Genomic DNA, 228,241 nt, shown 5'->3' with positions numbered 1-228,241 from the left:
ACAGGTTGCTCCAGGCCGCCAGGCGATTCAGCCACAGCACGTGAAGCGCCGTTACCGGGCGCGTCAGCAGCCCATGGAGCACCGTCAGCATCGACGCGTCGCGCGGGTTGCCAAGGCCCGCCGTGAGGCCGGGGTAGAGCCCGGCTACGTGCGTGCCCAGGGTGGCGCCGGTCGCTTGGAGCAGCATCGCCCAGGCGAATCCGCAGGCCGCGACGATCAGTCCGGGTTTGAGGAAGCGGCGGCCATCGCAAACACCTCCACGTGGAAGTCAAACGCCTGCGCCCACACAAGCCAGGGGTTTGCGACCAACAGCAGCGCGCCGAGCAGCGCCAGCGCCGCCGGCCAGTTGGCCTGCGGCCGCCTTTCGCTGGCGACGCCCGCGGCGATGTCGCAGATCCAGCAGAAGGCGACCAGCTCACCCGCCAGCAGGGCCGCGTTCTGGATCCAGAGCAGGGTTACGGGGTGCGGCCACAGCGCCTCGAGCGGCGCCAGCAGCCACAGCAGCGCGAACCCGTGGTCCTGGAAGAAGTGGTAGCCGGCGACGGTCGACCATGGGTAAAGGTCTCCGCGTGTGATCAGCGTGATCGCCTGCTGGAAGAGCGCGAAGTCGCTGGTCAGGCCGCCGCGGCTTGACTGGATGGCGCTCCACACGCAGAGCGCCACGAACTGCGCCACGATCAGCGCGATTCCCGCCCGCCGCGCACGACGCAGGCTCTTCGGCCACTGTGCCCGGGCGGTCGTCGGCTGTGGCTCGAGGCGGGCAGGATGACACAGGCAGTCGCAAGCACCGTTAAAGGGCGGTTTTCAGGGGACCCGGCTAAGCTCGGCGCCTGTGAGCGGCGAGCCCGAGAAACAGCGTGCGCCCTACTGGATCGCGGCCAGCGCCGTGCTCACGGGCTTTGCCGCCGGGGTCTTTGTCACGCTGCTGGCCGAGCTTGTCGGCTCGGCCTTCGGCTCGCCGACGACGAACCCGACGCCAGCGGTCAACATCACCGCCGACTTCCTCTTTGACGGGGCCTTCGTGGCCTCGGCGCTCTACTTCGTGCGGATCACGCGGTCCTTTGATCGGGCCGACTTCGGCTACCGGCGGATCTCCTGGAAGCTCGGGGCGGGGGCGCTTGTGTTGGCCGCGGTGGTCTACTACGGCGGCACGCTGCTCTACTCCGCCCTGCTGACACTGCACGGCACCGACACGCTGCCGGGCAACATGGGCGTCAAGCAGAGCGTCTGGGCGGCGGTCTTCGTGTCGCTGTTCGTCTGTGTGGCGGCGCCGATGGCGGAGGAGTTCTTCTTCCGCGGCTTCCTGTTCGGGCTGCTCTCGCGCATGCGCGTGCGCGTGCGCGGACTTGAGCTGGGTCCCTGGATCGCAGCGGTGGTGGTGGGTCTCCTGTTCGGCCTGGCGCACTACGACTCCGCCCAGCCGCAGTTTCTGGTGCCGCTCGGCTTCCTGGGCTTCGTGCTGTGCATCCTGCGCTGGCGCACGCGGTCGCTGTACCCGTGCATGGCGCTTCATTCGATCAACAACTGTGTCGCGCTGGGGGTCAACGAGCTGCACCTGAACGCCGGCGAGATCGTCCTGGTGACGGCCGGCTCGCTGGCGCTGATCGCGCTCGTGACCGGTCCTTTGGCGCAGCGCCGGGCGGGCGCCACGGCAGCCGCCGCGGCGCCCGCCGCCGGTCGGTAGGCCCGCCTGGTTTACTAGGCCGGGTGAAGCGGCGGATTGGCGTGACTGCGGGCGGCGGCCGGGGCTGTGGGCGCCGTCGAGACTGAGCCTCGCGCGCGCCTGCTGAACGAGCTGCGCGAACACGCGCTGGTGATCGGCGAGGTGGTGCTGACAAGCGGCGCGGTGGCCCAGTACCTGGTCGACGTCAAGCGCGCGATCCTGCGCCGCGAGGGCTTCATGGCGCTGGGCGAACTGGTTGCCCGCCAGGCCGCGCGGTGGGGCGCCACCGCGGTCGGCGGGATGACGATGGGCGCTGACCCGATCGCCTGCGCGGCGCTCGCGGGCGGCGCTGACGTGAAGGCCTTCTTCGTGCGCAAGGAGGCCAAGGCGCATGGCCTGGGCCGGCGCCTTGAGGGGCCGCTGCTCGAGCCCGGCGTGGACCGCTGCATGCTGGTTGAGGACGTTGTGACCACCGGCGGCTCCACGATCCGCGCGCTCGAGGCCGTGCGGGCCGAGGGGCTTGAGGTGGTGGGGGTACTTGCGATCTGCGATCGTCTCGCAGGTGGTGGCGAGGCGATCAGCGCGGCCGCCGACGCGCCGTACGTCGCGCTCACCACGATCGACGAGGTCTACCCGCAGCGGCCGGACCGCTACTAAAGGTCCGCTGGAGGTTTGATGGTGTTTGCCCGGGCACGAGCTGCGCATATCTATATTTCTCCGCCACGGCGGCACCGGTGATCTCCCTGATAGTTCAAGCAAAACAACAGTCGCCTCCCGAGCTCCAGCTGGAGCCGCTGAGGGCGCCGGTGCGTCCGCCGAAGCCGTGGGGCGAACGGATCCTGTGGGCGCTGGTGGGGGTGGTGATCCTCAACTGGTCAACGACGCTGTATGGCCCGGCGTCGTACTTCTCGCCGATCGCGCTCGTGGACGTGCTGGTCGGCTTCTGGGGGCTGTGCGTGATCATCATCAGCCTGCTGGACCTGCGCTCGATCCGAGGGCTGCGGCGCTATGAGAACTGGTTTGCCTGGGCCAACGCGCTGCTGATCGTGCTGCTGATCGGAATCTGGACCTACCTCCAGTTTCACGGCAACCCCGCGTACTCCACCGACGAGCTCTCCTTTGACCAATATGCGGCGCAGCTGGTCGTCCACGGGCTGAACCCCTACACGCACTCGATGGCGGGGGCGCCGCCGCTCTACCGCCTCTCGCCGGACGCCTACTCGTACACGATCACCGGCCACCCGATCAAGTCGCTGTCCTACCCCTCGCTGTCGTTTTTGCTCTACGTGCCGTTCATGCTGTTTGGCTGGTACACGGAGCTCGGCTCGGCGCTTGACGTCGTTGGCTGGGTCGCGACGGTGCTTCTGCTGTTTGTGCTGCTGCCGCGCGAGCTGCGTGCCGTGGCGCTGCTGCTCTCGAGCATCGACGTCTACCTGGCGTTTGCCGTCGGTGACGTCACCGACATGCTCTACATCCCGCTGCTGATGATCGCCGCCTACAAGTGGGATCGCTTCGGGCGGGTGCGCGGCTGGCGCTCCTGGATCGGGCCGGTGGCGCTGGCCTGCGCGATGGGGATCAAACAGACACCCTGGCCGGTGCTCGGCTTCGTGCTGCTCGCGCTCGGCATGGACGAGTACGACCGCAACCGGGATTTGCGCGCAGCACTGCAGCGGGCCTGGCGCTACCTGCGGATCGTGCTGGTCGCCTTCCTTGTCCCGAACCTGCCGTGGCTGATCATGTCGCCCGGCGCCTGGTTCAAGGGGGTCTTCACGCCGCTTGTGAGCAACCTCGTGCCCTCCGGCCAGGGGCTCATCTCGCTGACGCTGTTTGCCCACCTGGGCGGCGGCTCGCTGACCATCTACAGCGTGGCGCTGGTGATGGTGGCGCTTCTCCTGGTGGTGATTTTCGTGGGCACCTACCCGCTGCTGCGACCGGCCACCTTCCTGCTGGCGGCACTCGCCTACTTCGTCGCGGCGCGTTCGCAGACCAACTACCTGGTCTCACTGGTGCCGCCGACGCTGCTCGCGGCGGTCAGCGTCGCGCCGGAGGTGCGGGCGCTGACCGCGATCCCCGGCCGCGTGTGGGGGGTGCTGCGCGACATCCGCTGGGCCTGGATCACGGGTGCCTGCACGGCGGTGGTGGCGATCGTGTTCGCCTATGCGCTGCTGGTTGCCTCGCCGCTCTACGTCAAGATCGTCGGGATCCGCACGACCGGTTATCTCGCCGGGATCAGGGCGCTGGTCCTGAACGTGCGAAACGAGACCGGCCGCCCGCTCACCCCCTACTACACGATCCAGACCGACCATGGCGACACCACCTTCTGGGATCGCTGGAGCGGACCCAAGACGCTGGCGCCCCACCAGCACGCGACCGTGGAGATCCAGGCCCCGAACGTCCAGGGAGAGGTCGGCCTGGGCGACGGCTTCTCCGTGCTGGCGTTCACCGCCGGCCCGGGCACGGTCAGCGTCAGCCACCGCTTCCTGATGAACCTCTGGCGTACCGCGTTCATCCCGCAGGCCTTCAACGCCGCGGAGCCCGTCGGCAAGCGCCTGAAGCTGCAGGTGGACATCCTTGATCACTTTGACAATGCGGTCAACAGGGCGGGCGTGGGCGTCTACCTCAGCCAGCTGCGCTATTTGAGCCGCGGCGTGCGAAAGGGGACCGCTGAGATCTTCGGCGCCCCCGGCACCAAGAATGACGGCGTGCCCGGCAAGTCAAACATCGTCTCCTACACCAACTCCCACGGCGTCGCGACCTTCTACATCGTCGGGGTCACGCCCGGTGGTGTGCCTGATACCTTCGCCGGTCACCTTGTGGACAAGGGCGCTGACTACGTCTACGGGACCACGGGGCCGCTGGATATCAGGTTCAAGAAGTAGCGGAGCTCTAAGCGGAAGTTTTCGGTTCCAGGGCGTGAAAACGCCTGGAATCGCTGGGCGCGCGCGGTTCCGGGCGGGGTTTTGCTTGGCTACTTGTTGGTGGTGAGGCCGAGCAGTTCGAGCGCTTTGGCTTGCAGGCTGGTCGGTTCGGTGTGCTTGACGATCCTCGTGTTGGTGTCACCGATCCGGATCGTGTTCTCACAGATCGTGGCGAGGTTTGAGAGCAGATCAGCGAGCGTGTGGGCGGGATGCTCGCTGGGGCTGGGCTGTCCGGCACGGCTGGCTTTGTGGGTCGCGGAGCGTGAGCGCTCAGCAGGGCGGGTCGGGTCCGTTGGGCTGTGCGGGGCGGGGTCGGTGAACAGCATCGGGGCGAGGCGCTGCTCGAGTTCGAACTGGACGTGACGGGCGAGCATGCAGAGGAACACGTGCGCACGAACGCGTTCTGCGAGGCGGTGGTGGACCGGGCGGATCTCGAGCGTGTGTTTCATCTGTTTGAACGATCGTTCGTTGACTTTGAGTTGCTTGTAGGCGCGGACTGCGGCGCTGGCGCCGAGCCGTTGGGCGGGTTGGTCGGTGCGGATCACGTAGATCCCGTCAAGCGCGGCCTCCTCGTCGATCTGTGCCTGGTTGCGTTGGTAGGCGAACTGGCCGTCGGTGATGGTGAGGGTGAAGTGCTTGGCCATCTTCTTCTGGTTGATGATCCGTCCGGCACGTTCACCGATCTTTCCCGCTTCTGCGCCATGCAGTCGGCCGCGGGGGTTCTGCACCATGTTCTTGACCTTCGCAAGTTCGGTCTCGGTGCCCTCAAGCAGCGCCTGGCGTTTGCGGGCACGTTCGGCCGCGACGGCGGGGTTGCGGCACACGATCAGCCGTTCGCCGGGAAACTCCGGGCTCTCGATCTCACACAGGCCGGTCTCATCCAGCAGCGAGAGCTGATAGCCGGGCGCCACAGTCAGTTTCTGGATCTGCGGTGCGCGCAGGGAGGACAGGAACCCGACCCCGAGCTGCTTGAGCTCGACCGTCCGCGCGTGAGTGATCATCCCGCGATCGCCGACGAACACGACGTGCTTGACCCCGAAGGTGTCCTTGACCCGCTCAGCGGCGTCTTGGAGCGTTGCGGGGTCAGCGGTGTTGCCCTCAAATACTCGCACTGACACCGGCCGGCCTTCGGGTGAGCAGCAGAGCCCGTAGACGATCTGATGCTTGCCGCGCACCCCGTCGCGTGAGTACCCGATCGCCCCGAGCTCACAGTGGCGGCCCTCCAGATAGCTTGATGACAGGTCATAGAGCACAAAGCCGTCCATGTCACTGCCGTGCGCGTGGCTCAGGTGCCGGCGCGCGAGGGTCCGCTCCACGCGGTCCTGGCGCTCCAGCAGCCAATCCATCGCCGAGAGCAGCTCAGCCTCGCTGACTGTCCCGAGCTCAAGCTCTGAGGCAAGCGTCGTTTGGGAGACCAGCCGGGTGACTGACAGCTTCGACCCTGCAGCGATCAGCCGCTGACAGATCATCGCCACACACAAGTCCCGCTCCCGACAGCGCTCGCGTGACAAGAGCCGTTCCAGATCAAGTGAACGCAACGTGCCCAGCACCGCCTGGACATGCCCGTGCGGCAGCGAGCGCTCAACACAGAAGCGATCCTCTGCCGAGACGAGCGTCTCCCCAGCCAACGCGCGACGCAGCGCCTCAAGCGCGGCAGGCGGAAGGTGCGAGACGTTCCCGAGATTCTCGTGCTTGACCTTCCCATCCTCGCGATAGGAGCGCCGCAAGATGTGGGACTCATACTCCCGATCCTTGTACCTGGACTTGATCCTGGCTACATGAATCGCTCCCTCAGACCGCCTCGGCATAAGCAGAGATTACCGGCAAATCCCGCTACGGTCAACCATTCCTTGGCTACAACCGCCAGCCCAAAGAAGCCGGACCGCCCGCAACGACAGGCAATCCGGCTCAGAACCTACGAAAACTTCCGTCTAAGGACCTATCCCGGTAGAGGGTTAGCCCGAAGTTCCTTCGGTAGTCACGCTTGAAAACGGCCGCATTCCCTGTGTTCGTCGGGGATAGCGGCCTTTTCTACGGGCAACAGTGTAGTCACAACATCCGTCCGGTGGGTGCGATATAGTCCAGGCATGCCAGCGAAGACACGTCACATCGGTGCGATGCATGTGGTCACGAACAGGATTCGTCGTGGTGAGAAGGAGTACACCGCGACGCTGCTGCGCCGGTCCTATCGTGAGGACGGGAAGGTCAAGAAGGAAACGCTCGCGAACCTCTCGCACCTCCCGGCCGAGGCGATCGACGCGATCCGGCGGGTGCTGGCGGGCGAGAGCCTGATGAGCGCCGATGACGCGTTTGAGATCGAGCGGTCCTTGCCCGCGGGGCATGTGAACGCCGCGCTGATCATGGCGCGGCGGCTGGGGCTGGCGGAGCTGCTGGACCCGCGGTCCTCGCGTGATCGGGATCTGTGCATGGCGATGATCGTCTCGCGGGTGATCTGTCCGGGATCGAAGCTGTCGACCGTGCGCTCGTTGGGGCAGTCGACGCTGGCGTCAGAGCTCGGGGTCGAAGGTGTTGATGAGGACGATCTTTACGGGCTCCTCGCTGATTGGGGTGGGTTACGCGATGACGGGCCCGGCGTTGAGTTTGCCTGCGATGAGGTAGATCATCGTGATGAAGTTGCGGTTTGAGCGGTAGCCGCGGGCGCGGCGTTTCGCTGCCTGGATGAGGCTGTTGAGCCCTTCGAGCAGCCCGTTGCTGATCTGGCTGTGATGCCAGCGGATCACCCCATCCCAGTGATCCTCGAGCATCCTTGCGAACCGTTTGCCTGGCTCAAGGCCGCTTGCGTCGACCTCGATGATCCAGCGCCGCAGGTACTCCTGTGCGGTGTCCGGGTCAGCGATCTCATAGAAGCTGTCGAACTGCTGAGCGAGGGTGTAGGCGCGCACCGTCTCAAGCGGCTGGGCGAGCAGCTCGTCTAGCAGATCACGCTGACGGTCGGTCAAGTTCGCCGGCCGTTTGAGCCACATGTACCGGGTATTGCGCAGCAGGTCCTTGTGGTGCTTTGACTCCTGGCGACGAACCTCATCCACAGCCTTGGAGAGATGGGAGCGGACGTGGTATCGATCAAAGGTGATCTGCGCCTCGGGGAGGTTCTCACGCGTCCCTTTCAAGAACGCCTCAGACATGTCCTGGCAGACCTCGCTGACCTGGCCGACATCACCGCCATGGGTCTGTAGAAACAGCGAGAACGCCTGCACAGTCTCATGATCCTTGCCCTCGACCACGAACACGCCACGGCGCTGATCCAGATCGGCGAACACCGTCACGTAGTCATGCCCACGCCGGCTTGAGGTCTCATCAACACCGACCCGCTCAAGCCCCGCCAGATCCTGGGAGTCGACCGCGACATCGACGTAGTGGTGCACGACTCGCCACACACGCGTGTCGTGCTCCCCGACCAAGGCCGCGAGCGTCGCGACCGGCATCTCAGCGACCATCGCCATGATCAGCGCCTCGAACAGCAGCGTGAACCCCGACTGCGGCCTGGCCCACGGCAACGCCACCTGGCGCACCCCATGCTCGGCGCAGCGAACGCGCGGCACCCTCGCCGTCAGATAAGTCTGGTGCTGCCAAAAGTCCATGTGCCGCCAGCACTTCTCCGAGGTGTCGTAGGCCTTCAACCCAGACACGCCGCACTCCGGACATGAGAACGTCGCGCCCTTTAGGAAATCAACCCGCAGATCCAGCCGCCGGGCGTCCCGGTCGAACTCAACACTGGTGACCTGCCACGGGGCGCTCAACCCCAGCGCAGCCTGAAACAGCAGAAGGTCCTGGGCTTGCATCACAGACTCCCATCATCGAGGATCACAAGCCGTCCAGGAAACCAAACTTCAGCCGACGCTACCCACGAAAACCAGCGAGGAGCCTCTTTACGCCGCGATGGACTGGCTTTACGAGCGCCAGGCCCGGATCGAGGACCGTCTCGCCAAGCGTCACCTCAACGTTGGGGAGATGGTGCTCTATGACGTGTCCTCCTCCTATTTCGAGGGCCGTGCCTGTCCTTTGGGGAAGCTCGGCTACTCGCGGGACGGACAGAAGAACCTGCCCCAGATCGTCTACGGGTTGCTCTGTGACAAGCACGGCCGGCCCGTCAGCATCGAGGTGTTCTCCGGCGAGACCCATGACGACAAGACCCTCCCCGCACAGGTCAGGAAGGTCAAGGACCGCTTCGGGCTGGCGCGTGTCACTGTTGTGACTGATCGCGGGATGGTCACCAAAGCGAACATCGAGACCCTCACCCGCACGGAGGGGGTCTCCTGGATCACTGCGCTGAAGGCCCCCACGATCAAGAAACTCGTCCGCGACGGCATCTTCCAGCCGTCGCTGTTTGATGAGCAGAACCTCGGCGAGATTACCGACGTCAACGAGTTCCCTGGGGAGCGTTTGATCGTGTGCCGCAACCCACTTGTTGGTGCTCAGCGCGCCCGCAAACGCACCCTGTTGCTGGACGCGACAGAGCAGGAACTGGCGGCGATCAAGACCCGGGTGGACAAAGGCACTTTGCTCGGCTCAGCGCAGATCGGCCTGGCCGTCGGGCCGGCCCTGAAGCGCTTCCACGTCAAGAAACACTTCGACATCCACATAAGCGACATGGAGTTCACCTACCAGCGCAAACAGGAGCAGATCGACACGGAGGCCGCCCTCGACGGGTTCTACATCCTGCGCACCAACCACACCGCCGCTGAGGTTCCAGCCGGAGATGTCGTCCGCACCTACAAGAACCTTGAGCAGGCCGAGCGAGCGTTCCGGTCCCTGAAAGGCCCGGACCTACAGATCCGGCCGATCCATCACCACCTCGAGAACCGGGTCCGGTCCCACGTGTTCATCTGCATGCTCGCTTACTACCTCACCTGGCATTTGAAGGCCGCATGGAAACCACTGCTGTTCACCGACGAGAACCGCCCCGAGAACGACGACCCGGTCGCCAAAGCCGTCCGCTCACCCGAAGCTGAGACCAAGGCCCGGACGAAACAGACGACCGACGGCAGCACTGCTCACAGCTACCAGACGCTGCTCAGCGAACTGGCGACCCAGACCCGGAACCGCACCCGACTCGCCGGCCGGACCGACACGTTCGAGAAGCTGACCCAGCCCACAGCACTCCAAGCCCAAGCGCTCAAGCTCACCACGAACGCCCCAGTCGTGATCAAGTAGACACAACCCCGACACCCCAAAACCCTGACGATCCCAGCAAATAAGCCAGATTTCGCCGCGTCACCGGGGGGAACTTCGGGTTAGCGAGCCGCCAGGCGTGAGCGCGTTTGAGCGCGATGAGGCCGCTGGCGAGCTGGAGGAGCGCCTCGTGGCTCTCGTCCTTCTTTGACCAGCGGATCAGGATGGCCCGGTTGCGGCTCAGCCAGGAGTGACAGGCCTCAACAACCCAGCGGCGGGCTCTCCAGTCCGGGTTCTGGGTCTTCTCCTCGATCTCCTCCCCACGGGTGCGGATGTGCGGGATGAACCGTTGCGAGGTCACCGACGGTCTGATGGTCGAGTAGTCATAGCCTTTGTCCAAGCACAACCCTTGGGGTGCTGGCTCGGTGGGGATCGGCCGGGCGACCGGCGCTGACTGCAGGGGCGCTGCCAACAGCAGGTGATCGTTGCGTCTCGCGCCCTCGACAGCTATCCCGAGAGGGACACCAGCGGCGTCGGTGACGACGGAGCGCTTGACCCTTTTTTACCGCGGTCTGTGGGGTTCGGACCGGTCTTGTGGCCGCCCAACGGGGCCTTGGTCATCGCGCCGTTGACCGCCAGGAACGACCAGTCGATTCCGACGGTTTCATCCAACTCCAGCAGCCCCTGACGCCAGATCTCCTGAAACACTCCAGCTTCACGCCATTCCTGGAAGCGACGGTGTGCTGAGGAGGACGAGCAGACCCCGGTCACGTCCAGCGCGTTCCACTGCATCCCGGTCCGCAAGACCAACAAGATCGCGTTCATCGCAGAGCGATCGGGCACCCTTGGGTTATGACAGCCCCGCGGGCGTGAGGGCCGCGGCGGAAGCGATACCTCGATCCCCTGCCACAGCCAATCAGGCCGCCAGCCATAATCACGGTCAACGAGCCCCATCGGAACCTCCTGATCGCATTGCCACAGAGACGCCGATCACGAAATTCGAGACGGTCCACATAATCCCTCTACCGGGATAGGTCCTAAGCGCGAAGTGCTTCTCGGCTACTTGGCCGGAGTCAGTGAGACGTGCAGCACCTTGATGGTGGACGCAGACTCGGCGTAGACACGCGTCTCCAGATTGTTCCCCGGGTACGCTGGGACGGGGTTTATCTGGAACGGGCCACCACCGCGAAGCGCCGCTTGTGAGCGTTTTGGATCACGCCTCGTGATCGAACCGGCGAGGCTGACGGTGGCTCGACCTGAGAGCGCCACATTCTTTTCCGCGAGTTCGCGATTCGTCGTGACATTCCACAGCTGCACCTGGGCTTCGCCTGATCCCGCTAGGCGGACGGTGGTGCGGTAGTGGCCCACAGATTTCAAGTAGTAGTCACCCCAAAGGATCGGCCCATGCGCGCGGTCTGAACCCTTCATGTACCAAAAGCGCTCGGGCCCGCGACGGACGGCGGTGCCGTAGGTTGCGAACAAGCCGGCGGGATAGCTGTTGGCTGGTTCTCCAACAGGTAAATAATGGATGCCAGTCGCTGGGACTTTCACCCGGAACGCCCACACGTCATCGCTGACGTACGCCAACTTGGCGTTACGATCCCGTGCGAGAGTCGCGATCACCTGTGTCGATTGGGCAACGAGCGCTGTTTCGATGCCCGAGTAAGGTGCAATTACAAACCACGTGTCAGGAGCGGTGAGCCGGAAGTAGTCAGGTGTGCTCACGAATAAGTTCTCGTATTTGCGGCCGGCGAAGTCTCCGGCGATGCCCTGCGAGGCGACTACACCATCGCGTTCGGGGATGATCTGTTCGATGTGTGTCAGTGCCTCCGACTGGCGTGGGCTGACCCGAAGCCAAGTCGGTACCACCTGTGGTATCCAAAGTACGGCCCAGCCGAGCACGTTTACGATAGACAGTGCGACCAGAGCGTCTGCCAAGCGGCGAGATATCCGCCGCCGCAGCCACATGAGCGCCAGAATGGTGCCTATGGGTACAAAGATGTAGAGCGGCAGACCTTGAAACGATGGGCGCACGTATCCGACAATGCCCTGACTGAAGTTCTCGCCCATCACAACTGCGGTTATGCCTATTGCGGGCGCTGTCACGGCGCCAAGGATGCCTGCCGGTGCGAGGTTTGCGATGGCATCAAGCCAAAAGTGCTGAAGCGCCGAAATGGCGGCCGGTACCCGGCTCGCTAGGAGCCCGGCCGCCTGGTGTCCCTTGCCCACGGCTCCGGCGATCCCAAAGCCAACTCCCAGTTTGAGCATTAGCTCAAACCAGGCGGTCCCTGCAGCTATTGCAGCGGCCCCCCACACACGTCGGCCGCGCACGAACAGGATGGAAATGCCGACTCCCACCAGGTATGGGGTTGTGACGAGCCCGCTCGCCAGCGTCAAGGCACACCAGAGCACGGCGATGCGCCGTCCTCGAAACAGGTCACGCGCGGCAAGTACCGCGAACAGGGTTCCGAGCGGCTCGGAATGGTAGTCCCAAGATGCGGACCAGTAGATCCATGGGTCCAGAACGAGCAGCGCGAGACCGGTCAGGCAAAAGCGGGCTGCGGGAACCTCGGGCCGCTCGGCGACCAGGTCGCATAGCCACATAAAGGCGACGAACTCTGCACCGACGATCGCAAAGTCCTGCACCACGAGCAGCGTTATGGGGTGCGGCCAGATGAATCCGAGGGCGGCCAGGGGCCACTCGATCAGAATGGCCTGCGCCTGAAACAGGCCTGGAGGGTTGAGCGTGCCATGCGAGATCAGGTACCACCATTGGTAGAAGCCCGAGAAGTCTCCGGTTTGCGCGTGTCTGGCAGCCTCCACTCCGCTCCACGCGAGCAGAGCCACGAGCTGAATTGCGAGCGCCGCTTCGCCGACGTGTCGCGACCGCCGTAGCGCTGTCGATCTGGTATCGCTGACCGCCGGGCGCCGGGCCCCCTCTAGACGGAGCGGGAGGTGGGCGACGTGGGCGGGCGAGGAGTTCATTGCTGTCTGCTTGGCCCTTGGTGGGCTCGGCCTTCTAGTCGCTGTGACAAACCATATTACCCGCGCCGCAGCGGTCCGACCGTCCCGGGAGTAAACGAGCATATTGCTCATGGGAGCGCCGCGTTCTCTTACTCCTGCTTTCCCGCTGCCCGCCCGTCAACGGGCGATGCTTGCGAGGTTGGCGCTCTCTCAGGCCGCGCTGCCCCGTGATGTGCTGCGCACGTGAGCGCCTCTGCTGGCAGGTGCTGCGCTCGGCAGCAGCTGGACTCGGAACTCCGTCCGGTGGTTCGGGCCCGCAGCGGGCCCGGTGGCGCGGTCGAGGCGGCTATCCGTTCAGCGCGGTCGCGGGCCGTTCGTGCTTCATGCGGACGGGGCCAGCTGCAGGGGCTGCGCGAGACCAGTCGCTGCTGGCTCAAGGCACGGCGTAGCATCGGCCACCACTCGCCAATCTCTGTGCCTCGCCAGATCCGGTCGGGCCGATCACCCCCTGACTGGAGTCGCGATTGCGTCCCGGCCCCTGCCAGCGGTGGCGTTCGCGACGCTGAGTGCCGGTGCTGAGGACCGTTCGAAGAGGCCATCCGGCGGAAGGCTATGTTCAGAGCGATCGGTCGCGAGGCGGCCCATCTCGGTCCGCTCGGCTGCGTCGAGCCGGGCGGCTGCCGGCTAACCGACCATCCTCTCCCACCATGTTGCTGCCGACTGGGATCGCGTGCGGTTAACTGTGTCCCAGAATTTGTGTTCCGAGATTTTCCTTTGATGACCAGAACCAAGCCACAACAGACTACGGGCAGCATCTCGTGGGCTGCGGCCAGCCTCGCCGCGAGCCGACTCTATGGGCTTGTTGGTCGCACATTCGGGTCGGGTTGGAGCTTTCGCCGTCGCGTTGCTTACGGGGTTGGGGCGTTGCAACGGGGACAGTTGCTCGTGGGTCAAGCTTGATCGGTTCCCGGCACATGCTGACGATCGGTGTCCTTTGCCGCAGACCCACAGCAAACGTCGGGCTGATTCTCGACGAGAAACTAGGGATGTGCAGGCGCTAAGCATGCGGGTCGGACTGAACGTTTTGTACCTCGTGCCGGGGAAGACGGGCGGGCGGGAGACTTACGCTCGGGAACTGATCGCTGAGATGCTCGAGTTATTCACCAGCGTGGAGTTCATTGCCTTTGCGAACCGCGAGGCGTCAGCAGCTTTGCGTGAGGCGTTCGGAGAGGGACTGAGGATCGTCCAGCTTCCTGTTGATGTTGCCAGCCGGCCGTCTTGGGCCGCCGGCGAGCTGGTCGCGGTGCCGACGGCGGCAGCGTTTCGAGGCGTAGACATCCTGCATTCGCTGGCGAACTTCGGCCCCGTCGCCGGCCCGTTTGCAAGCGTCCTGACCGTACACGATGCACACCGGCATGACACTGCCGTGCCGGGCTCGGTCTCAGCGTTGCGCCAAACAACGATCGAAACCATGATGCGGGCTGCGGCGCGCAAGGCGACGCGGGTCATCGCCGATTCCCATGCCGGTTGCGCTGAGATTTGCGCGCGCATCGGCCTAAACCCGTCGAAGGTGGACGTGGCGCCGCTTGGCGTCGGGCGCTCGCGCCAACCCGGTAAGCGGTCGGTAGCCGAAACGCGGTCGGCTTTTGGCCTGGGCGAGCGGGTGACATGCCTGTCCGTGGCCACCAATATGCCGCACAAGAACCTTGTAGCCGGCATCCGCGCGTTGGCGACGATGCCAGCAACCGACCGGCCAGTGCTGGCGCTAGCCGGTCTCGGGACCGACGGTCCTGACCTCCGCGATGCCGTCGTCGCCGCTGGCGTGACCGACGACGTCCGGCTGATCGGCTACTGCGACGACGACACGCTCGAGGACCTCTATTGCGCGTCGGCGCTGGTGCTGCTTCCGACGTTGTATGAGGGTTTTGGGCTGCCGGTCCTCGAGGCGATGACGCGAGGCTTGGCGGTTGCCTGCTCGGACATCCCAGTGCTACGGGAGGTGGCGGGCGATAACGCACTCTACTTTGACCCTCACTCGCCGCGCGAGATCGCAGACGTGCTGGGTCGCCTACTCGACGACAAGGAACTGCGTGTTCGCTTGGCAACAGCAGGCATGAAGCATTCGGAGCAGTTCAGCTGGCGCACCACAGCGCAGCTGACCATGAGGAGCTACGAGCAGGCGCGGCTCGAGCGCCGGTGAGCATCTCGGAAGCTAGCGCCCGCCCGCGCTGGTGGCTATTCGCGGCCCACGTCGGGGGCGAGGACGCTGAGCCGTGAGCGGTGGCCGGCCGCTGCATGGCGGCTTCGTTTGCCGGGCGGACCACAATTACGCAGTGGAGCCGCGTCGGCTCCGACGCACCCTCGAGCCGAACGGTCGTCGCGACAGACCACGTCGGTCCTAGGTCTCCTGTCGCCGTGGCCGAGCGCTGCAGCACACCGTCTGGCTTTGCCCTAGTCTCGCGTGGCGATCGGGACTGCTATGGCACCGTTGGAGGGAACGGTGCCATAGCATCGCCAACCGGCAAGTCGAAGTCGAACGCGGTAAAAATGTGTTCGTGCTGTCGATTGTGATTCCGGTCAAAGATGGCGGGGACGACCTAGCTCGTTGTCTTGCGGCAATCGACGCCCAGATTATAGATGAGCCTGTAGAGATCATTGCCGTCGACTCAGGATCATCGGATGACAGCGTTGAGACAGCACTACGTCACGGAGCCACGGTTCTCCGGATCCCACCCGAAGAGTTCACACACGGAGGATCGCGCAACCTCGGCGCTGAGCACGCTCACGGCCGCATCCTCGTCTTCATTAGCCAGGACGCATTGCCGATGGGAACTGGCTGGCTGAGCGCCCTGGTCGCTCCGCTACGAGACGACGAGAACGTGGCAGGCGTCTACGGTCGACAGCTCGCGCATCCCGAAGCGGCCGCTGCGGAGGTCTACTTTCTGAACTTCATGTACGGCCCGAATGGACGCCGCCAGCGTGCACGCAGCGTCGCCCAGGTGAGCATGGACACCACGTTGTTTTCGAACGTGAACTCAGCTATCAGGCGCGAACTCTGGCAGCGCTTCCCGTTTTCGTCCGACATCGTGATGAGCGAAGACCAAGAGTGGAGTCGACGTGTACTGTTAGCTGGCTACGACCTGATCTATGAACCACACGCGCCTGTTCGTCATTCACACAGCTATACCCTGCTCGCAGCGTTCAGGCGCTTCTTCGACTCGGGTGTTTCGGCTGAGCGCGCGTATATGACGGCTGAGTCGCACTCAGCGAGCGTCCTGCGCGGCCGGGCGGCACGTTACGTCGTGGGTGAGGTTTGGTGGCTCTGGCGCACAGGAAAGGCGAGGCTGATCCCTTACAACGCCATCTACGAGCTTGCCAAAATGCTCGGTCTACTTGCAGGTCTCAACCACCGGCGCATCCCACTGTCGCTGAAACGGCGATTCACCGGCCTTCCAAATGCGTTTCGGTAGTTCGATCGCGTCACGCCTTGTCTACCGCGCACAGGTGACTGCTGCTGACCTGAGTGTGATCCCGCCCGGCTCCCGCATTGCACACGCCTCATCGCCTTCCGGAGCGTAAGACCGGCACTGGCAGCCGTTACGGCTCAAGCTCGCGAACGGCTTACCCCCATCTGCGAACGGCGAATCTGATCGGTAAGCACCGACCCCGGGGCGGGCGCTTGAGGATCACTGGAGTGTTCGCTGAGAGGGAGTCTCGGCTGCTGCCCGCAACGCCGCGAGCGTTTGGTCGGTAAAGTGCTCCCAAGAAAACTCTTGAGCGCGTACCTGGGCTCGGCGCCCGAGGTCCAGTCGGAGCTGCTCATCCGCCAGCAGGCGGCCCAGCGCTTGAGCGATGCTCGCGGCCTGCCGGGGCTCGACATAGTACGCAGCATCGCCACCCACCTCGGGCAGTGCCGTCAGATTGGAAGTGATGACGGCCGCGCCCATGCTCATGGCCTCCAACACGGGCAGCCCAAACCCCTCGCCAAGCGACGGGTAACAGAACACACCACAGCGACGGTACAGCTCGCCGAGCGCCATATCAGACACGTAGCCGAGCATGATGCAGCGATCGCCAAGTGACCGCAGGGCACTGAGGGTCTCGCCGGTTTCCCAGCCGATCGCGCCAACTACCACCAGCGGGTGTCGCCGCTGGGTGTCCTCGTCGAGCATCCGGTACGCCTCAACCAACCGGGGTAGGTTCTTGCGAGGCTCGAGAGTCCCGACCGCTAAGACGAAGCCCGGCTCGGGTAGCGCTTGAATCTCATCTGCCGGCGGCTGTGACGCGGGCAGGGTGGAACCCAGCAGCGCCACGGCTGTTCGCCCGATTGCTGCCGGGAAGCGCTCGATCAATGCGCTCTCGGTCGTCTTACTTATGCAAAGCATTGTGCTCGATCGACGCACCGCGAACCCCAGCGTGAGAGGCTCGATAAGCGATGAACGCCGGCTCGGCCTCATTGCAGGCTCGAAAGGAACCATGTCGTACACGATCGAGACGGCCGGACCGCGAAGGAGGAGTGGCGTGAGGTACGAGTTGGTTGAGAGGTACACCGTGCACTCGCGACTGGCGGCTCTGGCGGTGAGCAGATGCCACCAGGGATCGGGCGCCCTCGCGAGATGCCACCGGAACCGTTCGTCCAGCTGTGCGCCTGACCATGATCGACGCGCATACAGAATGCAGCGGTAATCGTCAGCGCGAGCGGCAAGCTCTCTGATCAACTCCCGCACGACCCTTCCCCGGCCTCCTGCCACCTCGGTGGCAGCGCGAGCGTCGATGCCTATCGCCAGTGGCTGAGCGTCGCCCAAAGTCCAATTAGTATCGCATACTCGCGTCAGGGAGGCCGCTCCAAAGCCTGGCGCCAGACCTAAGTCTCGTCAACCGAGTAGCCTCGCAAATGGTCCATCCGCATGACCGCCGGCCGCGCCGGAGAGGTCACGCGGCGGCAAACGTGACTAGAGCATCGCCCGACGGGCCAACAGCAGATGATGAACGAGCCCGAACCGATTGCGCGCACCCCAGGAGACGCGGGTCAGAATCACTCCGAGCGCAGCCTGCTCCTTAGAGGAGGTGTCGCTCGGGTGCTCGCCTACTCTGGGATGGTACTCCTCTCGGTCCTTTGGACCGTGGTTCTAGCGCGTCGCCTGGGTGTGGCACGCTTCGGCGTCTACACATCCGCAATGTCGGTGACTTCGGTTGCCACGACACTCGTCGATGCGGGTATGGGGAATTATGCAACCCGCGAGTATGCGTCCCGACATGGAACTGAGAGGGCTCGCATCATGGGCGACATATTTGGGTTGCGGGTTACGACGGCCACCTTCGGAGTTCTCTTGGCGGCAGGCTTCGCTGTCGCGGCTGGTTATCAGCTACCGATCCTGATAGGGGTTGTGCTCGCAACCGCCGGAATCGTCCCCCTCATATCCGCACAGACGATGTGGCTTCCGCTGATAAACGACCTCCGTCTCACTGTGGTCTCGAGTTTGGAACTGCTCAGACAGGCGATCTGGGGGAGCTTGCTGATCGGGCTAGCGCTCGCAGGCTTTGGCCTTCTTCCGTTGATGGCCTCGCTGTTAGTGACGAACCTGATTTTGGTTGTCGTGACCCTGCGGATCGCACGAAACCTCGACCACCCGAGGCTTGCGATCCGCCCCCGCGCTTGGCCCTCGCTCATCCACGGTGCGGCAGCGTTCTCTCTCGCCACCGCGGTCGGCACGGTCTACGCTTACACGACACAGATTGTCACCAGCCTGGTGAGCAACCCCGAGCAGACGGGCCTCTTCTCCGTCTCATTCCGCATCTTCATGGCCACAGCTGCGATTCCCGCATTGGTTGCGAGTTCCGCCCTTCCCGTGCTCTCGCGTGCGGCACAAGACGACCGCGAGCGCGTGAGCTATGTGACCAAGCGTCTGCTCGAGGTGTCGGTGGCAGCTGGCGTCGGCATCGCGCTGACGATGGTGGCGGGCGCTCGATATTTCATCCTGCTGCTCGGTGGGCGGGCGTTCCAACACGCGACTGGCGTGCTGGAGGTCCAGGCGCTCGCCGTAATCGCTTCCTTCACGCTGATGCCGTGCAGTTTTAGCCTGCTCGCGCAGGGTAAGTACCGCGGTATGTTGTGGGCTAATGGCCTCGGACTGGCCGTAACGCTGAGCAGCACCGTTGCCCTCGCAGGAGCATTCGGCGCTGTGGGCGCGGCGATAGCGACAATCTGCGGTGAGACAACGGTCGCTACGTTCATGGTCGGGTCGCTTCTGCGCGCGCACCCCGATTCGCGACCCAGCACCAGTGTAGTCCTGCGGCTACTGCTGGCGACGGCATGCGCGACGCCAGTGATGTTCTTGACCTTTATCCCATCGCTGGTGCGCGCCGTTGCCTTTGGGGGCCTGTATCTTGTGCTAGTGCTGGCGCTTCGCATCCTACCGCCCGAAATAAGACACACGTTGTCGGCGATCCCGACGAGCGTGACGCAGCGTCTCCGGCACCAGTGAGCCGACCGACGGGACCAAGGTTACGATTGGAGGCTCAGCCGCTCCTTTCGAACCGGACGTCGGTTGGGTAAGTGGGAGGCGTTGAGGATCTCGGCGGCGATCCGGTGCGCCGCCATGTCGCCGGACTGCTCGTTCGCTACCTTGTGGGCACTGTAATAGACGCGCGAGATCGTCGACTCAGGCAGCTTGCAGATCCGATGGCTGTCCTGGGATTGCCATTGATGCCAAGCTGGAACGGGCGAGCGACACTGGTTTCTCCAAGACCAACGCTCAGCGCACGCAGTGCGTCGTTCACAATCGCGGCGGCTCGTCAGCGGCAGTCCGCACACGCGTCGAGAGCTCGTCGGCTAGGGTCGGGGCCTCGCCAAACGATACCGCTGTCACGCGTTTCACCTGTCTCCGTTCTGGAGGCCCAACTCCGGCAACGGCCTCGTATTCACGCCGCTGCGGGCTGGCGGCGGCAGGCGCGGGCGCGGGTCGGCCACAAACCAGCTTCCGGGGCAGGCGCGTTGTCCACGGGGAACCGCCGTGACCTTGCCTCCGACAGGTGCTGCCGCGCGAACGCCGTGAACCACCATACGTCTGTTGGACCTGTCGCGCGAGTCGGTGGGCGACAACAGATGCCCGGAACCTCAGACGTAGGTGGCGCCGCGAGCATCCAGGGCGCGTCTCCCGCGTGAACTGTGAACTCATTCAGCGAGATACGAGTCGGCGATGCGCTCTTCGACCGGGACGTATGACCATCACCGTGGCCTCTCCCTCGCCATTGGGGCTGCCGGTCGACAGTCAACCTGCAAGGCGCGCTGCCGTGCTCTAACGGCGGATCTACCGCTTTCGGTCGCAGCGTGGAATGCGAGAGCGCCAATGCTCGCGCGTTGGACTGTGCGGAGGGCAGGGCTTCAGCTATCGACGTTCTTCTCTACGCAGCCCGAGTATGGACAGCAGAAACGAGGTGAAAAAGACCTGAACGCCGATTATGAGCAGGGTCGCGCTCAGCAATGCCTGTTCCTCCTGCGCAAGCGGACCGAAGCCACTGTTGATCCAGCTCACCACCACATCGGCTCCCAGTCCGACCCCCGAGAGACCGATCAATACCCCGAGCGCCAGCCCGTGCTCCAGTCGAAACCGTGCCCGCATGAGGTTGAACCACCGCTCGTCGTCAGACATGAAATACGTGGCATAAGCCAGCGCGCAGAGTCCTAGGCCGATGACCTGGACGCCGATGATTTCGAGCAGCGACCCAGCGATGAGCGTGTGAATCTGCCATCCGCGACCGAAGATCGCAATCTGGCCGATCGTAACGGCGGATGCGATCAAACCCAGTATGAGCAGCACGAGGCCCGGCAGCACAAAGAGGTAAGTGGGGCGGTGCAGGAGTAAGAAGCGCAGGTGTCGCCACCCGTCGCGGAAGCTTGAGAGCTTGGACTCTCCCTCGCGCGGGTGATAAGTGATCGGGATCTGCTCGATCCGTAGGTTGGCCTTTGCCGCTCTGATGACCATCTCAGAGGCAAACTCCATGCCAGTGGTGCGCAGGTCCAGTTGCGGCAGAACGCTGCGCCTGAAGGCACGCATCCCGCAGTGCGCGTCACGCACGCCGGTGCGGAACAGTACATTCAGAAGCCCGCTCAACAGGGGATTACCGACGTACCGATGGAGCCAAGGCATCGCACCGGGCTCGATGTTGTCCATTCTGTCGCCCATCACTACGTCGGCACCCTTTTCGATGCGCTCGACGAAGCGCGGGATCTCGGCGAAGTCATAAGTGAGATCGGCGTCCGCCATGACGACGTAGTCACCAGTGGCTGCTAGGAAGCCGGCCAGGTAAGCGCTGCCGTAACCGCGACGAGGTTCGAACACGACGCGAGCCCCGGCCGCCGCGGCGAGCTCCGCGCTACGATCTTCGGATGCGTTGTCAACAACGATAACCTCGCCTGAGAGGCGAGTTCTAGCGAGTGCTTCGACGGCAGACGCCACGCAGGCACTGATCGCCTCCTCCTCGTTGAGGCACGGGATCACTACCGACACGGTTGGCCCCGTCGGCACGGACCGATCTAGCGTCGTGGGCTGGATATCGCTGGGCGTCGTGCTGCTCAAGATCTTGGCACCCCTTGACTGAGCGCGCGAAGAGATGACCTCGCTCCGCGCACGTCAGCATAGCGGCTGTGGCCACCTCGACGCTTCGTCCTGCACCACGAGCACCGAAGTCCGGTAATGAAGCCAGACGCCGATGTGTGGTTCCCCCGGATCGTGAAGGGTTGATCTATGCGGCTAGCACCTCGAAGTTGACGGGGCTCATCTGCAGGATGTGGCTGTTACGCAGCACGTGGTCATAGAACCCCTAGCAGAACTTTTGGATGCCGGCTTGGGCGTGCTCGGGGTACGCGTTCAACGGGTCGTAGTCCGATGAGCAGGAACCTGCTGCTTCGCGGGGAATGATTCATGCGTGCGTGTTGCAAGCTCCGGGGCGGCTCGTCTCAGCCATTAGTGGCTGGACGAGCCGGTTGTTGGGCAGTTGGCGCAGAACGCGGTGTTGGCCGCGCGGGTTGACGGGCTTGAGCGGCAGGCGGCTCACAGCTTGCGGATCAGCTACTACCGCTGCCTCGGCCAGGACGGCTGGCGCTACCCCGACGGCAAACGCTGCCACAGCCACCCCGTCCGTGCTGATGAGATCGAACCGCTCGTCTGGGCGGAGGTCCGCCGACTGCTCCAGCAGCCCGAGCTCGTTCGCGCGGAGATCGGCCGCCGCCTCAGTACCGCGCGGACCGAGCACCCCGCCACCCACCGTCGCGACACGATCGAGCGCGACCTCACCCGCGCCAGCGCCGCGGTCGAGCGGCTGATCGAGGCCTACCAGGAACAACTCATCTCGCTCGAGGAGCTCCGTGCCCGGATGCCCGTCCTGCGCGCACGCCAGAACACCCTCCAAGCCCAGCTTCACAGCCTCAACATCGAACTTCAACACCGAACTGCACGACGCCGCCACCTACCTCCAGCTCGCCGACACCCTGAAGGCTTCCTCGGCCGCCTCACCGACGGCCTGGACCAGCTCGGCACCGCCGGCCAGCAGCGGATCCTGCGGCTCGTTGTCCGCGAAGTCCTGATCGGCGGGCCCGACGACACCATCACCATCCGCCACTCGAAACGCCCCGATGACCCCCTTTGCGTGGGAGCAGTCAGCGGTCCGCCCCGCGGTCATCCTTCGGCGCGTCCAAGGCGGAACCCAGTCTGATCAAGGCAGCCGCTGGATCGAACGGATCCTCGCGAACCGCGAAACGATGCGCCTTCAAGACCGGCCGGTGCTCGACTACCTCACCCAAGCCACGACCGCCGTCCGTCACGGACAGCCGGCACCCTCACCACTCGCCGCCAGCCCCTGACCCCGTTCCGAGCCTGCCGTCTCACACCAGCCTGGTGAACGGTGAACGCGCACGCGGCGAAGCCCTACGTGCAAGCCTAACTGAGTGGCCGCAGGCGTCAAACGCAGGCGTCGGGGAGTGCAGTTCCGGCCCAGCATCCGCTACTGTGGCGTTCGATGTCGAGTCGGCGTGCGCTTATAACCGGAATCACTGGGCAGGACGGCTCATACCTGGCGGAGTTCCTGCTGGAGCAAGGATACGAGGTGCACGGCATGGTCCGGCGGGCCTCCACCGAGAAGTTTGACCGAATCGACCACCTGCGCGACCGCGTGATGCTTCACCAGGGCGACCTGTTGGATCAGCGCTCGCTCGTCGACACGCTGCGCGCCAGCCGTCCCGACGAGGTTTACAACCTTGCAGCTATGTCGTTCGTCGCAACGTCATGGATCCAGCCCACGCTCACCGCAGAGTTTACGGGGACGGGAGTCACCAGGCTTCTGGAGGCGGTACGCGAGGTATGTCCCGAGGCGCGCTTCTATCAGGCTTCATCGAGTGAGATGTTCGGCAAAGTTCTCGAGGTGCCGCAGACGGAGGCGACGCCGTTTTACCCACGGTCGCCGTACGGCGTGGCGAAGGTCTACGGCCACTTCATCACCATCAACTATCGCGAGTCCTACGGGCTGCACGCCTCTAGTGGCATCCTCTTTAACCACGAGAGCCCCCGTCGTGGCCTTGAGTTCGTGACGCGGAAGATCACATGGCATGCCGCAGCGATCAAGCTGGGTCTGCGTAACGAGCTGTCGCTCGGGAACCTTGAGGCCAAGCGTGATTGGGGCTTTGCTGGGGATTACGTCAAGGCGATGTGGCTGATGCTCTCTCAGGACGAGCCCGCGGACTACGTGATCGCGACAGGCGAGACGCACTCGGTGCGCGAGTGCCTGGAGGTTGCCTTTGACCAAGCCGGGCTCTCCATCGATGATCACGTTCGCCTGGACTCGTCGCTGATCCGCCCAGCTGAGGTTGAGCATCTAGTCGGCGATTCCGGAAAGGCTCGCAAACGGCTGGGATGGGAGCCCGCTGTAGGCTTTGAGGAGCTGATCCGGATGATGGTCGACGCGGATTACCGCCTCCTGCGTGACGCGCGCCGTTAGCCGCTCGGCAGCGCCATAGCCTATGCGTCGCTACTCTGCTGGCGCCAGTACGCCAGCGTATCTGCGAGAGTGACCGGCAGCGCGATGGTTGGCTTCCAGCCGGTGTGTGTGCGGAGCTTCTCGTTTGACGCTCGGACTTCGATCGTGTCGGTTGGCCGCCTCAGAGCGGGATTGTGTAACACCTCGATCGGCACCGAGACAAGGTCCAGGAGGCCGTGGAGAATCTCTTCCCCGCTGAGTGTTGCGCCGCTCGATACGTTGTAAGTCTCGCCCCGGTGGCCTGCTGAGATCAGAGCCAGATAGGCGGCCGCGACATCACGCACATCGGTGAAGTCACGCTTGGTGCCGAGGTCGCCAACGCTCAGCCTGCCACCGCCGTTTCGCTCCAGCGCGGCAAGCTGGCTCGCTATGTCAGCCACCAAGTAGCCGGGTCGCTGCCCGGGCCCGACGTGGTTGAACGGCCGCGCGATGATCACATCCACGCCGCGCTCGAGGTAATAGGCTGCTAGTAGCTCTTGGGTGAGTTTGCTCACAACGTAAGGATTGCTCGATCTGGTGGCAGAGTCCTCTGTCAGCAGCGCGCTGCCGCCGGCGTAAACGGCGCCGGTGCTGACAACTAGCACACGTGGCGACGCGTTCTGTCTCAGCAACGACTCCATTAGGTTGATCTCCATGGTGGCATTGCTGCTCACGTACTCCGCGGCCTGAAGGAACGACGCGGACACCTGGGCCAGGCCAGCCAGGTGGATCACGGCTTCGATGTCGCGCAGATCGTGGGCGCTCACCTCCTCCCTGTTCCTCATGTCCACCGGCGTGGTGCCGGAGTCTGTCGCTGCAAGCCCCCAGGCAGTCACCTCGTCCCCACGGTCACGCAGGATCTGAACGACGTGGCGGCCGACGAACCCAGAGGCCCCTGTTACAAGCGTGTTCACGGCTGCTCGCTACTCCCCGTCCTTGGTCTGGAGGCCGTCGGTGCTGTTAGGGGCCTGCCGCGCGAGAGCAAGTCTAGGCGTGGCGAGATAACAGATTCGACCGATGGCCGGATGCCGTTCAAGGGCACCATGAGTTCAAACTCCTCCGGAGTCGCTTTGGCTGAGTTCCGTCTCAGCCATTATCGCCCGTACGGCGCATCCCGCGAGTGGCCCCCGTTTCGACCTAGCGATCAAGCCTTTGCGTCCGCCACGACGGTCGCCGGCGGACGCGTGCTCGGAGCGGTCTGTTACAACCGCTGGTGTGCCCGTAGCCCTCCCGAATCGAGGAATCGCGCCCACGGAGGGTCGGCGACGCGCGGAAGAGTGCCGCCTCCCAGGGCTTGGTCAGGGACCGCGCGGCGGCTGGCTCCGGTGAACGCCGCCCGCGTGTCCGGCAGTGAGTAGTAGGAGAGGTTCATCAGGTGCAGGACATTGGATCTGGCAGGGTTGAGCCACGCCAGGGTAGTAGACTGCCTCCAAAGTTGTTTGGCTGGTTCGTCCGAAGTTGCCCGTCGGGATGAGAGGGTTCGCACGGGCCACGAAAGCTAATTACCTGGAACCCGTGGGGTCGCTGCGTCGCGCCAGTTGTGGGGCCACCACGTACGGTGCGTTCATCCAGATGACCGCTTGGAGTGCACGAACTCCACTTGGGCCACAGCTCCGTCGGCGCGTGCGCCGCGACGTTCGACGATGGTCCACTGCGCGTACGGGTCGCCGCATCATGGCTCAATCCTCGGGCGTAGCGGCAATCGACAGTCGCCGCCGGGCGCGGGTGATCTGGCGGGTGACGGTACGGGGGCTGCAGCCGGTCGCCTGTGCGATCTCGGCGTAGTCGTAGCCAAAGCCGTGGAGCAGCAGGATGCGCTGCGCGCGGTCTGGCAGGCGTGAGACGCTCGCGATCCGTTCACGCAGCTCGCAGGCCTGGTCGGGGGCGGGACGGGGCGTGGCGGCGGCCAACTTCGTCTGGCCTCCGGCGCCGATGTGGTCAATGCCGAAGTCGACGCGCGCATAGGCGCGCTCACGGCGCAGAGCCCGAAGCGCGCTGCGCGTCGCGGGGGTTGAGAGCCAGCTCAGCTCGCTGCCCTGCCTGACCTGGTCGCTGTGGCGCAGCAGCGCCTCCCAGGCGGTCTGGCAGGCCTCCTCATACAGCCAGTCGGGCGCCCTGAGGTTCGTGGCCACGATGCGGCGCAGCTGCGCGGCCAGCCGCGGGTAGAGGTCTGCGACCCGTGCTCGTTGGTCGGGGCGCGGGGCGTCGGGCTGTGGCTCGACGGCCATGGATGGATAGCTCATCTCATCGCCAATTGAAACTAATTTGGCACAGTTGAATCTAGCTAGCTGAGGATTGGGACGCTAGCGTGCATGCTCAGTAGATGTCAACTAGAGAGGAGCGTGAGCGTGAACATTCCCATCGCCGGCGTCAGCGCCAGTCCCGATGCAAACGCCCTGCCGGGCAGCAACGTGCTTCAGCAGATCGTCAACGGCGTCGATGCCTGGGCGCTTGCGATCACGCTGATCGGCACGTTCGTCAGAGCGGCGATCTGGGCGGTCGCCTCCCACACCAGCAGCAACCACTACGCCGCCAGGGGGCGGATGGCGGCGCTGACCTCGGCTGGGGCGGCGCTTGTGATCGGCGCCGGGCCGGCGCTCGTGAACTTCTTCGCGCACCTGGGGGCGACGGCCAAATGAACCTCTATCCGCCCGGTGATGGGCTGGCCGGAGGGATCGAGGGCGGCTCGCCGCTCACGGGTGTGGTTGCGCAGACCGCTGACAGCGCGTCCAAGGCCGCGCTGCACGGGATCGCATCGTGGGTGCTGGGCGGCACCCAGGGCGCGCTGCGGGAAGTGGCCTCCGCGATCGGCGCGAACACCGAGCCCAACCTCAACAGCACCTGGTTCTCCTCCACCTACTGGCGGGTGGCGGCGCTGGCGGCGATGCTGACCATCCCGTTTCTGTGCGCGGCCGCGGTGCAGGCGGTTGCGCGCGGCGACATCGGCCTGCTCGCGCGCGCCGCCTTCACCCACCTGCCGCTGGCGCTGATCGGCGTCAGCCTGGCGGCGCCACTGACGATGCTGATGCTCGCGGCCACCGACCAGATGTCAGCCGCGGTCTCGGCGGGCGCGAGCACCGGCGCGGCACAGTTTCTGGACCACACGGCCGCGGTGGCGGGCTCGCTCTCGGGCTCTGTCACCGGGTCGGCCTTCCTCGCGGTTAGCGTCGGTCTGCTCGCGCTGGTCGGCGCGGTCGCGCTGGCGGTGGAGCTTCTGATGCGCGCCGCCGCGGTCTACGTGGTCGTGCTGATGCTGCCGCTTGCCTTTGCCGCCTTCGTCTGGCCGGCACGCCGCATCTGGGCAACGCGCACGGTCGAGCTGCTCGTATCGCTGATCCTCTCGAAGTTCGCGATCGTCGCGGTGCTGTCGCTGGCGGCGGCCGCCTTCAGCCAGGGCACTGGCGGCGTCGGTCAGGTGCTCGTGGCGATGACCCTGCTCTTGCTTGCGACCTTCGCGCCCTGGGCGCTGATGCGGATCCTGCCCTTTGCCGAACTGGCGGCCGGCGCCGCCGGTCTGTTGCGCGTGGAGGCGGTCGGAGCGCGAGAGCGAGCAGTCGGCAGCCTGGGGCAGGTCGGCCTCGCCGGCGAGCAGTTGGCCGCGATCCCGGCCAGGTTGCGAGATCACGCACGGCAGCTCAGCGCGCCCGCCACGGAGCCCGACGCTGGCGGGGAGCCCGACGCTGGCGGCTCACAACCACAGGAGGCCGGAGCGCAGGACGCGCAGGCGGCGACTGAGCCGGTAACGACAGCCCCGCACGCCGAGGGCATGTCGGCGCCTGACGGACCCGAGCCGGACGCTCGGGAGCAGACGGAAGCGCCAGCGCCCGCGTCGCCCAGGTCAACGGACGCGGCCGTGTCGCTGGATCCCGACAGCTTCAAAGGCGGCGTTGATGAGTGAGCGGGTGCGCTACCGCTTCGGGCCGCTCGAGCGCCGGGGGCTGCTCGGGCCGTTGCGCGCCGGACAGGCGCTCAGCCTGGCCGGCGCGCTGGTGGCGGCGGTGGTGCTGCTTGACAGCCTGGGCGGCGGCACAGGCGTGGTCTGCGCGCTGGCCGAGCTGATGTTCGCAACCGCGGTCGCGACCGCGCCGCTCGCGGGCCGTAGCCCCGTCGAGTGGGCGCCCGTGGGCGTCAGCTTCGCGCTGCGCACGGCGGCTGGTCACAGGCGCTTTTGCTCCCCCGCGCCGACAGCCGGACGCCCCGCGGCGCTCGCGCTGCCGGCCACGCTGCGCGGCGTCGAGCTCGTCACCCTCAGCCACAGGGCGCGCGAGATCGGTGCGCTGCACGAGCGGCGTGGACGCTGGCTGACGGCCGTGTTGGCCTGCCAGGCGGCGTCCTTTGCGCTGATCGACCCGGAGCTGCAGGAGCGGCGGCTGGCGGCCTGGGGCGCGGTTCTGGCTGCGACCGCGACGACCCCGCTCAGGCGCCTGCAATGGCTCGAGCGCACCACCCCGGCGCAGGGTGACGAGCTCGCACGCTGGCTGCACGGCGCCCGCGACCCGGAGCTGCCCGCGCGCGGCGCGCCGGTCGTTGAGTCCTACCTGGAGCTGATCGGACAGAGCACACAGGTGGCCCACGACCACGAGATCCTGCTTGCCATCCAGCTCGACACGACACGGTTTCAGGGCGGCAGGGACACCATCGCCGAGCAGGCACTGGAGCAGGTCGGCCAGCTCGCCCGCGGCCTCGAGACCGCCGAGATCAAGGTGCTCGGCGCGCTCTCGGCCGGCCATCTGGCGCGCGTGCTGCGCACCGGTTTTGATCCCTACGCGCGAGCTGAGCTCGCTGCGCTTGACACGCTCGGGCGCCGCGACGGCACCGGTGAGCAGGCGGCCGGCCCGGTTGCCACCAGCGAGGCGTGGGATCACTACCGCTGCGACGGTGCCCTGCACGCCACGCACTGGGTTAGCGCCTGGCCGCGGCTTGACGTCACGCCGATGTTCATGGAGGCGCTGCTGGCCGACTCAGACACCGTGCGCACCGTTGCGGTGACCTTCGAGCCGGTCGCACCGGAGCGCTCCGCCCGGGAGGTCGAGGCGGCCATCACGCGCGACCGTGCCGACAGCGAGCTGCGGCGCCGCTTCGGACAGTCTGAGACCGCGCGCCAGCGCCAGGCTCAGGAGGCCGCCGCGCGGCGCGAGTCGGAGCTTGCCGCCGGCCACAGCGAGGTGCGCTTCAGCGGCTTTGTGACCGTCAGCGGCGCTGATGAGGCGCAGCTGCGCCGCGCCTGTGCGCAGATGCACCGCCACGCCGCCCGCGCGCACCTCGAGCTGCGACGCATGTACGGGCAGCAGGCCGAGGCCTTCACCTTCACGCTGCCGCTCTGCCGGGGGCTGCGATGAGCGCCGCGACGCCCGCCCACCGCGTCACCACCCGCCACGCGCAGGCGCTCTACCCGTTCACCTCCGGCGGTGGTCTGGGCGGGCGCGGCGCCTACATCGGCCGTGACAGCGATGGCGGCGCGTTCTGCTTTGACCCCTGGGTGCTCTACGAGGACGGTGCGCTGGATGACCCCAACGCGATCGTGATCGGCAAGCTCGGCCAGGGCAAGAGCGCGCTGGTCAAGACGCTTTTGTGGCGGATGCTCCTGTTCGGGCGCCGTGCCTTCGTGCTCGACGTCAAGCGCGAGTACGGGCGGCTGTGTGAGAGCGTCGGCGTGAGGCCGCTGTCGCTATCACCGGGCGGCGGTCTGCGACTGAACCCGCTGAGCGCCCGGCCCGAGGAGCACGCGCAGACCGAGCTCTTGCGCGCGATCACGACGACGGCGATCGGCCAGACGCTCGAGCAGGTCGAGGCCGCAGCACTGCGCGAGGCACTGCGCGCCGTGCGTGCCCGCGAGATCGAGCCGACGCTCCCGCAGATCGCGGAGGTGCTCTTTGACCCGCCGGCCGAGCTGGCTGGGCGCCTGCAGACCACACCCGCGGCACTCGCCGCTGAGACGCGGCGGGCGGCGCTGGCGCTGCAGGATCTCTGTGAGGGGCCGCTTGCGGGGATCTTCGACGGGCCGACCTCGCCGGGCATCGACCTGGACGCGAGGCTTGTTGTGATCGACCTGCACGCCGTGCGCGACTCGCCCGCGGTCGGGATTCTGATGGCCTGCGCCGGCGCCTGGATGAGCGCCCAGCTCGCCCGCGACGCCGAGCGGCCCGGACGCGCACGGCTGATCAACGTCGCCGATGAGTCCTGGAAGATCATCCAGCACGGCGGCCTGGGGGAGTGGTTTCAGTCCAACTTCAAGCTCGCCCGGCAGTTCGGCGTGATGAACCTGGTGGTGCTGCACAAGCTCGGCGACCTGCAGGCGGCAGGCGACTCCGGCTCGCGGGCGGCGCGGATCGCCGAAGGGCTGATCGCGGACTCATCGACCAAGATCATCTATCACCAGGACGCGAGCCAGATCGAGCTCACGCGCGAGCTGCTCGGGCTCACGCGGACGGAGGCGCAGCTGCTCACCCAGCTTTCGCCCGGCCAGGCGCTCTGGCGGGTCGGCGCGCGGTCCTTCGTCGTGGCCCACCAGCGCTCAAGGATCGAGCGGCGGCTGACCGACACAGACAGCGGGATGCGGATCGATGGCCGCTGAGGCGCTGCCGCTGGCCGGTCTGCTGCTCGCGCTGGTGCTCTTCGCGCTGGCCGGCGAGCGCTCCGGTGACGGTCACTCTGACCGCGGCGCACGCTGGGCCAGGCCTCGTGACCTGGCCGCGCTGCACGCCCACGGGCGCACGGTGTCGCATGCGCTGGGGCGAGGCGGCGAACGGGAGGCCGCTGGCGCCAGCCGGCCAGCGGGCCGGCTGGCGCTCGGCTACAGCGGACGGCGGCTGTTGCGCGCCGAGGAGCGCCACGCGCTGGTCGCCTTCGGGCCGCCGCAGTCGGGCAAGTCGGCGGGGCTTGCGATCCCGGCGCTGCTCGAGTGGCAGGGGCCGGCGGTCGCCTCATCGATCAAGACCGACCTGCTCGGCGCGACGCTCGCACGCCGCCAGGCGCTTGGTGAGGTCTATGTCTTTGACCCGTTCGGGCTCGCCGGCGTGCCGGGGCAGACGTGGTCGCCGCTGCGCGGCGCGACCAGCTGGGACGGCGCCCTGGAGGTTGCCTGGCGGCTTGCGGCGGCGGGCGAGCTTGACCAGCGTGGGGTCGAGGGCGGCGACTTCTGGGCGGTCGCCGCCGAGCAGCGGCTGGCACCGCTTCTGTATGTGGCGGCGCGCACCGGCGCTGGGATCGAGCAGGTCGTAGCCTGGGCCTACGGCCAGGGCACACGGGCGCTTGACGGCGCGCTGGATGACCTGCTGGCCCGCGCGTCAGGCAGCCGCGAGCGCGCGGATACGCGCGCGGCCTATGAGGCGGTCAGGGCATTTGAGGCGCAGGCCGACCGCACGCGGACATCGATCGAGGCGACCGCGCAGACGCTGCTGCGCGCCTACCGCTTCACGCGCGTGGCGCGCTCGGCCGCGGGCTGTGAGATAACCGCCGAGCGGCTGCTCGGCTCGTGCGCGACGCTCTATCTGATCGGCGACGCCAAGGCCTCAAAGCTGCTTCGGCCGATCTTTTTGGTGCTGCTCTCGGAGATCGTCGACGGCGCCTACGAGCTTGCCAACAGCCTCGGCGGGCGGCTCGAGCGGCCACTGTTGATCTGCCTGGACGAGGCCGGCAACGTGGCACCGCTGCCGAACCTGGCGGAGATCGCCTCAACCGCACCCAGCCACAACATCCAGCTGATCTCGATCTTCCACGACCTGGCGCAGGCACGCAGCCGCTACCGCCAGCAGGCCGAGACGGTTGTAAACAGCCACAGGGCGCGGATGCTGTTGCCGGGAGTGGCCGACCTCGAGACGCTGCGCTACTTCTCGGGGCTGGCGGGCGAGGAGGAGCGTCGCGAGCTGACGCGCACCAGTGGCCGTGACGGCTCGAGCCGCTCCTACGGCCACAGGCGGGCACCGCTGATCTCACCCGAGGCGCTGCGCCAGCTGCCCGAGGGGCATGCGCTGCTGCTCTACGGGCGCCTTGCGCCGGTGCGTGTGCGGCTGCGCACCTGGTTTGATGACCGCCGACTGCGGCGGCTGGCGGTCGGGCGGGCAGATGACGGCCGCAAGGATGGCGGTCGGTCGGATCGTGGCTGGGCGGCGGGCGGGCTATGAGGCCGCCGCTCGAGGACCCTGCGCTCTGCCGCGAGTGGTTTGAGGACCTGTGGCTCGATGTCTGTAGGCTGCGCGAGCGCTACCTGCTGCCGGTGCGCACCCGCTGGTGGGAGAGTCCGCTACAGGTCGAGGCCCTGGCGGCACTGGCCGCGTGGGTGGCGCGCTATGACAGCGGCGAGTGGGATGATCCGCCGGGCAAGCTCGCCCTGCTTTATGACCTGGAAAGGGTGTCCGCGATGCTGAGAGATGGAAACGCTCCGTTTCACCCGGAGCGTGACCGCGCCGCCTTCAGCGTGTTTGTAGCGGCGCTGACCGGGCAGGGTGTCAGCGAGCAGGCAAACCGCGAGGAGAAATGATGGCCCTATCCACCCACAGGCACAACGGCCACCGCCACCAGCAGCCGGCGGCGGCGGTCCATCAGCACCGCCCGGAGCCGCTGATGCCGCTGCGCTCGCTGCCCGATCACGGGCTCGGGGAGCAGACAAGCTACGAGCTGATCTCAAGCGAGCTGCTGCTCGACGGACAGGCACGGCTGAACCTGGCGACCTTCGTGACCACCTGGATGCCGTCGCTGGCCGGACGCCTGATGGACGAGACCGCCGACAAGAACATCATCGACAAGGACGAATACCCGCAGACCGCCGCGATCGAGGAGCGCTGCGTAAACATAATCGCCGACCTCTGGCACGCCGACCCGGATGAGCAGGCGACCGGCTGCTCGACCACGGGATCGAGCGAGGCGGCGATGCTCTGCGGGCTGGCGCTCAAGTGGCGCTGGCGCGAGCGCATGCGGGCCGCGGGCAAGCCGACCGACCGGCCAAACCTCGTGACCGGCGCAAACGTCCAGGTCTGCTGGGAGAAGTTCATGCGCTACTGGGACGTTGAGCCGCGCCTTGTGCCGATGGAGGGCGAGCGCTACCACCTGTCAGCGGCGGAGGCGATCGCGCGCTGCGATGAGAACACGATCGGCGTGGTGGGCGTGCTCGGCTCCACCTTCGACGGCAGCTACGAGCCGATCGCGGAGATCGCCGCGGCACTGGACGATCTCAAGGCACGCACCGGCCTTGATGTGCCGCTGCACGTGGACGCCGCCTCCGGTGGCTTCATCGCACCGTTTTTGCAGCCTGAGCTCGAGTGGGATTTCAGGATCCCGCGCGTGCAGTCGATCAACGCCTCGGGCCACAAGTACGGCCTGGTCTACCCGGGTGTCGGCTGGGCGATCTGGCGCAACCCGCAGGCGCTGCCCAAGGACCTGATCTTTGACGTCAACTACCTGGGCGGGCACATGCCGACCTTCGCGCTGAACTTTTCCCGCCCCGGCAGCGAGGTGATCGCCCAGTACTTCATGTTCACGAGCCTCGGCCGCCAGGGCTACACGCGCGTGCTGCAGAACGCCCAGGACGTGGCGCTGACGCTCTCAGACGGGATCGCGCAGATGGGCCCCTACCGGCTGCTCAGCCGCGGTGACGAGCTGCCGGTGTTCGCCTTCACGCTCAAGGACGAGGTGAAGAACTACACGGTCTTTGACGTCTCCGACCGCCTGCGCCAGCGCGGCTGGCTGGTGCCCGCCTACACCTTCCCGGAGAACCTCGAAGATCTAAGCGTGCTGCGGATTGTGGTGCGGGCGGGGATGACGCTCGACATGGCCGAGACGCTGCTTGAGCAGCTGCGCGAGGAGACCGAGGAACTCGAGTCCCTCGACGGCCCGCTGCCGCACACAAAGCGCGGGGCACTTCAGGCGTTCAGCCACTGAGCGGCGGCGCCGTTGATGCTGCAGCCAAGCACGATCGGCCCGAGCAGCACGCCGGAACCCGGTGGGCGAGACGCCGTAGGCGGCATGCAACGAGACCGGAAACGTAAGTCCGTCTCTTCCATTGCTTGGCCGAGCGTATCGACGGCTGTTACGGGTGCCATCGGTGCGGCAATGGGACTGGCGTTGGCATCCGAATGGCTATCGGAGCAGGTTGCGCACGTTGGCGATCTTCACGACGAGCCGATGCGGGTTGCCCTTCACCGGCGTGAAGTCGTAGTGACGGTAGAAGCTCGCCGCGGCGGCGTCGAGCGCATCCACGACCACCAGTCGGCCGCCCCCAGCCTCGGCGGCGCGCGCGGCTCGGCTCAGAGCATCGACGAGCACCTGCCCGCCGTAGCCAAGCCCGCGAAGGTCGGCGTGCACCGCCAAGCGAGCGAGTAGGTAGCCGGGCACAGTGGTGTAGCCCGACGACTGGCCGCGCGAGAGAACATCACGAGTCACCTCGGTCGGCGCCAGCGAGAAGTACGCCCAGATCTTCTCGGGCGCTTGCGCGCTGACCCACACGAACGTGCGGGCCGTGCCCGCTTGCTGCGCCCGCAGTGCGTGGTCGGCCAGCCAGGCGTTCAGCGACGAGACGCCACAGTCGAAGCCGGCGACGTCATGGTGGTCCGAGAGCGCGACAGATTGGTACTCAGCGCTCAACGCGCGACGAAGCGTCGCGGCCGCGCAAACGCCCGAGCCAGGTTCGGGGCGTCATCCGCAGTGTCGAGTGCCGCGACCAACGCGTCGAACTGCTCGGCGGGCATGAGCGTGCGGTCCGACCGGGCCTGAACGTGTTGGGCCCGCTCAAGCACCGCGTGCCTGACGAACTCAGTGGTGGTGGTGTGCTCCATCGCCGCCGCCGCCGTGATGGCGTCCTTGTCCTCGGGGGAGACGCGTAGCTCGATGCGTTCGGTCTTGCTAATGCCGTCATTGTACGACATCCGTCCGTACGCTGCCGTCGCCCTCGGTCGGTGTCGGTCCAGCCGCGCCCGGTGAAGCTGGCGGATCGCCTGGGTAGCGGCTCGCAGGCCGAGCAGCGGTCCTGGAGTGTGCTCACCGCGTTGCGCCACAGGCTGGTTAAACGTGCCCGCGCCGCGAGGTTCAGTGGGCGGAGAGAGCTGCATCGAAGATTCATATACAAGTTGCATGCTCTGCGCGTGGCTCGTAAAGACGCCACTGGACGGTTGCGCGATTGGCAGTCTGCCGACGCTACGCAACGATCCCCGCAAGCACCTCGACTAATCCCTCGCCTCACCCGGGCAGATCGCCGCGACCGACGGCAAGCGGCTCGTCGTGTTCATCGACGCGTTCCAAGCGGTGCAACGGATCGGTGAGAACGCGGGCGGGGGCGGCGCGAGGCGGGAAACAGGGGTCTGTATTCGTTGAGACTCGTCCGCAAAGAAGAGCGCGACCCAAGGACCGGGCACCTGTCCGCTGTTGAAGATGGCCCACGCGGTGACTATGATTCTGGTCATGGCTGAGACGATGTCGCTTGCGAGCGCGAAGGCCAGGTTCTCCGAGTTGGTCGCTCGCGTGGAGCGCCAGCAGGATCGCGTGATCGTCACGCGCAACGGCAAGCCGGCCGCCGTCGTGATCAGCGTGGACGACCTCGAGAGCCTCGAGGAAACGCTGGCCGTTATGTCAGACGCCGGCCTGGTGGCTCAGATCCAGGAGAGCCTGTCGACGGCAGCCGCAGGCGACGCAGGGGTCGGCCTTGACGATCTGAGGGCTGATCTGCAGTCGCGTCGAGCGACCAAGCGGTGAACGAGCCGGTCTGGCGGATGGCTGTAATGCCGCCAGCTCGCCGCGAGTTCGACAGGCTCCCAATCTCGGTCGCAGCCGCGGTTCTGGAAACGCTCGACGCGATCGCCGAAAACCCTCGACGGTTGGGTAAGCCGCTGATGTTCGAACACCAGGGACGGTTCTCGGCCAGGCGCGGGCCCTATCGGATCATCTACGAGCTCGATGAACCTCAACACCTCGTTCGCGTAGTCGCGATTGGCCATCGACGCGACGTTTACCGCCAGCGCTGAGGAACTGCTCTGCGTACCGTGCAGGGAGCGAAGTCGGGTAGGGCGGCGCCGGCAGCCGATCCCATTGATCGGCCGGCGCGACCCGTCGTCGCACCCGAGCCTTCAAATCGTCGAGTCGCTCACCAGAGCGCACGTGGACGAGCCACGGTTGAAGGTTCCCGCCTGACGGGGCTTGCAGGGCCTGCTCAAGTACCTTCCAAAACACGGTGGCCGGTGACCACGGTGGGCCCCGGTCGCTGGCCGCGACGGCGTTTGGTGAAGGTTGAGGCGCTCCGGCGCGCGGCGGCTTGCGCCCTGTCTCGGCGAGAGGTCTCTCGCCCCCGATGAGCGGCCTCTCGCCCCCCAAAGCTCGTGTTCGTGCGGTGATTTGGGGGCCAGAGGCTGTTGGCCAAAGTCCCGACACGCAGCGCGGCCAATGGGTGCGTTACCGGGATGTGGCGAGAGGCCCCGTCCTTAGGGCGGTGATGAGTTTTCACACACCGTCCCGCTGGTGTGGGCGGCTACTGCTTCGTCTCGGTCGGGAACATCGACTGCACGAGGAACTGAGCCTTTGCCTTTAGCTGGTCGGGCCCGATCACACGTTTCGCGATCGCCAGCACGTCCTCGGCGGCGCGGGCCGGGGGCACACACAGGCTGCGCAAGCAGACGGATGTCGTCCTCGTCGCGGTCGATCCGAGACGCGTGCACCTTCAGCGCGCGCAGATACTCGGGCGACGCGGCGCTCACCACGAGCCCGGGGGCGTCCATCGCTGTTAGGGCGTTCGGGTCCGGACCAGGCAGGAACGCCTTGACGCCGTCGTTCAGCCAGTCGGTGGGGATGTCGGGATGCGACTACGCCCTCGTCCCGCACGGGTGGCGACGACGGCGATCAGCTTGCCCGTGCCGCGCGTGGAGCCCACCAACGCGTCGCGCCGCGCGGGCGCGATCAGCTCGAGCCCGCCGGCGCTCATCACCCCGAAGTCAGAGCCGTCACCCTCCGACGAATCAAGCGTCTGTCATCCAAGCTCCCATAGGGCGCAGACCGGTGCGCCGTAGAGCCGATCGGCGTAGCGGTAACCGGCCGTCCCGGTGTTCAGCACGATGCCAGCGAGGAATCGGTCACCGAGCCGGTCACGCAGCCGACTCAACCCGCGGAATTGCTTCGCCGTGAACGAGATCGCGGACTTCACCTCGACGCCGATGACAGAGCCGTCGTCAAACTCGACGACGAGATCGACCTCATCGCCGTCACGGTCGCGATAGTGAAACACGTCGAAGCGGCGTGTGGACCAGGAGCGCTGGCGCAGGAGCTCTGCGACGACGAATGCCTCAAGCATCGCGCCAAATGCCTCGCCGTACTCCAGACGTGCCAGCTGGCCCGGGGTGAGCCTGGCCAGCCACATCGCGACAGCGGAGTCGATGACGATGGTCTTCGGGCGCCCGATCTCGCGTTTGGCGATGTTCGGCGTCCATGGCGGGATGCGGGCGATGAGCCAGGCGTCGTGGAGCAGGTCGAGGTAGCCGGTGATAGTCCGTGTCGGCACAGCGGTTTCGTCGGCAACCTTGGCCTTAACCAGTTCGGCTGACTGGCGGCCTGCGAGAGTGCGCAGGAGCGACATCGACCGGGCCGGACGCACCTCCCGTCTGAGCTCGAGGAGGTCGCGTCCGACGATGCCCTGCAGATATCCGTCGATCCACGCGCTGCGCACCCGCTCCGATGCGGTCCGCAGCTCCGGATAGGCGCCGACGGCGAGCATCTGCGCGTAGTCCGTTCGGGTTAGCGTCGAAGTGAGAGCTGGTATCGACTCCGGGCCGCGGGCGAACGCGGCGGCGAAATCGTCGTTGCGGCCTCTCACTTCGCCCTGGCTGAGGCCGTAGAGCGGCAGGCGAGCGATTCGGCCCGCGAGACTGTCCGCGGTTCCTCTGACGCGCAGCAGGCTCGACGAGCCGGTCAGGATGAACCGGCCGGGCCGACGGTTGGCGTCGATCGCTGCCTTGACCGCAAGTATCAGCTCGGGCAGGCGCTGGATCTCGTCGATCACCAGTTGCCGCCCACCGGCCTCGGCCACCAGGCCCACAGGATCGGCGGCCGCTGCCGCGCGCGTTTGCTCGTGATCGAGGTTTCGCAGTACGGCGTCCGGCTCGGCGATCTGTGAGGCGAGCGTGCTCTTGCCGACCTGCCGTGCCCCTTCGATGACAAGGCCCGGGAAATGCTCCAGCAACTCTGACGCGACCGCGGCCGCGTGCCTGGTGATGAGTGCAGTCATGCCCGCACCCTACCTGAACTCGCCGATTTGTTGGCATTAACTCGCCGATTCGCGGCACTAAATTCGCTGAAATGCGCTCATGAGGCGTGATCGTTCGTGTCTGCACGGCACATCGGCACAGGCCCCTGCCCAAGTTCAGTTCGCGCTGAGCGGCCTGGTATCGAGAGCTGCATTTCTCGGTCGCGGTCCAGTGCCACGACGATCGCTCTGGCGCTCAGCTCGGCTGGTGCGTGCGCCGCTCAGCGGCTGCGAGGCGACTGTGCCTGCATCGTCGCGCCGATCTGCGCCCCGGCCGCCTCGATCTGCGCAAGCGTCGAGGCTTCGAGCACGAGCTGCAGGTCGAGGATCCGCAGGTCAAAGTCGGATACGGCGTTCTGGCCGACCACGGCGTGGCAGGGCACGCCAGCCTGCCGTGCGCGCGTGGCGACCGCTGCGACCAGCTTGCCGGCGAGGCTCTGGCGGTCAAGGCGCCCCTCGCCAGTGATCACCGCGCGGGCGGCGCGCATGCGCGCGTCAAAACCTGTGGCCTCGAGCACGAAGCCCGCGCCCGCGACGAGCTGTGCGCCGTGGCGCGCCCACAGCCCGCCGGCCAGGCCGCCGGCCGCCCCGGTCATCGGCACGCCGCGAGGGTCGCGGGGCAGCGCCGTGGCCTGCCGCGCGAGTCGCTTGCTGAGCTCGCGCACCTGCTCGGCATCGGCGCCCTTCTGCGGTGCGAAGACCTCTGCGGCAACCTCAAACGGGGTGCGCACGTCGCAGAGCACGACCAGCCGCGCGTCCCCGACCCCGCGCCGCTCGTCAAGCGCCGCAAGCGCGCCCGCGCCCGCGTCGGTGGTGGCGCTGCCGCCGGCCGCCACATACACGGTGTGCGCCCCCGCCTCGAGTGCCGCGGCGATCAGCTCGCCGGTGCCGCGCGTGGAGGCCGCAAGCGCGTCGCGCTGCGCGGGCGCGACCAGGTCGAGCCCGCTGGCGGCGGCCACCTCCACCACCGCCACACCGTCTACGCCGATGCCGAAGCCAGCCTCGAGCGGCCGCCCCAGCGGGTCGCTGACCAGGGCGTGACGCACCTCCAGCCTGAGCGGCGCGGCCAACGCCGCGAGCGTACCCTCGCCCCCGTCGGCCAGCGGGCAGCACTCGGCTGGTTGCCCGCTGGCAACCAGCCCTCGCTCAAGCGCCTGGGCCACCGCGAGCGCCGAGAACGTGCCCTTGAAGCTGTCGGGTGCGACCAGTGCGCTGGTCGGCAGGCCACGTATGCGCGTGTGCGTCATGGCGCCATGCTGTCAGGCGCGTCATGCTGTGGGCAGCATGGCTGAGCAGGTGATGATCGAGGCGGCCGGGCGGGAGGTCCCGCTCTCCAACCCGCAGAAGGTCTTCTTCCCGGCCTGCGGGGTGACCAAGCTCGACCTGGTCCGCTACTACCTGGAGGTCGCCGACGCGATCCTGATCCAGCTGCGCGACCGCCCAACGGTGCTCAAGCGCTACGTCAACGGCGCCGGTGAGGAGCCGTTCTTCCAGAAGCGGGTGCCCGACTCGGCGCCGGAATGGCTGCAGACCGCGACCGTCACCTTTCCGAGCGGCCGCTCCGCCCGGGAGCTCTTACCCAATGACGCCGCCCACCTGGTCTGGGGCGTCAACCTCGGCGTGATTGACTGGAACCCCTGGCCGGTCCGGGCCCCGGACCTGGACCATCCCGACGAGCTGCGCGTCGACCTCGACCCGACGCCGCAGGCGAGCTTCGCCGATGTCCGCACCGTGGCGCTGTGCGCGCGCGAGGTGCTCTCAGAGCACGGGCTGGTCGGCTTCCCGAAGACCAGCGGCTCGCGCGGCATGCACATCAACGTCCCGATCCTGGCAGAGCACGAGTTCGGCGCCGTGCGCCGCGCGGCGCTCGCGCTCGCGCGCGAGGTCGAGCGGCGGCTGCCCGAGCTGGCCACCAGCAGGTGGTGGAAGGAGGAGCGCCACGGCGTCTTCATCGACTACAACCAGAACGCCCGGGACCGCACCGTCGCCTGCGCCTACAGCGTGCGCGCAACGCCCGACGCGCGCGTCTCCACGCCGCTTGAGTGGAGCGAGGTGCCCGACGTCGATCCCGGCGAGCTGCGCATCGACACGGTTCCGGCGCGGCTTGCCGAGCGCGGTGACCCGGCGGCCGGAATCGCTGCGGCGGCTCGACCGCTGGCGAGCCTGCTCGAGCTGGTGGCCCTCGACGAGCAGCGTGGGCTCGGGGATGCCCCCTGGCCGCCGCAGTACGCCAAGGCGCCCGGAGAGCCGACACGCGTGCAGCCGAGCAGGGCGCGACGTCAATGAGCAAATGTAATAGCGTTCTCACTTCGACTATTGGAATCGCAGCCTGCGAAGTTGAGTGATAACGACATCGGCGTTCTGCTGGCCACCCCCGCGGAGGAGGTGGCTGTGCACCTGCGCGCCGTGCTCGAGCAGGTCAAGCAGGTAAGCGCGACCAACGTGACGGTTTCGGTCGTGGGCTCGGCTGGTGCGGCGGTCGCGTCGCTGCACCGTGCCCCGTCGCAGGTCACGATCGTGGACATCGGCGACGGCAGCCAGTCCGGCCTCGAGGCGCTGCGGCTGGTCGCCTCCAGCGCTCACGCCACGGCGATCATCGCCCTGACCTCGAGCGCGGAAGATGCGGTGGCACAGGCCGCCTTTGCGTGCGGCGCTCAGGAGTGCCTGCTGGTCGGGACCACCGACCTCGAGCCGGCACGCCTCGGCCGCTCGCTGCGCGCCGCGCTGGCGCGCAGCGCGCATGACTCCAGCCGGCCGCTTGCCACCCTCATCGACCTGTCATCGGACGCGATCATCACGATCAGCCGCAGTTTGCTCGTGACCCGCTTCAACGCCGCCGCCGAGCGCCTCTTCCGGCGGGCGGCGAGCGAGATCATCGGGCGTCCGGTGGGACTGCTGCTGCCAGCTGGCGAGCGGCAGGAGCGGATCGCGTTGTTCGAGCGCGTGCTCCAGGGTGAGACGATCGAGGCGCACGAGACCGTCTACACGATGCGTGACGGCCGCCGCGTGATCATGTCGGCCTCCGGCTCGCCCGTGCTCGACGCCTCCGGCGAGGTGGTCGAGACCTGCCTGATCATCCGCGACGTCACCGAGGCGGTCACCGCCCGCCTGCGTCTCACCGAGCAGCAGCGGCTGCTCGAGAGCAGCCAGGCCGCCGGGCGCATCGGCAGCTGGGCGGCTGACCGCCTGACCGGGCGGATGGACTGGTCTGCGGAGCATTACCGGTTGCTGCGCCGCGACCCGGCGCGCGGGCCGGCACGGATCGTTGAGCTGATCGACCTCTTCCACCCCGACGATCGCGAGATGGTACTCAGCTGCTTTCACCGGGACGCAAGCTTCGTGTGCGAGGCGCGTTTCATCGCCGACCCGCAGGACGTCCGGATCTTCCGTTTGCGCGCCGAGTTCGTCCCGCGCGAGGACGGCCAGCCGGGCAGGCTGCTCGGCATCACCCAGGACGTGACCGAGGAACGGGCCGAGCAGGCGGCGCGAGCGCAGGCTGAGGAGCAGTTGCGCCGCGCCTTTGACGAGGCGCTGATCGGCATGTCGATCGCCGACCTAAACGGCCGTCCACTGCGGGTCAACCGCGCGCTGTGTGAGATCTTCGGGATGAGCGAGCAGGAGCTGTTGGCTACCACCTTCGGTGAGCTGACCCATCCTGACGACCGGGAGGGGGATGTCCTCGTGGCGGAGGCGCTGCTCTCCGGGTCGCAACGCCACCACGTGCGCGAGAAGCGCTACAGGCACGCAGACGGGCACACGATCTGGGCCGAGCTGGGGCTCTCGCTGATCACCGACTCCGCCGGTCGGCCGCTGCACTTCATCGGCCAGCTGCAGGACGTGACCGAGCGCCGGGCCCGCCTGGAGGAGCTGCGCGAACTCGCCGACCACGACCCGCTCACCGGTCTGCTGAACCGCCGTGCGTTCGGGCGCGAGCTGGAGGGACACCTCACCCGCTGCCAGCGCCGAGGTCTGAGCGGCGCGCTGCTGATGTTCGATCTGGACGACTTCAAACAGCACAACGACACCCTTGGCCACGGCGCCGGCGACGAGCTGTTGGCTGCGGTTGCCGTTGCTGTCAGGGCACGACTGCGCGCCAGCGATGTGACCGGCCGCCTGGGTGGCGACGAGTTTGCGGTGCTGCTGCCCGACGCCGACCAGGGCACCGCGCTGCTGGTCGCCGAATCACTGCTTGCGCAGATCGGGGCGGCGGCGCAGGCGGCCGGTGCCGGTTCGCTCAGCGCGAGCATCGGCCTTGTCTGTCTTGAGCGGCTCACGGCGCCGACACCCGATGCGGTCCTGCGTGCGGCCGACCAGGCGCTGTATGCGGCCAAGCGCGCCGGTCGCAACCGCCTGGCCCAGTGGCAGGCGGATGTCGCGGGCCGCGCCGGGCTCACTGATACAGCTGGCTGAGTGAACAGTCACGCGCGGGCTTGTCCTCGCGCCAGCGCAAAAGCTTCGTGCCGTGGCGGATGCGCCCTGCGCTCTGCTGCTCGAAGCTGACCTCCACCACCAGCTCGGGGCGCAGCTCGATCCACTCAAGCTCCTTCTCGCCCTTCCAGCGGCTCGCCTCGCCACGCCCGCGGGCGCCAGTCTCATGGGCGGCGAGGCGCTCGCGGAGAGTGCGTTTCTCAGCCGGCCTGATCCCGGAGCAGTGGCCGACCACTCGCAGTGCCCCGTCCTCGTCATACAGCGCGAGGATCAGCGAGCCGACCGTGCCAGGCTCCTTGCCGGGGCGGTAGCCGGCCAGCACCGCGTCCAGCGTGCGGGTGCGCTTGACCTTGACCATCGCGGTGCGCTTGCCGGCTGCGTAGGGGAAGGACAGGCGCTTGGCGACCACGCCCTCGGCCGCGTGCAGCCAGCGCTCGGCCGCGGCGGCGTCGGCCGTGCTCGGCGCGAGCGCGACGGTGCCCAGCTCAAGCGCCTCAAGCCGCGCCCGGCGCTTGAGGAAGGGCAGCTCGAGCAGCGCCTCATCGTCGTGGGCGAGCAGGTCAAAGGCGACGTAGCGGGCCGGTGTCTCGTGCGCGAGCCGCTCGATCCGCGAGGCCGCAGGGTGAATGCGCGCCGCCAGCGCGTCAAAGTCCTCCGGCTCGCCGGCGCCGGGAACCGAATCGATCGCGATCTCGCCGTCCAGCACGTAGCGCCCCGGCGGGAAGCGCAGCTCCGGGAAGTAGCGCTCGAGCGGCCGCCCGGCGCGCGATTGCAGCGCGAGCGCCTCCCCGTCGACGAACGCGAGCGCCCGGAAGCCGTCGTACTTCTGCTCATACACCCAGTCCTCGCCCGTTGGCAGGCGCTCGGCGCCGCGGGCGAGCTGCGGCTCGATCGGCGGCTCGAGCGGGAGCGTCATGTGGCCGGATCCTAACGGCTAGGATCAGCGGCGATGCCCCGGTCAAACGCGCACGCCACCGCCGGCGAGGAGGAGTATCTGCAGTCGCTCTTCTGGCTCCACGAGGCCGGCCTGCCGCTGACCGCCGCCAACCTCGGCCGGGCGATGCGGCTCTCAGCGCCCACGGTCTCGGAGATGGTCGGCCGGCTCGAGCGTGATGGCTACATCACCCGCGATGGCGACCGCACGATCCACTTCACCGATTCCGGCCGCGCCGACGCGCAGCTGATCGTCTCCCGCCACCGGCTGATCGAGCGCTTCCTGACCGATGTGGTCGGCGTGCCGTGGGACGATGTGCACGAGGAGGCCGAGCGGCTCGAGCACGCGATGACGCCGAGGTTTGAGGCGTACGTGAGGGCAAGTGTCGGCGACGCCGACACTTGCCCTCACGGCCATCCGATCCGCGTCGGTGAGCGGATCCAGGGCGTGCCGCTGGCCGACTGTGAGGTTGGCGCCAGGATCACCGTGCTGCGGCTCGAGAACGAGGCCGAGGACCTCCTGCACCACCTGATGTCCCAGCGTGTTCATCCCGGCCTGGGCGCCGTGGTGACCGCCAAGGACACGGAGCTGATCACGATCGCGCCGCAGGCCGGTGGCGAGCCTACGAGCCTGACGATCAGCGTGGCCGAAACCGTCTCTGTGACGGCCGAGCCCTCGCCGCCGCCGCGCACCGCGCTGCCCGAGCAGCTCGTGCTGGGACAGGGCCGCTACGGGCGTTAGGCCCGGCAGGATGTCTGTCAGCTGAGCGGGAAGCTACCCGGACCAGGGGTTGACGACGTCGATGCCCAGGTCTGCGAAGTGACGGGTGTTCCGTGTGGCGAGGGTGGCCCTGCGCACGGCGGTGATACCGGCGATCTGCACGTCGCGGATTTCCAGCGTGCGTCCAGCGAGCTGGCACTCGGCGGCGATGCGGCCGCCGGCGATCGCTGCCGGTTGGTCAAATGACTGGACTCGGCCCTGGAGCTCCTCGGCGAGCAGCTGGGCGAACGCATCCTCAAGCTGCTGTCGCCGGCGGCCTTGTTGGAGAAGCTCAAGGCCGGTCTGCACCTCGAACACCGTGATCGAGGTGGTCCAGATCGACTCCGCCGGCTGCTCGTCAAGCCACCCCACCACAACGGGCTCGGGGTCGCGTCGCATCAACGCCGAGACGACGTTGGTGTCAAGCAGGATCACTGTTCAAATTGCGCCGGGCGAACTGGCTGTCCACGCAGCTCGACTATGTCCTCATCCAGCCCGACATTCGCGAAGCGCGCTGCGATCCGTGAACCGAGCTTGGTTGGCGGCTGGTCGTCATCGCGCACAGCGTTGCGCAGAATGTCACGCACCTCTTCCTCAGTGCTGCGCCCGTGCTGACGCGCGCGTCGCTGAAGCTTGGCCTTCACATCATCCTCGAGCTGTCTGATCAAGATCTGTGCCACGCCAGGATGCTATCACGCTATCATCGCGCTCACAAAGACCTGCCTTCATCCCCGGCTGGCGGTGACCTCGCGGTAGGCGTCGGCCAGGCGGGCGATGCCCTCCTCGATCTCGGCCACGGTCACGCCCGCGTAGGCGAGGCGCAGCGTCGACTCGTGGCCCTCGAGCACGAAATCGGTGCCCTTCACGAACTGCACGTTGCGGGCGGCGGCAGCGGTGAAGAGCGCGGCCACGTCGGTGCCCTCAGGCAGCTTGACCCACATGAAGTAGCCGCCCTGGGGCTTGACGAAGCGGGCGTCAGGCAACTCGCGTTCAAGCGCCGCCGCCAGCGCGGTGGCGCGCTGCGCGAGCGCCGTCTTGACCGTTTGGACCGAACGCTCGATCGCACCCGAGCGGGCGAACTGGTTGACGATCCCCTGCGCGACCATGTTCGGCGAGATGTAGGTGCCGGTCGCGAGCTTCTCGATCTGGGCGATGATCGGCCGTGGGCCGACGAGGTAACCGACGCGGATGCCGGGCGCGACCGTCTTTGAGAACGAGGAGGCGTAGACAACGTTCTCAGGGTCCAGCGAGAGCATCGTCGGCAGCCGCTCGCCGCTGAAGCGCAGCTCCACGTAGGGGTCGTCCTCGAAGACGACGAACCCGTGGCTGCGCGCGAGCTCGAGCAGCCGCTCACGCTTTGGCTGCGAGAGCGTGTAACCGGCCGGGTTCTGGAAGTTCGGGATGATGTGGGCGAGCGTCGGGCGCACGCCGGCGTCCAGCAGGCGCGCGAGCGCCTCCACGTCAATGCCGTCGGGCTCGAGCTCGACCATGCGCACCTGCGCGCCGCGGCCGCGCAGCGACAGCAGCGTACGGTCGTAGGTGGGCAGCTCGACGATCACCGTGTCGCCCTCTGAGACGAGCACGTCGAACAGGAAGGCGTCGGCCTGCATCGAGCCGTTGGTGACGATCACGTTCTCGGGCGCGACGCCGTGGCGCTCAGCGATCCAGGCGCGCAGTGGCGGGTAGCCGATCGCGGTGCCGTAGCCGGTCAGTCCAGCGGGGTCGTTGGTGAAGGCGGCATGTGCGGCCTCCTTGAGGCCCTCGACGTCGACGATGTCAAGCGACGGGGCGCCGCGGGCGAAGGAGATCGGTCGCAGGTCGCTCATCGGTGTCACTCCGTGGTTGCTGCGCCCATCAGTTGGTCGGCGCGCCGAGTTTGGCCATCGCGATCTGCGCCACCTGCGTGGGTGTGCGCCCCACCTGCACACCCTTTGCCTCCAGGGCGGCGGCCTTGGCGGCGGCGGTGCCGTGGCTGCCTGAGACGATCGCGCCGGCGTGCCCCATCTGCTTGCCGGGCGGAGCGGTGAAGCCGGCGATGTAGGCCACGACCGGCTTGGTGACGTGCTCGGCGATGTAGTCGGCGGCACGCTCCTCGGCGTCCCCGCCGATCTCGCCGCACATCACGATCAACTCGGTCTCGGGGTCGGCCTCAAACAGCGCGAGCACGTCGATGAAGTCGGTGCCGGGCACCGGGTCACCGCCGATCCCGACGATCGATGAGTTGCCGAACCCTTGCTGGGCGAGCTCGTTGCCGACCTGGTAGGTGAGCGTGCCCGAGCGTGAGACGACACCGACGTTGCCGGGCTTGAAGAATGCGGCCGGAATGATCCCGACGTTCGCCTTGCCGGGCGAGAGCACGCCGGGGCAGTTGGGGCCGATCAGCCTGGCGCGCCCGTTCTTCTTGATGATCTGGAAGGCGCGCAGCTCGTCGTGGGCGGGGATGCCCTCGGTGATCGCGATGATCAGCTCGATTCCGGCCTCCTCGGCCTCGAGGATCGAGTCGGCGGCAAACCGTGGTGGCACGAAGATCATCGCGGTGTTAGCGCCCTGCTCCGCCACCGCCTGCGCGATCGTGTTGAAGACCGGGATCCCTTCGACGTTCTGCCCGCCCTTGCCGGGCGTCACGCCGGCCACCACCTGGGTGCCGTACTCGCGGTTTCTCAAGCTGTGGAACGTGCCCTCCGAACCGGTGATGCCCGTGGTCACCAGGCGCGTTGACCGATCTACCAGGATGCTCATTTGGCCAGCTCCACAACCTTCGCGGCGGCCGCGTCCATGGTCGCCTCGGTGTACACACCGGGCAGGTTTGCCTGTGCGAGGATCTCCCGCCCCTCAACGTCGTTGGTGCCGTCCAGGCGCACCACAAACGGGACCGTCGGCTTGATGAGCGCAAAGGCCTCGATCAGGCCGCGTGCGACCTCGTCACAGCGCGTGATGCCACCGAAGATGTTGAACAGCACAGCCTTGACCTTCTGGTCAGAGAGGATCACCTCAACGGCTGAGACGATCGCATCTGCCTTGGAGCCGCCACCGGCATCCAGGAAGTTCGCGGGCTCACCGCCCGCGCCCTTGACCACATCAAGCGTCGACATCACCAGGCCGGCTCCGTTGCCGAGCACGCCGATGTTGCCGTCGAGCTTCACATAGGTCAGCCCGCGCTCGTGGGCCATGCGCTCCTGCGGATCCTCCGCGGAGAGGTCGCGCAGCTGTGCGTTCTCTGGATGGCGAAACAGCGAGTTGTTATCGAGCGTCACCTTCGCATCAAGCGCCTTGACCTCGCGCTCGGGGGTGATGATCAAAGGGTTGACCTCAACGAGCGTCGCCTCCTCGCTTGTGAACACGGCGTAGAGCTTTGCGAGCATCTCGCCCACGGGCCGCACCACGTCCGCGTCAACGCCCGCCTCATACGCCAGGCGTCGGCCGTGGAAGGGCTGGAAGCCAAGCAGCGGGTCGACGTGCAACATCGCGATCGCGTCCGGGTCCTCGGCCGCGACCGCCTCGATGTCCATCCCGCCCTTGGTCGAGAGCATCACCAAAGGCGCCTTGGCGCCACGATCAAATACAACCGAGGCGTAGTACTCGGAGGCGATCTGTGACGCGCCCTCGATCCAAAGCTCATAAACCGTCAGCCCGCGGATGTCCATCCCCAGGATCGCGCTCGCATGCTCACGCGCCTCCTGGGCGTCATTTGCGATCTTGATACCGCCGAGCTTGCCGCGCCCACCGATCTGCACCTGCGCCTTCACGGCACACGGATAGCCGATCTCCTGCGCGGCCGCGACCGCCTCCTCCACGCTGCGCGCCGGCCTGCCCGACGGGACCGGCACCCCGTGACGGGCAAACAACATCTTGCCTTGGTATTCGAGCAGGTCCATACCTGCAATCTATTGCAAAGCGCTTTGGCGCGCCGCGCACCCCTGCAGGAGGACGAAATGGTCGAGAAAATGGCATCATAAAGCGTTCATGACGATCCCCAGCCAGGTCACCTTTGTCACCTTCGACGTATATGGGACGCTGATCGATTGGGAGGCGGGTGCCGTCGACGCCTTCGTCAAGGAGGCGGCAAAGGATGGTGTGACGCTTGACCCGGCGCAGATCGTCCCGCTGTTTCACTCCGTTCAGGAGCAGATCCAGGCTGGTTCCTACGAACTGTACGCGGAGGTTCTGAGGCGTACGGCGGTGCAGATCGCCAAGGAGCTCGGCTGGTCGCTTGAGCCTTCGCGCGCCGGCTTTCTGCCGGACTCGATCCAGCGCTGGCTGCCGTTCAAGGAGACCGGCCCAGTGCTGCAGAAGATCGCCAAGAAGTACAGCGTCGGGCTGATCTCCAACATCGACGACAAGCTGCTCGGCCAGACACGCCGGCACATCCCGCTCGACTTCGACCTGGTGGTAACCGCTCAGCAGGTGCGCTCCTACAAGCCGGACCCCGCTCACTTCACCGAGTGCGAGCGGCGGATCGGCGGCAAGAAGGGGTGGGTTCACATCGCCTCAAGCCACTACTACGACGTGGAGCCGTGCGTCAAGAAGAAGATCCCGGTGATCTGGGTAAACCGCCACGGCCAGGTGCTCGAGCCCAACCAGAAGAAGCCCGATGCCGAGGTGCGCACGCTCAAGGAAGCGGCCAAGCTGATCGGGGTCGGCTAGCGCCTCGCCGGGCGTCCGCTTCAGCGGACCGCCGCGAGGTTGCGCGCGTGGATCTCGCGCTGTGTGGCTGAGCGCCGGCCGGAGGGCAGCGTCACCTCGCCGTCACCGGCCAACTGCTCAAGGTAGGCCAGATCCTCCGCCAGCAGCTCGAGTGCACGCTCCGCGGTGAGTGGCGCGCCGTGGCCGGGGACCACGGTCTGGGCGCGGTTGACCAGCGGCGAGAGCCGAAACAGCGTCTCGCGATAGGCCTCGAGTGAGCCGCCATGCTCGGCGGAGATCATCGGCAGCTCGACCGGCGAGAGGTAGTCGCCGCAGATGAGCACGCTGGCCCATGGCAGCCAGAAGCACACGCCGTCGCCGGTGTGGCCGTCGGCGGGCAGCAGTTCGAGCTCGTCGACGGTGTCTGAGCCGATCGATATCCGGCCGGGGACCGGCAGGCCCTGCAGTCCGGTGAGCGCCAGCGGGCGGCGGCCTTCCACATAGAACTCGTTGTCAAATTCGCGCAGCCGGCGCTGCGGCTCTCCCAGCTCGGCCTCGAGCCGAGCGGCCGTGGACTCGCCGACACCGAGCGAGTGCTCCGCAAACGCGAGCCGGCCCAGGAGATGATCCCAGTCGCCGTGGGTGGCCAGCAGGCCGCTGACCGGGAAGTGCGACTGCTCAAGCAGTGCCGGCAGCGCCTCGAGCTCCGCGGGCAGGACCGGCGAGTCGATCAGGAACCCTTCATCCCCGGATCTGACCGCGGTGCAGGTCGTCTGCCAGATACTGGAAACGACGACGATCACATCCTCGTGGACGGCGAGCGCGCGCACGGGCCAGCCTTCAGGGTGAGCTGATCACGGCGAGCTGGTCGCCGAGCTGAACGGCCGCGCCGACGCTGACATGGATCTCGGTGATGATGCCGGCGCGGTGAGCGGTGATCTCGTTCTCCATCTTCATCGCTTCGATCACGCACACGAGGTCGCCCTCGGCGACCGTCTGGCCCGGCGTGACCGCGACCTTGAAGACGGTGCCCTGCAGTGGGGCGGTCAGGGCGTTGCCGTTGGCGCCCGTGTGCGCGCTCGCGGTGGTGGCGCCGTTGCGGGCATGGCGGCGGGGCGCGGGACGCGGGGACGCGGTGGCTGGGGACGCTTGAGCGCTGGTGCTGGTCAGCGGACCAGCACCAGCAGCCTCACCGATGACCTTGACCTCAAAGCGCTTGCCTGAGACCTCGACGGTGTACTCGCGTGTGGTCTGTGTGGGCGTGTCCGGCCCGCCCGCGGGCTGCTCGGGCTTCGGGAACGAGAGGCTCTTCAGCCAGGCACGGTCCTCGATCAGGTCCCGGCAGGTCTCGGCGTTTGCCCACTGCGGCGTGGCGAGGATCGCCTGATGAAACGGCAGCAGTGTTTTCAGCTCGCCGATCTCATACTCGCCAAGTGCGCGGAGCATCCGTGCGGTCGCCTGCTCACGGTCGGTGTCCCAGACGATCAGCTTGGCGATCATCGGGTCATACATCGGTGAGACCTCGCTGCCCGGGCCGACACCGGAGTCGACTCTGACCCCCGGGCCCGAGGGCTCACGGTAGGTGCCGATCCGTCCCGGGGCGGGCGCGAAGTTCTTTGACGCGTCCTCAGCGTTGATACGGCACTCGATCGCATGGCCGCGCAGCACCACATCCTCCTGGCGGACCGACAGCGGCTCACCGGCCGCCACGCGGATTCCCTCCTTGACGATGTCGATACCGGTCACAAGCTCGGTCACGCAATGCTCAACCTGGACGCGCGTGTTCATCTCCAAAAAGAAGTACTCGCCATCCTGCAAAAGCCCCTCGATCGTGCCGGCGCCCGCGTAGCCGACCGCGGCGGCGGCATCAACCCCGATCCGGCCGATCCGCTCACGCAGGCCGGAGACGGCCTCAACCGCGGGGGCGGGCGCCTCCTCGATCAGCTTCTGATGCCGGCGCTGAAGCGAGCAGTCGCGCTCCCCCAGATGGATCACATGCCCGTGCTTGTCAGCGAGGATCTGCACCTCCACATGCCGCGGATCAGGCAGATAGCGCTCCAGATAAACGGTCGGGTCAGAGAAGAACTTCTCACCCTCCCTTGCCGCCCCCTCAAACGCCGCCTCCAGCTGCGACTCCTCGATAGCGACCCGGAAGCCCTTGCCACCCCCGCCACCGGCGGCCTTGACCGCCACCGGGTAGCCGATCTGCGCCGCAATGATCGCCCTGGCATCAGCGACCGTCTCAACCGGCTCGGTCGTGCCCGGCACGATCGGCACTCCGGCGGCCGCCATCAGCTCCCGCGCCCGGGTCTTTGAGCCCATCGCCTCGATCGCGCTCGCCGGCGGGCCGATGAACACGATCCCACGCTCCTCAAGCGCCGAGGCAAACGCCGCGTTCTCAGACAGAAACCCATACCCCGGATGCACCGCCTCAGCACCCGACCGCTCGATCATCTCAAGCAGCCGCTCCACGTTCAGATACGACTCCGCCGCCGGACCCGGGCCGAGCAGATACGCCTCATCCGCGCGACGCACATGCGCAGCGTCACGATCAAGCTCCGAATACACCGCCACCGTGGCGATCCCAAGCTCCTCACAGGCCCGCATAACACGCACCGCGATCTCACCACGATTCGCGATCAGAACCTTTCCGAACATGCGTCGCCGGACTTTAGCGTCCTACTATCTGCGGCGTGACGATCCTTCAGGAGGCGCATCCCGCGGGCGCGCGCCGCCTGGGTCTCATGGCCCACCTTGCGGAGCGGCTGCGGACCGCTTCGCTGAGCGGCTACACGCTCACGATGTATGTCGCCTCGCGGCTGCTGTACCTGGCGATCGCGGCGGCTGCGATGCTGGTCGTCGACACGCTCGGCGCCCATGTGGGCCTCGCCAGGACGTTCAACTGGCAGGGTTTCCCGCTGACGCATTCGACGCTCGGCAGCGAGATGTCCAACTGGGACGGTGAGTGGTACCTGAAGACCGCGGCCACCTGGTATTTCCACCACGTGATCAGGCAGCCGCGCGCCTACACGACGCTCGGTTTCATGCCGATGTACCCGATGACGATCTGGCTGGTTGCGCACGTTTCAGCGATCAGCGACCTGCTGGCGGCGATCGCCGTTTCGATGATCGCCGGCGCGGTTGCCACGGTGCTGGTCGGCAAGCTGGCGCGTGACTGGTGGGGTGATGAGGCGGCACGCCGGGCGGTCAGGTTCTGGTGTCTGTTCCCGGGCACGATCGTCTTCTCGATGGTCTACAGCGAGGCCTTGACGGTGAGCCTGATCGCCGCTGCGATGCTGCTCTTGGCGCGCCGTCGCTGGCTGTGGGCCGGTGTGATGGCCGGCTTTGCGACGGCCGTCGCGCCGACCGATCTGGCGGCGGTGCCGATGTGTGCCGTGGCCACCCTGGTCGAGTGGCGTCGCTGCGGCTGGAACCCGCGCATCCGCGGCCGCCGTCTGCCGGCACGTGCCTCGTGGCGTGCGCTGCTGGCACCGGTGCTCTCGGTCGGCGGCGCCGTGGGGTTCGCGATCTACCTGTGGATCTGGACCGGCTCGCCGTTTGCTGACTACACCGCCCAGCACATCGAGTGGTCGGAGTCGACCACGCCGCTGGCGATCCCCAACGTGGCCATTCAGCTGGTCCGCCAGATGTTCGTCGCCGGCGCCGCCGGCCACGGGCCGGCTGGCGTGGATCTCAACAATGTCCTTGCGCTGCTCGGGACGGTGTTCATGCTGGTGGCGCTCAAGCTGCTGTGGGATCACCGTGCGCACGTGCCGCTGACCACGTGGGTTTGGACGGTCGTGGTCTGTCTGCTGGCGGTCACCTCCGCAAACACGCCGCCCAACCCGCGCATCCTGGTCGACGCCTTTCCACTGGTGCTGGCGGTCGGTGCGGCGTTCGACGGCCGTGCCTACCGCAGGGCGATGCGCTTCAACCTGCTCGCCACGGTGGTGCTCTCGCCGATCACCTACGTCGGCATGTGGCTACGACCCTGAGCGGTACAGCAGGCGCACGTTGATCGGCGCCGACCAGCCGAACGTCCGTATTGTCGTATACGGGTAGAGCGCCCGAAGCCTCTGCTCCATGCGCTGGTAGCGGCGCAGGTTCGCGCGCGATTGCGGGGTGCCGTTTGCGTCGCCGTTGTGGCTTGCGATGATCCACAGGCGCGGGCAGGCGCTGGCGACGCGGGCCCGCTTCGCCGCGTCCAGCGTGGCGTACTGCTCGACGAAGGGCCGGACCGTTGCAAAGCCCAGCGATGGCAGCACCGGGTGCAGGTCCGGCGCGGGGTTGCGCGTGCCGGCGGGCGTGCCGGTGTCGCGCAGCAGGTAATAGTCAAAGGACTCGCGGCCGTCCTGCGCGTAGAAGATCACGCACGCCGGCTGGGCCCTTGAGGTGTGGGCCAGCACGTAGGCGGTGACCGTGTTCCATGGCTCCGGCGAGACGCCGTAGGCGGGTACCACCTGCGTCAGCCGCAGGCCGAGCAGGAGCACGACGCCGAGCGTGCCGAACGCCGTCAGGCGCAGCGTGCGTGCCGGCCGCAAGAGCAGCCAGGCCAGCAGCAGCGCCACCACCGGGATCACCAGGATCGTCACGCGCGGCAGCTCGACCGGCTCGCCGGCGGCGTAGAAGAGCACGGTCAGCACGGTCGGCACGAGCGCCCAGGAGAGCATGAACAGAACCGGCCAGGCGTGCTGGTCGCGCGGCCGGCGATCGCGCAGCGCGCGCAGTGCCGGGCGGGCTGCGGCAACCAGAGCGCTCGCCGTGCCGAGACCGAGGCCGGCGACCGCCACGTAGGTCATCGCGGTCGTGTGGAAGTCTGGCGGCAGCGCGGCCAGCAGCGTCAGCATCGCCTCTCCGACGATCGCCCAGTGCAGCTGCGTGACCCAGAAGAGCTGGCTTGAGCCGCGCTCGACCGCCAGCACCGCGAGCGGTGTGCACAGCACCAGCGTGAGCGCCAGGCAGCCGATCACCAGCCGGGCGCGTTCGCGGTGGATCAAAAGCAGCGCCAGCTGGCCCGGGATCAGCAGCGCAAAGTCGTAGCCGATGTAGAGCGCCGCCAGCGTGGTGAGCAGGTAGGCAGCCACGGCGCCGCGCGCGGGGGCGCGCTCGGGCGGGGTCTGAAGGATCACGGCCAGCGCCAGAAACGAGCCGACCGCGAGCGTCACGAGCCACGCGTAGCCGCGGGCGTTCTGCCCCCAGTAGACGAGTGGCAGGCTGATCACGGTCAGCAGGCCGGCGGCGCCGGCCAGACGTCGGTTGTCGGGGAACAGGCGCAGCGCGAGCGCCGCCACGAGGCCACCGGTCGCCGCGGTGGCGATCACCGACGGCAGGCGCATCACCCAGGTGGCGTCACCGAACCACGCGAGCAGGAGGTGCATCCCCAGGTAGTAGATGAGCATGTTGCCGCCGTCGTGGGCCACGGCGCGCCACAGCGCCGCGCCGTGTTGGCTGACGATCGCGAAGGTCGAGCCCTCATCGAGCCACAGGCTGCGCGTGCCGAGGTCGATAGCGGTCAGCAGCGCCCCGGCGAGCGTGGGGATCGCGATCGCGAGCAGGTCGGCACGGGTGAGTGAGGGTTTGGCGGGCCACCGGCCCGCCAAACCCTCACTCACCGGATATTCGTCCGCCGGCCGCGCACGTGTCTGGATGCTCATTCGCCCGACACGGTACAAGCGCAAGCCAAGCGAGGGCTCAAGACGCTTATGCCGGCGCTCAGCGGGCCGAGCGAATCATCCCGGCGGCGACCGTGTCGTTGGTCGCCTCGTCGATCAGGATGAAGCTGCCGGTGGTGCGGTTGCGGGCGTAGGGGTCGACCACCAGCGGTGTTGAGCTGCGCAGGTGCACGCGGCCGATTTCGTTGAGCTCCAGGGTGCCGGCGTCGGTGTCGCGCTCGAGCGTGTTGACGTCGACGCGGTACTCCAGGCGGTCGATGATCGCCTTGGCGGCCCGGGTGGTGTGGTGGATCGCGTAGCGCCCGCCGGCTCGCATCGGCTGCTCGCTCATCCAGCAGACCATCGCCTCCAGGTCGCGCGCGACGATCGGCGGCTCGTCGGCGCCGGCGATCAGATCGCCGCGCGAGATGTCGATGTCATCCTCGAGCCGCAGCGTCACCGACATCGTCGGGAAGGCGAGCTCGAGCGCGCCGTCGTAGGTGTCGATCGCCGCCACCCTGGTGCGCCGTCCGCTGGGCAGCACGAGCACCTCGCTGCCGGGTCGGATCACGCCGGCGGCGACCTGCCCGGCGTAGCCGCGGTAGTCGTGGTGCTCGTCACTCATCGGCCGCACCACCCACTGCACGGGGAAGCGCACGTCGTCCATGTCGCGGTCGGTGGCGATCACGACGTGCTCGAGGTGGTAGAGCAGCGACGGGCCCTGGTACCAGGGCATGCTGTCGGAACGCTCCACGACGTTGTCGCCGCGCAGCGCCGAGAGTGGGATGAAGCTCACGTCGCTCAGCGCCAGGCGCGTGGCCCAGTCGGTGAACTCGGCGACGATCGCCTCGAAGGTCTCCTGGGAGTAGTCGACCAGGTCCATCTTGTTGACCGCCACCACCAGGTGCGGGATGCGCAAGAGCGAGGTGATGTAGGCGTGCCGGCGCGTCTGCTCGCTGACGCCGTGGCGCGCGTCGATCAGGACGATCGAGAGGTCGGCGGTGGAGGCGCCGGTGACCATGTTGCGCGTGTACTGCTCGTGCCCGGGCGTGTCGGCGATGATGAACTTGCGCCCGCCCTGGAAGCTCGCGGCGCCAGTGTCGAGTGTGGCGGTGCCCGCCGCCGCGCCGGTCTGGAAGTAGCGGTAGGCCACGTCGATCGTGATGCCCTGCTCGCGTTCGGCGCGCAGGCCGTCGGTCAAGAGCGCGAGGTTGACGTAGCCGTCGCCGCGGCGTTCGGAGGTCTCGGCGACGTGGGCCAGCTGGTCCTCCAGGATCGATTTGGTGTCGTGCAGCAGGCGTCCGATCAGGGTCGACTTGCCGTCGTCCACCGAGCCCGCGGTGGCGACCCGCAAAAGCTCGCTGACGGCCGGCATCAGAAGTAGCCCTCGCGCTTGCGGTCCTCCATCGCCGCGTCGCTGACGCGGTCATCGGCGCGGGTCTCGCCGCGCTCGGTGATGCGGTTGGCGGCGATCTCCGCAACCACCTCGGCAAGCGTGCTCGCCGTCGAGCGGACCGCGCCGGTGCAGGTCATGTCGCCGACCGTGCGGTAGCGGACGGAGGCCTGAAACGGCACCTCGCCGTCCATCAGCTGGATGTGCTCGTTGGTCGCATACAGCATGCCGTCGCGCGCGAACACCTCGCGCGTGTGCGCGTAGTAGATCGATGGCACCTCCAGCCGCTCCTGGGCGAGGTACTGCCAGACATCCATCTCGGTCCAGTTGGAGATTGGAAAGACGCGCACGTGCTCGCCGCGGCGGATGCGTCCGTTGTAGAGCGCCCACAGCTCGGGGCGCTGGTTCTTGGGGTCCCACTGGCCGAAGTCGTCGCGGAAGCTGAAGACGCGCTCCTTGGCGCGGGCGCGTTCCTCGTCGCGGCGGGCGCCGCCGAAGGCGGCGTCGAACCAGTGCTCGGCGATCGCATCAAGCAGCGTCGTCGTCTGCAGGCGGTTGCGCGACGCCCGCGGACCGGTCTGCTCGCGCACGCGGCCTGCGTCGATCGAGTCCTGAACGCTCGCCACGATCAGCCGCTCGCCGAGCCGTTCCACGAGCTGGTCGCGGAAGGCGGTCACCTCGGGGAAGTTGTGGCCGGTGTCCACGTGCATCACCGGGAACGGGAAGCGGCTCGGCCTGAACGCCTTCTCCGCCAGGCGCATCAGCACGATCGAGTCCTTGCCGCCGCTGAACAGCAGCACGGGCCGCTCGAACTGGGCGGCGACCTCTCGCATGATGTAGATCGCCTCGGCCTCCAGGGCCTGCAGGTGGGAGAGCTCGTATGTGGAGCGGGTGGTCACGTGTGTGTGCGGCCCGGTTGTCATCGTCGCAGCTCGCGCCATCCTAGAGGTGGATACCGCATTCGGTCTTTTCCTCTCCTGCCCAGCGGCCCTCGCGGCCACTGCCCGGGAGCGTGCAGGGCGCGCAGCCGATCGACTCATAGCCCTGGTCGTGCAGCGGGTTATACGGCAGGTCGTTGGCGTATATGTACTCCCAGATCTGCTTCTCGGTCCAATCCGCGAGCGGGTTCAGCTTCCACAGGCGCCTTCGCTCGTCGCGCTCGAGCTTGCGCGCATCGGCGCGCGTGGGCGCCTGCTCGCGGCGGATGCCAGTGATCCAGGCATCAACGCCGGCAAGCGCGCGCTCCAGCCCGTCGACCTTGGCCTGGCCGCAGCAGCGCTCACGCGTCCATGCGCCCTGCGGGCTTGCGGCGTCGATGACCTCGATCGTCAGCCCGAAGCGCTCCTCAAAGCGCTTCCAGGTGGTGAGCGTCTCGGGGAACAGGACGCCGGTGTCGATCGTGAAGAGCGTTGCGTCGGGGGCGATCTGGCTCAGCATGTGCGCCAGCACCGACTCCTCCTTCTGAAAAGAGCAGGCTGTCTTCAGGCTTGGGTGAAAGCGCTCCACGGCGTAGGCGATCACCTCCTGGGCACTCGCCCGTTCGAGGTCCGGCGGCGTCTCGGGCATCGTGGTCGTCAGCTTAGTGCCCCAGGCCGCCGGGACAAGCTCAGACGGCGCATTCGCCCTCGCCGCGCTCCACCTGGAACGGCCGGTCGCGCGACCAGTCGACGAACTGCTCGATGTTCTCCTGCGAGAACTCCACTGGCATCGCCAGGTCCTTGACGCGCGCTTCAAACGCCTGCGCGCCGACGCGTGCGGCGAAGGCGCCAAAGGGCTCCCCGGCGGCGCGCTCGGCCTCGTAGAAGCGGACCCAGCGTTCAACCGCATCGGGCACCCGACGCGCTGGCAGGCGGGTCTTCAGCCGCACACCGAAGCGCACCAAGCCATCCTCGTAGGAGCCACCGATGTGCGGGATGTAGGCGGGGATCGTGCCCTGCCCGACCTTGATCGACGCGCCGTAGAAACCGATGCCGGCCAGGTGGTGCTGGCTGCAGCCGTTCGGGCAGCCGCTCATCTTGACGTGGATGCGTCGTGTCAGCGGGTCGCTGATCGCCATCTGCTCGAGCCGCTGGCTGAGGGCCCGGTTGAGCCCCATGGAGCTCGTGATCCCGAGCTTGCAGGAGTCCGTGCCGGGGCAGCTGACCACGTCTGTGATCTCCTCTGCGCCGGCCGCGCCCAGGCCCAAGCGCTCGAGCTCGCGCCACACGTCGTAGACCGACTTCTCGCGCACCCAGCGCAGCACCAGGTTCTGGCGGGCGGTCGTGCGTGCGCTGGGGCCAGTTGACCGGCGCATCAGCGCTGCCAGGCCACGCAGCTGGCTCGGATCGAGATCTCCGCGCGGGACCTTCACCTCGACCGTGCGGAAGCCGGGCTGGCGCTGGCTGCGCACGTTGCTGTGCACGAAGCGCTCGAAGGCTCGGCCGTCGCCGTTGGGGGAGCCGGCCTGCGCCGGCGGGCCGGGCGCGTGGGTCTGCTCGTCGTGGCGCAGCAGCAGCGGCTCGGGGTCGAAGTCACGCTCGTTCACCCAGCCCTCGCGCAGCTCCGCTTCGACCAGCTCCCGCACCGCGTCGATCCCGACCTTGTCGACGAGCACCTTGATCCGCGCGCGGGCGCGGTTGACGCGCAGGAAGTCCTGGCGGTCGAAGATCCGCAACAGCGCCTCGGTCACCTTCAGGTAATCGCCGTTGTCGAGCTCAACGAAGTCGTAGAGCACCGGCGCGAGTCGCGGCATGATCGCGGTCCCGCCGCCAACCCGCATCTGCACCCCCCGCACGCCGTCGCGCAGGCGTGGGGTGAAGGCGATGTCGTGGATCTGCGTGACGACCTCATCTGCTTCGGTTGCGCTGAACGCCGTCTTGACCTTGCGCGGCATCATCTGCGTGGTCGGGTGCCGCACGAAGTAGCGCACGTAGGCGCCCGCGTATGGGGTGATGTCGAATAGCTCGTCGGGCAGGGTCCCGGCGCGCGGGTCGCCGGTGACGTTGCGCACGGTGTTGCCGCAACCCTCGCGGCTCGAGAGCCCGGCCTCGCCGAGCTGGCGCAGGAGCGCCTCGACCTTCGCCAGCGGCACGTTGTGCATCTGGATGTTCTGGCGGGTCGTGATGTGGCCCTTGCGCAGCGGCACGTGCGCTTCGATCACCTCCGCGAAGGCGTCGAGCTGCTCAGCGGTGACCCCTCCCATCGGCAGCTTGATGCGGATCATCTGCACGTCCGGCTGGCGCTGGCCGTAGACGCCCTGGCGCAGGCGGAACTTGATGAAGTCATCCTCGGCCAGCTCGCCGCGCATGAACCGGCCGGCCTGCGTGGCGAAGTCCGCGAACTCGTCCTCGAGGATCGGGATCACGTGGCCGGGTACGTCCGCGATGCGCTCGGGGTGCTCGAGTGAGCCGGTTGCGGTGGGCGATGTGTGCGCTGCCATCAGTCTTCTCCGGTCGGTGGCGGTGGTCGACCGGCGTTTGCACACCGGCCGACCGGCATAAACTACCAAATACCGACCGACTTTCAAGTATTTGTTTTCACGGCCACGCACCGCCACCAACGCGCCGCCGGTCGCGTGGCGAGTCGCGAAGCAGGTGCGTTGCCACAGGACGGAAGGTAGGAGTTCTGGTGTTTGCATCGATCGACCGGCGGCAGAGCGGGACCGCGACAGACTGCAGCTGCATCAACGAACCGGCGACGCGGCAAGGCGCCATGAACGAGCGCCACCGTTTGTCTATGGCGACGGAGACGACGACCATTCGGGTGTAGCGCGCGAGCATCCTCATGAGACCGGCTGGAAGCGGCGCGCGCAACACGCCGCTTGCGCGCCGAGCGCAACTCTTCGCAGCTTGGCGCAGGCGGCCGTCGGCACCCCGTCCAGTCGGTCAGCATTACGCGCTCGCCTCCACGACCTCACGATCCCAACCCGGTAATCGCGTGCTGGTGACGCGAGGCGACTGCGGGTCTCTCGTTCAGGGCAGGATCGAGAACGCCTCGCAGTGGCGGGGGCGGACGGCCGCGAAGTGGCGACGGTCCAGCGTGATGATGGTCGTCGCACCGATCCGTTCGGCGAGGGTGATGGCGGATGCGTCGGTGCCACCGAGCGGGAAGTCAGCGTACTGCTCGACCAGCTCGGCGATTCGGGCGAAGTCCTCGGTGGCGGGTGCCTCGATGTCGAGCGCCGCTAGACCGCGGAGGAAGGCGGCCTCGGCGGCGGGGCCTAGACGCTGGCCGACAAAGTAGGTCGCTTCAGCGATAGCAAGCGCTGGCACGACTAACCTGAGGTCCCCGCGCGCGAGTGCTTGGACGGACGTCTGGTGGTCGACGTCGTCTGTGTCGGCGGCGGCGTACAGCGGGCCTGCGTCAACGACGGCCAGCACGCGCGTTCCACTCCTGGTCGAGGAGTTTCTCCATGTCGCGCGCGGTCGTTCGTTGGCCGCTGCTTCCCAGGGCGGCGAACGGCAACGGCCGCTGGTCGCCTGGCTCGCCCAGGCCAAGATGGTTGGCGAGAGCTGCCCGGGCGATCGAGGAAACCGCAACCCTGCGCCGCCGTGCCTCGCGGTCGAGGGCGTCGGCCAAGTCGTCGGGAAGCGAGATCGTTGTGCGTCGCATACGTGCATACTAGCATCACGTATAGGACCTCCGGGGCCGCGGCATCCGGCGACACCCGCCCAGAGACCTACCCGCGCCTGCTGCTGGTGCGGGCATCTGACGCGAGCTTCAGGGCAGCGGTGCGGGGTCCGGCTGGCGCGTGACGCCCTCGACCAGCGCTGCCTGCAACCACCGACTCGGCTGCGTGACCGGGGGTTCCGGTGGCGGCGCCGTCGTGTCGCGGGTGAACTGCTCGATCGCGGCGGCGATCGCCGCGGCCTCATCGCTTGACGGGCGGCGGTCCGCGCGCGCGCTCACAGCGGGATGTTGCCGTGTTTGCGCCGCGGCCCGGGCTGGCGTTTGGTCGCGAGCATCCGCAGCGCCTCGATCAACCTCGGACGGGTCTCGCGCGGGACGATCACATCGTCGATGTAGCCCCGTTCGGCGGCGATGTAGGGGTTTGCGAAGTGCGCCTTGTACTCCTCGATCAGCCGGGCACGCTCCGCCTGAGGGTCATCGGCGGTGGCGATCTCGCGCCGGTAGATGATGTTGACCGCACCCTCGGCACCCATCACCGCAACCTCCGCGGTCGGCCAGGCGAGGTTCATGTCCGCGCCCAGGTGCTTTGAGCCCATCACGTCGTAGGCGCCGCCATAGGACTTGCGGGTGATGACGGTCAGCTTCGGCACCGTCGCCTCCGCGTAGGCATACAGCAGCTTGGCGCCGTGACGGATGATCCCGCCCCACTCCTGCGCGGCGCCGGGCAGAAAGCCCGGCACGTCACAGAAGGTGATCACCGGGACGTTGAACGCGTCACAGGTGCGAATGAACCGCGACGCCTTCTCCGAGGCGTCGATGTCGAGCACGCCGGCCAGGCGCGCAGGTTGGTTGCCGACGATCCCGACCGCGTGCCCGTCAAGGCGCGCGAAGCCGCAGATGATGTTCGGCGCAAAGAGCTCGTGCACCTCCATGAAGTCGCCGTCATCAACGACCCGGTGCACCACCTCGCGCATGTCATAGGGCCGGTTGGGGTTATCCGGCACGATCGTGTCAAGCTCCGGATCCTGGCGGTCCGGGGTGTCGGCGGTCAGCACCCACGGCGGTGTCTCGAGGTTGTTCTGCGGCAGAAACGACAGCAGATAGCGAGCGTCCGCCAAGCACTGGTCCTCGTCATCTGAGGCGAAGTGCGCGACCCCGGAACGGGCGCTGTGCGTGACCGCGCCGCCAAGCTCCTCAAAACCGATCTCCTCGCCGGTCACCGTGCGGATCACATCCGGGCCGGTGATGAACATGTGCGAGGTCTCCTTGACCATGAAGATGAAGTCCGTGATCGCCGGCGAATACACCGCCCCACCGGCGCACGGCCCCATGATCAGGCTGATCTGCGGGATCACCCCCGAGGCGCGCACGTTGCGGTAGAACACATCGCCGTAGCCGCCGAGCGCGACCACGCCCTCCTGGATCCGCGCGCCACCGGAGTCGTTGATCCCGACAACCGGGCAGCCGATCTTCTCCGCGAGCTCCATCACCTTGCAGATCTTCTCGGCCATCACCTCGCCAAGCGACCCGCCAAACACCGTGAAGTCCTGGCTGAAGACACACACCCGCCGCCCATCGATCGTCCCGTAGCCGCTCACCACCGCATCCGCGTACGGCCGGTTTGACTGCATTCCAAAGTCCGTGGTGCGGTGGCGCACGAACACGTCAAGTTCCTGAAACGACCCCGGGTCAAGCAGCTTCTCGACCCGCTCCCGTGCCGTGTACTTGCCCTTCGCATGTTGCTTCTCCACAGCCTGCGCGCTGCCCGCATGGACCGCCTCGTGCTTGAGAACCTCAAGCTGGCGCAGCCGCTCGGCGTAGGTCTGGGGCGCGTGCTCCTGGGTCTCGGGGTGTAGATCTGCCATGGCCACCGGAGACTGTACCGGCGGGGGCCCCGCTGGGCCCCCGCCGGCTCGCCGGCGTAGGGCCGGCCGTCACGCGCCGACGAACCCGCAGCCAGCGAACGTGAACGGCGGACTCAGCAGCTGCGTTCCGCCTGTGCTGACCGTGGCCTGTACGGTGAAGGTGGCCGTCAGGCTGGCACTGGCGGCGTTTGTGAACGTCCTGGCCACGCCGCCGGCGCTGCAGCTGAGCGCTGCAGCTGAGCGCTGCGCTCACGGCCGGCGCTTCCGCGGGGCAGGTGTCGGCTGCGAGGCGCAGTTTGACCAGCAGCTCGCCGTCTGCGCTTATCGTGATCAACCCAGAGCTGGTCGTCATAACACCCGGTAGGGTTGGCCGTTCACCTGTTGCGACGTCGACTGTGACATGCCCTTCCCGGGGCTATCGACGTAGCTCAGAGCGCGTCCCGGGTGATCTCAGCGAACGCGGGCAGGTCGCGCAAAGCAGCAAGATCCTCGTCCTCCCGCGCGAAGCGACCGAGCTTCGGCATGGGCGCAACCGCGCGACGGAGGTGATCCAACGCATCGTCGGTCCGTCCGAGCAGGCTCTCGCTGCACGCCACGTTGTAGAGCAGCTCGGGATGGGCCGGCTCCTCGTCGATCATGGACTGCGCATGGTCGATGAGTTCCTCGTGTCGGCCAGCTTCCATCAGTGGGCGAAGCGCTGACCAGACCTCCCACCCTCCCGGCCAGTATGGCTCGCCCGTTCGACCGCCGCCGACCGCAAAGACGGTCGTCCCGGCCTCCTCGGCGTAGGCGGTGCGCATCACGCCGGGAGGGACACGGACGAAGGTGCCGGTCCGCGCCGGGACGATCTGTCCTGCTATCTCGAAGCGTGCGGAACCTGACAGCACCAGATACAGCTCATCGACTTCGTCCGCCTCGTCGTGCTCGTTGATGAGACGATCTCCCGCGTGCTTCGCCGTCCACGAGGTCGCCCCGAACGTCGTGATATCGAAGTGGTGGCGAACCGGACGGTACGGGCAGTGACCATCGTTCATCTCCGCGATGTCGTCCAAGTGCGCAACTCCGTAGGTGCTCATGAGTGCCTATCGGCACGTCCGGGCAAGCGAACGATGAAGGCTACATCGCAGACACCTCGCCGAGGTCCGAACCACGAAAGCTCGAGCCTTCGGCAGCCGCGCTCGCCAAGCAAACTCACCCACGCGCGAACCACCCCGAACCAAGTAGGCAATTCAACCGCGCCAGACCAGTGACCCATCGGCCCCGGTGGCGCACGGTTTCGCCGGCAGCCAAAGCTCCGCGCGCGGCGAGGTATGCACGCGGCCCCGTTCTCGCGCTGAGGCCCCGGGCGGGGACCTCAGCGCGAGAACGGGCGGTGGTGGGCCTGGCCGAGGTTGTCAAGCAGCGCGTCGAGCGCAGCGCTCGAGTCGGCTGTGATTGTCACCCGCGTGCCCCAGCCCGACGGCTCGATCCGCACCGTGCCGCTTGCGCGCTCGCCCTCCCAGGCGACGGTGGTCTCCGGTTCGAGTCGGGTTATACGGATGTCGCCAAAGGCGCCCAGGTGCTGTGCCAGGGAGTCCACATCACTGCAGACTGCCCAGAGCTCGGGGGCGGACTTGACGAGCGTCCGGACGGCTGTCAGTTCAGTCATCAGTAGAGGGTTTCGCTGCCGGGGGCCTGGTCTCCTGCGCGGCTGCTCATTGCACGACCATCACGAAGATCGTCACGACGACGATGATTGCTAGCAGCGCGTTGACCTGCTCGGCGCGTCCCCGCAGCTTCAGATACTCGGCGCTCCAGTCGATCTCGCCGCCGGCCGAGGCATCGATGTCGCGCTGAGCCAGCGCCGCCAGCATGGCCGACTGGCGCATCACCAGCGCCCCCTCCAGGGCGCCGATCACGACCACCGCGCCGATCCCCCACTGCACGTAGAAGTCCTGCCAGGCGTGCAGGTGGATGGCCAGATAGACGCCCGCTGCGACCACCACCAGCAGTCCCGGGTTGATCAGCCCGCGCCCGAGCAGGCGGCGCAGCCGCAGCAGTGTGGGCAGCGAGCGTGGGTCGATGCGCTCGGCGGCGATCAGCATGAACGGGTAGCTCACCAGCACGCCAAAGGCGAGCACGACGAACAGCACGTGGATCGCCAGCACGACCTGCCAGAAGTAGACGGCGGGGATCAGCGCGGTGCTCATGGTCGCATCAGTTGGAGGGCTGGTAGCGGCCGAAGACATCGCGCATGGCGCCGCACACCTCGCCGAGGGTGCAGCCGTCGCGCAAAGCGTCCCGTAGCGGCCAGAGCATGTTGTCGGTTCCGCGCGCGGTCTGGCGCACCTGCTCAAGGCGTTTTTCGATCAGCTGCTGGTCGCGGCCTTCCTTGAACGCTTTCAGGCGCGTGACCTGCTGGCGCTCTGAGGCGGGGTCGACACGCATGATCTCCGGGACCTGCAGGTCGTCCTCGACGAAGCGGTTGACCCCAACGACGGTGTCCTGGCCGGTGCGGTAGCGCTCGTGGTAGCCGAACGCGGACTCCTCGATCTCCGCACGGATGAAGTCGATCGCCTGGACCGCGCCACCGAGCTCGTCGATCTTCGTGATCAGCTCCGTGGCGCGCGCCTCGATCTCGCTGGTCAGCGACTCCACGAAATAGGAGCCGGCGAACGGGTCTACGGTGTCCGCCACCCCGGACTCGTACTGCAGGATCTGCTGGGTGCGCACAGCGATCCTCGCGGCGTGCTCGCTGGGCAGCGCAAGCGCCTCATCAAAGCCGTTTGTGTGCAGCGACTGTGTGCCGCCACACGCCGCCGCAAAGCCCTGCAGAGCGACCCGCACAATGTTGTTCTCCGGCTGCTGGGCGGTCAACGTCACCCCACCGGTCTGGGTGTGAAAGCGCAGCTTCAAAGACCGCTCATCCTCGGCGTGAAACCGCTCAGCCATGATCTGCGCCCACATCCTGCGGGCGGCACGAAACTTCGCGACCTCCTGAAAGACGTTGTTGTGCGCGTTGAAGAAGAACGCCAGGCGCGGCGCGAACTCATCCACCCCCATCCCCGCATCCAGTGCCGCCTGCACGTACGCGATCCCATTGGCCAGCGTGACGGCAACCTCCTGCACCGCCGAGCAGCCCTTCTCCCGGAAGTGATAGCCGGAGATCGAGATCGTGTTCCAGGCCGGGATCCGCTCACGGCAATAGGCGAACAGATCCGTCGTCAGGCGGATCGCGCCGGCGGGCGGGTAGATGAAGTTCCCGCGCGCGATGTACTCCTTGAGGATGTCGTTCTGCACCGTGCCGCGCAGACGCTCCGCCGGGACGCCCTGCTCCTCAGCGACAAGCTCATAGAGCAACAGCAGAACGCTCGCCGGGGCGTTGATCGTCATCGACGTCGACACGCGATCCAATGGGATCCTGTCAAAGGCGGTGCGCATGTCCTCGATTGAGTCGATCGCAACCCCCGTGCGCCCAACCTCCCCCAGACAGCGCGGGTCATCAGAGTCCAGACCGAGCTGCGTCGGCAGATCAAACGCCAAAGACAACCCGGTCGTGCCGCGCTCGAGCAGATACCGGTAGCGCTCATTGGACTCACGCGCCGAGGCATACCCCGCGTACTGCCGGATCGTCCACAACCGCTCCCGGTACATCCTCTCATGAACCCCGCGCGTGAACGGATAAGAGCCTGGCGCACCCAGTCGCCCGGCCAAATCCCCCGGCACATCGTCCGGCCCATACACCGGCGCGACCTCAACCCCCGAATCGGTGAACCGCCTGGGATCATCGGGCCCAACAAGCGGCGCGAACGACGCGTGTCCTGGCTCAGTCATGCACGGAGCTTACGCGCCGTGTGGGGATCTGTGCGGCGTCGCGCGATGGCTCTACGCTTGCCGGCATGGATGTGCAGGTGAGGCTGTTTGCGTCGCTGCGAGAACGGGCCGGCACCGCGCTGCTCGAGCTCGAGCTGGCCGACGGCGCGACCGTCGCGGATGCGCTGGCGCAGCTCGCCTGGCTGACCGGTGGTATGCGGGCGGCGCTGGCCGTGAACCGCGAGTACGCATCCGAGTCAACGCCGCTGGCCCCCGGCGATGAGCTGGCACTGATCCCGCCGGTGTCGGGTGGGGCAGAGAGCCGTCAAAGCGGCGGGCCAGCGGGCCCGCCGCACGTACGGGTCAGCAGCGAGCCGCTTGCTGCCGGTCGGCTCGAGGCGCTCGTGCGCGACCCGCGCGCCGGCGCGGTCGTGACCTTCCAGGGGGTCACGCGCGAGGTGCCGGCGCTTCAGTACGAGGCATACGTGGAGATGGCGGTGGCGGAGATTCAGGTGATCGTCGCGGCGGCGAGCGCACGCCACGGCCTCTGCGCGGTCGCGGTCGAGCACCGCATCGGCGAGGTCGCGCTGTCGGAGCCGTCTGTTGTGATCGCGGTCTCGGCGCCGCATCGCGACGAGGCGTTCGCGGGCGCGCGCGAGATCATCGACGAGCTGAAGGCCCGCGCGCCGATCTGGAAGCGCGAGCAGGGCGAGTGGGTCGCGGGGGTCGCGGTGAGCACACCGCCGGGGCCGGTCGGCTAGATTGCGCGTCAGATGACAACCTCACTGGTGACCGGCGGCGCCGGCTTTCTCGGTTCGCACCTGTGCGACGCGCTGCTCGCGAAGGGTCATCGCGTGATCTGTGTGGACAACCTCGAGACCGGCACGCTCGAGAACATCGCGCACCTGCGCGGCGAGCGCTTCGTGCACCTGAACCTCGACATCATCGAGCCCTACCACGTGGAGGAGCCGGTTGACTACGTCTACCACTTCGCCTCCCCGGCCTCGCCGATCGACTACCTGCGGATCCCCCTGCACACGCTCAAGGTCGGCTCCTACGGAACGCACCACACGCTCGGCCTGGCCAAGCGCCACCGCGCCCGCTTCCTGACCGCCTCGACCAGCGAGGTCTACGGCGACCCGCAGGTGCATCCACAGCCCGAGAGCTACTGGGGCCACGTGAACCCGATCGGGCCGCGGGGGGTCTATGACGAGGCCAAGCGCTTCTCCGAGGCGCTGACCATGGCCTACCACCGCCAGCAGGGTGTGGACACGGCGATCGTGAGGATCTTCAACACCTACGGTCCGCGCATGCGACCCCACGACGGTCGCGCGATCCCGACGTTCCTGCGCCAGGCGCTGCAGGGACAGCCGCTGACGGTCTTTGGCGACGGCTCCCAGACGCGCTCGTTCTGTTACGTGGACGATCTGATCCGCGGGATCATCCTGCTGGCCGAGTCCGGCTGCCACGAGCCGGTGAACATCGGCAACCCCAACGAGTTCACGCTGCTTGAGCTGGCCCAGGTGATCATCGAGCTGACCGGCTCCCGGTCGGAGATCGTGTTTGCCGAGCTGCCGGTCGACGACCCGCAGGTACGCCAGCCGGACATCAGCAAGGCGCGTGAGCTGCTCGGCTGGGAGCCGGCCGTGGCGCTGCGCGAGGGGCTTGAGCGGACGCTTGCGGGTGCAGGCCACGAGCGGCTCACGGGCCGGAGCGCCTGAGGCTTCAGAGGGATACGGGTAGCGCAGATGCCGCCGACCGACCGCTTCGTGATCAGCTTCGCCGCCGAGCCGCCGCAGCCCGACTGCCTGAACGAGCGCCTGATGGGGCTGCTGCACGAGCAGTTCCTGGCCGCCTGCGCGGACATCGACGCCGAGGGCGAGGAGATCGGCAGCCCCGGCGAGGTCCGCTGGTTCCCTGACCGCAGCCTTTACGGCCGCACCTACGTGCCGGCGGTTGCGCGCACCGAGCTTGGCTATGAGCTCTTCGGGTATGCGTCCTTCACGCTGGATGACTCGGGTGAGGCCGACGAGCTCGAGGCGCGTGCGGACTTCACCGGGGATGTGGCGGAGGCCAACCCCGACTGGCAGCTTGACCTCAACGAGATGGTGCTGGGCGACTGGCGTGGGGAGGGTGGCGAGCGGGCCGAGATGACGCTGATCTGGGGCGCTCCGCTGGTCAGCGGCGGTGCCGTGGTGACCGCGGAGCTGGCCGACCATGCTGTGGACCAGTGCGAGCTCGACGGGCAGCACTTCACCCTGATCGCGCCCGACAACTATCGCGGTGACTACCTCGAGATCAAGCTCTGGAGCAAGCTCGGCGAGCAGCTGGCGGCCGAGTCGCTGTATGCCGAAGAGGACGACGACACGCAGGACAGCGCCTGACGTACATTGGGCGGGGCGCACGCACGCCCTCGTAGCTCAATGGATAGAGCACGCGCCTCCTAAGCGCGGGATGCAGGTTCGATTCCTGCCGGGGGCACTCTCCGGTGCCGTTTGTGGCTGCTTGTATCGCTGGTGGCCTTCTGGGAGCGAACTTTGTGAGCTGGACCACCGGATCTGGTGGTCCAGCTCACAAAGAATGCGACGACGGCAGATGGCGCGTCCGTCTCGCCCGCTGGTCAGCTTTCCGGTGCGATCAGCGGCAGCGACGGAAAGGAGGTCCGGTAGCGGGCAGCGTCGCGGGTGAGCAGCCTGTACCCACGGACGGCGGCATGGGCACCGATGTAGAAGTCCGGTAGCGGCGAGCGTCGCTGTCCGCCGCGCCTGCGATAGGCAAGGTAAGCCTTACCTGCCAGGAAGCCTGCCTGGAACGGCAGCGCCTCGCGCTCGAAGTCATCCGCCGGTACCGCCTGGTCGAGCTCCTCTACGCGGTCAAACCCAGTGGAGATCTCGGCGTAGACGATCGGGTTGATCACCAGGTGCCCCTGGTCGGCGGCCTGAGCTAGACCGAAGTTCCCCCCGGTGACGCGGCGAAATCTGGCTTATTTGCTGGGATCGTCAGGGTTTTGGGGTGTCGGGGTTGTGTCTACTTGATCACGACTGGGGCGTTCGTGGTGAGCTTGAGCGCTTGGGCTTGGAGTGCTGTGGGCTGGGTCAGCTTCTCGAACGTGTCGGTCCGGCCGGCGAGTCGGGTGCGGTTCCGGGTCTGGGTCGCCAGTTCGCTGAGCAGCGTCTGGTAGCTGTGAGCAGTGCCGCCGTCGGTCGTCTGTTTCGTCCGGGCCTTGGTCTCAGCTTCGGGTGAGCGGACGGCTTTGGCGACCGGGTCGTCGTTCTCGGGGCGGTTCTCGTCGGTGAACAACAGCGGTTTCCATGCGGCCTTCAAATGCCAGGTGAGGTAGTAAGCGAGCATGCAGATCAGCACATGGGACCGGACCCGGTTCTCGAGGTGGTGATGGATCGGCCGGATCTGTAGGTCCGGGCCTTTCAGGGACCGGAACGCTCGCTCGGCCTGCTCAAGGTTCTTGTAGGTGCGGACGACATCTCCGGCTGGAACCTCAGCGGCGGTGTGGTTGGTGCGCAGGATGTAGAACCCGTCGAGGGCGGCCTCCGTGTCGATCTGCTCCTGTTTGCGCTGGTAGGTGAACTCCATGTCGCTTATGTGGATGTCGAAGTGTTTCTTGACGTGGAAGCGCTTCAGGGCCGGCCCGACGGCCAGGCCGATCTGCGCTGAGCCGAGCAAAGTGCCTTTGTCCACCCGGGTCTTGATCGCCGCCAGTTCCTGCTCTGTCGCGTCCAGCAACAGGGTGCGTTTGCGGGCGCGCTGAGCACCAACAAGTGGGTTGCGGCACACGATCAAACGCTCCCCAGGGAACTCGTTGACGTCGGTAATCTCGCCGAGGTTCTGCTGATCGAACAGCGACGGCTGGAAGATGCCGTCGCGGACGAGTTTCTTGATCGTGGGGGCCTTCAGCGCAGTGATCCAGGAGACCCCCTCCGTGCGGGTGAGGGTCTCGATGTTCGCTTTGGTGACCATCCCGCGATCAGTCACAACAGTGACACGCGCCAGCCCGAAGCGGTCCTTGACCTTCCTGACCTGTGCGGGGAGGGTCTTGTCGTCATGGGTCTCGCCGGAGAACACCTCGATGCTGACGGGCCGGCCGTGCTTGTCACAGAGCAACCCGTAGACGATCTGGGGCAGGTTCTTCTGTCCGTCCCGCGAGTAGCCGAGCTTCCCCAAAGGACAGGCGCGGCCCTCGAAATAGGAGGAGGACACGTCATAGAGCACCATCTCCCCAACGTTGAGGTGACGCTTGGCGAGACGGTCCTCGATCCGGGCCTGGCGCTCGTAAAGCCAGTCCATCGCGGCGTAAAGATCGTCCTCATCAACACCTTCGACCCCGAGCTCTGACGCCAGCGTCGACTGCCCCAACGAGCGCACGGTCGACAGCTTCGATCCCGGGGAGATCACCCGCGAGACGATCATCGCCATGCACAGATCCCGATCACGCGAGGACCGCGGGTCCAGCAGCTCCGCCAAACCCAGCCGCCGCGCCATGATCAGCGCGGCGTTCACATGCCCCGCGGGCAAGGACCGCTCGATCTCGAACGCGTCATCGGCGCTCATCAGGCTCTCGCCCGCCAGCACCCGCCGGATCGCGTCGATCGCCTCGGCCGGGAGGTGCGACAGGTTCGCGAGCGTTTCCTTCTTGACCTTCCCGTCTTGCCGATATGACCGCCGCAACAAGGTCGCGGTGTACTCCTTCTCACCACGACGAATCCTGTTCGTGACCACATGCATCGCACCGATGTGACGTGTCTTCGCTGGCATGCCTGGACTATATCGCATCCACCGGACGGATGTTGTGACTACACTGTTGCCCGTAGAAAAGGCCGCTATCCCCGACGAACACAGGGAATGCGGCCGTTTTCAAGCGTGACTACCGAAGGAACTTCGGGCTAGAGCCCGTCGTGACCACTGGCCCCAGGTGTCATCGTCGGTGAGCACGTCGAGCAGCACACTCGAGTCGACCAACGTGACAGTCCGGCCGGCTGGATGGGGATCACTCGTCACGAAGCAGGCGCAGCAGCTGATCGGTGCTCATCGTGGTGTTGGCGCGACCGCGCATCCGTTGCACGATCCGCTCGCCGCGGCTCTCGCTCCCGGGAGTCCGGACGATCCGCAAGGCGCCGGCTTCGTCGACCACGTCGAGCTCGTCCCCCACATGGAGTCCGTGGCGTTCGCGTAGCTGTGCGGGAATCGTGACCTGGCCCTTGCTGTTGAGACGCATCTTGCTCCTGACACCTACTACCTGTGTCACATGATACGCCTTGAGTCCAGCGCCGGTGGCTAGAACCAGCGTGTGACCGTCCCGACCGATCCGACCGTCGGCGGCTCGCTGATCGTGGCTATGAGCTCTTCGGGTATGCGTCCTTCACGCTGTGACTACCTCGAGATCAAGCTCTGGAGCAAGCTCGGCGAGCAGCTGGCGGCCGAGTCGCTGTATGCCGAAGAGGACGACGACACGCAGGACAGCGCCTGACGTACATTGGGCGGGGCGCACGCACGCCCTCGTAGCTCAATGGATAGAGCACGCTTCTGAAGCCGGCTTGGCGGGGAAGTGGCGCCGGGTAGCCGGGGGCGGGCGCACGAACGCGTCGTACGCGCCTTGATGCGGCCGTGCGGCGGGCTTGAAGAGCGAGGCTGCGAGGTCGTAGTCGACGAGTGCATGGACGGTGAGGGGATCACGAGCGGGCCGGCGATCGGGAGGGCCCAGGAGCTCGACCAGATCCTGACCGCCTCGTCCATCCGCGCGGTCGTCCCCTGCCGGGGCGGCGAACTTGCGGTTGAGATCCTGTTTGGCGAGCTCCAACACCAGACGATCCGCGCCTGCTGACCAAGAGTCAAGCATCACCTTCGAGCCGGCCGGTGCGGTACACATGTTCGTGATCAAGATCGCCAATCACGAAGCGATTCGGACGCCGCTCGAGCCCGGCCATCCCCAGTCGGAACCGGTACAGGCATAGCGGCAGGTGACGGACCCGCCAGCCGAGTCATCGGCGCAGACCGATCCCGAGCCGCTGGATGAGTCAGAGGGGCTGCTGTAGCGCCAGGTGCATCTGAACTTTCCGCGAGCAGTCGTCCGAAGGCGAGACGCCGCGCGTCAGCCCAGGCCTGGATGCAGGTACTGCCATCCCAGCTGATACGCCGACGTGCCCATCACCTGGACCAGCGGCCCAGGACCCAGGTCGGAGAGAAGGTCTAACTGCAATACCGTTAAGTTAGTGTCCGGGGGTGGGGTTATCGTTATCGCGTGCCTCGTGCTGGTTGGGTCAAGCCTGCGAGTGATCAGCGGCTCTCGGATCACATCTCTATCGGTGTTCTGACGCGGGTATTCCCGCCGGAGCTGGTTGACGCGGTGGTCGCCGAAGCTGGACGCGTGGAGCGCCGGCAGCGGTTGCTGCCGGCGCGGGTGGTTGTCTACTACGTGCTGGCGATGGCGCTGTTCTCGGGTTCCTCTTATGAGGAGGTGATGCGCCTGCTGGTCGAGGGGTTGGCGTGGGAGTCGGGCTGGCAGCGGGCGTGGGAGGTGCCGAGCAAGCCGGCGATCTTCATGGCGCGCAAGCGGCTGGGGTCCGAGCCTTTGCAGTTGTTGTTCGGGGCCGCCTGCTCGCCCTTGGCTGCAGCGGCGACGCGCGGGGCGTTCTATCGCGGTCTGCGGTTGATGAGCCTCGACGGGACGTGTCTGGATGTGCCCGACACGGCCGCGAATGACGAGGCGTTCGGGCGTCCTGGCTCGTCACGGCGCGAGGGTGGGGGAGCGTTCCCGCAGTTGCGTCTGGTTGCGCTGTCCGAATGCGGGACGCACGCGATCACCGGCGCGGCGCTCGGCCCGTACACCAGTTCTGAGCAGGAGCTGACCGACCAGTTGTTGGGGGCGCTTTCACCCGGAATGCTGTGCCTGGCCGACCGTGGCTTCTACAGCTTCGAGCGCTTCCAAAACGCCCGACGTGCCGGGGCGCAGCTGCTCTGGCGCGTGAAGTCGAACATGGTCCTGCCGCGCGAGCGACCGCTTCCCGACGGCTCGTATCTGTCCACCGTGTACTCCTTCTCAGACCGTCACGCCCATCGCGACGGCGCACAGGTGCGGGTCGTGGAGTACGGCATCGATGATCCCGGCGTGCCGCAGGCCGAGGAGCGCTACCGGCTGTTGTGCACGATCGAGGACCCAGACCGGGCGCCCGCCTCCGAGCTCGCCGCGCTCTACAGCGAGCGCTGGGAGCTGGAGAGCACCCTCGACGAGCTGAAAACCCACCAGCGCGGCCCGCGCGTCGTGCTGCGTTCCAAGCAACCCGCCGGCATCTACCAAGAAGCCTACGGCTACCTGTGCACTCACTACGCGATCCGCCGGCTGATGCACGACGCCGCGCTCCGAGCCGACATCGACCCTGACCGCTTATCGTTCACCAGAGGCCTCCGCGCCGCCCGTCGCAGCACCAGATCCCACCCGGGATTTTCCCCCCCAGACGATCGCCGCCGCCCAACAGCAAGCGATCAGTGAGATCCTCCACGAGCCGCTCCCCGAACGACGCCTGCGCGCCAACCCGCGCGTGATCAAACGCAAGATGAGCAACTGGGCAGTCAAACGCCCCGAGCACCGCGACCGGCCACAACCAACCAACCCGCCCGAGGACTCAATCACCATCCTAGCGGCTTAACTTAACGGTATTGGGTCTAACTGAGTGGCGCCCAGGGTGCTCGAGAGCACCCTGGGCTTCTCCGTCTCACCGAGAGGACCTGCCCAGCGGGTGGACGCGGTGCCTGGCCTGAGCCCGACCCTGCAGCGGTCGGTACTTGCCGTTCTCGGCAAGCCACAGCGCGTACTGCGGGACGAACGGGCCGCCATCTATCGCCCAGGGCTGTCCCACCCAGACGTAGCCGTCGCAGTAGCGCCTGGCGTCCCTTGCGGCCACAGGCCCGAGCCGCCACCGCGGCGACGCGACGTTGACGGTCGGCAGGATCCCAGTCCGCTGACAGACGCTCTGAATGCGGCCATGGCATCTCGGCGCGTCGTTGATCCCCCTGCCATTGAGCTGATGGGGCTTGTATGGCTGCCCGTTCTGGTCAGTGTTCACGATGAAATGCTTGCCCCTCACACCAAGCCTCGCCAACGCCGCGACGATCTTCGCCCCGAACACATCTTCCTTTGCCGTCGGGTCGTAGTCGGTGTCGTCGAGCGAGAACCCACGTGCATAGCGGATGCCATTGCGGATCAGCAACTTCGCATCGCGAACAGGGGTCGTCCAACCGGTCGTTCCGGCGTCGATATAGACGGTCGTGTGCGGCTTGGCGCTCAACACACGCGCAGCGTAGGTGTCAATCCGCTCAGGCGCCGTCGAACGGATCTTCAGCGCGACAAGCAGATCGACCTGCTCGATCACCAAAGCTCGCGCGCTACCAATCCCGGCCGCCATGTTGCGATACCACGCCTCATCCGAGCGTACGTTCCAGGACCCACTGACGACCGGCTTATCAACCCCGTTGACCCTCCGACTCTCCCACGGGTTCAGCTCAAACGTCGCGAACTGGACAAGCGCATTCGGGTTCCCGTTCTGCTGGGCCGCCACCGCCGCAGCCGTCTGAGCCCGCACCTCGCCAACCGGGTTCTCCCACCCAAGCCACACCGCCCGCGGCTCCAAAGCAAGCCGCCCCAGCATCTTGTGACGCCAACCCGTCGCTGACTGGTACAGGCTCCACAGAGCATCGTCATGCGGCACACCCCACGGGAGACGCGCAATCGGATTGGAACGCGCCCCCGGCAAACCACGATTGGCCACACCAGCCCTGGCCATCGGCACCGCCACGACCACCACGGTCGCGGCCGTCGTCAGAACTGCCACTACCAACCTCCGGATGTACCGCAGAGCCAATGCAACCTCCTGCAAGTCGAAAATGCCTCGTCACCCGGAAGAACCCGCGCGAAGGCCTGACGATGCGCCCACGACCCGGCCGCGGACCAAAGTTACGCGCCACTCGAGAGCGCGTCTCCGAACGCGAAGCAGCTGTCCACGAATGTCATCGCGCGCGTCACCGAGAAGCCTATCAACTCGGTCAGGAGATGACGATCGCCGACTTTCGCCGCCACGCCGACGCCCTGAGGGCCGCCGAGAGGCGTTTGGCGCTCGACCTGGCACGCGGCTACTTGGAGGTGCCACCGAGCGCGAGTGCGAACACGTGCATCGGAAAGTCGCCTGGCAGGGTTCCCACAGACGGCAGCGTGACGCTCTCGACCGTTTTTCCGGGCTCGAGCGCAATCGACGTCGCAAAGACGTGGGCCGCCTTGGTGCGCCTGCCCGGGCCGTTATGACTGCCGGCTCCCGTGCTTTCGTTGACGTAGGGCATGGTCGCGACCGTCTCGTCGGGCGAACGCCCCTTCCGGAACCAGTTGTCGAGCGTGAGGCTGTATTCCTGATCGGTTCCGTCGGTGTACTCGATCACGCCGGTGCCGGTCTCGTCGCCTCCGCTCGTCTGGATGCCACCAGATGCGCCGACGAACGTGAGCTGGGTGGCGTTGGCCGCGGGGGGCATCAGAATCGTCTGTCCATCGAGCTTGACGTTGTCAGCTCCGCCCGGCGGAACGTCGGGCCACCTCAGCCTCGTCGCACCGATGCTGAACTCGGCGCCCCGGCCGAGTCCGGCTCTCGACAGGGCCTGCTCCGAATAGCTGAATCCGCTGCCATCGAAGTCCGCCGCCACGGCATCGCGGCCGTCGCTGATCCCGCGGTTGTCGTAGGCCGCCCGGAGCGAGCGGTATGGAACATCGACGGCGAGTGCGGTCGCCGCCAGCGGATAGCGCGTGCGGTGATAGGTGAAGCTCGGATTGAGCGCCACGCTGTCGGACCTCGGCGTCGTCCGCGCCGCGACAGAGATGGTCAGATGAAGCGTCGCGGTCCCGTTCCCTGGCACCGTGACCCTCGAAGGGCGGACCTTGACCCGGACCCCCGCGCGGCGGGATGGTCTCAGTTCGACGACCACGGGTCGCTGCATCTGGCTTGTGACGACGACGTCGACCCGTGCAGAGCCACCGGCCGCAACGACGGCCAAGGAGCTCGCGCTCACGCTGACAGGATCGGGCACGGAAACGCTCGAGGACGCGCTGAGATCGCCCGCGCCGTCGCGTCCCGCCGACGAGAGCTCCGCCGTCAAGCTCGCTGACGTGCCGGCGGCCCGTTCTGGGACGGTGACCTGAAATTCGCGCGTTGCGCTCTGTCCGGCCGCCAACGAGAGCGTCGCGGACGTTCCCACCGGAACGGCCGTCCACCCCGACGGGACACGTAGTCGCGCGGTGCCATCGACGATCGGGATGTCTCCGTCGTTGACGAATTGCGCCTGGGCCATGAACGTCGAGCCCGGACTCTGCGTAGCGGGCACGGCCAGCTGGGCGTAGCGGTTGCCGATCGTCTTCGTCACCTTCAGTGTCCCGCGCAGCGGCAACGAGGACAGCGCGGAGGAATCGCCGACGTAGATCGAGTACCGGCCGCTGGGCAGGGTCCATCCGTCGGCCGCCGGGTCGAAGTACGACAGTTCGTGTCCCGTGACCCTGAACGTAACGATCTGCGACTGATGCGGCTTCAGCGTTACGCGAGCGAAGCCTTCCAGCTGGCGGGGAGGCTCACCGGCAGCAGCCGGGTCCCCGATATAGAGCTGCGCTACGTCGCTGCCGCTGACGCCGCCGGTGTTCGTGATCACGGCGGTCACCTTGGCGACCCTGGCTGCTTGGCCCGCGGGTGAATCCGGCCCGGAGGAGCCGTTGACGACCGCGCCCGGTGTCACCGTCAGGTGCGAAAAGCGAAAGCGCGTGTACGACAGGCCGAAGCCGAAGGGGAAGAGCGGCCTGACGTGTTTGGCGTCATACCAGCGGTAGCCGACGTCGAGTCCCTCGGAGTAGTCGACCGTGCGGCCGATACCTGGAAACTGTGCTCGCGAGGCCGTCGGGATCTTCGCGAGGCTCGTCGGGAACGTCTGCGGGAGGTGGCCGCCCGGATCGACGGCGCCGAACAGCACCGACGCGATCGCGGCACCGTCCTCCTGGCCTGGGTACCACGCCTCCAGAACGCCCTTGACGCGGCTGAGCCACGGCATCAGCACCGGACCGCCGGTGTTCAGCACCACGATCGTGTGGGGATTCGCGGCCGCGACGGCGGCGATCATGGCGTTCTGCCGGCCCGGTAGCGCGATGCTCTTCAGGTCAAGCGTCTCGCGCTCGAAGTAACCTCCGAACACGATCGCCACCTGGGCCCTCGCGGCGACGGCGGCGGCTCGGGACGGATCGGTCCCCGAGTACGAGATGACCTTGGTCCGCTCCCCCACGCGTGACCGGATGCCGCTGAGCGGGCTGATCGCCGATGACGTCGGCACATGGGAGCTGCCCCCTCCCGAGGTGGTCAGACGCGTGCTCCCGTCCGGGCCGATCACCGCGATCGAACTGGTGCTTGAGATGTGCAGTGGCAGGGCCCGTCCCGTGTTTTTGAGCAGCACGGTGCCGCTCTCCGCCACCTTCAGCGCGACAGCCCGGTCGGCGGGCGTGCTCGCGGGGCTCGAGAGGGTTCCGGTCGGCGGGTCGTTGAACAGCTCGAACCGAAACATCTGCGTCAGGATCCGCCGGACGGCGTCGTTGATCGTCGAGATCCTCACGGCCCCGTCGGCCACGGCTGCCGCGAGCCGACCGTTGTCCCACCAGAAGCTGCCGCGCTCCTGATCGAGTCCTGCATTGGCGGAGTCGACGGTGGAGGCGTTCGCGTTGCTGTCGGACCGGATGAAGCCGCCAAAGCCCCACCGCGCATCGAGCAGTCCGGTGATCAGGCTCGAGTCCTGACATGAGTACACACCGTTCAGCATCGGATAGGCGCACATGATCGACGCGACGTGGGCGTGTGCGACGGCGCTGTAGAAGGGCGGCAGATAGATCTCGTGCAGTGCGCGCTCGCTGACGATCGTGTCGTAGCTTGGCGGATTGCGGTGTGTCTCCTGGTTGTAGGCGACGAGATGCTTGGCCTCCGCCATCACGTGCTGGCTCTGAATGCCCCTGATGTCGGCGGTGCCGAGCACGGAGGTCAGGAGCGGATCCTCGCTGAACATCTCGAAATTGCGACCCCAGCGCGGGTCGCGCTGGATGTTGATGCCCGGCCCGAGCACCAACGACGACCCCGTGGCGCGATGCTCCCTGCCATCGACCACGCCGAATTGATAGGCGAGCGTGGGGTCCCAAGTCGAGCCGAGCGAGACCTCTGACGGCAACTGCGTGGCATCCGCGGCTCCATAGACTCCGAGCGAACCATCCTGTTCGACGAGTTTCGGAATGCAGAGAGCCGGCTGGGCGGGGACGACACTCTCGGGTCCGGTCTCCGGGACGCCCGCCCTCGCCGCCACCACGTACATCTCGGCGATCTTCTCGTTCAGGCTCATCTTGGCCAGCAACATCCGCACGCGTGCCCGGATCGGCAGGGACTGCTTCAGCCATGGGCATCGAGCCGTGGCGGCCCCCGCGGCGTGACCCACCGGAGCCCCGGTCGTAGCGTGTACCCCGGTTGAACGACCCGGCGGCGCTCCCGTCAACGACCCCGCGGTTGCAGCGGTGCAGCAGACTGCGAGCAGCGCCGCGAACGCCATGACCGCAGCCCTGCCCGTCAGTGCCGGACGCTGCCATAGCCTCGCTGCCGATAGCCGGCGGGAAGCGCTCATCGCCCCAGCGATGAGCGCAACGGCGACAGCCGGGCCCGGCAAATGTCACGAAACCTGGTCAGACTCACACCGACCAGCTCATCACAGTTGGCCATCACGAGCGCCAGTAGCCTCCTGTTAGGCCGCAAGGACCGCATCACTTTGGTGGTAACCCGCACGAACGCCAAACGATGCACAGGTGCCGGTCGCTCCGTCGAAAAATCTTGCCCCTCCACGTTTTGCGACTGTGGCTCGCGTCCACACGGACGGTCATCCAGCGATCCTCAAGAACGACGCCGTGCAACGAGGCTGCCTTTACAGACCTGAAGAGCCAGGTTCATGAGTCCGTCAGAAACCGCGGTGTCACGAGGATGGGGCGTTGAGTTCTTCCGCCCGACTCGAGCGGTCTTGCGCCGGCCCGGTGGCGGGTGGCTACGATCAGGGTATGGACGTTCCAACCGCTCCGATCGCCGGCGGCTCGCTGATCGCCGGCTACCTCACCGCCCGGGTGACCGGGGTGCGCCCGCTCGGGGGCGTCGTGCTCGCCGCTGCGGGTGCCTATCTGGCCAACCGCTGGCGGTCCCAGGCGGGCGCCGGCGTGGCCGCCGGTCTGCTTGCGACCTATCTCGGTGGTTTCGGCGTCTCGCACCCGCTGGCCAAGCGGATCGGTGCCTGGCCTTCGGTGTTGACCGTGGCCGGCGTCAGCGCCGCCGCCAGCTATGCGCTGGCCGACCGCGCCGCCGCACAGCGCGCCTGAGCACACGGCCCGGCCTGTCTGGGCCGTCCCATAAGCTCCGCAGCCGAAAGGGAGACAGCAAGCGATGCATGAGATCAAGTGCCCGCACTGCGGCAAGGCGTTCAAGATCGACGAGGCCGGCTATGCCGCGATCCTCAAGCAGGTGCGCGACGGCACCTTCGAACAGGAGCTGCACGAGCGGCTGGAGCTGGCCGCCAAGGAGAAGCAGAGCGAGCTCGAGCTCCTGCGCGAGCGCGCCGCGCGCCACCTCCAGCAGGCGGCGGCGGCCAAGGACGCCGAGATCCAGGAGCTGCAGGCCAAGCTGCGGGAGGGTGAGAACGCCCGCAGGCTCGCCATCGCCGAGGCGGTGGGCGCGACCGCGCAGGAGCTGACCGAGCTGCGCGGCGCGCTGGCGCAGGCGAAGCTCGAGAAGGAGCTCGCTGAGCAGGCACTGAAGGACAAGTACGAGACCCAGCTCAAAGACCGCGACGAGGCGATCGAGCGGCTGCGGGACATGAAGGCCCGGCTCTCCACCAAGATGGTGGGCGAGACGCTCGAGCAGCACTGCGAGACGACCTTCAACCAGCTGCGCGCAACCGCCTTCCCCAGGTCGTACTTCGAGAAGGACAACGACGCGCGCACGGGCAGCAAGGGCGACTACATCTTCCGCGACCGCGACGAGGCGGGGCTCGAGATCGTCTCGATCATGTTCGAGATGAAGAACGAGAGCGACCAGACCGCGACCAAGAAGCGCAACGAGGACTTCCTGCGGGAGCTCGACAAGGACCGCACCGAGAAGGGCTGCGAATACGCGGTGCTGGTGTCGTTGCTCGAGCCCGACAGCGAGCTCTACAACAGCGGCATCGTCGACGTCTCACACCGCTACCCGAAGATGTACGTGATCCGCCCACAGTTCTTCATCCCGATGATCACGCTGCTGCGCAACGCCGCCCTGGGCGCGCTCAAGTACAAGGCCGAGCTCGAGCTGGCCCGCGCTCAGAATGTCGACATCACCAACTTCGAGACCAACCTCGAGGCGTTCAAGAGCGCCTTCGGCCGCAACTACCGGCTCGCCTCAGACCACTTCCAGAAGGCGATCGCCGAGATCGACAAGTCGATCGAGCATCTGCAGAAGACCCGCGCGGCACTGCTGGGATCAGAGAACCAGCTGCGTCTGGCCAACGACAAGGCCCAGGACGTGACGATCAAGAAGCTGACGCGCGGCAACCCGACGATGGCCGCGAAGTTCGACCAGGTCAGAGACGGACAGCCCTAGCTCAGATCGGCTTGTGGAGGCGGCCCTCCCAGACGGCCCGTGCGCCCAGGTCACCGACCTTGTAGACCATGTAGGCCGAGACCAGCGCGAGCACGACGAGGCCGACGCGCAAGAGCAGGTAGATCGCGCGCGAGCCGAGGATGTCGTCGGCGATCGCCAGGCCGGTTGGCCAGCCGCCCGAGATTCGGTAGGCGGAGAAGGTGAGGATCAGACAGGCCGTGAACAGCGTGAAGGCCACCGCCAGCACGTGCGCGGCGGCCTCGTGCTCACGGACCAGCACGAGCCGGAAGCCCGTCAGCCGCAGCGAGGCGAGCAGTGCGACGCCGGCCTGCATCGCCAAAAAGATCGAGGACATCGCGACGATCGAGCAGAGGCAGAGCAGGATCCCGTAGCGGTCAAACCAGTCCGGGCGCGCGACGCAGGCCAGCGCTCCGAGCACGCTCAGCGGGATCAGCACCACCGGCACATGGATGAACAACGGGTGCGCGGGCAGGCCGGCGTAGATCGTGCGGATCTTGATGCCGACCGTGATGAAGCCCAGGAACGCCAGTCCGGTGAGGACGAACTCCGCGCGCCGCCAATCCGGGCGGTGCGGCCGGGTCATGCGCAGCGGTGTCGGTCTGCTACTCATTCGCGGCCGGAGTCTAAGGAAGCGAGGCTGAAGCGGAGCTAATGGGGCCGGTCATCGCTACCTCGGTAGCACGGCGAGGCTTCGACCATGGACCAGCGGTGTAGAGAGCGCCTCGACAACTCATACCAAAGGTGGAGGTGCGAGCGCCCCGGGGCTCAGCGCGCGCGCCCGCGCTTGCGCCGCCGACGCTCGGCGGGCTTCGGCTTGCGCGGCTTGCGCGGCGCCTTGGAGCCAGCGTGGGCGCGCTGGCCATACAGCACCGGGTCGCGATCGGCGTGGCGGGCGCGCGCCAGATGACTGCGGGCGTCGCGCTGCACGAAGTAGCCGATCGCGACGAACATGAGTGCGGCGACGATGCCGATCACCAGCTCATCCAACGTTGAGAGCCCACCTGAACTCGTGCTCGTGCCCGTGGCGACCGTTGTCACCGGCGTGGTCGTGGTCGCTGCGCCGAGGTTGCCTGGGTTCAGCAGGCTGATGCCCGGCTGGGTGGTGGTGGGAGCGGCACCCGACCCGCTGGCGAGCGCCGCCGGAGCCGCCAGCCCGGCGGCGCAAGCGCAGGCCAGCGAGCAGATCGAAAACCAGAGGGCGGTCCGGCGTCGCATCGGGCGCGTATTTCAGTTCTCCGAGGCGAGCGGTCCGGCCATCGCGGGCGGCTCAGGGTCCTTCGCGTAGGGGTTCTCGCTGTCGTGGATCTCCTCGTGGTACACGCTCTCCACGTTCACCGACCAGATGTCGTGGTTGGTCCCCAGCAGGATGTTGTCCACGGCGCGCATCGCCGTCAGCATCGAGTGGTCTGAGTTGTTGTAGCGGTGCAGCCCGTTGCGACCGACCTGGGTCAGGTTGGTCATGTCGGACTCCAGCCAGCGGCGGATCGTGCTGACCCGCTCGGCGTACTTCTCGTCGTAGATCGGGTAGGCCTTATGCACGCGTGCGACGAAGCCGAACTTGACCTTTGCGGCCTGCGAGAGGTTCAGCTTCTCGATCTCGGCTGCGGCCATCTTGACCAGGCGGTCGTCGTCCATGTTCCACAGCTCGTCGCCCTCGAAACAGAAGTACTCCATGCCGATGGCGGCATCACGCGAGCCCTCGGGCACCATGTAGGGGCTCCAGGACTTGAAGTTCTGGATGCGCAGCACGCGCACGCCCGGCTGGTGGATGTAGATCCAGTTGTCGGGGAAGAGGTCCTCGTCCTCGATCACCAGGAGCACCGTCAAAAACTCGCGGTAGCGCAGCCCGCGGGCGGCATCCCGAACCTCGGCGGGCGCTTCCGGCGAGGCTATGCCGACGGTCGTGCGCAGCGGCAGCGACGAGATCACGTAGGAGGGTGTGAGCGTCTGCTCGCCCGCCACGACCTCGGTGACGCGGCCGGAGCCGTCGGTCACCAGGCGGGTCACCGGAGCGTTCAGGCGGATCTCGCCGCCATGCTCGGCGATCTCCTTGGCCATCTGCTCCCACATCTGCCCGGGGCCGTAGCGCGGGTAGTTGAACTCCGAGATCAGCGACTTGATCTTGTTGCCCTTGTTGCCGAAGAACGCGGCCCTCGCGGCGCTGAAGAAGGACAGCCCCTTGATCCGCTGGGCGGCCCACTCGGCGCGGATCTCATTGGTCGGCACGCCCCACAGCTTCTCGGTGTAGGTCTTGAAGAAGTGGTTGTAGAGGCGCTTGCCGAAGCGGTTTGAGACCCACTCCTCGAAGGTGTCCTCGCGTCCCTTGGGCTTGACCTGCGCCCACAGGTAGGAGGCCATGCAGCGCGAGAGCTCGACCAGGCCGAGCTTCTTGATCACGTCCATGCCCTCAAGGGGGTATTCGAGGAACTTGTCGTTCCAGTAGATCCGGCTCTGGCGCGGGCGCTTGAGGAAGTCCTCCTTCATGATCTCGTGCCAGAGGTCGTCGACCTCCTTGACCTTGGTGAAGAAGCGGTGGCCGCCGAGGTCGAAGCGGTAGCCGTCGCGGACCTCGGTGCGGGCGATGCCGCCGAGCATGTCGGTCGACTCGAGCACCACCACCGGCTGGCCGCGCTTGGCGAGCAGGTAGGCGGCGGTCAGGCCGGCGGGGCCGCCGCCCAGCACGACAACGGGGTGCTCGGTGGTGATGTCGGCGCCGCGCGCCGCCCCGCCGGGGCGGGGCTCGTTGTCCGGGGTGTCGGGCACTTTTCTAGACCTTCTTGTAGAGAACGGCTGAGTCGGCGATGCAGCAGGAGCCCCGGTAGTTGTGCGGCGCCCAGGACTCCTCGACGAGCTTACCCTCGCGCACGTACCGGGCGATGATCGCGCCGTACTGCGCCGAGCGCAGGCGAATCTCCTTGGTCCACGGCGCGCGCCAGTTCTGCTCGCCCTCGGTCAGCGGCCGGATGTAGAGCAGCTGCTGACCCGGCTTGACCGAGTTGATCAGCGCCGAGGCGGTGCGGTTCACGTTCTCGGCGCGGTAGCGGGCCATCGCGTTGACCCAGTCCATGTAGCTCGGGTCCGCGACGGGGCCCATCGTGTTGGCGTAGCGCAGGCCTCCCGGCAGGTAGTAGTAGGCGAGCGGCGTCTGCTCCGGCTGGCCGACGATCACGAGGTCACCGGGGCGCAGCAGCGGCCCCATCTCGCCGCCGATGTCCTGCATGTCGCTCTTGTAGGCGGGCTCAAACGCGCTCGGGCGTGCCATGAAGCCGATCACGAACACCACGGCGATCGCGCCGATGATGCCGGCGCGGGCGGTGCCGATCGCCAGTACCAGGATCATCGAGCCGACGATCGGCGCGAAGTAGCGCACATCCCAGGCCGGGGTGATCACGTGCGAGGCCAGCCAGCCGACCAGCAGCGTCAGCACCGGCAACGCGACAAGCGCGATCGCCACCTGGGCCTCGCGCGTCATCCGCCGCGGCCTGGCCACCAGGCGGGCGTAGCCGATGCCGGCCGCCAGCACCATGATCACCGAGATCGACGCGCCGCCGAAGACGCCCACGGCGATCTGGATCGGCGCGCCAAAGCCCGGCTCGAGGTCCCACGGCGCCGCCGTGTGGGTCACCTGGAAGATGAAGTTCGGTACCCACGGCGCGAACAGCACCGCGGCCCCGACGAACGTGCCGATCGTGTCCCTGATGTAGTTCTCACGGACCTGCTCGCCGCCGATGAAGTAGACGATCACCATCGTCAGGAAGGCGGCGGCGCCGAAGAACAGGGCCCAGTTGTGGGTGTAGAGCATCAGCGCCTCGCTGATGCCGAAGATGATCACGTAGCGGCGCTCGCGGTAGACCCAGCCGCGGATCAGGGCCAGGGTGGCGAAGATGCCGATCAGCGTCGTCAGCGAGTACATCCGCGTCTCGAGGCTGTAGTAGTCCAGGAAGGCGTTGAAGGCGAAGAAGGTGGCGCTGATCAGGCCGGCGCGCTTGCCGCCCAGCGACCTCCCGGCCCAGTAGCCGGCGGGAACCGTGGCGGCGGCGAAGATCATCGACAGCCAGTGGGTGGCGGCCTGCCCGTTGCCCACCCAGGACATCCAGATGTGCAGCAGCAGATAGAAGAGCGGTGGCGAGCCGTCGAACCGCAGGATGTTGGGGATCGCGGTCAGCGGGTGTGAGGAGATGCCGACGGTGATCGCCTCGTCCATCCAGAACTGCCCGCCCACATAGGCGGCATGGATAGCGGTGGAGGCGGCCATCAGTGCCACGAGCACGGTGCCGACGCGCACCCACTCGGGCAGCGCCTTCACCCAGCCCGGCAGCCACACCTGATACTCGCGGATGACGCCAGCGTGGCGGGCCTGCTCGGGGCCGGGCGCTGCGGCCGTGGTCGGTTCGGTGGTCGTGCTCATCTCACGCGCTCCTCGCTCAGCCGCTGACGCCGATCGCCATGCACTGCTCGACGTCGTTGATCACGCTGTTCGATGCCTGGTTGGGATACACCAGCGCCGAGCCGATCACCTCGGCGCCCTGCTCCTGGCCCATGATCTGAAGGCCCTGGGCGATGCCCGGCGTGGGGTAGAAGATGATCGTCGGACCGCTCGGCAGCGAGCCGACCTGGATCGCCGGCAGGTGCTGCTTGGCGGTGTAGAACTCGTGGAACGGGACCTTGTCCGCGCGCAGGCAGGCGACGTGCGGGGTCCGGGGATCGTCGACGACGCCGCGGAAGGCGGAGTTTTTGAGCAGATTCGGTGAGCCTGCCTCGGGTTTCGGCGGGATGCCGCAGGCGCTCACGAGTAGCGCCGTCAACACGCAGGCCACCGCGACCTTCGCGGGGGACATATGGCAGGCAGGTTAGTAGATCAGCGCAGTTGCTCGCGGCGCCAGCGCTGCGTGGTCGCCGCGAGCGCCCGGGCGCCATCGCGCTCCAGGCCGGCGATCACCCCGTCCACGTCGGTGCTCTGGCGGTTCTGGCCGAGTTTGGCCTTCGCCTCAATGCGGGTGATGCGCAGCTCGACGCCGACGATCGCGGCGAGCTGGCCGTCGACGTAGTCGCGGGGGGCGTCGTCGACGCTCCATGGTGCGGCGCGCTCGCGCTCGTACCGGTCGGTCAGGCGCCGCACCAGGCGCTCCAGCCAGACCGGGTCGTCGTGGATCACGAGCTGGCCGTGGATGTGGGCGGTGAGGTAGTTCCAGGTCGGAACCACGCGCCCGTGCTCACGCTTGGATGCGTACCAGCCGGGGCTGATGTAGGCGTCCGGGCCGTGGACGATCACCAGCGACTCGCCACTCGGCGCAAGCCGCCAGTGGTCGTTCTTGCGTGCGACGTGACCGACCAGCGACCCCAAGCCCTCCGCTGCCTCGTCGTAGAGCAGTGGCAGAAAGGTCGCAAACAGGCCATCTGCGGTTGGGCTCACCAGGTCAGCTGCACGGATGCCCGAGAGCAGCTCGCGCGTCTGTCGCGGATCGGCCTGGAAGTGCTTGGGGAGATACATGCGACCCTATGCCTTGGAGGATCGCGCCCGCTGCCGCCCTGGGGGCGTGACGGTCGCGGCCTCAGGTGCTGCTGTGCCTGGAGCAGTCTGTGAAGAGGGTCACAGGATACTGCTGGCGGATCGTGTAGTGGGATCCGTTGGCCGCCAGCCAGCCCTCCTCCCAGAAGCCCATCTGGACCGGTGACGGACCGAGGTCGTCCGGGGTGTCGGAGGTACCACCGGCCTGCACCACCACGTTCGGGCCCTCCGCGGTCTCGAGCGTGTGGGGCAGCGCCTGGATGCGCGGGATCGGCACGTCCAGATACCAGGCGAGCATCGTCACCTCATAGTTCTCGGTCATCACGCTGCCGCAGGCGAGCAGCTTCGCCGGTCCGCCCGCGCGTTTGATCAGCCCGGCGTAGCCCTCGCGCAGCTGCGCCTGGTAGCGCAGCGCTACGCGGATCGAGCCGACGCTCGGCAGGCGGTGGGCGAACCAGCTGGGCACGAACAGGAGGACGAGCGCCATGAACACGCCAGTGGCACCCAGTCGTAGCGCCGCCGCCGGGGGGTGGGCGAGCAGCCTCCCGGCCAGGCGCGCCAGCGCGATCGCCGCCCAGGCGTAGCCGCTTGCGCCGGCGACGTAGACGAGCAGCACCCCGAAGATCGTGTAGCGCGTGTTGCCGGCAAAACCGATCTGCGTCTCGATCGAGATCCCCAGCCACCAGCCGAAGCCGACCACCCCGGCCAGCGCGGCCGTGGCCTGTGGCCCGTTTGCGGCCAGCGCCTCGCGCCAGCCGCCGAGCCGGCGGCGGGCGCGCACGAGCAGCACGGCCGTGACCGCGATCACCAGCAGCGCCGCTGCCTCCACGCGCTCGACGACCAGCGGCCAGATCACCTGCGAGAGCTCGGTCCAGAACGGGAAGGCGCTGTTCACCGCCGAGTGCACCGAGTGGTTGTGGCGGGCGTGGCTGACAAGACCCGTGGCGCTGCGGCCGCCGAGCACCTGCGGCACGACCCAGAGCGCCAGCATCAGCGCGACCCCTCCGAGGACCATGAGGACCTGGCGCCACCCACGCCACCCGCGCCACCCGCGCCGCTCGCGCCAGATCAGCCAGAGGCCGTAGGGCAACCAGAGAAACCACAGCTCCGGCCGGTCCAGGCAGGGCAGCAGGCCGATCGCGAACGCCTGGCGGTGGTGGCCGTCCCAGGCGCGTTCCACCGCGATCAGCGCCAGCCCGAAGGTGAACCCCTCCGAGTAGCCGAGCATCATCGGCACCGGGTAGGTTGGCGTGGAGCCGCTGCCGAAGAGCGCCAGCGCGGCAGCGAAGACGACCGGCGTGAGCGCGGCCGCCCGCTGCCAGGGCGAGAGCCCTGCCAGCCAGCCCACGGGCCGTCCCTGCGCGACCATCCTCAGGACGATGCGGGCGGTCAGCTTGGCGGCCATGAGTGAGGCCATCAGCGCGCCGGCGCGGGCCACGATCAGCCACAGGTACGGCTGTGCCGAGCCGAACAGCGCAAAGACGGTCGTGAACAGCACCGGCAACGGCTTCCAGCTCGAGCCGCCCGCGATCGTCAGGTGCCCGTGCAGGATCTCCCGGCCCCAGATCAGCCAGGACCAGGGGTCGTAGCTGGGCGTGGAGGGCCAGTTCAGCGTGATCGCAGCCGCGACCAGGCAGAAACCGAGCATCCACAGCGTGACGCGCCCGCTGCGCAGCAGGCTGGGCTCGCTCGGCTTGATCCGAGGTTCGGTTACTGCCGTCATGCTTATGCGATTTTAAGGGTGGGTCCGAGTCGCCCGCGCCGCACGCCGATCTGCTCTCTCAACACGGCCGGGGTCAGATCGGAGCGGTGAAGCTGCTCAGAGCGGTGTCGTGTAGGCGCCGTTGATACCACCGTCGACGAGCAGCGATGAGGCGGTCATGAACGACGAGTCATCGCTGGCCAGAAACAGCGCCGCCTTGGCGATCTCCGTGGCCTCGCCGAAGCGGCCCATCGGCACGTGCACGAGCCGTCTGTTTGCGCGCTCCGGATCCTTGGCGAAGAGCTCCATGAGCAGCGGTGTCGCGACCGGCCCAGGGCAGAGCGCGTTGACGCGCACACCGCGCTTGGCGAACTCGACCCCCATCTCGCGCGACATCGCCAGAACGCCGCCCTTGGAGGCGGTGTAGGAGATCTGCGAGGTCGCCGCGCCCATCACGGCCACGAACGAGGCGGTGTTGATCACCGAGCCGCCGCCGGCTTCGAGCAGGTAGGGGATCCCGTGCTTGCAGCAGAAGAAGACGCTCTTGAGGTTGGCGTCCTGCACCCGCTGCCAGGCGTCTGCCTCGGTCACCAGCACCGAGTCGTCGTCTGTCGGTGAGATGCCAGCGTTGTTGAACAGGACGTCGATCCGGCCGAACTGCTCGTGTGCGCGGCGGTAGAGCTCGATGACGGCCTGCTCGTCGGTCAGATCGGCCTGCAGCGGCAGCTCGCCGACGGCGTGCTCGCGCAGGTCCACGCCGACGACGTGCGCTCCCTCAGCCGCGAACAGCTCGGCGGTTGCCAGCCCGATGCCGCTGGCGACACCGGTGATCACTGCGACTTTGTCTTGTAGTCGATTCATGTGGTTGCGTAGTAGATGGTTTTGATCTCTGTGTAGGCGTCGGTGGCGTGGGGCCCGAGCTCGCGCCCGTAGCCGGACTGCTTGAAGCCGCCAAACGGCGTGCTCACACGCACCGACGAGTTTGAGTTGATCGACAGCACGCCGGTTTCCAACGCCCGCGCGACCCGCAGTGCTCGGGCGCCGTCGCGTGTCCAGATCGATCCGGAAAGACCGTAGATCGTGTCGTTGGCGATGCGCACCGCGTCCTCCTCGTCGCTGAAGGGGATGACCGCCACGACCGGCCCGAAGATCTCCTCGCGCACCGCCGGCGAGTCGGCCGCGACGGGTGCCAGCACCGTCGGCGGGAACCAGAACCCGGGGCCCTCGGGGGCGCTGCCCCGGAATGCCACCGACGCGCCCTCCGCTGCGGTCAGCGAGGCCACCCGGTCGCGCTGGCGCGCGGAGATCAGCGGGCCCATCATCGCCTCGGGGTCGAGCGGGTCCCCGACCTTGAAAGCCTCCACGTGCGGTTGCAGCAGGCTCAGGAACTCGTCGACGACGGAGGCCTGCACCAGCAGGCGCGAGCGCGCGCAGCAGTCCTGGCCGGCGTTGTCAAAGACCGCCCACGGTGCTGCCGCAGCGGCCTTCTCGAGGTCGGCGTCGGCGAAGATGATGTTGGCCGATTTGCCGCCGAGCTCGAGCGTCACGCGCTTGATCGTCTGGGCGGCGGTGGCGGCGATCGTGCGGCCCACGGCGGTCGAGCCCGTGAAGGCGATCTTGGCCACATCCGGGTGCTCGACCAGGCGCGCGCCCGCGACCGGCCCGTAACCGGCCACCACGTTGACGACACCGGGTGCGAGTCCTGCCTCGAGTGCGAGCTGCTCGAAGCGCAGCGCCGAGAGCGGCGTCAGCTCGGCCGGCTTGAGCACCACCGTGTTGCCAGCTGCCAGTGCCGGCCCGAGCTTCCAGGCGGCGATCGTCAGCGGAAAGTTCCAGGGCACGATCAGCCCGACGACGCCGAGCGGCTCACGCACGGTGAACGCCTGGCCGCCTGCGACCGGGATCGTTTCGCCCATCAGCCGCTCGGGCATGCCGGCGTAGTAGCGGAAGGTGTCAACCACCATGCCCATCTCGCCGCGGGCCGAGGCGAGCGGCTTGCCGGCGTTGCGCGCCTCGATCAGCGCAAGCTCGTCGATTGCGTCCTCGACGCGGGCCGCGAGCGCCCGCAGCGCCGCGGCCCGGGCGTTTGGCGCAAGCGCTCGCCAGGCGGGCAGCGCCGCGCGCGCGCGCTCGACGGCCTCGTCAACCTCCTCGGCGCCGGCTGCGGGCAGCTCTTCCAGCACCGCCTCGGTGGCGGGCTCGAGCACAGTCAGTAGTTCGCTCATTTGGCCTCTCGATCTTTGGCTGCGAAAAGGATTGCCCTGTGATCCTTTACCGCGAGGCTCTGATTATCGCCGAAAACCGCGAGCTGGTTTCTGTGCCTGCTGGCCCGCTGGCCAGCAGGCACGCCCGATCAACCACCCGGCAGCAGCCCGGCCAGCACGTGCTCGGTGCCCCGCAGGTGCTCGGCGACCTCGCGCGCGCTGGCACCCTCGTCACCGCTTGAGACGGCGGCCAGGATCCGGCGGTGCTGAATGTTCGAGGAGTGCAGGACCTCGGCCGGGTGTGCGATCAGCGCGATCACTCGCGTGGCTGCCCCCTGCACCTCGGTGGCCAGGGTGATCAGTCGGCGGTTCCCGGTCGCCTCCGCCAGCCCGATGTGAAAGCGGACGTCCAGCTGGCGGTAGGTCTCAAAGTCGTGGGTGGCCTGCTCCATCTCGGTTGCCAGGGCACCGAGCTTCGCCAGCGCCGAACGCTGGGCGCGGCGGCACGCGAGGACCGCCACGCCCACCTCCACGGCGGCCCGGTGATCCCAGATCTCGCGCCAGCGCGCCACAAGGTCGGCTGGTGGCGGTGGCGCCGGTGGCAGGCGCTCGACGACGAAGGTGCCGCCGCCGCGGCCGCGGGTGGCGTGCAGGTGGCCGCTCTGGCCGAGCGCAACCAGCGCCTGGCGCAGCGTCGAGCGCGCGATCCCGAGCCGTGCGCACAGCTCGCGCTCGGCCGGCAGGCGCGTGCCCGGCGGCAGCAGCCCGAGGCGGATCGCGGTCCCGATCCGCTCGACCGCCTCCTCGAACGCGGTCTGAGAGCGTACCGGCGCGAACACCGAATCGACCGACGCCGCTGCGTCGAGGGTCTTCGGCGGGTCGCTGGTCGTGGCCATGGCGTGTGCTCGGCAGGGTCCTTCAGAGGCGCTCGAAGCCGCGGATCCGCTCCCAGTCGGTGACGGCCGCGTCGTAGGCGGCCAGCTCGATGTCGGCGGCGTTGAGATAGTGTGCCACGACCTCCTCCCCGAAGGCCTCCTGGGCGAGGCGGCTTTGGGCGAAGAGCTCGCGCGCCTCGCGCAGCGTGCCTGGCAGCCGTGGCCGCTGCTCCTCGGCGTAGGCGTTGCCTGTCAGTGGTGGCTCGAGCCTCAGTTTCTGCTCGATGCCGGCGAGACCGGCTGCGAGCAGTCCCGCGAGCGCCATGTAGGGGTTCAAATCGGCGCCGCCGGCGCGGTGCTCGAGGCGCAGCGCCGGGCCGCTGCCGATCACGCGCAGCGCGCAGGTGCGGTTGTCGTGACCCCAGGCGATCGTGGTGGGCGCGAACGACCCAGGCGCGAAGCGCTTGTAGGAGTTGATGTTGGGCGCCAGCAGCAGCGCCAGCTCGCGGGTGTAGGCGAGCTGTCCGGCGAGGAAGCTCTCGAAGATCTCGGGCTCGCGCTCAAACAGCGGTCCGTCGGCGTCGGCCAGCGAGAGGTGGATGTGGCACGAGTTGCCCTCGCGCTCGTTGAACTTCGCCATGAAGCTGATCGAGACGCCCTCCTGGGCGGCGATCTCCTTGGTGCCGTTCTTGTAGATCACGTGGTCATCGGCGCAGCGCAGCGCCTCCGCATAGCGGAAGTTGATCTCGTGCTGGCCCAGGTTGCACTCGCCCTTTGAGGTCTCGACGGTCAGCTCCGCGTCGCGCATCGCGTTGCGGATCCGGCGGATCAGCGGCTCGACCCTGGAGGTGCCAAGCAGCGAGTAGTCGACGTTGTAGAGGTTCGCGGGCACGAGGCCGTGGTAGCGCTTGTACCAGGCCTCCTCGTAGCTGTCGCGGAACACGAGGAACTCGAGCTCGGTGGCGGCGTACGCGCTCCAGCCGCGCTGCGCCAGGCGCGCAAGCTGCGCCGAGAGCACCTGGCGTGGCGAGGCGGACACCTCGCTGCCGTCGGCCCACGCCAGGTCCGCCAGGCACAGCACGCTCGCCGCCTCCCACGGCAGTGGGCGCAGGGTCGAGAGGTCCGGGCGCATCACGAAGTCGCCGTAGCCGCGTTCCCACGAGGACATCGCGTAGCCGCCCACGGTTGCCATCTCAACGTCCACGGCCAGCAGGTAGTTGCAGCCTTCGGCGCCGTGCTGGGCGACCTCGTCCAGGAAGTGCCTGGCATCCAGGCGCTTGCCCTGAAGCCGGCCCTGCATGTCGCAGAGTGCCAGCACCACGGTCTCGATCTCGCCCGTCTGCACACCGGCTCGCAAAGCTTCGAGCTTCATCGACGCCTTCCCCTCCTGTTTGGATGTGCCTGTGCCCAGGCGCACTGGGCAGCGCAAAAGGTATAGGAGTCGGTACTTATCTTCCAGTGGCGGGCTGGGAGGCGTCATCCGCCTGCCACTGACAAACTGCGAGCGATGAGCGGCGCGCTGGCCTCGGTTCTCTCCGACGGGACGATTCTCGATCAGGTCAAGGCGGGCCGCATCAGGATCGAGCCGTGGGATCCGGACATGGTGCAGCCGGCCAGCGTGGACCTGCGGCTCGGCGACTCGTTTCGCGTCTTTCACAACTACCGCGTCTCCGCGATCGACCTGCGCGAGCCCCCGTCGAATCTGACCGAGGAGGTGATCGTGCCCGCGGGCGAGGCGTTCGTGATCCACCCCGGGGACTTCTGCCTGGGGCGCACGCTCGAGTGGGTCGCCATCCCCGACGACATCGTCGCGCGCATCGAGGGCAAGTCGAGCCTCGGGCGGCTGGGTCTGATCGTGCACGCGACTGCAGGTTTCTGTGACCCCGGGTTCGAGGGCACGCTGACGCTCGAGCTGGGCAACCTGACCCGCGTGCCGATCCGTCTCTACCCTGGGCTGCCGATCGCGCAGCTGTCGTTCATGACGCTTGACCGCCCGGCGCTTAGGCCCTACGGCAGCCCTGGGCTGGGCAGCCACTACCAGGGGCAGCGGGCTGCGACCGAGAGCCGTTATGAGGGTGGGCCCGCGGGCGAGCGGGGCGAAGGCGCGACCTCGGAGTGAGCCTGGTACTAACCTCCACGCTGAGGGTGGGCTGGGTAGACACCAGAGAATGAGCTTGAGAGGATCGCCATGACCACTGAAACTTCGCAGTCCGCCGATGGTTCCGTCAGCGCCGCTGCCGGCACGCTGACGATCGTCGATAACCGCACCGGCCGCACCTACGAGGTCCCGATCGAGGACGGCACGATCCGCTCCACGGAGCTGCGCAAGATCAAGGTCGACGAGGACGACTTCGGGATCATGACCTATGACCCGGCCTACATGAACACGGCCTCGTGCCGCTCGTCGATCACCTACATCGACGGTGACAAGGGGATCCTCGAGTACCGCGGCTACCCGATCGAGCAGCTGGCCGAGAAGTCCTCCTACCTGGAGGTCGCCTACCTGCTGATCTACGGGCGCCTGCCGAGCCGGAGCGAGCTCGAGGAGTGGACGCACCTGATCACGACCCACACCTTCGTGCACGAGAACATCAAGGACTTCATGCAGGGCTTCCGCTACGACGCGCATCCGATGGGGATGCTGCTGGCGTCGGTCGGCGCACTCTCCACCTTCTATCCGGAGGCCAACCAGATCAAGGATCCGGAGCTGCGGATGATGCAGGTGGTGCGGCTGGTGGCCAAGATGCCGACGCTCGCCGCCTTCGCCTACCGCCACAACCGCGGCATGCCCTACGTCTATCCGGACAACGACCTGAGCTACTCGGGCAACTTCCTCTCGATGCTCTACAAGATCGCTGAGCTCAAGTATCAGCCTGACCCGCGGCTCGAACGGGCGCTCGACGTGCTCTTCATCCTGCACGCCGACCACGAGCAGAACTGCTCGACCAGCGCCGTGCGCAGCGTCGGCTCCTCGCAGGTGGACCCCTACTCGGCCACCGCGGCCGGCATCGCCGCGCTCTACGGGCCGCTGCACGGCGGCGCCAACGAGGCTGTGCTGCGGATGCTGCGGCGCATCGGCACGCTCGAGAACATCCCCGACTTCATCGCCGGCGTGAAGGCTGGCGAGCAGCGGCTGATGGGCTTCGGCCACCGCGTCTACAAGAATTTCGACCCGCGCGCCAAGATCATCAAGCGCGCCGTCGAGGATGTGTTCGAGGTGACCGGGAAGAACCCGCTGCTGCACATTGCCACCGAGCTCGAGAAGATCGCGCTCGAGGACGAGTACTTCATCTCGCGCAAGCTCTATCCCAACGTCGACTTCTACTCCGGGCTGATCTACGAGGCGCTCGGCATGCCGGTCGAGATGTTCCCGGTGCTGTTTGCGATCGGTCGCACCAGCGGCTGGATCGCGCAGTGGCTCGAGATGATCGACGACGGCGAGCAGAAGATCGCGCGCCCGCGCCAGATCTACACCGGCGCCCGCGGGGTCGACTACGTGCCGATGGCGGAGCGGTCCTGATGAGCGACCAGCACGAGGCCGTCACGAGCGCACGCCTGCAGGACGCGCCGGCGGAGCGCTTCAACCGCCTGCGCGACCCGCTCGGCGTCGTTTCCTTCGGCATCAACCAGATGGTGCTGGCCCCCGGTCAGCGGGGCCGGATCCACCGCCACAAACACCAGGAGGAGGTCTACCTGGTGCTGTCGGGCACGCTGACGTTAATCGTCGAAGGCGAAGCCCGCGAGTTCACGGTCGGCGAGGTTGTGCGTGTGGCCCCCAGCACGCGCCGCCAGCTCGTCAACCGCCACCGCTCGCCGCTGTCGCTGCTGGCGCTCGGCGGCCACACCGGTCACAGCCATGAGCCGCGTGACGGCGAGGTCTTCGCCGCCTGGGAGGATCCGGAACCAGGGACGCCGGAAACGGTCTCCGCGCCTGCGGACCTGCCCGAGTCCGAGCTGCGCTGAGCGCGGCCTGGCGGGCCGTCGAGCGACTCGCGCAACCGCTCGCCGACCAGGTTCAGCGCGAGCACGGTCAAGACGATCATGAGCCCCGCCGGGTAGACCTCCCACCAGTAGCCGTCCAGCAGGTAGGAGGTGCCCTGGTAGAGCATCCCGCCCCAGGTCGCGGTCGGTGGCGCGGGGCCGAAGCCCAGGAAGCTGAGCGTCGCGAGGATCAGGATCGCGTCGGCAACCTGGAAGGTGGCGGCGACGACCAGCGTACCGGCGGCGTTGGGGAGGATGTGGCGGGTGATCGTGCGCGCCTGGCCGGAGCCCGCGGCGCGGGCGGCGGTGACGAACTCGCGCGTGCGCAGGCTGAGCGTCTGGCTGCGGATGAGGCGTGCCGGCGCCAGCCAGGAGAGCAGGGCGATCACGCCGATCAGCAGCGGCACGGTCGGCTGCACGACGGTGGCCAGGTAGATCAGTACGAAGATCGCCGGCAGCGCCAGCAGGGTGTCGACGACGCGCATCATCAGCGCGTCCAGTGCGCCGCCCGTCAGGCCTGCCAACGCGCCCCAGGCGGCGCCGAGCGCGGTGGCGAGGATCCCCACCGCGAGGCCGATCTCGAGCGAGATTTGGCCTCCCGCCATCAGCCGGCCGAGCACGTCGTAGCCGTTGGCGTCGGTGCCGAGCGGGTGCGCGGCGCTGGGTGCCATGTTGGTGAGCGCGACGTTGGCCTGGGTCTGGTCGGTGTGGTAAAGCAGCGGGCCGATGAAGCAGAAGGCGGCCAGCGTGACGAGCGTGACGAGGCCCGCGACACCGGCGCGCCGGCCCTTGAGCGCGCCGCTCACGGCGTTGGTCCGTCGGCTGAAAGCGTGCCGATGCGCGGGTCAAGCAGCGCGTAGGCGAGGTCCGCGGCGAGGCTTCCGAGCACCGTTAGGAGCGCGACCACGACCGTCACACCGAGCTCCACGGGGTAGTCGGCGTTGGCGGCGGCGGTGTAGTAGCTCAGGCCGACGCCGGGGATGTTGAAAACGTATTCGACGACCAGGCCAGAGGTCAGCAGCATCGGCACGGCCATGCCGACCAGCGTGACGACCGTGAGCAGCGAGTTGCGCAGCACGTGGCGGGTCAGCACCAGCCGCTCGGGCAGGCCCTTGGCCCGTGCCAGGCGGACATACTCCTGGGCGAGCGTCTCGATCACCGCTGCGCGCGTGTAGCGGCTGAACCAGGCGACGTTGATCAGCGTCAGGGTCAGCACCGGCAGGACGAGCCCGAGGGGGTCAGCGAGCAGGCCGAGCGGCCCGCTGCTCTGGCCAGCCTCGGCCGGCAGCAGGTGCGCGCTGATGCTCAGCCCCGCGATCAACAGCAGCGCCAGCCAGTAGGAGGGCATCGCGTAGAGCGTGAGCGTCGTGGCCCCGGTGAGCTCGTCGATCACACCGCCGCGCCTTACGGCCTGCAGGATTCCGAGCGGCAGCGCGATCGCGAGCGCTAGCAGCAGCCCCAGGCCGACGAGGATCAGGTCGTTGGGGGCCTGGGAGATGACCAGCGAGGCGACGCTGCGGTTGAGCCGGTAGGAGTAGCCGAGGTTGCCGTGCAAAAGGCGCCAGAGGAAGTCCAGGTACTGGACCGGGAGCGGGTGGTCAAGGCCGTTGGCGGAGTTGAAGGCACTGATCGCGCTGCGGCTTGCGCGCGGGCCGAGGATCGCGTGGGCGAGGCTCCCGGGGGTGAGGTGCTCGAGCACGAAGACCACGAGCGTCACGCCGACGAGGACGGCGGCCGCCTGCAGCGTGCGTCTGAGCAGAAAGCCGCTCACCGCGTGAAGTACCACTCCTCCGGGGTGAGGTAGCCGTAGGCGTTCGGGGTGGTGCCGCGCAGGTTTGACTGGAAGCTCTCGAGCGTCCCCGGGGAGGGCTGCCAGAAGTCGGGCAGCTGGAGACGGACGGCGTTTGCGTAGGCGTCGAGCGCCCGAGTCGCGCGGCTCGCCGGGGCGGTAGTGGTCGCTTTGATCAGGCGGTCGACGCGGCGGCTGGAGTAGCTGCCGACGTTGCCCAGCGCGCCCGTCTGGAAGATCTCCTCGCCGCTCGGGTAGTGGTCGGGCGCGAACACCCAGGCCGAGCCGTACTGGCCGAGCTGCCAGGCGCAGGCGGGGCTGCCGGTCTTGCACGGTTCGATCTCCGCGTCGATCGTGGCGGTGGTGCGCTGCTGCAGCGTCAGCTCGATCCCGACCTCGCGCGCGACCGATTGCAGGTCGACCATGGCGTTGTCGGTGTAGGACATGCCGTCGGGGTACATCAGCGTGAAGCGCAGCGCTTGGCCCGGGTGGATGCCGGCGCCGCACTCGCCCCGCGCCCGGCCGGGATGGGTGCAGGTGCTCAGGCCGCCCGGGCGCACGCGCCAGCCGTGGGCGGTGAGGATCGCCCTTGAGGCGCTGACGCTGAACGGGTAGGGGTTGGTGCGCGCCTGCCTGTCGGCGTAGGGGTTCGCGGGCTGAGCCGGCACGGGGCTGTAGGTCGGGACGCCCAGGCCCTGGTAGTAGGCGTGGATCCAGCCCGGCTGGTTGACCAGGTGCTGGAAGGCCTGGCGGAAGTAGAGCTTCCTGAAGATCGGGCCGGCGGTGGGGTTGTTGAAGTTCGGCTCGAAGTAGTCAAAGCCGTAGGGGTAGAAGGGCGCAAGCCGGTAGCCGCGGGCGCGCAGCGCGGGTGCCTGCGGGATGGCGGTGTCGGGCAGATACCCTGCGGAGATCTGGGGGGCGCCCGGGCCGCCGCCCCCGCGCGCCGGCCCCGTCTCGAGCAGCGCCAGCTCGGCGGTCTCGCTCGTGAACGGAAGCTCGACAAAGCGTGCGAGGTGCGGCCGGTGCGGGCCGTCGTAGCGCCGGTTGGGCTCAAAGGTGGCACGGCCTGAGGCGGTCAGCGCCGTAAGACGCCAGGGCCCGTCGACGATCCGCCACAGCGGGCTTGTGGCGTAGGTCGAGAGGTCCTTGGCCTGGGCGTTCAGGAACGCGTAGACCGCGCGGGCGCCTGAGGAGGTTGCGTCGGGCAGGGTTCTCGGGGGTGGACAGCCGTGCTCGGCGCTGCAGCCGCGGGCGCTCGTGCGGTCCCAGGCGAGCGGCAGCGGCGTGATCTGGGAGAGCTCGTTGTCCGTGAACCAGATCGGGTTGTAGGAGCGGTCCAGGCGCAGCTGCACCGTGCTGGTGTTGACGGCGCGGTACGAGATGAGGTTGGCGGGAAAGCCGCCCGGCACGAACGAGGCCCAGTCGGCCTCGTTGGCCCTGAGCAGGTTGATCCAGAAGATCACGTCGCGGGCACTGACCCGCTCCCCGTCTGACCAGCGCGTGGGCTTGAGGTGGATCGTCACGACCGTGTTTTGGTCGGTGTATACGGGGGCATCGCCCAGTGACAGCGCGTAGTCGACCCCGGGCCGGTCGGCGTTGCCGTACCAGTACAGCGGCCGGTACATGAGCGTCTGGAAGTCGTAGACGTTCTCGTTGGAGTAGTAGGCGCCCGAGGTCAGCGGGAAGATGTAGTTGGGTGGCTCAAGCGGCTGCTCTGCCCAGTAGGCGGTGCCGCCGCGGATTGGGCCGCCGCCGCTGGCCCCGCCGCTGCCCGCGCCGCCGCGTGCCGGCGCCGAGGCGCCGCAGCCGGCAAGGGCGGCGGCCGCTACAACCGCCAAAGCAACCAACCATGTACGTCTCACTGCTCGCTCCCTCCGCCGGCATGACCCGGATCAGGTTTGACGGTCGGCGCGCTCCGGCGCCCTCTCAGCCCAGCGTGGGCTCCCGTGTTGTCAGCTTCTGATTTTAGCCCCGGCGGCCTGTGACGTATGGTTGCTGGATGCGGCGACCGGGGCGGATGCTGCCGTGGGCGCTTGCTGTCAGCTCATGTGCCGTGGCGCTTGCCGGTTGCGGAGGAAGTACGCATGCGGGACCGACGGCGTACTGCGTGTCCGGTTGCGCGAAGGTCAGCGGCCGGGTCGAGGAATGCGGCGGGCCAAGTTCGAGCCACTGCCGAGTGGTCGGGTTCGTGCAGGTGGCGCTGCTAGATCGGCGTGGTCAGCTGGTCACGGCAGAGCACTCGGGCACCGTCGGGCCGAGGCTTCGGCGCTTCTCGCTGCTGTACCCGGGCTCGGGTATCTACATCCTGGAGACCAAGCTGATCGGCGAGCGCGTGACCAAGCGGATCCGGCTCAGGCGGGGACACACACTGAACGTGAACCTCGTGATCCCGATCAAATAGTCGCCCGGAGCTTAAAACGTACGTCGGGGGTGTCGCGCGGTGTATGTTTGCGCGCACTCTGCCATTCGAGCACCGACCCTCAATGAGTCATGACACGGCTGGTTAGGGCCGGGGCGATGTGCCTGCTCGGCGTGCCGGGCTACCGGATGCCGAAGCTCGTTGGCGTCTTGATCCAGCCGGGGAACGCCTTCCTCGGCGCTGGCAGCGGCTGGCCCCCGAGCGACTGGTCTGCGCGGCAGCCGAAGCTACAGGCATTTCAGGGCTTCAAGCTCCGCCCGGGTCAGACCGCCCAGCTCCTGATCGGCGTCCGCGCACGAGAACTCGGTGACTACGCCATCCGCGGGGTGTCGGTCACCGTCTCAGCGGCAACAGCGTTTGGTGGCGAGACGCGCGTCAGCGTGCCATCGCTTGGCTACGGCGCCGTCTGCGTCGTGCCAACCATCGCTCGCGGGGCGACTTGTTCACCGATCTTCACCAGCCAGTTCCCGCCGCCTCCCGCGTGAGCGCCCGCCGCGGCCTGCCCGCGTGCTCCGGGCTGCTCGGCGTGATCAGAGCCGCTCCCACTCCCGGCGGCGGGCGATCTGCTCGCGTTCGCGCGCGTCGCGCCTGATGCGGGCGGCCTTCTGCGCTTCGTCGTTGCGCTTGGCGATCTCCTTGGTGACCTCGCCGAAGGTGGCTGTGGGCTTCGGCTGCCCAGGGTCTGGTTGATCGGCTTTGGCCATCTCTCACACGCTCCTGTCGCTCCACATGAACGGACCACTGGAGAATGCGGGAGCGCAACATTCGGCTGTGGGACTGCTCATCTCACTCTACGCCGATCCCTCGCGTGCGCAAGCCCCGTTGCGCCGAGCCTCAGTGTCGCCGCACACCACCAGGTCAAAGGACGCCGGCGGCCGGGTCGCAAAGTAGGCCCGCTCGGCCTCAAGCCACGCCTCATCCCACTCCTCCGCACTGACCCGGGCGTGCAGGCGTTCCAGCCGCACCGGCGCGGGCGTGACCACGAGCACGCTGCGGTTCACGTGGTCTGCCAGGGCGGGTGCACTGGAGGACACGCCCTCGAGCAGAATGACGCCCCCGCTGGGGCGGGCTCGCAGCCGCGCGATGGCCGGCTCGAGCGCCTGTCTGCGCAGCTTGCTCCAGTCGTAGTACTGCGCCATCGGCCGCGGGTCGTCGTTCGGTGCCGCCGCATGGAAGAAGCTGTCCATGGAGAGGATCTCGGCTCCCGAACGTGAGGCCACCTGATGCGCGATGGTGGTCTTGCCGGCCGCACCGTGGCCGTCTATCGCCACCACCAGGGGCTCCGGCCCCGGTCGCTGCCACCGCACGAGCGCCTCGAGGATCTGCTGGGCGGCCGCGTTCAAAGCACGAGTGTGGCGGCGTTTGTCCGCAGCCAGGCGGCCCGCTCACGGTGATCGGGGCAGTGGTCTGCCACCAGCGCCCAGAAGCGCGGCGAGTGGTCCGGTACGGCGAGGTGGCAGACCTCGTGCCAGATCACATAGTCGAGCACCTCCTCGGGTGCCAACAGCAGCCGCCAGTTGAAGCTGAGCGTGCCCGCACGCGAGCAGCTGCCCCAGCGCGTGCGCTGGTCGCGGATCGTAAGGCGGCTGTAGGAGAGGCCGCTGCGCGCACACGCGCGCGCGAGCCGTGCGCTGATCTCCTCGCGCGCCATCCGCCGGTACCAGCGCTCGAGCGCCCCGCGTGCGCGCGCGTCGGCCGGCACCAGGAGCTCGTCGCCACGCCGCGTCACTTGTGCGCGGTCGGGCTCGGCATGCAGGCGCAGGCTGATGCCCAGGTACGGCAGGCTGTCCCCGCGCGCCGCGACGGCCGCCTGCTGGCGCGCCGCATGAGCCAGCCGGCGCTCGATCCAGGGACGCAGCTCGCGGACCGCCCGCTCGGCGGCCGCCGCCGGCGCGCGGCGCGGCAGCACCACCTCCACCCGCGCGTCGCGCTCGACCCGCACCCGCACCCTGCGTGCCCTGTCGGAGCGGCGCACGTCGTAGGCGATCAGCGAGCCTTGGTCTGAGAGCACGGGCACGCTCAGAGAGGGTACGGTCTGCTGCTGACATGCCAGCCATACCCGAGCCACCGGAGCGCATCGCCGGCGAGCTGGTCGACTTGCGGATGATCGCCGAGTGGGACATCCCCGAGGTCCTGATCGCCCATCAGGACGACCCTGATCTGCACCGCTCACTGGGGATGGCACGGCCGCCGACCGGGGCGCAGCTGGGGCTCGAGGTCGAGCAGGCCCAGGCGCGGCGGCTGGCCGGTGCGCAGCTTTCGCTCAGCATCCTCGAGCCTGGTTGCCGTGACTGCCGCGGGCGTGTGGACATCGACCGGATCGACTGGGAGCGCGCGAGCGCGCGTGTGCGCGTGTGGGTCGCGCCCCAGCTGCGCGGGCGCGGCTACGAGCAGCAGGCCGCTGAGCTGGCCGCTGAATGGCTTCGTGCCGGTTGCGGGCTGCGCGAGCTGGACGTGCGGCTGCTCACGTAACGGCGCCGGTCGCGATTAGACTGCGCGCACCATGGCGTCCGCGGCGGTGATTGCCAAACGCTACTTCAGTGCGCTCGAGGCACGAGATATCGATGCCGCGCTCGCCTGCTGGCGTGAGGGAGCAGGCGACCGGGTCGCGGGCCGGGGCGCGCTCAGCGCCCCCGACGGCCTGCACGCCTACTTCACAGAGCTCTTCGAAGCCTTCCCGGACCTGCGTTTCGAACTGATCGACACCACCACCCAACGCGAGCGCTGCTCGGTGCGCTGGCGTGCGACGGGCACCTTCGCGGGTCCCGGCCGCTTCCACGGCCTGGCGCCCAACGGTGCCGTGATCGCGATCGAGGGCTGCGAGCTGCTGGAGGTGTCCGAGGATCAGATCGTGGGGGCCACGACCTACATCGACGGCGCCGCGATCGCGCGTCAGCTGCGGCTGCTGCCGGCGGCTGGCCAGGGGCGCGCGGGCTGGCTGGTCGGCCTGGCCAACGCGCGCACCGCGCTTGACCAGGCATTGCATGGCGGCCAGCCCGAGGCGGTCGCGGCCGGGGTCTGGGTGCTGCGTGGCGGGCTTGCGCGCGAGATGAACGTGTTTCTGATCGAGGACGAGCGTGGCGTGAGCGTCTTTGACAGCGGGTCGCGGACGATGAGCGGCGCGATCCGCGGTGCTGCCGCCCGCTTCGGCGGGATCGCGCGCGTGGTCCTCAGCCACGCCGATTGCGATTACCGCGGTGGTGCCGCGGGCCTCGGCGCAGAGATCCACTGCCACATGCGTGAGCGCTCCGCCGCCCAGTCGCCCTCCGCCTACCGCGACTACTGGAACCTGGGTCTGCTCGGCGGCTGGCGCCGGCCGCTGTATGAGCGGCTGCTGGCTCACTGGGACGGCGGTGGGCTGACGATCGCCGGCACGTTCGAGGAGGGTGACGAGTTGGCGGGCTTTCGGGTGCTGCACATGCCCGGCCATGCTCCCGGGCTGATCGTGCTCTACCGCGAAGCGGACGGGCTGGCGCTCGTGTCCGATCTGCTGTGCACGATTGACGCGCGCACCGGTCTGCCCTGCGAGCCGCGGCTGCCGCACGCTGCCTTCAACCTCGACGTCGACCTGGCGCGGGAGTCCGTCGGCCGGCTCGCCGCGCTTGAGCCAAGCGTGGTCTGGCCAGGCCACGGGCGGCCGCTGGCCGGCAGCGGTGTCCGCGCACAACTGGAGCGCCTGGCGGCCGCTGACGGCTAGCCTGAGGCCCAACATGGGCAGGCGCACACGCAGGCGCACGGACGCCGAGAAGCCGGCCGCGCCGACGGCCAGCTACTCCGACCCGCAGGCCGGTGTGCTTGAGCTGCGCGGCGCGCTGTCGCCTGCGTCGCGCGCGCAGTACGCGGCGACGCTCAGCGGTGGCCGTGAGCGCGAGGATGCCTGGCAGCGGGCGACCGAGCTGCTGTTCGAGCGTCTGGCGGTCGCCTGGACGGTCGCCGGTGTGCGCACTGAGACCCAGCGTGAGCTGCTCGGGCGCTACCGGATGGCGAGCGCGCAGGAGCGTCGCTTCGTGCGTGACAGCCTGCGTAGACACCTTGCCGAGAACTTCCCCGAGATGGAGGCGCCGTGATTGACCCCGATGCGTTTGCCGTGCTGCTCGCCGACTGGTGTCTTGAGGTCAAGCCCGGCCAGCAGATCCTGATTCACTCAACCACGCTCGGCCAGGAGCCGGCGGCGGCGCTCTGCCGGGCGGTCCTCGACCGAGGGGCGTGGCCGCTGCTGCGGCTCGAGCCGCCGGGGCTCGCCGCCGATTTCTTCAGGCACGCCTCTGAGTTCCACCTCGACGGGGTGTCGGGCATCGAGCTGGCCGAGGCACGCGCTGCCGACGCCAGCGTGAACATCATCGCCAACGCGCTGACCAACCCGCTGGCGGGCGTTGACCCGGCGCTGGTCACCCGCAAGATGCGCGGGGCCGCGGCACTACGGGAAGCGGCCGCCGAGCGGCGCTGGACGCTGACGATCTGGCCGACGGCAGCACAGGCCCAGCTGGCAGGCATGCCGGAGGGCGCGTACGCCGACTTCCTCGAGCGCGCGCTGATGCTCGACCGGCCAGACCCGGTGGCGGCCTGGGCGGCGTTGCGCGACAGGCAGGCGGCGATCATCGACCGTCTGAGGCCCGCGCGCGAGGTTCACATCGAGTCGGCCGGCACCGACCTGCGGCTGAACGTCGCCGGTCGCACGTGGGTCAACTCAGACGGGCGGCGCAACATGCCAAGCGGCGAGGTGTTCACCGGGCCGCACGAGCACTCGGCCAACGGGACGATTCGCTTCGACGTTCCCTCAAGCGGCCGCGGTGCCGAGGTCTCAGATGTCGAGCTCACCTTCAAGGACGGAGAGGTGGTGGCCGCCCGCGCCCACATCGGCGACGCGCATCTGCAGGCGGCGCTGGCCACCGACGCCGGCGCGCGGCGGCTCGGCGAGCTGGGCATCGGCACGAATACCGGGATCGACCGCGCCACTGGCTCGACGCTGCTTGACGAGAAGATCGCGGGCACCGTGCACCTTGCACTCGGCCGCTCCTACCCGGAGACCGGCGCCGTCAACGAGTCCGCGCTGCACTGGGACCTGATCTGCGACCTGCGCAAGGGCGGCACGGTCAGCATCGACGGCGAGCCGCTGATCGAGGATGGACGGTTCGTCGCCGCATAGGCGGACGAGAAGCGCCGGATGATGACTTTTCAGTACGGTGTTTTGCGTGTATTTGAGCAAAACCCACGAGCGCCCCTGAGCTGAGGGGCTGCCAACCATGCGCCGCACCAAGATCGTCGCCACCATCGGCCCCGCCTCTCAGGACCACGACGTGCTCGCACGCATGATCCAGGCGGGGATGGACGTGGCCAGGCTCAACTTCTCCCACGGCAGCCTGGAGCTGCACGCCGAGAACGCACAGCGAGTGCGTGACGCAGCCAGCGCCGCCGGCCGCCAGGTCGCGATCCTGCAGGACCTACCTGGGCCGAAGCTGCGCGTGGGCGGGATCGATAACGGGCTGGCAGACCTCAAGCCGGGCGAGACGCTCGTGCTGCTGTGCGGCTCAACAGCCGTCGGTGACGAGCGTCAGCTGTCTGTCAGCTGGCCCGGACTGGCCGAGGCCGTGGACGTGGGCGACGTGATCTACCTGGCCGACGGCAAGATCCGCTTGCGCGTCAGTGCCGTGCGCGGCGGCGAGCGTGAGGTTGAGACCACGGTCGAGGTCGGCGGTGCCGTCGCCTCGCGGCAGGGACTCAACATCCCGGGCTCGACGAGGGGGCTTGATGCGGTGCCCGCCGAGGATCTGGAGATGCTGCGCTTTGGTGAGCAGATCGGCGTCGATCTGGTCGCACTGTCCTTTGTCCGCACCGCCGAGGACATCATCAACGTGCGCCAGCACACACGCCAGCCGCTGATCGCCAAGATCGAGAAACCGCAGGCGGTCGAGGCTGCAGAAGACATCATCCGCGCGGCCGACTGCGTGATGGTCGCGCGTGGTGACCTCGGCATCGAGCTGCCGATCGAGGAGGTGCCGCTGGCGCAGAAGCGCCTGCTGAAGATCGCCGGTCAGTTCGCGCGCCCGGCGATCACCGCCACCCAGATGCTCGACTCGATGGTCTCCTCGCCGCGACCGACGCGCGCCGAGGCGACCGACGTCGCCAACGCGATCTTCGATGGCACGGATGCGGTGATGCTCTCGCAGGAGACGGCCGTGGGCCAGTACCCGGTCGAAACCGTGGCGATGATGGCCTCGATCGCGGAGCACACCGAGCAGGCGCTGCCATATCGCGAGTGGAACGAGGTGCGCGTGCGCCGCGACGCCCGCGACCCCGCCTACACGGTGGCCTACAGCGCCTGCGCCGCCGCGCGCGAGCTGCACCTGGCGGCGATCGTCACCCCGACGCTGTCCGGGCGCTCCGCGCGCCTGGTCGCCTCGCACCGGCCCAACGTGCCGATCTACGCGCTCTCGCCGGGGCGTGAGACGGTGCGGCGCTGCGGCCTGATGTGGGGTGTCAGGGCTGCGTCCATCCGGCGCCACGAGGTGACCGAGGCGCTGATCGCCGACTCCGCCCGCCGCGTGGTCGAGCTCGGCTGGGTCAAGCCGGGGGCACGCGTGGCGATCACCGCCGGGCTGCCGAGCGGTCGCCCGGGCACCACCAGCCTGCTGCAGATCCAGCGCGTCTAGCTCCGGTGCCTCCAGCTCGCGGACCTGCCCACCGAAGTGGGCCCGTCTACCCGCGCGCTCCCGCGCGCGCGTAGAACTCCGCCTCCGCGACGCCCAGTTCGGTGGCCGGCGGATCGTTGTAGTACCACTCGCGCGCGATCCGGTGGAAGTTGCCGTGGGCGTGCAGCTGTGAGATCACCGCCAGCGTCAGGACCTCCATGCGCCGCCCGAAGATGTGGTCCGGCGGCGCGGACTCGTGGCGCAGCTGCCCGAAGTACTCAGAGCGCGGGTCGCTCATGTCGATCAGCACCTGCGTGGCGTAGTCCGGCGTGAGCGTAACCTCCTCGTCGACCGTGTACCAGGCGGTCGCCGCGCGGAAGTGCTCGAGCACCCGGTCGGGGTCGAACATCTCTGGCTCTGGGAAGAAGCCGACGGCCGTTCCCAGCTCCATGATCTTGTCCTTGTCGCCCTCGATCACGGCGCGCGCGATCTCCATCTCGAGCTCGACCGCGCCGGCCGGCATGCGCTTGAACAGCCCGAAGTCGAAGAACGCGACGCGGCCGTCTGCAAGCAGCATCGAGTTGCCGGGGTGGGGGTCGCCGGAGAACTGGTGGTGGCGATACATGCAGCCGAAGTAGAAGCGAAACAGGATCTCGCCGATGCGGTCGCGCTGCGCCTGTGGGTAGCCCTTGATCTCCTCAAACCCGATGCCCTCCACGAACTCGGTGACGAGCACGCGCTCGCGCGAGAGCGAGCTCACCACGGCGGGCACGACGATGAACGGGTGGCCCCGGTAGATGCGCGCCAGCGAGCGCTGGTTCTGGGCCTCGAGCTCGTAGTCGAGCTCCTCCTCGATGCGGCGGCGGATCTCCTCGCCGACCGTCTTGGGATCCAGCCCGGGCGCGATCCGTTTGGCGATCCGGAGGATCATGCCGATGTTCTGCAGGTCGGCCCGGACCGCCGCGGCGACCCCGGGGTATTGGACCTTGACCGCCACCTCCCGGCCGTCGTGCAGGCGCGCGCGGTACACCTGTCCGATCGACGCGGCCGCGATCGGCTCCTTGTTGAACTCGGCGAAGGTGTCCGCCAGCGGCTCGTCGAGCTCGTGCTCGATCACCCGGCTCATCTCCTTGAAGGTCACGGTCGGCGCCGCGTCGCGCAGCCGCGCGAGCTTGCGCTGGAACTCCTCGCGGTGCTCGGGTGGGACCAGGCCGGCATCCAGGAACGAGAGCACCTGCCCGACCTTCATGGCGGCGCCCTTCATCGTGCCGAGCGCGGTCACGATCTGCTCGGCCGCCTCCAGGTTGCGCCGCTCGAGCGCCGCCTCGCGACCCTCCTTGGTGCGCACGACGTTGCCGGCCACCGTGCCCGCCTGGCGCAGCGCCTGGCTAGCCGCCAGACCGCCGATCTTGGCGCTGCGCCGCAGCCGTGATGTGGGGATCTTGCCTTCGTCAGCCATTGTGCCTGCCGGACAGTTGTGCGCGTGGCCCTCGGGACTACGAGGCTGCCTCGCCCTCCAGCGTCACCCGCGAGCCGGGGACGATGTCATCGGCGCCGTCGGGCCAGCGAACCCACGCCTTGTGGCCACCGTCGTAGTCGCGGGCCAGCAGGATCAGTGTCGCCGGCTGGCCGAGCGCCACGCAGGCGCGGGTGCCCTCCGGATCGAGCCCGCGCCAGATCCGCACAAAGGGGTTTGACTGAAGCTCATCCGCGACGGTGCTCGGCTCGGTGTGACCCGGGTGAATGCGGGTTTCGGGTGCCAGCGCAAGCAGCCGGTCCATGATCGAGTGCCGCAGGTCAGCGTAGGTGGTGTGCCCCGGGGCGCGCACCCCGCCGACCGAGCCGCGAAACAGCGTGTCGCCGGTGAACACGTCGCTGCCGTCCGCCAGCAGCGAGATCATCCCGGCGGTGTGCCCCGGCGTGTGCAGCGCCTCGAGCGTCAGGCTGCCGCAGGAGATCACCTGCCCGTCCACCAGCTCACCGGTGGCCGCGGGCACGAGCTCGCGCTCGAGCGGGTGGATCAGGACCGGCGTGCCGGGGTGGGCTGCCAGCACCTCGGCGAGCCCGTCGATGTGGTCGTGGTGGTGGTGGGTGAGCAGCACGCTGACCAGCTCGTAGCGCTCGCGCTCGATCAGCTCGAGCAGCGGCGCCACCGGCCCGCCCGCATCGACCATGACGGCGGTGCGCGTGTCATCATCGGCGACCAGATAGGTGTTGGACAGCCACTGGCTGTTCATCGAGCGCTGAACGATCACTTACCCCAGAGCGTATCCGCTCGCTGCAGGTGTCCCGCGCGCAGCGGCGGTGCGCGCCGCCCGCGGCGCGGTCAGAGCGCTTGATCAGAGCCCGCGATCGCCGCGGGCGCTAGCCTTAGCGCCGTGACCGTCGGGCCCGACAACAGCACCGGGAAGAGCAAGATCGCCTACCTGCTCGAGCGGCTCGCGCAGGGCGTGGCCGCGCACGACCGCGAGAACCCCGGCCACCGGACCTGGGGCATCGGGATGTCGCCGTTTGACATCGAGCGGCTCGCTCTGGAGGAGGGTGAGGAGATTCTTCCCGGCATCGTGCTGCAGGCCGACGGCGGCGTCACGGGCGCCTTCAGGGTGCTCTGCGACGGTGATCACGACCGCGAGCGCGAGGAGCAGCAGCAAGACGTTGTGGACGCCGTGGCCGAGCAGCAACGCGAGCTCGAGGTCATCCACTCCGGCGGCGATGACGGCGACCGAGCCTATCCGCCGCCGCTGCGACCGCCGTTCTGAAGCCGGGTCCCGTGGCTGATCCAGCGCAGACGATCCTGGCCCGTGGCCCCTGGCAGCCCGACGCGGTGCGCGCGGTCTGGCGTGAGGACGCCTACCAACCAGACGCCCCGGCTGCGGCGGAGGCGGACCGCGCGCTGGAAAGGCTGCGCGAGCGCGGCTCCCCGACACACGACGGGCTGGCGGCGCGACTTGCGGGATTCGAGCTCGCCGACGGCCGGCTCACGCTCGAGCTGCAGCCGATCCGCTGGGCGCTGCGGCTCTCTCGCACCGACGCGGGCGACACGATCTCAGCGCTGTGCGTGGTGCGCGACTCGGACGGCCGCTGGCTCGCGGGCCGGCGGGCAGGCTGGGTGGCGACCTGGGCTGGGCGCTGGGCGCTGGGCGCCGGAGGTGCGGTTGAGGTCGGCGAGAGTCCCGTCGCGACGCTGACGCGCGAGCTCAGTGAGGAGTGGAGCGTCGAGCCCGCGCGTCTGCAGATTGAAGCCCTGGTGCGCACGCCCAACCGCAGCGTGATGCTCGTCGCACAGGCGTGGCTGCCGCCGGGTGCCGCGGTCGCTCCCGACCACGAGCACGACCAGTACTCCTGGTGGCCCGATGAGGTCTCGCGCTGGCCGCCTGAGGCCGACCCGCTGTTGCGCGACGTCGGTGTGATGCTCGAGGCGGCCTGAATGAACATCTCTGAAGGCGTCGGCCGTCAGCCGCTCTTCACCCGGGTGATCACCTTCAACCGGCTCGAGTACGTCTCGATGTTCCACTCGTGCATCTACCTGTCGCTGTTGATCTGTGCCTTCGTGCTCGGCAACCCGGAGCCCGCGACCTTTGTCCTCGGCCTCTCGCACGGGCTGATCTGGATCGGCATGTCGCTGACCTGCATCGCCGCCGCGCGCTACAAGGTGATCCCCTACTGGCTGGCCGTGACGGTCGCGATCCTGGGAGGGCTGGGTCCGTTCATGGGCACGGTGGGCTTCATCTACGAGACCCGTCGCCGCACCCGCGCCGCCTCGGCGCAGGGTGCGTGAGTGGGCGAGGGTCACACTGGTATACGAGCCCGCCTCCGAGCCCAGCGTCGACAGGCAGCCGTCGGCCGGACGGCGGCAGCGTCAGCGCGAGCGCATGCGCGAGCGGCTGCTCTCGGCGGCGCTTGAGCTCTTTGCCGTCCAGGGTTTTGCGGAGACGACGATCGACCAGATCGCCGAGCGAGCCGATGTGGCGCGCCAGACGGTGCTCAACCATTTTCCCCACAAGGCTGACTTCGCCCGCGCGTGGGGGCAGGCCCGCCGCGACCAGCTGGGCGCAATCGGCGACCACGCCGACCCGGACGAGTCGGCCTCGCTGCTGGTCAAGCGACACTTCCAGGCGCTCGCCGAGTTCAACCAGAGCGAGCGCGAGCTGACGCGCGCGCTGCTTTCGAGCCTCACCCCGACCGAGGTCTTCAACGTCATCAGCGCCGTCCCGCCCACGGTGATCGAACGCGGCCGCAGGCAGGGCGAGTTCGCCGCTTCGGTCGATCCCGTTGCTGCTGCGGATGTCCTCACCTCCGTCTACTTCGGCACGATCAGCCGCTGGCTGAGCCATGGGTCGGCGCCGTTCGAGCTCTCGCAGGTCCTGGACGAGCACCTGGAGCTCGTGCTCGCCGGCCTGCGCCAGCGCTGACGCTCATCAGGACGTCGGTGCCGCGCGTGCCGTGGCGCGCGTCTGCTGTGGCGCGCTCCGGCCGTGGCGCGCTCCGGCCGTGGCGCGCGTCTGCTGTGGCGCGCGTCTGCTGTGGCGCGCGTGCGGCTGGCGGATACCGCAAGACCTGCGCGGAGGACTTGACAGAAGCACAGATTAGGTTGTAACCTAGATTTAGGCTAAAACCTACCAACGAAGGAAGGATCATCATGTCACTGCACGCATCAAGTCTCAGCGCTCGCGACCAGTCCTCGCAGGCCCCGGCCGGAGTCTTTGCGCCGCGTCGCCTGGCCCGCGCCACCGGCGTCGCGCTCGGCGCTTCCCTGGCCGCGGTGCTCACGACGCGCGCGCTCGCCATCTCTGGAACGAGCGACACGAGTCGCTTCTCGCCGCTTGAGCCGGGGAGCGTCATCTCGCTTACCGTCCTTGGAGTGCTGCTGGCCGCAGCGACCTGCGTTTGGCTGCAGCGCCACAGCGACCGGCCCGTGGCAATGTTCCGATCGGTGGCGCTGGCGGCACTTGGGCTGTCGCTCGTCCCCGATCTGGTCGTCTGGCTCGCCCGCCCGTTCCCGCAGGCCCGGGCCGCCACCGTGCTGCCGCTGATGGTGATGCACGTGCTCGTGGCCGGTGTCTGCCTGGTGGTGCTGCCCTGGCTCGGGCGCGCTGACGCCGGCGTTTGAGCCGCCGACGGGGGCGCGTGCCGCCGTCAGCTCGGACGCGGACCGATCTCGGCTAAGCTACTCCGACAGGACGTTTCGGATGGCCGTGGAGACAGGCACTTATCAGGTCGTGATGCCGGCGATGGGCGACTCGGTCGTCGAGGGCACCGTTCTCCAGTGGCACCGGCATGAGGGTGAGGCCGTGACCGCCGACGAGACGCTCGTCGAGATCTCGACCGACAAGGTCGACGCCGAGGTGCCCTCCCCGGTCTCGGGCACGATCGTCAAGCTCTACGCCGCCGAGGGTGACACGGTCAGCGTCGGCGGCCCACTGGCTGAGATCGCTCTGGGCGGCAACGGTAACGGCAACGGCGCGGCCCCGGCGGCCGCACCCCCAGCGCAGGCGCCCGCCCAGATCGTGGACATCGTCACCCCCGGCGGCAGCGAGAGCGTGACCGAGGGCACGATCCTGGCCTGGGCCGTCAAGGTGGGCGACACGGTCGCCGACGGCGACACCGTGGTCGAGATCTCGACCGACAAGGTGGACATGGAACTGCCCGCGCCCGCGGCTGGCACGATCACCGAGATCCTCTTCGAAGAGGGCGCGACCGTCGGCGTCGGCGAGGTGATCGCCCGGATGGCGGTGGGCGCAGCTGCCACGGCGGCGGGTGCTCCCGCTGTCGCCCCGCCGCCCCAACCGCACCCCGCCCCGACCCCGGCTCAGGTCGCGGCGCCTGCTCAGGGTGCCACGCCCGTGGCCCAGCGCGCGGCCGCCGAGCTCGGCGTCAACCTCTCAGGCGTGACCGGCAGTGCCCGCGGCGGGCGCGTCACCAAGGACGACGTGCTGCACGCCGCGGCCAGCGTCGAGGCGCTGCCCACCGGGGCGCAGAAGCTGAAGGGCGGCGCCGCGATGCTCGCGCGCTACATGGAGGAGAGCCGCCAGGTACCGACCGCCACATCCTTCCGCACGCTCACCGTCACCACACTCGACGCCCGCCGCAAGCAGCTCAAGGACGCGGGCCACAGGGTCTCCTTCACGCATCTGATCGCCTACGCGATCGCCCGTGCGGTGAGCGAGGAGATGCCCGTGATGGCCCACCACTACGCCCAGGCGGGCGGCGACGGCTACCGCGTCGACGACGGCCAGGTGAACCTCGGCCTCGCCGTCGACGTCGAGAAGAAGGACGGCAGCCGTACGCTGATGGTGCCGGTAATCCGCGACGCCGGACGGCTTGATTTCAGGGCCTTTCTGGCCGCCTATAACGACCTCGTCGAGAAGGCGCGCACCAACACGCTGAGCGCCGATGACCTCGCCGGCGGCAACGTCTCGCTGACCAACCCCGGTGGCCTGGGCACGGTCGCCTCGGTGCCGCGGCTGATGGCCGGTCAGGGCACGATCGTCGCCACCGGCTCGATTTCCTACCCCGTCGGCCTCGAGGCGATCGGCGCGCAGATCGGCGCCGAGAAGGTCATGACGATGACCTCAACCTACGACCACCGGATCATCCAGGGCGCCGAGTCCGGCCGCTTCCTGAAGCTGGTGGAGGAGTACCTCCAGGGCGAGCACGGCTTCTACGAGTCGGTCTTCAGCGCGCTCGGTGTGAACCTTGCGTCGCTGCCGGCCCGCCCGGCACCGGTTGCCGTGGCGGCCGCTGCGCCGGTCGCCGCAGCGCCAGCGGGCGCGGCGGCGGCGACCGCGGCAACCGAGCAGCTGATGCAGGCCGTGCAGGCGGCCACCTCGGTGCTGAAGGCGCACCGCATGCACGGGCATCTGGCGGCGCGGCTCGATCCGCTGGGGCGCGCTCCCGGCGGGGATCCGGCGCTCGAGCCGGCCAATGTCGGGTTGACACCGGAGCTGATGGCGCAGATTCCGGCGCGGATCCTGCGCGTGTACGTGCCGGGCGCGACCTTCGCGGAGGCGCTCGTGCACCTGCGCGAGACCTACTGCGGCCCGATCGGCTACGAGAGCGAGCACATCTCATCGCACCGCCAGCGACTGTGGCTGCGCGAGGCGATCGAGTCGGGCACCTATCGTCGGCCGCTCAACGCTGAGGAGCAGCGGCGCGTGCTCGAGCGGCTGACCGCGGTCGACGCCTTCGAGCGCTTCATGGGCCGCGCCTACCTCGGCGCCAAGCGCTTCTCGATCGAGGGGCTCGACATGACCGTGCCGATGCTCGACGAGATCATCCGCCTCTCGGGCGACCACGGGGCTCGCGAGGTCGTTGTCGGGATGGCCCACCGTGGCCGCGTCAACGTGCTCGCGCACAACCTGGGGCGCTCGTACGAGTCGTTGTTTGCGGAGTTTGAGGGCGCCAACACGCTCGACGCGATCACCACGATCCCGGACGGCGGCACCGGCGATGTCAAGTACCACCACGGCGCCTCCGGCACCTACCAGCTGCCCGGCGGCGAGTCGCTGGTCGTGCGGCTGGAGTCAAACCCGAGCCACCTCGAGTTCGTCGCGCCGGTGGTGGTCGGCGCCACGCGTGCCGCCCAGACCAACCGCCAGGGCTCGCACGCCAGCCAGGACACCAACGCGGCGGTGCCGGTCGTGCTGCACGGCGACGCCTCGTTCCCGGGCCAGGGTGTGGTCGCAGAGACGCTCAACCTGCAGGCGCTGGACGGCTACACGGTGGGTGGCACGATCCACATCATCCAGAACAACCAGGTTGGTTTCACCACCGACCCCGAGGACGCCCGCTCCACGACCTGCGCATCGGATCTCGCCAAGGGCTTTGACGTGCCGATCATCCATGTCAACGCCGACGACGTGGAGGCCTGCATCGCCGCTGTGCGGCTGGCGTTTGCCTTCCGCCAGGAGTTCGGGCACGACGTGGTGATCGACCTGGTCGGCTACCGCCGCCACGGCCACAACGAGGGCGACGAGCCCGCTTACACCCAGCCCGAGATGTACGCGCTGGTCAAGGCCCACGAGCCGGTGCGGGAGCTGTTCGCCAAGCAGCTGATCGCCGCGGGCACGTTGAGCGAGCAGGAGGCAAAGGATGTCGCGGACGCCTACTGGGCGACGCTGACCGAGCATCACGAGCGCGTCAAGGCCCGCCTGGCCGCCGCCAAGGAGCACGGCGTCGAGCACGGCACCGGCGAGTACAAGCTCGACACCTCGGCCGCGTCCGAGGTCAACACCGCTGTGGATGCGGACAAACTCGCGCTGCTCAACGAGGAGCTGCTGGCGCTGCCGGAGGGCTTTGAGGTCAACCGCAAGCTCGCCGGTCAGCTGGCGGAGCGGCGCAAGGCCTTCGGCGCCGAACGCGGGCCGATCAACTGGGCGCACGCCGAGGCGCTGGCGTTCGCGTCGCTGCTCTCCGAGGGCATTCCGCTGCGGCTCACCGGTCAGGACAGCGAGCGGGGGACCTTCAGCCAGCGCCACCTGGTGCTGCACGACTCGCGCAACGGGCGCGAGCACTCGGCGATCCAGCACCTGCCCGGCGCGCTGGCGACGATGGAGCTCCACAACAGCCCGCTCTCAGAGACCGCGTGCGTAGGCTTCGAGTACGGCTACTCGCAGGAGGCGCCGGAGACGCTTGTGATGTGGGAGGCGCAGTTTGGGGACTTCGCCAACGGCGCCCAGGTGATCATCGACCAGTTCATCACGCCGGGGCTCGCAAAATGGGGCATCACCTCGCGGCTGACGCTGCTTCTGCCCCACGGCTACGAGGGTGCCGGTCCCGAGCACTCCTCGGCGCGGCTCGAGCGCTTCCTGCAGCTCGCTGCCGAGAGCAACATCCGTGTGGCCAACCCGACCACGCCGGCGCAGTACTTCCACCTGCTGCGTCGTCAGGCGCGGATCGCCCAGCAGCGCCCGCTCATCGTGATGACGCCCAAGAGCCTGCTGCGGCTGCCCGCCGCCGCGTCGCACCTGGATGACCTGACCAGCGGGCGCTTCCAGCCGGTGCTTGCTGAGCCGAGCGCTGATCCGGCTGCCGTCACGCGCCTGATCCTCTGCAGCGGCAAGATCTACTACGACATCATCGGCAACCCGCTGCGGGCCCAGACGCCCGGGGCGGCGATCGGCCGGGTGGAGATGCTCTACCCGTTCCCGCAGAGCGAGATCCTGGCGCTGGTCGACAGCTACCCGAGCCTTGAGGAGGTTGTCTGGGTTCAGGAGGAGCCTCGCAACATGGGAGCGCGCGCCCACATGTCGGCCAGGCTGCGTCAGATCCTGCCTGAGCATCTGCGTTTCGGCTACATCGGGCGGCCGGAGCGGGCCGCCTCAGGTGAGGGCTACCCGGCTGCGCACGCGCGCGAGCAGAACCGGATCGTGGTCACGGCGCTCGATCTGCTGCGGCCGGTCTCGCAGTTCCCGCTGGCGCATCCCGGCGAGCGCTGAACGCGCGGTCGCGGCCGCGCGTTCGGGCCGGCGTCAGCTGATCCCGACCATCGCGGAGCACGTCCAGTTGGAGGCGCCTGCGCCGTTGTTCCAGAGGCGCGCGGCGACGGCGCTCTGCTCCGCCTTGGAGGCCAGGTAGGCGGCCGGTCCGGTGCCACCCTCGCCGCGCCACGTGGCGGGCATGATCTGGTAGTAGCCGGACGCGCCGGCGCTGTTTGGCGGGAGGTTCTGGCCGCCTGACTCGCAGAGGACGATCGCATAGGGGATCGCCCAGCCGCCGTAGGCGTAGTTGCCAGAGCCGCTGCTGGAGCTGCTGGTGGTGCCCGCACCGCCCGTCGCACCGACACCACCGTTCGTGCTGACGCCGCTGGTCGTGCTGATCGGGCTGGTCGTGCTGATGGGGCTGGTCGTGCCCACGGGCGCGGTAGTGCCGGTCTTGCCGGTGCCGCTACCGCTCGTGCTGGCGCTCGGCGGCGTGTAGGTGACGACGGGCCTGGGGGCGATCTTCTTCTCCGCCTGCCTGGCTGCGCGCAGGCGCTGCTTGATCGTGACGATCGCGCTCTGCAGTTGTGATCCCTGCGCCTGTGCGGCCGCGAGGGCCGTGGTCTGCGCGGCGCGGGCATCCTGGAGCGCCGCCTGGCGCGATGAGAGCAGCGCGTTCATGCCGGCCAGTCCGGCGCTCTGGACCCGTGTGTCGTTTGCGGCCTGGAGCTCGCGACGCTCGTACGCGACCAGCCTGGCCTCGGCCACCTGCGCCTTGGACCTTGCGATGCGGGTCACCTCGATCAGGGTCTGCTGCTGCCGGCGCACCGACGAGAGGTACTGAAGCGAGTCGAGCAGCTGCTGGAAGCCGGACGCGTTGACGATCACGTCCACCAGGGACTGCTGTGGCTGCTCGTACTGGCTGACGAGCTCGTTCACCAGCGCGTGGCGTGCCCGTGCCAGGATGTTCTCCAGGTGTCTCAGGTGGGCGCGCTCCACGCGCATCGCCCTGCGCACATCCACCAGGTTCGCCTGATAGGTCGCAAGCTGGGCATTGGCCGCCGCCTCGCGTGACTGCACCAGCGCGATCTGGCTCTGCAGCGAGCGCACCTGGCCGTCGATCCCTGCGATCCGGCTCGAGATGGCCTGCTCGCGCTGGTGGTTGCCGCTCAGCTGTGAGCGTGCGCTGCCCAGCTTGCTGTGCAGCTTGGTCAGGTTGTCTCCGGTCGCGCTGCCGGTCAGTGCCGGTAGGGCGGCCGCACAACCCAAGGCGGCGGCGGCAAGCCGCCATCGGTGTCGTCGTCCCAATACGGTCATAAGGCCGGCTGCCGCATCCCAGGCACGGCGAAGCCGACCCGAGCGAGATTAGCGCCTGGCGATGGCCAGCGGGGGCTGCGGATGGCTGTAGAGCCCGCAAATAGCGCGAAAATGGACCGGTTGCCGGGCTTGTCGGGGGAGGACTTTCGCGTTGGTGCTTGACGCGCGATCGTGGCATTTGCGACGATGTCGCCCGTAAAGGTCCGGCTCGCGGTCATTTACGGGCGATGGACCCAGATCACACGACCAGGGAGATCGCATGGCCAATCGCAGTCTCACGGCAGACGAGCAGCGTCTAGCCGAACTCGGTTACAAGCAGGAGCTCGCGCGCGGTTGGAGCGGCTTCTCCAACTTCGCCATCTCGCTGACGATCATCTGCATCCTCTCCGGCTGCTTCACCACCTACAGCCAGGCCTGGAACGACGGGGGGCCGGTGGCGATCTCGATCGGCTGGCCGGTGATCAGCCTGCTGGTGCTGCTGGTCGGCCTGTCGATGGCCGAGCTTGCCTCTAAGTACCCCACCGCGGGCGGGATCTACTACTGGGCCTACAGGCTCGGCGGCGTCCGCTGGGCCTGGTTCACGGGCTGGTTCAACCTGCTCGGCCTGGTCGCGATCACCGCCGCGGTCGACTACGGCGCAGCCAGTTTCCTGAACTCCGTGCTGGCGCTCTACGGCCTGCACTTCGTCTTGAACTTCGCGACCACGAGCCCGTCGGCGATCCTCCAGCACACCTTCGTGCTGTTCGTGCTGATCCTCGCGGCCCACAGCGTCATCAACGTCTTCTCCTCGCACCTGGTCTCGCTGCTCAACCGCATCTCGGCCTGGTGGATGCTCGGCGGTGTGATCGTGATCGTCGCGGTGATGGCCTTCGCGCCGGCCTCACACCAGAGCTTCGCGTGGGTGTTCGGGCACCGCTCAAACTACAGCGGTTTCCCCGGCGGCATGTACGCGTTCTACGTGCTGCCGCTCGGGTTTCTCTTGACGATGTACACCTTCACGGGCTACGACGCCTCCGCACACCTCTCGGAGGAGACGCGCGAGGCCGAGGTCGCCGCGCCCCGCGGCCTTTACCGCTCGATCCTCTACTCGGCCGTCGGCGGCTGGGCGGTGCTTTTGGCGATCACCTTCGCCGCTACGCACATCAAGGCGATCAACGGTGCCGGCGGCACCTCGGTGGCGGTGATCGAGTCGGCGCTCAGCCCCGGCTTTGCCAAGCTGGTGCTGGACATCGCGACCGTCGGGCAGCTCTTCTGCGGGATGGGCTGCGTGGCCGCGGCCTCACGCATGGTGTTTGCCTTCTCGCGTGACGGTGCCGTCCCTGGCCATGCTCTCTGGCGGCGGCTGAGCGCCAAGAAGACCCCGACTTGGTCGGTCCTCTTCGTCGTCACCTGGTCGCTGATCATCACCATCCCGGCGCTGTTTGGCAACAAGATCGGGACGCCGGTCGCCTTCTACGCGGTCACCTCGATCACGACGATCGGCCTCTACATCGCCTACGTGCTGCCGGTCTTCCTGCGCTGGCGGATGGGCGACCGCTTCGAGCCGGGGGTCTGGAACCTCGGTAAGCACTACCGCTGGATCAACCTGGTCGCGGTCACCTGGGTCGTGCTGTGCGTGATCATCTTCTGTCTGCCCGGCTCGCCGGCGGCGGTGCCCTGGAACTCGAGCTTCAGCTGGAGCGACTTCAACTATGCGCCGGTGGTGACGATCGTGCTGGCGCTGGGTGTGTGGATCGCCTGGGAGCTGAAGGCCAAGCACACCTTCAAGGGCCCTGTCCGGACGGTTGATGACCCGGACGTCGGTACGCCCGAGGATCCGGCGCTGATGCCCGCCTGAGTCGGTCGCCCGGGCGGCCAGCCGCGGCTGGCCGCCCTGGCGCGGTAGGCTCGGCGCGGTGCGGATCGTCGTGGTCGACCCCTCCGATGCGGCCGCGGTGGCGGCCCTGCACCGGATCTACGTAACCGTCGGCCAGGCTGACAACCCGCAGACGTTTGTGGCCGCGCCGGTGGCGGAGATCCGTGAGGTCCTGGCGGCACCCACAGCGCGCTTTGAGTTCACCGCGTTCTTGGGCTTCGCTGGCGATGAGCCGGTTGCCAGCGGTTGGGCGGCGCTTGGCCGTAGGGACGCCCCCCACCTCGCCTACCTGACCCCCAGGGTGCTTCCGCAGCAGCGCCGCCGCGGCCACGGCAGCCGCGTGCTCGCCGCCATGGAGCGTCACGCCGCCACCCACGGGCGCACGCTGCTTCTTTCCACGGCGGTGTGGGCAGCCGAGCACGGCCCGGACGGCTCGGGCTCGGCGCCGGTCGGCTTTGCGGCGGCGCGCGGCTTCAGGCTCGCCCACACGAGCGTGAGGCTGAAGCTCGAGCTGCCCACCGACCGCGGCCGCCTGGACGCCCTGCTTGCCCAGCGCGCCGCGCGGCGGGCGGGGTACACGACCAGGAGCTGGGTCGGGCCGGTGCCGCAGGAGCTGCTCGCGGGCTGGGCGGTGCTGCACGCGATGCTGTCTGAGGATGAGCCGCACGGCGAGCTCGAGCGCCCGGCCGAGACACCCGACCCCGACGCGATCCGCGACGACGAGCGGATCCTCGCTGAAAGCGGCCGCGTGAAGGTGAACGCGGCGGTGCTCTCACCGGCCGAGGCGCTCGTCGCCTTCTCGAGCATCCTCACGCGGATCAGCGCGCCGGATGCCGCCTTCCAGCAGGGCACGGTCGTTGACCGCAACCACCGCGGGCGTGGCCTGGGCGCGCTGGCCAAGGTGGCGGCGCTGCGCCTGCTGGAGGAAACCCGCCCGGACATCACCGCCGTGGTCACCGAGAACGCCCAGGACAACGGCCACATCCTCGAGCTCAACCGCGCCGTGGGGTGCGTGCCGGTCCTGTACTCCGGCGATTTCCAGCGGCACCTCACCGCTCCAGCCGCGCCTCACTGATGCCAGTCGATCAGCGCGAACCGCTCGCGGAGCCTGGCGCCGTGCTGCGGGTTGAGCGCGGCGACCCAGGAGATCCGTCCCAGCAGGTGGGCGCGGAAGTCCGGCAGCTGATCGCGGTTCTGTGAGACCGGACCGTGCAGGGCCGCGTTGTGAAGGATCGCCTTCAGGAGCTCGTACTCATCGCGCGCGACGTTCGCGTGCCGGTTCACCACGACCCCACAGACCCGCTGTCGCCCGGCCTGGGTCACCAGCGTCGACTTCGCCTCGTTGATCGCGAACCCCTCCTCGCGGGCGATGTCGGCCACCGCGCGGCGAAGCAGCTTCGCTTGGCGCACGAGGCGCTGTGACCCTGAGAAGGTGAGGTCGTCGGCGTAGCGGGTGTAGGTCGCCTCCAGGGTGCGTGCGAGTCCGGTGAGCCGGCGGTCAAGCCCGAAGGCCGCGAGGTTGGCAAGCGCCGGTGAGCTCGGCGCGCCCTGCGGCAGATGCGGCGTGGCGAGCTGGCGGCCCAGCCGGTGGTGGGCGGTCAGGTTTGCCGGCTCGGGCGGCCGTGGCAGGGAGTTCCAGAAGGCGGCCGAGACCACGTTGGTGGCCAGGGCGGTCAGCGTGTGCGCGACCGACTCGGGGTAGCCGGCGCTGCGGAAGATGCCGTAGATACGCCCGGCCTGGATCGAGGCGAAGAAGTCCTGCAGGTCGATGCGGATCACCACGTGGCTTACGGTGTGCGCCGAGGCGTGGCTTATGACCGAGCGGCCCGCCGTGAATCCGTGCGCCGCCGCGTGCGCGGGGATCCAGTCGAGGATCTCGTGCAGGACCTGGCGCTGCGCCGACTTCAGCCGATGCTTGGGGCGCTCGATCACGCGGGGGGCGCGAGCGGGCCGGGCGATCGTGGCGTAGTGGTAGTTGCGCAGGCGTTCGTCGGTCGCGGTGCGTTCGAGTGCGTGCGCGTCGGCCAGCCAGGCAAGCTCGCCGTCGCGCAGGCCGAGCCGCTTGGCGAGCTCGCCGGTGGTGGCGATCGGTGGCACCGGCCAGTGGCCGCGGGCCATCTCGGGGCTTGGCGCGTGCCAGCGGCGGGGGTGCGGGTGGGGGGCCTCGGCCTGCTCGCTCGGCGGCTCGGCGGCGAGCAGCGCGTCGATGTGTCTTGCGAGCTCGCGTGGGCGGTCGGTGGGCGCGCGTGGGTAGGCGGCGATCACCTCGCGCACCAGTCGGGCAAGCCAGGGCTGGTGCTGGTCAAGCGCGTCGTGCGCGCGCTGCACCAACGCCGGCTCCTCCCACACGCCCGCGAGCAGGGCTCGCGCCAGGCAGCGGGCGATATCGGCGCGGACGCGGCTCGGGTACATCAGTGGAGATGATGGCGGCGTTGCGCGCCGACTGCACTTGGTCCTGCGCGCCCTCCACTGCATCTGCAGGATGCAGCGACGGGCTCGCGCTGCGCTGCTTTGGTCATGCTGTTTCCCCGGGGTGGCCCCGGAGAGGGTCTGGTGCCCGTGGGCGCCGTCTCCTAGCTCGCTCGCGCAACGCCGCTGGTGCGACCGTAGCGCGTGCCGTGAGCCTGTGCGGTTGTGCGGCCGCGAGCCTGGCTCCAAACCGGCTCAGCCGGTAGCCTCCTGACGGTGTTCGACCACGTTGGTGTGGCGGTCAGCGACCTGGACGCCTCCACGGACTTCTACCGCACAGTGCTGTCGGTCCTCGGGCGCGAGCCGAGCCACGCGGACGAGCTGATGGTCGGCTGGGAGGACTGGTGGATCGGTACTGCCGATGCACAGCACCCGTTGACGAGCGCTCTTCACGTCGGCCTGCGCGCGTCGAGTCGCGCGATGGTGGACGCGTTCTGGCGGGCTGGGATCGAGGCCGGTTTTCCTGACGCGGGTTCGCCGGGGCCGCGCGCCGCCTACGCGGAGGACGACCACGGCGCATTCCTGCTCGACGACCACGGCGCATTCCTGCTCGACCACCACGGCGCATTCCTGCTCGACCCCGACGGCCACAACGTCGAACTCCTCAACCACAACCGCTGATCCCATGATCTGGGTCCAGGGCAGGATCACGCTGGCGCCGCGCTCGCGCGGCTTTCACCTCGTGACACGGGAGATCCTGGATGGGATCGACGGACTCGCTCAGATCCGGGTGGGGCTGCTGCACCTGCTGCTGCAGCACACCTCCGCTTCGCTGACCTTGAACGAGAACGCCTCACCCGACGTGCGGCGCGACTTCGAGTCCTGGTTTGACGATGCGGTGCCCGAGCGGGCGCGCTACTGGACGCACACGCTCGAGGGCTCAGACGACATGCCGGCGCACATCAAGGCCTCGCTGCTCGGGCCATCGCTGGTGCTCCCGCTGCACCAGGGACGCCCGGCGCTCGGCACCTGGCAGGGGATCTACCTGTGTGAGCACCGCGACCACGGCGGACCCCGGTCGCTGGTCGCGACGGCCTTTGGTGAGGGTTGAGGCGCTCCCGCGCAAGGCGGGTCGCGCTCTCCCTCGATGAGCGGCCTCCTGCTGCCGATGAGCAGCCTCCAGCCCCCAAATCTCTTCCGCCTGGGGAGCTTTGTGCATTTCGGGCGGCTGGAGCGCGCGAAATGCACAAAGCTGGCGTTCGTGCGGTGATTTGGGGGCCAGAGGCTGTTGGACAAAGTCCCGACACGCAGCGCCGGCAGCTGGATGCGCTATCTGCCCTGCCAGACCGGCGCGCGCTTCTGCGCGAACGCGAGCGCGCCTTCGCGTGCATCCTCTGAGTCAAAGATCGGCTCCCAGATCTCGGCCTGGCGGGCAAATGCCTCGGCCTGGGGCCAGTCGGCCGACTCGCGCAGTATCCGCTTGCTGCCGGCGAGCGCCAGGGGTCCGTTCGCGGCGATCGTGGCAGCCAGCTCCAGCGCCTGGGCCAGTGCCTCGCCTGGTTCGGCAAGCCGGTTGACGAGCCCGAGTGCATGGGCGCGCTCGGCGCTCAGTGGGTCGCCGGTCAGCGCCAGCTCGTTGGCAACGTTGCGGGGCAGCATGCGCGGCAGGCGCAGCAGGCCACCGCCGGCTGCGACCAGCGAGCGCTTGGCCTCGGGGATGCCGAGCTTCGCGCCATTGGCGGCGACGATCAGGTCGCACGCGAGCGCGATCTCGAGGCCGCCGGCCACGGCAAAGCCCTCGACGGCGGCGATCAGCGGCTTGTCGGCGGAGCGCTCGACGATGCCCGCAAAGCCACGGCCGTCGACCCAGGGGCGCTCGCCCGCGGCAAAGGCCTTGAGGTCCATGCCGGCGCAGAAGTAGCCGCCCGCGCCGGTGATCACGCCGAGCGCAAGTGCGGGGTCGGCATCGAGCTCGTCCAGCGCCGCGGCGACGGCGTGCGCGACCGCGGCGTTGATCGCGTTGCGCTGTGCGGGTCGGTTGAGGGTGATGATCAGGGTGCGCTCGTGGCGCTCTGTCAGGACCGGCTGATCTGGGTGCGGCTCAGGTTCGCTCATGCTGTGAAGAGTCGCAGCTCCGGCTCGCGCTCGCCACGCAGCACCGCCAGGTCGACCTCGACACAGTCGATTCCCCGCGACTGTGCGAGCACGCGGGCCTGTGGCTTGATCGACTGAGCCGCCAGCACGCCGCGACAGCTGGCGAACTGCGGGTCGGTTCTCAGACGTTCCAGGTAGCGCGTGATCTGCTCTACCGACTCGATCGTCGCGATGCGCTTGATCTCAACCGCAACCCACTCGTCGTCCGCGTCGCGGCACATCAGGTCGACCGGGCCGATGTCTGTTGGCCACTCGCGCCTGACCAGCCGCAGCCCCTCGCCACAGTGATGGGGTCGCTCGGCCAAGAGCTCCTGCAGGTGCGCCTCCACGCCGTCCTTGGCCAGGCCGGCGGCCTCTTCCGGGCTGCCCATGTCATGGGTGACATCGGACAAAACCTCGGTCAGGATGATCTGCAGCCGGTCCTCACTGCGGCCGGCGTGCTTGCGTACCACGATCCGCTGCGGTGGCTCTCCCTCCTGCTCGATCACCGTCGGCGGAGTCATCCAGTTCAGCGGCTTGTAGCCGCCGCTGTCTGCGTGGATCAGGATCGACCCGTCCTCCTTGACCATGATCAGCCGAAGCGCTTCGGGCAGCACCGTGTCGAGCCGGCCCGAGTATTGAGCCGAGCATCTGGCAACGATCAGTCGCATCAGCAAGCCAACGGTACCGGCTGTCACTGACAGCGAGCACGGTTATACTTCTTCGGTATGACTACGACGATGGGCGCCAAGGGGCAGGTCGTCGTGCCCAAGGCGATCCGAGATGAGGTTGGGTTGCAGCCGGGGGATCCGATCGAGTTCGAGCTGCGCGACGGAGAGGTCGTATTGTCCCGAGGTTCCAGGGAGATGCGCCCGCTTGGCGGCCGATACGCCGACACCGATCTGCTCACGGGCCTGATGGAGGATCACGCTCGTGAGGTGGCCGAGGATCTGGCCAACGATCGTCGGTGAGCGTCTGCCTCGATTCGTGGGCGTTGATCGAATGGCTGCGTGGGCGTGAACCTGCGCTCACGCGCATCAACGGAATTATCGACGCACGCCCAACTGTCAGCTGGATCAATCTCGCAGAGGTTTATTACAGGCTGGAGCGTATGCGCGGTCGCGAAGCTGCCGACGGGACGCTGGCTGACCTCCGGAGCAAGGTGGTCGCGGACCAAGCCACGCCAGCCCGCTGTGTTCAAGCCGCCCGACTCAAGGCGGCCAACCCGATTGCGCTCGCAGATTGCTTCGCTCTGGCGACAGCCGTCGCCCACGGCTTGACTCTTTGGACTGGAGATCCAGAGATCCTGGGGCTGGACGATCCTCCGTGTGAGGTCGAGGACCTCCGGGGACTCAGCTAGCTGCAGTCCGGAGGCTTGTGGTCACCGGCGGCCGCGTGGAGCGCAACAGAGCCGTCGGCCTTGACCATGATCAGCCGGAGCGCCTCGGACAGAACGCGGTCCGAGCTGACCGGAGTAGGTGGCTGAGTGGCCGGTCGGAGTTCACGCAGCGCACGCGGTGCAGCCACGGCCAGGAAGCGGGGTTCGGGTGCCGCTGACAGGCATCGATGCCGCACAGGCCCAGGCCTGGTTCCCGATGCTCGGGCTGTCGATCCGCGTGGTTGCGCCCGGCGAGCCCAGCACCACCTACCACGCCGAGGCCGATCAGGAGGGGTTCCTGGTGCTCGCGGGCGAGGCGATCCTGATCATCGAGGGCCAGGAGCGGGCGCCTTCGCAGTGAGACTTCGTGCACTGCCCGCCGGGGACCGGGCACGACTTCGTCGGTGCGGGCGCCGGGCCGTGCGTGCTCCCGTGTGCCGGATCCCGTCGTCTGCTGACACAGGCAGCGCCAACCTCGTACTTCACGGACCCGGTTGCGGCGCGCCACGACGCGAGTCCGCCCCAGGACACGCAGGACGCGGAGGTGGCCTACGCCCGGATCGGTCCGTCGGTGCCGGTTGGCTATCAGCCGGGCTGGCTGCCCCAGCGCACGCAAACGGTGCCAACGTGCTCGGTCGCCAACGGACGCCCGGTCACCGGTCGCGCGCGCGGCCCTAGGCTTCGCGACGCTGTGACCGAGAACCTACGCCACGACTCCTTCTCCTTCGAGCCGCTGCGCCACGAGCACCTCGGCACGCTCGCGCGCTGGCTCGCAGCGGACCATGTGGCACCCTGGTTTGGGCCGCCGGCCGGCGCCGAGGAGGACCCGCTCGGCGAGCGTGATGCCGTCCGGCGCTTTGTCGCCTCGCTCGCGGGTCGGCCGATCGGCCTGATCCAGATCTACCGCTGGAGCGACTTTCCAGACAACGCGGCCGCTGTGGGCGGCCGCATCGGCGAGGTCGGGATCGACTACCTGATCGGTGAGCCTGAGCTGATTGGGCGCGGTCTCGGCCCGGTCCTGATCGAAGCCTTTCTGGACCGCTTCTGCTCCGGCCGGGGTGATGTGGCCGGCGTGCGCGTCGATGTCTCGGAGGCGAACGAGCGCTCCTGGCGCTGTCTTCAGAAGCTGGGCTTCAGGCGCGAGGGCGAGGGGTCACGATCCCGGGGCAGGAGGGGCGCCATTACGTCTACGTTCGCGACCAGGCAAGGGCGAGGACCGTTGCCCAGGCTACGGTGCAGCGGGTGGTCGCGCTCATTCGCGGCGCCCCGCCACCACCGGGCATGCGCTGCCGGGTGCTCGCGATCGACGGGCCCGGCGGCGCAGGGAAGAGCACCATCGCGATCGCAGTGGCGCGCACGCTCGGCGAGGTAGCCATCCTGCACACCGACGACTTCGCCGCGTGGGATAACCCGCTTGACTGGTATCAGCGCCTGCTCGGCCAGGTGTTGGCGCCGCTCGCCAGCGGGGTTCCGGCGCGTTACCAGCGCTACGACTGGGAGTCGAGGAGGCTGGCGGAATGGCATGAGATGGACCCGCAGGAGTTCCTCATCATCGAAGGTGTCGGCTCATCCCAGAGCGCGCTCGCCACTTACCTCTCGGCCCGCGTGTGGGTACGGACCAGCCGCGCCGAACGCCTGCGGCGCGGCCTGCAGCGAGATGGACAGCAGGCGCTCGCGCTCTGGCAGGAGTGGATGCGTGCTGAGGATGAGTACATCGCCGCGCAGCGGCCGGACCGCGCCGCGGACCTCGTCGTGAGCGGCGACGCGCGGCCGGCCTGAAGCATCTGCTGAGAGCCATGTGTATGGCTCCAGCCTGGCCTAGGTGATCGAGTCGACGAACTCCGCGATCGCCGCGAGCGTAGCCGCGTCGGCCTCCACCTGGGGCACGTGGGCGACGCCGTGAAGCCAGTGGAAGCGGGCGCTGGGGATCCGCTCGGCAAGCAGCGGGTTCATCGCGCGGAGGTCCTCGACGTCGAGCCGGCCGGTCATCACCAAAGTCGGGACGGCGATCTTGCCCAGCCGTGGCCAGGCATCGGGAAACTCTGCTTCGGCGCCCGGGCCGGGAGCCTCCGTGGCATGTCTGTTGGCTGCCTCGAAGCTGGCTCGAGCCGCGCCACCGACCCGTCCCTCTGGAGCGGTGGGACCGTCAAGCCAGATGCGCGTCTCCAGGCGCAGAACCTCGTCCACGTCGCCGCGCTCCTCGGCGGCCTCGAGCTGGGCGACGATTTGCACGAGGGCTCCGTCAGGGTCCAGGTCAAAGGGTGGAGCACCGCGAACTCCGGTGCCGATCAGCACGAGCCCCGCGACGCGGTCAGGGGCAGCGAGCACGAGGTCCAGCGCGCGGCTGCCGCCCATCGAGCAGGCGATCACAACGGCACGAGCCATCTCCGCTGCGTCCATCACCGCCAGCGCGTCCGCCACGGGCGACCAACCATCCCCGGGCTCGTGAAGCGTCTCCCCGAAACGCCGCTGATCAAAAGCGACACAGCGGTGACGCGGTGTGAGCGCGCCCACCACCGTATCCCAGCTGCGCCTGTCGCTGACGCCCGCGTGGATCAACAGCACATCCTACCCGCCGGTCTCGCCACTGACGTCGTATGCGAGCTGCGCGGCGCCCGAGCTGGCAAACATCGACCCTCCTCCTCGACGCGGTCACGCGTGTGTTGCGTTGGCCGCCGCGCGCGGGCGCAGGAGGCGGGGGTGATCGCCGATCTGTGGCTCGCATCTCGCCACGCCGCGCCCGGCATGCCGCCATCGGCGCACAGCGACGACGACGTCCGGGTCTGGATCCGGGAGCTGCTGATGCCCTCCTGTGAGGTCTGGGTGGCGACGGAGTGTGACGTCGCCGTCGGGATGCTCGCGCTGAAGGCGCATCGGATCGAACAGCTCTATGTCGCTCCGGCCAGCCAGCGACGAGGGCATGGCTCGCGGCTGCTGGCGGTGGTCCAGGGCAGTCGAGCCAGCCTGGAGCTGTGGACGTTTGAAAGCAACCTGGGTGCCCGCCGGTTCTACGAGGCGCACGGATTCAGGTGGGAGGGTACGTCGAGCAGCGACAACGAGGAGCGTGTGCCCGCTCTGCTTTATCGCTGGTAGGCCGGCGGACCTGGTGTCAGTCCTACGACCGCCGGCCGCGCAGCGAGCGACTCGGCGATCTGTCGGCCGGCGAAGCGGGCCGCCGGAGGGCTCCCGGCGTCCCAGGATCCGCTTGGCGGCGGCGGTCAATGGCCCGCACCCCCGCTCAGTGTGAGCACGGCCATCGCCGCCGCCAGCGCGAGCGGCGCCGAGAGCAGCCCGAGCCCGGCGCCGGCTCGCAGCGACGGTCGCGCCTGGGCCGTGCGCGCCGAGCGCCACCACAGCACCCACGCCAGCGAGCCGCTGACAAACAGGTTCGGCCCGATGTTGAGGCCCACCAGCAGCGCGAAGGGGTGGGGCAGCGCGCGCGCCGAGAGCAGCGAGGCGGCCGGCAGGTTGTTGACCAGCACGGTCGCCCCGGCCGCCAGCGCGGCGGTGGCCCAGGTTCCGAGGTGCGAGAGCAAAAGCGCAGGCCCTGCCCAGGCGCGTCCCAGCGTCCCAAGCGCGACCGCGATCCCGAACAGCCCGACCAGCACCGGCGCCCCCAGAACCTCCAGGGCGCGGGCGCGCGCTGCTCGCGAGGCGCCCAGCCGCGCCGCCACCGCGAGCACACCCACGGCCGCGACCGGCAGGGCGGCGTTGCGCAGCGCCACCACCAGCACGGTCGCGGCGAGCACCGCCACCAGACCGACGCCCCAGCGCGCCTGCATCCCCGGCGAGCTCGGCGCCGCCGCCCGGGCGCGCAGCTGCGCATGGTGGCGCGCCGCGATGACAAGCGCCGTCACAACCACTGCGACAACGTCTGCGGGTGCCATGCGCCGGAAGAACGCGCCGCCGCTCATGTGCACGTGCCCGAGCACGATCAGGTTGGTCAGATTCGAGCCCGGGAGCACCAGCGAGCCCGCGTTGGCCAGCAGGATGCTCGCGTAGAGCAGCGGCGCCTCGCCCTCGCCGCGGCTGCGCGCCGCATAGACGAGCACCGGGGTCAGGAACGCGACCGACGTGTCGAGGTTGAGCAGCGCCGTGACCACCGCGATCATTACGACCGCACCCGCGTAGAGCGCCAGGCCGCCGCCGGCCCGCCGCGCGAGCAGCTGGCCGCCCGCGGCAAAGAGCCCGTCCTCTTGGCTGACCAGCCCGATCAGCAGCAGCCCGGCGACCAGCACAAACGGCGGCCAGTCCTGGCCGGCGGCAGCCCGCGCACCGTCCGGGTGCAGCGCGACGGCCACTGCCAACGCGACCAGTCCGGTGCCGCCGAGCAGCCAGGAAAGCGCCGAGCTGCCTGCCGCCTGCGCGTCCTCGTCTGACATCCGCACGTAAGGCTACGGCGCGTGCGGTGCGGCCGCGCACGCGAGAAGTGCGCGAGCGCGGCCGCGCCGGCGGCTAGGACCTTTGGACCGGCTCAGGATCTCGACTCGCGTGCAGTTCCGAGTCCCCGTTGCTCTCGCGGGCGGGGCCTGGGTCCTGTGCGATCGGCGTCAGGGCTGGCGAAGAGCCCTCGATATTGAACTCGGGCAGGCGCGCGTCCAGCCACGCCGGCAGCTTCCAGGTCACCCGGCCGAGGATCTGCAGGACAGCCGGCAACATCACGCAGCGCACCACCAGCGCGTCGAGGAAGACCGCGATCGCCAGACCGAAGCCGAACTCCTTGATCGTGCGCTCGTCGCCGAGCATGAACGACAGGAAGACGCAGACCATGATCGCGGCGGCGGCTGTGATCACGCGTCCGGTGAACGCGATGCCGTCGGCAACCGCTGCTGTTGCGTCGCCGCGGTGCACCCACTCCTCGCGCACGCGGGAGATCAGGAAGACCTCGTAGTCCATCGATAAGCCGAAGACGACCGCGAACATCAGGACCGGTATCCACGGCTCGATCGGACCCGGCGAGACGCCGAGCAGTCCACCGAGCCAACCCCATTGGAATACGGCCACGGTCGCCCCCAGGGCGCCGCCGATGCTGAGCAGGTTCATCACCGCCGCCTGCAGCGGTATCACCAGCGAGCGGAAGATCACCAGCAGCAGCAGCGCCGAGACCACGACGACCAGCCCGATGAACAGCGGCAGCTTGACCGAGAGCACGTGTGAGAAGTCGATCGAGCCCGCGGTGAACCCGCCGACTGCCGCCTGCACGCCCAGCCGTCGCGCAAGCGGCGGGAAGACCTCGTCGCGCAGCCGGTTGACGAGCGTGACCGTGGCAGCCGCCTGGGGCGAGGAGTGCGGGTAGGCCTCCATCACCGCGACCGTTCCGGAGGGCGATAAGCGTGGTGGCGTCACAGCCACCACGTCCGGAGTCCTGGCGAGCGCCGCGCGGACCTGGCCGACAGCGGCAGTGGCGCTGGCCGAAGCACCGTGGGGCAACTGCACGGCCACCAGCAGCGGCCCGTTGAACCCGGCTCCGAAGCCCTCGGACAGCAGGTTGAAGGCCAGGCGCGTGCTGCTGCCGGAGGGATCGTTGCCGGCGTCGGAGGTGTCAAGCCGCAGTGAGAAGAAGGGGATCAGGCAGGCGAGCATGACCGCCAGGGACGCCAGCGCCAGCGTCTTGGGGCGCGACTGCACCAGCAGACTCCAGCGCCGCCAGCGCGACTCGTTCTCAACGGTGCCGGGAGCTGGGCCAGCGCCCGCCAGCGCCATCGCGCCGGCATCCGCACCGGCAACCGCGGCGCCCGCCGTCGCCTGCTGGCCGCGCCTGCGCACGAGCCGCGCGCCGAAGCGCGAGAGCAGCGCCGGCACGACCGTCAGCGACGCGAGCAACACCAGCAGCACGGCCATGATCGACGCGATCGAAAGCCCGTACATGAACTGCACGCCGGTCGCGAACATGCCCAGCAGTGCGATGATCACGGTCGAGCCGGCGAGCAGGATCGCGCGCCCGGAGGTGTCCATCGCCTCGACCACGGCCGCTTCGACCTCGCCCACCCGCGCGTAGCTCTCACGGAACCGTGTGACGATGAAGAGCGCGTAGTCGACCCCCACGCCGAGCCCGATCATCAGCGCCAGCTCGGGTGAGACGTTCGACATGCTCACGAAGTGCGTCGCCACGCCGATCAGCGCCGTGCCGCTGATCAGGCCGAGGCCGGCGGTCAAAAGCGGCAGCCCGGCCCCGACCAGCGAGCCGAACGTGATCAGCAGGATCACCATCGCGGCGAGCACGCCGACGATCGTCGCGGGCCCGATGTTGAAGCCCTCGGCCTGCTCCATCACCTGGCCGCCGGCGGCCACCTGGAGGCCAGGGACGTGCACGGCCTTGACCTGCGCGAGCACCGGCTTGCCGGTCTTGTCGGGCAGCAGGTTAGCCCGCTTGGCGTAGTCGACCGTCGCAAACGCGATGTGCCCGTTCTTTGACACCTCCACCGCACGCGCCCTGGGCGAGTACGGACTGAGCACGCTGACGACATGCGGGTCGTGGGCAACCTTGGCGAGCAGCGCCTCGATCGCAGGCTTGACGGCCGGCGAGTTGTAGCTGCCGCGCGCGTAGCGGAAGACGATCGTGTCCACGTCGCCGCTCTGGGCCTTGAACTGGCTGGTCAGCAGGTCGGTCACGTGTTGTGACTGCGTTCCGGGCAGCGTGAAGTTGGTCGCGTACTGCGGCCCGACTGCCGAGGAGACCAGGTTTGTGACGATCACGATCGCCACCCACGCGGCCACCACCAGGCGGCGATGTCGTATGCACCAACGCGTGAAGGAGATCATGGAAGGGCGCCTCGCAGGAGAGAGGTTGAGGGGGCGCGCCGCACTGTAGCAAATTACTGAGTGCCAGCTCAGTCTTTCGCCCCCTCGCCGCTGCTTCGGGGGCTCACCTCACCGCGCCGTGCTCGGCCGCTGCGCCAGGGCGCTCACCCGCGCTAATGCTTTGGTGCGATCCACTTCAGGCGCTCGTCGTCGCGGCGACCGCGCATCACCAGCTCGCCGTCGCCGCGCAGTGCCGCACGGGTGCGCAGGTACTGGGTCACCTCGGCTACGTCGTGTACGCGCACGACCTGGGCGCCCGCGTTGACCCCGAACTCGACCGCCGCCAGCGTGCCCGCAAGGCGCTCCTCCGGCCCCGCGTCGGTCAGCATGCCGATGAAGTACTTGCGCGAGACCGCCAGCAAGAGCGGCCGGCCCAGCGCCGCCAGAGCATCGAGGTTGCGCAGCACCTCGATGCTCTCGAGCGGCGCCTTGGCGTAGTCGAGCCCCGGATCGAGCAGGATCTGCTCCGCCGTCACCCCGTGCGCGGTGGCGATCTCCATCCGCTCGCGCAGGAACTCGACGACGTCGCGGACGGGGTCGGCGTAGACGGGGAAGTACTCCTGCTTGGGCTTGGCCCGGGTGTGCATCAGCACCAGCCCGGCTCCGCTCTGCGCGGCGATGTCGGCGACCGTCGCGTCGAGCAGACCGCTCGTGTCGTTGACGAGCGCCGCGCCGGCGGCCACGGCGGCGGCGATGGTCGGCGCCCGCCAGGTGTCGACCGACACGATCAGCCCAGCCTGGGCGAGCGCTGCGACGACCGGGCAGAGCACGTCGATCTCCTCATCGACGCTCACCGGCTCGGTGTCGGTGCGGCCGGAGAGCACGCCGACGTCGATCAGCGTGGCTCCGGCTGCGGCGAGCTCCTGACCGCGGCGCACCTGCTCATCGACACCCGCGAACGTGCGCGAGTCCGCGACGGAGTCGCGGCCGAGGTTGAGGATGCCCATCACGAGCGGCTCACCGGGGACCAGCTCGAGCGTGTGTCCTCCAAGGCGCAGTCGCATCAGCGCAGGATCCCGTAGCGCAGGAAGAGGTGATCGCCACTTAGTGCCAGGCCAAGCAGCTCGAGCTCGATGCCGAGCGGCTGCGCGATCTCGAGCAGGCGCTTCTGCGAGTCGTCGCCCACGAGCAGCGGCGAGATACCCAGGACGAGCTGGTCGATCAGGTGCTCGCTGACCATCAGGCCCAGCAGGCGCGGCCCGCCCTCGCAGATAAGCAGGGCGTCCGGGTGGCGCCTGCGCAGGTCCGCCATCAGCTCGGGCGGCGGCGGGCCCGAGCGGCTGACGCTTACGAGCTCCGGCTCGGGCGTCATGCCGCGCGCCTGCCGGCGGGCGCGCGCCTGGTCGTCCAGCAGCCGGTCGTAGCCCTCGGCCGCGATCGTGCTCGCACCGACGATCACCGCCGCCGCGGCCTCGCGCGCGCCGAGCAGCACCTGCTGATCGGCGTCGCCCGTCAGCTCGCCCACACGCCCCGCGATCGTCGCGCGACCGTCTACCGAGGTGACCATCACGGCCGCCGTCAGCGCGTTGGCGTCGCGCAGGGGCGCTAGGAAGCCTTCGATGTCCGCGTGCAGGCTCGGAGCACTCATCGACTGCATCACAGCAGATCCTCGTTAGGATCGCATCCCCATGCGCCACGAACTGCGCCCTCTGTTTGACCGGGTTGTGATCAAGGAGCTTGACCCCGATCGTGTCCGCCGCTCCGGCCTGCTGGTGCCGCCCGGTAACGACGAGCCGCCGCCCCAGCACGGGATCGTGCTGGCGGTCGGGCCAGGGCTTGACTGGTGGGATCACGTCGGCGTCAAGATGCCCGTCAGCCGCGGCGACCACGTCGTCTTTCCGGCCAGCGCTGGCGCCTGGGTCGAGGTCGACGAGGAGCGCCTGTTGGTCTGCCGCGTCGGTGAGCTGCTCGGGGTGCTGGCCGAGCTGCCGGACGCTCTGGTCTGACCGGCGGCCAGCGGGCCGCCGGTCAAGGCAGGCCGCCGGTCAAGCGCACACGCGGAAAGCGTGGGGTCGCGTCGAACCCGGGCGCCGCGTGCGCTCATGCCCCGGACGCACGCTGAGGCGCTGAGCACTGAGTCGTGTGGCGCCCGGACAGCGGCTGGTGCATCTGGGGGCGTGCACCTGATCGCGAGGCCGTCGAGGGCAGCACGAACCGCGCGGCCGACCGCTGGTCCGGCTCAGCGCTACGTCGGCACCGTTGCGCCCCTAACTCGCCGCGGCGTTACCGGGCAGCCCCGCGTCACCCCCCGGCGACCCGCCATGCGGCGCGCGTTGTTGTGACCGGCGCCCGAGCCGTGGTCATCTGCGGGCGCGCTGCTCGCTTGCGCCGATGGTGGCTTCGCGGGAGCGGTGTCTCAGGCCCCCCGCGAGCGACCTCTCGCCCCCAAATCTCTTTGGCTTTGGGAGCTTTGTGCATTTCGGGCGGCTGGAGCGCGCGAAATGCACAAAGCTCGTGTTCAGGCGGTGATTTGGGGGCGAGAGGCGGTTGATGAAAGCCGCGACAGGAAGCGTCGGCGCATGCGTGCGCTGCCCTCACAGCGCCGCGAGCGGGACGCTCGTGCTCCCGGCGAAGCGGTGCCGGCCGATCGAGCACGACCGCGCGAACGCGAGCGATGCAAGCCGCTAGCCGGCGGGTGCGAGCTCCTGCGGCAGCGCTGCGCGGACGCGCTCGAGCAGCTCGCTGACCTCGGCGTCTGAGCCCAGCTGCAGCGCGCGTTCGCAGGCGGCGATGCACTCGCGCGGGCGGTCGGTGCGCGCCAGCGCGTGGGCGAGCGCCGACCAGGCCAGCGGTGAGTCGGGGGCGATCAGCGTGGCCGCCTGCGCGGCGGAGACCTCGGCACCGACGTCGCCAGCGAGGTGGTGGGCGAGCGCCAGGTCGAGCATGACCTCCACCGTCGGCTCGATCAGGCGGGCGCGCTCGAGCGCCTCGATCGCGCCCGCGCGCTGCAGCAGGCGCAGGCGCAGGCGGCCGAGGCGGGCCCACGCGGAGCCGTCGGCGGGGGTGCGCTCGGTGACGCGCTGCGCCGCCTCGGCGGCAAGGTCGATCGCGCCCATGTCCTCGTAGATGCGCGAGGCGTAGCGCTCCGCCGTGGGTCGGTCGGTCTCGGCGCGGCCCCAGTCGCGCACCGCGCGTCCGGCGGCGGGCAGGTTGCCGGCCTGCCAGAAGGCGACCGTGAGCAGCCGCAGCACGGCCGGGTTGGTGGGGTCGGCGTCGCGGGCGTAGATCAGGCGCTTGGCCGCCAGCTCGGCGTTGCCCTCGGCCAGCGCATGCTGGGCGGCGGTCATGAAGCGCTCGACGCGTTCGGCGCCGGGGTCGGGCTTTGAGAAGTCCACGAACTGCAGCGAGCCGGCGGGCACGGTGCGCACACCCACCTGGAAGGACATGCGCGCCCACTGCTGCACGTCGTCGCCCTCGCCGGAGAAGTAGATGCCGCTGACGGTGCCCACGCCCCACTCGGGGTAGGAGGTGCAGCGCGCGTAGCGGTGCACGACCGAGTGGTCGGGCATGCGCGAGCCGAAGGGGTCGTGGCGCGCGCGGTCGGCGGCCTGCTCACGAGCGCGCTGCTCAGCCTCGTAGGCGCGGCGGCCCTCCTCCTCGCGGGCGCGCCGGGCGGCGGCGGCGGAGACCTTGACCGCGTTGCGGGTGACGCGGCCGTTGCGGGAGCCCTCGGCCAGACGCTCGAGCTCGTCGGCGGCCTCGTTGATCGCCTGCAGGTGGCGCTGATGCTCGTGTTGGCGGCCGGGCGGGGCGATGTCCGGGTGCCAGACCTTGGCCATGCGGCGGCGCGCAAGCTGCACCTCGCGCTTGTCGAAGGGCGCCTCCAACTCGAGCAGCAGGAGGGCCTGTTCGAGGTCCAGGATGCGCGCCATCAACCGCTTAAGGTAGCGCCCAGGCGGCTGTTGGATGCCCGGTTGCAGGTGTGTCAATTGCGTGCCAATCGGAGGGTCCGCGGCGGTCGCGGGCTGGCGCCGGCGTAGCGTCGCGCGGGTGGTCGGTGGACGTTCGGGAGGCTTGGCAAGGATCGCGGCGGCGCTCGCGGCGGGTGCTCTGCTGGTGGCGGGAGGGCTGTGTCTGGCGCTGGTCGGTGCGGTGGTCGGGCTCGGCGGGGTGCCTGGCGTGGGCGGGGCAGCTGCCGTGGGCGGGGCGCCTGCCGTGGGCGGGGCGCTTGGTGGGCAACAGCTCGTCTGCGGTGTGCCGGTCACGGTTGGGGCGACCGAGTACGGCGGGCCGGGTGATCCCTCAAGCGGCACGGTTGGCGCCTCCGGGGTGAACCTGCTGGCGCACCCGGATAGCTTCGCGGAGCTGGGCGGGACGACGTTCGCGGCGGCAGACTCGCTCGGTGGCCTGCCCTACGGCACAGCGCTTGCGATCAGCGCCGGCGGGGCGACGATCGTGGCCCGCAAGGAGGACATCGGCCTGGGTGGCGGCCCGGTGGCTGGCCTGCCGCGCGTGATCGACCTCTGGTGGCGGCTGGCGGCCGCACTGGGTATCCCCTACGAGCACGGCCGCTGGGCTGGCGCGGTCCAGATTGCTCTGCCCGCAGCGGACTGCGCGGGCGCGGCTCCGCTCACGAGCGGCCCGCGCGCGCTGCTGCTGGCCGACGGGCTTGCTGCGGCGCCCGCCGGTGCGCCCGCCGCCGTGCGGGGCATCATCGCCTCGGGCAACCAGATCGTCGGCAAACCCTACGTGTACGGCGGCGGGCACGGCGTACCGCTTGATGTGGTTGCCGCCTCGTATGACTGCTCGAGCAGCGTCGCGCACCTGCTCTACGGGGGCGGGCTGCTCCCGGCCGGCGCGGACCTGACCTCCGGTGACTTTGAGCGATGGGGCGAACCGGGGCCGGGGCGCTGGGTGACGATCTATGCGAGCGCCACGCACGTCTTCATGTACGTGGCGGGTTTGCGCTGGGACACCTGGAACGCCGCTGGGCCGGGAGACGGGGCTGACGGCATCGGCTGGCATCCGCTGGTGCGCTCCGCCGCCGGTTTTGTGGTCCGCCATCCGCCGGGATTGTGAGCGTCCGGGCGCGGCTCGCTACCCTCGGGCGCGGTGTCCTCGCAGTACATCTACACGACCTACAGGCTCTCGCGCCGGCATCCACCGGACAAGCAGGTCCTCACTGACATCTCGCTGTCGTTCATGCCCGGCGCGAAGATCGGCGTGCTCGGTTACAACGGCGCCGGCAAGTCGACGCTGTTGCGGATCATGGCGGGCCTGGACCAGGACTACGACGGTCAGGCGCAGCTCGCGCCCGGCGCGACGGTGGGGCTGCTTGAGCAGGAGCCGCAGCTGGACCCGGATAAGGACGTGCGTGGCAACGTCGAGCAGGGTGTGGCGCAGACCAAGGCGCTGCTTGACCGCTTCAACGAGCTGGCGATGAACTACTCCGACGAGACCGCCGCCGAGTTCGCGCGGTTGCAGGAGCAGATCGACGCCGCCGACGCCTGGACCCTCGACACCAAGCTCGACTACGCGATGGATGCGCTGCGCTGCCCACCCGGCGACGCGGATGTGACCAAGCTCTCGGGCGGCGAGCGCCGCCGGGTCGCGCTCTGCCGGCTGCTGCTGTCCGAGCCCGACCTGCTGCTGCTCGACGAGCCGACCAACCACCTCGATGCCGAGTCGGTCGCCTGGCTGGAGCAGCACCTCAAGGATTACCGCGGCACGGTGGTCGCGGTGACCCACGACCGCTACTTCCTGGATAACGTCGCCGGCTGGATCCTCGAGCTGGATCGCGGTCGCGGCATCCCCTACCAGGGCAACTACACCGGCTGGCTCGAGCAGAAGCAGAAGCGGCTCGAACAGGAGGCGCGCAAGGATCTCGCGCGCGAGCGCACGATCAAGGAGGAGCTCGAGTGGGTGCGGATGAACGCGAGCGCCCGCCGCGCCAAGCCCAAGGCGCGCCTGAACGCCTACGAGGCACTGCTCGCGCAGGAGCGAAACGTCAAGCTCGACCAGGTGCAGATCCACATCCCGGCGGGCCCCAGGCTCGGTGACGTCGTGGTGGAGGCGCGCAACGTGCGCAAGGGCTTTGGCGAGAAGCTCCTGATCGATGACCTCAGCTTCAGCCTGCCGCCGGCGGCGATCGTCGGCGTGATCGGACCCAACGGTGCCGGCAAGACGACGCTGATGCGGATGATCACCGGCGCCGAGCAGCCGGACTCCGGCAGCTTCCGGGTCGGTGAGACCGTGCAGCTGGCCTACGTCGACCAGTCGCGCGACGCGCTGGACCCCGCCAAGACCGTCTGGGAGGAGATCTCGGGCGGCCTTGACCAGATGGTCCTCGGCGAGCGCACGGTCGCAAGCCGCGCCTACGTCGCTGGCTTCAACTTCAAGGGATCAGACCAGCAGAAGAAGGTCGGGGCCCTCTCCGGCGGCGAGCGCAACCGCCTGCACATGGCCAAGCTGCTCGCCTCCGGTGGCAACCTCCTGATCCTCGACGAGCCGACCAACGACCTGGACGTGGACACGCTGCGCGCGCTCGAGGAGGCGCTGCTCGCGTTCGCCGGCTGCGCGGTGGTCGTCTCCCACGACCGCTGGTTCTTGGACCGCATCGCCACGCACGTGCTCGCCTTTGAGGGCGACTCGCAGGTGCGCTGGTTCGAGGGCAACTTCGAGGCCTACGAGAGCTTCCGTCACGAGCAGCTCGGCGCCGAGGCGGACCGGCCGCATCGCCTCACCTACAAGAAGCTCGTGCGGAGCTGAAGCCGGATGCCGGGCGCGGGTCAGAGCGCCGGCCGGCGCCTTGGCGTCGCCCACAAGCCGCTGGTCGCCACGGCCCTGGCCGCCGCGCTGGCCGCGGCCGTGGCGGGCTGCGGCAGCGCGTCTGTGGCCGTGCGCCATGGCCATCACCATCACGCACCACGGATCGCGGGGATCGCTGGCACGCTGCCGGCTCGCGGGACGCCCCTGCGCGGCGGCACGATCACAGCCGGCCAGCTCGCCGGCCAGACACCCGCGCAGATCCTGCCGGTGGTCGGCGGCGCGGGCTGCACAACGCCGACGCTCGACTTCATCTCGCAGCAGTACGTGCCGCTCTACGCCGGGCCCAAAGGCGTCACGCCCGCGGTGAACGAGGCGCTGAGCGCGGCGCGGCTGCCGGTGTACTCAGACGGAGACCGCACGGTCACGATCACGCTCAAGCCGGGGTTGCGTTGGTCAGACGGAGCCCCCGTTGACGCGAGCGACCTGATCTTTGACATCGACCTCCTGCGGGCGGCGGTGAGCGCTTCGCCTGCAAACTGGTGCCAGTCTCAGGCCGGGCAGTTCCCCAGCGACGTGGCAGCTGTGAGCGCGCGCGGGCGACGCACGGTGGTGCTGACGCTCACCCACCGTGTGAATCCGGAGTGGTTCACCGCCGACCAGCTCGAGGACGTTGGTGCCGGGCTGTACCCGTTGCCAAGCACCGTGTGGAACGTCGATGCCACCGGCGGTGCGCACGTCACCACCTGGGCCAGCGACCCAGCCGCCGCGCTTGCGATCTTCAAATACCTGCAGGCTCAGGGCGCGGACACGGGTACGTTTGCCTCAAATCCCCTTTGGAAGGTGGTGGACGGGCCGTTTGAGCTGGCCTCGTTCAACGCCTCAAGCGGCGCCTACAAGCTGGTGCGCAACCCACGCTACGGGCTGCGGCCCCGACCGCTGCTTGCGGGCGTGTCGGTCAGGACCTACAGCGACCCGCAGGCGATGCTCGCGGCGCTGCGCACGGGCCGGCTCGAGCTCGGCTCGCTCGACCCGAGCACGCAGCTTTCCGCGATCGCCGGGCTCCGGCGTCACGGGCTTGACGTGTTCGGCGGGCCCGGGTGGGGCTGGTACGGCGGGGTCATCAACTTCAAGGACGCGACCGACGACTTTGACAGGGTCATCGCGCAGCCCTATATCCGTGGTGTGCTGGCCGAGCTGGTGGACCAGCCGCAGATCATCCGCAGCGTCTACCACGGCTGGGCGGTGCCCGAGCATGGGCCTGTGCCGGTGGCGCCACGCTCCCCGTACCTGAGCGCCTCGGCGACCAAGGTGCCGTGGCCCTACGATCCGGGCCGGGCGGTGGCGACCCTGCGCGCACACGGCTGGCGCGTGCGCCCGGGCGGGCGGACAACCTGCATCCGCCCGGGGGTCGGTGCCGGCGAGTGCGGCGCCGGGATCCCGGCCGGCACGCCGATCAGCTTCACCTGGGCCAACCTGTCGGCGTCGGTCTCGCCGATCGGCATCCGCGAGTCGCGGCTCTTCGCCGCGGACGCCAGGCAATACGCCGGCATAGATGTCAGATTTCTAACAGGCAGCTTCGGTGTGCTCACGGCCGACTACAACGATCAGGGCAGCGCCGCGGCGGCCGATCAGAACGCCTGGGGCGTCAACAACTTCGGCGGCGCGCTGACCGGCTACTACCCGACGCAGGCTGGACTGCTCGGTCCCGGTGGGGCGCTGAACCTCGGCGGCTATGGCGGGCGCCATGTGCGGGCGCTGCTTCAGGCGTCAATCGAGAGTGCCAGTCGCGGCGCGATCGGTCGCGAGGTCAGCTACCTGAGCCGAGTGTTTCCGGTGCTTTACATGCCCGACCAGGATTGGATCACGGTGGTTGCAGCCCGGCTGGGCGGCTCGGCCACGGCGTTTGCGGCGATGACCCAGCGCCAGTACTTCTTTGCGCTGCTCTACCGGGCCAGGCACCGCTGAGGACGCCGGCCAGCCTCAAACTTTCCGTATAAGTGGGCGCGCTGATCTTGGCCGATATGTACAAGCAAACGCGTCGACGGCCCCACATTGGTAGGTTGTTGGCTATACATGAAATTGCCGTCTGGTATGAGTCCATGCAGTTAGCTGCAGGTTAAGCGGCGAAAAATTGTGTAAAAACTGCTTCATCGTGCGCCACGCTATGGCCAGTACGCCATGGACCGGAGGCGTTCATTTCATCCCTAATCCATCCAAAGAGGGGAAGCTGTTATGAGGTTCATCCCTGATTCGCGCTCTGGCGCTGGCCGCCTCTGGCGACTGTCGGGTCTGGTGGCCGCCTTGGCCGCCATTGCCGCAGTCGCCGTCGCAGCGACCGGCCTGAGCAGCGCCAAGAACACAGCCAAGGCGGCGTCATCGTCGACGCTTGGCACGAAGGTCGAGTACGGCACGCTGATCAAGGGCAACCTGCCCAAGAACGGCAAGCCCGCCCACGGCGGCGTCATCACTGTCGGTCAGCTGACGGGCTCCACACCCACGGGCATCAACCCGATCATCGCCAGCGCGCAGTGCAGCACGTTCACGTTCAACCTGGCGACGTCGCTGTTCATCCCGCTCTACTACGGGCCCAACGGCGCCAAGCCGGCGATCAGCGAGGCACAGAGCGCGGCTTACATGCCCGTCTACACAAACCACAACAGGACGGTCACGATCCGTGTCAAGCCGGGCCTGAAGTGGTCAAACGGCGCGCCGGTCAACGCCGAGGATGTCGCCTTCGACTACTACCTCACCAAGGCCGCGACCAACGCCTCGCCGGCCAACTGGTGCCAGTACGCGTCGCCGACCGAGTTCCCCTACAACGTCAAGAGCCTCAGCTACCACGGCAACGTGCTGGTGATGCACCTGACGCACCCGGTCAACCCGACCTGGTTCACCGACAACCAGCTCCAGGACACAAACGGCGGCCTCTACCCGCTGCCGGCGACCTCGTGGGACGTCAACTCAAGCGGCCAGAAGCTGACCGACTGGGCGACCAACACGGCCGACGCGACGGCGATCTGGAACAACCTCAACACGCTCGGCACCAACCTGTCTGACTTCATGAACCCGCTCTGGCAGACGGTTGACGGGCCTTACAAGCTGAAGAGCTTCAACACGGTGAACAGCTCGTTTGTGCTGACGCCCAACCCGCGCTACGGCCTGAAGCCAAAGCCGACCGCGACGCTCGACTTCAACACCTACACGAGCTCCACGGCCGAGCTGAACGCGCTCAAGGCCGGGTCGCTTGACATTGGTGGACTCGACGCCGGCACCCAGCTCGGGGCGATCCCGCAGTTGGAGCGCGACGGCTACAGCATCTACGGCGGCCCAGGTTGGGGCTGGTTCGGTGGGTTCTACAACTTCAAGGACAAGACCGACCACTTCAACAAGGTCATCGCGCAGCCATACATCCGTGGCGTCTTTGCGCAGCTGACCAACGAGCCGGCTATCACCAACGACATCTACCACGGCTGGGCGGTCCCGACCGGCGGGCCGGTGGCGCCGTACCCGAAGTCGCCGTTCGTTCCGAGCGTCGCCACCAAGTCGCCTTGGCCCTACAACCCCAAGGCCGCGGTCGCCACGCTGAAGGCGCACGGCTGGAACGTCAAGCCGAACGGTACGACGACGTGCGCCAAGCCGGGCGCGGGCCCGCACCAGTGCGGCGCCGGCATCCCGAAGGGCACGCCGATCTCGTTCACCTGGGCGAACCTCCCGTACGCGGAGTCCTCGACCGGTGTGCTCGAGTCTGAGGCGTTCTCCTCCGAGGCCAAGAAGGCCGCCGGAATCAACGTGAAGTTCGTGACGAAGTCCTTCACGATCCTCACCTCCGACTACAACAACCAGGTCCCGGCCGGCAAGCAGTACGTCAACGACTGGGGTGTCAACAACTACGGCGGCATCTTCGTCGACTACTACCCGACGCAGGACGGCGTGATGAACACGACCGGCTCGCTGAACGTCGGCTACTACAACAGCCCGGAGGCCAACCGGCTCATGATCCACTCGATCACGAGCCCGAGCGCCGCTGCGATCGCGAAGGAGGTTGCCTTCTTCTCCAAGCAGCAGCCGGTGCTGTACTTCCCGGTTCCTGACGCGATCAGCGTGATCTCAAGGAAGGTCGGCGGTACGACCGGCGCCTTCCTCGCGCTGACTCAGCAGCAGTTCAACGCGGCTGGGTTCTGGGTCAACAAGTAGTGAACGAGCGGGCAGTTGCCTGAAGGCAATGAGCGGGTTGGACCGGGCCACTGGCCCGGTCCAACCCGCAGCCCGTATCGACTCCTCGATCCAACTTCTCGCACTAACATCTGAGCACCGATGATCGGCTACATCATCCGTCGCCTGCTGACCGCGGTCATCGTGGTGATCGGCGTTGCCGCGATCACCTTCGCGATGCTGCACTACGTGGCGCCATCGCCGGTCTACATCGTTCTCGGCACCAAGGCCACGCACCGCGCGATTGAGGTCTGGAACCGTCAGCACGGCTACGACCGGCCCGAGATCATCCAGTTCCTCAGCTACCTGAACAACCTCATCCATCTGAACTTCGGCTACGCCTACAAGTTCAGCCAGTCGGTGTCGGCTCTCTTCAAGGAGAACGCTGGGCGCAGCGCCTACCTATCGGGGACCGCGCTGGTGCTCTCGCTGATCATCGCCCTGCCGCTCGGCGTCGTGCAGGCCGTAAAGCGCAACAGCCCCGGCGACTACGCGGCCACCGCAGTCAACTTCACGCTCTACTCGATGCCGTCCTTCTTCCTGGGGCTGATCCTGATCCAGGTCTTCGCGCTTGACCTCGGCTGGTTCCCGCCGGGCGTCAGTGACACGGTCACCAGCACCTTCAGTGCGATCACGCACGTGCGGCAGCTGTTCTTGCCGATCATCACGCTGGCGCTGCTGAACGTGGCTGCCTTCAGCCGCTACATGCGCTCGGCCGCGCTCGATGAGCTCGCCCAGGACTACATCCGCCTGGCTCGCGCGAAGGGGCTCTCGGAGCGCCGCGTGCTCGTGCGCCATCTGCTGCGCAACGCCAGCCTCTCCACGATCACGCTGATCGGGCTGTCGGTGCCGAGCCTGCTGGCGGGCAACCTGCTGATCGAGATCCTCTTCAACTATCCCGGCCTGGGACTGCTCTTCTACAACGCGCTCACCAACCTCGACTACAACGTGATGATCGCCTACACGCTGCTCGGCGCGATCCTGACGGTGCTCGGCAACCTGCTGGCCGACATCACGATCGCGGCCGCCGACCCGAGGGTCCGCCTTGGCTGAACCCCAGGACATCAGTGCGGTCGGCTTCGGCGAAGACCTCGGACAGGGAGTTGCGCTGATCCCCGCCCCGTCGGGCGGCCTGCACCAGCTCGTCCCGGACGCCGGCGATGTGTACGCCACATCCAGTGGCTGGCGGCTTGCCTGGCGCGAGTACGCGAGCAACAAGCTCGCCCTGATCGCGCTCGCGCTGCTCATCCTGGTCGTGCTCTTCTGTTTCGTCGGGCCGATCTTCTACCACAGCAATCAGACGCTCTCAAATCCGCTTGATCAGACGCAGCCGCCGAGCGCCGCGCACCTGCTCGGCACCGACGAGAACGGCTTTGACGAGCTGGGACGGCTGATGCTCGGCGGCCAGTCGGCGCTTGAGATCGGTGCCTATGCCTCGCTGGTGGCGATCGTGATCGGGACGCTCTACGGGGCGATCGCCGGCCTTGTCGGTGGCGTGCTCGACGCGGTGCTGATGCGCTTTGTCGACGTGCTGTTGTCGATCCCGTTCCTGATCGTGGTCCTGGTGCTCGCCACCAAGTACAGCGGCACCGTGCTCGACATCAGCCTGGTGCTCGGCATCTTCTCCTGGCTCGTGCCCTCGCGCCTGGTGCGCGGCGAGGTGCTCACGCTGCGCACGCGCGACTTCGTCATCGCCGCGCAGACGATGGGCGCAAACCGCCGGCGCGTGATCTTCAGGCACCTGATCCCGAACGCGATGTCGGTGACGATCGTCAACATCACGTTCCTGATCGCCGACTCGATCCTCGCGCTGGCACTGCTCGGGTTCATCGGCTTCGGACTGCAGTTCCCCAACACCTCGTGGGGAGACATGCTCGGCAACGCCCAGACCTACGTGACCAACGGCGAGTGGTGGCTTGTGTACCCCGTGGGTGGGCTGCTCGTGATCGTGGTGCTGTGCTTCAACATCATCGGCGACGCGCTGCGCGACGCTGTCGACGTGCGGCTGCGCCGCCGCTGACCGGAGAGCCAGAGAGCGCATGGCGAGCCCAGCACTGAAGGTCCACGATCTCACCACCGAGATCCAGCTCTCGCGTGCGACCGTGCACGCGGTCGGCAACGTCGATCTCGAGATCGCCGAGGGCGAGACGCTTGGCCTGGTGGGCGAGTCGGGCTCGGGCAAGTCGATTCTCGGTCTCTCGATCCTCGGGCTCTTGCCAAACGGCGGACATGTGACCGGAGGCTCGATCAAGCTCTACGACCGCGAGCTGGTCGGTATGAAGCCACGCGAGCTGCGCGAGATCCGCGGCAACGACATCGCGATGATCTTCCAGGACTCGCTCTCCTCGCTGAATCCGACCAAGTCGATCGGCGAGCAGGTCGCGGAGCCGGTGCGCCTGCACCGCGGCGCGAGCCGCAAGGAGGCCTTTGACCGCGCGCTCGAGGTGCTCGAGCTGGTCGGTCTGCCGCGCCCCAGGGAGCGAATGGCCGACTATCCCCACCAGCTCTCCGGCGGCCTGCGCCAGCGCGTGATGATCGCGATCGCGCTCTCCTGCGAGCCGAAGGTGCTGCTCGCCGACGAGCCCACAACGGCGCTGGATGTGACGATCCAGGCGCAGATCCTGAAGGTGCTGGACGACCTGGAGCAGCGCCTGGGGATGGCGACGCTTTTGGTCACCCACGACATGGGCGTGGTCGCCGGCCGCTCGAAGCGGATCAATGTGATGTACGCCGGGAGGATCGTCGAGACCGCCCCCAGCGAGGAGCTCTTCACGGCGATGCGCCACCCCTACACGCAGGCGCTGCTCGGCTCGATCCCGCGGCTCGAGTCCGACGCGAGCAAGCCGCTGCTCTCGATACCGGGTCTGCCACCCGACCTGACCCATCCGCCGACCGGCTGCCGTTTCGCAGCGCGCTGTCGCTTCGCAACCGACCAGTGCCGGGCCCAGGAGCCACCGCTGACCGGCTCCGGCGACCACCAGTTCGCCTGCTGGAACCCAGTCGAAGGACCCGCGATCATCACGGTTGTCAGACCCACCGCCAGCTCTGCGCCGGCCGGCACCGTGGTGGCTTCGGTGATCAACGAGCCCGCGCCTGCCGTCAGCGCCCCGTCGAGCAACGGCAGCGCGCCGCTGCTCGAGTTGGTGGACGTGGTCCGCGAGTATCCGGTTACGGCGGGCGCGCTGCTCAAGCGCAAGGTCAACTCCGTCAAGGCCGTGTCCAACGTCAGCCTCTACGTCAATCCGGGTGAGTCCTTTGGTCTGGTGGGCGAGTCCGGCTGCGGCAAGACCTCGCTGGGCAAGCTGATCGTCGGGATCGAGAAGCCCGACGGCGGCCATGTCAAGGTCAACGGCGAGGAGCTCTTCAGAAAGCGCGGAGGCGAGCTGCGCAGGGCGCGTCGTGTTGTGCAGATGATGTTCCAGGACCCGTATGGGTCGCTTGACCCGCGCATGCGCGTGCGCTCGATCCTGCGTGAGCCGATGCAGATCCAGGGAATCGGCTCGACCAAGGACCAGGACAAGCGCGTGCGTGAGCTGCTCGGCGAGGTCGGACTGCCGGTCAACGCGCTTGAGCGCTATCCGCACGAGTTCTCCGGCGGTCAGCGGCAGCGGATCGCGCTGGCGCGTGCGCTGGTGCTGGAGCCCAAGATCATGGTCGCCGACGAGCCCGTCAGCGCGCTGGACGTGTCGATCCGCTCGCAGGTGCTCAACCTGATGAAGCGCCTGCAGGCCGAGCACGGCATGGCGTCGATCGTGATCTCACACGATTTGGCCGTCGTCAAGTACCTGTCGGATCGCATCGGCGTCATGTACCTCGGCCGGCTGGTCGAGCTCGGCACCGGCGACGACATCTACCGCCGGGCCGCGCACCCCTACACGGACGCGCTGATCAAGACGATCCCGGTGCCCGATCCGGCGATCGAGAAGGCCAAGACCGAGGTTGGGATCCGCGGCGAGCTGCCGAGCCCGATCGACCCGCCATCGGGCTGCCGCTTCCGCACACGCTGCCCGTTGGCGCAGGAGATCTGCGCAGAGGTGGAGCCGCCGATGCGCCGCTTCAGTCCTAGCCACCAGGCCGCCTGCCACTTCCCGTTGCAGACGCCGGAGCCCGAGACGGCCGCTGCCAACGGCGCCACCTCCGCGGCGGCAACCGGCGTCAGCTAAAGCCCACGCTCGCCGGCCCCCAGGGCCGCGATCGCGGCCCCCAGCTCATCCGTTCTCTCGGCCACGGCGTCGGCGTCAAGCAGCTCCTCGCGTGCGTGCGGCCCCGTGGTCACCGCGATGCAGCGCAGCCCGTCAGCGCGTGCGCAGGCGATGTCGCGCGGCGTGTCGCCGATCACGAGCGTGCGCTCGCGCGGCCACGAGCGCATGAGACCGGCCGCCTGTCCCGCGCGGCGGCGAGCGATCGGTGGGAGCGCGGTGCGGTCCTCGGCGTCCGAGCCAAAGCCCCCCTGGCCCGGCGCAAACCAGCGCGAAAGGCCGGCGGCACGCAGCTTGCGTCGCGCGACCGGCTCGAAGTTGCCGGTCACAAGCGCCAGGTGCCAGGCGCCCGACGTGCTCAGTGACTCAAGCAGCTCCGGTATCCCGGGCACGACCTTGGCCGTAAGGTCGGGCGGGCAGAGTTCGGCGTAGATGCGGCAGCAGGCGTCGCGCACGGCCTGCGCGCGCGCGTCGATCCGTGCCGCTGACACGCCCGCCGCCAGGAGCTGCAGGCGCGCGATCTCGCCGTCGGTCCGCCCCGCCGCTGAGCCCTCCAGGCGCGCGGCCGAGAGATCGACTCCATGCACCTGCTCGATCGCTGTGATCAGCGCCGTGGCATGCTCGCCGGACGCGCGCTGCAGCAGGGTTCCGTCGATATCGAAGAGCAGGAGCATCGGGTTCAATGGCGTGTCGGGGTGCATGACAGCATGTGTGCCCTTAGCTCAAATTACATCGACCGGGTACATTTTCAGCGCCCGAGGATTAGATGAGCGCCACCCCCTTTGAAGAGACCCCGGAGCGCGCCGGCCGCGGAGCGTTGATCAAGCGAATCCCGCGCCCTGCGCTTCAGTGGTTGTGGTGGGCGCCGGTGGCGCTCGGTGGCCTCTACGTGGTCCTGATCCTCGGAAGCCTGCGGCGCATCCTGGACAGCGTCTGGCTCTCAAGCGACGCTGACATCGACGCGGTGCTCGCGCACATGAGCATCCACGCGCCCGCCAATGCGCTGCTGACGACCGGCGACTACGCCCACTACGAGACGATCGCGTTCACGCTGCTGACACGCTCGTGGCCGCTCTACCGCGAGCTCTGGGTGCTGGCCCCCGTTTTCTTCGCGGTTGTTGGCCTGGCGGCTGTGCTGTGGTCAACGGCGCGCGCGTTTGGCCGCTGGCCCGCGGCGATGGTGGGTGCGGCGCTGGTCTGCTTCGGTGGCGGTGGTATCGCGCGCGCCTGGGACGGCGGCCTGGCGACGATCTTCGCGACCGACGCGCACGCGAACACGCTGATCACCGCCGCGTGCGTGGGGGCGGCGCTCGTCTGGATCGTGCCGCGGGTCGCGATCTTGCCGAACGACCGTCTGATGGCGGCGGCGATCGGCCTGGGCTTCCTGGGAGGCCTGCCGCTGGCCGGTGACAGCCTCTACCTGGCCTGGGGGGTGGCGCCGCTCGTGGCTGTGACCGTGCTTGCGGCCTGGCGCGGCCCGCAGGACGGCGCTAGGCGGGTGGTCGCCTTCGGCCTTGGCACGGTCGCGTGCACCTATCTGACGGCGTTCGTCTTTGCGGCGGTCATGCACGGCGACGGCATCAGGGCCTTTGGCCCCTCGCACCGCGGCTTTCTCACCTTCGCCACGCCTCACGGCCTGATCACCAACCTCACGACGCTGCTCAAGGCGCTGCCGATGCTGACCGCCGGCGACTTCTACGGAAAGCTTGCGGGCGTGCGCGCCGAGCTGCAGTTCGTGAGCGCCGCGCTGCTCTTCGCCGCGCTTGTGGCCGCCATCTGGTCGGTGCGCCGGCGCGTGGAAAACGCGCTGCCGCGGGTCAGTGGGGGTGGCGATGTGGTCGGCGAGCGCTTCGTGCACACGACCTACTGGATCACCGTGCTGGGCGCCGGGCTCACCGTCTTCATGATCGGCACGCCAAACCCGTTCACCACCGACGGCCGCTACCTGCTCGGACCCTACGTCGCGGTCGCGGCGCTGCTGCCGCTGATGCTCGAGCGCGGCCTGGGCTGGAAGCTGATCGTCTCAGCCGGCGTGTCGCTGTACGCGTTCAGCGCGATCTACCAGTTCGGTGGCGGCGTCAAGGAGATGGCGCACGGCTACGAGACGGCCGGTGTCGCACACGCGCTGGCCGCCTACGCCCGCAAGGAGGACGTGGCGGTCGGCTACGGCTACTACTGGAACTCGATCGACCTGATGTGGGAGTCCAACTTCAAGGTCAAGGTCTATCCGATCCAGCGCTGCAAGCACAACGGCGCCGAGCTGTGCACGTTCCGGGAAATCTCCATCTCCAGCTGGGACCGGCCGATCCCGAACGTGCGCAGCATGCTGGTCGCCAACCCCACCGCTGCCCAGGTGCGCGCACCCGAGGCCGCGTTCGGCACACCGCTTGCGACCCAGCGCATCGGCAACCTCGAGATCTACGTCTACCCCTACGACATCGCCAGCAAGCTCGGCCACGAGGCTGGCCTGACGTTGTAGGCCTTCCGGCGCCCGACCGACGCTCCATCGCCACGGCTCTGCCAAGCTAGGCCCATGACAAGCTCAATGATTGATGTCACCACTCCCGACGGAGTCGCTGACTGCTACCTCGCTCGCCCAGACGACGACGGACATCACCCCGGTGTGCTGTTCGTGATCGACGCGATCGGCCTGCGTCAGCGGATCAAGGATATGGCCGACCGTATCGCCGCCCAGGGCTACGTGGTGCTGGCCCCCAACGCCTTCTACCGTGATGGCCGCGCGCCCATCTGGCCGCCGGCGCGGCTGGAGGACCCGGAGGCGCGCGCCGAGTTCTTCAAGACGCTTCAGCCGATCATGGCAAAGCTCACACCGCAGGCAGCCGTCTCTGACGGTGGCGCCTACCTGGCTAAGCTGGGCGAACTCACCGACGGCAAGGTCGGGATCACCGGCTACTGCATGGGCGGCCGCGTCGGCTGGCAGATCGCCGCCTCCTATCCCGATCGGGTGGCGGCGCTGGGCGGCTTTCACACCGGCGGCATGGTGACCGACGGGCCCGACAGCCCGCACCTGCGTGCACCGGAGGTCAAGGCGACCGTCTACTGGGGCTTTGCCGACAACGACCAGAGCATGACGGCCGAGCAGATCGCCACCCTGAACGCGGCGATGGACGCGGCCGGCATCAGCTACACCAGCGAGGTGTATGAGGGCGCGATGCACGGTTACACGATGTCCGACATGGGCGCCTACAACGAGGCGGCCGCCGAGCGCCACTTCAACGCGCTCTTTGACCTGCTGAGCCGCACGCTCTGAGGCCGTGCCGGTGCCGCTGCGCGGAGCGGGCCGCTGCCCGCTCCGCGCGCCGTGGCGCTTCAGCGAGCGAAGGCCTCGCCGGGCGTGAGCCGCATCGCGAACGCCGCCAGCAGCGCCGCGGTGTGCTCGATGTCGTCGATGCAGACCGTCTCGACGGCCGAGTGCATGTAGCGCAGCGGCACCGACGCCAGGCCCGTGGGGATCCCGGCGCGGCTGATCGTGAAGGCGTCGGCGTCGGTGCCGGTCGAGCGGGCGCTCGAGGAGAGCGTGTGACCGATGTTCTCGGCCGTCGCCGCATCCTCCAAGAGATCAGAGACCCGCGGGTGAAGCAGCGAACCGCGCTCGATCACCGGTCCGGTGCCGAGCTTGTGGTGGGTGTCCTGCCCGACCTCCGAGCCGGGCGTGTCGTTTGCGTGCGTGACATCGATCACGATCGCCACGTCCGGACGGTGGCGAAAGGCCGCGGTCTTGGCGCCCTGCAGGCCGATCTCCTCCTGCACGACTGCCATCGCCAGCACGTCACCGGGGGCGCCGCCTCGCTCCGCGACGAGCTGCGCTGCGCGCGCGGCGACGTAGCAGCCGACGCGGTTATCGAGCGCGCGCGAGACCATGCGGTTGTTGGGCAGCTCAAGCGGCGCCACGTCGATCACGCCCATGTCGCCGATCCGCACCAGCGCTTTGGCCTCATCGCCCGAGGCCGCACCGATGTCGATGTGCAGGCCCTTCAGCTCGGGCGCCTGCTTGCGTTCCTCGGCGTCCATGACGTGGATCGCCTTGCGGCCGATCACGCCGCGCACCTCGCCGCCACGGGTGGACAGGACCACGCGCTGGCCGACCAGCTGCACCGGGTCCCAGCCGCCGACCTGGCCGAAGCGCAGGAAGCCCTCGTCGTCGATGTGGGTGATGTGCAGGCCGATCTCGTCGATGTGGCCCACCAGCGCGAGCGTCGGCCCGCCGCCGGTGCCGGGCACGCGTGCCCACGAGGAGCCGTTCACGTCAACGCCCGTCTCGGCCGCGAACGGCTCACAGTGCTCGCGCCACAGCGCGGCGGCGCGGGCCTCCTGGCCGGACGGTCCTGCGACGCGCACGAGCGCGTCCAACATCGTTGGAATTGCCATCGGGTCTCTCCTATCGGGTTGTCAGAGCAGCTGGCGCAGTACGTAGGGCAGGATGCCCCCGTGCCGGTAGTAGTGCTGCTCCATGGGTGTGTCAATGCGTACGGTGACGGTGAACTGGCGCTCGTCGGCGTGCACGGTCAGCTCGCGCGGGATGTCCTGATCGCCGGCGATGCCGTGGATCGCGTAGTGCTCGTGGCCCGTGAGGCCGAGCGTCTCGACGCTCTCGCCCTCGGCGAACTGCAGCGGCAGAACGCCCATCCCGACGAGGTTCGAGCGGTGGATGCGCTCGAAGCTCTCGGCGATCACGGCGCGCACGCCGAGCAGCCTGGTGCCCTTCGCGGCCCAGTCGCGCGAGGAGCCCGAGCCGTACTCCTTGCCGGCCAGGATGATCAGCGGTATCTGCTGTTCGATGTAGCGCATCGCGGCGTCGTAGATCGGCAGCTGCTCGCCCGAGCCGTCACCCAGATAGAGGGTGACGCCGCCCTCGGTGCCCGGTGCCAGGCGGTTGCGCAGACGGATGTTGGCGAAGGTGCCGCGCATCATCACCTCATGGTTGCCACGCCGCGAGCCGTAGGAGTTGAAGTCGGCTGCCTCGACGTGGTGTGCGTTGAGGTACTGCGCCGCGGGACCGCCGGGCTTAATCGACCCGGCCGGTGAGATGTGGTCGGTGGTGACGCTGTCGCCCAGGATCGCGAGCACCCGTGCGCCATTGATGTCCTCCGCCGGTGCCGGAGTGCGCTGCAGGTGCTCAAAGAATGGCGGGCGGCGCACGTAGGTCGAGCGCTCATCCCAGGCGTAGAGCTCGCCCTCGGGGACCTCGAGGCTGTTCCAGCGCTCGTCGCCGTCAAAGACCTCCCCGTAGCTCTTGCGGAACATGTCTGACTGGACCGCCTCGCCGACCACCTGCGCGACCTCCACTGAGCTCGGCCAGATGTCGCGCAGGTACACCTCCTGACCGTGGCGGTCGGTCCCGAGCGGCTCGGAGTAGAGGTCCACGTCCATGCTGCCGGCGATCGCGTAGGCCACGCACAGTGGTGGCGAGGCGAGGTAGTTCATCTTCACATCCGGGTTGATGCGCCCCTCGAAGTTGCGGTTTCCAGACAGCACGCTGACGACCGCGAGGTCAGCCTCGCCGACTGCCTTTGAGACCTCGGGCGGCAGCGGGCCGCTGTTGCCGATGCAGGTGGTGCAGCCGTAGCCCACGAGGTTGAAGCCGAGCGTGTCCAGGTACTCGGTCAGTCCGGCGCGGTCCAGGTACTCGCTGACCACCTTCGAGCCCGGCGCGAGCGAGGTCTTGACCCACGGCTTGACGCTCAACCCGCGCTGCACGGCGTTGCGCGCCAACAGGCCGGCGGCGACCATCACCGACGGGTTTGAGGTGTTGGTGCAGCTGGTGATCGCGGCGATCACCACATGCCCGTGGTTGAGTTCGGTGACGGTGCCGTCGGCGAGCGTCACCTTGACGGTGGTGTCCAGGGCCGTCTGCGTGGACGCCTGACCGGCGCCTGCGCCAGCGGGCGCGGGCGCCGCGGGAACGTAGTCGGTGAGCGCCCGCTCGAAGCTCTGCCTGGCGTCGCTCAGCGCGATCCGGTCCTGCGGCCGCCGCGGGCCGGCGATGCTCGGCACCACGCTCGCCAGGTCGAGCTCGAGCATGTCGGTGAAGGTCGGCTGTTCGGAGTGCTCGTCATGCCAGAGGCCGTTGGTGCGGGCGTAGGCCTCGACCAGCTGCACCTGGTGCTCCGGCCGGCCGCTGAAGCGCAGGTAGCGGATCGTCTCTGAGTCGATCGGGAAGATCGCGCAGGTCGAGCCGAACTCCGGCGACATGTTGCCGATCGTCGCGCGGTCGGCCAGCGGCAGGCCGGAAAGGCCCGAGCCGAAGAATTCGACGAACTTGCCGACCACGCCGCGCGCGCGCAGCATCTCGGTCACGGTCAGCACCAGGTCGGTCGCCGTTGCGCCCTCCGGCAGCTGCCCGTGCAACCGGAAGCCGATCACCTGCGGGATCAGCATCGACATCGCCTGGCCGAGCATCGCCGCCTCCGCCTCGATCCCGCCCACGCCCCAGCCGAGCACGCCCAGGCCGTTGACCATCGTGGTGTGCGAGTCGGTGCCGACCAGCGTGTCCGGGTAGGCGAGCCTGCGGTCGCCGTCTTCGGCGACGAACACCACCCGCGAGAGGTATTCGAGGTTGACCTGGTGCACGATGCCGGTGTCCGGCGGCACCACCTTGAAGTTCTCAAAGGCACCCTGCCCCCAGCGCAGGAACGTGTAGCGCTCGCGGTTGCGCTTGAACTCGAGCTCGGCGTTGTGCGCGAAGGCGCGCGGCGTGCCGAACTCGTCGACCTGCACCGAGTGGTCGATCACGAGCTCCGCCGGGACCAGCGGGTTGATCTTCTCGGGGTCGCCGCCCAGCTCCCTGATCGCGTCGCGCATCGCCGCGAGGTCCACGACCGCCGGCACACCGGTGAAATCCTGCATCACCACGCGGGCGGGGGTGAACGCGATCTCGGTGGACGGCTCCGCCTTTGCGTCCCAGCGCGCGAGCGCCTCGATATCGGCCGCGCGCACCGCCACGCCGTCCTCGTTGCGCAGCAGGTTCTCGAGCAGGATCTTCAGCGAGAACGGCAGCCGCGCCACGTCAAAGCGCGACTGCAACGCATCGATGCGGTAGATCTCATAGCGCTCGCCACCAACGTCCAGGTCGGCCCTTGCGCCGAAGCTGTCGATAGACATTTCAAACTCCTCAGGTCTCAGTGATCAGCGGGACCGTGCGGACACGGCCCACAGAGAGACTCTAGTTACTGCCAGCGCCTGGCGTGCGCGGGCGGCTTGGTCGGGCCGGGGAGCGCCCTACAGGCCGACTGGGTGGCGCACCACGAAACCGGCGAACTCGCCGCCCCCGCGCGCCCAGCGCGTGCCGGTCTCGGCCAGTGCGACTGTGTCAAAGCGCCAGCCGGCGATCTCCATCCACACGTGCCCGGCGTTGGCGTAGATCGTCACCCACTGGCCGGGCCCCGGGTCACCGTAGCTCTCAAACCAGCCCGAGACCTCGGGTGAGCTGAGCAGCCCGGCGGCGTTCAGGACGAAGCTGACCGAGCCCGAGCAGTCGTAGCCGAGCGCCTGGAAGGAGGCGTGGCCGCCGCCCCAGATGTAGGGCAGCGTGGCGATCGCGTTGCCTGCGGCGATCATCTCCTGGACCGCCTGCGGCGCGCCGGGCGGCGCCTGCACCATGCTGCCGGTGTTGACCGCCACGCCGCCGGCCTGCTGGTTGACCTGCACGGAAGCCTTGGCGGCCGACTCTGCGGCGGCGCGTGCGGCCGCCGCCTGGATCGCGGCGTACTTCTTCTGCAGCGAGGCGACGTGCGCCTGCACGTCGGCCAGGCGTCCCCTGGTGTTGGCACGGGCGGTCTGCTCGTCGATCTGCTGCTTGACGAGCGCCGCCTCGATCGTTGACTCCTGGCTCTGCTGCGCGAGGATCTGGTTGGTGAGGGTGCGGTCGTTCTCCTCGAGCGCGCCGAGCGCCAGTGCCTCGTGCTGCACGCGGGTGCGGGCGACCTGCATGACCTTGACCATCTCGGCGTCAGAGTGCTGGGCGTCCTTGAGGTAGCTGACCTGGCTGAGCAGGTTGGAGAAGCCGTTGGCGTTCAGGACGACGTCCACCAGGTTCGGGGTGCCCTGCTCGTACTGGGAGCGCAGGTTCGCGGCCAGGTAGTTGGCGGCCACGTGCAGCTTGTCTTCCAGTGCCAGCAGCTGGTCGCGCGCACTCATCAGCCGCTGCTGCACGCTGCGCAGCTGCGCCTCGCGCTGGTAGACCTGCGACTGGATGCTCGCCAGCTGCGCTTGGGCGGCCGCGACGCCGCCGCTGGTCTTCTCGATCTGCGCGGTTTCTGCGTTGATCTGTGCCTGCAGCGACGCGGCCGTGGATTTGCCTGAGTTGATCTGGTTCTGGATGCCGGCGAAGCTCGTGGCGATCATCGTCGCGCCCAGCAGCGCGCAGGCGAGCGCCGAGGCGAGCATCAGGCGCTTTATGTGGCGGAAGATGGGCATCCAGGCAGAGCTTGCTGTGGTCGATGCGATCAACGACCCAGGTGACGCGCCGACGCGTCGCCTGGGGCTCGATCGCCCCCTTCATTGCCGTACCGGGCGGCGGCGGCGCCTACCTTACACGCCGGTCCTTTCAGGCCACCTAAACCGGCGGCCATGCAAGAGATCCTGCAAAGCGGGAAATTTGGTGGATTCGTGTGACCGGTGGCGCTGCTTCAGTGCCGCCGGCGGCGGCGGTCAGCTGTCGCTGCGCTTGCGCGCCCGTGCCGCCTTGACGCGCGCGGTCTGCTCGAGCACGGTCTTTCGCAGGCGCACGTTGAGTGGTGTCACCTCGACGCACTCGTCCTCGCGCAGGAACTCGAGCGCCTGGTCGAGCGACAGCTCGCGCTTGGGCACGAGCCGCACCAGCTCGTCGGCCGTGGAGGAGCGCATGTTGGTCAGGTGCTTCTCCTTGACGGCGTTGACGTCGAGGTCCTCGGCGCGCGCGTTCTCGCCCACGATCATGCCCTCGTAGACCTCCTCGCCTGGTGAGACGAACAACGAGCCACGCTCCTGCAGGTTGAAGAGCGCAAACGCCGCCACCCTGCCGCGACGGTCCGCGACCAGCGAGCCGGTGCCGCGCGTGCGGATATCACCCTGCCACGGCTCCCAGCGGTCAAAGACGTGGTGCACCAGGCCGGTGCCGCGGGTCTCGGTGAGGAACTCGGTGCGGAAGCCGATCAGCCCGCGTGCCGGGACGATGTACTCCATCCGCACCCAGCCGGTGCCGTGGTTGACCATCTGCTCCATGCGGCCCTTGCGCAGCGCCAGCATCTGCGTGATCACGCCCACGTACTCCTCTGGCGCATCCACGCTCATGCGCTCCATCGGCTCGTGCAGCTTGCCGTCGATCTCGCGCGTGACGACCTGCGGCTTGCCGACCGTCAGCTCGAAGCCCTCGCGGCGCATCACCTCGACCAGCACCGCCAGCGCCAGCTCGCCGCGACCCTGGACCTCCCAGACATCGGGCCGCTCGGTCTCGCTGATGCGCAGCGACACGTTGCCCACCAGCTCGCGCTCGAGTCGCGCCTTCAGCTGTGAGGCGGTCAGCTTGTCCCCGTCCTGGCCGGCGAGCGGCGAGTCGTTGGTGCCGATCGTCACCGACAGCGACGGCTCATCGACGGTGATCGGCGGCAGCGGCCGCGGATCCTCGGGGTCCGAGAGCGTGTCGCCGATCGTGATCTCCGGGATGCCGGCCAGCGCGATGATGTCGCCCGCGCGCGCCTCCTCGGCGCTCACGCGCTCGAGTGCCTCGGTCAAATAAAGCTCGGTCACCCTCACGCGCTCCACCGAGCCGTCGGCGCGGCACCAGGCGACCGTCTCGCCGCGGCGGATCACGCCCTGGTGTACGCGGCAGATCGCGATCCGCCCCACGTACGGGGAGGCGTCGAGGTTGGTCACGTGCGCCTGCAGCGGCGCCTCCGGGTCGTACTCGGGGGCGGGAATGTGCTCGACCAGCAGCTCGAGCAGCGGCCCCAGGTCGCTCCCCGGAACGTTCATATCGAGCGTCGCGGTGCCCGCCTTGGCGTTGGTGTAGACGATCGGAAAGTCGATCTGCGACTCGTCGGCCTCGAGGTCCAGGAAGAGCTCATAGACCTCGTCGATCACCTCGGCGATGCGCGCGTCCGGGCGGTCGATCTTGTTGATCACGAGGATCACCGGCAGCCGCGCCTCGAGTGCCTTGCGCAGCACAAAGCGGGTCTGTGGCAGCGGCCCCTCGGAGGCGTCGACCAGGAGCAGCACGCCGTCCACCATCGTCAGCCCACGCTCGACCTCGCCGCCGAAGTCGGCGTGCCCGGGCGTGTCGATGATGTTCAGCTTGATCTCGCCGTAGCGCACCGCCGTGTTCTTGGCGAGGATCGTGATCCCCTTCTCGCGCTCCAGGTCCATCGAGTCGAGCACCCTGTCGGCCACGTCCTGGTTTGAGCGGAACGCGCCCGACTGCCAAAGCAGCGCGTCGACCAGCGTCGTCTTGCCATGGTCGACGTGCGCGACGATCGCGAGGTTGCGGATATCGGAGCGGCTGGCCATACGGCCCGCCACTGTAGAGGTAAGCTGCATTGATCCTGTTTAGAGGGGGCGCGGCCGCTTGGTTTGCGCTGCTTGCCGGGCTGAGAATCGTGAGGACATGAAGTTCTGCGTCGGCTGAGCGCCCCGCTGCACTTGGCCGGCGAGCTCTGAAACCTGGCGCCTGAGAGCAGGGCAGTGGCTGGCCCTGCAGTTCGTTGCGGGCAGGGAACCCGCGTATAGACTGCTGAGCGCGTGGCAAGGCTTGGAATCAGCAGACGCCTGTGACAGTAAATCCGCTCGCGCTGGCCCACCGCGTCGACCAGGTGGACGATTATCACGGCGAGCTGGTGGCCGATCCGTACCGCTGGCTGGAGGACACGAATGCGTCACAGACCCGAGCCTGGGTCGACGCTGAGAACATGCTCACCGAGGAGTGGCTGTCTCAGGTCAAGGCGCGCGAGGAGATCGGCCGGCGCCTCTCGGAGCTGTGGGATTACGCCAGGTTCACGGCACCCTTCAAGCGCGGCGAGCGCTGGTTTCAGCTGCGCAATAGCGGCCTTCAGAACCAGGACGTTCTCCACGTGATGGACGGTCCCGAGGACGCGGGGCGGGTTCTGCTTGACCCGAACGAGCTGTCGTCCGACGGTACGGTCGCTATGACCTCGTTTGACGTGACCGAGGACGGGACGCTCGTCGCCTACGCCACGAGTGCCGCCGGGTCGGACTGGATGACCTGGAGGGTTCGCGAGGTAGCATCAGGCCAGGACCGGCCGGATGTCGTTGAGTGGTCAAAGCACTCGCGCGCGGCTTGGCTGAGGGACGGATCGGGCTTCTACTATGGGGCCGTCGACCCGCCCGAGCCGGGTGCTGAGTACCTGGAAGCGACGAGTTCCCAGAAGGTCTGGTTTCACCGGCTTGGGACGCCGCAGAGCGAAGACGAGCTCGTCTTCGAGGCTCCCGATCAGCCCGAGTGGATCCCCCAAGCCGTCGTGAGTGACGACGGGCGCTTCGTCGTGATCTCGATCTTCGAGGGGACCGCCCCCGAGGCGCAGCTGCGCGTGCTCGACCGCGAGGACCCGCCGAGGGGGCTGCAGCCGCTCGTGGCCGACTTCGCCTCGAAGGTGAGCTACATCGCGAACTTCGGAGACACCTTCTATCTGCTAACGGATGACGGAGCGGAGCGCCAGCGGATCGTCGCCGTCGACCTCGATAACCCTGCGCGGGAGCGGTGGCGCGAAGTGATCCCGGAGTCGCGCGACCTGCTTCGCGCCGCGCGCCACTGCGGCGGCCAGCTCGTCTGCCATTACCTGAAGGACGCCTGCTCGAGGCTGGCGGTGTTCCGGTTCGACGGCTCCCATGTGCGTGATCTCCCGCTCCCCGCGGTCTCTTCGCTGCTTGCCGACTACGACGCTCCCGGATTCGAGGGCAATCCGGACAGTGACGAGCTGTACTTCGTAGTCACCTCGTTCACCGACTCGGGCTCCCTGTGGGAGCACGATCTGGCCGGCGGCGAAACGCGGCTGCTCAGGGGTCCGGCCGCATCCATCGATCCGCGGACGCTCGTCAGCGAGCAGGTGTTTATCACCGCCGACGACGGCGTGTCGATCCCACTCTTTCTCACGCGTCGACGCGATGTGGACCCGAACGGGCACGTCCCCACTCTGCTCTACGGTTACGGTGGCTTCGACGTCCCCCTGACCCCGCAGTTCAGCGTCGAGTGGGCCACCTTTGTCGAGCGAGGGGGCCTCCTGGCTGTGGCGGTCCTGCGGGGCGGGGGAGAGTATGGGCGCTCGTGGCACAGGGCGGGGATCCTCGCGAACAAACAGCGGGTCTTCGACGACTTCTGTGACTGCGCCCGGTGGCTCGTCAGCTCGGGATGGTCGCGACCCGACCGGATTGCGATCAATGGGGCCTCGAACGGTGGCCTTTTGGTCGGCGCCTGCTTCACCCAGCAACCGGAGCTGTTCGGCGCCGCCGTGGCAGAGGTTGGCGTGCTGGACATGCTGCGCTTTCACCGCTTCACGATCGGGTGGGCGTGGAAGAGTGACTACGGTGACCCCGACGACCCCGAGCAGTACCGGTGGCTGCGCGCCTACTCGCCGCTGCACAACGTCCAGCCCGGCTGGCGCTACCCGCCGATCCTGATCACGACCGGCGACCACGATGACAGGGTCATCCCGGGGCACTCGTTCAAGTTCGCAGCCACCCTGCAGGCCGCTGCCGGTAGCCACGAGGAGGCTTCCTCCGCGCCGCCCGCTGTGGTCCTGCTACGAACCGAGACCTCGGCCGGCCACGGCCACGGCCTTCCGACCACGAAGGCGATAGCCAAGGCGACCGACGTGCTGGCCTTCATCGAGGGCACAGTTGGCGGCGGGGCGACGGCGCCACGGTAGCCGCCCCGCTGGCATCAGTCATCGCCCCGCTCGCCCCGCGTTGCCTGCTCAACAGCAGGCAACGCACGCTGCTCGCGCAGAGGACCTGTTAGGGACGACTCTGCTTGACCACCCCGATCTGCGTTCAGTCACCGGCCTCGATCAGGCCGGGATGACGTCGACATGGCGGCCCGCTGCGGTCGCCAGCACATCGGCGTCCGAGGTGAGGATCGTGTCGCCGTCGTGGGCGAGCAGCACGAGCGCCGCGTCGATCACGTCGTCACCGCCGGTCCGCGCCAGCAGCGCGCCGCTCGCTCGCCCGAGCTCCTCGTCGAGGTGGACCACCACTGCGGTCGCAAGCCACATCGCGAGCCTCGCCTGGCGCGCGCCGCCACGCCAGACCTGCCCGACGATGCCGCCATGGGTCATCGGTGCGCTGCCGAGTGCTCGCTGGCGCTTCAGCCGCCGGTTCGCCGCCGGATCGCCACGCTCCAGCGCGACAAACGCACCCGCATCGAGGAGCAGTGTCACCGTGGTCGCACGTGGATCGCCCTGGCCTGCAGCTCGCGCTCGGCGGCGATCATGTCGGCTTCGGTGATCTCGCCATGCTCGGCCTCGTACTCCGCGATGACCGCATCCATAGCCCGCAGCTTCTCGTCGCGCTTGAGCGCCGCCCGCAGGGCCGTGTTGACCCAGGCGCTGAGGCTCTCGGCGCGGCCGTCCGCCACCACCTGGTTGCCGAAGCGCACCAGCTCCGCGTCCACCGTGACCGCAAGGCGTTCCTTGGGGCTCATACTTTCGTGCTACCAGCGTGCCACGCCAGTCGCGCGCCTCGTGCCCTCGGTCGGGCCGGTGAGCCGGCCAGCGGGCCGGCTCAGCGGAGTAGACGCGGTCAACGAGCTGTAGGGCGGGCTCGCATCCCTGCGAGTCCGCCCTACACGTTGCCCTGCCATCACTTCATCCGTGAGGTTTCCCTCACCGCCGCTTGAACCGGCCCCGCTGGCCCCCGCCGGTCCAAGCGCTTCGTGGGCCGGACCACCCAGACCGCCCACCAAGATTTGCGGTTCTCAGAGCGAGACGCGTGGGACCGGTGCCTGCTTGCGTGCCGCGCCGGCCGAGCGCCTGTGCAGCATGAGCCGGATGATCCGTGGGGCCTGCCGGTCCGAACGCGGCCCATGTTCAGCGGACCAGGCGGCGGGACGCTGCTCGAGGGCGGCTCGGTGCAGCTCGGTCTGGTGGGCGGCGGCTTGGATGCGGATCATGTTGTCCATCTCTATTCACCCCTGATTGCTGCTGGGCGGCGCCCGGTGCGCTGCTCGATGGGGTAAAGGTAGGTGTCGGTAACGGGCGCAACCACGTCATATGACACGTTCCGGCGTTGGACTGTGCGTGCGTGGCCGCGGTTCGGCTACCGGGTCCGTTGCGACACCGGCCTCGAGCAGTGGTGCTCCGGCCGTGAGGAGGTTTGGGTTTGCTCGCCGGCTGTCGCGCGGTTTGACCAGCCTTGTCTGCCCCGGCCAGCCGTCAGCACACGCTTTCGCACACACCTGTCGAACGCACGCCTGCTCGATTGGTTGCTGGTCGGCACGGCGAAGCGGGCGCTGCTGGTGGCGCTCGCCTTCGCCCAGAGGCGCGCGGCGGTCTGGCCGGGCGGATAGCGCAAGGACGCTCGCGGATCCGGCAAGCGCGGTTCGCGCCAAGCGACCTCCAGCCCCCAAATCACCTCGCGAACGCGAGCTTTGTGCATTTCGGGCGCTCCAGCCGCTCGAAATGCACAAAGCTCCCCAAGCTGCAGAGATTTGGGGGCTGGAGGCTGCTTGGCGGGCGCACCGTCGGCTCTCGAGGCGCTGCTCCCGGCGCTGGCCGACGCTCCTGGGGAGCTGACCATCGCCGCGGCAGCGTGGAGGGCTGCGGACAACTGCGGCTTGCCACTCGGATCCGGGATCGGTGGGGTCACGCTTGTCGCCCTCGGGCCGAGCAGGCTCGCAGGGGTGGCGGTCGCGGAGCGCCTCGCGCGCGAGAATGTGTCGCGCCAGCTGACCCACTCGCCGCCGGGCGTGCCGTCGCGGCTTGGGTGGTCAGCTGGTGCACGGTGGCTGCGACGAGGATCATGTTGTCGTGCATCAGAGATCCCCACTACCTTTTCCTCATCCGGCGGTGCCCGGTGTGCCGCTCGATGGGCGCAAGCTAGGCAGGGCACATGCCCGCAGTCGCGCCACATGACCCCCTCACCGACCACCTTTCTTGAGGCACTGCCCGCCAGCGACCGTGAGGCGCTGCTCGCCGCCGGGCACCTGCGTCACTGGCAGGCCGGCGAGGTGCTGCTGCGCGAGGGGGACGTCGCCACCGGTGCGCTGCTCATCACCGCCGGCCTGGTGAAGATCCACAAGCACGGACGCGATGGTGAGGAGCTGATCCTGTCGCTCTGCGGACCGGGCGATCTGCTGGGTGAGGTCAGCGTTGGCGCCGCGGCGACTCGTTCTGCTGATGCCTCGGCGCTGCTGGCGGTCGAGGCCGTCTCGGTGCCGGTCGCCGACCTGCGGGCGCTGCTTGCACGCCAGCCGCGCATCGCCTTGGCGCTGCTTGAGCTGGTGCTCGCGCGGCTGCGGGTCGCTGACCAGCGTCGGCTCGAGTTCGCCTCCGCGGAGAGTCTGCCGCGTGTCACCAGCCGCCTGCTCGAGCTGGTCGAGCGCTTCGGTGTTGCCGGCGCGGAGGGCACGCTCACGGTTGAGATGCCGATCAACCAGGAGGAGCTCGCCTCCTGGGCGGCGGCATCGCGCGAGTCGACCGCACGCGCGCTGCGGACGCTGCGCGAGCTCGGCGTGATCGAAACCCAGCGCAAGCGGCTCGTTGTCAGGGATGTCGAGGCGCTGCGCCGTCACGCCGCGCGGGTGTGAGTGGTGCTTCGGGGCGGGCTCAGCGAACGTAGTAGACCAGCGGCTGGCCGCGGCGGTCGAGCAGGTAGAGCGTGCCGCTGAAGTCTGAGTGGGAGGACCGACGCACTGCGATGGCGACTGAGTCGCTCACCAGCCGGGTGCCGCACGCACGCTCGATGCGGGCCGCGGCCGGGGTCTGTGCGGCCGGCCCCTCGCCCGCGACGCTGTGGCTGCCGCCGGTGTTGCCCTCGGCGAGGGCGTTGAAATCAGCGGCCCACCAGGAGCGGTCCGTGACCGCGATGTCTGAGGCAAACTGGCCGCTCATGTAGCGGCGGGCGATCCGCTCCGCGCCGCTGATCGCCGCCGCGCTGAAGCGCTCGAGGCCGGCGTCGCTCGGGCAGGTGGCGAGCGCAGTGCCGTGGGAGCTGCGGCTCGCCGGATAGACGCTGCGGGGAAAGCCGCTCGCGCCGAGCGCCGGCAACGTTGCCGAGAGCGGCGTGCGGATCGGTACCAGGGCGGCGTGTCTGTGCGGGCTGATGCTGACGAGCACCGTGCCTTGCCCGTATCCGTTGCCCTGCGCGTTGTCGACGTAGATCGTGCCGCTGCCCGAGACCGCGATCCCGTCCTCCTGGAATGCGTTGTAACGGCCCCAGTGCAATCCGGACACTCTGCTTGGCAGCACGTCGTAGAAGGCGTGGACGCCGCGGCGGTTGACCGTCTGCACCTCTCCGCCCTGCGTGCCGGCGAGCACGACCCCGTCCGGTGCGGCGGCGAGCTGGTGGGCGTAGCTCACACCGGGAAGGGCTCTCAGCTTGCCGTCCGGCGTGAGCTCGAAGACGAGCTTGGGCGACCGGTTGTAGATGAAGAGGTCGCCGGCCCGGTCAAACGCGAGCCCGGCGGGGAAGAACGCGTAGTGCAACGCGGAGGCCCTGGTCACGACGTGCGTGGTCAGGCGGTGTGCGCCAGCGACCCAGATCAGGCGACCATTCGCGGCGAGGCGCTCGATCGTGGAGTTCACCGCCAGGTACAGGCTGCCGGCGGGCGAGACCGCCAGGGCGGCGATCGGGCACGCCTTACCGTTCGGGTACACACGGACAAGCGGCAGCCGCAGGATCGTGTGGATGCTGCCGCCAGGGCTGACCTGTTGCACCCAGCAGCTGCCATCGTCGAGAAACTCGACGCTGCCGCCGGGTGTGACGGCCATCGAACCGGAGCTGAAATAAGTGAGGTCGAGCGCCGCGTTGCGCGCGGGCCCGCCGTCGCCGGAGAAGCCGATGCGCCCGTTGCCGGCAAAGACCGATAGCACCCCCTTCGGCGTCATACGCAGGATCTGGTCGCGGGAGCTGTCGAGGATCAGCAGATCCCCGTCGAGCAGGGTCGCGAGCGTCGTCGGCTGGATCAGGTCGAGTGCGCGGGTCGGGTGGAACGGATCGCTCGATGGGGTGCTGTAGCCGGGCGTCTGAAGGTCGCCGCGCGGCGGGCGGCCCTGTGAGCGCGTGGGCGGAGCGGAGGCGGCGAAGAAGCCGGCGACGGTGGCGCCCGCCGCCAGCGCGGCGAGCGCCGAGCCGGTCAGCCAGCGGCGGCGGCGCAGGCGCCTTGCCTCCTTGATCAGCGCCTCCTCCTGGCTCATGGTGTCGCGGTCAGAGAGCAGGGTCACGACACGGCCTCGATCATCGCGATCAGCTCATCCGGTCCGTAGCCGTTGCGCCGCGCGAACGCCACCAGCTCTCTCGCGCGGGTCATCACCGCGCCGCGCTCGGGCGTCCCCGCAACGGTGATGCCACGGCCCTGGCGTATCTCGAGCAGGCCCTCATCGCGCAGCTGGTGGAGCGCCCGCAGGATCGTGTTGCGGTTGACGCCCAGCACGGTCGCGAGATCCCTGGCCAACGGCATCCGCTCGCCGGGCTTGGCTTCGCCGTCGGCGATGGCGCGGCGGATCTCGGCAGCGACCTGCTCCCACAGCGGCCGCGGATCGGCCGGGTCCAGCGCTGGCTGTAATGGTTTAGACAAACTAGATCAATAGTATCAGGGGCGCGCGAGCTGGGTGGGGCGCCGGAGCCGAGTGGGGCGCCGGAGCCGAGTGGGGCGCCGGAGCCGAGTGGGGCGCCGGAGCCGGTTGCGGCGCGGCAGCGTGAGCCGTGCCCATGTTCAGCGCTAGCTCGGCTGCAGCCCGCCGAAGCCCGTCCACAGTGCCGCCATGGCCGCGTCCACGACCTCCTCGCGGCTGACGTGCGGGTGCTCCTGCCACCAGCGGGCGGCGGCCGTGAGCCCGTCGCGATGGATCGCAAACAGCGCGCGCGCACGGACGCTCTCGGGCTCCAGGCCGGCACGGCGAGCGTCGGCGGCGAGCAGCTGTGCGAGCACGCGGTTTGAGTCTGCGCGGACGGCTCGCCAGTCTGATTGCGCCTGGGGGTCAACCGGCGGGTGGCTTGGAAACAACAGCTGCCAGCCGAGCGGGTGCTCCTGCACGAAGCGCAGGTAGGCGTCGAAGGTGGCGCGCCAGCGCTCCTCGGTGGTGCCCTCCGAGCGCAGGGCCGCGCCGAGGTGCTCGATCAGTGCCCGCTGCTCGGAGCCGAGCACGTCTACGAACAGCGCGTGCTTGGAGGCGAAGTGGTCGTAGAGCACGGTTCGTGTGACCCCGGCGGCGCGTGCGATGCGGCCCAGCGAGGCGGCCTCGTAGCCGCGCTTGGCGAACTCGGGTAGTGCGGCGGCGAGCAGCAGCTCGCGGCGCTGCGGGCCCTTGAGCCGGGTGCGGGGAGCGTTCGTCGCCATCGCCTACACAGTATTATCCGACAGGGGTGTCGGTTGGTGTCCCAGCCGCCGCGCCCAAGCTTCACGCCGACAAGGAGAGCCACCGCATGCCAGCCACCGAAGCGCTCGTATACGACGCGATCCGCACCCCACGCGGGCGCGGCAAGTCAAACGGGTCGCTGTACACAACCAAGCCGGTCGACCTCGTCGTCGGCCTGATCCACGAGCTCCTGGCTCGTAACGCAGCGCTCGACCCCGCGCGCGTCGAGGACGTCGTGCTCGGCTGCGTCACGCCCGTCGGCGACCAGGGGGGCGACATCGCCAAGGCCGCGGCGGCCAAGGCCGGCCTGCCCGACTCGGTCCCCGGCATGCAGCTCAACCGCTTCTGCGCCTCGGGTCTCGAGGCGGTCAACGTCGCCGCCCAGAAGGTCGCCTCAGGCTGGGAGGATCTGGTGCTCGCGGGCGGCGTGGAGTCGATGTCGCGCGTGCCGATGGGCTCCGACGGCGGCGCCTGGGCGATGGACCCGGAGACCGCCTACGGCAACTTCTTCGTGCCGCAGGGGATCAGCGCCGACCTGATCGCCACCATCGAGGGCTTCGGCCGCGAGGAGCTTGACGCCTACGCCGCGCGCTCGCAGGCGCGTGCCGCCAGCGCACAGGCGGACGGGCGCTTCGCGCGCTCGCTCGTGCCGGTGACCGATATCAACGACAACACCGTGCTCGACCACGACGAGCTGATCCGTGCCGACACCACGGTGCAGACGCTCGCCACGCTCAAGCCGGCGTTCGCGACGATGGGCGAGTACGGGGGCTTTGATGCGGTCGCGCTCCAGCGCTACCACTGGGTCGAGCGGATCGAGCACGTGCACACGCCCGGCAACTCCTCGGGCATCGTCGACGGCGCCAGCGTCGTGTTGGTCGGCAACGAGCAGATCGGCGCGGAGCTCGAGCTCACCCCTCGGGCGCGGATCGTCGCGACGGCGGTGACCGGCAGCGAGCCCACGATCATGCTCACCGGCCCGGCACCCGCCAGCCGCAAGGCGCTGGCCAAGGCCGGACTCACGCTCGACGACATCGACCTGATCGAGATGAACGAGGCCTTCGCCGCCGTGGTGCTGCGCTTCGCGCGCGACATGGCAGGCAGAGACGGCGAGCATGACCTGCTCGAGAAGACGAACGTAAACGGCGGCGCGATCGCGATGGGGCATCCGCTCGGCGCGACCGGCGGCATGATCCTCGGCACGCTGATAGACGAGCTGCACCGTCGCGGCGGCAGATACGGGCTTGTGACGCTGTGCATCGGCGGCGGTATGGGCATCGCGACCGTGGTGGAGGCGATCTGAATGGCATCCCAGAGCACGATCCGCTGGGACCGCGACGCGGACGGCATCGTCGTCCTGACGCTCGATGACCCGTCCCAGTCGGCCAACACGATGAACAGTGCCTATGTCGAGTCGATGCGCGCGGTGGTCGAGCGACTGCAGCAGGAGCGCGCAGACATCACCGGCGTGATCATCACCTCCGCCAAGAAGACCTTCTTCGCGGGCGGTGACCTGGGCGCTCTGCGGCAGGTGAGCAGGGATAACGCGACCGAGTTCACCGCCTTCGTGAGCGAGATCAAGGCTCAGCTGCGTACGCTCGAGACACTCGGCGTGCCTGTCGTCGCAGCGCTGAACGGCGCCGCGCTGGGCGGCGGCCTGGAGATCGCGCTGGCCGCACACCGGCGCCTGATCGTCGACGATCCCGCCGCGGTGGTCGGCTTCCCCGAGGTGTCGCTCGGCCTGCTGCCCGGCGCTGGCGGCGTCACGCGCACGGTGCGCATGCTCGGCATCGTCCCGGCGCTGATGCAGGTGCTGCTGCAGGGCACCAAGCGCTTCCGTCCGGCGCAGGCAAGAGAGCTCGGGCTGATCGACGAGGTTCTACCGGGCGTCGAGGAGCTGCTGCCCGCCGCCAAGCGTTGGATCTCAGAGCAGGCAGCCTCCGGCGCCACGCCCGGGCAGCCGTGGGACATCGCTGAGAAGTACCGGATCCCCGGTGGCACGCCATCGACCCCGTCGTTTGCCGCCAACCTGCCCGCGTTCCCCGCCAACCTGCGCAAGCAGCTCAAGGGTGCCAACATGCCGGCACCACTTGCGATCATGGCGGCCGCGGTGGAGGGGGCGCAGGTCGACTTTGACCACGCCCTCGAGATCGAGACGCGCTACTTCGTCAAGCTGGCGACCGGCCAGATCGCAAAGAACATGATTCAGTCGTTCTGGTTTGACCTCAACCGCGTCAACGGCGGCCGCGGCCGGCCCGCCGAGGCCGAGCGCTACCGCGCGCGCAAGGTCGTGATCCTGGGCGCCGGCATGATGGGCGCGGCGATCGCCTACGTGTGCGCCAAGGCCGGGATCGAGGTCGTGCTCAAGGACGTAACGCTCGAGGCGGCGCAGCGCGGCAAGGGCTACTCGGAGAAGCTCGTGGCCAAGGCCGTTGAGCGCGGGCGCTCCACGCAGGCTCAAGGAGACGCGCTGCTCGCGCTGATCCACCCGAGTGACCGGGCGCAGGACGCGGCCGGTGCCGACCTCGTGATCGAGGCGGTGTTCGAGGATCCGGCGCTCAAGGACCAGGTCTGGCGGGAGATCGAGCCACACGTCGCAGCCGACGCGCTGCTCGGCTCGAACACCTCGACGCTGCCGATCACCAGCCTGGCCGCAAGCGTCAGCAGGCCAGAGGACTTCATCGGCATCCACTTCTTCTCGCCGGTGGACAGGATGCCGCTGGTCGAGCTGATCCGCGGTGAGCGCACGAGCGACGCGGCCACCTTCCGCGCGCTCGACTTCGTCGCGCAGATCAAGAAGACGCCGATCGTCGTAAACGACAGCCGCGGCTTCTACACCAGCCGCGTGATCAGCACCTTCATCAACGAGGGCATCGCGATGCTCGCCGAGGGTGTTCCGCCCGCGACGATCGAGCAGGCCTCCTCACAGGCCGGCTACCCAGCCCCCGTGCTGCAGCTCTCAGACGAGCTCAACATGAAGCTGATGCGCAAGATCCGTCTGGCCGCTCAGCAGGCGGCGCAGCAGGCCGGGGAGAGCTGGCAGGCCAGTGGTGCCGAGGCTGTGATCGACCGTATGCTCGACGAGTTCGACCGGCCCGGCCGCCTGGAGGGCCGCGGCTTCTACGAGTACGACGAGGACGGCAAGCGCACCGGCCTGTGGCCCGGCCTGCGCGCGGCGTTCCCGCCGGTGCAGGACCCGGCGGTGCTAGTGCTGCGCGACCTGGAGGAGCGCATGCTGTTCATCGAGGCGATCGAGGCGGTGCGCTGCCACGAAGAGGGTGTGATCGAGTCCGTTGCCGACGCCAACATCGGCTCGATCATGGGTATCGGCTACCCGCCCTGGACGGGTGGCGCGCTGCAGTACATCAACGGTTACGAGGCCGCCGACGGCAGTGTTGGACCGGCGGCGTTCGTCGCCCGGGCGCGGGAGCTCGCCGCCCGCTACGGCCAACGCTTCGAGCCGCCCACGTCGCTTCTGGCGCGGGCGCAAAACGGCGAGCTCTACAGCGACGAGCCGCTCGCCACAGCTACCCGGTAGCCACCAGAGCGGGCGCGAGCTCTGACGCCGGGGGCGGCCAGCGGGCCGCCCCCGGCAGCGCGTCGGCGTGTCCGGGCAGCGTTCGGTGTTACCTTCTCAGCACATGTCCAGTCGGCGTCGGCGAGGCTCCTCATGGCTGCAGCTCGCCACCACAGCGGTGCTCGTGGTGGCTGCCGTGGTCGTGGCTGTGATCGCTGTCTCGGATCTGTCCGGCAGCCGCGCTCAGACGGTGGGCAAGGCGGTCGTTGCGCCCAGCCGCCGATCGCTCGAGGCAAAGAAGAAGCCCCTCAAGCACCGCGCTGCGCACCCGGAGTTCGTGCGCAACGCGACTCCGCAACCGGGGTGGCGCAAGTACACCGGGCCGGTGCCGATCCTCGTCTACCACGCGCTCGGGCCGCCGCCGCCGGGCGCGCCGTTCCCGCTGCTCTACGTCTCCTACGGCAACTTCAAGGCGGAGATGGCCTGGCTTGACCAGAACGGCTACCAGGCTGTGACCCTGGATGAGGTGCTGAACGCGTGGTACCACGGCGGCACCCTGCCGGCCAAGCCGATCGTCATCACCTTTGACAACGGGTACCCCGAGCAGGTGCGCTTCGCGCCACACGTGCTGGCCAAGTACGGCTGGCCCGGTGTGCTCGATGAGATCACCGAGAACCACCTGCCACCGAGTTACATCTGGCCGGTGATCCGCAGGGGCTGGGAGGTCGACTCACACTCGCTGACACACCCCGACCTGGTGACCGCCACGCCTGCGGAGCTGTGGGCGCAGGTGCACGACTCGCGGGTGTACCTGCAGAAGACCTTCCACATACCGGTCAACATGTTCTGCTACCCGTCAAGTGAGTATGACACCGCCGTGATCAATGCGGTCAAGCGCGCCGGTTACACGGCTGCGGTGACCGAGGGCCACGCCTACGCGTTTCGCACCGAGCCCTACCTGCTGCCGCGCTTCGAGATCGAGGGCGGCGTCTCGCAGCTGGCCGCCGACCTGAGCTACTACAAGCCCGCCCACTACGGTTGGTAGCGGCCCGGCGGCTCTGCAACGGCGCGTCATTTGCTGAAACGCGTTACTGCAGTAACGTGGCCGCCAGGGGGAAGTTTCAGGGCCTTGTAGAGCGGCGAACGGAGTGAGATGGACACGCAGGTGGGTTTTGACGCCTCTGCCGTGCTGGCGGAGCTGACACTGGCAGAGAAGGCGGCGCTGCTTGACGGCTCGGACTTCTGGCACACCGAGGCGGTTGTGCGCCTGGGGATCCCACGGATCCTCGTCTCGGACGGTCCGCACGGGTTGCGCAAGGTCGCGGCCTCCGACGACCCGTCGATCGAGCACTCCGAGCAGGCGACCTGCTTCCCGCCGGCCGCGGGGCTCGCCTCGTCGTGGGATGAGCGGCTGGTCGGTCGTGTCGGGGACGCGCTCGGGCGCGAGTGCCGGGTGGCCGGGGTTTCGGTGCTGCTCGGGCCCGGCGTGAACATGAAGCGCTCGCCGCTGTGCGGACGCAACTTCGAGTACTTCTCCGAGGATCCGCTTTTGGCCGGCGTGCTCGCCTCCGCCTGGGTCGGGGGCGTGCAGAGCCACGGTGTCGGCACATCGCTCAAGCACTTCGCCGCCAACAACCAGGAGGCCGACCGGCTGCGGATCTCGGCGCAGGTTGACGAGCGCACGCTGCGCGAGATCTACCTGGCGGCCTTTGAGCGTGTGGTAACCGAACGCCAGCCGTGGACCGTGATGAGCTCATACAACCGCATCAACGGCGTCTACGCCTGCGAGCACCACTGGCTGCTGACGGACGTGCTGCGCGACGAATGGGGCTTTGAGGGGCTGGTCGTCTCCGACTGGGGGGCGGTCGATGATCGGGTCGCGGCGCTCGCGGCGGGCTGCGACCTGGAGATGCCCTCCTCCAGTGGCGTTGGCACGCAGGCGATCCTCGACGCGGTCGCGAGCGGTGCCCTGAGCGAGGAGCAGCTGGATGCCGCGGTGCGGCGTGTGCTCGAGCTGGTGGCGCGGGCCGGCGAGCGTGAGCCGCTTGCGGACTTTGACGTCGCGGCCCACCACGCGCTGGCGCACGAGGCGGCTGCCGCCAGCGTCGTGCTGCTCAAGAACGATGGTGGACTGCTGCCGCTCGACCCAGAACACGGCGGTGCGGTGGCGGTGATCGGTGAGTTCGCGCGCACGCCACGCTTCCAGGGAGCTGGGTCCTCCCAGGTGAACCCGACGCAGCTTGACAACGCGCTCGATTCGCTGCATACGGCGCTTAGCGGGCGGCGTGAGGCTCTCTTCGCGCCCGGCTTTGAGATCGAGGCGCCGGCCGCTGACGCAGGGCTCGTGCAGGAGGCCGTGCAGGCGGCGGCGCGGGCCGAGGTGGCGCTTGTGTTCCTGGGGCTGCCGCCGTCATATGAGTCAGAGGGCTGGGATCGTGAGCACATGGACCTGCCCGCGCCGCAGCTCGAGCTCTTGGCCGCGGTCGCGGCGGCCAACCCCAACGTGGCCGTGGTGCTCTCAAACGGGGCGGCTGTGCTGACGGCACCACTCGAGCCGCATGCGCGGGCGATCCTCGAGGGCTGGCTGCTCGGCCAGGCCGGGGGAGGGGCGCTGGCGGACCTGCTGCTGGGGCGCGTTTCGCCATCCGGCAAGCTCGCTGAGACGATCCCGCTCAAGCTCGCAGACAACCCGACGGTCGGTAACTTCCCGGGCGAGAACCACGAGGTTCGCTACGGCGAAGGCCTTTTGATCGGCTACCGGTGGTATGACGCGCACGAGCTGGAGGTCGCCTACCCGTTCGGCCACGGTCTCTCCTACACGTCGTTTGAGTACTCGCAGCTGCGCGCCGTTGTCAGCGACGATGGCCCAAAGCCGCGCGTGGAGGCGAGCGTGACGGTTGCCAACACGGGCGCGCGCGCCGGTGCCGAGGTGGTTCAGCTCTACATCGCCGACCCGGTCGCGAGCGTCTACCGCCCGCTGCAGGAGCTGCGCGGCTTTGTCAAGGTGGCGCTTGCGGCGGGTGAGCGCCGGGAGGTGAGCATCCCGCTGGACGCGCGCGCATTTTCCTATTGGCATCCGGCGCGGCGCGAGTGGGTCGTGGAGGGCGGTGAGTTTGAGCTGCGTGTCGGCGCCTCCAGCCGCGACATCCGCCTGACCGCGACGGTGGAGCTTGCGGGCGGTGAGGTGGCCGCGCCGCTGGCGGTCGACTCGACCTTCGGTGAGTTCCTCGCCGACCCGGTCGCGGCGCAGTGGCTGCTTGACCAGCTGCGTCGCTCGCCGCTCGGGGAGCGGGTGATCGGCACGCACCTGGGCAAGATGCTCGAGACGGTGCCGCTGACGCGGCTCGCGCGCTTCCCCGGCGCGACGTTCAGCGAGGCTGACATACGGGAGTTCCTGGGCGCAGGGCGCTGACGGGCGCGAGCGCTGTTGTGCGAGGCTCGGGGGCTGGGGGCGCCTCCAGCGGGGCGCGCGGCCAGCGGGCCGCGCGCCCTCAGATCACGAGGCCGTGGCGCACGGTGTTCTCGCTGACGCTGCGCGCCTCGACGAACGTCAGCAGGTAGTCCGGGCCACCGGCCTTGGGGCCGGTGCCCGACAGCCGTCCGCCGCCGAACGGGTGACGTCCGACCATCGCCCCGGTGATCTCTCGGTTCACATACAGGTTGCCGACGATCCCCAGTCTGCTGACGTGCTCGATCGTCTGCGGGCTGCGGCTGAACAACCCTCCCGTGAGCCCGAAGTCGCCCTCCTGGACGATCCTGACGGCTTCATCGACGCTCGCCACCCGCTCGGAGGAGAGCACCGGGCCGAAGACCTCCTCGCGCACGATCCGCGAGCTCGGTGGCAGATCGACAAACAGCGTCGGCGGCACATAGTGACCGCCGGTCCCGACCGGAACCTCTGCCTGCACGCGCGGTTCGTGCTCGGCGCCGTCGAGGAACGCGTTGATGCGGGCGAGCGCCTCGGCGTCAATCACCGTCGCCAGATCACAGGCGAAGTCCTCGGCTGGGCCGACCCGCAGCGCCTGGATGGCCCCCGCCAAGCGCTCATTGAGCGCGTCGGCGATCTGCTCGCAGACCAGCACACGCGCCGCGGCGGAGCACTTCTGGCCGGCGAAGCCAAAGGCGCTCTTGATGATCGCCGGCACGGCGTCGTCCAGGTCGGCGTCAGCGTCGACGATGATGCAGTTCTTGCCGCCCATCTCGGCGATCACGCGCTTGACGTGACGCTGCCCCGGCTGGGCCTGCGCGGCGGCGTGGATGATGTGCTGCCCGGCGGCGCAGGAGCCGGTGAATGCGATCCCGTGCACCAGCGGGTGCGCGACGAGCTCTCGGGCGGGCTCATCGGCGCCGGTGAGCAGCACCAGCGCGTCCTCGGGGACGCCGGCGCTGTGCAGCGCCTGCACCAGCGCGTGCCCGCAGGCGGGTGTCTGCTCCGCCGGCTTGAAGACCACGGTGTTGCCGGTGACCAGCGCCGCGGAGACCATGCCCGCCGGGATCGCCATGGGAAAGTTCCAGGGTGCGATCACGGCGTGCGGTCCGCGCGCGTAGTAGCGCAGCGTGTTGCGCTCGCCGGGGAGCTGCGGCAGCAGGCGCCCCTGATCGAGCGCCAGCGCCCCCAGCGCGTAGTACTCGAGGAAGTCGATCGCCTCACAGACATCGGCGTCAGCCTCAGGCCAGGGCTTGCCGGCCTCCAGGACCTCGAGCGCCGCTAGCTCAAGGCGCCGCTCGCGCAGCAGCCCAGCCGCGCGCTGGAGCGTCGCCGCCCGCGTGCCGGCGTCCAGCGCGCTCCAGGACGCAAAGGCGGCGTCGGCGCGCACGAGCGCGGCACGCGCGTCGGCGGCGCTCCCGTCCGGCGCCACGGCGATCAGCTCGGCTGGGTTTGCCGGGTTGTAGGAGAGCAGCTCGCCGCTGGCCGAGGCGCCGCTTGCCGGGCCGATCCGCAGCGGCAGCTTGGTCCGCAGCTCGGCCAGCGCGCGCAGTGCCTGCGCGCGCACCGACTCGCGGCGGAATTCGAGCGCCGGCTCGTTTCGGAATGTGCTTTCAGTGCTCACGGTCTCTCCAGTAACAGGTTGATGTCCGCGCCCGTCGTCTGCGCGGCGAGGAACGAGTCGTTAGAGGTGTTCTCAAGCAGTCGCCTGACCAGGTAGGCCATGCCTGCGACCAGGTCACCGACCGGGCAGTAGACCCGCACGCGTCGGCCGTAGGTGGCGATCGCCGCCGCGGTGTCGTCGCCCAGCCCGCGCAGCACCTGCAGTTCGAGTGCATCCGGCGCCAGCCCCAGCGCGTCGCTGTAGGCGATCGCGTGTGCCAGCGAGCGCAGGTTGTGCGAGGCGATCGCCGGCCGCAGCGCCATGCCGCCCGCGCGCGCGTCAAGCAGCCGTCTGGTGAGGTGCTCGTAGTGACGGTCGCAGGAGCGTCGGTCTGTGAACACCGGTGCGCGCCAGCCGTGCTGCGCGGCGAGCACCACCTCGTGGTCCCAGTAGGCGCCCTTCACCAGGCGGATCGTGAACGGTGCGCCGCGCGGGTGCTGCTCCAACCAGCCGAGCAGCCGCTCGAGCTGCTCCTCGGAGTCGGTGAGGTAGCCCTGCAGCACGATCCCCGCAGGCGGTCCGTCGGCGAACTCATCAAGCGCCAGCAGCTCGAGGAACAGCTCGGTGATGCTCTCGCGGGTGTCGAGCGACTCCATGTCGACGTGCAGGTGGGCGTCGAGCTCGCGCGCCAGACGCAGCAGCTCAAGCAGCCGATCCCGGGCGGCGCTGAGCGCGCGCTCGGGCGCGTTGGCGCGCAGGTGCGGTGTCAGCGCCGAGACCTTGACGCTCAGGTTCGCGCGCGGCAGCGGCCCGAGCCCGTCGTGCTCCAGCAGCTGATTCGGCGCCCAGCCAGCGCTCATCTGCGCAAGTGCGCGCAGCGTCTGCGTGCAGCGCTGTGCGTAGCGCTCCCCCTCAGACTCGGTCAGGGTCGCCTCACCGAGCAGGTCGAGGGTCACGCAGCGCCCCTGCTCCCACAGCGAGCTGAGCTCGGGGGCGGCGGCCTGCGCGTCCTCGCCTGCGATGAAGCGGTGGGCCATGGAGGCGACGCCCAGCCCGGCCGCCCCGGCCGTCGGTAGCGTGAGCTCGCGCCGGCCCGTCAGCCTCGCGAGCCGCCGGGCGTTCCCAGAGCCCGCGCCGGCCTCCTCCAGAAACTCGCTCAGATGCCTCACCAGCTCCGTCCGGCTGTGACAGGCGGGGCGCACGTCCACGAAGCGAAACAGCGCCGCCCGCAGGCGAGGGTCGCCGATCAGCGACCTCATCATCCGCCGCTCGCCGGCCGCCAGCGGGTGCCGCAGCCCACCCGTGTCAGCGCCCGCCAGCCCGGCCGCGAGGCGCTGGCCACACTCGTGCACCCGTTCTTCGAGTTGCGCGTCGTCCATCCCTTACCTGGATCTTTAGCATGTTCCGGCGTGATCGAGTTTCGTGACGGGCGTGTCGATGACGGTGATGGCGCCCGTCTGGAGGCCGCGATGCGCGCGGAGGTCGAGAGCATCTACGTGGGGCTTGACCTGCGCGCCGCGGGCATGCCCAAGGCCGGTCCAGACGAGCTGAACCCGCCCAACGGCCGCTTCATCGTGGGCTACGAGAACGACGTCGCGGTCTGCTGCGGCGCCATCAAGCGTCTGGACGCTCTGATCTGCGAGTTCAAGCGCATGTATGTCGCACCGCAGGCCCGCGGCCGCGGTGTTGGCCGCATGCTGCTGGGCGAGCTCGAACGTTGCGCGCGGGAGCTCGGTTACCGCAGCGCGCGCCTGGACACCGACGCGCGGCAGGCCGCAGCCGTTCACCTGTACGAGTCGGCGGGGTTTGTGCCGATCGCCAACTACAACGCAAACCCGGCAGCCACCTACTTCGGTGAGAAGCGGCTCTGAGGGTCTCGCTGTTCATCACCTGCCTGGCGGACACGCTCTACCCGAGCGTGGGGCGCGCGGTTGTGGAGGTGCTCGAGCGACTGCGCGTCACGGTCGACTTTCCCGCCGAGCAGACCTGCTGCGGTCAGATGCATTTCAACACCGGCTACGGGCCTGAGGCGGGGCGGTTGGCCCGGCGGTTCGTCGAAACCTTCGCCACCAGCGAGCTGGTCGTCTCGCCGTCGGCCTCGTGTGTGGCGATGGTGCGCGGCCACTATCCGCGGCTGGCCGCGCTGTCCGGTGACCAGGGTCTGATCGACGCTGTGGCGGAGCTGACGCCGCGGGTGTTCGAGCTGACCGAGCTGCTCGTCGACCGGCTGGGCAGGACGGACGTGGGCGCCTACTTCCCACACCGCGTCACCTATCACCCGACCTGCCACGGCCTGCGCATGCTGGGGCTCGGCGAGCGGCCGCTCGCGCTGCTTCGTGCCGTCCGCGGCATCGATCTGGTGGAGCTTCCGGGGGCCGCCGAGTGTTGCGGGTTCGGCGGCACCTTCGCCGTGAAGAACGCCGACACCTCGGTGGCGATGCTCACCGACAAGGTGCGCGCGATCCTCGACAGCGGCGCGGAGGTGTGCACCGCCACCGACAGCTCCTGCCTGATGCAGATCGGCGGTGCCCTCGCCCGTCAGCGCGCGGGCGTGCGCGCCATGCACCTTGCGGAGATCCTCGCGTCATCTGAGCACCATGCCGCCGGTGGGTCGCCAAGCGTCGGGACCGGAGCTTTGCCATGAGCCACGACGGGGAGCGTCCGCCGCGTTCGCCGCGTCCGCCGCGTCCGCCGCGTCCGCCGCTTGCGCCCTTTCCGCCCGCTGCCCGTCTTGCGCTGGCCGACACTCAGCTGCGCGCCAACCTGCGCCACGCCACGCACACGATCCGCGAAAAGCGTGACGCTGCCGTTGCCGAGGTGGCCGACTGGCAGGAGCTGCGGGAGGCGGGGCGCGCGATCAAGGAGCGGGTTCTGCGCCACCTCGACACCTATCTGCTCGAGCTGGAGGCAGCGGTCACTGGTGCCGGCGGCACGGTCCACTGGGCGCGTGACGGCGATGAGTGCAATCGCATCGTCGCCGATCTGGTGCGCGCGCACGGCGCCGACGAGGTGGTCAAGGCAAAGTCGCTGACCACCGAGGAGACCGGACTCAACGCGGCTCTCGCAAGGCACGACATCCGCGCGCTCGAGACCGACCTGGCTGAGCTGATCATCCAGCTGGCGGGCGAGACGCCGTCACACATCCTGGTGCCGGCGATCCACAAGAACCGCGCCGAGGTGCGCGAGCTGTTCCTGCGCAGCCTGCCGCAAGCGCCGGCCGATCTGAGCGACGATCCGCGCGCGCTCGCGGAGGTGGCGCGGCTGCACCTGCGCGAGCGCTTTCTCGAAGCCGGGATCGGGATCAGCGGTGCGAACTTCGCGGTGGCCGAGACCGGGACCGTCGCCGTGGTCGAGTCGGAGGGCAACGCGCGCATGTGCACGACCCTGCCGGATGTGCTGATCACGGTGATGGGGATCGAAAAGCTGATCCCCACCTGGGAGGACCTCGAGGTCTACCTGCAACTGTTGCCGCGCTCGGCCACCGCCGAGCGGATGAACCCCTACACCTCGCTGTGGACCGGTGTGCATCCGGGTGACGGGCCGCGCGAGTTCCATCTGGTGCTGATCGACAACGGCCGCACCAGCGTGCTGGCAGACGACGTCGGCCGTCAGGCGCTGCGCTGCATCCGCTGCTCAGCGTGCCTGAACGTCTGCCCGGTGTACGAGCGCACCGGCGGGCATGCCTACGGCTCAACCTATCCGGGCCCGATCGGCGCGATCCTCACGCCGATGCTCGTTGGGGTGCGCAACGCTCCGACGCTGCCGTATGCCTCGAGCCTCTGCGGCGCCTGCTACGAGGCCTGCCCGGTGAAGATCAACATTCCGGAGGTGCTGGTCCACCTGCGCCAGCAGGTTGTCAGCGCCGAAGGGCCGCGTACCAGCGAGGCCCTGGCGATGCGGCTTTTGGCGGTGGTTTTCGGCCACCGCCGGCTGTACGAGCGCGCGCAACGGATCGGCCGCCTGCTCCAGGCTCCGCTGGCGCGCCGGGGGATGATTCGCGCGCGCCTGCCCGGTCCGCTGGCGGGTTGGACGGACGCGCGTGACCTGCCGGCGGTGGCGTCCCGGAGCTTCCGGGAGTGGTGGGGGCGGCGCGCGTGAACGGTGCGCGCGAGGTGATCCTCGGCCGGATCAGAGCGGCGCTGGCCGACGTGCCCGACGCCGAGCTGACCGCCGCGCTGCCGCTGCCACGGGCCTATGAGCGCCGCGGCTCGCTGACACCGGCTGGGGTGCTCGACCTGTTCGCGCAACGCGCGCGGGGGTACCGCGCGACGCTCGAGCTAGCCAGCGAGTCGTCCGTGGGCGTGGCTGTGGCAAAGGTCTGCGATCAGCTCGGAGTGGGCGGGCTCGTCGTGCCGCCGGCGCTGCCGGCGCACTGGCGTCCGAGCGGGATCGACGTGATCGAGGATCACGGGCTCGCGGGCCGCGAGCTCGACCACATCGACGCGGCTCTCACCGGCTGCGCCGCGGCGATCGCCCGCACGGGGACGGTCCTGCTCGACGGTGATGGCAGCTCCGGACGGCGGCTGCTGTCGCTGATCCCGGACACGCACATCTGCGTGATCCGGGCAGAGCAGGTTGTGGAGACGGTGCCCGAGGGCCTGGCACGCGTGGCCGGTGCGGTCCGCAGTGGCGGGGCGCCGATCACGCTCGTCTCAGGCCCGTCGGCCAGCTCGGACATCGAATTGACCCGCGTGGAGGGCGTGCACGGGCCGCGCAAGCTCGTGCTGCTGCTGGTCAGCTGACCGCCAGCAGCACGTCAGCGCAGCTCGAGCGGGCCTGCGCCCACGCTGCTCAGATCTCGCCCTGGCGGCGCAGCCTGGCGACCTCGACGTTGGCCGCCAGCAGCTCGTCGTGGGAGGTGCCGGCGTCGATCCAGTAGCCCTCGAGCGTCTCGCAGCGCATCGTGCCGGCGGTCACATAGATGTTGTTGAGGTCGGTGATCTCGAGCTCTCCCCGCGCTGAGGGCTCAAGGCCCTGCAGGTGCGACCACACCTCCGTGTCATACATGTAGATGCCGGTCTGGACCAGGTTCGACCTCGGCGCGGAGGGCTTCTCCTCGATGCCGATCACCCGCTCCCCCCGCATCTCGATCACCCCGTACTGCTCGGGATGCGCTGTCTCCACACCGAAGATCACCGCTCCGCTCGCCTGGGCTGTGAAGCGCTCGACGGCGGGCCGCAGGTCGTCGGTAAAGATGTTGTCGCCGAGCAGCACGAGCATGCGGTCGTTGCCGACAAACGACGCGGCCAGCGACACCGCCTGCGCCAGCCCGCCCGCCTCCTCCTGCAGCTCGTAGGCGAGCTTGAGCCCGAACTCGCGCCCGGAGCCCAAGAGCTGGATGAAGTGTCCGGCGTGCTCGGGGTTGGTGATCACCAGCACATCCTGCACCCCCGCCCGGGCCATCGCCTGCAGCGGGTAGTAGATGAGCGGCCTGTCGTAGATCGGCAGAAGGTGTTTGTTGGTCACCTTCGTGAGCGGGCGCAGGCGCGTGGCCTTGCCGCCCGCGAGCACCACACCCTTCAACGCTGCACCCCGATCTGGATCATGCCGGAACGGCAGACTCTACCTCGGCCGCGGCGGCTCGCACCGCCTCGCGCGCGGATGCCGGCTCCAGCACGACCGCGTCACCGGCCTCCTTGAGCACGTTGCGCACCAGCCAGTCGATGCCGGCGTAGCCAAAGTCCACCACGATCGAGCCGTCCGCGCCTTCGCTGATCACCGTGCGTTCCTCCCGCACCCAGCGGGCCCGTTGCGGCGAGATCCAGACGTGCGCACGACTGGAGGCGGGTACCTCGCCGGTTCGCAGCCAGCCGTCGACGCCCGCGGAGAAGTCGATCCCACCGCGTGGCTCAAAGGCCGTTTCGGTGACCTGCGCGGACTTGATCCGGTCCAGGCGGAAGTGGCGCACGCCGTGCCGCGCCGGGTCGTAGCTGGCCACATACCAGCCTTCGCGGCCGTTGACCAGCTGGTAGGGCTCGACCACGCGGGTGACCAGCTGCCCCTCGTTCTCCTTGTAGTACTCGAGTGAGAGCAGGCGTCCGCGGGTGATCGCCTCGCGCGCCGCCGCGGCGATCTCGTGGTCGTCGCCGCCCACCGGCGCGATCTGCAGGCCCTCCCGTGCCGGATCCTCGCCCAGCGCCGCCACCACCTTGCCTCGCACCGTCTCGAGTGACCCCTCCGGAATGTGCTCGCCGATCAGGTCGATCGCGGCGATGAGCGCCTTGGCCTCCACCGGCAAAAGCCTTGCGGGCCGTGCGAACGCGTCGCCGTACGGCTCAGGGTCCACCTCGACGCTGCCGTCGGGCAGGATCTCCGCGTAGAGCACATAGGTGCCGGCGCCGAAGTTGACCACGTTCAGCACGCCGATGTCCTCCGCCAGCTCCTGTTCGGAGAGACCCAGCCGTTCGCGCAGCTCCGCCGCCTCAAGCCTTTGACCGCGCCGGCCGGCGTCGATCAGGATGCTCGCCAGCGTCACCAGCCGCGCGAAGCGCTCGGGCCGGATAACCGTCTCGGCACCGCCCGCCTCGGCCTGCTCTTCGGGTTGGTCGTCCTCCGCGCCCGCTGGCGCGGAGGACTCTCTGGAGCTGTCGAGCGCCACGTGATCCCTGGTCAGGGCCTGCTCGTCGCCGTCGCCGCTGTGGCGCGCAAGCAGCGTCTGCACACGCTCCCGCAGCTCGGCGACCAGCTGCGGCGGGGAGCTCAGGCGGGCGTTCTCGCCCAGACCGAGCACCCAGGCGATCAGCTGCCGCGAGTCCGCGTAGGCGGTGGTGAAGATGAAGTCCTCGCCCTCGGGCGCCGCACGCAGCTCCCCGTAGCGGCCGAAGTGACGCTGCACCTGCCAGGCGATCCGGCTCGAGATCCAGATCTCGGCGCTGGCCACCGGCTCGCCGAACTGCCAGGAGATGCGATCTGCGTAGGCGCGCGGGTCGAAGTCCGCGGGCCGTCCGAAGTCGTGTTCGGCCTTGGTCGCGTAACCGACCTTGCCCTGAATACGCGAGAGCCGAAACACGCGGATCGCGGCGCGCTCGTGCGAGCGGCCCACCAGGTAGAACTGGCCGCCCTGATAGAGCAGCTGGTAGGGGTCAACGCGGCGGCGCTCGAGCGCGTCACGCGCCATCGTGTAGTAGTCAAACAGGATCGTCTTGCGCCGGAAGATCGCCGTCTCGATCTTCGCCAGGCGCTGGGAGAGCTCGTGACCGTCGGCGGCGCCGGTGATGCCGAGCGCAACCGTCCGCTGCACCGGAGAGTCAAGCGGGCTCGGCCGCCCCCACGAGATCTGCTGCAGCGCCAGCCGCAGCGGCTCCGCGTAGGCGAACTTCCCGTCCAGCAGGTAGAGCGCCGTCCACAGCGCCGCCAGCTCGGCGTCGTCGAACTCGATCGGCGGCAGATGGAAGTTCTCCGGCGCCAGCGAGTACTGCTCCTGCTCGACCAGCCCGTCCTGGGGCTTGTCCACCGAGAGCACGATCCCGAGCGCCTCGAGCTCGGAGCGGTCCGCGTAAAAACGCCGCGCGAACGCGTCCTCGTTCATCACGCTGTAGCCCTCCACGTCGCGGCGGATCTCCGGCGCGGTCACCGGCCGCCGCTCTGCCATCAGGTATGAGATCAGGGACAGTTGGCGGATCAGCTTCTCGGTGTCCTTGGCCATGCAGGTCCACTTTAAACGCGGGCGCTGGACGGTGTGCGAGGGGTTCGGTATGCGCCCGCAATTTGCGTCTTTAGCGAGGCCCGGAGGCTCAGGCGGCCAGGCGCGCGTCAACCGGGTCGGAGCCGGCGGCGACCGCGCCGAAGAAGGCCACGGCTCCCAGACCGTTGTCGTAGCCCGACCACTTGGCGCCCGCCTCCAGGGCGTCCTGCACCCGGTCGAAGCTCCCGAGCTTGGAGCCCAGGTTGTCGGCCATGTGCACGAGTGTCGCCTCGCGCGTGCAGGGCACCACCGGCGAGCCGTGGGCGAGCGCGCCGTGATGGCTCAGGATGATGTGCAGGAGCGCCTGCGCAAGCTCGGTCGGGAATCCTTGGATGGCGGCGATCCCATCGCGCACGCGCGCGTAGCCGAGCGCGATCTCACCGTGCAGGCGGCCCACGTCGGTCATCTCGATCTCCGTTCCCAGCTGTCGGTAGGTGTCGAGCTTGCCGAGGTCGTGCAGCAGGGCGCCCGTCAACGCGAGCTCCCGGTCGATCCCGGGGAAGATCTCAGCCAGCGCGCTCACCGCCGCGGCCACGGAGAGGCTGTGCTCCAGCAGACCGTGGCGGTAGGCGTGGTGGTAGCGCTTGGCGGCCGGCGCATCGCGATAGTGCTTCCAGGTCGGCGAGTCGCTGCCGAGTGTTCGCTCGAGCAGCGTCGCCAGGTGCGGCGCCTTCACGGTCGCGATCAACGCGCGCAGCTCCAGCTCCATGTCTTTTACGCTGCGTGCGGCGGAACTCTGCATCGCAAGCAAAGCTAGTTGGCGTGCCGGACGCCAGGCTTGTGCCCGCCGCCGCGTAAAGTCTGTGTAGTTGCAGATGAGAGCCGCCCGGGACCTGACAAACCCTCATATTCGGCTACGCCGACTAGCATCCGCTATAAGGCGGTTTGGGCGATGCGCATAGCGATAGTCAGCGAAGTTTTCCTGCCCGCCGTCGACGGAGTCGTCACGCGGCTGCAGCGGACGCTCGAAGAGCTTGCGCGAGCGGGTGACGACGTGCTGATGATCGCGCCCGCCGGCGGCCCCGACAGCTATGCCGGCGTGCCCGTCGTCGGCGTGCGGGAGATGCGCATGCCGCTCTACCCCGACGGCGATGGCTACCCGCCCAAGCGCGTGGCGCTGCCCGGGCCCTCACTGATGCGCGCGCTGGAGCAGCACGAGCCGGACGTCGTACACGTGATCAACCCGGTGCTGCTCGGCGCCGGCGCCGTGGCGATCTCACGCCACCGCGACTGGCCCGTGGTCGCCTCCTACCACGCCCACCTGCCCACCTACGCCCGGCTCTACCGCTTCGGCTGGCTGGAGGGGGCAGGCTGGCGGTACATCCGTGCGCTGCACAACCGCGCGGACCTCAACCTCTGCACTTCGCAGGCGACGCTTGACACGCTGCGCCGCCACGGGATCGAGCGCCTCCAGCTGTGGCCCTACGGGATCGAATCGGAGCGCTTTCGCCCTGATCGGGCTGACGCCGACTGGCGCTGGCGGCTTTCGGGTGGTGAGCCCGAGCGTTTCGTGCTGATCTTCGTCGGCCGCCTGGCCAAGGAGAAGACCGTCGACCGGCTGCTCGACGCCGTGCGCGACCAGGACCGGGTGGCGCTTGCGATCGTCGGCGATGGGCCGATGCGCGCGCGGCTCGAGCGTGAGTTCGCGGGCACCAACACGACCTTCCTCGGGTTCCTGCACGGTGATGATCTGGCCAGTGCCTACGCCTCGGCCGACGCGTTCGTGTTGCCCTCGGAGACCGAGACGCTTGGCCTGGTGACGCTGGAGGCGCACGCTTCGGGCCTGCCCGTGATCGCGGCTGACGGTCCCGTCGCGCGCGAGCTGATCCGCGACGGGGTTGACGGCCTTGTGTATGACGCCACGGCTCCCGGCGCGCTGCGTGCCGCCGTCACCCAACTCAGCGGGGACCCGGAGCTGCGCGCACGGATGGCAGCGGAGGCGCGCCAGGTGGTCGCAAAGGCAAGCTGGCAGAACGCCACCGAGACGTTGCGCGGCTGGTATGCGGCTGTGAGCGAGCGGCGCCAGGCAGCGTTCGCGGCACTCACCGGCGCGTCGGATCGCTACGACGAGCAGCGCGAGGTTGCGTGACATCAGTGCGGCGGCTGGCCGCCTGGACGCTGGGGCTCGTCGTACTGGCGGCGCTTGTCGTACTGGGCGTCTCCAAGATCGACCTCGGACAGGTCGGCAGCGACCTCGGGCGGGTGCGCATAGGCTGGCTGGCGGTGGGCTTTGCACTGATGTGCGTCACCTACCTGGCGCGTGCGGAGTCGTGGTTCACAGCGCTCAGCGCCTCGCTCGGGAAGGGCAGCGTCAGCAGACCCTTCGTCACCCGCGTGTTGCTGATCGGCATGTTCGGCTCGACGGTCGCTCCGGGGAGGCTGGGTGAGGCCCTACGGGCGTGGTTGATCGCGCGCCGCACCGGCGGTGCCAGGCAGACGCTCGCGGTCGTGGTGGGGACGTTGGTCTCGCAGGCCTTCCTGAACGTGCTGGCGCTGCTGATCCTCGCGGCCGTGGCGCTCGGCGGCGGCGCCATCCCAGGCGCCAACACGATCGCCATCGCCGCCATCGCCGGCGTGCCGGCGGCCATCCTCGTCACGCTGATGCTGGGTCCCAAGCTGGCCGCCAGCTTCACGAGCGTGCAGCGCGGTCCGCTCGGCCGGCTGCTCGCCTGGCTGGCGCTGCGGCTCGGCGAGGTGAGCAGTGGTCTGGCGGTCTTTCGCCGGTTGCGGACGACCGCGCACTCGGTCGGCAGCCAGCTGTTCGGCTGGACCATGCAGACCGGCCTCTGCTACGCGGTGCTCTTGGCCTTCGGGCTGCAGCACCGTGTGGGCATCGGCACAGCGGCGGCGGTCCTGTTTGCAGTCAACGTCACGGCGGTGCTGCCCCTGACCCCGTCGAACGTCGGGGTTTTCCAGGCCGCCTGCATCGGCGTGCTGGCGCCGCTCGGGATCCGTGCCAGCACGGGTCTGGCCTACGGCCTGGTGCTGCAGGCGATCGAGATCCTCTGCGCGACGGCGCTCGGGCTGCCGTCGCTGCTGGTCGAGGGCGTGTCCTTCGCCGACCTGCGGCGAGCCAGCTCACTGCGCGAAGCGGCCGCACCGAGCGAAGAAGTCCTATGAGCCCGCCGCGCTGATGCACGCCCCCGTGCCGGCACTACCGGGCGTTCTGCACACGCTCGAGCCGCTGCTTGCGAACTACGGCTACCTGGCCGTGTTCGGCCTCGTCCTGCTGGAGGACTTCGGGGTGCCGGTGCCCGGTGAGACCGTGCTGATCCTGGCCGCGGTCTACGCCGGCAGCGATCGGCTGAACGTCTGGCTGGTCGGCCTGCTGGCCTTTTGGGGTGCCGTGATCGGCGACAACATCGGCTTTGCGATCGGCCGCTTCGGCGGCCGCCTGCTGGTCGATCGCTACGGCCGCTACGTGCTGTTGACACCAGAGCGGCTTGACCGTGTGACCGCCTTCTTCGAGCGCCGCGGCGCCATTGTGATCGTGGTGGCGCGCTTTGTCGAAGGGCTGCGCCAGGCCAACGGCATCATCGCCGGCACGACCGAGATGCACTGGGCCAGGTTCGTTGCCTTCAACGCCCTGGGCGCGCTTTTGTGGGTTGCTGTGTGGGTCAGCGTCGGCTACTTCTCCGGCAGCCACATCACCTCGATCTACAACACGGCGCTGCGGTACGACCTGTATTTCGCGAGCGCGGTGGGGGTCCTGCTCGTGCTCTATGTGGCGCGCCATCTGCGCCGCCGCAGCAACCGCCAGGGCTAGCCCGCGCCGTTCAGGGCGCAGCGCGCAGTAACCCCTCCGCACGCGCCCAGTCGACGGTGCGCCGCAACGTCTGTGCCGGGTCCGTGTAGCGCAGCCCGAGCTCGCGCTCCGCGCGCGAGCCGTCGTAGCGGTGACCGTGAAGCAGGGTTCGGACCATCTCGCGGCAGACCGGTGGGTGTCTGCCGCGGGCGCGAAACGCCAGCTCCACGGCGCCCGCTCCCACGCTTGCGAGCCGGCGTGGCAAAAGGCGCGGCGCGGCCGTGATCCCGGCTGCGTCGGCTGCGAGTGCCAGCAGGTCGGTGATGTGCATGCGGATGCCGTTGAGCAGGTAGCGCTCGCCGCTGGTGCCGTGCGCGGCCGCCAACAGATGCCCGGCGACACAGTCCTGGATGTCCACGAGGCTGACCCAGGTGTCCACGAAGACCTTGAGCCGCCCGTCCAGGAAGGCGATCACGAAGCGGCCGGTGCCGCCCGCGCGGCCGGGTCCCTGCACCGATGACGGGTTGACGCATACGAGCTCCTGGCCGAGCTCGGCGGCGGCCGCGAGCGCCGCCCGCTCACCCAGGGTCTTGCTCTGCTCGTAAAGCGACAGATACCAGCCGCGGTGCGGCACCCACTCGTCAGCGACCACGCCCGGCGCTTCGCCGAGGGTCACCGCCGAGGAGGTGTGGACCAGCCGGGGGATCCCCGCACGGTGCGCTGCACGCACGACCGTCACGGCGCCGTCAACGTTGGCTCGCATCATCTCGGTCGGGTCGCTCACGCAGAAGGCGTTGACGCCGGCGACATTGAACGCCAGCTCGCAGCCGGCCATCGCGTCAGCCAGTGCCGTCTCGTCGGTGAGCTCGCCGCGGCGCACCTCGACGCCACGAGCCCGCAGCGCCTCGGCGCTCGCTGAGGATCGCGCCAGCGCGACCACCGCGTCACCACGCGCGATCAGCGACTCGAGCAGGGCCCCGCCCAGCAGGCCGCTGGCGCCGGTGATGAATACCCGGGCCATCTTCAGCCGCGCAGCGCGTCGATCGAGCCGCGCAGATACTCAACCCCGGACCAGACGGTGACCACCGCGGCCAACACCATCAGCCACTGGTCCAGGTAGGCGCCGGCGAGCAGCACCTGCGGGCGCACGATCGCCAGCGCGATCGCCAAAAACTGCAGGCTCGCCTTCCACTTGCCGAAGATCGAGGTCTCGAGCTGCGCGCCGCCGGCCGCCACGGCGGCCCGCAACCCGAGGATCGTGAACTCGCGTGCGACGATCGCGAAGACAACCCAGGCCGAGGCACGGTGGACCGCCAGCAGTCCGATCAGCGCCGTGGAGACGAGCAGCTTGTCCGCGGTGGTGTCCAGAAAGCCGCCGAGCCTGGTGGTCATCTCCCAGTGGCGGGCGAGCCGCCCGTCGATGAAGTCGGTCGCGGCGGCGATCACGAACACGATCGCCGCGGCGGTCCAGTCGTGCGCGAGCAGCAGCGCGAGGATCGGCGGGCAGGCGATGATCCGCACCCCAGTGCCGAGAGCGAGCGCGCGTGAGGATCGCACCACCGCAAAGCTACCGACCGTCATGCCCGCAGGCTACTGTGGCAGCCAGGCCCGCGCGGCGGCGCCAGCGCCTCCCACGAACTTTCGGACTACGGTGCACATATTGCGAACTGGAGTACGAAAGTTCGTGGGCGACAAGCGGCGACAGCGCCCCATGCCCCACCGGCGCCCTGTTCAGGGCGCTGACCCGCGTCGCCCAACGACCACCCAGATCGCCTCGACCGTCTCGGCGCCGATCGCAAACAGACGGTGCGGCATGGTCGAGTCAAAGGCGATTGAGTCACCCGCCGCCAGCTCGTAGGTGTCAAAGCCGATCGTCACACCCATGCGCCCGGAGATGATGTGGCCGTACTCGTGCCCTGAGTGGCGCATCAGGGAGTCCGGTGGGCAGGACTCGCTGCCCGGGTGGTAGGCGACCTGCAGGAAGTCCACATCCTGTGGTGTCGGCGGCGCGAGTCGCTCCCACTGCACGCCGGTGGCCAGCTGGATCACCTGGCCGGAGCCGCGGCGCACAACCGGATTCACACTCCAGCTGCGAGCGTGGCTGTGCGGCGAGCCGCCGACTCCGGGGTCGGCTGTCGGGCTGCCAGCGGGGCGTCCACCGGTCGGGCCTGCGTCAGCCGGCCCGCCGCCCACTGGCCCGCCGCCCACTGGCCCGCCGCCCACTGGCCCGCCGCCCACCGGCTGCCCCGCCGGCGGGTCCACAGACGTCGCTTCAGCCGGCCGCCCCACCGGGACCTGCCTGAAGAACAGTTCGTCCAATGACAGTCCGAGCTCGTTGACGATCGCATACAGCGTGCCGACCGAAGGTGACGCCTTCCCGAGCTCCACCTGCGAGATCAGGCTGGCCGAAACCCCGACCCGGCGTGCCAGCTCGCGCACGCCGATCCGCTGTGCCAGACGCTCCTCGCGCACCCGGCTGCCGACGATGTCAAGCGCGCCGCCGCCGGCAGCGATGCTGCCGGCCGGACTCTCCCCGCCGCTGCCGTTGGCAGCCGGTGACTGCACCCCGGTGCTCACCGTTTCGTTCTCAGCCGTCACTCATCGGGACTCTACCGAGGCGCCTGCACCCCGAGCCGCTCGCACACGGACGCAACGATCGTGTCCACGCCCGGCAGGAAAGCGTCCTCCAGCGGCGGGCTGAACGGGATCGGATGATCGGGCGTCGCCAGGCGCCAGACATCGTCGATGTCGTGCAGTCCATGCTCGGCCACGACAGCCAGCACCTCGCCCGCCCAGCCGCCGGTCAGCGGCCCCTCCTCTATGGCCACCAGGCGGTTGGTCTTGGCCAGCGAGGCGAGCAGCGTGTCGTGATCGAAGGGCCGCAGCGTGCGCAGGTCAATGACCTCAGCCTGCACCCCGATCGAGCTCAGCCGCGCGGCGGCCTCCAGGCAGTCGCCCACCCCCTTCATGATCGAGACCAGCGTCACGTCCAAGCCCTCGCGCACGACCCGCGCCTGGCCGAGAGAAACCGGCTCGTCGCCCACCGACTCCAGCTCCTGCTTGACCGAGTACAGACGCTTGTGCTCGAGGAACAGCACCGGGTTGTCATCGGCGATCGACGCCTTCAGCAGCGCCAGGGCGTCCGCCGGTGTGGACGGTGCCACAACCTTGAGTCCCGGCACGTTCTGAAACCAGGTGCCTGGGTTCTGCGAGTGGATCGCCCCGAAGCGCCCACCGGCGCCGACCGCGGCGCGCACCACCAGCGGCACGCTGCCCTGCTCGCCAGAGATGTAGAAGAACTTCGCTGCCTGGTTGACGATGCTGTCCATCGCCAGCGGCAGGAAGTCCCCGAACATGATCTCGATCACGGGCCGCAGGCCGCACACGGCGCTGCCGTAGGCGGCGCTTGTGATCGCGAGCTCCGAGATGGGCGTGTCGAAGACCCGCTCGGGTCCGTACTTCTCATACAGGCCGGGCGTGGTGACGAACACGCCACCGGCCACGGCCACATCCTCACCAAAGAGGATCACTCGCTCATCGGCGGCCAGTGACTCGTCAATCGCTTGGCGGATCGCCTCGCGGAACTCAAGCGTGGGCATCGTGGGCTCTCCTCGGACTCAGATCAACAGTTTCAGGGGGTTCTCGAGCGTCTCGCGCACGCTCGCCAGGAACGCCGCCGCGTCCGCCCCGTAGATCACGCGGTGGTCGCTGGTGAGCGTCATCTGCATCATGCGCCGCGCCTCGAACGCGCCGTCGTGCACCACGACCTGCGCCTCGGCCGCACCGAGCGCGAGGATTGCGGCCTGTGGCGGGTTGAGCACCGCGGTGAACTGGTGCACGCCGTACATACCGAGGTTTGAGATCGTGAAGGTCGCATCCGCCATCTGCTCCGGCGTCAGCCGCCCCGCGCGCGCGAGCGCCGCAAGCTCACTGGTCTCGCGTGCGATCTGGCCGAGCGGCTTTCGGTCGGCGTCAAAGAGCGTGGGCACGAGCAGCGACCCGCTCTCGCCTGTCACGGCTACCGCCACGCCCACGTTCACGCGGCTGTGCAGCGTCACCGCGTCCTCGGCGAAGCTTGCGTTGACGCGCCGGTGTTCGCACAGCGCCAGCGCGCAGGCACGCGTCACGAAGTCCCCGATCGAGGCGAGCGGCTCCATGCCGCTTGCGCGCAGCTCTTCCCGCAGCGCGAACACGGCCTCCATGTCGACGCGGACGGTGACCGTGAACTCCGGTGCCTGCTTGGCCGCCACCATGCGTCGGGCGATCGTCGCCTGCGTCGCGGTCAGCGCCCGGCGTTCCTCGGGGCTTGCGGGGACCGGCCGCAGGCCCTCCACGTCGCGCTTGACGATCCGCCCACCCGGTCCGCTGCCGCCCACCACATGCAGGTCGACACCCAGCGCGGCCGCCAGGCGTCGGGCGACCGGCGAGGCCTTGACGCGACCATTTGTGCTGCCGCCGGCGGCCCGCTGGCTCGCCGGCGGCGCCGCGAGCGCCGCGGTGGCCGCCGTGGCCGGAGCCGCTGATCTGGCCACCCCGGCCGGAGCCGCTGATGAAGCTGGTGCGCCAGCGGGCGCACCAGCCGCCGCGTCAACCGTCTCAGGCTCACCGATGTAACCGATCAGGGCGCCGACCGCGACCAGCTCGCCAGCCGCGGCGACGATCTGCAGCGGCCCGCTGTGCTCGGCCTGGTAGGGCATGATCGCCTTGTCGGTCTCGATCTCGACGATTTCCTCGCCGGCCTTGACCTCCTCGCCCTCCGCCCGCAGCCAGGCGACGATGGTGCCGTCGACCATCGAGTCGGAGAGCCTCGGCATCGTGACGTTCGGCACGGGGTTCCTTCTAAGCCTTGAACTCGGCGGCCGGGCCAGGGGTCGGGTAGGGGGCGGCCAGGCCGGCGGCGATCATCTGCTCGATCTGGCGCTCGACGTCGGCGTCGGTGGCGTCGAGCTGCGCCTCATCGGCCGTCTCGTAGCGTTCGAGGATGCCGGCGCGGGTCAGCTTCAGCGGGTCGCGCTGGCGCCAGGCGTCAAGCTCGCCGGGCTTGCGGTAGGCGCCCGGGTCGCTGCGCGAGTGGCCGACGAAGCGGTAGGTGAGCGCCTCGATGAACTGCGGGCCGCCGCCGTCCCGGGCGCGCGCCACGGCGGCGGCGGCGGCGGCGCGCACGGCCCAGAGGTCGTTGCCGTCGATGGTCTCGGCGGGTAGCTCGAGCGTCTGTGCGCGGGCCACGATACGTCCGGCGGTCACGTCTTCCATCGGCGTGAACTCGCCGTAGAGGTTGTTCTCGCAGACGTAGAGCGCCGGCAGATTGTGGACCTTGGCGAAGTTCAGGCACTCATGGAAGTAGCCCTGGTTGGTGGCGCCTTCACCGAAGTAAGCGACCGCCACGCCGCCTGAGCGCTTGAGCGCGAGCGCGGCACCGGTGGCCGCGCCGATGCTGCCGCCGACGATCCCGTAGCAGCCCATCAGACCGTGCGCGAGGTCGATCACGTTCATCGACCCTGCGCGCCCACCGCAGAGGCCGCTCGCGCGGCCGAGCATCTCGTCAAGCAGCGCCTGCGGGTCGACGCCGAGCGACAGCGCGTGCCCGTGGCCACGGTAGGTGCCCGCCACCCGGTCGCGCGGCTCGAGGATCGAGGCGACGCCCGTGGCGACCGCCTCCTGACCGGAGTACAGGTGCGTGGTGCCCGGCACCTCGCCGCGCTGGAAGAGCACCTGGACGGTGTCCTCGAAGCGCCGGATCAGGACCATCCGGCGATACAGGGCGAGCGCCTGATCGAGTGAGAGCGGCGCGAGTGCCGGCGTCTGTGAGGCGCTGTCGGCCAGCCCGGTCAAGGCAGTGCCACCTTTTCGTCCTGGGCGAGGAGATCGGCGCCGCGCACATATTGACGCCCGGCCACCAGCAGCTCGTCGCCGGGGAATCGGGTCAGGATCTGCGGGCCTTCGGCGGTGACCAGCACCTCCTCCTCGATGCGGGCGGCGGAGCGCCCGTCACTGGCCGGGCAGTAGGTCTCCAGGGCGAAGACCATGCCCTCCTCGATCTCGACCGGGTTCTCGAAGGAGTGCAGGCGTGAGATCATCGGTGACTCGTAGAGCCCGACGCCGAGCCCGTGGCCGAACTGCAGCCCGAAGCACGCCTCCTCGTTGGGGAAGCCGAGCTCCTGCGCGCTCGGCCAGACCGCCGCGATCTGATCGGTGGTGACCCCGGGCCGGACCAGCTCGATCGCGTTGTCGAGCCACTCCCGACACTGCCTGTAGGCGTCGAGCTGGGAGCGGGTCGCGCCACCGACCGCGAACGTGCGGTAGTAGCAGGTGCGGTAGCCCATGAACGAGTGGATGATGTCGAAGAACGCCTGGTCACCCGGGCGCAGCAGGCGGTCTGAGAAGACGTGTGGATGCGGGTTGCAGCGCTCGCCGGAGACGGCGTTGATCGCCTCAACCTGCTCGGAGCCGAGCTCGAAGAGCAGCTTCTGCGCCTCCGCCACGATCTCGTGCTCGCGCGCGCCGGGTCGCAGGAGCTCGTAGATGCGCTCGTACACGGCGTCGACGATGCCGGCGGCGTGATCCAGCAGCGCGATCTCGTCGACGGTCTTGAGCTTGCGGGCGGACAGCATCACCGGCTGCGCGTCCGCGGTCGGGATCTGCCGGCGGTGCAGCGAGGCCAGCGTCTCCATGTCGGTCAGATCGATGCCGAGCGGCTCGCGCTCGAGCCCGTGCTCGCGCAGCACCTCGTGGATGTGGCCGGCCAGCAGATCCGGCACGCCGGTCTGCTGCGGCATCGCGCCGCGCATGCTCGAGACGCCCGCGCGCCAGCTCGACTCAGGCAACCAGGGCGCGTAGAGCTGGTGGTGCTTGGCGGCCGAGCCGAAGTCCCACAGCACCGGGTCGCCGGTGCGCGGCAAGAGCACGCAGCGGGCGCTCTTGTCGCGGGCCCACTCGCCGATGTGCGTGCTGGTCACGTAGCGGATGTTGTTCTGGTCAAACAGCAGCAGGGCGCCGAGGTCCGAAGCCGTGAGCGCCTCCCGCGCCTTGCGCAGGCGGTCTGAGCGCAACCGCGCGAAATCAACCCGTTGCTCCCAGTCCACCGCCATCGTGGCTCCACGTGAGGCGATCATGCGCTACCCCCAATCCGCTCTGCCAGGTAATCCCAGTCTCTGTTGAACCGGTACGAGTGATTGCTCGGCAGCTGGGGCGCCTGGGTTTCAAGCCAGCGCACGCGTGCGTTCGAGCGGTTGTAGAAGGCGTGGATGCAACCGACGCCGGTCCAGAAGACGTCGCCCGCGCGCAGCGTGAACTCATCCTCATTGGCGGTCGCGACCACCTCGCCCTCGAGGATGTAGTAGCTCTCCTCGAGCGGGTGGTCGTGCGGCAGCGCCGCGCCACCGGGCTGATACTCGACCATGAACAGCGAGTGCAGGACCGCCCCGAGTCGCTGGTCGACAAGCATCTTGACGGCGATGCCGCTGTAGGCAAGCAGCGCCGTCGCCATGCTCGCCGACACGGTGGGAGCGTCAACCGCGGCGCCGATCTTGAGGTTGTCCACGTCCATCTGGCCGGCGCCGAGCCTGAACAGGGTGCGCGTGCGCGGATCGCGGATGTCCGCTGGCTGGGCCGCGTCTTCGGGCAGCGGCTCGCCGGTCCAGAAGGTGTCGGCCGGGCCGCTGGTGCGCGGCACCGGCGAGTTTGCCTCGAGCAGCAGCACCGGCTCCCTGGTCGTGTTGCGGTAGCCGTGGGGCGTGCCGACCGGGATCAGCCCGCACTCGTCGGGCGAAAGCCGGTAGCTGTGAGTGTCGAGGGTCAGCGTCGGGCTGCCCTCGAGCACGTAGAAGCTCTGCTCGGTTGAGTGCAGGTGCATGCCCACGTACCCACCCGGCTCGAGGCGCGCGAGCGCGAGGCCCGTGTGGACGGCGCCGACCGCGCGGCTGACCAGCGTCGCTCTGGCGAGACCGACGGAGTGCCGGGCGACGGAACCCGCCGCCGGTTCGAACTCGAGGCTGGCCGCACGCGCCACGTGGTACTGCGGATCGAGTTCAGTCATCTTCGACAGGATATCCGCAGCTCGCTCGATACGTCAAGCCCCACTGCACACTGCCTCGTCACAGAGTGGAGCCACAACCCAAGCCACACGCGCGGCTAAGCGGCCTGCTGTCAGCTACAGCCGTAAGCAATTGCGCCCAACGAAAATCAGAGATGTTGCCAGCCCGCAACTGCCATCTGAACGCCATCGCGAGCAGCCTCGATCTCCAGTTCAAGCTCGAGGCCGGCTTGCTCCCAGATCGCTCGGAGGTCGTTCACATGCTTGCGCGCCATGAGAGCCGCTGCGTCGGCATCTCTTACTTGAATCTCCTCAAGAATCCGCCGATGGAAGTCGAGTGCACGCTGCGTCAGGCTCGTTGAAATCATGAACTCCGAAAGCAGTGGTGCCAGTAGGTCGCTTATTGGCGCGCCAATCAGGACGAGCGCGGGGTTCCCACTCATTCGGGCGATGGTGACATGAAACTGCTGGTCAAGAACGCTCCAAGTCGGGAAGTTGTCAAGGCTTGCGGCCTGTTCTGCAAGGTTGGTTTCGAGCTCTGCAATGTCAGCCGCCTCGCCGCGAAGCGCCGCCAAGCGCGTAAGTTCGGGCTCGAGCATGAGTAGCGCTTCGTGGAGGTGCTTGAAGGACACGTTCCTGCTGCGCAATGCTCCCTCTAAGTCGCGTACCGCACGATTATCGTCTGCAGCAGTTACAACCATGATCTTTGGACTGGCGCGCGCGATCAAGCCAGCCTCTTCGAGGGTGCGGAGCGCTTCTCTCACGGTGGACCGGCTGACCTGAGCCTCCTGCGCGAGTGTGGACTCCGACGGGATTCGTTCTCCGACGCTCAACTCACCTGCCATGATGCGGCGGCGAATGATCGAAGCGAGCTCCTCGTACGCTCGTGTGACGCGGACGGGCTGTCCGAGGAACCCTGCTGACTGGGGCTCGCCCGGTTCTAGTCTTGGATTTGGCGGTGCCTTCACTGTGCTCCCCCTGCCTTGGCGTCGTCTGTCGCCGGACTGTCAAACATCACCGGCTGCTAGTGAAGCACATGCACGGGACGCCAGCACAGGGGCTGGGCCGCACACGTCGGGCTCGGCGCATTGCTCATAGGTTCAACTCACCCCAAGGTGACGGCGACCTTTCCCGTCGTGCCAGCGCGAACTGCCTCAAAAGCTGCTTCGATAGCGGCGAAATCGTACGTCGCTCGGACTGGTGCCTGAATGTGGCCCTCCTGCGCGAGGTGCGCAATGGCACGGAGCCGGCTCACATCAGGGGACGACCATATGTTGGTTCCATGCAGCCTGCCGAGTCGGCCCGGATCGCCAGCGCCCAGTGTGCTGACCGCGGCCCCGTCGGAGGTCAAAATCGTGCGTGCCATAGCTGCAAAGGCGTCAGGGTCGGCAGTGACAACATCAACGAGCGCGTCGAACCCTTCCGGGCGTGAGGCACGAGCTGCTTCGACAAAGTCTGACGCCGACCAATCAATCGCAACGTCCGCGCCGAGCGATCGCACGTACAGCTCCTCCGCGCCGGTGCGAGCAGAGGCTACGACGTGCGCGCCGAGATTGCGAGCGATCTGCACCACGTACGAACCGACGCCCCCGGTGGCACCGTTGACCAGGAGCCAGCTACTGCTTCCGATATTCGCGGCATCAATACACATTGTGGCTGTGAGGCCAGCTAAGCCAAGCGCGGCTGCATGCACATCGTCGACGTTAGCCGGCGCCTGTACCACAAAGGCGCCCTCTGGAAGGCTCACGTATTCCGCGAACGAGCCAGCGTGCGCTTCGTGGTCAGCGATGAAACCAAACACCCGATCGCCGACCGCGAATCCCGCAACACCCGCTCCGGTCGCCTCGACTCTGCCTGACAGGTCGCGCCCAAGAGTTACAGGGAAGCGGTAGTCGAGCCAGCTTCGCGCGTTGCCGCTCGCAATCGCTAAGTCCACGGGGTTCACAGAGGCTGCCAGCACTCGGACGAGGATATCGCCCTCAGATACGACTGGCTTTGGAACCTCCACCATGCGTGGCGGAACATCAAACCTTTCCAGCTGATATGCACGCATCTCACTTCCGTCTGTCGTTTGGGTGTCCACTCGGGCATTGTCACCACTTGCGGCCAAGGGCCGCCGCCTGCCCACCTCGTCGGCGAGGCATCGCGCTTGAGTCCGCCAGCCCGGAAATCCTACCGCACGGGATCAGACAATGCGATTTTTACACGGACGATCGGACGATAAGAGCCGCGCCACTGCCCATCGTTGGGGCTCATAACCGGCGCTAAGGCTCGTCCGCTGGCTAGAATAGCCCGATGGTCAGACGGTGGGCTTGACACCGTCGAGCCGAACGGATATCTTCGCTCGCATCCACCCCCCATGAGCCCGAGGCAGCGAAGCGCGCAACGGATGATGGGGCCAAGATGACGAGGAGAGGAGTATCTATGGCTGTTCTACGACCGTCCCGATTCACGGCGTTCTCGATGGTTGCCTTTGCGGCATCCCTGGCGACGGCGGTGTCTAGCAGTGCTGCACATGGTTCCGCCATGCCGAACGCTAGTGCTGCGTCTGCGGGACACACGCCCGCGTGCGTCCCGCACGTACCAACATCGCTTCCGCGCGATCCCAATCACGTCGCTTCCAAGCTCACCGGCGCCGCACGCGCCGGGATCGGTGGCTACCCGGGAACCGTCTACGCGAGTCCGTGGGCGCACTTCAAGCCGAAAGCGAAGCCGCCGTGGGTCATCGGCATGTCGAACAACGAGGGCAACCTTAACGCTGCGGACGTTCTCAAAGGTCTCAGGGAAGAGGCTCGGCTCAACCCTGGCCTTGTAAAGAAGATCATCGTGACGACACCGTCGACGCCAAACGATGTGCCGCAGCAGATTCAGCAGATGCGCTCGCTCATCGAGCAGCACGTCAACTTCATCATCTCTACGCTTGGATCCCCCACCGCACTCAACGCAGTCATCAATCAAGCGGCGGCGCGTGGGATCCCGACGATCAGCCTTCTTGGCCAGTCAACATCGAAAAATGCAGTCAACCTCCAGCCGAACCCGATCCAGCTCGGCTATTACGGCGCGCGCGGGCTCCTGACCGCCATGGGAACGGGCACCGGCACGGTACTGAACGTGGCCGGGATCCCCGGCCTGTCGATCAACACGGACATCGAGAAGGGCGCGAACGAGGTCTTCCGTGCCTGCAAGACCCCGATCGTCGGTAACTTGACCGGAGACTTCTCACCGACTGTCGCCAAGACCCAGGTTCTGACGTTCCTGTCTGCGCACCCAGGCACCATAGACGGCGTGTTCCAGGTGGCCGACATGGCGCCCGGGATCTTCAGCGCTTTCCAGCAAGTCGGCCGAAAGGTGCCTCCAGTCGCCGACATCGGAGCCCCTGCGTCGTCGCTCGTGTATTGGAAGCAACACATCTCGAGCGGCTACCACGGGAGCGGCGTCGCGATCCCAGCGATTAAAGACGGAACCTATTCGATGGCTGTGGCGCTGGCGATGCTTCAGGGAGACGGAGTCAAGATCACCGACGTACCATTCGCTCCGCCTGTGATCACGCCAGGTAACCTCAATAAGTGGATCGAGAAGGGTTGGACGCAGTCAACCAATGCCCTAGGTGACGGACCGCCGTCAGCGGTGCCGATCACAGCGTTGCTCGACACCTACTTCAACAAGAAGCCGACGATCAAGTCTGCAGGCTGATCCGCAGGACGCTATGGGGGCCGGGGCCGCGGCAATCGCACGGCTCCGGCCCCGTACTATGTTCATCATCATGCGACGTTTGTACGACCCTGCCCAACCTGAGATGACTGATGCTGACAACGCTACGCGACCTGGCCCGGGCAGTGACGTACTCCTCCGGGTTCAGCGCCTGACCAAGGCCTTCGGCTCGACACAGGCGCTGCGGGACTGCTCACTCGAACTGCGGCGTGGCGAAGTTATGTCTATTATGGGTGAAAACGCTTCGGGTAAGAGCACGCTCGTAAAGATCCTGTCCGGCGTCCGCTACCCGGACTCGGGTACGATCGAGATCGGGGGCGAGTCGATGCGTCACGTTCCGTCCCCCAGACACGCCCAAGCGCTCGGCATTGCAACGGTCTTCCAAGAGATCTTGGTTGCGCCGCAGCAGTCTGTCCTAACGAACCTCTGGCTGGGTAGCGACGGTCTCCTTCGCCACAAGCTCTCAGGTGAGAGCCGCCGCGAAGACGGGCGTGCTGCCTTGGGCGAGCTGATTGATGGCGTGGATCTCGACGCAACGGCGGGAAGCCTGCCTTTGAGTGAACGTCAAGCGGTGTGTCTGGCTCGTGCGCTCGTGCGAAAGCCACGGATCCTCATCTTGGATGAGGCCACCTCCGCTCTCGACGTAGTGACGCGAGATCGCTTGTTCGGTGTAGTGGCCAGCCTGTGCAGCGCTGGCTCTGGTGTCTTGTTCATCTCTCACCGGATGGACGAAGTCGAAGAGCTCTCGGATCGTGTGACCGTCATGCGAAGCGGCGAGACTGTAGCTACGCTTCGCCGCGGAGATGTGACAACGCGGCGAATGGTCGAGCTGATGACCGGTGCGAAGGACGCCGAGAGCGATATGCGCCAAGTCGCCGGGACGGCTAGCAGGCAGCGGGGCCCAGTGGTTCTGCGGGCTGCTGGGGTACGTCTTCGTGAGTCGTCCGGGTTGATCGACGTGGAGATCCGTGCCGGTGAGCTGGTTGGGGTCGCCGGGCTTGAGGGTCACGGTCAGGATGATTTCTTGAGGGTTCTCGCGGGCCAGAAGCCGTATGCCGGTGAAGTCGGCGCTTTACATCACGGCAGTGTCAAGCCGCTGCGAGGGGTCCGGGACGCTCGTCTCGCCGGAATCGCCTATGTACCGAAAGACCGTCGCGGCGAGTCCATATTTCCGACTCGCTCGATCCTCGAGAACTTCGGGATATCCACGCTGGAGTCGGATCGCCGCCTGGGTCTTGTGCGAAGGGCGCGGACCGGGGAGAGGCTGGACCGCTATGCAGACGTCATGAAGATGCGCACTGGGCCTCGTGAGAACCCAATTACTTCGCTGAGCGGCGGGACTCAGCAGAAGGTTGTGATCGCACGGTGGCTTGCTACCGCACCCAGGATCCTCCTCCTTAACGACCCTACTCGTGGCGTCGATATCCGCACGAAGCGGGATATCTACCGAGTTCTCACAGACGCGGCCGCGGGTGGCGTCGCGGTGGTGATGATGTCTACGGAGGTCATTGAGTTGGTCGACCTCATGGATCGCGTACTTGTGTTTCGTGAGAGTGGGATCTTCCGTGAGCTCTCGCGCGAGGAACTCACTAGCTCGCGTCTGGTGGCGAGCTATTTCGGGCGGGAGTCCGAATGAGCGCTGCACTGATCAGGCAGCTGCTGCGCCGTCCCGCTGCGTTCGCCGCCAGCCTAGCCGCCGGCCTCTTCGTCCTCAACGTCATCGTGCAGCCTGCCTTCGTCAGTTCTGGGGAGATCGCGCCGACGCTTGGTACGCTCGCGCCGTTTGCCCTCGCCGGGATGGCGAGTACGCCCGCGTTCCTTGCTGGCGGCAGTGGGATCGACCTCTCGGTTGCGCCGCTCATGGGCTTCACGAACATTCTGCTGGTCACGACTCTGCTAGGAACCCCGTGGGGCTCACCGTATCTAGCAGTCCCGATCCTGCTAGCGATCGGGGCCGCCATTGGAGCGATCAACGGCTTGATGGTGACATATCTGCGCATGCCTCCGGTGATCGCGACGCTCGGGACGTATTTCGTGCTCTCCGGCGTCGATTTGTACCTCGTTCCAAACCCCGTGTCTGCGAATCCAAACTGGACCAACAACATCGCGGGCTCAATTGGCCCGGTGCCAGGCGCGCTAGTCGCGATCGGGCTCCCGTTGGGACTTTGGTGGTGCCTTCGGCGCAGCGCGTTCGTCAAGACCCTCTTGGCCGTCGGCGACCATGATGCGACTGCCTACTCGGCCGGGATCAATGTCGACCGAGTACGGATCGCGGCCTATGCGCTTGGTGGGCTCGTCGCAGGGGCGGGCGGGATCGCTCTCACTGGGTTGTTGCAGTCAGCTGACTCCCAGGTGTTCGGGGACTATGTTCTGGTTGCCCTCGCAGCCGTAGCCCTCGGTGGCACCAACATGGCTGGCGGTCGCGGCGGCTTGGTGATGAGCGTGATCGGCGCGACGAGCATCTTCTTACTTGAGAACCTGCTTACGGAACTGCACGCTTCGGCCTACTTCATCCAAGTGGCTTACGGCGGGGTTCTGTTCATCGCGGTGATTTTGGGATCACGTGCATTCAAAAGCGAGGCGACATCAGTATGAGCGACAGCCCAGCAAGCCCTGCTGCGCATAACCCTTCGCCGTCACCACCCGAGGTAGGAGCCATATTCGGGGTTCGCCAGCGCCTGCGAGGCGTACCAGTGCTGCAGATCATCTCCGTAGCGGCGCTGTTCCTGGCCGCCGCAGTGACAATCTCGGGATTCGTCAACAAGGACTCGATCTACACGACGCTGCTGCTCGCCTCGTTCCTTGGTCTTGCGGCAGCGGGTGAAACGCTGGTCATACTGATCGGTGCCATCGACCTGTCCGTGCCGGCGATGATCAGCGGCGCGAACCTGATGAGCACGGACCTCGCTGGTAAGGGTTGGCCTTTTGGACTTGTCATCGTTCTTGTACTTTTCGGCGCGGCAGTCGTCGGTGTGGTCAACGGCCTCGTCACCCACCGATTCCGCGCGCCGCCGCTGATCGTAACTCTTGCGACGGGAGCCGTGGTGACCGGGGCGACTCTTGGGTGGACGCGCGGCGGGCAAGTTAGTGGCAGCCCTCCCGCGTGGCTAACCCAGTTCTCCTCGCCCATTGGCAAAACCTTTGGCATCGGGATACCGCCGCTAATTGTGCTCTGGGTGGCGGTGGCAGTTGCGATAGGCATCGTGTTGCATCACTCCGTGAGCGGTCGTCGCCTTTACGCCACGGGGGCAAACGAGGCGGCGGCGGTCCTCGCCGGGGTCAACACTGGGCGCATCTGGATGGGTGCTTACACCGTGAGCGCAGTCGGCTCGGCAGTGGTCGGGCTCGTGTTGGTAGGGTTCACTGGCCAGGGCGAAGCCGGCGTTGGTGATCCGTATCTGTTCTTGGCGCTGGCTGCCGTTCTCGTTGGGGGGACGTCTCTAGTGGGCGCGCGCGGCGACTACTGGCGGACTCTCCTCGGCGCACTAATAATGACGTTGATTACTACCTTGCTCGTCGGGCACGGCGCTGGGGAAGCGTTGCAAGAGATTCTCACCGGCTTGCTCATTCTGATGTTTGTGGGTCTGTACGGCCGCGAGCAGCGAGTTCGAGACCGCGTGTGACCGAGACGAGGCTCTGCGCGACGGGATCCTCGCTGCCATCCGCCTCGGGCTCTCCAACGCCCGCGTGGAACAGGTCAACACCCAGATCAGGCTGATCACGAGACGAGCGTTCGGCTTTCACTCAGCCGACGCGCTGATCGCGCTCGCGATGCTCACACTATCCGGGCTCTGCCCACCACTCCCAGACCGGGTCAAATAACCCACGAAAACGTCACAAGACCCGAATTTCGGTGATCAGATACGAGGAGGAAACCGTGTTCAGGGCCAACGGGTTCTACAACCACATCCGACGTCACAGCCATATCCTGCAGATGAGCCCAGTCAACTTCGAGGCGCTAGCCGCATAGATCAACCCTCCACGATCCGGGGGGAACCACAGTTCCGGTTCAACCGTCGTCACTCACGCTCGCGCGGGATGTCGTTCGAGCGGCTCCTCGAACACGCCGTGCAGAGCGAGCGACGCACCTACCGCTCCCTCACGGCCGACAGCGCTTCGGGCACACGCCGGCCGCCGGCCCCGCCACCCGCTGATAAGCGCGTCAGGCCACCAAGCCTCGCCGGCGCTCCGCTCGATCGCCCGTGGCAACGTCCGGCCGAGACGGCCGAGATCGCGCGGTGGTCCGGCCGCGGCGTTCACTTCGCTGGCTGCCCGACTATGCGGTGTCTGCGGTGGTGGACATCCTGACCCGCAAAGTGGGTGGGTTGTCGGTGGGTGCAACGCCCGGGCGGCTCACCCAGAGCGGCAGCCCGCCGCGCTGGGATCCGTGTGAGGACGGGACCGAGGTCGACAAGGCAATGGCCCCGTCCCTACAGTGCCAACGGATGTCTCCATGCGCGAGGACCGGGAGTCTCGTCGTCCGATTGACCGCTTGACGCGCCAGCGTGTGATCCACATCCATCAGCGAGGAGCCGGAATGGTGCTCCGCGTTGGACGGCCACGTGCGCGGCCACGGCCATAGCCTTGAACTGCCCCGGTCAACTCCGAGGCGCTGGCCGAATAGGTCAGCCTCCACGATGCGGGAGGGAGCATGGCGACCCGTCAGCCAGGCAGCGTGCAGAGTTCGTTCCGGCCGAACGCGCCAGCGTGCTCCATCTCCTGGGGCGCTCGCCGCTCACACGCGCGCGCATGAGCTTCCTGGCCCGTCATCCGGCAGCGCTGGGCGAGCGCTTCTATCTCGTCCCTGGCGGCCGATTCCGCGACGCGGTAAGGGATCGATCGCATAAAGGCTTTCACCGACGGAAAAGTGCCGCCGCTACTGAAATGTGCCGGCTCGCGGCTTACAACCGGATTCGCAAGCGCTACACCTGCACCTTGCCCCAAGAGAAGCTCGCTGCATTCGCTCAGCTTGCCCATGTAGGCTCTTGGGTCTCTCGTGAGCACCTCCACGCGCTCGACGGCGTAGCGATTCGCTAGTTCACACGCTTTGTCTGGGCCATCGACGACGTTGATCGCGCCTAGACGCCTCCACGCGCATCTCACCGTTTCGATGTTGGGGAGCGTAATCAGCTGTCGCTCAACTGCTGCGTGCACCGTCTCCGCGAGTTCCGGCGACGTGGTGATGAGCACTCCCCGGCCGGTTGGGTCGCACTCTCCCGCGGCGATCAGGTCAGCCGCGATCAAGTCCGCAGGGGCCGACTCATCGGCGACCACAAGGACACCGTGACTACGGGTTTGGCAGCCCGCAGCTGATAGTTGGCGTACGCACTCGTCTAAGGCGGGGTCGCCGACCCCGACCAAGAGATCGACTCTCGGGATGGTTTCAGTCCCGAACGCGAGCGCCGCAAGACCCTGTACACCGCCTACGCAGTGCATAGTGTCAACGCCAGCCAGCGCGAGAGTCGCCGCGACGAGCGCCGACGGCTTGCCGTCATGGTCCGGCGGCAGGCAGGCAATTACGCGCCGTACGCCTGCCGCGCGCGCGATGATGACTGTGGCCTCTGCAACTCCGAGTTCAACGCCGCGTGGCGAGGCATCGGCTAGGCAGACGCCCAGGGAGTCGACGGCCACATGATGCACACCCATGCGTGTCCCGACGGAAACCTCCGTCTCGACGTCTGTCAGCGAGGAGAACTCCACTGCTGCAGCCTGCGTCAGTCGTCGCTGAATCAGCCGTATATCAGCCGCGACCGAACTGGGGATCGCGTAGACGTAACGAGTCAGCTCTGCGGCGCCATGGACTGTCGCTGCCTTGCTGACCGCTGCATCGCCCTGACGGCGGACTGCGTTGACGACCTCGGCAACGCGCTCGGCTAGATCCCGCCGATCGTAGTCCTGCAGATCTGTAGCCAATGCGGTACTCATGGCTGTGGAGTCTCGAATCATGAAGCCGACCTCCTCGTCGTCCCTCTCGGCACCGTCTACGATATCGGCCCCTACTCAACGCGTCAAGTAGTACTATACGCCTTGAGCCCATGTTTGTAGCGTTTGCGCTAACTGTCCAGCCTGCTTCGACGCTCTGCGGTGCTGCTGCGACCCCGTACTGGCTGGCGTGTGGCCGTTGGCGACGGACATCGACCGAAGTCCTCCGCAGCTATGGCAAGTGAGCCAGGGGCTGGCGGCAGGCGGCGGGTGATTGCGGTCGATCCAGCGGACAATGTGCTGGTCGCGCTCATGGACCTCGCGCCTGGGGAGACCGTCGAATATGCTCAGACCGTCGTCGTGATTGTTGACGAGATCCTCGCCGGCCACAAAGTCGCGCTGAGGCAAATCGGTTGCGGCGAGCCGGTACTGAAGTATGGCGAAGTGATTGGACTGGCGACATGTTCGATCCCGCGAGGCTGTCATGTGCATGTTCACAACGTGGCGAGCGCTCGCCTTCCAGGGCCCCAGGCTGGTTGAGTGCTGTGGCGATAGCGCCGTTCCAGCCGGAGGGGTACGAGCGCCCGAATGGGCGAGTAGGCATTCGCAACCACATGCTTGTGCTCCCGTCGGTCGTTTGTGCGACGCGTGTTGCGCGTGACATCGCTGCCGCCACGGATGCGCTAGCCATCACACATCAGCACGGCTGCCTGCACGTCGGTGATGACTTGCGCCACGCACGTGATTCGCTTGAGGGCGTGGGTCTCAACCCGAACATCGGGGCGGTCCTGCTGGTGGGACTGGGCTGCGAGACCATTGCTGGCGAGAGCCTCGCACAGGCGATTAGCAGCCGCCGGGTGAACGTCGATTACGTTGGCATCCAGCGCGCAGGTGGCACGACAGCGGCAATCGCGCGGGGACGCGAGATCGTGGAAGCTCGCCTTGCGGAGTTACACCGCGAGGCCTCAGGCATATTTGAGCCAGGACGGCTCTTGGTGGGCCTCGACCGCTCGGACGATGAGCTGGTTGAGCCACTCGTGCGCGAGATGGAACTGCGGGGCGCCGCCGTCGCCGTGGTTGACGGCGCGCGCGGTGGCGCGGCCCACCTGCGACTCGCTGCGCTCGGCGCGCAGCTGATCGTGTCGCTCTGCGGTGGACACGAGGCGCCGTTGGGGTTCGCGGGCTGTCCCGTGGTCGCGGTCGCGCGGGATCGCGAGACGTACACGATGCTGCGAGATGACTTTGATCTGGGGGCGTACGGCCTGCCTGTCGGTGAGCAGGCGGCGCTGGTCGCGGACCGTGTAGGCGACGTATGTCGGGGTCGGCTGACCGCATCTGAGCGACGTGGCTCAGTCGACTTCGTGCTCGATCGGCTCTCGGTCACGATGTGACCGGGCCTGAACTTGTGCGGATGCTGACTGGATATCCTAGAGATAACGGCAAGTGGGGCGTACGAAACCATGTCCTCGTACTCCCCGCCCGGGCAGCTGCGAACCGCGCCGCAGAATTAGTTGCGCAGTACCTGCCAGCGGTGGTTGCGGTCGCTCACGAGTGGGAGAATCTCCCTGGGGATCCCGACGCTGGGGTGATAACGCGAACACTCGCAGGGTTTGGGGCGAATCCGAACGTAGGGGCCGTTCTCCTTATCACTGTGGACTCACGAGATGAGCAGCTGGCTCATGAGCTCTCGGCCCGCGGGCAGCGCGTCAGCGTTGTCGCCATGTCTGAGCACGGTGGTACGGTCAGCACCGCCGAGGCCGCGCGTGCGGTCGCATCTGAACTGGTGATGGCTGCGGCGGCATCGCGAGAGCCAATGCCGATTTCCGCGCTCGTCGTTGGTCTTGAGTGCGGAGGCTCGGACGGGTGGTCGGGTATAACTGCGAATCCTGCTCTAGGCATCGCTAGCGACCGGCTTGTCGCTGAGGGTGCGTCTACCATCCTCGGGGAGGTGCCGGAGTTGGTCGGCGCCGAGCGCTTCCTGGCGGCACGGGCCGTCACTCCAGAGATAGGCCAGGAGATTGTCGAGCTCATCAACGCCTTCGAGCACGCTGTTAAGGGACTTGGTATAGATATCCGCGGCGCACAGCCAACTCCTGGCAACATAGCCGGCGGCTTGACAACAATCGAAGAGAAGTCGCTCGGCGCAGCGCGCAAGGCTGGAACTGCCGCGATTTCCGGTACGCTCGAATACGCGGGGTCGCCGAGAGGGACAGGCTTATATATTATGGACACACCCGGACACGACATCGAGCAGATGGTAGGCTTCGTCGCAGGTGGCTGCCAGTTGGTGGCGTTCACGACGGGTCGCGGAACCCCTACCGGCTCACCCATTGCGCCATGCGTCAAGATTTCGACCAACTCGGCTGTCTTCGGGAACATGCCTGGCGATATCGATATTGATGCCGGCGGAATTGCAATTGGGACCGAGACCCTGACGTCGGTTGGCGAGTCTATCTACAACGCGTTGATTGCCGCGGCCTCCGGAGTCCTGACATGCTCTGAGGTGCACGGGCATCGAGAGTTCGCGGTCCGCAGGGTTCAATAGCGGCGTGGTCGCTGTTACAGTCATCCCAACTTCCGCGGCGGACGAGCGACTTTGGGCTTGGTGACGGGCAACTACTCACGGGCAGGTGTCGCGCCCGAGTTAGTAGTCGGGCCGTCGACGGCGTCGCCTGAGCGTTCGCGGTCCATTCTTGTGGCACCTGACTCGTTCAAGGGGACTTTTACTGCCGAGAGAGTGGCCGCAGCGATCGGGGCTGGGGTCGGTGATGCTGGTTGGTCTTGCGACCTGTGCCCAGTCGCCGACGGAGGGGAAGGCACTGCAAGCGCACTCCTGCACGCAGGCGGCGGCCGAGTGCTCAGCTTCCCCACAACAGACCCGCTCGGACGTCCGATCTACGGGTCCGTTGCGCTTCTCGGCAACGGGGCTGTTGCTGTCGTGGAAGCCGCATCTGCCAGCGGTCTCTCACTGCTCTCCGATTCCGAACGTGATGTCATGCAGTCTTCGACAGAGGGTACCGGGCTCTTGATCGTAGCTGCGGTCGAGCTGGGCGCACGACACGTTTTGGTGGCGGCCGGAGGGTCGGCGACCGTTGACTACGGGCGTGGCGCCCTAGCCGCCATTAGTAGCAGCGGTGGTCTGCGCGGAGCGTCACTAACCGTCCTCTGCGACGTTGACACCACATGGGAGGACTGCGCACGGATTTTCGGCCCACAGAAGGGCGCCAGACCGGAGCAGGTCAGAGAGTTGCAGCGGCTTGCAGCGCCCGAAGCCGCGAGGTTGCCGCGGAACCCACTGGGCGTGCCCATGTCCGGTGCGGCCGGTGGGCTTGCAGGCGCGCTCTGGGCGGCCCTTGACGCAGAGCTCACCGCTGGCGCGGCACACGTGCTCAGTGCGGTGCAGTTCGACCATCGACTAGCGCGGGCAACAGCGACCATTACAGGCGAGGGGTGCGTCGACAGTCAGTCAGCTATGGGGAAAATCGTCGGCGAAATCGGACGCCGGGCAAGCGCGACGACAGTCCCGGCGCACGCGATTGCCGGGAGCGTTGGTCTGCGCCGACATGAATCCATTGCTGGTATCGCATCCGTCACTGTTGCAACGACACTGGCGGAGATTCGATTGGCAGCCCGGCGGTTGGGGCTTGAGCTCCGCGGAGCTCAAGGGTGCGTGTTGGATGGGGCTCATCGCTGACGGTGTGGGATCGGTCGGGGCAGTCGGATGCGCCGCCGAAGCCTGTCGAGCTGGGTGAGGTATTTGGTCGTCGAATTTAGTGTTCGAGCCCCTGGCTGTCGGGTCTGCTGATCTAGGCGGCGGTTGGCACTGCTGGCGTGACCGTTGTTTTGTTGCCGAACTGCTCGGGTGCTGCGTCTCAGGCTGCTGCGCGCACCTGCGCGCGGGCTGCGTGGACTGTCTGGGCTCGGCCGTGGTGAACGATGCTTGGGGTCATCAGCTTGGTCCCGGAGTGGTGGTGCTCACTGTTGTTGCTAGTGAGACGGACCGGGACGTCTCTACAGACGTTGCGTGTCGTGAGAGAGCCGCTCTGAGTTGGCCCCACTGTTGCGACGTGGACTGGCACTCGCGCCGCCGCGCCGTGGCCACTGCAAGCTGCCGCTCTCATGTAGTTCGTTAGAGTGCTGGCGGGCCGCGTACGCCCGTCGTAGTTTACGCGAGCGGGCTCGGTTGTCCCTGACCGATTGATGCCGACTGAGACGCACTCGACCAAGCTGACGACTCAACCGCGCCAGCTTCAGCAAAACTTGCTTTGCCTACCGCGTTGCCGACTTTCGCGGCGGAATGTTGTAGTTGAGATGGAACACGTTTTCCGGATCGTACGCTGTCTTCACCTCGACTAGGCGCTCATAGTTGGCGCCATATGCGGCACGGACGGGATCCCCACCTCTTTGGGCCTCGTCGTCGTCAAGATAGTTGACATAACGTCCCGGCGCAAAAAACGGGTTCAGGCGCGCGAACGTGTCCTGAGTCCAAGCGACGTTGAGTGCGGTCTCGCTCGGATTCGACCACACAGATGGAATCAGCAGATTAAATCCGGCCGCGCGGTGCGGAATCGCTGTCGCAGCGGTTGGTACACGCGTCGCAGCTCCATGTACATCCTCCAGCATCAAGATACTCATGTGAGATGGGCAGCGCGCGAAGTCCGCGACCATGCTACTGATCGCGTCGTCCGGTAGTCGCTTTAGGAAGCTCGACTTCCAGTAGTTGAGAGCTCGATTCGGGAATCCGAAGTCATACTGTGAGTTGACGTCTTCGTACGGCTTTCGGATGATCGCTTGGACGACCGGCTCACCAAATCCTCGGATCGCTGCCAGCTCGCGCGTCGCGACATCTTCTGGACCGACGTGGCAGGCAATGATTCCGGCAAGCGGCTCATGAGGCTCGTCTGGCGACCTGACAAGGGCGGCGACGAGGCTCATGTCATCCGAGATCTTTGCCGACTCTTCTCGAAAAAGTGCCAACACCTCCTTCGCCCGCTTATACGGCCAGAAGTTAAAGCCACCTGTGACGATGGGACCAACGCGATACAGCTTGAAGGTAAAAGACGTCACGACCCCGAAGTTGCCGCCTCCACCGCGTAGCGCCCAGAAAAGGTCTGGGTGCTCGTGCACACTAGCGGTCAGTATGGCGCCGTCCGCGGTGACGACCTCTGCGGACAGGAGATTGTCAGCAGCGAAGCCGAACTTCCCCATCAGCCAGCCAAAGCCACCTCCAAGCGTTAGCCCTGCGACCCCGGTTGTGGAGATGGTGCCACCCGTGACGGCCAGGCCGTGCCTTTGCGTGGCAGCATTGAATTCGCCCCAATTGAGCCCAGGCTGGGCTTGAGCGGTGCGCGCGTTCGGATCGACGGTGGCCCCCTTCATGAGGTTGAGATCGATCATTAGGCCACCGTCGCAGACAGCGCGACCGGCGACGTTGTGGCCGCAGCTACGGATGGATATCTCAAGCGACCTTGCACGAGCGAACCGAACGGCCGCGGCCACGTGTTCGGTGGTCAGGCACCTTACGATCAGGGCCGGGCGCTTGTCGATCATTCCGTTGTGGACCCGCCGCACCTCGTCGTAGGCGGTGTCGCCTGGGCGGAGCACGACGGCTCCAGAAGCCTCTAGCACGCTCATTTGCGTTCTGGGATTACTGGGAGCAGAAGATACGACGGACTGGCAGCGCCGGTGTACAGGGTGGTCGTCCCACCGAACAGGGACTCAGGGCGGTCGCCTGGGTCATTGTGATGGAAGATCCCGTCGCCGCGCATATCAATTCCGTAGATTTGCGGCCAAGGGCCGGCCCCAGGCCACGTGAAGTCGCGGCCCAGAACAGTAACTCCGAGCCGATAACCACTGGGGATCAGCACTGAGGTGGGCCAGATCTCAATATCAAGCTCCACCTTCTCGCCGGGCACGAGTGGCTGCTTCTCGTCGTGTGGATGATATGGCCGATAGTCCATCGACCGCTCGTGGTCGAGCTTCCTGTGCGAGGCGCGCAGCCAGCCTTTCGTGATAACTCCGCGAGGATCCTGAGCGCTTACGAAGGCGACGTCTGTTCCTTCGGGATCCAGTACCCGGAGCACAACGAAGACGTCGGCATCCTCGGTCGAGGAGGAGACAAACAGCTTGGCCGCGCAAGGGCCAGTGATCTCAAGCGGATCAACAAGTGGTTCCGTCAGAAATGTGACACCGTCGCCAAGTGCGGCGAACTGGACCGCGGCATCGTCGTCACCACGGTCGCGGAGCAGCGTGCTGTCGGCCGCGTCGAGATACAGCCGGGTCCACTGAGTGCGAGCCAACGGCCACTCTTGCTCGCCACGCTGAACAAAGGTGCCGTCGACCGCGCGGAGGTTCAGCGAAACCGGAGGCTGCTTATCCCAGCCTGTATCGAGGCCCTTTAGAAAGTGACCGAAGAATCGTTTCTGTAGGTCGACGCCGTAGTCCGTGTAGAAGACGGTCCAGTGCTCAAGACCATGAACCTCCAGCCATTTCTGCTCCGACGCTGCGCCGAGGTAGCCTTCGAAGTTTCCACGCTCATGTAGCGAATGGGTCCAGCTCGCCGCGGACAGCAGCGGGACTGTGATCTTCGAGAGTTCTGCAGATCTTGCGCGGTACCACGGGTCGTCAAGCTCGCGAGAGCGGAGCTCGCCAGGCAGGTCACTTCTGTTCGCAGCGAGTTCTTCTTCCGACAGTGCTGGACCACCAACAACAAGAACCCCGGTGTTCGGGTTGACAACACTGCTGCCGTTGCCGTACTGCACGGAGGTCACTTGGACCGGAAACCACTCCGGCATAAACGTGTTCAGGATGCCTCCATGACGGTTGCATTCGCGATAGAAGTCCTGATAGCCCTCGAACGGGCAAATGGCAGCGAGGTGGGGCGGCTGCAGCTGGGCCACAAGCCACTGGTTGACGGCGTAGTAGGAGATGCCGAGCAGTCCTACTTTCCCATTTGACCAGCTCTGAGTGCCAGCCCACTCGATGCAGTGGTAGTAGTCGAGCGTCTCGCGCGGCGAATAGACATCAAGGTAGCCCGGTGAGCGTCCCGCGCCGCGGGAGTCGACGCGAACACACACGTAGCCGTCGGGTACCCACTTCTCGGGGTCGCACGTCTCCCAGTTCTGGTACTTGTTCGTCGACCCTTGCAGGATTTCGGGATAGTTAGCTTCGATCGTCTTCCACATCCCTGAGTATCCAGTCTGAAACGGCAAGCCCTTGGCGTAGGGCCCGAGCGTCATGATCACCGGGAACCGGCCATCTTGGACTGGGCGAAACACGTCGCATCGCAGAACCAGGCCATCGTCCATCTCGATCGGGACGTCGTAGTCAATTCGCATCCCGTCGGCGACCATGCTTCGCTCCGCCTCTGACGCCTCAGAAATTCTCAAATCCTGCCTCCTCTACTCATGCTCGGCCGTCTGAAGATCAGCGAGTATCGGCTTGCAGCCGACTTGCCTGATTGTCAGACTCTACGATTATATGTGAGGAGTTGTCAAGCAAAGACTCGGATCCGGCTGGTGCGCCACATGAAGCTCGCTGGCAGGCCGCCCGCACTGTGGCGGTGCGCCAATGTCGGACGCCCGAGGCAAAGTCAAGAGGGAGAGCCATGTCTCAAAGTGCTGGTAGCTACATCGTCACAGGGGCCGCCGGTGGTGTCGGCGCTGCTGCGGTTCGGCAGATCGCTGATCGCGGCGGCAACGTTATGGCCGTTGACCTAGACCACGCCACGCTCGCCCGCGCCGTCGACGCGGGTTCAGGTGGTGGGGAACTCGTGCTCAGGCCGGCTGATGCCAGTCGAGAGGACGACGTTCGGGCCTACGTTGCCGAGGCCGTCGATCGCTGGGGTGGACTCGCCGGGGTCTTCAACATCGCTGGGATCGAAGGCGAGTTCGCAATGTCCGGGGAGGCATCCACAGCCAACTACGACCGCGTGATGAGTGTCAACGCGCGGAGCGTATTCCTGAACCTGAAATACGTTATCCCGGTTCTGGTGAAGGGCGGAGGAGGTGCGGTGGTCAGTACCGGCTCGCACCTCGCATGGCATGGGGCTGCCACCCTCGGGGCATACTGTGCGTCGAAACATGCCGTGATGGGGCTGACGCGAGCGGCCGCGCTCGAATATGCCACCAGCGGCATCCGCGTGAACTGCGTCTGCCCGAGTGCGGTCGATACAGCGATGGGGGCGCGTGTGTCCGCCGCTATCAATCCAGACGACGTCTCGCTCGGCCGGCAGGTGTTGATCGATCAGGCACCGAATGGGCGCCTTGCCACGCCCGACGAAGTAGCTGCCGCGGGAGTGTGGCTGCTACTCGACGCGCCGTCACATATCAACGGCATCCTAGTTCCGGTCGACGGCGGCCAAGCCGCCGCTTAGATGCAGCAGAAGTGGCCTGCGCGGCCTGGCCGCGCAGGCCACTTCGCCAGCGGCGCTCTGAACGCCGACGATCACATCCCAGTGGCGCCGCCGTCGACGGCGTAGTTGGCGCCCGTCACGAACGAGGCGTCATCAGACGCTAGGAATAGCGCAACCCGTGCCACGTCCTCGGGTGTGCCGACCCTTTGGATCATCGACTCCCGCAGGAACGCGTCCCGAAACTCGGGGTCATCTAGGAAAGGACCCGTGGACGGGCTTGCGATGAGACCGGGAGCAACGCTGTTGACTCGTATCCCGTGAGGTGCGCCTTCGAACGCGAGGTGCCGTGAAAAGCCCTGGACCGCTGCCTTTACCGTCATGTGTGATATGCAAGGGAGTGCTGCATATACTTTAGTCGCCGACATGGAAGCGGTGTTAACGATTGCGCCACCCTTCTGGGCGACCATGTGCGGCCATACCGCCTTCGTCGGCAGAAAGACGGTGTCGAGTTCCTGTGTCATGCCTTTCCAGAATTGCTCATGCGACATCTCGTCGAACCATGCGAATTCACCCTTCGCGGCATTGTTGTACAAAATGTCGATTTTCTCGTAAGTCTCCAACGCAAACTGAATCAGTGCGTCGGCATCCTCCTGCTTTGTCAGGTCACATGGCTGCAGCGCAACCATCTCGCCGCCGGCGGCGCGGACCAGTGCGACCGTCTCATCTAGGCCCTTCGCCGTCCACTTGCTGTACTCCGCGGCTGTGCCTGTCACTTCGGTGTCGCTGTAATAGTCGCTGCCTACGTCACAGCCGACGATTTTTGCGCCTTCGCGCGCGAATAGCAGGGCAGCCGCGCGTCCTTGGCCTCCAGCTGTGCCGGTGATGATGGCGACCTTATTGTCTAGCCGTCCCATTCGACCTCCTCTTATCTGCGGGTGGGGGTGTAGCTGCTACTTGGCGGATTGAGCACCGTCTACCGGGAACACAACGCCTGATACGTGCTGGGGCGCATCCAGTAGCAGCCACACGCCAACTGCTGCTGTCTCTTCTGGCCGTGCCACGCGGCCGTTGGCTGATTGGTCGATCATGACCTGCCAGCCCGCTCGGGGGTCTTCGGGGTCGATGCCTTCAGCGGCCTCCTGCCCCATAGCTGTCTCCATGGCGCTGGGACAAACGATGTTTGCGCGCACGTTGTCGCGCCCGTATTCCAAGGCGACCGCCTTCGTCATGCCGATGACCGCGTGTTTGGAGGCGCAGTAAGCCGAGAAGGTCGGTGCGGCATGCCATGCGAGGTGAGAGCCGGTGTTGACGATTGTGCCGCCGCCTCCGGCGACGAGGTGAGGCAACGCGTACTTCATACCTAGCCAGACGCTTTTGGCATTCACGCGCATGACCTCGTCATAAGTGGCATTTTGGACCTCGGCTAATGGCCGAAACTCTCCTGTCCCGACGCCGGCGATATTGAACACACCATCTAGTCGGCCGAAGTGTGTGATGGCTAGGGCAACAAAGGCTTGCACGGTTTCGGCGTCCGCTGCGTCGCCAGCGACGGGGAGAACCTCGGCCGGGGCGTCGGCGAGTTCGCTCTTAAGCAGCTCAACGCTCTGCGGTCGGAGGTCGACGGCGAGGACGTTGACGTTTCGTTTGACGAGCTGCCGCACCGCGGCAGCGCCCATCCCTCCGCCAGCGCCTGTGACGATCACCGATCGCCTGCTCTCGGTGGCCATGGTCATGACAGGTGGGTTGGCGTAGAGAGCGGCGGACGCATGCCAGGGTAGGCGTCGTATGCATACATCCGGTCGCGCGCCTCGACGATGAGGCGGTGCACACGGGCTACGTCGACGCCGACCAGGCTCCCGTTACGCTTCACGATCTTGCCGTTGACCAAGACCGTGTCGACATTGCCTGAATTCGCTCCGCACACAACGGCTCCGACCATGTCGCTTAGTGGGGCCAGGTTGAGATCAGTGGCACGCAGGAGGATAACGTCTGCCTTCTTGCCGGGCGTGAGCGACCCGACCTTGTCGCCTAGCCACATTGCGTGCGCGCTGTTGATTGTGCCCGATTCGAGCGCTTCGCGGCTGGTGAATCCCAACTCCGCCACGCTCTTGACATCTGTGCCCTTGGCAAAGATGGCCTGGGAGCGGCGCATCCTCTCGTAGAGCATGCCGAGCCGGAGTTCCTCGAACATGTCGCCACTGGAAGCGATCACGGAGTCGACACCAACCGCTGGGCGCAGCCCGGCGTCGCGGAGCCGACCGGTGGCCGGCGTTCCCATACCGAACGCCATGTCGAGCGTCGGGCAGGCTGTGGCGGTACCACCTGCCTCGGCTAGACGCCGAAGCTCCTCGTCGGTTGAATTACAGCAATGCGCGAAGTTGATGTCGGGTCCGAGCAAGTTCGCGTCGGCCATGCGCTGGATGGAGAGCATTGGTGGCGGACCCTCCGGTGCGCCGACATGTACGGCGATGGGTACACCGATGTCGCGCGCGGCAGCACAGTCGGTCGTGGTGAGTTCCATAGTGGAGACGTCAGGCCCTTGGATCGCCAAGCCGTAAGTGAGTAAGCCGTCTTCCTTGCCTTCAAACTCGCGTGTGTAGAGATCGCGTGCGTGGGCCCAGGAATCCGTGTCATCGGCTTCGCCCTGAAACTCGTTCAGTTTGCGAGACATAGACGCGCCGTAAAGGAAGCGCGAGCGGATCCCAATGTCCCGCAGCGCGCGAACGTTCTCTTCTGCGTGCTCCGGGGTATTGACCACGTGACACCAGTCGAGAACGGTTGTGACGCCAGCAGAGAGCGCGTCCGCAGCACCGGCCAAAACCGTCGCGTATACGTCCTCTGGGCTGTAGTGCGCCGCGATCTTCGGCCACTGACTCGCTACGAGATCCCAGAATACGTGGTCGATTGAATCAGCGCGCGTGCCCGTCTGCCAGAAGTGACGATGGGAGTCGACCAAACCAGGCATCACTACCATACCTGTCGCGTCGAGGAACTCGCAATCCTCCGCAGGGATGTCCCGCGCGACGTCAATAATGGTATCACCCTCGATGAGAACGTCACCGACGCGCAGTTCGCCGATGCTAGGGTCGACGCTGATAACAGCACCGCCCTTGATGAGTAACCGTTTCGCCATCTCTCACTCCTTTGTTAGACTCAAATGCATTGACCAGCGCGGTGCCGGAAGAGTTGCTAGCTGTGGCGGCTAGCAGTGTTGGTAACGCGGTCTCGACACTGCGCTCGTCCTGCTGCACGTTGACCGGATTCTCGGATGTTGTTTGGATCGTCAAAAGGCCCCGACGACGACTGGTAGAAGGCCGCAACCTCGCTGGACGGGAGCAGCCAGATCATCGGACAATCGGACATAGCTAGACTCTAAGCCGCGCGCCGGCGTGTGTCAAGTGGTGCTTACCGGTAGCGGGTTACCGCGTATTTCCCGCGGCAAGGTCGCGGATGCTGATACGGCAGAATCGGGCTGATCAGAGCGGTCGCGCATGAGGGACGACGGCGACATGGACGGCGGCGCGTGCATGGTCACGCGGCAGGGCTGGCAGCGACCAGAGCGGCTCGGGTTGCGTAGTCAGATGGCGCGCGCGACGAGATGCATCTGCGCTTACGGACTCATCCCGAGGTGGGCCGGTCGCTCTCCTCGGTGTTCGCCGTGCCGGTGTGTCATCCGCCGGCGTCGCGGCGGAGCCGGGGGACAAGCACGGAAAGGTCTAGATCGCCCATCCCGATTGCGATGCAGCTCTCGACTAGCTGCTGTGTCGCCGCTGTGAGCGGGAGGGGCACGCCCATCTCGTGGCCGGCGTCGAGCGCCAACGAAAGATCTTTGTGCAACAGGCTTGCGGTGAAGGTGGATACATAGTCATCCGCGACCAGGCCGGCTGCCTTGTACCTGACGTAGGGGCTCCCGATGGCGGAGCCAGATATAACCTCGAGCATTTTCCTTCGCTCGAGCCCGTGACGCTCGGCGAGCACCAGCGCCTCGGCCAGCAGTTGCGTCGTTCCACCGACCATGAGGTTGAGGGCGAGCTTCACGGCTCTCGCCTGTTCGCCGTCGCCAACATAGAACAGGTTTGGGCCGATGTCGCGCAGCGTCGGCGCGAGCCGCTCGAACACACTCTCGGGTCCGGACACGACTATCCCAAGGTCGCCGGCGACGACGACCGAGGGGTTACCGGTAACGGGCGCCCGCAGATAGTCGACGCCGCGCGTGGATGCCGCCTCGCCCAGCTCAGAGGAAACGGCTACCGATACCGTGCTCATCTCGGCCAGGCAAGGCGACCCGTCAGGCCGCTCGCGTCCAGCACTGGTGCTGAGGAGCCCGTCCTCACCGAGCGTCACCGCCAGGAGCGCTTCGTCGTTGGCCAGCATCGTGATCACTAGATCGGCGTGCCGCCATGCGTCGGACGGCCGTTCGAGCGTCCTGATCCCGCGCTCCCTAAACGGCTCGGTCGCCGGCGGCGAGCGGTTCCAGACCGACAACTCGTGCCCGGCGGCGCGCAGGCGCTCCGCGATCGGAGCGCCCATGCGGCCGAGACCCAGGACGGCGACCCGCATCAGCCGAACACCCAGCCGCCGTCGACGTACAGGTTGACGCCGTTGACAGCGCCGTTGCGCAGCAGAAACAGCGCCGCATCGGTGACCTCGTCCATCGTGACGGTGCGGCCCGTGGGCGTGCGTGCGACGACGTTTGCGAGCATCTGCTGGTTGTCCTCCCAATACGGGCTATCACCGACGATACCCGGATGCAGCGCGTTCACCCGCACCGGCGCGAGCTCCAGCGCGAACGTGCGGATCATCGTGTCGACGGCCCCGTTGACCGTGGTCACGGTCGTGGATCCGGGGTACGGGCGCTCCTTCGCCAAACCGCCGAAGAGGAGCACCGAGCTTGCGTCGTGCAGCGCGGGATGGAGCGCATGCAGCACCTCCGTGTAGCCGACCAGCTTGATCGTCGCCAGGCGGATCGCGCGCGTCACGTCGTAGTCACGCAGCGTGTTGGTGTCGCGTTCGATCGCCGCCAGGACAACATGGTCGACGTGGTCCAGGCCCTCGAGCCGCGCGCCGATCTCATGCGGGTTTGACAGATCCAGGGCCACGGCACGGGCGCCGTGTCCGATCTCTGCGGCGATCGCGTTGGCCTGCTCCTGGTCGCGTCCGGTGATCACCACTTCGCGTCCGTCCGCTGCGAAGCGCTCCGCCAGGCGTCGTCCGAGACCCTTCGTCCCGCCGACGATCACGACCGTACCGTCCTGGTTGCTCATGGTCTCCTCTCGATACTGCGGGACGTCGGTCGGCCCTCAGGCCGAGTGCGTCGACGCATCCGCGTAGTCGGTGTACGTGTAGGGGTTGTCAAGCACCTTGGTGTCGGGGATCTCGGGGTGCATGCCGGCGAGCCATTCCTCCTCGCCGAGTGAGCGGCGCAGATGCTCGATCGTGTGCTCGATCGCCCGCCGTACGCGGCCGAGGTCGGTGCCGACGAGCAGCCCTGCGTGCTTGACCACGCGGCCGTTGACGAGCACCGTGTGAACGTCGCCGCGCTGGGCCTGAAAGACGAGATGCCCGTACGGGTGCAGGATCGGGAACATCGCCGGTGAGCGCTCGTTCTTGACGAGCACCACGTCCGCGCGCTTGCCCGCCTCCAGGCTGCCGATGATCCCGTCCATGCCGAGCGCCCGCGCGCCGCCGCGCGTGGCCCAGTCGACCACCTGCTCGGCGCGCAGACCGACGTTTGTGACCGTCTCGCCGCGTGCATGCGCCTCGTGGTGCTCGCGCGCGCGATCGGTGGATAGGGTTGCGCGCATCGCCGAGAACGGATCTGCGCTGAACCACACCGATGTGTCGACCGACAGCGATATGGGGATCCCATGGCGGCGCAGCGCCCAGCTCGACGGGTAGCCCTGGCCACAGGAGCACTCGCTCTCGGCCGAGACCGACGCATGGCCGCCGGTTGCGGCGATCCGCTGATAGGAGTCGTCCGAGAGCGTAGCCGCGTGGACGTAGACGGTCTCGGGCGTCATGAAGCCGTGCTCGTGCATCAGGCGGATGCCGTTGTCGTTGGTGGCCCCCCACACGCCCGCGTGCGTCGTCACCGCCACGCCCAGCTCGCGGGCCGCCTCAAACGCCGCCCGCTCGGGGAAGGCCGGATCCCCGGTCACGTCAAAGGCGAGCTGGAAGCCGAGCATCTCAGAGCGCTTCATGCGCCGCTCCACGAAGGCACGGAAGTCCGGCGAGTTCGCCCACTCCCACGGCGCCGCATGAATGTTGCCGTAGCCGAAGACGAAGCGGCCCGGAACCTCCTCGAGCGCATCCACCGCCGCATCGGCGTGGTCGACCGTGGCAAGTCCATGGGACCAGTCGACGCTGGTGGTCACGCCGGCATCGATCGCCTCGATGGCAGACAGCAGGTTGCCGGCGTGGTAGTCCTCGGGGCGGAACTTGCGCCCGTGCTCCAGGTAGTTCCAGACGAAGTACTGCGTGAGCGTCCAGTCGGCCCCGTAGCCGCGCATCGCGGTCTGCCACATGTGGCGGTGGGTGTCGATCATGCCGGGCATCACGATGCCGTCGCGCGCGTCGATCTCGAGCGTGCCCGCCGGCACCTCGAGGCTGCGCCCGACGGCGGCCACATCGCGCCCGACAACCAGCACGTCGCCACCGTGGATCACGGTGTGCGCGGCGTCCATCGTCAGGACCAACCCGCTGCGGAAGGCGACCGCCGGCGCGCCGCTGATCTGCTCCGGGGTGCGCTCCCCGGCATTCTCAATAGTCAACTCCCCAAACTCCCGCTGTCGCATGACAGTAAACGCCTACAGGCTAGGTTACCGTTGCAGATGCCAGCGCAGATGTCAACGGCACCGCGATATCTGGCGGCACTGCCCGCGGATGTGGAGGATCCCGGCGGGCGCGAGGCGAAATGCGCAGTACCGCTTGATATGCGATCCGCCAAGTGTGTATCTTCATCGCACAGTGCCGTGTTGGTGTGCGGCTTCATGTGGATCAGGCTCTTGACGGCGCGGGTTCGTGGCCGGAGAGCCCCTGCAGCGGTTGGGAGACCGTGGAGGAGGAGAGGCAGTTGAGAAATAAATCTTTGCGAGTTTGCCTGACGGCGCGGATCAGCATGGTGGCCGCGGGAACGCTGCTTGCGGCGCTCGCGGTGGCGATGGCGGCGGTTGTTCCGAGCGCCCAGGCGCGCAACGTCAAGCATCCCAAGCTGGTGTTCCTGTCGTTTGCCGCGACCAACAACAGCTACGACGCGCCGATGCTCGCAGCCGCGCACGCCGAGGCCAGGAAGCTCGGCGCGACCCTGCAGGTCTACAACGCCAACAACAGCCCGACCGCGCAGTACGCGGACTTCCAGGACGCTCTGGTCGAGGGCGGCGTAAGCGGGATCCTCACGCAGCCGATCGAGTCGACCAACCTGATCCCGCTCGTGGCCAAGGCTGTGAAGAAGGGCATCAAGGTCGTCAACGTCGATCAGGTCATGGGCAGGAGCTACAAGACATCTGCGGTTCAGGTCCGCGGCCTGTCCGGCAATGTCACCTTCGACCCGTGGCAGCTCGGCACGCTGTTCGGCCAGCTGGCGGTGCAGGCGTGCGAGACCAAGCACCTGAACCCCTGCAACATCGGCTACCTCTACGACATCCAGCAGTCCACGCTGGACGTCGCCATCCACTCAGCGTTCCTGGCCGCGCTGCGCAAGGACCCGCACGCCAGGATCGTCGACACCGGGCAGGACTTCTTCACGCCCACCGACGGTGAGACAGCGGTGCAGACGATGATGTCGGCGCACCCGAACATCAACCTGATCGCGGGCTCAGACCAGGGCATCGAGGGCGCGGCTGCCGCCAGCTCCGCGCGCAAGGCGGTGCTGGTCGGCTTCGGCGGCTCGCGGGCCGGCATCGCCGGGGTCAAGGACGGGCGCTGGTTTGGAACCGTCGCCCAGGACCCGGCCAGCGAGGGCAGGGACGGCGTGCTGACGCTCGTCAACGCGATCCGTACAGGGCTCAAGTACCCGGGCCAGAACCCGCTTGACTCGCTGCCCAACAACGGCGTCATCACCAGGAGCGACGCCCGTCTGTTCAAGGGTGAATGGGCCGGTTAGAGCCCAACGACCGGAGCTCGACGAGCGCGCCGCTCGTCGAGCTCCGCGACGTCAGCAAGCGCTTTGGGGGCGTGCACGCGCTCGCGGGGATCTCGCTCGAGATACCTGCGGGCACGGTGCACGCACTGGTCGGTGAGAACGGTGCCGGCAAGTCCACGCTCGCCAAGATCATCGCCGGTGCGATCCCGCACGACAGCGGTGAGCTGCTCGTCGACGGCCGGCCGGTGACGCTGAGGTCACCGCGCGAGGGGCTCGAGCTCGGGATCGCGATGATGGCCCAGGAGCTCTTGGTGGTTCCGCATTTGGGGGTCGCCCAGAACGTGTTTCTCGGGGTTGAGCCGCGTCGTGCCGGCTGGGTTGACCGCCGCGCCCTGCGCGTGCGCTACCGCGAACTCGCAGCCCGCGCCGGCTTCTCGCTGGACGCCGACCGCCAGGTCGCCGGTCTGCGTGTGGCCGAGCAGCAGCAGGTCGAGATCATGCGGGCGCTCGCGCGAGATGCGCGCATGATCGTCATGGACGAGCCCTCCCAGGCGCTCGCCGGGGCCGATGTCGAGCGCCTGCACGCGATCATCCGCTCCCTGGCCGCGCAGGGCAGGACCGTGCTCCTGGTCTCGCACTTCCTGCGCGAGGTGCTCGAGCTGGCCGACACGATCACGGTCATGCGCGACGGGCACATCGTGCGCAGCGCACCGGCGACGGCGGAGGATGAGTCCTCGCTGATCCAGGCGATGCTCGGCCGGCCGCTGACCGCCGCCTACCCGCCGAAGCCACGCGTTGCGCCCGACGCCGCTGTGGCGCTGCGGGTGCGGGGTCTCGTCGCCCGCGGCGTCGACGATGTCTCGTTTGACCTGCGTGAGGGCGAGATTCTCGGGCTGGCAGGACTGGTTGGGGCGGGGCGCTCCGAGCTCGCGCGCGCGATCTTCGGCGCCGATCGCCGCCAGGCGGGCAGCGTCGAGCTGGCCGGCGAGTCGCTGCGGCCGGCGGGCCCGCTGGCGAGCCTCCGTAACGGCCTGGCGATGGTGCCCGAGTCCCGGCGCGAGCTTGGCCTGCTCTACAGCCGCTCGGCGGTCGAGAACGTCTCGCTCTCCAGCCTGCGTGGTCATAGCCGTCTGGGAGTCGTCGACCGACGCTCTGAAAGGCGGGCGGCGGGCGAGTTGCTGTCCAGGGTTGCGCTCACGCGCGCGGGCGGCGAGTCGATCGTCGGCACCCTCTCCGGCGGCAACCAGCAGAAGGTGCTGTTCGCCAGGATGCTGATGTGCAAACCGCGCGTGCTGATCGCCGACGAGCCGACGCGCGGCGTCGACGTGGGCGCCAAGCGCGCGATCTATGACCTGCTCGTCGGACTGGCGGCTGAGGGCACCGCGATCCTGCTGATCTCCTCCGAGGTCGAGGAGATCCTGGGGCTCGCCGAGCGCGTGCTGGTGATGCGCCGCGGGGGGATCGCCGCGGAGCTCGTGGGCGAGGCGGTCAGCGAGTCGGCGATCCTCGCGGCGGCCTTCTCCGAACCCGCGGTCAGGCAGGCGGCATGAGCACCGAGCAGGAGCAGAGCGCGGTGGCCGAGACGGCCTCGCCCCCCGCGCCGGGTCGGTCGGCGCTGCTGCCGGCGGGTGTTCGCTGGCGCAGCGCGGGCATCCTGATCCCGTTCGTCGCGCTGTTCGTCGCGCTCTCGATCGGGTCGGCGCCGTTCTTCAGCACCACCAACCTGCTCAACATCGTCGACCAGCAGGCCTCCACGCTGGTGATCGCGGTGGCCGGCACGTTCGTGCTGATCTCAGGCGGGATCGACCTCTCCGTCGGTGCCACCTATGGCCTGGCGTCGGTCGTCTTTGCGGAGCTGGCCGCCAGCGGCTGGGACCCGGCATTTGCGATCCTCGGGGCCGTTGTGGCCGGCGCGCTCGTCGGTGTCGTCAACGGGGTCGTCTCGACTGTGTTCCGCATCAACTCGCTGATCGCCACCCTGGCGATGTCGTTCGTCGTCGCCGGGCTCGCGTCGCTCGTCACCTCGGGCAACCTCGTGCTGATCTCCAACCAGGGCGCCTCGCAGATCTCCACCGCGCAGTTTTTGGGGGTCAACATGTCCACCTGGGTGATGCTCGCGGTCGTGGTGGCGCTCGGGTTCCTGCTGGCCCGCACCACCTACGGCCGCTACGTGTACGCCGCGGGCGGCAACGCCGAGGCGGCGCGCTTTGCGGGCGTGCGCGTCAATCTGGTGCGGGTCATCGCCTTCTCGCTGAGCGGCGCGGCCGCGGCACTCGGGGGCGTGCTCGATTCGGCGCGCGTGCTGAGCGGCAACTCCACCAACAACACGACGCTGACCTTCACGGTGGTGGCGGGCATCGTCGTGGGCGGCACCAGCATTCTCGGCGGCGAGGGCGCGGTCTGGCGCACGGTCGTTGGTGTGCTGCTGATCGCCCTGATCGGCAACGGCTACGGCCTGCTCAGCCTCAACCCGCTCTACGAGCAGATCACGCTCGGGGCGATCATGATCCTCGCTGTCGGCGTCGACGCCTGGTCGCGGCAGGTCCGCGGCTGAGACGGCGGTTCGCGCCAGGCGGCTCAGTCGTCGTCTTTGTCGTGGCGGCGGCGGTAGGGCGACAGCGACGGCCCCGACTCCCCGGACTCAAAGAACTGCTGCACGCGTTCGATCAGCGCGGCGGTGTCACTGAGCGGCTCGATCGGCTCGCCGAAGGCGACCTCGACGCGGTGGCGGCGGCTGAAGAGGCGGCCGCGCAGGCGCTTGGGCCAGACGGCGCCGGGCGGCATCGCCTCGGCGGTGCCGCTCACGCGGATCGGGACGATCGGCAGGTTGTGGTGGGAAGCCAGCACCGCCGCCCCGCGCCGCACGCGTCCCAGGCCGCTGCCGCGCGAGCGTGTGCCCTCCGGGTAGAGCAGCAGGTTCCAGCCGTCGTCCAGCAGCTTGTCGAGGTGGCTTGAGTCCTTGGTCCCGCCGCCCATGCGCTCGATCGGCACCGTGTTGAACAGCAGCGAAACCAGCCAGGCCACCAGCCGGTTGCGGTAGAAGTAGTCGGCCGCGGCCGCAACCGCGGTGCGCTTGCGCAGGCGGCGCGGCAGCGCCGAGAGGATGATCGGCGTGTCCATGTGGCTTGAGTGGTTGGCGACCAGGATGAACGGCTCTTCGAGCTCGGTCAGGCGTTGCACCCCGGTCGCGCGCCGGGCCGCGTAGTGATCGAGGATCGGATTCATCACGAACTGCATGAAGCGCTCACGGATGAAGCGCGCGGGCCGCGACCGGGCCCAGCGCACATCCAGTTGAGCCGCCGCGGCGCGCAGCTGCTGGGCGCGCTCCGGCGCCTGCTGGGCGACCTCGCGCGCGGCCTCGCGGACCCGCTGCTGGCTCTCGCGGGCAGCCTGTGAGGCGGCGTCGCGCACGCGCGAACCGCGCGACGCCTCCGCTTTCGCCCGCCGGCGAAACGATCGCATTTTCGTGATACCCCGCCGCCGCGGGTGCGTTACAGCTCGCTGCAGGCTCCGTCCTGGCCGTGGACCCGGCCGCGCTCGCCGCGCCTGTCAGTATTCACTCCATGGCCACATTCACCACCGCAGACGTACCCGACATCACCGGCAAACGCGTCATCGTGACCGGCGCCAACAGCGGCATCGGTGCCGCCGCGGCGACCGTCCTGGCCGCGGCCGGCGCGCAGGTGACGCTGGCCGTGCGCAACGTCGACAAGGGCCGGGCCGCGGCCGCGAAGATGCCCGGCGCGACCGAGGTTCGTGAGCTCGACCTCGCGGACCTCGCCTCGATCCGTGCCTTCGCCTCGGGCTGGGGGGACGAGCTTGAGCTGCTGATCAACAACGCGGGCGTGATGGTGCCGCCGCTCAGCCGCACCAAGGACGGCTTCGAGCTTCAGTTCGGGACCAACCACCTCGGGCACTTCGCGCTCACCAACCTGCTTTTGCCGCAGGTGCGAGGTCGGGTGGTGACCGTCGCATCTGGCGCGCACCGTCTTGGCCGCATCGACTTTGACGACCTCAACTGGGAGCGTCGGCGCTACCGCCGGTGGGCCGCCTACGGGCAGTCAAAGCTCGCCAACCTGCTCTTCACCAGCGAGCTGCAGCGCCGCCTGTCTGCCGTCGGCTCGCCTGTAATCGCCGTCGCGGCTCACCCAGGCTACGCCGCCACCAACCTGCAGTCGCACACCGGCAGCGGCCTCGGAGACCGGCTCGGACAGCTGGGCAACGCGCTGTTTGCGCAGAGCGCGGCCGCCGGCGCGCTGCCGACACTGTTCGCCGCCTTTGCCGACATCCCCGGCGACAGCTATGCCGGGCCAGGCGGCTTTCAGGAGATGCGCGGCGCGCCGGTGCTGGTGGGGCGCAGCGCCCGGGCTCAGGATGACGCGGCGGCGAGGCGTCTGTGGCAGGTCAGCGAGGAGCTCACCGGCACAAGCTTCCCGCTCTGAGCCGCGCAAATGCCGTCGAGACCGTGAGGGCGCGCCGGTCTGGTGACAGCAGATTTGATGACTTGATGCAGTAGCATCAAACCGATGAGAACCACGCTCGACATCGACGACGACGTGGTTACGGCAGCGCGTGAGCTGGCTGCGATCGAGAAGCGGTCGCTCGGCACGGTGATCTCGAGGTTGGCGCGGCGGGGGCTGACGCCCGCCGCGGTCGATTCCGACGAGGGCTTGCCCGTGATTCGGGTCCCGGCGGGGACGCCGCCGATCACTTCCGAGATGGTGCGACGCGCCCTCGACGAGGACTGACGTCGGCGTGGGCCTGCTCGACGTCAACGCGCTCGTCGCGCTGGCTTGGGACTCGCACGTGCACCACGCGTCGGTGCGCTCCTGGATGCGCTCGAGCGGCCGCGCGGGATGGGCGACCTGCCCGGTTACCGAGAGCGGCTTCGTGCGCGTCTCCTCGAACCCGAAGGTGCTGCCAAGTCCGATCGGAGTCGCAGCGGCGCGCGCGGTGCTGGTCGCGCTTCGTGCCGCTGAGGGACACCGCTTCCTGGGTGATGAGGTGTCTGAGTGCGATCCCGACGTGCCGGAGGTCCACGGCTATCGACAGGTGACCGATGCACACCTGCTCACGTTGGCGCGCCGTCACGGGGTCCGCCTTGTGACATTCGACAGCGGGATCGCCGCTCTCGCCCAGGGCGGCGACGTGGAGCTGCTCACAACCATCTGAGCCGATGCCCGCTTAGCCAGGTGTGAGCGAGGCGCGCCTCAGAGCCGGGTCATCGTCACGCTGGCCTCGAGCGTCGAGCTTGCCAGGCCGCGGTAGACGCCCTTGATCGGCGGCACGTCAGCGTAGTGGCGGCCGTGGCCGATCTTCACGTGGCGCTCGCCGGCCAGGCCACGGTTGGTCGGGTCGATCCCGATCCAGCGCGGCCGCTCCTGGTCCTGGGGAACCAGCGCCTCGATCCAGGCGTGCGTATCCACTTCGACCGACGGCTCGCCGGAAGCCTCCTGCTCGCCGGCATTCTGGTCCGCTCCGCGCGTGTACAGGTAGCCCGAGACGTAGCGCGCCGCGATCCCACGGCGGCGCAACAGGTGCAGCCCCAGGTGGACGAAGTCCTGGCAGACACCCGCGCGGATGTCCAGCACGTGCGCGAGCGAGGAGTCGACGTAGGTGGCGCCCTTGCGGTACTCAAGCCAGCCCGGGATCAGCTCTGCGACCAGCAGAACCGCCTCAAGCGGGCTGCCTGTCTCGGCCAGTTCGCCTTCCAACTCTTCAAGCAGCCGGTGCCCCGGAGCCTCATCTGTCTGCATCACAAACTCGCTGCCGCTGTCGCGATAGGCACCGTCGGCCAGCGCTTCCCAACCGCAGCCCGACGGTTCGGCGGGCGTCTCGGTGCGCACGTGTGCGAGCGCGTCGATCACCAGCTCGCGGTGCGGGCGCGTGACCTCGAACTCGATGACCTCGGTCCCGAAGTAGTCCTCGTGCCGGTACTGGCGGGCGTCGGGCGTCAGGCGCAGCGTGAAGTCGTCGACGCGCTGGGTGGCGGTGGACGCCGGGCGCACGCGCAGCGCGTTGATGTTGTCGACGACGTCGGCCTCGTAGCAGTACCGGCTCAGGTACCGGATCGTGAACTGCATCACGCGAGTTCTATCGGCCGTCTCGGTCATGCGCAGCAGCTCTCAGAACTCGAAGTGCAGGGCGGCCGCAGCGGCCACCGCGAAGTATCGCTCGTCAATCTCACGGTCCACCAGCTCGAGCTCGTTCTGCACGCGGCGCAGGCTCGAGACCAGCGGTTCGGTGCCCGTGGCCATGCGCTGCGCCATCTCCAGCTCCGCGATCAGCCGCCCGAGCCGCAGCACTGGCGGCGCCTGACGCGGCGCCGGGTCCGCGCTCTCGAGCGCGTCGCGCAGCTCCTCGAGCGATGCCCTGACCGAGCCCGGGTACTGGGCGTCGTAGAGCAGGAAGCGCCCGACGCGGTCGAGCGTCGGGGCGCGGCGCAGCTGGCGGCGGAAGGCCTGAAAGCCCCCGACCGCCTGCAGCAGCGCGAGCGCCTCGGCCTCATGGGCCGTCTGCGGCTCATCGCTGGTCGGCTCGGCGGGGATGGCGACACGCAGCATGCGCAGCACCATGTCGGCCTCCTCGATGCGGCCGCCGGCGTCCAAAAACCAGCACGCCTCGTCGCGCAGCATCGTGCGGTCTAAAAGCCCCCAGAAGAGCGCGCAGCGCTCCTTCACCTCCTGGTAGACGGAGTAGGGTCCGGTTGCGAGTGCCGCCTCCAGGTCGTAGCGCCCGAGCGAGAGGTAGAAGGAGTTGAGCGCCTGCCACATCTCCGTGGAGACCACGTCGCGCAGGGTGCGGGCCCGCTCGCGCGCGCGGTACACGCACGAGACCACAGACGCGGGGCTCTCGGTGTCGAGTGTCAGCAGCGGCGCGATCTCGCGCCGGCCCAGGAGGCCCGCCGGTGCGTGGCCGGCGGCCTCCGCGGCGGCCGCCTCGGCCCCCTCGGCCGGGCCCTCGCCGGGCGCGGGCGGCTTGGCGCCGATCACCGCCAGCACGCCGCTCCAGCTCAGCGCGACGCCGGAACGCGCCGCGATCGTGCCCGACACCGTCCCGACCCCGACCCCGCCGGCGACGTCCGCGTGGAAGGCGCCGTCGAGCATGCGGGCCGTGTGCTCGGCGCGCGTCAGGCCGCGACCGAGCCAGTACAGCTCCTGGGCGATCCGCGCGAGCATCTAGGTAGGCCGCTGACCGAGCGGGTCAGCGGCCGTAGCAACCCCGTCCTCACGGCTCTGCTGTTGCTGCTGCGCCTGGCCGTGCCAGCCGCCAAAGCGCACGTCGGGCAGGCGCGGCGGCTCGCGCGCGGCGAGGCCCGGGACCGGCGGCTCGGCGGCGTCGCCGTCCTCGAGCACCCAGGTGTCCTTGGAGCCGCCCCCGCGCGAGGAGTTGACGATCATCGAACCCTCCTCGAGCGCGACGCGTGTGAGGCCGCCCGGCACGATGCGGATCTCGTCCCCGAACAGTGCGAAAGGGCGCAGATCGACGTGGCGCGGGGCCAGGTGTCCGTCACCGGTCTCGGTCGGGACCGTCGAGAGGTGCACGAGCTCCTGGGCGATGAACAGCTCGGGGCTTGCCTGGATCAGGCGGGCCTGGTGCTCGAGTTCTGAGGCGCTCGCCTGCGGGCCGATGAAGACGCCTTTGCCGCCGGACTCCGAGGTCGGCTTGACCACCAGCTCGTGCAGGCGTTCGAGCACCCAGGCACGGAGCTGCTCGTCGCCGAGCAGGTAGGTCGGGACGTTTTCGAGGATCGGCTCCTCCGACAGGTAGAAGCGGATCATGTCGGGCGCGTAGTGGTAGATCGCCTTGTCGTCGGCGACCCCGGTGCCGATCGCGTTGGCGATCGCGACCGAGCCCGCGCGGTAGGCGCGCACCAGCCCGGGCACGCCGAGCACCGAGTCCGGGCGGAAGGCGAGCGGGTCGATGAAGTCGTCGTCGAGCCGGCGGTAGATCGTGTGCACCCGCTTGAGGCCGGCCGTGGTGCGCATGTAACAGGTGGCGTCGCGCACCACCAAATCAGATGCCTCGACCAGCTCGATACCCATTTCGCGCGCGAGGAACGCGTGCTCGAAGTAGGCGCCGTTCAGCGGCCCCGGAGTCCAGAGCACCACGGTCGGCTCGCCCTCGGCCGCGGGCGCGACCGCCTGCAGCGCATCCAGCAACAACGACGGGTAGTTGTCCACCGGGCGCACCCGCTGGCCGGCGAACAGCTCGGGCATCAGGCGCGTCATCGCCAGGCGGTTCTCCAGCACGTAGGAGATGCCCGAGGGGGTGCGCACGTTGTCCTCCAGCACGCGCCAGCCGCCGTCGCCGCCGCGCACCAGATCGCAGCCGCAGACGTGCGTGTAGACGCCGCCGGGGGCGCGGACGCCGTGCACGGGCCGCGCAAAGCTCGGGCGGGTGACGATCAGCGACCACGGCACGATCCCCGCGCGCACGATCTCGCGCGTGTGGTAAACGTCGTCCACGAAGGCGTTCAGCGCGCGGATGCGCTGCGCCAACCCGCGTTTGATCACGGTCCATTCGGCGGCGGTCAGCACGCGCGGCACGAGGTCCAGCGGGAACGGCCGGTCGCGGCGCTCGCCGTCGGAGCCCGCAACCTCGAAGGTGATCCCCTGCTGCATGAAGATCGCGTCGCGACGCCGTCCGGCCGCGAGCAGCGCCTCCGGGCCGAGGCGCTCGAGCGCCTGCGCGAGCGCGGCCACGTGCGGGTGCGCCCGGCCGTCGGGCCTGAGCAGCTCGTCGTAGCAACCCTCCGGGATCGCGTAGCCGTCGGTCAGGGTCTCGGCGAGCATGTTGGCGCCAGCTTAGGCGCGCCTGGAGTGTGCGGCCATACGCCAAAGGCTAATCGGTCGGGGTGCGCGGCTGGCCATTTGGATAAGTCCATCGGTGCGCACGGCACTACGCTTGCGGGCGATGAGGCTCCTGATCACCGGTGCAGGCGGCATGCTCGCCACCGACGTTGCGGCAGTGGCGGCTGCCCGCGGCTTCGAGGTGGTCGCGCTTGGCCGGGACCGGCTCGACGTGAGCGTGCGCGAGGCGGCGCTCGACGCGGTCACCCGCGAGCGCCCGGAGGTGGTGATCAACTGTGCCGCCTACACCAACGTTGACGCCGCCGAGTCAGACCCGGACGGCGCCGCCGCGGTCAACGCCGCTGGGGCCGGCTTCGTCGCGGCGGCGGCCGCAGCCGCGGGGGCGTGGGTGCTGCACGTCTCGACCGATTACGTGTTTGACGGTGCGAAGGGGACGCCCTACGTGGAGTCTGACCCGACCGGCCCGGGCTCGGTCTACGGCTCCACGAAGCTGCTCGGCGAGCGGGCGGTCGCGCTGGCAGCCCCGGCTGCGCACACGATCGTGCGCACATCCTGGCTCTTCGGGGTTGCGGGCCACTGCTTTCCGGCCACGATGCTGAAGCTTGCGTCTGAGCGAGATCTGCTGACTGTGGTTGACGACCAGGTCGG

Annotated in this window: 206 protein-coding genes, 1 tRNA gene, 2 pseudogenes and 1 riboswitch (2 of these 210 cut by a window edge); of the genes and pseudogenes, 99 read left to right on the top strand and 110 right to left on the bottom strand. The window is 68.0% G+C overall.

Features of this window, described 5'->3' with window-relative positions; genetic code table 11:
• Both M3M54_RS10750 and M3M54_RS10745 read right to left on the bottom strand, forming a co-directional pair.
• On the bottom strand, nt 1–187 hold the start of the coding sequence (locus M3M54_RS10750) for a hypothetical protein (protein WP_249019044.1). It extends 1,088 nt beyond the left edge of the window; 187 of the gene's 1,275 nt are visible here — the first part of the coding sequence; the start codon lies at nt 185–187; its stop codon lies off the left edge, out of view.
• A 29-nt stretch (nt 188–216) separates the two neighbouring features.
• Nucleotides 217–675 carry a DUF2079 domain-containing protein gene (locus M3M54_RS10745; protein WP_249019043.1) on the bottom strand — a complete coding sequence of 153 codons (459 nt, stop codon included), beginning with the start codon at nt 673–675 and terminating at the stop codon, nt 217–219.
• Nucleotides 676–832: 157 nt separating this feature from the next.
• Here M3M54_RS10745 and M3M54_RS10740 point away from each other — a divergent pair, with 157 nt between their 5' ends.
• From M3M54_RS10740 to M3M54_RS10730, 3 genes are all read left to right on the top strand, one after another.
• The gene (locus tag M3M54_RS10740; RefSeq protein ID WP_249019042.1) at nt 833–1,684 is read left to right on the top strand and encodes a CPBP family intramembrane glutamic endopeptidase; all 852 of its coding nucleotides are present in this window, start codon (nt 833–835) and stop codon (nt 1,682–1,684) included.
• A gap of 66 nt (nt 1,685–1,750) precedes the next feature.
• Nucleotides 1,751–2,320, top strand: a complete 570-nt coding sequence (locus M3M54_RS10735) for an orotate phosphoribosyltransferase (RefSeq protein WP_249019041.1) — start codon at nt 1,751–1,753, stop codon at nt 2,318–2,320.
• Between the two features lie 149 nt (nt 2,321–2,469).
• Complete coding sequence (locus tag M3M54_RS10730; RefSeq protein WP_249019040.1) at nt 2,470–4,542, top strand: hypothetical protein; 2,073 nt, start codon at nt 2,470–2,472, stop codon at nt 4,540–4,542.
• 89 nt (nt 4,543–4,631) lie between these two features.
• On the opposite strand, the gene M3M54_RS10725 is transcribed toward M3M54_RS10730, so the two are convergent.
• Nucleotides 4,632–6,389 (bottom strand): IS1634 family transposase, encoded by a 1,758-nt coding sequence (locus tag M3M54_RS10725; RefSeq protein WP_249019039.1) that lies wholly within the window; start codon nt 6,387–6,389, stop codon nt 4,632–4,634.
• Nucleotides 6,390–6,668: 279 nt separating this feature from the next.
• Here M3M54_RS10725 and M3M54_RS10720 point away from each other — a divergent pair, with 279 nt between their 5' ends.
• On the top strand, nt 6,669–7,226 hold the full coding sequence (locus M3M54_RS10720; RefSeq protein ID WP_249019038.1) for a hypothetical protein: 558 nt from the start codon (nt 6,669–6,671) through the stop codon (nt 7,224–7,226).
• Here the strand turns inward: M3M54_RS10720 and M3M54_RS10715 are convergent.
• Nucleotides 7,155–8,381 carry an ISL3 family transposase gene (locus tag M3M54_RS10715; RefSeq protein ID WP_249019037.1) on the bottom strand — a complete coding sequence of 409 codons (1,227 nt, stop codon included), beginning with the start codon at nt 8,379–8,381 and terminating at the stop codon, nt 7,155–7,157. The two genes, M3M54_RS10720 and M3M54_RS10715, sit on opposite strands and share 72 nt — an antisense overlap.
• Here M3M54_RS10715 and M3M54_RS10710 point away from each other — a divergent pair.
• The gene (locus M3M54_RS10710) at nt 8,380–9,753 is read left to right on the top strand and encodes an IS1634 family transposase (RefSeq protein WP_256465848.1); all 1,374 of its coding nucleotides are present in this window, start codon (nt 8,380–8,382) and stop codon (nt 9,751–9,753) included. The two genes, M3M54_RS10715 and M3M54_RS10710, sit on opposite strands and share 2 nt — an antisense overlap.
• Nucleotides 9,754–9,868: 115 nt before the next feature.
• On the opposite strand, the pseudogene M3M54_RS10705 reads toward M3M54_RS10710, so the two are convergent.
• Nucleotides 9,869–10,665: pseudogene (locus tag M3M54_RS10705) on the bottom strand (IS5 family transposase); the annotation flags it as partial.
• Nucleotides 10,666–10,770: 105 nt separating this feature from the next.
• The gene (locus M3M54_RS10700; RefSeq protein WP_249019035.1) at nt 10,771–12,558 is read right to left on the bottom strand and encodes a DUF2079 domain-containing protein; all 1,788 of its coding nucleotides are present in this window, start codon (nt 12,556–12,558) and stop codon (nt 10,771–10,773) included.
• Between the two features lie 1,111 nt (nt 12,559–13,669).
• On the opposite strand from M3M54_RS10700, the gene M3M54_RS10695 reads away from it, so the two are divergent.
• Entirely contained in the window at nt 13,670–14,875 is a 1,206-nt protein-coding gene (locus M3M54_RS10695) for a glycosyltransferase family 1 protein (protein WP_249019034.1), read from the top strand.
• A gap of 355 nt (nt 14,876–15,230) precedes the next feature.
• Nucleotides 15,231–16,145 (top strand): glycosyltransferase family 2 protein, encoded by a 915-nt coding sequence (locus M3M54_RS10690; RefSeq protein WP_249019033.1) that lies wholly within the window; start codon nt 15,231–15,233, stop codon nt 16,143–16,145.
• 216 nt (nt 16,146–16,361) lie between these two features.
• Here the strand turns inward: M3M54_RS10690 and M3M54_RS10685 are convergent, their stop codons facing one another.
• Nucleotides 16,362–17,402, bottom strand: a complete 1,041-nt coding sequence (locus M3M54_RS10685; protein WP_249019032.1) for a glycosyltransferase family 1 protein — start codon at nt 17,400–17,402, stop codon at nt 16,362–16,364.
• A gap of 255 nt (nt 17,403–17,657) precedes the next feature.
• Between M3M54_RS10685 and M3M54_RS10680 the strand changes: the two genes are divergently transcribed.
• Nucleotides 17,658–19,160 carry an oligosaccharide flippase family protein gene (locus M3M54_RS10680; protein ID WP_371878576.1) on the top strand — a complete coding sequence of 501 codons (1,503 nt, stop codon included), beginning with the start codon at nt 17,658–17,660 and terminating at the stop codon, nt 19,158–19,160.
• 903 nt (nt 19,161–20,063) lie between these two features.
• Here the strand turns inward: M3M54_RS10680 and M3M54_RS10675 are convergent.
• The gene (locus tag M3M54_RS10675; RefSeq protein WP_249019030.1) at nt 20,064–21,254 is read right to left on the bottom strand and encodes a glycosyltransferase family 2 protein; all 1,191 of its coding nucleotides are present in this window, start codon (nt 21,252–21,254) and stop codon (nt 20,064–20,066) included.
• A 418-nt stretch (nt 21,255–21,672) separates the two neighbouring features.
• Here M3M54_RS10675 and M3M54_RS10670 point away from each other — a divergent pair, with 418 nt between their 5' ends.
• Nucleotides 21,673–22,389, top strand: a complete 717-nt coding sequence (locus M3M54_RS10670; RefSeq protein ID WP_249019029.1) for a zinc ribbon domain-containing protein — start codon at nt 21,673–21,675, stop codon at nt 22,387–22,389.
• 303 nt (nt 22,390–22,692) lie between these two features.
• Complete coding sequence (gene gmd, locus M3M54_RS10665; RefSeq protein WP_249019028.1) at nt 22,693–23,667, top strand: GDP-mannose 4,6-dehydratase; 975 nt, start codon at nt 22,693–22,695, stop codon at nt 23,665–23,667.
• A 20-nt stretch (nt 23,668–23,687) separates the two neighbouring features.
• On the opposite strand, the gene M3M54_RS10660 is transcribed toward gmd, so the two are convergent.
• Nucleotides 23,688–24,599, bottom strand: coding sequence for an NAD(P)-dependent oxidoreductase (locus M3M54_RS10660; RefSeq protein WP_249019027.1), 912 nt, complete (start codon nt 24,597–24,599; stop codon nt 23,688–23,690).
• A gap of 765 nt (nt 24,600–25,364) precedes the next feature.
• On the bottom strand, nt 25,365–25,928 hold the full coding sequence (locus M3M54_RS10655; RefSeq protein ID WP_249019026.1) for an RNA polymerase sigma factor: 564 nt from the start codon (nt 25,926–25,928) through the stop codon (nt 25,365–25,367).
• A gap of 105 nt (nt 25,929–26,033) precedes the next feature.
• On the opposite strand from M3M54_RS10655, the gene M3M54_RS10650 reads away from it, so the two are divergent.
• Genes M3M54_RS10650 through M3M54_RS10620 form a run of 7 tightly spaced genes read left to right on the top strand, consistent with a single transcriptional unit; the run spans nt 26,034 to nt 33,561 of the window.
• Nucleotides 26,034–26,324 (top strand): DUF6112 family protein, encoded by a 291-nt coding sequence (locus M3M54_RS10650; RefSeq protein ID WP_249019025.1) that lies wholly within the window; start codon nt 26,034–26,036, stop codon nt 26,322–26,324.
• Nucleotides 26,321–27,583, top strand: coding sequence for a hypothetical protein (locus M3M54_RS10645; RefSeq protein ID WP_249019024.1), 1,263 nt, complete (start codon nt 26,321–26,323; stop codon nt 27,581–27,583). The genes M3M54_RS10650 and M3M54_RS10645 overlap by 4 nt, the downstream gene beginning before the upstream one ends.
• Entirely contained in the window at nt 27,576–29,024 is a 1,449-nt protein-coding gene (locus M3M54_RS10640; protein ID WP_249019023.1) for an SCO6880 family protein, read from the top strand. Before M3M54_RS10645 ends, M3M54_RS10640 begins: the two co-directional genes overlap by 8 nt.
• Entirely contained in the window at nt 29,021–30,259 is a 1,239-nt protein-coding gene (locus M3M54_RS10635; protein ID WP_249019022.1) for an ATP-binding protein, read from the top strand. Before M3M54_RS10640 ends, M3M54_RS10635 begins: the two co-directional genes overlap by 4 nt.
• Nucleotides 30,249–31,808 (top strand): type IV secretory system conjugative DNA transfer family protein, encoded by a 1,560-nt coding sequence (locus tag M3M54_RS10630; RefSeq protein ID WP_249019021.1) that lies wholly within the window; start codon nt 30,249–30,251, stop codon nt 31,806–31,808. The genes M3M54_RS10635 and M3M54_RS10630 overlap by 11 nt, the downstream gene beginning before the upstream one ends.
• Nucleotides 31,805–32,164 (top strand): hypothetical protein, encoded by a 360-nt coding sequence (locus M3M54_RS10625; protein WP_249019020.1) that lies wholly within the window; start codon nt 31,805–31,807, stop codon nt 32,162–32,164. The genes M3M54_RS10630 and M3M54_RS10625 overlap by 4 nt, the downstream gene beginning before the upstream one ends.
• Nucleotides 32,164–33,561: a glutamate decarboxylase gene (locus tag M3M54_RS10620; protein ID WP_249019019.1), complete on the top strand. Its 1,398-nt coding sequence runs from the start codon at nt 32,164–32,166 to the stop codon at nt 33,559–33,561. The genes M3M54_RS10625 and M3M54_RS10620 overlap by 1 nt, the downstream gene beginning before the upstream one ends.
• 198 nt (nt 33,562–33,759) lie before the next feature.
• Here the strand turns inward: M3M54_RS10620 and M3M54_RS10615 are convergent, their stop codons facing one another.
• Together M3M54_RS10615 and M3M54_RS10610 are read right to left on the bottom strand one after the other, a co-directional pair.
• The gene (locus M3M54_RS10615) at nt 33,760–34,263 is read right to left on the bottom strand and encodes a GNAT family N-acetyltransferase (protein WP_249019018.1); all 504 of its coding nucleotides are present in this window, start codon (nt 34,261–34,263) and stop codon (nt 33,760–33,762) included.
• On the bottom strand, nt 34,260–34,544 hold the full coding sequence (locus M3M54_RS10610) for a DUF1778 domain-containing protein (RefSeq protein WP_249019017.1): 285 nt from the start codon (nt 34,542–34,544) through the stop codon (nt 34,260–34,262). Before M3M54_RS10610 ends, M3M54_RS10615 begins: the two co-directional genes overlap by 4 nt.
• A gap of 532 nt (nt 34,545–35,076) precedes the next feature.
• On the opposite strand from M3M54_RS10610, the gene M3M54_RS10605 reads away from it, so the two are divergent.
• Together M3M54_RS10605 and M3M54_RS10600 are read left to right on the top strand one after the other, a co-directional pair.
• A complete protein-coding gene (locus M3M54_RS10605; protein WP_249019016.1) occupies nt 35,077–35,367 on the top strand; it encodes a type II toxin-antitoxin system Phd/YefM family antitoxin in 291 nt (96 codons plus the stop codon).
• 17 nt (nt 35,368–35,384) lie between these two features.
• A complete protein-coding gene (locus M3M54_RS10600) occupies nt 35,385–35,636 on the top strand; it encodes a type II toxin-antitoxin system RelE/ParE family toxin (protein WP_371878663.1) in 252 nt (83 codons plus the stop codon).
• Here the strand turns inward: M3M54_RS10600 and M3M54_RS16960 are convergent.
• The 4 genes from M3M54_RS16960 to M3M54_RS10585 form a co-directional block, all read right to left on the bottom strand.
• Entirely contained in the window at nt 35,554–35,841 is a 288-nt protein-coding gene (locus tag M3M54_RS16960; RefSeq protein WP_371878575.1) for a nitroreductase family protein, read from the bottom strand. The two genes, M3M54_RS10600 and M3M54_RS16960, sit on opposite strands and share 83 nt — an antisense overlap.
• A gap of 295 nt (nt 35,842–36,136) precedes the next feature.
• A complete protein-coding gene (locus M3M54_RS10595; RefSeq protein WP_249019015.1) occupies nt 36,137–36,277 on the bottom strand; it encodes a hypothetical protein in 141 nt (46 codons plus the stop codon).
• Between the two features lie 354 nt (nt 36,278–36,631).
• Nucleotides 36,632–37,882 (bottom strand): ATP-binding protein, encoded by a 1,251-nt coding sequence (locus tag M3M54_RS10590; RefSeq protein WP_249019014.1) that lies wholly within the window; start codon nt 37,880–37,882, stop codon nt 36,632–36,634.
• A 239-nt stretch (nt 37,883–38,121) separates the two neighbouring features.
• The gene (locus tag M3M54_RS10585; RefSeq protein WP_249019013.1) at nt 38,122–39,147 is read right to left on the bottom strand and encodes a glycerate kinase; all 1,026 of its coding nucleotides are present in this window, start codon (nt 39,145–39,147) and stop codon (nt 38,122–38,124) included.
• A 37-nt stretch (nt 39,148–39,184) separates the two neighbouring features.
• Between M3M54_RS10585 and ligD the strand changes: the two genes are divergently transcribed.
• Together ligD and M3M54_RS10575 are read left to right on the top strand one after the other, a co-directional pair.
• Entirely contained in the window at nt 39,185–40,186 is a 1,002-nt protein-coding gene (ligD, locus tag M3M54_RS10580) for a non-homologous end-joining DNA ligase (protein ID WP_249019012.1), read from the top strand.
• Between the two features lie 51 nt (nt 40,187–40,237).
• The gene (locus M3M54_RS10575; RefSeq protein ID WP_249019011.1) at nt 40,238–42,310 is read left to right on the top strand and encodes a PAS domain S-box protein; all 2,073 of its coding nucleotides are present in this window, start codon (nt 40,238–40,240) and stop codon (nt 42,308–42,310) included.
• Here the strand turns inward: M3M54_RS10575 and M3M54_RS10570 are convergent.
• The gene (locus tag M3M54_RS10570) at nt 42,291–43,244 is read right to left on the bottom strand and encodes an ATP-dependent DNA ligase (protein ID WP_249019010.1); all 954 of its coding nucleotides are present in this window, start codon (nt 43,242–43,244) and stop codon (nt 42,291–42,293) included. The genes M3M54_RS10575 and M3M54_RS10570 overlap by 20 nt on opposite strands.
• Before the next feature lie 33 nt (nt 43,245–43,277).
• Between M3M54_RS10570 and M3M54_RS10565 the strand changes: the two genes are divergently transcribed.
• Nucleotides 43,278–44,003 (top strand): metal-dependent transcriptional regulator, encoded by a 726-nt coding sequence (locus M3M54_RS10565; RefSeq protein ID WP_249019009.1) that lies wholly within the window; start codon nt 43,278–43,280, stop codon nt 44,001–44,003.
• Nucleotides 44,004–44,036: 33 nt separating this feature from the next.
• Here the strand turns inward: M3M54_RS10565 and M3M54_RS10560 are convergent, their stop codons facing one another.
• Genes M3M54_RS10560 through sucC form a run of 5 tightly spaced genes read right to left on the bottom strand, consistent with a single transcriptional unit; the run spans nt 44,037 to nt 47,896 of the window.
• The gene (locus M3M54_RS10560; protein WP_249019008.1) at nt 44,037–44,456 is read right to left on the bottom strand and encodes a type II toxin-antitoxin system VapC family toxin; all 420 of its coding nucleotides are present in this window, start codon (nt 44,454–44,456) and stop codon (nt 44,037–44,039) included.
• The gene (locus M3M54_RS10555; RefSeq protein WP_249019007.1) at nt 44,453–44,701 is read right to left on the bottom strand and encodes a plasmid stabilization protein; all 249 of its coding nucleotides are present in this window, start codon (nt 44,699–44,701) and stop codon (nt 44,453–44,455) included. Before M3M54_RS10555 ends, M3M54_RS10560 begins: the two co-directional genes overlap by 4 nt.
• A gap of 45 nt (nt 44,702–44,746) precedes the next feature.
• Nucleotides 44,747–45,847 carry a PLP-dependent aminotransferase family protein gene (locus M3M54_RS10550; protein ID WP_249019006.1) on the bottom strand — a complete coding sequence of 367 codons (1,101 nt, stop codon included), beginning with the start codon at nt 45,845–45,847 and terminating at the stop codon, nt 44,747–44,749.
• A 28-nt stretch (nt 45,848–45,875) separates the two neighbouring features.
• Entirely contained in the window at nt 45,876–46,760 is an 885-nt protein-coding gene (sucD, locus tag M3M54_RS10545; RefSeq protein ID WP_249019005.1) for a succinate--CoA ligase subunit alpha, read from the bottom strand.
• Entirely contained in the window at nt 46,757–47,896 is a 1,140-nt protein-coding gene (gene sucC / locus M3M54_RS10540; protein ID WP_249019004.1) for an ADP-forming succinate--CoA ligase subunit beta, read from the bottom strand. The genes sucD and sucC overlap by 4 nt, the downstream gene beginning before the upstream one ends.
• A gap of 88 nt (nt 47,897–47,984) precedes the next feature.
• Between sucC and M3M54_RS10535 the strand changes: the two genes are divergently transcribed.
• Entirely contained in the window at nt 47,985–48,665 is a 681-nt protein-coding gene (locus tag M3M54_RS10535) for an HAD-IA family hydrolase (RefSeq protein WP_249019003.1), read from the top strand.
• A 20-nt stretch (nt 48,666–48,685) separates the two neighbouring features.
• Here the strand turns inward: M3M54_RS10535 and M3M54_RS10530 are convergent, their stop codons facing one another.
• On the bottom strand, nt 48,686–49,474 hold the full coding sequence (locus M3M54_RS10530) for an MBL fold metallo-hydrolase (protein ID WP_249019002.1): 789 nt from the start codon (nt 49,472–49,474) through the stop codon (nt 48,686–48,688).
• Nucleotides 49,475–49,484: 10 nt separating this feature from the next.
• A complete protein-coding gene (locus M3M54_RS10525) occupies nt 49,485–51,302 on the bottom strand; it encodes an acetyl-CoA carboxylase biotin carboxylase subunit (protein ID WP_249019001.1) in 1,818 nt (605 codons plus the stop codon).
• 35 nt (nt 51,303–51,337) lie between these two features.
• Between M3M54_RS10525 and M3M54_RS10520 the strand changes: the two genes are divergently transcribed.
• The gene (locus M3M54_RS10520; protein ID WP_249019000.1) at nt 51,338–52,639 is read left to right on the top strand and encodes a hypothetical protein; all 1,302 of its coding nucleotides are present in this window, start codon (nt 51,338–51,340) and stop codon (nt 52,637–52,639) included.
• Here M3M54_RS10520 and M3M54_RS10515 read toward each other — a convergent pair.
• From M3M54_RS10515 to M3M54_RS10455, 13 genes are all read right to left on the bottom strand, one after another.
• Nucleotides 52,628–54,298, bottom strand: coding sequence for a hypothetical protein (locus tag M3M54_RS10515; RefSeq protein WP_249018999.1), 1,671 nt, complete (start codon nt 54,296–54,298; stop codon nt 52,628–52,630). The genes M3M54_RS10520 and M3M54_RS10515 overlap by 12 nt on opposite strands.
• Nucleotides 54,299–54,356: 58 nt before the next feature.
• Entirely contained in the window at nt 54,357–55,670 is a 1,314-nt protein-coding gene (locus tag M3M54_RS10510) for a sulfate adenylyltransferase subunit 1 (RefSeq protein ID WP_249018998.1), read from the bottom strand.
• Complete coding sequence (cysD, locus tag M3M54_RS10505; protein WP_249018997.1) at nt 55,670–56,611, bottom strand: sulfate adenylyltransferase subunit CysD; 942 nt, start codon at nt 56,609–56,611, stop codon at nt 55,670–55,672. The genes M3M54_RS10510 and cysD overlap by 1 nt, the downstream gene beginning before the upstream one ends.
• 19 nt (nt 56,612–56,630) lie before the next feature.
• Nucleotides 56,631–57,254 carry a phosphoadenylyl-sulfate reductase gene (locus M3M54_RS10500; protein WP_249018996.1) on the bottom strand — a complete coding sequence of 208 codons (624 nt, stop codon included), beginning with the start codon at nt 57,252–57,254 and terminating at the stop codon, nt 56,631–56,633.
• A 40-nt stretch (nt 57,255–57,294) separates the two neighbouring features.
• The gene (locus tag M3M54_RS10495) at nt 57,295–59,106 is read right to left on the bottom strand and encodes a nitrite/sulfite reductase (protein WP_249018995.1); all 1,812 of its coding nucleotides are present in this window, start codon (nt 59,104–59,106) and stop codon (nt 57,295–57,297) included.
• A gap of 532 nt (nt 59,107–59,638) precedes the next feature.
• Nucleotides 59,639–60,046, bottom strand: coding sequence for a type II toxin-antitoxin system VapC family toxin (locus M3M54_RS10490; RefSeq protein WP_249018994.1), 408 nt, complete (start codon nt 60,044–60,046; stop codon nt 59,639–59,641).
• Entirely contained in the window at nt 60,030–60,278 is a 249-nt protein-coding gene (locus M3M54_RS10485; RefSeq protein ID WP_249018993.1) for a ribbon-helix-helix protein, CopG family, read from the bottom strand. Before M3M54_RS10485 ends, M3M54_RS10490 begins: the two co-directional genes overlap by 17 nt.
• Nucleotides 60,279–60,386: 108 nt before the next feature.
• The gene (locus M3M54_RS10480; RefSeq protein WP_249018992.1) at nt 60,387–60,575 is read right to left on the bottom strand and encodes a hypothetical protein; all 189 of its coding nucleotides are present in this window, start codon (nt 60,573–60,575) and stop codon (nt 60,387–60,389) included.
• Nucleotides 60,572–62,161 carry an acyl-CoA carboxylase subunit beta gene (locus M3M54_RS10475; RefSeq protein ID WP_249018991.1) on the bottom strand — a complete coding sequence of 530 codons (1,590 nt, stop codon included), beginning with the start codon at nt 62,159–62,161 and terminating at the stop codon, nt 60,572–60,574. Before M3M54_RS10475 ends, M3M54_RS10480 begins: the two co-directional genes overlap by 4 nt.
• 428 nt (nt 62,162–62,589) lie before the next feature.
• The gene (locus M3M54_RS10470; protein ID WP_249018990.1) at nt 62,590–63,237 is read right to left on the bottom strand and encodes a hypothetical protein; all 648 of its coding nucleotides are present in this window, start codon (nt 63,235–63,237) and stop codon (nt 62,590–62,592) included.
• Between the two features lie 278 nt (nt 63,238–63,515).
• Nucleotides 63,516–63,809, bottom strand: a complete 294-nt coding sequence (locus M3M54_RS10465) for a hypothetical protein (RefSeq protein ID WP_249018989.1) — start codon at nt 63,807–63,809, stop codon at nt 63,516–63,518.
• A 46-nt stretch (nt 63,810–63,855) separates the two neighbouring features.
• Nucleotides 63,856–64,350 carry a hypothetical protein gene (locus M3M54_RS10460; protein ID WP_249018988.1) on the bottom strand — a complete coding sequence of 165 codons (495 nt, stop codon included), beginning with the start codon at nt 64,348–64,350 and terminating at the stop codon, nt 63,856–63,858.
• Nucleotides 64,351–64,357: 7 nt separating this feature from the next.
• The gene (locus M3M54_RS10455; protein ID WP_249018987.1) at nt 64,358–65,974 is read right to left on the bottom strand and encodes a methylmalonyl-CoA mutase; all 1,617 of its coding nucleotides are present in this window, start codon (nt 65,972–65,974) and stop codon (nt 64,358–64,360) included.
• A 65-nt stretch (nt 65,975–66,039) separates the two neighbouring features.
• Here M3M54_RS10455 and M3M54_RS10450 point away from each other — a divergent pair, with 65 nt between their 5' ends.
• The 4 genes from M3M54_RS10450 to M3M54_RS10435 all read left to right on the top strand — a co-directional run bounded on the left by M3M54_RS10450 (nt 66,040) and on the right by M3M54_RS10435 (nt 68,434).
• The gene (locus M3M54_RS10450; protein WP_249018986.1) at nt 66,040–66,714 is read left to right on the top strand and encodes a molybdenum cofactor biosynthesis protein MoaE; all 675 of its coding nucleotides are present in this window, start codon (nt 66,040–66,042) and stop codon (nt 66,712–66,714) included.
• Nucleotides 66,715–66,726: 12 nt separating this feature from the next.
• A complete protein-coding gene (locus M3M54_RS10445) occupies nt 66,727–67,674 on the top strand; it encodes a UDP-glucuronic acid decarboxylase family protein (RefSeq protein ID WP_249018985.1) in 948 nt (315 codons plus the stop codon).
• 27 nt (nt 67,675–67,701) lie between these two features.
• A complete protein-coding gene (locus tag M3M54_RS10440) occupies nt 67,702–68,337 on the top strand; it encodes a hypothetical protein (RefSeq protein ID WP_249018984.1) in 636 nt (211 codons plus the stop codon).
• Between the two features lie 25 nt (nt 68,338–68,362).
• A tRNA-Arg gene (locus M3M54_RS10435) sits at nt 68,363–68,434 on the top strand.
• Between the two features lie 139 nt (nt 68,435–68,573).
• On the opposite strand, the gene M3M54_RS10430 is transcribed toward M3M54_RS10435, so the two are convergent.
• The 3 genes from M3M54_RS10430 to M3M54_RS10420 all read right to left on the bottom strand — a co-directional run bounded on the left by M3M54_RS10430 (nt 68,574) and on the right by M3M54_RS10420 (nt 71,213).
• Nucleotides 68,574–68,870: a type II toxin-antitoxin system VapC family toxin gene (locus M3M54_RS10430; protein WP_249018983.1), complete on the bottom strand. Its 297-nt coding sequence runs from the start codon at nt 68,868–68,870 to the stop codon at nt 68,574–68,576.
• A 110-nt stretch (nt 68,871–68,980) separates the two neighbouring features.
• Nucleotides 68,981–70,723, bottom strand: coding sequence for an IS1634 family transposase (locus M3M54_RS10425; protein WP_249018982.1), 1,743 nt, complete (start codon nt 70,721–70,723; stop codon nt 68,981–68,983).
• Nucleotides 70,724–70,955: 232 nt separating this feature from the next.
• Nucleotides 70,956–71,213, bottom strand: a complete 258-nt coding sequence (locus M3M54_RS10420) for an AbrB/MazE/SpoVT family DNA-binding domain-containing protein (RefSeq protein WP_249018981.1) — start codon at nt 71,211–71,213, stop codon at nt 70,956–70,958.
• A 42-nt stretch (nt 71,214–71,255) separates the two neighbouring features.
• Here M3M54_RS10420 and M3M54_RS10415 point away from each other — a divergent pair, with 42 nt between their 5' ends.
• The 3 genes from M3M54_RS10415 (at nt 71,256) to M3M54_RS10405 (ending at nt 73,454) form a co-directional block, all read left to right on the top strand.
• Nucleotides 71,256–71,435 (top strand): hypothetical protein, encoded by a 180-nt coding sequence (locus M3M54_RS10415; protein WP_249018980.1) that lies wholly within the window; start codon nt 71,256–71,258, stop codon nt 71,433–71,435.
• Between the two features lie 78 nt (nt 71,436–71,513).
• On the top strand, nt 71,514–71,789 hold the full coding sequence (locus tag M3M54_RS10410; RefSeq protein ID WP_371878574.1) for an LD-carboxypeptidase: 276 nt from the start codon (nt 71,514–71,516) through the stop codon (nt 71,787–71,789).
• 417 nt (nt 71,790–72,206) lie between these two features.
• Entirely contained in the window at nt 72,207–73,454 is a 1,248-nt protein-coding gene (locus tag M3M54_RS10405) for an IS4 family transposase (protein ID WP_249018978.1), read from the top strand.
• A gap of 223 nt (nt 73,455–73,677) precedes the next feature.
• Here M3M54_RS10405 and M3M54_RS10400 read toward each other — a convergent pair whose 3' ends face one another.
• Together M3M54_RS10400 and M3M54_RS10395 are read right to left on the bottom strand one after the other, a co-directional pair.
• Complete coding sequence (locus tag M3M54_RS10400; RefSeq protein ID WP_249018977.1) at nt 73,678–74,793, bottom strand: glycoside hydrolase family 6 protein; 1,116 nt, start codon at nt 74,791–74,793, stop codon at nt 73,678–73,680.
• A 298-nt stretch (nt 74,794–75,091) separates the two neighbouring features.
• Entirely contained in the window at nt 75,092–78,358 is a 3,267-nt protein-coding gene (locus M3M54_RS10395; protein ID WP_249018976.1) for a glycoside hydrolase family 3 C-terminal domain-containing protein, read from the bottom strand.
• A gap of 700 nt (nt 78,359–79,058) precedes the next feature.
• On the opposite strand from M3M54_RS10395, the gene M3M54_RS10390 reads away from it, so the two are divergent.
• Entirely contained in the window at nt 79,059–79,370 is a 312-nt protein-coding gene (locus tag M3M54_RS10390) for a hypothetical protein (protein WP_249018975.1), read from the top strand.
• A 64-nt stretch (nt 79,371–79,434) separates the two neighbouring features.
• Nucleotides 79,435–80,625, top strand: a complete 1,191-nt coding sequence (locus tag M3M54_RS10385; RefSeq protein WP_249018974.1) for a DUF2130 domain-containing protein — start codon at nt 79,435–79,437, stop codon at nt 80,623–80,625.
• Between the two features lies 1 nt (nt 80,626).
• Here M3M54_RS10385 and M3M54_RS10380 read toward each other — a convergent pair whose 3' ends face one another.
• The 11 genes from M3M54_RS10380 to M3M54_RS10330 form a co-directional block, all read right to left on the bottom strand.
• Entirely contained in the window at nt 80,627–81,256 is a 630-nt protein-coding gene (locus M3M54_RS10380) for a DUF2231 domain-containing protein (RefSeq protein WP_249018973.1), read from the bottom strand.
• 155 nt (nt 81,257–81,411) lie between these two features.
• On the bottom strand, nt 81,412–81,861 hold the full coding sequence (locus M3M54_RS10375) for a hypothetical protein (protein ID WP_249018972.1): 450 nt from the start codon (nt 81,859–81,861) through the stop codon (nt 81,412–81,414).
• Nucleotides 81,862–81,873: 12 nt separating this feature from the next.
• The gene (locus M3M54_RS10370; RefSeq protein WP_249018971.1) at nt 81,874–83,409 is read right to left on the bottom strand and encodes an NAD(P)/FAD-dependent oxidoreductase; all 1,536 of its coding nucleotides are present in this window, start codon (nt 83,407–83,409) and stop codon (nt 81,874–81,876) included.
• A gap of 4 nt (nt 83,410–83,413) precedes the next feature.
• Nucleotides 83,414–85,054 carry a glycosyltransferase family 39 protein gene (locus tag M3M54_RS10365; protein WP_249018970.1) on the bottom strand — a complete coding sequence of 547 codons (1,641 nt, stop codon included), beginning with the start codon at nt 85,052–85,054 and terminating at the stop codon, nt 83,414–83,416.
• 16 nt (nt 85,055–85,070) lie between these two features.
• Nucleotides 85,071–85,484: a hypothetical protein gene (locus M3M54_RS10360; RefSeq protein ID WP_249018969.1), complete on the bottom strand. Its 414-nt coding sequence runs from the start codon at nt 85,482–85,484 to the stop codon at nt 85,071–85,073.
• A gap of 20 nt (nt 85,485–85,504) precedes the next feature.
• Complete coding sequence (locus M3M54_RS10355; protein WP_249018968.1) at nt 85,505–86,137, bottom strand: FMN-binding negative transcriptional regulator; 633 nt, start codon at nt 86,135–86,137, stop codon at nt 85,505–85,507.
• A 61-nt stretch (nt 86,138–86,198) separates the two neighbouring features.
• A complete protein-coding gene (locus M3M54_RS10350) occupies nt 86,199–87,878 on the bottom strand; it encodes a hypothetical protein (protein WP_249018967.1) in 1,680 nt (559 codons plus the stop codon).
• 96 nt (nt 87,879–87,974) lie between these two features.
• Nucleotides 87,975–88,718, bottom strand: coding sequence for a 3-oxoacyl-ACP reductase (locus M3M54_RS10345; RefSeq protein ID WP_249018966.1), 744 nt, complete (start codon nt 88,716–88,718; stop codon nt 87,975–87,977).
• On the bottom strand, nt 88,715–90,082 hold the full coding sequence (locus M3M54_RS10340) for an aldehyde dehydrogenase (RefSeq protein ID WP_249018965.1): 1,368 nt from the start codon (nt 90,080–90,082) through the stop codon (nt 88,715–88,717). Before M3M54_RS10340 ends, M3M54_RS10345 begins: the two co-directional genes overlap by 4 nt.
• 128 nt (nt 90,083–90,210) lie before the next feature.
• Nucleotides 90,211–90,957 carry a FadR/GntR family transcriptional regulator gene (locus M3M54_RS10335; RefSeq protein ID WP_249018964.1) on the bottom strand — a complete coding sequence of 249 codons (747 nt, stop codon included), beginning with the start codon at nt 90,955–90,957 and terminating at the stop codon, nt 90,211–90,213.
• 22 nt (nt 90,958–90,979) lie between these two features.
• Complete coding sequence (locus M3M54_RS10330) at nt 90,980–92,308, bottom strand: glutamine synthetase family protein (protein WP_249018963.1); 1,329 nt, start codon at nt 92,306–92,308, stop codon at nt 90,980–90,982.
• Nucleotides 92,309–92,443: 135 nt separating this feature from the next.
• On the opposite strand from M3M54_RS10330, the gene dcd reads away from it, so the two are divergent.
• The 3 genes from dcd (at nt 92,444) to M3M54_RS10315 (ending at nt 94,899) form a co-directional block, all read left to right on the top strand.
• The gene (gene dcd, locus M3M54_RS10325) at nt 92,444–93,055 is read left to right on the top strand and encodes a dCTP deaminase (RefSeq protein ID WP_249018962.1); all 612 of its coding nucleotides are present in this window, start codon (nt 92,444–92,446) and stop codon (nt 93,053–93,055) included.
• A gap of 69 nt (nt 93,056–93,124) precedes the next feature.
• Nucleotides 93,125–94,456 (top strand): citrate synthase, encoded by a 1,332-nt coding sequence (locus M3M54_RS10320; protein WP_249018961.1) that lies wholly within the window; start codon nt 93,125–93,127, stop codon nt 94,454–94,456.
• Nucleotides 94,456–94,899, top strand: coding sequence for a cupin domain-containing protein (locus tag M3M54_RS10315; RefSeq protein WP_249018960.1), 444 nt, complete (start codon nt 94,456–94,458; stop codon nt 94,897–94,899). The genes M3M54_RS10320 and M3M54_RS10315 overlap by 1 nt, the downstream gene beginning before the upstream one ends.
• Here M3M54_RS10315 and M3M54_RS10310 read toward each other — a convergent pair.
• The 3 genes from M3M54_RS10310 to M3M54_RS10300 form a co-directional block, all read right to left on the bottom strand.
• On the bottom strand, nt 94,785–95,723 hold the full coding sequence (locus tag M3M54_RS10310) for an ABC transporter permease (RefSeq protein ID WP_249018959.1): 939 nt from the start codon (nt 95,721–95,723) through the stop codon (nt 94,785–94,787). The genes M3M54_RS10315 and M3M54_RS10310 overlap by 115 nt on opposite strands.
• A complete protein-coding gene (locus tag M3M54_RS10305) occupies nt 95,720–96,688 on the bottom strand; it encodes an ABC transporter permease (RefSeq protein WP_249018958.1) in 969 nt (322 codons plus the stop codon). The genes M3M54_RS10310 and M3M54_RS10305 overlap by 4 nt, the downstream gene beginning before the upstream one ends.
• The gene (locus M3M54_RS10300) at nt 96,685–98,568 is read right to left on the bottom strand and encodes an ABC transporter substrate-binding protein (RefSeq protein WP_249018957.1); all 1,884 of its coding nucleotides are present in this window, start codon (nt 98,566–98,568) and stop codon (nt 96,685–96,687) included. Before M3M54_RS10300 ends, M3M54_RS10305 begins: the two co-directional genes overlap by 4 nt.
• Nucleotides 98,558–98,664: riboswitch (TPP riboswitch) on the bottom strand. It overlaps the preceding gene by 11 nt.
• Before the next feature lie 236 nt (nt 98,665–98,900).
• On the opposite strand from M3M54_RS10300, the gene M3M54_RS10295 reads away from it, so the two are divergent.
• Nucleotides 98,901–99,107 carry a hypothetical protein gene (locus tag M3M54_RS10295; protein WP_249018956.1) on the top strand — a complete coding sequence of 69 codons (207 nt, stop codon included), beginning with the start codon at nt 98,901–98,903 and terminating at the stop codon, nt 99,105–99,107.
• 89 nt (nt 99,108–99,196) lie between these two features.
• Nucleotides 99,197–99,610 carry a hypothetical protein gene (locus M3M54_RS10290; protein WP_249018955.1) on the top strand — a complete coding sequence of 138 codons (414 nt, stop codon included), beginning with the start codon at nt 99,197–99,199 and terminating at the stop codon, nt 99,608–99,610.
• Between the two features lie 45 nt (nt 99,611–99,655).
• Here M3M54_RS10290 and M3M54_RS10285 read toward each other — a convergent pair whose 3' ends face one another.
• The 3 genes from M3M54_RS10285 to M3M54_RS10275 all read right to left on the bottom strand — a co-directional run bounded on the left by M3M54_RS10285 (nt 99,656) and on the right by M3M54_RS10275 (nt 101,142).
• A complete protein-coding gene (locus M3M54_RS10285) occupies nt 99,656–99,829 on the bottom strand; it encodes a hypothetical protein (RefSeq protein WP_249018954.1) in 174 nt (57 codons plus the stop codon).
• Nucleotides 99,830–99,916: 87 nt separating this feature from the next.
• Nucleotides 99,917–100,468, bottom strand: a complete 552-nt coding sequence (locus M3M54_RS10280) for an AAA family ATPase (RefSeq protein ID WP_249018953.1) — start codon at nt 100,466–100,468, stop codon at nt 99,917–99,919.
• Entirely contained in the window at nt 100,465–101,142 is a 678-nt protein-coding gene (locus M3M54_RS10275) for a M48 family metallopeptidase (protein WP_249018952.1), read from the bottom strand. The genes M3M54_RS10280 and M3M54_RS10275 overlap by 4 nt, the downstream gene beginning before the upstream one ends.
• A gap of 29 nt (nt 101,143–101,171) precedes the next feature.
• On the opposite strand from M3M54_RS10275, the gene M3M54_RS10270 reads away from it, so the two are divergent.
• The 5 genes from M3M54_RS10270 to pyk all read left to right on the top strand — a co-directional run bounded on the left by M3M54_RS10270 (nt 101,172) and on the right by pyk (nt 105,775).
• The gene (locus tag M3M54_RS10270) at nt 101,172–101,597 is read left to right on the top strand and encodes a GNAT family N-acetyltransferase (protein WP_249018951.1); all 426 of its coding nucleotides are present in this window, start codon (nt 101,172–101,174) and stop codon (nt 101,595–101,597) included.
• Nucleotides 101,598–101,628: 31 nt separating this feature from the next.
• Complete coding sequence (locus tag M3M54_RS10265; protein ID WP_249018950.1) at nt 101,629–102,822, top strand: ester cyclase; 1,194 nt, start codon at nt 101,629–101,631, stop codon at nt 102,820–102,822.
• 13 nt (nt 102,823–102,835) lie between these two features.
• Nucleotides 102,836–103,192 carry a hypothetical protein gene (locus M3M54_RS10260; RefSeq protein WP_249018949.1) on the top strand — a complete coding sequence of 119 codons (357 nt, stop codon included), beginning with the start codon at nt 102,836–102,838 and terminating at the stop codon, nt 103,190–103,192.
• Entirely contained in the window at nt 103,189–104,271 is a 1,083-nt protein-coding gene (locus M3M54_RS10255; protein ID WP_249018948.1) for an aminopeptidase, read from the top strand. The genes M3M54_RS10260 and M3M54_RS10255 overlap by 4 nt, the downstream gene beginning before the upstream one ends.
• A 97-nt stretch (nt 104,272–104,368) precedes the next feature.
• The gene (gene pyk / locus M3M54_RS10250) at nt 104,369–105,775 is read left to right on the top strand and encodes a pyruvate kinase (RefSeq protein ID WP_249018947.1); all 1,407 of its coding nucleotides are present in this window, start codon (nt 104,369–104,371) and stop codon (nt 105,773–105,775) included.
• Nucleotides 105,776–105,821: 46 nt separating this feature from the next.
• Here pyk and M3M54_RS10245 read toward each other — a convergent pair whose 3' ends face one another.
• On the bottom strand, nt 105,822–107,213 hold the full coding sequence (locus tag M3M54_RS10245) for an AarF/ABC1/UbiB kinase family protein (protein WP_249018946.1): 1,392 nt from the start codon (nt 107,211–107,213) through the stop codon (nt 105,822–105,824).
• Between the two features lie 37 nt (nt 107,214–107,250).
• Complete coding sequence (locus M3M54_RS10240) at nt 107,251–108,009, bottom strand: hydroxyacylglutathione hydrolase family protein (protein ID WP_249018945.1); 759 nt, start codon at nt 108,007–108,009, stop codon at nt 107,251–107,253.
• 123 nt (nt 108,010–108,132) lie between these two features.
• Between M3M54_RS10240 and M3M54_RS10235 the strand changes: the two genes are divergently transcribed.
• The 6 genes from M3M54_RS10235 (at nt 108,133) to M3M54_RS10210 (ending at nt 115,191) form a co-directional block, all read left to right on the top strand.
• Complete coding sequence (locus tag M3M54_RS10235; protein ID WP_249018944.1) at nt 108,133–108,513, top strand: hypothetical protein; 381 nt, start codon at nt 108,133–108,135, stop codon at nt 108,511–108,513.
• An 11-nt stretch (nt 108,514–108,524) separates the two neighbouring features.
• Nucleotides 108,525–109,181: an NUDIX hydrolase gene (locus M3M54_RS10230; protein WP_249018943.1), complete on the top strand. Its 657-nt coding sequence runs from the start codon at nt 108,525–108,527 to the stop codon at nt 109,179–109,181.
• Nucleotides 109,182–109,532, top strand: coding sequence for a hypothetical protein (locus tag M3M54_RS10225; protein ID WP_249018942.1), 351 nt, complete (start codon nt 109,182–109,184; stop codon nt 109,530–109,532). It begins immediately after the preceding gene.
• A complete protein-coding gene (locus tag M3M54_RS10220) occupies nt 109,525–110,166 on the top strand; it encodes a TetR/AcrR family transcriptional regulator (protein ID WP_249018941.1) in 642 nt (213 codons plus the stop codon). Before M3M54_RS10225 ends, M3M54_RS10220 begins: the two co-directional genes overlap by 8 nt.
• Nucleotides 110,167–110,393: 227 nt before the next feature.
• On the top strand, nt 110,394–110,864 hold the full coding sequence (locus M3M54_RS10215; RefSeq protein ID WP_249018940.1) for a DUF6069 family protein: 471 nt from the start codon (nt 110,394–110,396) through the stop codon (nt 110,862–110,864).
• Between the two features lie 79 nt (nt 110,865–110,943).
• Nucleotides 110,944–115,191: a multifunctional oxoglutarate decarboxylase/oxoglutarate dehydrogenase thiamine pyrophosphate-binding subunit/dihydrolipoyllysine-residue succinyltransferase subunit gene (locus tag M3M54_RS10210; protein WP_249018939.1), complete on the top strand. Its 4,248-nt coding sequence runs from the start codon at nt 110,944–110,946 to the stop codon at nt 115,189–115,191.
• 33 nt (nt 115,192–115,224) lie between these two features.
• On the opposite strand, the gene M3M54_RS10205 is transcribed toward M3M54_RS10210, so the two are convergent.
• Nucleotides 115,225–116,490 (bottom strand): transglycosylase family protein, encoded by a 1,266-nt coding sequence (locus M3M54_RS10205; RefSeq protein WP_249018938.1) that lies wholly within the window; start codon nt 116,488–116,490, stop codon nt 115,225–115,227.
• A 259-nt stretch (nt 116,491–116,749) separates the two neighbouring features.
• Between M3M54_RS10205 and M3M54_RS10200 the strand changes: the two genes are divergently transcribed.
• Both M3M54_RS10200 and M3M54_RS10195 read left to right on the top strand, forming a co-directional pair.
• The gene (locus M3M54_RS10200) at nt 116,750–118,327 is read left to right on the top strand and encodes an amino acid permease (protein WP_249018937.1); all 1,578 of its coding nucleotides are present in this window, start codon (nt 116,750–116,752) and stop codon (nt 118,325–118,327) included.
• A gap of 58 nt (nt 118,328–118,385) precedes the next feature.
• The gene (locus tag M3M54_RS10195) at nt 118,386–119,420 is read left to right on the top strand and encodes a GNAT family N-acetyltransferase (protein ID WP_249018936.1); all 1,035 of its coding nucleotides are present in this window, start codon (nt 118,386–118,388) and stop codon (nt 119,418–119,420) included.
• Here M3M54_RS10195 and M3M54_RS10190 read toward each other — a convergent pair.
• Nucleotides 119,414–120,757, bottom strand: a complete 1,344-nt coding sequence (locus M3M54_RS10190; RefSeq protein WP_249018935.1) for a reverse transcriptase family protein — start codon at nt 120,755–120,757, stop codon at nt 119,414–119,416. The genes M3M54_RS10195 and M3M54_RS10190 overlap by 7 nt on opposite strands.
• 273 nt (nt 120,758–121,030) lie before the next feature.
• On the opposite strand from M3M54_RS10190, the gene M3M54_RS10185 reads away from it, so the two are divergent.
• Together M3M54_RS10185 and M3M54_RS10180 are read left to right on the top strand one after the other, a co-directional pair.
• Nucleotides 121,031–121,435 carry a VOC family protein gene (locus M3M54_RS10185; protein ID WP_249018934.1) on the top strand — a complete coding sequence of 135 codons (405 nt, stop codon included), beginning with the start codon at nt 121,031–121,033 and terminating at the stop codon, nt 121,433–121,435.
• Nucleotides 121,436–121,439: 4 nt separating this feature from the next.
• Nucleotides 121,440–121,865: a secondary thiamine-phosphate synthase enzyme YjbQ gene (locus M3M54_RS10180; RefSeq protein ID WP_249018933.1), complete on the top strand. Its 426-nt coding sequence runs from the start codon at nt 121,440–121,442 to the stop codon at nt 121,863–121,865.
• Nucleotides 121,866–122,083: 218 nt separating this feature from the next.
• Here M3M54_RS10180 and M3M54_RS10175 read toward each other — a convergent pair whose 3' ends face one another.
• Entirely contained in the window at nt 122,084–122,869 is a 786-nt protein-coding gene (locus M3M54_RS10175; protein ID WP_249018932.1) for a crotonase/enoyl-CoA hydratase family protein, read from the bottom strand.
• Nucleotides 122,866–123,558, bottom strand: coding sequence for an endonuclease NucS (gene nucS / locus M3M54_RS10170; protein WP_249018931.1), 693 nt, complete (start codon nt 123,556–123,558; stop codon nt 122,866–122,868). The genes M3M54_RS10175 and nucS overlap by 4 nt, the downstream gene beginning before the upstream one ends.
• 57 nt (nt 123,559–123,615) lie before the next feature.
• Here nucS and M3M54_RS10165 point away from each other — a divergent pair, with 57 nt between their 5' ends.
• From M3M54_RS10165 to M3M54_RS10150, 5 genes are all read left to right on the top strand, one after another.
• A complete protein-coding gene (locus M3M54_RS10165; RefSeq protein ID WP_249018930.1) occupies nt 123,616–123,858 on the top strand; it encodes an AbrB/MazE/SpoVT family DNA-binding domain-containing protein in 243 nt (80 codons plus the stop codon).
• Nucleotides 123,855–124,247 carry a type II toxin-antitoxin system VapC family toxin gene (locus M3M54_RS16955; RefSeq protein ID WP_371878573.1) on the top strand — a complete coding sequence of 131 codons (393 nt, stop codon included), beginning with the start codon at nt 123,855–123,857 and terminating at the stop codon, nt 124,245–124,247. The genes M3M54_RS10165 and M3M54_RS16955 overlap by 4 nt, the downstream gene beginning before the upstream one ends.
• 187 nt (nt 124,248–124,434) lie before the next feature.
• Nucleotides 124,435–124,626, top strand: coding sequence for a hypothetical protein (locus tag M3M54_RS10160; RefSeq protein WP_249018929.1), 192 nt, complete (start codon nt 124,435–124,437; stop codon nt 124,624–124,626).
• 6 nt (nt 124,627–124,632) lie between these two features.
• Complete coding sequence (locus tag M3M54_RS10155; protein ID WP_249018928.1) at nt 124,633–125,637, top strand: GNAT family N-acetyltransferase; 1,005 nt, start codon at nt 124,633–124,635, stop codon at nt 125,635–125,637.
• Nucleotides 125,613–126,044: a uridine kinase gene (locus M3M54_RS10150; RefSeq protein ID WP_249018927.1), complete on the top strand. Its 432-nt coding sequence runs from the start codon at nt 125,613–125,615 to the stop codon at nt 126,042–126,044. The genes M3M54_RS10155 and M3M54_RS10150 overlap by 25 nt, the downstream gene beginning before the upstream one ends.
• A 39-nt stretch (nt 126,045–126,083) precedes the next feature.
• On the opposite strand, the gene M3M54_RS10145 is transcribed toward M3M54_RS10150, so the two are convergent.
• Nucleotides 126,084–126,824 carry an alpha/beta fold hydrolase gene (locus M3M54_RS10145; protein WP_249018926.1) on the bottom strand — a complete coding sequence of 247 codons (741 nt, stop codon included), beginning with the start codon at nt 126,822–126,824 and terminating at the stop codon, nt 126,084–126,086.
• Between the two features lie 99 nt (nt 126,825–126,923).
• Here M3M54_RS10145 and M3M54_RS10140 point away from each other — a divergent pair, with 99 nt between their 5' ends.
• Nucleotides 126,924–127,358 carry a GNAT family N-acetyltransferase gene (locus M3M54_RS10140; protein WP_249018925.1) on the top strand — a complete coding sequence of 145 codons (435 nt, stop codon included), beginning with the start codon at nt 126,924–126,926 and terminating at the stop codon, nt 127,356–127,358.
• A 125-nt stretch (nt 127,359–127,483) separates the two neighbouring features.
• On the opposite strand, the gene M3M54_RS10135 is transcribed toward M3M54_RS10140, so the two are convergent.
• The 4 genes from M3M54_RS10135 to M3M54_RS10120 form a co-directional block, all read right to left on the bottom strand.
• Nucleotides 127,484–128,647 (bottom strand): SLC13 family permease, encoded by a 1,164-nt coding sequence (locus M3M54_RS10135; RefSeq protein ID WP_249018924.1) that lies wholly within the window; start codon nt 128,645–128,647, stop codon nt 127,484–127,486.
• 73 nt (nt 128,648–128,720) lie between these two features.
• The gene (locus M3M54_RS10130) at nt 128,721–131,027 is read right to left on the bottom strand and encodes an MMPL family transporter (protein ID WP_249018923.1); all 2,307 of its coding nucleotides are present in this window, start codon (nt 131,025–131,027) and stop codon (nt 128,721–128,723) included.
• 152 nt (nt 131,028–131,179) lie between these two features.
• Nucleotides 131,180–132,070 (bottom strand): dihydropteroate synthase, encoded by an 891-nt coding sequence (gene folP / locus M3M54_RS10125; protein WP_249018922.1) that lies wholly within the window; start codon nt 132,068–132,070, stop codon nt 131,180–131,182.
• Entirely contained in the window at nt 132,070–132,654 is a 585-nt protein-coding gene (locus M3M54_RS10120) for a dihydrofolate reductase family protein (RefSeq protein ID WP_249018921.1), read from the bottom strand. The genes folP and M3M54_RS10120 overlap by 1 nt, the downstream gene beginning before the upstream one ends.
• A gap of 40 nt (nt 132,655–132,694) precedes the next feature.
• Between M3M54_RS10120 and M3M54_RS10115 the strand changes: the two genes are divergently transcribed.
• Nucleotides 132,695–133,012 carry a co-chaperone GroES family protein gene (locus M3M54_RS10115; RefSeq protein ID WP_249018920.1) on the top strand — a complete coding sequence of 106 codons (318 nt, stop codon included), beginning with the start codon at nt 132,695–132,697 and terminating at the stop codon, nt 133,010–133,012.
• A 678-nt stretch (nt 133,013–133,690) separates the two neighbouring features.
• On the opposite strand, the gene M3M54_RS10110 is transcribed toward M3M54_RS10115, so the two are convergent.
• The gene (locus M3M54_RS10110; protein ID WP_249018919.1) at nt 133,691–134,938 is read right to left on the bottom strand and encodes a tetratricopeptide repeat protein; all 1,248 of its coding nucleotides are present in this window, start codon (nt 134,936–134,938) and stop codon (nt 133,691–133,693) included.
• 142 nt (nt 134,939–135,080) lie between these two features.
• Here M3M54_RS10110 and M3M54_RS10105 point away from each other — a divergent pair, with 142 nt between their 5' ends.
• The 7 genes from M3M54_RS10105 (at nt 135,081) to M3M54_RS10075 (ending at nt 146,149) form a co-directional block, all read left to right on the top strand.
• Nucleotides 135,081–136,085 (top strand): hypothetical protein, encoded by a 1,005-nt coding sequence (locus M3M54_RS10105; protein ID WP_249018918.1) that lies wholly within the window; start codon nt 135,081–135,083, stop codon nt 136,083–136,085.
• 33 nt (nt 136,086–136,118) lie between these two features.
• Nucleotides 136,119–137,774 carry an energy-dependent translational throttle protein EttA gene (ettA, locus tag M3M54_RS10100; RefSeq protein WP_249018917.1) on the top strand — a complete coding sequence of 552 codons (1,656 nt, stop codon included), beginning with the start codon at nt 136,119–136,121 and terminating at the stop codon, nt 137,772–137,774.
• 6 nt (nt 137,775–137,780) lie between these two features.
• Nucleotides 137,781–139,739, top strand: a complete 1,959-nt coding sequence (locus M3M54_RS10095; protein WP_249018916.1) for an ABC transporter substrate-binding protein — start codon at nt 137,781–137,783, stop codon at nt 139,737–139,739.
• A gap of 267 nt (nt 139,740–140,006) precedes the next feature.
• Nucleotides 140,007–141,968: an ABC transporter substrate-binding protein gene (locus tag M3M54_RS10090; RefSeq protein ID WP_249018915.1), complete on the top strand. Its 1,962-nt coding sequence runs from the start codon at nt 140,007–140,009 to the stop codon at nt 141,966–141,968.
• A 120-nt stretch (nt 141,969–142,088) separates the two neighbouring features.
• Nucleotides 142,089–143,039 carry an ABC transporter permease gene (locus tag M3M54_RS10085; protein ID WP_249018914.1) on the top strand — a complete coding sequence of 317 codons (951 nt, stop codon included), beginning with the start codon at nt 142,089–142,091 and terminating at the stop codon, nt 143,037–143,039.
• Nucleotides 143,032–144,006, top strand: coding sequence for an ABC transporter permease (locus M3M54_RS10080; RefSeq protein WP_249018913.1), 975 nt, complete (start codon nt 143,032–143,034; stop codon nt 144,004–144,006). Before M3M54_RS10085 ends, M3M54_RS10080 begins: the two co-directional genes overlap by 8 nt.
• A gap of 19 nt (nt 144,007–144,025) precedes the next feature.
• Complete coding sequence (locus M3M54_RS10075; RefSeq protein ID WP_249018912.1) at nt 144,026–146,149, top strand: ABC transporter ATP-binding protein; 2,124 nt, start codon at nt 144,026–144,028, stop codon at nt 146,147–146,149.
• Here the strand turns inward: M3M54_RS10075 and M3M54_RS10070 are convergent.
• Nucleotides 146,146–146,859, bottom strand: coding sequence for a haloacid dehalogenase-like hydrolase (locus M3M54_RS10070; RefSeq protein WP_249018911.1), 714 nt, complete (start codon nt 146,857–146,859; stop codon nt 146,146–146,148). The two genes, M3M54_RS10075 and M3M54_RS10070, sit on opposite strands and share 4 nt — an antisense overlap.
• A gap of 92 nt (nt 146,860–146,951) precedes the next feature.
• Here M3M54_RS10070 and M3M54_RS10065 point away from each other — a divergent pair, with 92 nt between their 5' ends.
• On the top strand, nt 146,952–148,664 hold the full coding sequence (locus tag M3M54_RS10065; protein WP_249018910.1) for a hypothetical protein: 1,713 nt from the start codon (nt 146,952–146,954) through the stop codon (nt 148,662–148,664).
• 54 nt (nt 148,665–148,718) lie between these two features.
• Entirely contained in the window at nt 148,719–149,456 is a 738-nt protein-coding gene (locus M3M54_RS10060; protein ID WP_249018909.1) for a dienelactone hydrolase family protein, read from the top strand.
• Between the two features lie 59 nt (nt 149,457–149,515).
• Here M3M54_RS10060 and M3M54_RS10055 read toward each other — a convergent pair whose 3' ends face one another.
• From M3M54_RS10055 to typA, 4 genes are all read right to left on the bottom strand, one after another.
• Complete coding sequence (locus M3M54_RS10055) at nt 149,516–150,574, bottom strand: M42 family metallopeptidase (RefSeq protein WP_249018908.1); 1,059 nt, start codon at nt 150,572–150,574, stop codon at nt 149,516–149,518.
• 21 nt (nt 150,575–150,595) lie between these two features.
• Nucleotides 150,596–153,307: an aconitate hydratase AcnA gene (gene acnA, locus M3M54_RS10050; protein ID WP_249018907.1), complete on the bottom strand. Its 2,712-nt coding sequence runs from the start codon at nt 153,305–153,307 to the stop codon at nt 150,596–150,598.
• 117 nt (nt 153,308–153,424) lie between these two features.
• On the bottom strand, nt 153,425–154,621 hold the full coding sequence (locus M3M54_RS10045) for a hypothetical protein (protein ID WP_249018906.1): 1,197 nt from the start codon (nt 154,619–154,621) through the stop codon (nt 153,425–153,427).
• 234 nt (nt 154,622–154,855) lie between these two features.
• A complete protein-coding gene (gene typA, locus M3M54_RS10040) occupies nt 154,856–156,688 on the bottom strand; it encodes a translational GTPase TypA (RefSeq protein WP_249018905.1) in 1,833 nt (610 codons plus the stop codon).
• A 260-nt stretch (nt 156,689–156,948) separates the two neighbouring features.
• Here typA and M3M54_RS10035 point away from each other — a divergent pair, with 260 nt between their 5' ends.
• Nucleotides 156,949–159,060 carry a prolyl oligopeptidase family protein gene (locus M3M54_RS10035; RefSeq protein WP_249018904.1) on the top strand — a complete coding sequence of 704 codons (2,112 nt, stop codon included), beginning with the start codon at nt 156,949–156,951 and terminating at the stop codon, nt 159,058–159,060.
• Nucleotides 159,061–159,201: 141 nt separating this feature from the next.
• Here M3M54_RS10035 and M3M54_RS10030 read toward each other — a convergent pair whose 3' ends face one another.
• From M3M54_RS10030 to M3M54_RS10020, 3 genes are all read right to left on the bottom strand, one after another.
• Nucleotides 159,202–159,570, bottom strand: a complete 369-nt coding sequence (locus tag M3M54_RS10030) for a hypothetical protein (RefSeq protein WP_249018903.1) — start codon at nt 159,568–159,570, stop codon at nt 159,202–159,204.
• Nucleotides 159,567–159,833, bottom strand: a complete 267-nt coding sequence (locus M3M54_RS10025) for a hypothetical protein (RefSeq protein ID WP_249018902.1) — start codon at nt 159,831–159,833, stop codon at nt 159,567–159,569. The genes M3M54_RS10030 and M3M54_RS10025 overlap by 4 nt, the downstream gene beginning before the upstream one ends.
• A gap of 273 nt (nt 159,834–160,106) precedes the next feature.
• Nucleotides 160,107–160,310: a hypothetical protein gene (locus tag M3M54_RS10020; protein WP_249018901.1), complete on the bottom strand. Its 204-nt coding sequence runs from the start codon at nt 160,308–160,310 to the stop codon at nt 160,107–160,109.
• A 948-nt stretch (nt 160,311–161,258) separates the two neighbouring features.
• On the opposite strand from M3M54_RS10020, the gene M3M54_RS10015 reads away from it, so the two are divergent.
• Complete coding sequence (locus M3M54_RS10015) at nt 161,259–161,936, top strand: Crp/Fnr family transcriptional regulator (protein ID WP_249018900.1); 678 nt, start codon at nt 161,259–161,261, stop codon at nt 161,934–161,936.
• 19 nt (nt 161,937–161,955) lie between these two features.
• Here M3M54_RS10015 and M3M54_RS10010 read toward each other — a convergent pair whose 3' ends face one another.
• The 3 genes from M3M54_RS10010 to M3M54_RS10000 form a co-directional block, all read right to left on the bottom strand.
• Nucleotides 161,956–163,572: a hypothetical protein gene (locus M3M54_RS10010; protein ID WP_249018899.1), complete on the bottom strand. Its 1,617-nt coding sequence runs from the start codon at nt 163,570–163,572 to the stop codon at nt 161,956–161,958.
• Complete coding sequence (locus M3M54_RS10005) at nt 163,569–163,925, bottom strand: GntR family transcriptional regulator (RefSeq protein ID WP_249018898.1); 357 nt, start codon at nt 163,923–163,925, stop codon at nt 163,569–163,571. The genes M3M54_RS10010 and M3M54_RS10005 overlap by 4 nt, the downstream gene beginning before the upstream one ends.
• A 144-nt stretch (nt 163,926–164,069) precedes the next feature.
• On the bottom strand, nt 164,070–164,687 hold the full coding sequence (locus M3M54_RS10000) for a TetR/AcrR family transcriptional regulator (protein ID WP_249018897.1): 618 nt from the start codon (nt 164,685–164,687) through the stop codon (nt 164,070–164,072).
• Between the two features lie 86 nt (nt 164,688–164,773).
• On the opposite strand from M3M54_RS10000, the gene M3M54_RS09995 reads away from it, so the two are divergent.
• The 4 genes from M3M54_RS09995 to M3M54_RS09980 all read left to right on the top strand — a co-directional run bounded on the left by M3M54_RS09995 (nt 164,774) and on the right by M3M54_RS09980 (nt 171,635).
• On the top strand, nt 164,774–166,009 hold the full coding sequence (locus tag M3M54_RS09995) for an acetyl-CoA C-acetyltransferase (RefSeq protein WP_249018896.1): 1,236 nt from the start codon (nt 164,774–164,776) through the stop codon (nt 166,007–166,009).
• Nucleotides 166,010–168,244: a 3-hydroxyacyl-CoA dehydrogenase NAD-binding domain-containing protein gene (locus M3M54_RS09990; protein ID WP_249018895.1), complete on the top strand. Its 2,235-nt coding sequence runs from the start codon at nt 166,010–166,012 to the stop codon at nt 168,242–168,244.
• Between the two features lie 103 nt (nt 168,245–168,347).
• Nucleotides 168,348–169,268 carry a polysaccharide deacetylase family protein gene (locus M3M54_RS09985; RefSeq protein ID WP_249018894.1) on the top strand — a complete coding sequence of 307 codons (921 nt, stop codon included), beginning with the start codon at nt 168,348–168,350 and terminating at the stop codon, nt 169,266–169,268.
• Nucleotides 169,269–169,376: 108 nt separating this feature from the next.
• On the top strand, nt 169,377–171,635 hold the full coding sequence (locus tag M3M54_RS09980; RefSeq protein WP_249018893.1) for a glycoside hydrolase family 3 C-terminal domain-containing protein: 2,259 nt from the start codon (nt 169,377–169,379) through the stop codon (nt 171,633–171,635).
• A gap of 79 nt (nt 171,636–171,714) precedes the next feature.
• Here the strand turns inward: M3M54_RS09980 and M3M54_RS09975 are convergent, their stop codons facing one another.
• Nucleotides 171,715–173,274 (bottom strand): aldehyde dehydrogenase family protein, encoded by a 1,560-nt coding sequence (locus tag M3M54_RS09975; protein ID WP_249018892.1) that lies wholly within the window; start codon nt 173,272–173,274, stop codon nt 171,715–171,717.
• The gene (locus M3M54_RS09970) at nt 173,271–174,632 is read right to left on the bottom strand and encodes a proline dehydrogenase family protein (protein WP_249018891.1); all 1,362 of its coding nucleotides are present in this window, start codon (nt 174,630–174,632) and stop codon (nt 173,271–173,273) included. Before M3M54_RS09970 ends, M3M54_RS09975 begins: the two co-directional genes overlap by 4 nt.
• A 30-nt stretch (nt 174,633–174,662) precedes the next feature.
• Here M3M54_RS09970 and M3M54_RS09965 point away from each other — a divergent pair, with 30 nt between their 5' ends.
• From M3M54_RS09965 to M3M54_RS09950, 4 genes are read left to right on the top strand one after another with little or no spacing between them, the layout of a single operon-like run.
• Entirely contained in the window at nt 174,663–175,124 is a 462-nt protein-coding gene (locus M3M54_RS09965; RefSeq protein ID WP_249018890.1) for a GNAT family N-acetyltransferase, read from the top strand.
• On the top strand, nt 175,121–175,897 hold the full coding sequence (locus tag M3M54_RS09960; protein WP_256465847.1) for a (Fe-S)-binding protein: 777 nt from the start codon (nt 175,121–175,123) through the stop codon (nt 175,895–175,897). Before M3M54_RS09965 ends, M3M54_RS09960 begins: the two co-directional genes overlap by 4 nt.
• Nucleotides 175,894–177,351, top strand: a complete 1,458-nt coding sequence (locus M3M54_RS09955) for a LutB/LldF family L-lactate oxidation iron-sulfur protein (RefSeq protein ID WP_249018888.1) — start codon at nt 175,894–175,896, stop codon at nt 177,349–177,351. The genes M3M54_RS09960 and M3M54_RS09955 overlap by 4 nt, the downstream gene beginning before the upstream one ends.
• On the top strand, nt 177,333–177,995 hold the full coding sequence (locus tag M3M54_RS09950) for a lactate utilization protein C (RefSeq protein WP_249018887.1): 663 nt from the start codon (nt 177,333–177,335) through the stop codon (nt 177,993–177,995). Before M3M54_RS09955 ends, M3M54_RS09950 begins: the two co-directional genes overlap by 19 nt.
• 49 nt (nt 177,996–178,044) lie before the next feature.
• Here the strand turns inward: M3M54_RS09950 and M3M54_RS09945 are convergent, their stop codons facing one another.
• From M3M54_RS09945 to M3M54_RS09935, 3 genes are all read right to left on the bottom strand, one after another.
• Nucleotides 178,045–178,767: a sugar phosphate nucleotidyltransferase gene (locus M3M54_RS09945; protein WP_249021769.1), complete on the bottom strand. Its 723-nt coding sequence runs from the start codon at nt 178,765–178,767 to the stop codon at nt 178,045–178,047.
• A 28-nt stretch (nt 178,768–178,795) separates the two neighbouring features.
• On the bottom strand, nt 178,796–180,898 hold the full coding sequence (locus M3M54_RS09940; protein WP_249018886.1) for a YafY family protein: 2,103 nt from the start codon (nt 180,896–180,898) through the stop codon (nt 178,796–178,798).
• Nucleotides 180,899–180,986: 88 nt separating this feature from the next.
• Complete coding sequence (locus M3M54_RS09935) at nt 180,987–181,679, bottom strand: HD domain-containing protein (RefSeq protein WP_249018885.1); 693 nt, start codon at nt 181,677–181,679, stop codon at nt 180,987–180,989.
• Between the two features lie 150 nt (nt 181,680–181,829).
• On the opposite strand from M3M54_RS09935, the gene M3M54_RS09930 reads away from it, so the two are divergent.
• From M3M54_RS09930 to M3M54_RS09920, 3 genes are read left to right on the top strand one after another with little or no spacing between them, the layout of a single operon-like run.
• Entirely contained in the window at nt 181,830–183,026 is a 1,197-nt protein-coding gene (locus tag M3M54_RS09930) for a glycosyltransferase family 1 protein (protein ID WP_249018884.1), read from the top strand.
• Nucleotides 183,023–184,057 (top strand): lysylphosphatidylglycerol synthase transmembrane domain-containing protein, encoded by a 1,035-nt coding sequence (locus tag M3M54_RS09925; protein ID WP_249018883.1) that lies wholly within the window; start codon nt 183,023–183,025, stop codon nt 184,055–184,057. Before M3M54_RS09930 ends, M3M54_RS09925 begins: the two co-directional genes overlap by 4 nt.
• A 13-nt stretch (nt 184,058–184,070) precedes the next feature.
• On the top strand, nt 184,071–184,703 hold the full coding sequence (locus M3M54_RS09920) for a DedA family protein (RefSeq protein WP_249018882.1): 633 nt from the start codon (nt 184,071–184,073) through the stop codon (nt 184,701–184,703).
• Between the two features lie 10 nt (nt 184,704–184,713).
• Here the strand turns inward: M3M54_RS09920 and M3M54_RS09915 are convergent, their stop codons facing one another.
• The 10 genes from M3M54_RS09915 to M3M54_RS09870 form a co-directional block, all read right to left on the bottom strand.
• Complete coding sequence (locus M3M54_RS09915; RefSeq protein WP_249018881.1) at nt 184,714–185,703, bottom strand: NAD-dependent epimerase/dehydratase family protein; 990 nt, start codon at nt 185,701–185,703, stop codon at nt 184,714–184,716.
• Between the two features lie 2 nt (nt 185,704–185,705).
• Nucleotides 185,706–186,263, bottom strand: coding sequence for a CDP-diacylglycerol--glycerol-3-phosphate 3-phosphatidyltransferase (gene pgsA / locus M3M54_RS09910; RefSeq protein WP_249018880.1), 558 nt, complete (start codon nt 186,261–186,263; stop codon nt 185,706–185,708).
• Nucleotides 186,264–186,413: 150 nt separating this feature from the next.
• Nucleotides 186,414–187,280, bottom strand: a complete 867-nt coding sequence (locus M3M54_RS09905) for a helix-turn-helix domain-containing protein (RefSeq protein WP_249018879.1) — start codon at nt 187,278–187,280, stop codon at nt 186,414–186,416.
• A gap of 11 nt (nt 187,281–187,291) precedes the next feature.
• Nucleotides 187,292–188,281 carry an alpha-ketoacid dehydrogenase subunit beta gene (locus M3M54_RS09900; protein ID WP_249018878.1) on the bottom strand — a complete coding sequence of 330 codons (990 nt, stop codon included), beginning with the start codon at nt 188,279–188,281 and terminating at the stop codon, nt 187,292–187,294.
• An 18-nt stretch (nt 188,282–188,299) separates the two neighbouring features.
• The gene (locus tag M3M54_RS09895; RefSeq protein WP_249018877.1) at nt 188,300–189,511 is read right to left on the bottom strand and encodes a dihydrolipoamide acetyltransferase family protein; all 1,212 of its coding nucleotides are present in this window, start codon (nt 189,509–189,511) and stop codon (nt 188,300–188,302) included.
• 10 nt (nt 189,512–189,521) lie between these two features.
• The gene (locus M3M54_RS09890) at nt 189,522–190,514 is read right to left on the bottom strand and encodes a thiamine pyrophosphate-dependent dehydrogenase E1 component subunit alpha (protein WP_249018876.1); all 993 of its coding nucleotides are present in this window, start codon (nt 190,512–190,514) and stop codon (nt 189,522–189,524) included.
• Nucleotides 190,511–191,794 carry a Xaa-Pro peptidase family protein gene (locus M3M54_RS09885; RefSeq protein ID WP_249018875.1) on the bottom strand — a complete coding sequence of 428 codons (1,284 nt, stop codon included), beginning with the start codon at nt 191,792–191,794 and terminating at the stop codon, nt 190,511–190,513. Before M3M54_RS09885 ends, M3M54_RS09890 begins: the two co-directional genes overlap by 4 nt.
• The gene (locus tag M3M54_RS09880) at nt 191,791–192,717 is read right to left on the bottom strand and encodes a cupin domain-containing protein (protein ID WP_249018874.1); all 927 of its coding nucleotides are present in this window, start codon (nt 192,715–192,717) and stop codon (nt 191,791–191,793) included. The genes M3M54_RS09885 and M3M54_RS09880 overlap by 4 nt, the downstream gene beginning before the upstream one ends.
• Before the next feature lie 146 nt (nt 192,718–192,863).
• Nucleotides 192,864–193,682 carry a FadR/GntR family transcriptional regulator gene (locus M3M54_RS09875; RefSeq protein WP_249018873.1) on the bottom strand — a complete coding sequence of 273 codons (819 nt, stop codon included), beginning with the start codon at nt 193,680–193,682 and terminating at the stop codon, nt 192,864–192,866.
• A gap of 137 nt (nt 193,683–193,819) precedes the next feature.
• Nucleotides 193,820–194,797 (bottom strand): NADP-dependent oxidoreductase, encoded by a 978-nt coding sequence (locus M3M54_RS09870; protein ID WP_249018872.1) that lies wholly within the window; start codon nt 194,795–194,797, stop codon nt 193,820–193,822.
• A 341-nt stretch (nt 194,798–195,138) separates the two neighbouring features.
• Here M3M54_RS09870 and M3M54_RS09865 point away from each other — a divergent pair, with 341 nt between their 5' ends.
• The 5 genes and pseudogenes from M3M54_RS09865 to M3M54_RS09845 form a co-directional block, all read left to right on the top strand.
• Nucleotides 195,139–196,407 (top strand): substrate-binding domain-containing protein, encoded by a 1,269-nt coding sequence (locus tag M3M54_RS09865; protein WP_249018871.1) that lies wholly within the window; start codon nt 195,139–195,141, stop codon nt 196,405–196,407.
• A gap of 103 nt (nt 196,408–196,510) precedes the next feature.
• Complete coding sequence (locus tag M3M54_RS09860) at nt 196,511–198,061, top strand: sugar ABC transporter ATP-binding protein (protein WP_249018870.1); 1,551 nt, start codon at nt 196,511–196,513, stop codon at nt 198,059–198,061.
• A complete protein-coding gene (locus M3M54_RS09855; RefSeq protein WP_249018869.1) occupies nt 198,058–199,020 on the top strand; it encodes an ABC transporter permease in 963 nt (320 codons plus the stop codon). The genes M3M54_RS09860 and M3M54_RS09855 overlap by 4 nt, the downstream gene beginning before the upstream one ends.
• 98 nt (nt 199,021–199,118) lie before the next feature.
• Nucleotides 199,119–200,048, top strand: coding sequence for an ABC transporter permease (locus M3M54_RS09850; RefSeq protein ID WP_249018868.1), 930 nt, complete (start codon nt 199,119–199,121; stop codon nt 200,046–200,048).
• A gap of 16 nt (nt 200,049–200,064) precedes the next feature.
• A pseudogene (locus M3M54_RS09845) lies at nt 200,065–200,247 on the top strand (transposase); the annotation flags it as partial.
• Nucleotides 200,248–201,087: 840 nt separating this feature from the next.
• Here M3M54_RS09845 and M3M54_RS09835 read toward each other — a convergent pair.
• Nucleotides 201,088–202,350: a histidinol dehydrogenase gene (locus tag M3M54_RS09835; protein WP_249018867.1), complete on the bottom strand. Its 1,263-nt coding sequence runs from the start codon at nt 202,348–202,350 to the stop codon at nt 201,088–201,090.
• Nucleotides 202,351–202,581: 231 nt separating this feature from the next.
• Between M3M54_RS09835 and M3M54_RS09830 the strand changes: the two genes are divergently transcribed.
• The 4 genes from M3M54_RS09830 to M3M54_RS16950 are packed head-to-tail and all read left to right on the top strand — an operon-like array spanning nt 202,582 to nt 206,041.
• Nucleotides 202,582–202,887, top strand: a complete 306-nt coding sequence (locus M3M54_RS09830; protein WP_249018866.1) for a UxaA family hydrolase — start codon at nt 202,582–202,584, stop codon at nt 202,885–202,887.
• Nucleotides 202,809–203,738, top strand: coding sequence for a UxaA family hydrolase (locus tag M3M54_RS09825; protein WP_256465767.1), 930 nt, complete (start codon nt 202,809–202,811; stop codon nt 203,736–203,738). The genes M3M54_RS09830 and M3M54_RS09825 overlap by 79 nt, the downstream gene beginning before the upstream one ends.
• 20 nt (nt 203,739–203,758) lie before the next feature.
• Nucleotides 203,759–204,892 (top strand): UxaA family hydrolase, encoded by a 1,134-nt coding sequence (locus tag M3M54_RS09820; RefSeq protein ID WP_249021768.1) that lies wholly within the window; start codon nt 203,759–203,761, stop codon nt 204,890–204,892.
• 60 nt (nt 204,893–204,952) lie between these two features.
• Complete coding sequence (locus M3M54_RS16950; RefSeq protein ID WP_371878572.1) at nt 204,953–206,041, top strand: glycerate kinase; 1,089 nt, start codon at nt 204,953–204,955, stop codon at nt 206,039–206,041.
• A 575-nt stretch (nt 206,042–206,616) separates the two neighbouring features.
• Here M3M54_RS16950 and M3M54_RS09815 read toward each other — a convergent pair.
• Both M3M54_RS09815 and M3M54_RS09810 read right to left on the bottom strand, forming a co-directional pair.
• Nucleotides 206,617–207,981, bottom strand: a complete 1,365-nt coding sequence (locus M3M54_RS09815) for an FAD-binding oxidoreductase (RefSeq protein WP_249018864.1) — start codon at nt 207,979–207,981, stop codon at nt 206,617–206,619.
• The gene (locus M3M54_RS09810; protein WP_249018863.1) at nt 207,978–209,699 is read right to left on the bottom strand and encodes a CocE/NonD family hydrolase; all 1,722 of its coding nucleotides are present in this window, start codon (nt 209,697–209,699) and stop codon (nt 207,978–207,980) included. The genes M3M54_RS09815 and M3M54_RS09810 overlap by 4 nt, the downstream gene beginning before the upstream one ends.
• A 254-nt stretch (nt 209,700–209,953) precedes the next feature.
• Here M3M54_RS09810 and M3M54_RS09805 point away from each other — a divergent pair, with 254 nt between their 5' ends.
• A complete protein-coding gene (locus M3M54_RS09805; protein WP_249021767.1) occupies nt 209,954–210,721 on the top strand; it encodes an SDR family NAD(P)-dependent oxidoreductase in 768 nt (255 codons plus the stop codon).
• 71 nt (nt 210,722–210,792) lie between these two features.
• Here M3M54_RS09805 and M3M54_RS09800 read toward each other — a convergent pair whose 3' ends face one another.
• From M3M54_RS09800 to M3M54_RS09775, 6 genes are all read right to left on the bottom strand, one after another.
• Nucleotides 210,793–211,614 carry an SDR family NAD(P)-dependent oxidoreductase gene (locus tag M3M54_RS09800; RefSeq protein ID WP_249018862.1) on the bottom strand — a complete coding sequence of 274 codons (822 nt, stop codon included), beginning with the start codon at nt 211,612–211,614 and terminating at the stop codon, nt 210,793–210,795.
• Between the two features lie 36 nt (nt 211,615–211,650).
• Complete coding sequence (locus M3M54_RS09795; RefSeq protein WP_249018861.1) at nt 211,651–212,427, bottom strand: SDR family NAD(P)-dependent oxidoreductase; 777 nt, start codon at nt 212,425–212,427, stop codon at nt 211,651–211,653.
• A 2-nt stretch (nt 212,428–212,429) separates the two neighbouring features.
• Nucleotides 212,430–213,833: an amidohydrolase family protein gene (locus tag M3M54_RS09790; RefSeq protein ID WP_249018860.1), complete on the bottom strand. Its 1,404-nt coding sequence runs from the start codon at nt 213,831–213,833 to the stop codon at nt 212,430–212,432.
• Between the two features lie 536 nt (nt 213,834–214,369).
• Nucleotides 214,370–215,260: an NAD(P)-dependent oxidoreductase gene (locus M3M54_RS09785; protein WP_249018859.1), complete on the bottom strand. Its 891-nt coding sequence runs from the start codon at nt 215,258–215,260 to the stop codon at nt 214,370–214,372.
• Nucleotides 215,260–215,964 carry an SDR family oxidoreductase gene (locus M3M54_RS09780; protein WP_249018858.1) on the bottom strand — a complete coding sequence of 235 codons (705 nt, stop codon included), beginning with the start codon at nt 215,962–215,964 and terminating at the stop codon, nt 215,260–215,262. The genes M3M54_RS09785 and M3M54_RS09780 overlap by 1 nt, the downstream gene beginning before the upstream one ends.
• A gap of 36 nt (nt 215,965–216,000) precedes the next feature.
• The gene (locus tag M3M54_RS09775; protein ID WP_371878662.1) at nt 216,001–217,383 is read right to left on the bottom strand and encodes an amidohydrolase family protein; all 1,383 of its coding nucleotides are present in this window, start codon (nt 217,381–217,383) and stop codon (nt 216,001–216,003) included.
• 389 nt (nt 217,384–217,772) lie between these two features.
• Between M3M54_RS09775 and M3M54_RS09770 the strand changes: the two genes are divergently transcribed.
• Genes M3M54_RS09770 through M3M54_RS09760 form a run of 3 tightly spaced genes read left to right on the top strand, consistent with a single transcriptional unit; the run spans nt 217,773 to nt 221,334 of the window.
• On the top strand, nt 217,773–218,801 hold the full coding sequence (locus tag M3M54_RS09770; RefSeq protein ID WP_249018856.1) for a sugar ABC transporter substrate-binding protein: 1,029 nt from the start codon (nt 217,773–217,775) through the stop codon (nt 218,799–218,801).
• The gene (locus tag M3M54_RS09765) at nt 218,789–220,330 is read left to right on the top strand and encodes a sugar ABC transporter ATP-binding protein (RefSeq protein WP_249018855.1); all 1,542 of its coding nucleotides are present in this window, start codon (nt 218,789–218,791) and stop codon (nt 220,328–220,330) included. The genes M3M54_RS09770 and M3M54_RS09765 overlap by 13 nt, the downstream gene beginning before the upstream one ends.
• Nucleotides 220,327–221,334, top strand: coding sequence for an ABC transporter permease (locus tag M3M54_RS09760; protein WP_249018854.1), 1,008 nt, complete (start codon nt 220,327–220,329; stop codon nt 221,332–221,334). The genes M3M54_RS09765 and M3M54_RS09760 overlap by 4 nt, the downstream gene beginning before the upstream one ends.
• Before the next feature lie 23 nt (nt 221,335–221,357).
• Here the strand turns inward: M3M54_RS09760 and M3M54_RS09755 are convergent, their stop codons facing one another.
• Nucleotides 221,358–222,191 (bottom strand): lysophospholipid acyltransferase family protein, encoded by an 834-nt coding sequence (locus tag M3M54_RS09755; protein WP_249018853.1) that lies wholly within the window; start codon nt 222,189–222,191, stop codon nt 221,358–221,360.
• Between the two features lie 152 nt (nt 222,192–222,343).
• Between M3M54_RS09755 and M3M54_RS09750 the strand changes: the two genes are divergently transcribed.
• The 3 genes from M3M54_RS09750 (at nt 222,344) to M3M54_RS09740 (ending at nt 223,952) form a co-directional block, all read left to right on the top strand.
• Nucleotides 222,344–223,222, top strand: a complete 879-nt coding sequence (locus M3M54_RS09750; RefSeq protein ID WP_249018852.1) for an oxidoreductase — start codon at nt 222,344–222,346, stop codon at nt 223,220–223,222.
• An 84-nt stretch (nt 223,223–223,306) separates the two neighbouring features.
• Nucleotides 223,307–223,528, top strand: a complete 222-nt coding sequence (locus tag M3M54_RS09745; protein WP_249018851.1) for an antitoxin — start codon at nt 223,307–223,309, stop codon at nt 223,526–223,528.
• Nucleotides 223,529–223,535: 7 nt separating this feature from the next.
• Complete coding sequence (locus M3M54_RS09740; RefSeq protein WP_249018850.1) at nt 223,536–223,952, top strand: TA system VapC family ribonuclease toxin; 417 nt, start codon at nt 223,536–223,538, stop codon at nt 223,950–223,952.
• Nucleotides 223,953–223,990: 38 nt separating this feature from the next.
• On the opposite strand, the gene M3M54_RS09735 is transcribed toward M3M54_RS09740, so the two are convergent.
• The 3 genes from M3M54_RS09735 to M3M54_RS09725 are packed head-to-tail and all read right to left on the bottom strand — an operon-like array spanning nt 223,991 to nt 227,575.
• Nucleotides 223,991–224,893: a transglutaminase family protein gene (locus M3M54_RS09735; RefSeq protein ID WP_249018849.1), complete on the bottom strand. Its 903-nt coding sequence runs from the start codon at nt 224,891–224,893 to the stop codon at nt 223,991–223,993.
• A 12-nt stretch (nt 224,894–224,905) separates the two neighbouring features.
• Complete coding sequence (locus M3M54_RS09730) at nt 224,906–225,958, bottom strand: alpha-E domain-containing protein (RefSeq protein ID WP_249018848.1); 1,053 nt, start codon at nt 225,956–225,958, stop codon at nt 224,906–224,908.
• On the bottom strand, nt 225,959–227,575 hold the full coding sequence (locus M3M54_RS09725) for a circularly permuted type 2 ATP-grasp protein (RefSeq protein ID WP_249018847.1): 1,617 nt from the start codon (nt 227,573–227,575) through the stop codon (nt 225,959–225,961).
• A gap of 121 nt (nt 227,576–227,696) precedes the next feature.
• Between M3M54_RS09725 and rfbD the strand changes: the two genes are divergently transcribed.
• Nucleotides 227,697–228,241: the 5' portion of a dTDP-4-dehydrorhamnose reductase gene (gene rfbD / locus M3M54_RS09720; RefSeq protein WP_249018846.1), read on the top strand. 301 nt of this gene lie beyond the right edge of the window; the window shows 545 of its 846 coding nt (coding positions 1–545); its start codon is at nt 227,697–227,699; the stop codon falls past the right edge of the window.

The sequence above is a fragment of the Conexibacter sp. S30A1 genome (genome assembly GCF_023330665.1).
Classification (GTDB): domain Bacteria; phylum Actinomycetota; class Thermoleophilia; order Solirubrobacterales; family Solirubrobacteraceae; genus Palsa-465.
This window is presented reverse-complemented; position numbering and strand designations above follow the sequence as displayed.

What these genes read in the sequence shown, in the direction of transcription:
- M3M54_RS09885 (WP_249018875.1), bottom strand. Translation starts at nt 191,794, where the DNA reads ATGATCGCCTCACGTGGAGCCACGATGGCGGTGGACTGGGAGCAACGG.
- M3M54_RS10525 (WP_249019001.1), bottom strand. Translation starts at nt 51,302, where the DNA reads ATGTTCGGAAAGGTTCTGATCGCGAATCGTGGTGAGATCGCGGTGCGT.
- M3M54_RS10075 (WP_249018912.1), top strand. Translation starts at nt 144,026, where the DNA reads ATGGCGAGCCCAGCACTGAAGGTCCACGATCTCACCACCGAGATCCAG.
- M3M54_RS10475 (WP_249018991.1), bottom strand. Translation starts at nt 62,161, where the DNA reads ATGGCAGATCTACACCCCGAGACCCAGGAGCACGCGCCCCAGACCTAC.
- M3M54_RS10390 (WP_249018975.1), top strand. Translation starts at nt 79,059, where the DNA reads ATGGACGTTCCAACCGCTCCGATCGCCGGCGGCTCGCTGATCGCCGGC.
- M3M54_RS10600 (WP_371878663.1), top strand. Translation starts at nt 35,385, where the DNA reads ATGGCTGTAATGCCGCCAGCTCGCCGCGAGTTCGACAGGCTCCCAATC.
- M3M54_RS10460 (WP_249018988.1), bottom strand. Translation starts at nt 64,350, where the DNA reads ATGAGCACCGCGCTGATCCCCGCCGTCTACTTCTGGCAGGTCGTGCTG.
- M3M54_RS10260 (WP_249018949.1), top strand. Translation starts at nt 102,836, where the DNA reads ATGGGCAGGCGCACACGCAGGCGCACGGACGCCGAGAAGCCGGCCGCG.
- M3M54_RS09810 (WP_249018863.1), bottom strand. Translation starts at nt 209,699, where the DNA reads ATGGTCGCCGACGGGATGCGAATTGACTACGACGTCCCGATCGAGATG.
- M3M54_RS09765 (WP_249018855.1), top strand. Translation starts at nt 218,789, where the DNA reads ATGGGCCGGTTAGAGCCCAACGACCGGAGCTCGACGAGCGCGCCGCTC.
- M3M54_RS10270 (WP_249018951.1), top strand. Translation starts at nt 101,172, where the DNA reads ATGCCAGCCATACCCGAGCCACCGGAGCGCATCGCCGGCGAGCTGGTC.
- M3M54_RS09750 (WP_249018852.1), top strand. Translation starts at nt 222,344, where the DNA reads ATGGCCACATTCACCACCGCAGACGTACCCGACATCACCGGCAAACGC.
- M3M54_RS10680 (WP_371878576.1), top strand. Translation starts at nt 17,658, where the DNA reads ATGATGAACGAGCCCGAACCGATTGCGCGCACCCCAGGAGACGCGGGT.
- M3M54_RS09995 (WP_249018896.1), top strand. Translation starts at nt 164,774, where the DNA reads ATGCCAGCCACCGAAGCGCTCGTATACGACGCGATCCGCACCCCACGC.
- M3M54_RS10720 (WP_249019038.1), top strand. Translation starts at nt 6,669, where the DNA reads ATGCCAGCGAAGACACGTCACATCGGTGCGATGCATGTGGTCACGAAC.
- M3M54_RS10620 (WP_249019019.1), top strand. Translation starts at nt 32,164, where the DNA reads ATGGCCCTATCCACCCACAGGCACAACGGCCACCGCCACCAGCAGCCG.
- M3M54_RS10535 (WP_249019003.1), top strand. Translation starts at nt 47,985, where the DNA reads ATGACGATCCCCAGCCAGGTCACCTTTGTCACCTTCGACGTATATGGG.
- M3M54_RS10550 (WP_249019006.1), bottom strand. Translation starts at nt 45,847, where the DNA reads ATGAGCGACCTGCGACCGATCTCCTTCGCCCGCGGCGCCCCGTCGCTT.
- typA (WP_249018905.1), bottom strand. Translation starts at nt 156,688, where the DNA reads ATGGCCAGCCGCTCCGATATCCGCAACCTCGCGATCGTCGCGCACGTC.
- M3M54_RS10120 (WP_249018921.1), bottom strand. Translation starts at nt 132,654, where the DNA reads ATGAGTGCTCCGAGCCTGCACGCGGACATCGAAGGCTTCCTAGCGCCC.
- M3M54_RS09780 (WP_249018858.1), bottom strand. Translation starts at nt 215,964, where the DNA reads ATGAGCAACCAGGACGGTACGGTCGTGATCGTCGGCGGGACGAAGGGT.
- sucD (WP_249019005.1), bottom strand. Translation starts at nt 46,760, where the DNA reads ATGAGCATCCTGGTAGATCGGTCAACGCGCCTGGTGACCACGGGCATC.
- M3M54_RS10455 (WP_249018987.1), bottom strand. Translation starts at nt 65,974, where the DNA reads ATGACTGAGCCAGGACACGCGTCGTTCGCGCCGCTTGTTGGGCCCGAT.
- M3M54_RS10355 (WP_249018968.1), bottom strand. Translation starts at nt 86,137, where the DNA reads ATGTATCTCCCCAAGCACTTCCAGGCCGATCCGCGACAGACGCGCGAG.
- M3M54_RS10215 (WP_249018940.1), top strand. Translation starts at nt 110,394, where the DNA reads ATGTCACTGCACGCATCAAGTCTCAGCGCTCGCGACCAGTCCTCGCAG.
- M3M54_RS10570 (WP_249019010.1), bottom strand. Translation starts at nt 43,244, where the DNA reads ATGACGCTCCCGCTCGAGCCGCCGATCGAGCCGCAGCTCGCCCGCGGC.
- M3M54_RS10020 (WP_249018901.1), bottom strand. Translation starts at nt 160,310, where the DNA reads ATGGACAACATGATCCGCATCCAAGCCGCCGCCCACCAGACCGAGCTG.
- M3M54_RS10350 (WP_249018967.1), bottom strand. Translation starts at nt 87,878, where the DNA reads ATGACGGCAGTAACCGAACCTCGGATCAAGCCGAGCGAGCCCAGCCTG.
- M3M54_RS10205 (WP_249018938.1), bottom strand. Translation starts at nt 116,490, where the DNA reads ATGACCGTATTGGGACGACGACACCGATGGCGGCTTGCCGCCGCCGCC.
- M3M54_RS09985 (WP_249018894.1), top strand. Translation starts at nt 168,348, where the DNA reads ATGTCCAGTCGGCGTCGGCGAGGCTCCTCATGGCTGCAGCTCGCCACC.
- M3M54_RS10465 (WP_249018989.1), bottom strand. Translation starts at nt 63,809, where the DNA reads ATGACTGAACTGACAGCCGTCCGGACGCTCGTCAAGTCCGCCCCCGAG.
- M3M54_RS10065 (WP_249018910.1), top strand. Translation starts at nt 146,952, where the DNA reads ATGAGCGCCACCCCCTTTGAAGAGACCCCGGAGCGCGCCGGCCGCGGA.
- M3M54_RS10630 (WP_249019021.1), top strand. Translation starts at nt 30,249, where the DNA reads ATGGCCGCTGAGGCGCTGCCGCTGGCCGGTCTGCTGCTCGCGCTGGTG.
- M3M54_RS10210 (WP_249018939.1), top strand. Translation starts at nt 110,944, where the DNA reads ATGGCCGTGGAGACAGGCACTTATCAGGTCGTGATGCCGGCGATGGGC.
- M3M54_RS10440 (WP_249018984.1), top strand. Translation starts at nt 67,702, where the DNA reads ATGCCGCCGACCGACCGCTTCGTGATCAGCTTCGCCGCCGAGCCGCCG.
- M3M54_RS09735 (WP_249018849.1), bottom strand. Translation starts at nt 224,893, where the DNA reads ATGACCGAGACGGCCGATAGAACTCGCGTGATGCAGTTCACGATCCGG.
- M3M54_RS10450 (WP_249018986.1), top strand. Translation starts at nt 66,040, where the DNA reads ATGGATGTGCAGGTGAGGCTGTTTGCGTCGCTGCGAGAACGGGCCGGC.
- gmd (WP_249019028.1), top strand. Translation starts at nt 22,693, where the DNA reads ATGTCGAGTCGGCGTGCGCTTATAACCGGAATCACTGGGCAGGACGGC.
- pgsA (WP_249018880.1), bottom strand. Translation starts at nt 186,263, where the DNA reads ATGACGGTCGGTAGCTTTGCGGTGGTGCGATCCTCACGCGCGCTCGCT.
- folP (WP_249018922.1), bottom strand. Translation starts at nt 132,070, where the DNA reads ATGCGACTGCGCCTTGGAGGACACACGCTCGAGCTGGTCCCCGGTGAG.
- M3M54_RS10200 (WP_249018937.1), top strand. Translation starts at nt 116,750, where the DNA reads ATGGCCAATCGCAGTCTCACGGCAGACGAGCAGCGTCTAGCCGAACTC.
- M3M54_RS10135 (WP_249018924.1), bottom strand. Translation starts at nt 128,647, where the DNA reads ATGTCAGACGAGGACGCGCAGGCGGCAGGCAGCTCGGCGCTTTCCTGG.
- M3M54_RS10290 (WP_249018955.1), top strand. Translation starts at nt 99,197, where the DNA reads ATGACACGGCTGGTTAGGGCCGGGGCGATGTGCCTGCTCGGCGTGCCG.
- M3M54_RS09880 (WP_249018874.1), bottom strand. Translation starts at nt 192,717, where the DNA reads ATGACTGAACTCGATCCGCAGTACCACGTGGCGCGTGCGGCCAGCCTC.
- M3M54_RS10345 (WP_249018966.1), bottom strand. Translation starts at nt 88,718, where the DNA reads ATGAATCGACTACAAGACAAAGTCGCAGTGATCACCGGTGTCGCCAGC.
- M3M54_RS10245 (WP_249018946.1), bottom strand. Translation starts at nt 107,213, where the DNA reads ATGGCTGACGAAGGCAAGATCCCCACATCACGGCTGCGGCGCAGCGCC.
- M3M54_RS10110 (WP_249018919.1), bottom strand. Translation starts at nt 134,938, where the DNA reads ATGGCGCGCATCCTGGACCTCGAACAGGCCCTCCTGCTGCTCGAGTTG.
- dcd (WP_249018962.1), top strand. Translation starts at nt 92,444, where the DNA reads ATGAGCGGCGCGCTGGCCTCGGTTCTCTCCGACGGGACGATTCTCGAT.
- M3M54_RS10445 (WP_249018985.1), top strand. Translation starts at nt 66,727, where the DNA reads ATGACAACCTCACTGGTGACCGGCGGCGCCGGCTTTCTCGGTTCGCAC.
- M3M54_RS10515 (WP_249018999.1), bottom strand. Translation starts at nt 54,298, where the DNA reads ATGAGCATCCAGACACGTGCGCGGCCGGCGGACGAATATCCGGTGAGT.
- M3M54_RS10510 (WP_249018998.1), bottom strand. Translation starts at nt 55,670, where the DNA reads ATGCCGGCCGTCAGCGAGCTTTTGCGGGTCGCCACCGCGGGCTCGGTG.
- M3M54_RS09730 (WP_249018848.1), bottom strand. Translation starts at nt 225,958, where the DNA reads ATGCTCGCGCGGATCGCCCAGGAGCTGTACTGGCTCGGTCGCGGCCTG.
- M3M54_RS10025 (WP_249018902.1), bottom strand. Translation starts at nt 159,833, where the DNA reads ATGAGCCCCAAGGAACGCCTTGCGGTCACGGTGGACGCGGAGCTGGTG.
- M3M54_RS10425 (WP_249018982.1), bottom strand. Translation starts at nt 70,723, where the DNA reads ATGCCAGCGAAGACACGTCACATCGGTGCGATGCATGTGGTCACGAAC.
- M3M54_RS10335 (WP_249018964.1), bottom strand. Translation starts at nt 90,957, where the DNA reads ATGGCCACGACCAGCGACCCGCCGAAGACCCTCGACGCAGCGGCGTCG.
- M3M54_RS09930 (WP_249018884.1), top strand. Translation starts at nt 181,830, where the DNA reads ATGCGCATAGCGATAGTCAGCGAAGTTTTCCTGCCCGCCGTCGACGGA.
- M3M54_RS09775 (WP_371878662.1), bottom strand. Translation starts at nt 217,383, where the DNA reads ATGGACGCCGCGCACACCGTGATCCACGGTGGCGACGTGCTGGTTGTC.
- M3M54_RS10610 (WP_249019017.1), bottom strand. Translation starts at nt 34,544, where the DNA reads ATGTCGTACAATGACGGCATTAGCAAGACCGAACGCATCGAGCTACGC.
- M3M54_RS10045 (WP_249018906.1), bottom strand. Translation starts at nt 154,621, where the DNA reads ATGCCCATCTTCCGCCACATAAAGCGCCTGATGCTCGCCTCGGCGCTC.
- M3M54_RS09820 (WP_249021768.1), top strand. Translation starts at nt 203,759, where the DNA reads ATGCTGACTGGATATCCTAGAGATAACGGCAAGTGGGGCGTACGAAAC.
- M3M54_RS10605 (WP_249019016.1), top strand. Translation starts at nt 35,077, where the DNA reads ATGGCTGAGACGATGTCGCTTGCGAGCGCGAAGGCCAGGTTCTCCGAG.
- M3M54_RS10055 (WP_249018908.1), bottom strand. Translation starts at nt 150,574, where the DNA reads ATGGCAATTCCAACGATGTTGGACGCGCTCGTGCGCGTCGCAGGACCG.
- nucS (WP_249018931.1), bottom strand. Translation starts at nt 123,558, where the DNA reads ATGCGACTGATCGTTGCCAGATGCTCGGCTCAATACTCGGGCCGGCTC.
- M3M54_RS10715 (WP_249019037.1), bottom strand. Translation starts at nt 8,381, where the DNA reads ATGCAAGCCCAGGACCTTCTGCTGTTTCAGGCTGCGCTGGGGTTGAGC.
- M3M54_RS10635 (WP_249019022.1), top strand. Translation starts at nt 29,021, where the DNA reads ATGAGCGCCGCGACGCCCGCCCACCGCGTCACCACCCGCCACGCGCAG.
- M3M54_RS10380 (WP_249018973.1), bottom strand. Translation starts at nt 81,256, where the DNA reads ATGAGTAGCAGACCGACACCGCTGCGCATGACCCGGCCGCACCGCCCG.
- M3M54_RS10015 (WP_249018900.1), top strand. Translation starts at nt 161,259, where the DNA reads ATGACCCCCTCACCGACCACCTTTCTTGAGGCACTGCCCGCCAGCGAC.
- M3M54_RS10495 (WP_249018995.1), bottom strand. Translation starts at nt 59,106, where the DNA reads ATGGCAGCGCACACATCGCCCACCGCAACCGGCTCACTCGAGCACCCC.
- M3M54_RS09825 (WP_256465767.1), top strand. Translation starts at nt 202,809, where the DNA reads ATGTTCGATCCCGCGAGGCTGTCATGTGCATGTTCACAACGTGGCGAG.
- M3M54_RS09760 (WP_249018854.1), top strand. Translation starts at nt 220,327, where the DNA reads ATGAGCACCGAGCAGGAGCAGAGCGCGGTGGCCGAGACGGCCTCGCCC.
- M3M54_RS10175 (WP_249018932.1), bottom strand. Translation starts at nt 122,869, where the DNA reads ATGAGCGAACCTGAGCCGCACCCAGATCAGCCGGTCCTGACAGAGCGC.
- M3M54_RS10190 (WP_249018935.1), bottom strand. Translation starts at nt 120,757, where the DNA reads ATGTACCCGAGCCGCGTCCGCGCCGATATCGCCCGCTGCCTGGCGCGA.
- M3M54_RS10225 (WP_249018942.1), top strand. Translation starts at nt 109,182, where the DNA reads ATGAACATCTCTGAAGGCGTCGGCCGTCAGCCGCTCTTCACCCGGGTG.
- M3M54_RS09805 (WP_249021767.1), top strand. Translation starts at nt 209,954, where the DNA reads ATGTCTCAAAGTGCTGGTAGCTACATCGTCACAGGGGCCGCCGGTGGT.
- M3M54_RS09725 (WP_249018847.1), bottom strand. Translation starts at nt 227,575, where the DNA reads ATGCTCGCCGAGACCCTGACCGACGGCTACGCGATCCCGGAGGGTTGC.
- M3M54_RS09920 (WP_249018882.1), top strand. Translation starts at nt 184,071, where the DNA reads ATGCACGCCCCCGTGCCGGCACTACCGGGCGTTCTGCACACGCTCGAG.
- M3M54_RS09990 (WP_249018895.1), top strand. Translation starts at nt 166,010, where the DNA reads ATGGCATCCCAGAGCACGATCCGCTGGGACCGCGACGCGGACGGCATC.
- M3M54_RS09940 (WP_249018886.1), bottom strand. Translation starts at nt 180,898, where the DNA reads ATGGCCAAGGACACCGAGAAGCTGATCCGCCAACTGTCCCTGATCTCA.
- M3M54_RS10365 (WP_249018970.1), bottom strand. Translation starts at nt 85,054, where the DNA reads ATGAGCACGACCACCGAACCGACCACGGCCGCAGCGCCCGGCCCCGAG.
- M3M54_RS10725 (WP_249019039.1), bottom strand. Translation starts at nt 6,389, where the DNA reads ATGCCGAGGCGGTCTGAGGGAGCGATTCATGTAGCCAGGATCAAGTCC.
- M3M54_RS09855 (WP_249018869.1), top strand. Translation starts at nt 198,058, where the DNA reads ATGAGCGCTGCACTGATCAGGCAGCTGCTGCGCCGTCCCGCTGCGTTC.
- M3M54_RS09800 (WP_249018862.1), bottom strand. Translation starts at nt 211,614, where the DNA reads ATGGGACGGCTAGACAATAAGGTCGCCATCATCACCGGCACAGCTGGA.
- ligD (WP_249019012.1), top strand. Translation starts at nt 39,185, where the DNA reads ATGGCTGAGCAGGTGATGATCGAGGCGGCCGGGCGGGAGGTCCCGCTC.
- M3M54_RS10590 (WP_249019014.1), bottom strand. Translation starts at nt 37,882, where the DNA reads ATGACTGCACTCATCACCAGGCACGCGGCCGCGGTCGCGTCAGAGTTG.
- M3M54_RS10115 (WP_249018920.1), top strand. Translation starts at nt 132,695, where the DNA reads ATGCGCCACGAACTGCGCCCTCTGTTTGACCGGGTTGTGATCAAGGAG.
- M3M54_RS10500 (WP_249018996.1), bottom strand. Translation starts at nt 57,254, where the DNA reads ATGCCCGAGACGCCGCCGGACCTCGAACGGGCGAGTGCCCAGGAGGTG.
- M3M54_RS10320 (WP_249018961.1), top strand. Translation starts at nt 93,125, where the DNA reads ATGACCACTGAAACTTCGCAGTCCGCCGATGGTTCCGTCAGCGCCGCT.
- M3M54_RS10655 (WP_249019026.1), bottom strand. Translation starts at nt 25,928, where the DNA reads ATGAGCTATCCATCCATGGCCGTCGAGCCACAGCCCGACGCCCCGCGC.
- M3M54_RS10315 (WP_249018960.1), top strand. Translation starts at nt 94,456, where the DNA reads ATGAGCGACCAGCACGAGGCCGTCACGAGCGCACGCCTGCAGGACGCG.
- M3M54_RS10385 (WP_249018974.1), top strand. Translation starts at nt 79,435, where the DNA reads ATGCATGAGATCAAGTGCCCGCACTGCGGCAAGGCGTTCAAGATCGAC.
- M3M54_RS09865 (WP_249018871.1), top strand. Translation starts at nt 195,139, where the DNA reads ATGGCTGTTCTACGACCGTCCCGATTCACGGCGTTCTCGATGGTTGCC.
- M3M54_RS10285 (WP_249018954.1), bottom strand. Translation starts at nt 99,829, where the DNA reads ATGGCCAAAGCCGATCAACCAGACCCTGGGCAGCCGAAGCCCACAGCC.
- M3M54_RS10180 (WP_249018933.1), top strand. Translation starts at nt 121,440, where the DNA reads ATGATCTGGGTCCAGGGCAGGATCACGCTGGCGCCGCGCTCGCGCGGC.
- M3M54_RS09835 (WP_249018867.1), bottom strand. Translation starts at nt 202,350, where the DNA reads ATGAGTACCGCATTGGCTACAGATCTGCAGGACTACGATCGGCGGGAT.
- M3M54_RS10265 (WP_249018950.1), top strand. Translation starts at nt 101,629, where the DNA reads ATGGCGTCCGCGGCGGTGATTGCCAAACGCTACTTCAGTGCGCTCGAG.
- M3M54_RS10375 (WP_249018972.1), bottom strand. Translation starts at nt 81,861, where the DNA reads ATGCGACGCCGGACCGCCCTCTGGTTTTCGATCTGCTCGCTGGCCTGC.
- M3M54_RS09955 (WP_249018888.1), top strand. Translation starts at nt 175,894, where the DNA reads ATGAGCCACGACGGGGAGCGTCCGCCGCGTTCGCCGCGTCCGCCGCGT.
- M3M54_RS10470 (WP_249018990.1), bottom strand. Translation starts at nt 63,237, where the DNA reads ATGAGCACCTACGGAGTTGCGCACTTGGACGACATCGCGGAGATGAAC.
- M3M54_RS10095 (WP_249018916.1), top strand. Translation starts at nt 137,781, where the DNA reads ATGCCGGGCGCGGGTCAGAGCGCCGGCCGGCGCCTTGGCGTCGCCCAC.
- M3M54_RS09935 (WP_249018885.1), bottom strand. Translation starts at nt 181,679, where the DNA reads ATGCAGAGTTCCGCCGCACGCAGCGTAAAAGACATGGAGCTGGAGCTG.
- M3M54_RS10640 (WP_249019023.1), top strand. Translation starts at nt 27,576, where the DNA reads ATGAGTGAGCGGGTGCGCTACCGCTTCGGGCCGCTCGAGCGCCGGGGG.
- M3M54_RS10060 (WP_249018909.1), top strand. Translation starts at nt 148,719, where the DNA reads ATGACAAGCTCAATGATTGATGTCACCACTCCCGACGGAGTCGCTGAC.
- M3M54_RS09980 (WP_249018893.1), top strand. Translation starts at nt 169,377, where the DNA reads ATGGACACGCAGGTGGGTTTTGACGCCTCTGCCGTGCTGGCGGAGCTG.
- M3M54_RS09830 (WP_249018866.1), top strand. Translation starts at nt 202,582, where the DNA reads ATGGCAAGTGAGCCAGGGGCTGGCGGCAGGCGGCGGGTGATTGCGGTC.
- M3M54_RS10165 (WP_249018930.1), top strand. Translation starts at nt 123,616, where the DNA reads ATGACTACGACGATGGGCGCCAAGGGGCAGGTCGTCGTGCCCAAGGCG.
- M3M54_RS10395 (WP_249018976.1), bottom strand. Translation starts at nt 78,358, where the DNA reads ATGAGCCTGAACGAGAAGATCGCCGAGATGTACGTGGTGGCGGCGAGG.
- M3M54_RS09785 (WP_249018859.1), bottom strand. Translation starts at nt 215,260, where the DNA reads ATGCGGGTCGCCGTCCTGGGTCTCGGCCGCATGGGCGCTCCGATCGCG.
- M3M54_RS09915 (WP_249018881.1), bottom strand. Translation starts at nt 185,703, where the DNA reads ATGGCCCGGGTATTCATCACCGGCGCCAGCGGCCTGCTGGGCGGGGCC.
- M3M54_RS09900 (WP_249018878.1), bottom strand. Translation starts at nt 188,281, where the DNA reads ATGCCCACGCTTGAGTTCCGCGAGGCGATCCGCCAAGCGATTGACGAG.
- M3M54_RS09795 (WP_249018861.1), bottom strand. Translation starts at nt 212,427, where the DNA reads ATGGCCACCGAGAGCAGGCGATCGGTGATCGTCACAGGCGCTGGCGGA.
- sucC (WP_249019004.1), bottom strand. Translation starts at nt 47,896, where the DNA reads ATGGACCTGCTCGAATACCAAGGCAAGATGTTGTTTGCCCGTCACGGG.
- M3M54_RS10085 (WP_249018914.1), top strand. Translation starts at nt 142,089, where the DNA reads ATGATCGGCTACATCATCCGTCGCCTGCTGACCGCGGTCATCGTGGTG.
- M3M54_RS10485 (WP_249018993.1), bottom strand. Translation starts at nt 60,278, where the DNA reads ATGCGACGCACAACGATCTCGCTTCCCGACGACTTGGCCGACGCCCTC.
- M3M54_RS10360 (WP_249018969.1), bottom strand. Translation starts at nt 85,484, where the DNA reads ATGTCCCCCGCGAAGGTCGCGGTGGCCTGCGTGTTGACGGCGCTACTC.
- M3M54_RS09745 (WP_249018851.1), top strand. Translation starts at nt 223,307, where the DNA reads ATGAGAACCACGCTCGACATCGACGACGACGTGGTTACGGCAGCGCGT.
- M3M54_RS10090 (WP_249018915.1), top strand. Translation starts at nt 140,007, where the DNA reads ATGAGGTTCATCCCTGATTCGCGCTCTGGCGCTGGCCGCCTCTGGCGA.
- M3M54_RS10000 (WP_249018897.1), bottom strand. Translation starts at nt 164,687, where the DNA reads ATGGCGACGAACGCTCCCCGCACCCGGCTCAAGGGCCCGCAGCGCCGC.
- M3M54_RS10565 (WP_249019009.1), top strand. Translation starts at nt 43,278, where the DNA reads ATGCCCCGGTCAAACGCGCACGCCACCGCCGGCGAGGAGGAGTATCTG.
- M3M54_RS10645 (WP_249019024.1), top strand. Translation starts at nt 26,321, where the DNA reads ATGAACCTCTATCCGCCCGGTGATGGGCTGGCCGGAGGGATCGAGGGC.
- M3M54_RS09860 (WP_249018870.1), top strand. Translation starts at nt 196,511, where the DNA reads ATGACTGATGCTGACAACGCTACGCGACCTGGCCCGGGCAGTGACGTA.
- M3M54_RS10070 (WP_249018911.1), bottom strand. Translation starts at nt 146,859, where the DNA reads ATGCTCCTGCTCTTCGATATCGACGGAACCCTGCTGCAGCGCGCGTCC.
- acnA (WP_249018907.1), bottom strand. Translation starts at nt 153,307, where the DNA reads ATGTCTATCGACAGCTTCGGCGCAAGGGCCGACCTGGACGTTGGTGGC.
- M3M54_RS10330 (WP_249018963.1), bottom strand. Translation starts at nt 92,308, where the DNA reads ATGAAGCTCGAAGCTTTGCGAGCCGGTGTGCAGACGGGCGAGATCGAG.
- M3M54_RS10585 (WP_249019013.1), bottom strand. Translation starts at nt 39,147, where the DNA reads ATGACGCACACGCGCATACGTGGCCTGCCGACCAGCGCACTGGTCGCA.
- cysD (WP_249018997.1), bottom strand. Translation starts at nt 56,611, where the DNA reads ATGACAACCGGGCCGCACACACACGTGACCACCCGCTCCACATACGAG.
- M3M54_RS09970 (WP_249018891.1), bottom strand. Translation starts at nt 174,632, where the DNA reads ATGGACGACGCGCAACTCGAAGAACGGGTGCACGAGTGTGGCCAGCGC.
- M3M54_RS09815 (WP_249018864.1), bottom strand. Translation starts at nt 207,981, where the DNA reads ATGAGCGTGCTAGAGGCTTCTGGAGCCGTCGTGCTCCGCCCAGGCGAC.
- M3M54_RS10340 (WP_249018965.1), bottom strand. Translation starts at nt 90,082, where the DNA reads ATGAGCGAACTACTGACTGTGCTCGAGCCCGCCACCGAGGCGGTGCTG.
- pyk (WP_249018947.1), top strand. Translation starts at nt 104,369, where the DNA reads ATGCGCCGCACCAAGATCGTCGCCACCATCGGCCCCGCCTCTCAGGAC.
- M3M54_RS10130 (WP_249018923.1), bottom strand. Translation starts at nt 131,027, where the DNA reads ATGATCTCCTTCACGCGTTGGTGCATACGACATCGCCGCCTGGTGGTG.
- M3M54_RS10625 (WP_249019020.1), top strand. Translation starts at nt 31,805, where the DNA reads ATGAGGCCGCCGCTCGAGGACCCTGCGCTCTGCCGCGAGTGGTTTGAG.
- M3M54_RS09790 (WP_249018860.1), bottom strand. Translation starts at nt 213,833, where the DNA reads ATGGCGAAACGGTTACTCATCAAGGGCGGTGCTGTTATCAGCGTCGAC.